Source organism: Clostridium sp. CM038 (assembly GCF_055081105.1).
Map to the genome: position 1 here is coordinate 3,405,701 of NZ_CM143651.1, position 230,686 is coordinate 3,636,386.

The 230,686-nt window shown below is 30.7% G+C and carries 203 protein-coding genes and 8 pseudogenes (2 of these 211 cut by a window edge); 40 read left to right on the top strand and 171 right to left on the bottom strand.

Features of this window, described 5'->3' with window-relative positions:
• The 7 genes from pyk to rapZ form a co-directional block, all read right to left on the bottom strand.
• On the bottom strand, positions 1–150 hold the 5' end (the start) of the coding sequence (gene pyk, locus ACWJKS_RS15635) for a pyruvate kinase (protein WP_216302647.1). It extends 1,611 nt beyond the left edge of the window; the window shows 150 of its 1,761 coding nt (coding positions 1–150); it begins with the start codon at positions 148–150; its stop codon lies beyond the left edge, outside the window.
• 143 nt (positions 151–293) lie between these two features.
• Complete coding sequence (gene pfkA / locus ACWJKS_RS15640; RefSeq protein WP_220320111.1) at positions 294–1,253, bottom strand: 6-phosphofructokinase; 960 nt, start codon at positions 1,251–1,253, stop codon at positions 294–296.
• A 311-nt stretch (positions 1,254–1,564) separates the two neighbouring features.
• On the bottom strand, positions 1,565–5,146 hold the full coding sequence (locus ACWJKS_RS15645) for a DNA polymerase III subunit alpha (RefSeq protein WP_462952759.1): 3,582 nt from the start codon (positions 5,144–5,146) through the stop codon (positions 1,565–1,567).
• Positions 5,147–5,172: 26 nt separating this feature from the next.
• Positions 5,173–6,477, bottom strand: a complete 1,305-nt coding sequence (locus ACWJKS_RS15650; RefSeq protein ID WP_462959932.1) for a DRTGG domain-containing protein — start codon at positions 6,475–6,477, stop codon at positions 5,173–5,175.
• 8 nt (positions 6,478–6,485) lie between these two features.
• Entirely contained in the window at positions 6,486–7,436 is a 951-nt protein-coding gene (gene whiA, locus ACWJKS_RS15655; protein WP_165412424.1) for a DNA-binding protein WhiA, read from the bottom strand.
• Between the two features lie 4 nt (positions 7,437–7,440).
• Positions 7,441–8,778 (bottom strand): gluconeogenesis factor YvcK family protein, encoded by a 1,338-nt coding sequence (locus ACWJKS_RS15660; RefSeq protein ID WP_462959933.1) that lies wholly within the window; start codon positions 8,776–8,778, stop codon positions 7,441–7,443.
• Complete coding sequence (gene rapZ, locus ACWJKS_RS15665; protein ID WP_462959934.1) at positions 8,775–9,659, bottom strand: RNase adapter RapZ; 885 nt, start codon at positions 9,657–9,659, stop codon at positions 8,775–8,777. The genes ACWJKS_RS15660 and rapZ overlap by 4 nt, the downstream gene beginning before the upstream one ends.
• A gap of 180 nt (positions 9,660–9,839) precedes the next feature.
• On the opposite strand from rapZ, the gene ACWJKS_RS15670 reads away from it, so the two are divergent.
• Entirely contained in the window at positions 9,840–11,333 is a 1,494-nt protein-coding gene (locus ACWJKS_RS15670; protein WP_462959674.1) for a hypothetical protein, read from the top strand.
• Positions 11,334–11,731: 398 nt separating this feature from the next.
• Here the strand turns inward: ACWJKS_RS15670 and hisC are convergent, their stop codons facing one another.
• From hisC to uvrB, 8 genes are all read right to left on the bottom strand, one after another.
• Positions 11,732–12,817, bottom strand: a complete 1,086-nt coding sequence (hisC, locus tag ACWJKS_RS15675; protein WP_462959935.1) for a histidinol-phosphate transaminase — start codon at positions 12,815–12,817, stop codon at positions 11,732–11,734.
• Positions 12,818–12,840: 23 nt separating this feature from the next.
• On the bottom strand, positions 12,841–13,776 hold the full coding sequence (gene murB, locus ACWJKS_RS15680) for a UDP-N-acetylmuramate dehydrogenase (protein WP_462959936.1): 936 nt from the start codon (positions 13,774–13,776) through the stop codon (positions 12,841–12,843).
• A 188-nt stretch (positions 13,777–13,964) separates the two neighbouring features.
• Positions 13,965–15,830 (bottom strand): excinuclease ABC subunit UvrC, encoded by a 1,866-nt coding sequence (uvrC, locus tag ACWJKS_RS15685; RefSeq protein WP_462959937.1) that lies wholly within the window; start codon positions 15,828–15,830, stop codon positions 13,965–13,967.
• Between the two features lie 153 nt (positions 15,831–15,983).
• On the bottom strand, positions 15,984–17,417 hold the full coding sequence (locus ACWJKS_RS15690; RefSeq protein ID WP_462959938.1) for a peptidoglycan D,D-transpeptidase FtsI family protein: 1,434 nt from the start codon (positions 17,415–17,417) through the stop codon (positions 15,984–15,986).
• On the bottom strand, positions 17,410–18,654 hold the full coding sequence (locus ACWJKS_RS15695) for an FtsW/RodA/SpoVE family cell cycle protein (RefSeq protein WP_216302639.1): 1,245 nt from the start codon (positions 18,652–18,654) through the stop codon (positions 17,410–17,412). The genes ACWJKS_RS15690 and ACWJKS_RS15695 overlap by 8 nt, the downstream gene beginning before the upstream one ends.
• Positions 18,655–18,680: 26 nt before the next feature.
• Positions 18,681–19,109, bottom strand: coding sequence for an FHA domain-containing protein (locus ACWJKS_RS15700; RefSeq protein ID WP_216302638.1), 429 nt, complete (start codon positions 19,107–19,109; stop codon positions 18,681–18,683).
• Between the two features lie 224 nt (positions 19,110–19,333).
• The gene (gene uvrA / locus ACWJKS_RS15705) at positions 19,334–22,156 is read right to left on the bottom strand and encodes an excinuclease ABC subunit UvrA (RefSeq protein WP_462959939.1); all 2,823 of its coding nucleotides are present in this window, start codon (positions 22,154–22,156) and stop codon (positions 19,334–19,336) included.
• A gap of 25 nt (positions 22,157–22,181) precedes the next feature.
• Positions 22,182–24,167 (bottom strand): excinuclease ABC subunit UvrB, encoded by a 1,986-nt coding sequence (uvrB, locus tag ACWJKS_RS15710; protein WP_462959940.1) that lies wholly within the window; start codon positions 24,165–24,167, stop codon positions 22,182–22,184.
• A gap of 357 nt (positions 24,168–24,524) precedes the next feature.
• Between uvrB and ACWJKS_RS15715 the strand changes: the two genes are divergently transcribed.
• Positions 24,525–25,904 carry a radical SAM protein gene (locus ACWJKS_RS15715; protein ID WP_462959941.1) on the top strand — a complete coding sequence of 460 codons (1,380 nt, stop codon included), beginning with the start codon at positions 24,525–24,527 and terminating at the stop codon, positions 25,902–25,904.
• A gap of 637 nt (positions 25,905–26,541) precedes the next feature.
• On the opposite strand, the gene ACWJKS_RS15720 is transcribed toward ACWJKS_RS15715, so the two are convergent.
• The 4 genes from ACWJKS_RS15720 to ACWJKS_RS15735 all read right to left on the bottom strand — a co-directional run bounded on the left by ACWJKS_RS15720 (position 26,542) and on the right by ACWJKS_RS15735 (position 31,584).
• Positions 26,542–29,055 carry an ABC transporter permease gene (locus ACWJKS_RS15720; protein WP_462959942.1) on the bottom strand — a complete coding sequence of 838 codons (2,514 nt, stop codon included), beginning with the start codon at positions 29,053–29,055 and terminating at the stop codon, positions 26,542–26,544.
• Between the two features lie 13 nt (positions 29,056–29,068).
• Complete coding sequence (locus ACWJKS_RS15725; RefSeq protein WP_462959943.1) at positions 29,069–29,734, bottom strand: ABC transporter ATP-binding protein; 666 nt, start codon at positions 29,732–29,734, stop codon at positions 29,069–29,071.
• A 135-nt stretch (positions 29,735–29,869) separates the two neighbouring features.
• Positions 29,870–30,817, bottom strand: coding sequence for a sensor histidine kinase (locus ACWJKS_RS15730; protein WP_462959944.1), 948 nt, complete (start codon positions 30,815–30,817; stop codon positions 29,870–29,872).
• 80 nt (positions 30,818–30,897) lie between these two features.
• Positions 30,898–31,584 carry a response regulator transcription factor gene (locus ACWJKS_RS15735; protein ID WP_462959945.1) on the bottom strand — a complete coding sequence of 229 codons (687 nt, stop codon included), beginning with the start codon at positions 31,582–31,584 and terminating at the stop codon, positions 30,898–30,900.
• 339 nt (positions 31,585–31,923) lie between these two features.
• On the opposite strand from ACWJKS_RS15735, the gene ACWJKS_RS15740 reads away from it, so the two are divergent.
• Positions 31,924–32,373 (top strand): hypothetical protein, encoded by a 450-nt coding sequence (locus tag ACWJKS_RS15740; protein ID WP_462959946.1) that lies wholly within the window; start codon positions 31,924–31,926, stop codon positions 32,371–32,373.
• 373 nt (positions 32,374–32,746) lie between these two features.
• Here ACWJKS_RS15740 and ACWJKS_RS15745 read toward each other — a convergent pair.
• From ACWJKS_RS15745 to ACWJKS_RS15780, 8 genes and pseudogenes are all read right to left on the bottom strand, one after another.
• A pseudogene (locus tag ACWJKS_RS15745) lies at positions 32,747–33,298 on the bottom strand (DUF7010 family protein).
• Positions 33,299–33,749: 451 nt separating this feature from the next.
• On the bottom strand, positions 33,750–34,718 hold the full coding sequence (locus ACWJKS_RS15750; RefSeq protein WP_462959947.1) for a beta-ketoacyl-ACP synthase III: 969 nt from the start codon (positions 34,716–34,718) through the stop codon (positions 33,750–33,752).
• 419 nt (positions 34,719–35,137) lie between these two features.
• Positions 35,138–35,569, bottom strand: coding sequence for a hypothetical protein (locus ACWJKS_RS15755; RefSeq protein WP_462959948.1), 432 nt, complete (start codon positions 35,567–35,569; stop codon positions 35,138–35,140).
• 80 nt (positions 35,570–35,649) lie between these two features.
• Entirely contained in the window at positions 35,650–36,558 is a 909-nt protein-coding gene (locus tag ACWJKS_RS15760) for an MBL fold metallo-hydrolase (RefSeq protein WP_462959949.1), read from the bottom strand.
• 136 nt (positions 36,559–36,694) lie between these two features.
• The gene (locus ACWJKS_RS15765) at positions 36,695–37,195 is read right to left on the bottom strand and encodes a dihydrofolate reductase (RefSeq protein WP_462959950.1); all 501 of its coding nucleotides are present in this window, start codon (positions 37,193–37,195) and stop codon (positions 36,695–36,697) included.
• Positions 37,195–37,980, bottom strand: a complete 786-nt coding sequence (locus ACWJKS_RS15770; RefSeq protein ID WP_375294772.1) for a thymidylate synthase — start codon at positions 37,978–37,980, stop codon at positions 37,195–37,197. Before ACWJKS_RS15770 ends, ACWJKS_RS15765 begins: the two co-directional genes overlap by 1 nt.
• A 107-nt stretch (positions 37,981–38,087) precedes the next feature.
• Positions 38,088–38,867, bottom strand: a complete 780-nt coding sequence (locus ACWJKS_RS15775; protein ID WP_216302626.1) for a TLD domain-containing protein — start codon at positions 38,865–38,867, stop codon at positions 38,088–38,090.
• A 211-nt stretch (positions 38,868–39,078) separates the two neighbouring features.
• Positions 39,079–39,882: a lipid II flippase Amj family protein gene (locus ACWJKS_RS15780; protein WP_462952753.1), complete on the bottom strand. Its 804-nt coding sequence runs from the start codon at positions 39,880–39,882 to the stop codon at positions 39,079–39,081.
• A 163-nt stretch (positions 39,883–40,045) separates the two neighbouring features.
• Between ACWJKS_RS15780 and ACWJKS_RS15785 the strand changes: the two genes are divergently transcribed.
• Positions 40,046–40,381, top strand: coding sequence for a YnfA family protein (locus tag ACWJKS_RS15785; RefSeq protein WP_216302625.1), 336 nt, complete (start codon positions 40,046–40,048; stop codon positions 40,379–40,381).
• A gap of 58 nt (positions 40,382–40,439) precedes the next feature.
• Here the strand turns inward: ACWJKS_RS15785 and ACWJKS_RS15790 are convergent, their stop codons facing one another.
• The 18 genes from ACWJKS_RS15790 to ACWJKS_RS15875 all read right to left on the bottom strand — a co-directional run bounded on the left by ACWJKS_RS15790 (position 40,440) and on the right by ACWJKS_RS15875 (position 55,535).
• Positions 40,440–40,823, bottom strand: a complete 384-nt coding sequence (locus tag ACWJKS_RS15790) for a helix-turn-helix domain-containing protein (protein ID WP_462954355.1) — start codon at positions 40,821–40,823, stop codon at positions 40,440–40,442.
• Positions 40,824–40,948: 125 nt separating this feature from the next.
• Positions 40,949–41,149: a helix-turn-helix transcriptional regulator gene (locus tag ACWJKS_RS15795; RefSeq protein ID WP_165412532.1), complete on the bottom strand. Its 201-nt coding sequence runs from the start codon at positions 41,147–41,149 to the stop codon at positions 40,949–40,951.
• Positions 41,139–41,657, bottom strand: a complete 519-nt coding sequence (locus ACWJKS_RS15800) for a hypothetical protein (RefSeq protein ID WP_462959951.1) — start codon at positions 41,655–41,657, stop codon at positions 41,139–41,141. The genes ACWJKS_RS15795 and ACWJKS_RS15800 overlap by 11 nt, the downstream gene beginning before the upstream one ends.
• Positions 41,658–42,056: 399 nt before the next feature.
• The gene (locus tag ACWJKS_RS15805) at positions 42,057–42,314 is read right to left on the bottom strand and encodes a hypothetical protein (protein ID WP_216302620.1); all 258 of its coding nucleotides are present in this window, start codon (positions 42,312–42,314) and stop codon (positions 42,057–42,059) included.
• 403 nt (positions 42,315–42,717) lie between these two features.
• A complete protein-coding gene (locus ACWJKS_RS15810; RefSeq protein ID WP_462959952.1) occupies positions 42,718–44,016 on the bottom strand; it encodes a PDZ domain-containing protein in 1,299 nt (432 codons plus the stop codon).
• A gap of 251 nt (positions 44,017–44,267) precedes the next feature.
• Complete coding sequence (locus tag ACWJKS_RS15815; RefSeq protein ID WP_462961086.1) at positions 44,268–45,476, bottom strand: S41 family peptidase; 1,209 nt, start codon at positions 45,474–45,476, stop codon at positions 44,268–44,270.
• Between the two features lie 344 nt (positions 45,477–45,820).
• On the bottom strand, positions 45,821–46,717 hold the full coding sequence (ftsX, locus tag ACWJKS_RS15820; RefSeq protein WP_462959953.1) for a permease-like cell division protein FtsX: 897 nt from the start codon (positions 46,715–46,717) through the stop codon (positions 45,821–45,823).
• Positions 46,707–47,393, bottom strand: a complete 687-nt coding sequence (gene ftsE, locus ACWJKS_RS15825) for a cell division ATP-binding protein FtsE (protein ID WP_165412528.1) — start codon at positions 47,391–47,393, stop codon at positions 46,707–46,709. The genes ftsX and ftsE overlap by 11 nt, the downstream gene beginning before the upstream one ends.
• Before the next feature lie 237 nt (positions 47,394–47,630).
• On the bottom strand, positions 47,631–48,569 hold the full coding sequence (locus ACWJKS_RS15830) for a transketolase family protein (protein WP_462959954.1): 939 nt from the start codon (positions 48,567–48,569) through the stop codon (positions 47,631–47,633).
• Positions 48,569–49,393 (bottom strand): transketolase, encoded by an 825-nt coding sequence (locus tag ACWJKS_RS15835; protein WP_165412527.1) that lies wholly within the window; start codon positions 49,391–49,393, stop codon positions 48,569–48,571. The genes ACWJKS_RS15830 and ACWJKS_RS15835 overlap by 1 nt, the downstream gene beginning before the upstream one ends.
• Before the next feature lie 346 nt (positions 49,394–49,739).
• The gene (locus tag ACWJKS_RS15840; RefSeq protein WP_071614469.1) at positions 49,740–50,087 is read right to left on the bottom strand and encodes a type II toxin-antitoxin system PemK/MazF family toxin; all 348 of its coding nucleotides are present in this window, start codon (positions 50,085–50,087) and stop codon (positions 49,740–49,742) included.
• Positions 50,047–50,367 (bottom strand): CopG family ribbon-helix-helix protein, encoded by a 321-nt coding sequence (locus tag ACWJKS_RS15845; RefSeq protein WP_165412526.1) that lies wholly within the window; start codon positions 50,365–50,367, stop codon positions 50,047–50,049. Before ACWJKS_RS15845 ends, ACWJKS_RS15840 begins: the two co-directional genes overlap by 41 nt.
• 159 nt (positions 50,368–50,526) lie before the next feature.
• Positions 50,527–51,687, bottom strand: coding sequence for an alanine racemase (gene alr / locus ACWJKS_RS15850; protein WP_216302615.1), 1,161 nt, complete (start codon positions 51,685–51,687; stop codon positions 50,527–50,529).
• Positions 51,688–51,719: 32 nt separating this feature from the next.
• Positions 51,720–52,334: a germination lipoprotein GerS-related protein gene (locus ACWJKS_RS15855; RefSeq protein WP_216302614.1), complete on the bottom strand. Its 615-nt coding sequence runs from the start codon at positions 52,332–52,334 to the stop codon at positions 51,720–51,722.
• 141 nt (positions 52,335–52,475) lie between these two features.
• Positions 52,476–52,874: a holo-ACP synthase gene (gene acpS / locus ACWJKS_RS15860; RefSeq protein WP_165412523.1), complete on the bottom strand. Its 399-nt coding sequence runs from the start codon at positions 52,872–52,874 to the stop codon at positions 52,476–52,478.
• A 351-nt stretch (positions 52,875–53,225) separates the two neighbouring features.
• A complete protein-coding gene (locus ACWJKS_RS15865; RefSeq protein ID WP_165412522.1) occupies positions 53,226–53,579 on the bottom strand; it encodes a DUF6514 family protein in 354 nt (117 codons plus the stop codon).
• A 557-nt stretch (positions 53,580–54,136) separates the two neighbouring features.
• The gene (locus ACWJKS_RS15870; RefSeq protein WP_220286168.1) at positions 54,137–54,595 is read right to left on the bottom strand and encodes a COG2426 family protein; all 459 of its coding nucleotides are present in this window, start codon (positions 54,593–54,595) and stop codon (positions 54,137–54,139) included.
• Positions 54,596–54,644: 49 nt separating this feature from the next.
• Entirely contained in the window at positions 54,645–55,535 is an 891-nt protein-coding gene (locus ACWJKS_RS15875; protein WP_220320123.1) for a DegV family protein, read from the bottom strand.
• Positions 55,536–55,806: 271 nt separating this feature from the next.
• On the opposite strand from ACWJKS_RS15875, the gene ACWJKS_RS15880 reads away from it, so the two are divergent.
• Complete coding sequence (locus tag ACWJKS_RS15880) at positions 55,807–58,359, top strand: FAD-dependent oxidoreductase (protein WP_462959955.1); 2,553 nt, start codon at positions 55,807–55,809, stop codon at positions 58,357–58,359.
• A gap of 65 nt (positions 58,360–58,424) precedes the next feature.
• Here ACWJKS_RS15880 and ACWJKS_RS15885 read toward each other — a convergent pair whose 3' ends face one another.
• Positions 58,425–59,255 (bottom strand): N-acetylmuramoyl-L-alanine amidase family protein, encoded by an 831-nt coding sequence (locus ACWJKS_RS15885; RefSeq protein WP_462959956.1) that lies wholly within the window; start codon positions 59,253–59,255, stop codon positions 58,425–58,427.
• Between the two features lie 229 nt (positions 59,256–59,484).
• On the opposite strand from ACWJKS_RS15885, the gene ACWJKS_RS15890 reads away from it, so the two are divergent.
• Entirely contained in the window at positions 59,485–59,628 is a 144-nt protein-coding gene (locus ACWJKS_RS15890; protein ID WP_216302609.1) for a hypothetical protein, read from the top strand.
• A gap of 242 nt (positions 59,629–59,870) precedes the next feature.
• On the opposite strand, the gene yidA is transcribed toward ACWJKS_RS15890, so the two are convergent.
• A complete protein-coding gene (gene yidA, locus ACWJKS_RS15895; RefSeq protein ID WP_220286172.1) occupies positions 59,871–60,695 on the bottom strand; it encodes a sugar-phosphatase in 825 nt (274 codons plus the stop codon).
• Between the two features lie 258 nt (positions 60,696–60,953).
• On the opposite strand from yidA, the gene ACWJKS_RS15900 reads away from it, so the two are divergent.
• Entirely contained in the window at positions 60,954–63,266 is a 2,313-nt protein-coding gene (locus ACWJKS_RS15900; RefSeq protein ID WP_462959957.1) for a diguanylate cyclase, read from the top strand.
• 276 nt (positions 63,267–63,542) lie between these two features.
• Positions 63,543–63,989, top strand: coding sequence for a ferritin-like domain-containing protein (locus ACWJKS_RS15905; RefSeq protein WP_216302605.1), 447 nt, complete (start codon positions 63,543–63,545; stop codon positions 63,987–63,989).
• 3 nt (positions 63,990–63,992) lie between these two features.
• Here the strand turns inward: ACWJKS_RS15905 and ACWJKS_RS15910 are convergent, their stop codons facing one another.
• The 3 genes from ACWJKS_RS15910 to ACWJKS_RS15920 form a co-directional block, all read right to left on the bottom strand.
• Positions 63,993–64,874, bottom strand: a complete 882-nt coding sequence (locus ACWJKS_RS15910; protein WP_216302604.1) for a DMT family transporter — start codon at positions 64,872–64,874, stop codon at positions 63,993–63,995.
• 136 nt (positions 64,875–65,010) lie between these two features.
• Positions 65,011–65,823, bottom strand: coding sequence for a hypothetical protein (locus ACWJKS_RS15915; protein WP_216302603.1), 813 nt, complete (start codon positions 65,821–65,823; stop codon positions 65,011–65,013).
• A 202-nt stretch (positions 65,824–66,025) separates the two neighbouring features.
• Positions 66,026–66,961, bottom strand: a complete 936-nt coding sequence (locus ACWJKS_RS15920; protein ID WP_216302602.1) for a hypothetical protein — start codon at positions 66,959–66,961, stop codon at positions 66,026–66,028.
• A gap of 198 nt (positions 66,962–67,159) precedes the next feature.
• Between ACWJKS_RS15920 and ACWJKS_RS15925 the strand changes: the two genes are divergently transcribed.
• Positions 67,160–68,983, top strand: a complete 1,824-nt coding sequence (locus ACWJKS_RS15925; protein WP_462953544.1) for a MutS-related protein — start codon at positions 67,160–67,162, stop codon at positions 68,981–68,983.
• A 215-nt stretch (positions 68,984–69,198) separates the two neighbouring features.
• Positions 69,199–69,342, top strand: coding sequence for a hypothetical protein (locus tag ACWJKS_RS15930; RefSeq protein WP_220286177.1), 144 nt, complete (start codon positions 69,199–69,201; stop codon positions 69,340–69,342).
• Positions 69,343–69,433: 91 nt separating this feature from the next.
• On the opposite strand, the gene galE is transcribed toward ACWJKS_RS15930, so the two are convergent.
• Positions 69,434–70,420: a UDP-glucose 4-epimerase GalE gene (gene galE, locus ACWJKS_RS15935; RefSeq protein ID WP_220286178.1), complete on the bottom strand. Its 987-nt coding sequence runs from the start codon at positions 70,418–70,420 to the stop codon at positions 69,434–69,436.
• Positions 70,421–70,797: 377 nt separating this feature from the next.
• Here galE and mgtE point away from each other — a divergent pair, with 377 nt between their 5' ends.
• From mgtE to ACWJKS_RS15960, 5 genes are all read left to right on the top strand, one after another.
• Complete coding sequence (gene mgtE / locus ACWJKS_RS15940) at positions 70,798–72,141, top strand: magnesium transporter (protein WP_216302599.1); 1,344 nt, start codon at positions 70,798–70,800, stop codon at positions 72,139–72,141.
• Between the two features lie 334 nt (positions 72,142–72,475).
• Positions 72,476–73,102, top strand: coding sequence for a TrkA C-terminal domain-containing protein (locus ACWJKS_RS15945; protein WP_165412539.1), 627 nt, complete (start codon positions 72,476–72,478; stop codon positions 73,100–73,102).
• Between the two features lie 270 nt (positions 73,103–73,372).
• On the top strand, positions 73,373–74,953 hold the full coding sequence (locus tag ACWJKS_RS15950) for an ABC transporter permease/substrate-binding protein (RefSeq protein ID WP_462959958.1): 1,581 nt from the start codon (positions 73,373–73,375) through the stop codon (positions 74,951–74,953).
• Between the two features lie 20 nt (positions 74,954–74,973).
• On the top strand, positions 74,974–76,119 hold the full coding sequence (locus tag ACWJKS_RS15955) for an ABC transporter ATP-binding protein (RefSeq protein WP_216302597.1): 1,146 nt from the start codon (positions 74,974–74,976) through the stop codon (positions 76,117–76,119).
• Entirely contained in the window at positions 76,112–77,689 is a 1,578-nt protein-coding gene (locus ACWJKS_RS15960) for an ABC transporter permease/substrate-binding protein (RefSeq protein WP_462959959.1), read from the top strand. The genes ACWJKS_RS15955 and ACWJKS_RS15960 overlap by 8 nt, the downstream gene beginning before the upstream one ends.
• Positions 77,690–78,599: 910 nt before the next feature.
• On the opposite strand, the gene ACWJKS_RS15965 is transcribed toward ACWJKS_RS15960, so the two are convergent.
• Entirely contained in the window at positions 78,600–79,127 is a 528-nt protein-coding gene (locus ACWJKS_RS15965; RefSeq protein ID WP_462959960.1) for a DUF6241 domain-containing protein, read from the bottom strand.
• A 460-nt stretch (positions 79,128–79,587) separates the two neighbouring features.
• On the opposite strand from ACWJKS_RS15965, the gene ACWJKS_RS15970 reads away from it, so the two are divergent.
• Positions 79,588–81,537: a PAS domain-containing sensor histidine kinase gene (locus ACWJKS_RS15970; RefSeq protein WP_462959961.1), complete on the top strand. Its 1,950-nt coding sequence runs from the start codon at positions 79,588–79,590 to the stop codon at positions 81,535–81,537.
• Between the two features lie 90 nt (positions 81,538–81,627).
• Positions 81,628–82,674, top strand: a complete 1,047-nt coding sequence (locus ACWJKS_RS15975; RefSeq protein ID WP_462959962.1) for a phosphodiester glycosidase family protein — start codon at positions 81,628–81,630, stop codon at positions 82,672–82,674.
• Positions 82,675–82,767: 93 nt separating this feature from the next.
• Here the strand turns inward: ACWJKS_RS15975 and ACWJKS_RS15980 are convergent, their stop codons facing one another.
• The 9 genes from ACWJKS_RS15980 to argC all read right to left on the bottom strand — a co-directional run bounded on the left by ACWJKS_RS15980 (position 82,768) and on the right by argC (position 91,697).
• Positions 82,768–83,046 (bottom strand): FeoC-like transcriptional regulator, encoded by a 279-nt coding sequence (locus ACWJKS_RS15980; protein WP_216302593.1) that lies wholly within the window; start codon positions 83,044–83,046, stop codon positions 82,768–82,770.
• A 97-nt stretch (positions 83,047–83,143) separates the two neighbouring features.
• Complete coding sequence (gene feoB / locus ACWJKS_RS15985; RefSeq protein ID WP_462959963.1) at positions 83,144–85,192, bottom strand: ferrous iron transport protein B; 2,049 nt, start codon at positions 85,190–85,192, stop codon at positions 83,144–83,146.
• Between the two features lie 27 nt (positions 85,193–85,219).
• Positions 85,220–85,447, bottom strand: coding sequence for a FeoA family protein (locus ACWJKS_RS15990; protein WP_165412500.1), 228 nt, complete (start codon positions 85,445–85,447; stop codon positions 85,220–85,222).
• 36 nt (positions 85,448–85,483) lie between these two features.
• The gene (locus tag ACWJKS_RS15995) at positions 85,484–85,720 is read right to left on the bottom strand and encodes a FeoA family protein (protein WP_165412499.1); all 237 of its coding nucleotides are present in this window, start codon (positions 85,718–85,720) and stop codon (positions 85,484–85,486) included.
• Between the two features lie 374 nt (positions 85,721–86,094).
• Positions 86,095–87,504: a group II intron reverse transcriptase/maturase gene (ltrA, locus tag ACWJKS_RS16000; RefSeq protein WP_258280593.1), complete on the bottom strand. Its 1,410-nt coding sequence runs from the start codon at positions 87,502–87,504 to the stop codon at positions 86,095–86,097.
• Between the two features lie 538 nt (positions 87,505–88,042).
• A complete protein-coding gene (locus ACWJKS_RS16005; RefSeq protein WP_462959964.1) occupies positions 88,043–88,456 on the bottom strand; it encodes an Rpn family recombination-promoting nuclease/putative transposase in 414 nt (137 codons plus the stop codon).
• Positions 88,457–88,682: 226 nt separating this feature from the next.
• A complete protein-coding gene (locus tag ACWJKS_RS16010; RefSeq protein ID WP_462959965.1) occupies positions 88,683–89,528 on the bottom strand; it encodes an Rpn family recombination-promoting nuclease/putative transposase in 846 nt (281 codons plus the stop codon).
• Positions 89,529–89,691: 163 nt separating this feature from the next.
• Positions 89,692–90,483 carry an NlpC/P60 family protein gene (locus ACWJKS_RS16015; protein ID WP_462959966.1) on the bottom strand — a complete coding sequence of 264 codons (792 nt, stop codon included), beginning with the start codon at positions 90,481–90,483 and terminating at the stop codon, positions 89,692–89,694.
• A 176-nt stretch (positions 90,484–90,659) separates the two neighbouring features.
• Positions 90,660–91,697 carry an N-acetyl-gamma-glutamyl-phosphate reductase gene (argC, locus tag ACWJKS_RS16020; RefSeq protein ID WP_462959967.1) on the bottom strand — a complete coding sequence of 346 codons (1,038 nt, stop codon included), beginning with the start codon at positions 91,695–91,697 and terminating at the stop codon, positions 90,660–90,662.
• 165 nt (positions 91,698–91,862) lie between these two features.
• On the opposite strand from argC, the gene argB reads away from it, so the two are divergent.
• Entirely contained in the window at positions 91,863–92,732 is an 870-nt protein-coding gene (gene argB / locus ACWJKS_RS16025; RefSeq protein ID WP_462958966.1) for an acetylglutamate kinase, read from the top strand.
• A 4-nt stretch (positions 92,733–92,736) separates the two neighbouring features.
• Positions 92,737–93,909 carry an aspartate aminotransferase family protein gene (locus ACWJKS_RS16030; RefSeq protein WP_462953539.1) on the top strand — a complete coding sequence of 391 codons (1,173 nt, stop codon included), beginning with the start codon at positions 92,737–92,739 and terminating at the stop codon, positions 93,907–93,909.
• A gap of 100 nt (positions 93,910–94,009) precedes the next feature.
• Here the strand turns inward: ACWJKS_RS16030 and ACWJKS_RS16035 are convergent, their stop codons facing one another.
• The 23 genes from ACWJKS_RS16035 to ACWJKS_RS16145 all read right to left on the bottom strand — a co-directional run bounded on the left by ACWJKS_RS16035 (position 94,010) and on the right by ACWJKS_RS16145 (position 121,055).
• The gene (locus ACWJKS_RS16035) at positions 94,010–94,270 is read right to left on the bottom strand and encodes a hypothetical protein (protein ID WP_462959968.1); all 261 of its coding nucleotides are present in this window, start codon (positions 94,268–94,270) and stop codon (positions 94,010–94,012) included.
• 5 nt (positions 94,271–94,275) lie between these two features.
• The gene (locus ACWJKS_RS16040; protein WP_462959969.1) at positions 94,276–94,419 is read right to left on the bottom strand and encodes a hypothetical protein; all 144 of its coding nucleotides are present in this window, start codon (positions 94,417–94,419) and stop codon (positions 94,276–94,278) included.
• 115 nt (positions 94,420–94,534) lie between these two features.
• Entirely contained in the window at positions 94,535–95,530 is a 996-nt protein-coding gene (locus tag ACWJKS_RS16045; RefSeq protein ID WP_216302586.1) for an LCP family protein, read from the bottom strand.
• 315 nt (positions 95,531–95,845) lie between these two features.
• Positions 95,846–97,672, bottom strand: coding sequence for an Ig-like domain-containing protein (locus tag ACWJKS_RS16050; RefSeq protein WP_462959970.1), 1,827 nt, complete (start codon positions 97,670–97,672; stop codon positions 95,846–95,848).
• A 62-nt stretch (positions 97,673–97,734) separates the two neighbouring features.
• Positions 97,735–98,376 (bottom strand): hypothetical protein, encoded by a 642-nt coding sequence (locus ACWJKS_RS16055; protein WP_462959971.1) that lies wholly within the window; start codon positions 98,374–98,376, stop codon positions 97,735–97,737.
• Positions 98,377–98,604: 228 nt separating this feature from the next.
• On the bottom strand, positions 98,605–101,679 hold the full coding sequence (locus ACWJKS_RS16060; protein ID WP_462959972.1) for an N-acetylmuramoyl-L-alanine amidase family protein: 3,075 nt from the start codon (positions 101,677–101,679) through the stop codon (positions 98,605–98,607).
• A 38-nt stretch (positions 101,680–101,717) separates the two neighbouring features.
• Positions 101,718–102,800 carry an acyltransferase family protein gene (locus ACWJKS_RS16065; protein ID WP_462959973.1) on the bottom strand — a complete coding sequence of 361 codons (1,083 nt, stop codon included), beginning with the start codon at positions 102,798–102,800 and terminating at the stop codon, positions 101,718–101,720.
• Positions 102,801–102,865: 65 nt separating this feature from the next.
• Positions 102,866–104,062 carry an O-antigen polymerase gene (locus ACWJKS_RS16070; RefSeq protein WP_462959974.1) on the bottom strand — a complete coding sequence of 399 codons (1,197 nt, stop codon included), beginning with the start codon at positions 104,060–104,062 and terminating at the stop codon, positions 102,866–102,868.
• Positions 104,063–104,080: 18 nt separating this feature from the next.
• Positions 104,081–104,980, bottom strand: a complete 900-nt coding sequence (locus ACWJKS_RS16075; RefSeq protein WP_462959975.1) for a glycosyltransferase family 2 protein — start codon at positions 104,978–104,980, stop codon at positions 104,081–104,083.
• Positions 104,981–104,998: 18 nt separating this feature from the next.
• Positions 104,999–106,000: a glycosyltransferase family 2 protein gene (locus tag ACWJKS_RS16080; RefSeq protein ID WP_462959976.1), complete on the bottom strand. Its 1,002-nt coding sequence runs from the start codon at positions 105,998–106,000 to the stop codon at positions 104,999–105,001.
• A 54-nt stretch (positions 106,001–106,054) separates the two neighbouring features.
• Complete coding sequence (rfbC, locus tag ACWJKS_RS16085) at positions 106,055–106,630, bottom strand: dTDP-4-dehydrorhamnose 3,5-epimerase (RefSeq protein ID WP_462959977.1); 576 nt, start codon at positions 106,628–106,630, stop codon at positions 106,055–106,057.
• 30 nt (positions 106,631–106,660) lie between these two features.
• Positions 106,661–107,566 (bottom strand): glucose-1-phosphate thymidylyltransferase RfbA, encoded by a 906-nt coding sequence (gene rfbA / locus ACWJKS_RS16090; protein ID WP_462959978.1) that lies wholly within the window; start codon positions 107,564–107,566, stop codon positions 106,661–106,663.
• Positions 107,567–107,596: 30 nt separating this feature from the next.
• Positions 107,597–108,475, bottom strand: coding sequence for a glycosyltransferase family 2 protein (locus ACWJKS_RS16095; RefSeq protein WP_462959979.1), 879 nt, complete (start codon positions 108,473–108,475; stop codon positions 107,597–107,599).
• A gap of 432 nt (positions 108,476–108,907) precedes the next feature.
• Positions 108,908–110,317 (bottom strand): group II intron reverse transcriptase/maturase, encoded by a 1,410-nt coding sequence (ltrA, locus tag ACWJKS_RS16100; protein ID WP_258280593.1) that lies wholly within the window; start codon positions 110,315–110,317, stop codon positions 108,908–108,910.
• Positions 110,318–110,772: 455 nt separating this feature from the next.
• Positions 110,773–111,606 carry a dTDP-4-dehydrorhamnose reductase gene (gene rfbD, locus ACWJKS_RS16105; protein ID WP_462959980.1) on the bottom strand — a complete coding sequence of 278 codons (834 nt, stop codon included), beginning with the start codon at positions 111,604–111,606 and terminating at the stop codon, positions 110,773–110,775.
• Positions 111,607–111,716: 110 nt separating this feature from the next.
• Entirely contained in the window at positions 111,717–112,814 is a 1,098-nt protein-coding gene (locus ACWJKS_RS16110; RefSeq protein WP_462961087.1) for a DegT/DnrJ/EryC1/StrS family aminotransferase, read from the bottom strand.
• Positions 112,815–112,851: 37 nt separating this feature from the next.
• On the bottom strand, positions 112,852–113,856 hold the full coding sequence (locus ACWJKS_RS16115) for an NAD-dependent epimerase/dehydratase family protein (RefSeq protein WP_462959981.1): 1,005 nt from the start codon (positions 113,854–113,856) through the stop codon (positions 112,852–112,854).
• Positions 113,857–113,868: 12 nt separating this feature from the next.
• Positions 113,869–114,567, bottom strand: coding sequence for a WbqC family protein (locus ACWJKS_RS16120; protein WP_462959982.1), 699 nt, complete (start codon positions 114,565–114,567; stop codon positions 113,869–113,871).
• A 66-nt stretch (positions 114,568–114,633) separates the two neighbouring features.
• Positions 114,634–116,097 (bottom strand): lipopolysaccharide biosynthesis protein, encoded by a 1,464-nt coding sequence (locus tag ACWJKS_RS16125; protein ID WP_462959983.1) that lies wholly within the window; start codon positions 116,095–116,097, stop codon positions 114,634–114,636.
• 95 nt (positions 116,098–116,192) lie between these two features.
• Positions 116,193–117,164: a glycosyltransferase gene (locus tag ACWJKS_RS16130; protein ID WP_462959984.1), complete on the bottom strand. Its 972-nt coding sequence runs from the start codon at positions 117,162–117,164 to the stop codon at positions 116,193–116,195.
• A 189-nt stretch (positions 117,165–117,353) separates the two neighbouring features.
• Positions 117,354–118,406, bottom strand: a complete 1,053-nt coding sequence (gene rfbB / locus ACWJKS_RS16135) for a dTDP-glucose 4,6-dehydratase (protein WP_220286192.1) — start codon at positions 118,404–118,406, stop codon at positions 117,354–117,356.
• A gap of 62 nt (positions 118,407–118,468) precedes the next feature.
• The gene (locus ACWJKS_RS16140; RefSeq protein WP_216302569.1) at positions 118,469–119,140 is read right to left on the bottom strand and encodes a sugar transferase; all 672 of its coding nucleotides are present in this window, start codon (positions 119,138–119,140) and stop codon (positions 118,469–118,471) included.
• Positions 119,141–119,687: 547 nt separating this feature from the next.
• On the bottom strand, positions 119,688–121,055 hold the full coding sequence (locus ACWJKS_RS16145; RefSeq protein ID WP_462959985.1) for a hypothetical protein: 1,368 nt from the start codon (positions 121,053–121,055) through the stop codon (positions 119,688–119,690).
• A 429-nt stretch (positions 121,056–121,484) separates the two neighbouring features.
• Between ACWJKS_RS16145 and ACWJKS_RS16150 the strand changes: the two genes are divergently transcribed.
• Positions 121,485–121,760, top strand: a complete 276-nt coding sequence (locus ACWJKS_RS16150) for a hypothetical protein (protein WP_462959986.1) — start codon at positions 121,485–121,487, stop codon at positions 121,758–121,760.
• A 201-nt stretch (positions 121,761–121,961) separates the two neighbouring features.
• On the opposite strand, the gene ACWJKS_RS16155 is transcribed toward ACWJKS_RS16150, so the two are convergent.
• From ACWJKS_RS16155 to ACWJKS_RS16170, 4 genes are all read right to left on the bottom strand, one after another.
• Complete coding sequence (locus ACWJKS_RS16155; RefSeq protein WP_462959987.1) at positions 121,962–122,495, bottom strand: sigma-70 family RNA polymerase sigma factor; 534 nt, start codon at positions 122,493–122,495, stop codon at positions 121,962–121,964.
• 55 nt (positions 122,496–122,550) lie between these two features.
• Positions 122,551–123,702 (bottom strand): DnaD domain-containing protein, encoded by a 1,152-nt coding sequence (locus ACWJKS_RS16160; protein ID WP_462959988.1) that lies wholly within the window; start codon positions 123,700–123,702, stop codon positions 122,551–122,553.
• A gap of 117 nt (positions 123,703–123,819) precedes the next feature.
• On the bottom strand, positions 123,820–124,209 hold the full coding sequence (locus ACWJKS_RS16165) for an RNA polymerase sigma factor (protein WP_462959989.1): 390 nt from the start codon (positions 124,207–124,209) through the stop codon (positions 123,820–123,822).
• Between the two features lie 182 nt (positions 124,210–124,391).
• Positions 124,392–124,565: a hypothetical protein gene (locus tag ACWJKS_RS16170; protein ID WP_462959990.1), complete on the bottom strand. Its 174-nt coding sequence runs from the start codon at positions 124,563–124,565 to the stop codon at positions 124,392–124,394.
• A 407-nt stretch (positions 124,566–124,972) separates the two neighbouring features.
• Here ACWJKS_RS16170 and ACWJKS_RS16175 point away from each other — a divergent pair, with 407 nt between their 5' ends.
• The 4 genes from ACWJKS_RS16175 (at position 124,973) to ACWJKS_RS16190 (ending at position 126,786) form a co-directional block, all read left to right on the top strand.
• A complete protein-coding gene (locus ACWJKS_RS16175; RefSeq protein ID WP_462959991.1) occupies positions 124,973–125,497 on the top strand; it encodes a hypothetical protein in 525 nt (174 codons plus the stop codon).
• A 245-nt stretch (positions 125,498–125,742) separates the two neighbouring features.
• A complete protein-coding gene (locus tag ACWJKS_RS16180; RefSeq protein ID WP_462959992.1) occupies positions 125,743–125,967 on the top strand; it encodes a DUF1659 domain-containing protein in 225 nt (74 codons plus the stop codon).
• Between the two features lie 60 nt (positions 125,968–126,027).
• Complete coding sequence (locus ACWJKS_RS16185; protein ID WP_462959993.1) at positions 126,028–126,264, top strand: DUF2922 domain-containing protein; 237 nt, start codon at positions 126,028–126,030, stop codon at positions 126,262–126,264.
• 102 nt (positions 126,265–126,366) lie between these two features.
• Complete coding sequence (locus ACWJKS_RS16190; RefSeq protein WP_462959994.1) at positions 126,367–126,786, top strand: hypothetical protein; 420 nt, start codon at positions 126,367–126,369, stop codon at positions 126,784–126,786.
• Positions 126,787–127,029: 243 nt separating this feature from the next.
• On the opposite strand, the gene ACWJKS_RS16195 is transcribed toward ACWJKS_RS16190, so the two are convergent.
• The 15 genes from ACWJKS_RS16195 to ACWJKS_RS16265 form a co-directional block, all read right to left on the bottom strand.
• Positions 127,030–129,009, bottom strand: a complete 1,980-nt coding sequence (locus ACWJKS_RS16195) for a heparinase II/III domain-containing protein (protein ID WP_462959995.1) — start codon at positions 129,007–129,009, stop codon at positions 127,030–127,032.
• A 430-nt stretch (positions 129,010–129,439) separates the two neighbouring features.
• Positions 129,440–130,354, bottom strand: coding sequence for a UTP--glucose-1-phosphate uridylyltransferase GalU (galU, locus tag ACWJKS_RS16200; protein ID WP_462959996.1), 915 nt, complete (start codon positions 130,352–130,354; stop codon positions 129,440–129,442).
• A 336-nt stretch (positions 130,355–130,690) separates the two neighbouring features.
• Positions 130,691–132,223, bottom strand: a complete 1,533-nt coding sequence (locus ACWJKS_RS16205; protein ID WP_462959997.1) for a lipopolysaccharide biosynthesis protein — start codon at positions 132,221–132,223, stop codon at positions 130,691–130,693.
• Positions 132,224–132,265: 42 nt separating this feature from the next.
• On the bottom strand, positions 132,266–133,339 hold the full coding sequence (locus ACWJKS_RS16210; RefSeq protein ID WP_462959998.1) for a polysaccharide pyruvyl transferase family protein: 1,074 nt from the start codon (positions 133,337–133,339) through the stop codon (positions 132,266–132,268).
• Positions 133,340–133,366: 27 nt separating this feature from the next.
• The gene (locus ACWJKS_RS16215; RefSeq protein ID WP_462959999.1) at positions 133,367–134,368 is read right to left on the bottom strand and encodes a glycosyltransferase family 2 protein; all 1,002 of its coding nucleotides are present in this window, start codon (positions 134,366–134,368) and stop codon (positions 133,367–133,369) included.
• A gap of 177 nt (positions 134,369–134,545) precedes the next feature.
• The gene (locus tag ACWJKS_RS16220; protein WP_462960000.1) at positions 134,546–135,763 is read right to left on the bottom strand and encodes a hypothetical protein; all 1,218 of its coding nucleotides are present in this window, start codon (positions 135,761–135,763) and stop codon (positions 134,546–134,548) included.
• 48 nt (positions 135,764–135,811) lie between these two features.
• Positions 135,812–136,948, bottom strand: a complete 1,137-nt coding sequence (locus ACWJKS_RS16225; protein ID WP_462960001.1) for a glycosyltransferase family 4 protein — start codon at positions 136,946–136,948, stop codon at positions 135,812–135,814.
• A 349-nt stretch (positions 136,949–137,297) separates the two neighbouring features.
• Entirely contained in the window at positions 137,298–138,254 is a 957-nt protein-coding gene (locus ACWJKS_RS16230) for a glycosyltransferase family 2 protein (RefSeq protein ID WP_462960002.1), read from the bottom strand.
• A gap of 589 nt (positions 138,255–138,843) precedes the next feature.
• Positions 138,844–139,962 (bottom strand): glycosyltransferase family 4 protein, encoded by a 1,119-nt coding sequence (locus ACWJKS_RS16235; RefSeq protein WP_462960003.1) that lies wholly within the window; start codon positions 139,960–139,962, stop codon positions 138,844–138,846.
• Between the two features lie 60 nt (positions 139,963–140,022).
• The gene (cps2T, locus tag ACWJKS_RS16240; protein WP_462960004.1) at positions 140,023–141,180 is read right to left on the bottom strand and encodes a beta 1-4 rhamnosyltransferase Cps2T; all 1,158 of its coding nucleotides are present in this window, start codon (positions 141,178–141,180) and stop codon (positions 140,023–140,025) included.
• Between the two features lie 24 nt (positions 141,181–141,204).
• On the bottom strand, positions 141,205–142,554 hold the full coding sequence (locus ACWJKS_RS16245; protein WP_462960005.1) for a UDP-glucose dehydrogenase family protein: 1,350 nt from the start codon (positions 142,552–142,554) through the stop codon (positions 141,205–141,207).
• 25 nt (positions 142,555–142,579) lie between these two features.
• Entirely contained in the window at positions 142,580–143,137 is a 558-nt protein-coding gene (gene rfbC, locus ACWJKS_RS16250; protein WP_462960006.1) for a dTDP-4-dehydrorhamnose 3,5-epimerase, read from the bottom strand.
• Between the two features lie 12 nt (positions 143,138–143,149).
• A complete protein-coding gene (rfbB, locus tag ACWJKS_RS16255; RefSeq protein WP_462960007.1) occupies positions 143,150–144,205 on the bottom strand; it encodes a dTDP-glucose 4,6-dehydratase in 1,056 nt (351 codons plus the stop codon).
• Between the two features lie 4 nt (positions 144,206–144,209).
• Positions 144,210–145,124, bottom strand: coding sequence for a glucose-1-phosphate thymidylyltransferase RfbA (gene rfbA, locus ACWJKS_RS16260; protein WP_462960008.1), 915 nt, complete (start codon positions 145,122–145,124; stop codon positions 144,210–144,212).
• 50 nt (positions 145,125–145,174) lie between these two features.
• Positions 145,175–145,843, bottom strand: a complete 669-nt coding sequence (locus tag ACWJKS_RS16265) for a sugar transferase (RefSeq protein ID WP_462960009.1) — start codon at positions 145,841–145,843, stop codon at positions 145,175–145,177.
• A 590-nt stretch (positions 145,844–146,433) separates the two neighbouring features.
• On the opposite strand from ACWJKS_RS16265, the gene ACWJKS_RS16270 reads away from it, so the two are divergent.
• The 3 genes from ACWJKS_RS16270 (at position 146,434) to ACWJKS_RS16280 (ending at position 147,305) form a co-directional block, all read left to right on the top strand.
• On the top strand, positions 146,434–146,595 hold the full coding sequence (locus ACWJKS_RS16270; RefSeq protein ID WP_462960010.1) for a YvrJ family protein: 162 nt from the start codon (positions 146,434–146,436) through the stop codon (positions 146,593–146,595).
• 188 nt (positions 146,596–146,783) lie between these two features.
• Positions 146,784–147,008, top strand: coding sequence for a DUF1659 domain-containing protein (locus ACWJKS_RS16275; RefSeq protein WP_462960011.1), 225 nt, complete (start codon positions 146,784–146,786; stop codon positions 147,006–147,008).
• Between the two features lie 60 nt (positions 147,009–147,068).
• Positions 147,069–147,305, top strand: coding sequence for a DUF2922 domain-containing protein (locus ACWJKS_RS16280; protein ID WP_220286371.1), 237 nt, complete (start codon positions 147,069–147,071; stop codon positions 147,303–147,305).
• A 122-nt stretch (positions 147,306–147,427) separates the two neighbouring features.
• On the opposite strand, the gene ACWJKS_RS16285 is transcribed toward ACWJKS_RS16280, so the two are convergent.
• From ACWJKS_RS16285 to ACWJKS_RS16420, 28 genes are all read right to left on the bottom strand, one after another.
• Positions 147,428–147,928, bottom strand: coding sequence for a VanZ family protein (locus ACWJKS_RS16285; protein WP_462960012.1), 501 nt, complete (start codon positions 147,926–147,928; stop codon positions 147,428–147,430).
• Between the two features lie 43 nt (positions 147,929–147,971).
• Complete coding sequence (wecB, locus tag ACWJKS_RS16290) at positions 147,972–149,126, bottom strand: non-hydrolyzing UDP-N-acetylglucosamine 2-epimerase (RefSeq protein WP_462960013.1); 1,155 nt, start codon at positions 149,124–149,126, stop codon at positions 147,972–147,974.
• Positions 149,127–149,144: 18 nt separating this feature from the next.
• Positions 149,145–150,371 carry a nucleotide sugar dehydrogenase gene (locus ACWJKS_RS16295; protein WP_462960014.1) on the bottom strand — a complete coding sequence of 409 codons (1,227 nt, stop codon included), beginning with the start codon at positions 150,369–150,371 and terminating at the stop codon, positions 149,145–149,147.
• The gene (locus ACWJKS_RS16300) at positions 150,358–151,638 is read right to left on the bottom strand and encodes a lipopolysaccharide biosynthesis protein (protein WP_462960015.1); all 1,281 of its coding nucleotides are present in this window, start codon (positions 151,636–151,638) and stop codon (positions 150,358–150,360) included. Before ACWJKS_RS16300 ends, ACWJKS_RS16295 begins: the two co-directional genes overlap by 14 nt.
• A 1-nt stretch (position 151,639) precedes the next feature.
• Positions 151,640–152,746: a glycosyltransferase family protein gene (locus tag ACWJKS_RS16305; protein ID WP_462960016.1), complete on the bottom strand. Its 1,107-nt coding sequence runs from the start codon at positions 152,744–152,746 to the stop codon at positions 151,640–151,642.
• Positions 152,743–154,218, bottom strand: coding sequence for a hypothetical protein (locus ACWJKS_RS16310; RefSeq protein ID WP_462960017.1), 1,476 nt, complete (start codon positions 154,216–154,218; stop codon positions 152,743–152,745). The genes ACWJKS_RS16305 and ACWJKS_RS16310 overlap by 4 nt, the downstream gene beginning before the upstream one ends.
• Before the next feature lies 1 nt (position 154,219).
• Complete coding sequence (locus ACWJKS_RS16315) at positions 154,220–155,305, bottom strand: glycosyltransferase family protein (protein ID WP_216303887.1); 1,086 nt, start codon at positions 155,303–155,305, stop codon at positions 154,220–154,222.
• Between the two features lie 80 nt (positions 155,306–155,385).
• A complete protein-coding gene (locus tag ACWJKS_RS16320) occupies positions 155,386–156,603 on the bottom strand; it encodes a glycosyltransferase family 4 protein (protein WP_462960018.1) in 1,218 nt (405 codons plus the stop codon).
• 82 nt (positions 156,604–156,685) lie between these two features.
• On the bottom strand, positions 156,686–158,083 hold the full coding sequence (locus ACWJKS_RS16325; protein WP_462960019.1) for a GNAT family N-acetyltransferase: 1,398 nt from the start codon (positions 158,081–158,083) through the stop codon (positions 156,686–156,688).
• A gap of 52 nt (positions 158,084–158,135) precedes the next feature.
• Complete coding sequence (locus tag ACWJKS_RS16330) at positions 158,136–159,353, bottom strand: DegT/DnrJ/EryC1/StrS family aminotransferase (protein ID WP_216303890.1); 1,218 nt, start codon at positions 159,351–159,353, stop codon at positions 158,136–158,138.
• 286 nt (positions 159,354–159,639) lie between these two features.
• Positions 159,640–160,293, bottom strand: coding sequence for a CpsD/CapB family tyrosine-protein kinase (locus ACWJKS_RS16335; RefSeq protein ID WP_462960020.1), 654 nt, complete (start codon positions 160,291–160,293; stop codon positions 159,640–159,642).
• Between the two features lie 98 nt (positions 160,294–160,391).
• Complete coding sequence (locus tag ACWJKS_RS16340) at positions 160,392–161,084, bottom strand: YveK family protein (protein ID WP_462952710.1); 693 nt, start codon at positions 161,082–161,084, stop codon at positions 160,392–160,394.
• A 246-nt stretch (positions 161,085–161,330) separates the two neighbouring features.
• Positions 161,331–163,190: a hypothetical protein gene (locus tag ACWJKS_RS16345; protein ID WP_462960021.1), complete on the bottom strand. Its 1,860-nt coding sequence runs from the start codon at positions 163,188–163,190 to the stop codon at positions 161,331–161,333.
• Between the two features lie 46 nt (positions 163,191–163,236).
• Complete coding sequence (locus ACWJKS_RS16350) at positions 163,237–164,328, bottom strand: glycosyltransferase (RefSeq protein ID WP_220319819.1); 1,092 nt, start codon at positions 164,326–164,328, stop codon at positions 163,237–163,239.
• Positions 164,329–164,440: 112 nt separating this feature from the next.
• Positions 164,441–165,817: an oligosaccharide flippase family protein gene (locus tag ACWJKS_RS16355; protein ID WP_216303895.1), complete on the bottom strand. Its 1,377-nt coding sequence runs from the start codon at positions 165,815–165,817 to the stop codon at positions 164,441–164,443.
• Between the two features lie 35 nt (positions 165,818–165,852).
• Complete coding sequence (locus tag ACWJKS_RS16360) at positions 165,853–166,902, bottom strand: alcohol dehydrogenase catalytic domain-containing protein (RefSeq protein WP_462960022.1); 1,050 nt, start codon at positions 166,900–166,902, stop codon at positions 165,853–165,855.
• On the bottom strand, positions 166,902–167,612 hold the full coding sequence (ispD, locus tag ACWJKS_RS16365; protein ID WP_216303897.1) for a 2-C-methyl-D-erythritol 4-phosphate cytidylyltransferase: 711 nt from the start codon (positions 167,610–167,612) through the stop codon (positions 166,902–166,904). Before ispD ends, ACWJKS_RS16360 begins: the two co-directional genes overlap by 1 nt.
• Positions 167,613–167,625: 13 nt before the next feature.
• On the bottom strand, positions 167,626–168,705 hold the full coding sequence (locus tag ACWJKS_RS16370; protein WP_462960023.1) for a CDP-glycerol glycerophosphotransferase family protein: 1,080 nt from the start codon (positions 168,703–168,705) through the stop codon (positions 167,626–167,628).
• A gap of 75 nt (positions 168,706–168,780) precedes the next feature.
• Positions 168,781–170,196 carry an O-antigen ligase family protein gene (locus tag ACWJKS_RS16375; RefSeq protein WP_220319817.1) on the bottom strand — a complete coding sequence of 472 codons (1,416 nt, stop codon included), beginning with the start codon at positions 170,194–170,196 and terminating at the stop codon, positions 168,781–168,783.
• A gap of 16 nt (positions 170,197–170,212) precedes the next feature.
• Positions 170,213–171,352, bottom strand: coding sequence for a glycosyltransferase family 4 protein (locus ACWJKS_RS16380; RefSeq protein WP_462960024.1), 1,140 nt, complete (start codon positions 171,350–171,352; stop codon positions 170,213–170,215).
• A gap of 2 nt (positions 171,353–171,354) precedes the next feature.
• Complete coding sequence (wecB, locus tag ACWJKS_RS16385) at positions 171,355–172,479, bottom strand: non-hydrolyzing UDP-N-acetylglucosamine 2-epimerase (RefSeq protein WP_462960025.1); 1,125 nt, start codon at positions 172,477–172,479, stop codon at positions 171,355–171,357.
• A gap of 5 nt (positions 172,480–172,484) precedes the next feature.
• Positions 172,485–173,594, bottom strand: coding sequence for a capsular polysaccharide biosynthesis protein CapF (locus ACWJKS_RS16390; protein WP_220286353.1), 1,110 nt, complete (start codon positions 173,592–173,594; stop codon positions 172,485–172,487).
• Positions 173,595–173,676: 82 nt separating this feature from the next.
• Positions 173,677–174,693, bottom strand: a complete 1,017-nt coding sequence (locus ACWJKS_RS16395; protein WP_462960026.1) for a polysaccharide biosynthesis protein — start codon at positions 174,691–174,693, stop codon at positions 173,677–173,679.
• 87 nt (positions 174,694–174,780) lie between these two features.
• Entirely contained in the window at positions 174,781–176,028 is a 1,248-nt protein-coding gene (locus ACWJKS_RS16400) for a glycosyltransferase family 4 protein (protein WP_462960027.1), read from the bottom strand.
• A gap of 41 nt (positions 176,029–176,069) precedes the next feature.
• A complete protein-coding gene (locus ACWJKS_RS16405) occupies positions 176,070–176,984 on the bottom strand; it encodes an NAD-dependent epimerase/dehydratase family protein (protein ID WP_462960028.1) in 915 nt (304 codons plus the stop codon).
• Positions 176,985–177,050: 66 nt separating this feature from the next.
• Positions 177,051–177,635, bottom strand: coding sequence for a sugar transferase (locus tag ACWJKS_RS16410; RefSeq protein ID WP_165413783.1), 585 nt, complete (start codon positions 177,633–177,635; stop codon positions 177,051–177,053).
• A 40-nt stretch (positions 177,636–177,675) separates the two neighbouring features.
• On the bottom strand, positions 177,676–179,547 hold the full coding sequence (locus ACWJKS_RS16415; protein ID WP_462960029.1) for a polysaccharide biosynthesis protein: 1,872 nt from the start codon (positions 179,545–179,547) through the stop codon (positions 177,676–177,678).
• Between the two features lie 349 nt (positions 179,548–179,896).
• On the bottom strand, positions 179,897–180,733 hold the full coding sequence (locus tag ACWJKS_RS16420) for a YihY/virulence factor BrkB family protein (RefSeq protein ID WP_165413785.1): 837 nt from the start codon (positions 180,731–180,733) through the stop codon (positions 179,897–179,899).
• Positions 180,734–180,879: 146 nt separating this feature from the next.
• Here ACWJKS_RS16420 and ACWJKS_RS16425 point away from each other — a divergent pair, with 146 nt between their 5' ends.
• The gene (locus ACWJKS_RS16425; RefSeq protein ID WP_220286350.1) at positions 180,880–181,710 is read left to right on the top strand and encodes a nitrilase-related carbon-nitrogen hydrolase; all 831 of its coding nucleotides are present in this window, start codon (positions 180,880–180,882) and stop codon (positions 181,708–181,710) included.
• A gap of 698 nt (positions 181,711–182,408) precedes the next feature.
• Here the strand turns inward: ACWJKS_RS16425 and ACWJKS_RS16430 are convergent.
• Entirely contained in the window at positions 182,409–182,678 is a 270-nt protein-coding gene (locus ACWJKS_RS16430) for a DUF1294 domain-containing protein (RefSeq protein ID WP_216303908.1), read from the bottom strand.
• Between the two features lie 484 nt (positions 182,679–183,162).
• On the opposite strand from ACWJKS_RS16430, the gene ACWJKS_RS16435 reads away from it, so the two are divergent.
• Complete coding sequence (locus ACWJKS_RS16435) at positions 183,163–183,360, top strand: helix-turn-helix transcriptional regulator (RefSeq protein ID WP_165413788.1); 198 nt, start codon at positions 183,163–183,165, stop codon at positions 183,358–183,360.
• Positions 183,361–183,364: 4 nt separating this feature from the next.
• Positions 183,365–183,760 (top strand): DUF2178 domain-containing protein, encoded by a 396-nt coding sequence (locus tag ACWJKS_RS16440; protein WP_220286349.1) that lies wholly within the window; start codon positions 183,365–183,367, stop codon positions 183,758–183,760.
• Between the two features lie 278 nt (positions 183,761–184,038).
• Here ACWJKS_RS16440 and ACWJKS_RS16445 read toward each other — a convergent pair whose 3' ends face one another.
• Positions 184,039–184,713: an ABC transporter ATP-binding protein gene (locus ACWJKS_RS16445; protein WP_462960030.1), complete on the bottom strand. Its 675-nt coding sequence runs from the start codon at positions 184,711–184,713 to the stop codon at positions 184,039–184,041.
• A gap of 2,423 nt (positions 184,714–187,136) precedes the next feature.
• On the opposite strand from ACWJKS_RS16445, the gene ACWJKS_RS16450 reads away from it, so the two are divergent.
• Both ACWJKS_RS16450 and ACWJKS_RS16455 read left to right on the top strand, forming a co-directional pair.
• Positions 187,137–187,946: an aminoglycoside phosphotransferase family protein gene (locus ACWJKS_RS16450; protein WP_462960031.1), complete on the top strand. Its 810-nt coding sequence runs from the start codon at positions 187,137–187,139 to the stop codon at positions 187,944–187,946.
• Between the two features lie 327 nt (positions 187,947–188,273).
• Complete coding sequence (locus ACWJKS_RS16455) at positions 188,274–188,909, top strand: oxygen-binding di-iron domain-containing protein (RefSeq protein WP_462960032.1); 636 nt, start codon at positions 188,274–188,276, stop codon at positions 188,907–188,909.
• Positions 188,910–189,124: 215 nt separating this feature from the next.
• Here the strand turns inward: ACWJKS_RS16455 and ACWJKS_RS16460 are convergent, their stop codons facing one another.
• The gene (locus tag ACWJKS_RS16460) at positions 189,125–189,628 is read right to left on the bottom strand and encodes an RrF2 family transcriptional regulator (RefSeq protein ID WP_462960033.1); all 504 of its coding nucleotides are present in this window, start codon (positions 189,626–189,628) and stop codon (positions 189,125–189,127) included.
• A 54-nt stretch (positions 189,629–189,682) separates the two neighbouring features.
• Here ACWJKS_RS16460 and ACWJKS_RS16465 point away from each other — a divergent pair.
• A pseudogene (locus ACWJKS_RS16465) lies at positions 189,683–189,850 on the top strand (FMN-binding protein); the annotation flags it as partial.
• Positions 189,851–190,095: 245 nt separating this feature from the next.
• Here the strand turns inward: ACWJKS_RS16465 and ACWJKS_RS16470 are convergent.
• Positions 190,096–190,719 carry a DUF2812 domain-containing protein gene (locus ACWJKS_RS16470; RefSeq protein ID WP_462953490.1) on the bottom strand — a complete coding sequence of 208 codons (624 nt, stop codon included), beginning with the start codon at positions 190,717–190,719 and terminating at the stop codon, positions 190,096–190,098.
• Between the two features lie 14 nt (positions 190,720–190,733).
• On the bottom strand, positions 190,734–191,045 hold the full coding sequence (locus ACWJKS_RS16475; RefSeq protein WP_462960034.1) for a PadR family transcriptional regulator: 312 nt from the start codon (positions 191,043–191,045) through the stop codon (positions 190,734–190,736).
• Between the two features lie 379 nt (positions 191,046–191,424).
• Between ACWJKS_RS16475 and ACWJKS_RS16480 the strand changes: the two genes are divergently transcribed.
• The 4 genes from ACWJKS_RS16480 (at position 191,425) to lepB (ending at position 195,151) form a co-directional block, all read left to right on the top strand.
• The gene (locus ACWJKS_RS16480) at positions 191,425–193,653 is read left to right on the top strand and encodes a HelD family protein (RefSeq protein ID WP_462960035.1); all 2,229 of its coding nucleotides are present in this window, start codon (positions 191,425–191,427) and stop codon (positions 193,651–193,653) included.
• A gap of 161 nt (positions 193,654–193,814) precedes the next feature.
• Complete coding sequence (locus ACWJKS_RS16485) at positions 193,815–194,366, top strand: RNA polymerase sigma factor (RefSeq protein ID WP_462953482.1); 552 nt, start codon at positions 193,815–193,817, stop codon at positions 194,364–194,366.
• On the top strand, positions 194,350–194,589 hold the full coding sequence (locus ACWJKS_RS16490; protein ID WP_216302450.1) for a hypothetical protein: 240 nt from the start codon (positions 194,350–194,352) through the stop codon (positions 194,587–194,589). The genes ACWJKS_RS16485 and ACWJKS_RS16490 overlap by 17 nt, the downstream gene beginning before the upstream one ends.
• Before the next feature lie 22 nt (positions 194,590–194,611).
• Positions 194,612–195,151: a signal peptidase I gene (lepB, locus tag ACWJKS_RS16495; protein WP_216302449.1), complete on the top strand. Its 540-nt coding sequence runs from the start codon at positions 194,612–194,614 to the stop codon at positions 195,149–195,151.
• A gap of 210 nt (positions 195,152–195,361) precedes the next feature.
• On the opposite strand, the gene ACWJKS_RS16500 is transcribed toward lepB, so the two are convergent.
• From ACWJKS_RS16500 to ACWJKS_RS16510, 3 genes are all read right to left on the bottom strand, one after another.
• Positions 195,362–195,547, bottom strand: coding sequence for a cysteine-rich CWC family protein (locus ACWJKS_RS16500; protein ID WP_165414431.1), 186 nt, complete (start codon positions 195,545–195,547; stop codon positions 195,362–195,364).
• 193 nt (positions 195,548–195,740) lie between these two features.
• Positions 195,741–196,046, bottom strand: coding sequence for a GNAT family N-acetyltransferase (locus ACWJKS_RS16505; RefSeq protein ID WP_462960036.1), 306 nt, complete (start codon positions 196,044–196,046; stop codon positions 195,741–195,743).
• 288 nt (positions 196,047–196,334) lie between these two features.
• On the bottom strand, positions 196,335–196,514 hold the full coding sequence (locus tag ACWJKS_RS16510) for a hypothetical protein (protein ID WP_220286343.1): 180 nt from the start codon (positions 196,512–196,514) through the stop codon (positions 196,335–196,337).
• A gap of 334 nt (positions 196,515–196,848) precedes the next feature.
• Here ACWJKS_RS16510 and ACWJKS_RS16515 point away from each other — a divergent pair, with 334 nt between their 5' ends.
• Complete coding sequence (locus tag ACWJKS_RS16515; RefSeq protein WP_462960037.1) at positions 196,849–197,547, top strand: DUF1129 domain-containing protein; 699 nt, start codon at positions 196,849–196,851, stop codon at positions 197,545–197,547.
• A gap of 255 nt (positions 197,548–197,802) precedes the next feature.
• Here ACWJKS_RS16515 and ACWJKS_RS16520 read toward each other — a convergent pair whose 3' ends face one another.
• The 10 genes and pseudogenes from ACWJKS_RS16520 to ACWJKS_RS16565 all read right to left on the bottom strand — a co-directional run bounded on the left by ACWJKS_RS16520 (position 197,803) and on the right by ACWJKS_RS16565 (position 204,411).
• Positions 197,803–198,252, bottom strand: coding sequence for a MarR family winged helix-turn-helix transcriptional regulator (locus tag ACWJKS_RS16520; protein WP_216302441.1), 450 nt, complete (start codon positions 198,250–198,252; stop codon positions 197,803–197,805).
• On the bottom strand, positions 198,236–199,579 hold the full coding sequence (locus ACWJKS_RS16525; RefSeq protein WP_462960038.1) for an MATE family efflux transporter: 1,344 nt from the start codon (positions 199,577–199,579) through the stop codon (positions 198,236–198,238). Before ACWJKS_RS16525 ends, ACWJKS_RS16520 begins: the two co-directional genes overlap by 17 nt.
• A gap of 108 nt (positions 199,580–199,687) precedes the next feature.
• On the bottom strand, positions 199,688–199,876 hold the full coding sequence (locus tag ACWJKS_RS16530) for a hypothetical protein (RefSeq protein ID WP_462960039.1): 189 nt from the start codon (positions 199,874–199,876) through the stop codon (positions 199,688–199,690).
• 79 nt (positions 199,877–199,955) lie between these two features.
• Positions 199,956–200,426 carry a hypothetical protein gene (locus ACWJKS_RS16535; RefSeq protein WP_462960040.1) on the bottom strand — a complete coding sequence of 157 codons (471 nt, stop codon included), beginning with the start codon at positions 200,424–200,426 and terminating at the stop codon, positions 199,956–199,958.
• Positions 200,427–200,709: 283 nt separating this feature from the next.
• Positions 200,710–201,141 carry a hypothetical protein gene (locus tag ACWJKS_RS16540; protein ID WP_462960041.1) on the bottom strand — a complete coding sequence of 144 codons (432 nt, stop codon included), beginning with the start codon at positions 201,139–201,141 and terminating at the stop codon, positions 200,710–200,712.
• 2 nt (positions 201,142–201,143) lie between these two features.
• Positions 201,144–201,932, bottom strand: a complete 789-nt coding sequence (locus tag ACWJKS_RS16545) for a hypothetical protein (RefSeq protein WP_462960042.1) — start codon at positions 201,930–201,932, stop codon at positions 201,144–201,146.
• Positions 201,933–201,977: 45 nt separating this feature from the next.
• Positions 201,978–202,106 (bottom strand): annotated as a pseudogene (locus ACWJKS_RS16550) (ATP-binding cassette domain-containing protein); the annotation flags it as partial.
• 48 nt (positions 202,107–202,154) lie between these two features.
• Positions 202,155–203,450, bottom strand: coding sequence for a sensor histidine kinase (locus tag ACWJKS_RS16555; protein WP_462960043.1), 1,296 nt, complete (start codon positions 203,448–203,450; stop codon positions 202,155–202,157).
• Positions 203,451–203,581: 131 nt separating this feature from the next.
• Positions 203,582–204,211, bottom strand: a complete 630-nt coding sequence (locus ACWJKS_RS16560) for an accessory gene regulator B family protein (RefSeq protein WP_462960044.1) — start codon at positions 204,209–204,211, stop codon at positions 203,582–203,584.
• A 50-nt stretch (positions 204,212–204,261) separates the two neighbouring features.
• Positions 204,262–204,411: a cyclic lactone autoinducer peptide gene (locus ACWJKS_RS16565; protein ID WP_462960045.1), complete on the bottom strand. Its 150-nt coding sequence runs from the start codon at positions 204,409–204,411 to the stop codon at positions 204,262–204,264.
• A 259-nt stretch (positions 204,412–204,670) separates the two neighbouring features.
• On the opposite strand from ACWJKS_RS16565, the gene ACWJKS_RS16570 reads away from it, so the two are divergent.
• On the top strand, positions 204,671–205,396 hold the full coding sequence (locus tag ACWJKS_RS16570; RefSeq protein ID WP_462960046.1) for a LytR/AlgR family response regulator transcription factor: 726 nt from the start codon (positions 204,671–204,673) through the stop codon (positions 205,394–205,396).
• A 220-nt stretch (positions 205,397–205,616) separates the two neighbouring features.
• Here ACWJKS_RS16570 and ACWJKS_RS16575 read toward each other — a convergent pair whose 3' ends face one another.
• Positions 205,617–206,738, bottom strand: coding sequence for a hypothetical protein (locus ACWJKS_RS16575; RefSeq protein WP_462960047.1), 1,122 nt, complete (start codon positions 206,736–206,738; stop codon positions 205,617–205,619).
• An 800-nt stretch (positions 206,739–207,538) separates the two neighbouring features.
• Between ACWJKS_RS16575 and ACWJKS_RS16580 the strand changes: the two genes are divergently transcribed.
• A complete protein-coding gene (locus ACWJKS_RS16580; RefSeq protein WP_462961088.1) occupies positions 207,539–207,757 on the top strand; it encodes a Tn3 family transposase in 219 nt (72 codons plus the stop codon).
• Between the two features lie 155 nt (positions 207,758–207,912).
• Here the strand turns inward: ACWJKS_RS16580 and ACWJKS_RS16585 are convergent, their stop codons facing one another.
• From ACWJKS_RS16585 to ACWJKS_RS16685, 21 genes and pseudogenes are all read right to left on the bottom strand, one after another.
• Positions 207,913–209,139 (bottom strand): ABC transporter permease, encoded by a 1,227-nt coding sequence (locus ACWJKS_RS16585; protein ID WP_462960048.1) that lies wholly within the window; start codon positions 209,137–209,139, stop codon positions 207,913–207,915.
• 20 nt (positions 209,140–209,159) lie between these two features.
• Positions 209,160–210,440: an ABC transporter permease gene (locus tag ACWJKS_RS16590; protein ID WP_462960049.1), complete on the bottom strand. Its 1,281-nt coding sequence runs from the start codon at positions 210,438–210,440 to the stop codon at positions 209,160–209,162.
• Positions 210,441–210,443: 3 nt separating this feature from the next.
• Positions 210,444–211,334 (bottom strand): ABC transporter ATP-binding protein, encoded by an 891-nt coding sequence (locus tag ACWJKS_RS16595; protein WP_462960050.1) that lies wholly within the window; start codon positions 211,332–211,334, stop codon positions 210,444–210,446.
• A 24-nt stretch (positions 211,335–211,358) separates the two neighbouring features.
• Positions 211,359–213,539, bottom strand: a complete 2,181-nt coding sequence (locus ACWJKS_RS16600) for a peptidase domain-containing ABC transporter (RefSeq protein WP_462961089.1) — start codon at positions 213,537–213,539, stop codon at positions 211,359–211,361.
• Positions 213,540–213,811: 272 nt separating this feature from the next.
• A complete protein-coding gene (locus ACWJKS_RS16605) occupies positions 213,812–214,558 on the bottom strand; it encodes a flavodoxin family protein (protein ID WP_462960051.1) in 747 nt (248 codons plus the stop codon).
• A gap of 30 nt (positions 214,559–214,588) precedes the next feature.
• A complete protein-coding gene (locus ACWJKS_RS16610) occupies positions 214,589–216,022 on the bottom strand; it encodes a S8 family serine peptidase (RefSeq protein ID WP_462960052.1) in 1,434 nt (477 codons plus the stop codon).
• Positions 216,023–216,088: 66 nt separating this feature from the next.
• On the bottom strand, positions 216,089–219,232 hold the full coding sequence (locus tag ACWJKS_RS16615) for a type 2 lanthipeptide synthetase LanM family protein (RefSeq protein ID WP_462960053.1): 3,144 nt from the start codon (positions 219,230–219,232) through the stop codon (positions 216,089–216,091).
• Positions 219,233–219,448: 216 nt separating this feature from the next.
• Positions 219,449–219,574, bottom strand: a pseudogene (locus tag ACWJKS_RS16620) (mersacidin family lantibiotic); the annotation flags it as partial.
• A 78-nt stretch (positions 219,575–219,652) separates the two neighbouring features.
• Positions 219,653–219,808, bottom strand: a pseudogene (locus tag ACWJKS_RS16625) (mersacidin family lantibiotic); the annotation flags it as partial.
• A 78-nt stretch (positions 219,809–219,886) separates the two neighbouring features.
• A pseudogene (locus tag ACWJKS_RS16630) lies at positions 219,887–220,042 on the bottom strand (mersacidin family lantibiotic); the annotation flags it as partial.
• Positions 220,043–220,109: 67 nt separating this feature from the next.
• Positions 220,110–220,256, bottom strand: a pseudogene (locus tag ACWJKS_RS16635) (mersacidin family lantibiotic); the annotation flags it as partial.
• A gap of 78 nt (positions 220,257–220,334) precedes the next feature.
• Positions 220,335–220,490, bottom strand: a pseudogene (locus ACWJKS_RS16640) (mersacidin family lantibiotic); the annotation flags it as partial.
• Positions 220,491–220,568: 78 nt separating this feature from the next.
• Positions 220,569–220,754: a lichenicidin A2 family type 2 lantibiotic gene (locus ACWJKS_RS16645; RefSeq protein WP_462960054.1), complete on the bottom strand. Its 186-nt coding sequence runs from the start codon at positions 220,752–220,754 to the stop codon at positions 220,569–220,571.
• Positions 220,755–222,313: 1,559 nt separating this feature from the next.
• Entirely contained in the window at positions 222,314–222,451 is a 138-nt protein-coding gene (locus ACWJKS_RS16650) for a hypothetical protein (protein WP_462960055.1), read from the bottom strand.
• A 16-nt stretch (positions 222,452–222,467) separates the two neighbouring features.
• Entirely contained in the window at positions 222,468–222,611 is a 144-nt protein-coding gene (locus ACWJKS_RS16655; protein ID WP_462960056.1) for a hypothetical protein, read from the bottom strand.
• 13 nt (positions 222,612–222,624) lie between these two features.
• Positions 222,625–224,625 carry an FtsX-like permease family protein gene (locus tag ACWJKS_RS16660; RefSeq protein ID WP_462960057.1) on the bottom strand — a complete coding sequence of 667 codons (2,001 nt, stop codon included), beginning with the start codon at positions 224,623–224,625 and terminating at the stop codon, positions 222,625–222,627.
• Positions 224,615–225,382: an ABC transporter ATP-binding protein gene (locus tag ACWJKS_RS16665; RefSeq protein WP_462960058.1), complete on the bottom strand. Its 768-nt coding sequence runs from the start codon at positions 225,380–225,382 to the stop codon at positions 224,615–224,617. Before ACWJKS_RS16665 ends, ACWJKS_RS16660 begins: the two co-directional genes overlap by 11 nt.
• A gap of 243 nt (positions 225,383–225,625) precedes the next feature.
• Positions 225,626–228,268: an ABC transporter permease gene (locus tag ACWJKS_RS16670; protein WP_462960059.1), complete on the bottom strand. Its 2,643-nt coding sequence runs from the start codon at positions 228,266–228,268 to the stop codon at positions 225,626–225,628.
• Positions 228,265–228,948, bottom strand: coding sequence for an ABC transporter ATP-binding protein (locus ACWJKS_RS16675; RefSeq protein ID WP_462960060.1), 684 nt, complete (start codon positions 228,946–228,948; stop codon positions 228,265–228,267). The genes ACWJKS_RS16670 and ACWJKS_RS16675 overlap by 4 nt, the downstream gene beginning before the upstream one ends.
• 112 nt (positions 228,949–229,060) lie before the next feature.
• Positions 229,061–230,263 (bottom strand): sensor histidine kinase, encoded by a 1,203-nt coding sequence (locus tag ACWJKS_RS16680; protein WP_462960061.1) that lies wholly within the window; start codon positions 230,261–230,263, stop codon positions 229,061–229,063.
• Positions 230,264–230,270: 7 nt separating this feature from the next.
• On the bottom strand, positions 230,271–230,686 hold the 3' portion of the coding sequence (locus tag ACWJKS_RS16685; protein ID WP_462960062.1) for a response regulator transcription factor. The gene runs 250 nt beyond the window's last position; only the last 416 of its 666 coding nucleotides appear in the window; its start codon lies beyond the right edge, outside the window — the gene reads right to left on this strand; the stop codon is at positions 230,271–230,273.

The window sequence follows — 230,686 nt, forward strand, 5'->3', positions numbered from 1 at the left end:
TACTAAGTCCATTCTTATCTTATGTTCTGCATGATCTCCGTGAGAAAAATTATGCCTTGAAGCATCCATTCCCGCATCAATTAAGCTTTTTATAGTTTCACTATTGTCACTTGCTGGCCCTACTGTACAGATAATTTTAGTTTTTTTCATAAATTACTCCTCTTATTGTTAGTTTTTTTTATTTAATACATTATTACGTTGTCTTATATTTAAATCCCTTAGCAGATGCGCAACTCTGAAAGAGATGATTACAGCTCTACAAGAGATGATTAACAGCTCTGGAAAAGAGATTATTAGTAAGAAAGAATTTTTGAAATATGATAAAGTCTTTCATTAAATTTTCTTGGTATTTCTAATGCTTCATTGATGTCTTCATCCATTATTTTGCCATCTTTCATACCAATTACTCTTCCTGATTTACCTTCTATAAGAACTTCTACAGCTGCTACTCCCATTCTTGAAGCAAGCATTCTATCAAAGGCACTTGGGCTTCCACCTCTTTGAATATGGCCGAGTATTGTAGCTCTTGATTCAATTCCTGTTGTTTCTTCTACTTGCTTTGCAAGTTCATTTGCTCCGCCTACACCTTCAGCAAGAATTATCAGATTGTGCATTTTGCCTCTTAGTTTACCTTCAAATATAGTTTTACATAAACCATCTATTTCATACCCTTTTTCAGGAATAATAACTTCTTCAGCCCCTCCGCCAATACCAGCGCATAAGGCTATATCTCCACAATTTCTTCCCATTACTTCAACTACACTAACTCTTTCATGAGAACTTGATGTATCTCTTATTTTATTTATAGCATCTAGTACTGTATTTAGTGCTGTATCAAATCCTATAGAATATTCACTATAAGGCAGATCATTATCAATAGTTCCAGGTATACCAACCGTTGCAATACCTAAATCTGATAAAAGTTGTGCTCCTTTGAAAGAACCATCTCCTCCAATTACTACTAATCCATCAATCCCAAATACTCTTAATACATTAACTGCCTTTGCTCTTCCAGCTTCTGTTTTAAATTCTTCACAACGGGCAGTTCTAAGAATAGTTCCACCTCTATGTATTATATCCGAAACAGAATGTCTATCCATATCAAAAATTTCACCGTTTATAAGGCCACTATATCCTCTTTTTACGCCCATAACTCTTATGCCTTTAAATATGCCCATTCTAACTACTGCTCTAATGGCTGCATTCATTCCCGGTGCGTCGCCTCCACTTGTTAATACCGCAATTGTTTTCATAAAAATAACCTCCTTGTTGTTCTCTGTCTAAGATATCAACTATTGATTGTTACCTTATTGTACCAGCGGGGCAAGTATAGTCCCACTGTAATTATAATATATTTATGTTTCCAAACAAAACATTACTACTAATTTTAAAATACCTTTATAGTCTAATATTATACAAATTTCTCGAAATATTCAACATTTTATATGAAAAAAAATATTTTTTTATTAAATGTTATAGTATTAACACTTTGTAAACCTTTTATTGAATAAAAACGGGAGAAAAAAAACATTGCTCCCATTATTTTACCATTATGTGGTGTTATTTATTGTACTTTTATGTTATTTTCCCCAAATATACTTCTCAGAAGTATCATAGTATCTGTTTCTTCACTTAACCACAACCCTTTATCTACAGCGTACATTTTTCTTGGCTCTTTTGTACAAAGATATACAGGAGTATTCCCTCTGTAAATAGCTAAATTCTGTTTTAATTTTTTTAGTGCATCCTTCATCATAAGTTCATTTTCTATTAGGATATAAATTTTTTCACTGTTAATCTTTAGGAGTGGTTTAATATCTTCACATAATATCTTTGGTTGCTCTTCTTCCCTAATGCTAACTCTACCTTTTAGTATTACTATTTCATCCTCTTCCATTAATGATTTATATTTTTCAAATGTCCTCGGAAAAACTATTACTTCCACACTTGCGTATAAATCCTCCAAATTAATAAAAGCCATCATATCATTATTCTTTGTAACCTTCTTATTAACAAATGATATTATACCACCAATAATAACTTTATCACCATCTTTAAGTTTAAAGCTTTCACCTAACATGTCATCGCCTTCTTCAAGGCTTTCCTCTGCTACAATATCAGAAATTCTTGTATTAGTTTGTATTTTAAGTGTCTCTTCATATTCATCCAGTGGATGACCAGATAAATATATCCCCGTCATTTCTTTTTCCATAGCTAAAAGATGTTTCTTTTTAAATTCTTTAATATTAGGATACTCTATTTCAAAATTATTATAAGTATTTTCAAAATCTAAAAATAAATTTATTTGCCCCTCAATATTTCTCTTCCTATCATTATTTACTCCATCTAATACTTTTTCATAGATTGCTAGTAGTTGTGACCTGTGAATTTTGAAATCATCAAATGCTCCTGCCTTTATAAGACTTTCTACTGCTCTCTTACTTACACAGGAAGTATCTATTTTATTACAAAAATCCATAAAACCGGTGAAATCACCTTTTTCTTCTCTGTTTCGCACAATGCTATCTATCACATTTACCCCTACATTTTTTAAAGCTGTAAGACCAAATCTTATAGTATCACCTTTTACAGTAAACCCCGCAAAGCTTTCATTTATACTAGGAGGCAGCACTCCAATGTTAATTTGCACTGCATATCTAGTATAGAAGGCTATTTTCTCACTACTACCCTTTACACTATTCAGCATAGCAGCTATAAATTCTGTTGGATAATAACACATTAAATATGCTGTTTCATATCCCACAACTGCATAGGCTGCCGCATGAGATTTATTAAAAGCGTATGACGCAAAATCCATCATTTGATCAAATATGCGGTTTGCTGCCAACTCTGTAATACCATTTCGAAGACAACCTTCAACTTCTATATTGCCAGCCTCGTCCACTATCCCATGGATGAAATTATATCTTTCCTCTTCCATAACTTTATGCTTCTTTTTAGACATTGCACGACGGACAAGATCAGATCTTCCCATTGAATACCCAGCAAGCTTTCTAACAATTTCCATAACTTGTTCTTGATATACCATTACGCCATATGTAACGCCTAAAATTTCTTCGAGTTGTGGAGTTTCATATTCCACCTTATCCATGCTATTTTTATTTCTTATATAACGTGGAATTTCGGCCATTGGGCCCGGCCTGTATAAACTTATACCTGCAATAATATCTTCTAAATTATCTGGCTTTAGTTCCTTCATAAAGCTAGTCATTCCTGCAGATTCAAGTTGAAATATCCCTACAGTCTTTCCTTCTCCGATCATCTTGTAGACCTTGTGGTCCTCAATGTCTAAATTGTCTATATCTATAGATACATTCCTATTTTCTTTAACGAAGTCTACACAATCCCTCATAACTGTAAGTGTACGAAGTCCCAGAAAATCCATTTTTAAAAGACCAAGTTCCTCAAGGGTTCCCATAGGAAATTGTGTTACTATCATTTCATCATTTTTCTGAAGAGGAACATAACTTACTAGAGGTTTTGACGCAATAACTACTCCTGCTGCGTGAGTGGAACTATGTCTTGGAAGTCCCTCTAATGCTTTTGCTACATCTATAAGCGCTTCAACTCGATTATCATCTTCATATAATACTCTGAGCTCTGCATTCATTTCAATAGCCTTATTTATAGTTATACCAATTACAGTTGGTATCATCTTAGCAATTCTATCTACCTCCGCATAGGAATAGCTCATAGCCCTTCCTACATCTCTTATGCATGCTCTAGGAGCCATTGTTCCAAATGTTATAATTTGTGATACGTTATCTGATCCATATTTTTGTACTACATAATCAATTACTGCTTGGCGTCCCTCATAACAGAAATCAGAATCTATATCTGGCATTGAAACTCTTTCAGGATTTAAAAATCTTTCAAAAATAAGACTATATTTAATAGGGTCTATCTTGGTTATGTCCAAGGTAAAAGCAACTATTGAACCTGCCGCAGAGCCCCTGCCAGGACCTGTCGGAATATCATGCTCTACTGCAAACTTTATAAAATCCCATACTATAAGAAAATAATCTACGTACCCCATTTGTTTTATTATATTGAGTTCATATTCAAGTCTATCTACGTACAACTTAGCGAATACATTTCCATCCGCTATTTCATTTATATATTCTATAGAAAAACCATTAATCATTACGTCACTAAATACATCATACCGCGTTACCATACCTTTGTAGCAGTTTTCTCTTAGGTATTCGTATGGTTCTACCCCAGGAGGTAATGGAAATTTTGGAAGCTTTGACACATGAAATTCATAATCAAAGTTACACTGCTCTGCAATTTTGACTGTATTGCTAAGCGCTTCTGGGACATATGCAAAGTTCTTTTTCATTTCCCCTGGAGCTTTTAAATAAAATTGATCTGAAGGGTATCTCATTCTGTTTTCTTCATCAACAGTTTTCGCTGTTTGGATGCAGAGTAGCACATCATGAGCCTTAGAATCCTCTTGCTCAATATAGTGAGTATCATTAGTACAAATTAATGGAATCCCTGTGTCTTTTGACAACTTAACTAAAAGCTCATTTACCTTAAACTGTTCCTGCATACCATGATATTGTAATTCTAAGTAGAAACCATCTTTAAATATTTCACTATATTTTAACGCTATAACCTTTGCTTTTTCATAATTATCTTTTAGAAGAAGGCTCTGAATCTCACCACCAAGACAAGCGCTACTTGCAATTAACCCTTCACTATGCTTTGATAAAAATTCAAAATCAACTCTTGGTTTATAATAAAAACCCTTAATTGAGGCAGCCGATACTATCTGCATCAAATTTTCATACCCCAATAAATTCTTGACTAAAAGCACTAAATGATGAGTACTATTATCCCTATCAGCTTCTTTTATATTCATAGATTTAGCCGCTACATATATTTCGCAACCAATAATAGGCTTAATTCCCTGCTCTTTTGCCTGCTTATAAAATTCCACACATCCATACATTACTCCATGGTCTGTTATAGCGATACTCTTCATGCCAAGCTTCTTGGTTTTAGAAATAAGATCTTTAATCTTTCCCGAACCATCCAGCAGGCTATACTCTGTATGCACATGAAGATGCACGAAACTTCCTAAGTCCTCTTTTTCTTTTATAGCTAGTTCTTGGTTCACATTTTCACTTCCCTTCAACTTTAGAATTATTTACAAAATACCCTTGCAGAAATCATAGCCTTTGCCACAGGTTCCTTAAATGCATTGTACATACTAATTTCAACCTTAGAAAAGTGTCTTCCTTTATCCACAATTTGTGCATATATATCAATATCACTACCCATTTGTACAGGCTTCATAAAATATGCCATAATACTATCTACTGAAATATTAATATTATTATTCTGTCTTAATGCCATTATACCCATTGTTGATAATAGCATATTAAGTGAACTCCAAGAAGCAGTACCAAAATGGTCTAGCATTTGAGGAATAATCTGGCCATTAAAGTGTAAATCATCGCCCTCATGTAAACATATGAAATTTCTTAAAATAAGATCTTCTATAGTTTCCGCAACTTGTGGCTGCCTTAATGCAAACTCCATCGCCTTTATAACATCTTCTATACTTAGAACTCCTACTAGTTTTTTCTTATTAAGTACAGGACAAATCTTTATACCATCCCATCCCATAATATGAGCAGCATAAGCTACAGTTGTTTTCGGTGTTACACTTATAGTATTTTTATTCATAACCTTATGTATTAGTTCATTTTCATCATCATGCCCTTGCAAATCTCTTAAAGTAACTATGCCAATAAGCTTCATATTCTCGTCCACCACGGGATATCTCTCATGATTAGTTTCAAACATTAATTTTCTCCAAGTAGCAATAGTATCGGTCCCTTTTAAATACTTAACATTAACTTCCATTACATCTTCAGCTAAAATAATTTCCTTCTTAATCATACTTTCATAAATAGCTTTATTTATCATGCTTGCTACTGTAAAAGTATCATATGTTGAAGATAATACAGGAATACCTTTTTTATTTGCCAATGCCTTTACTTTTTCACTACAATCAAACCCTCCAGTAATTAGTACCGCTGACTCATTTTCAAGTGCAAGCTGTTGTGCTTCTTCGCGGTTTCCAACAATAAGTAAGTAACCCGGTCTTATATATTTGCTTATTGATTCAACATCCATTGCCCCTATTATAAATTTATTTAAGCTTCTATTTATGCCTTCTTTTCCGCCTAAAATCGTTGCATCAAGGATGCTTATAACTTCAGCATAAGTCAACGTTTCAATATTTTTTTTATTTACCTTTTCAACTCTTACGGTTCCAACCCTTGGCACGGTATTAACAATGCCTAGGTTTTCAGCTTCTTTTATAGCTCTATAAGCTGTACCCTCGCTAAGCCCTAATTTACAACCGAGACCCCTTACTGAGATTTTAGTTCCAATCGAAAGGGAAAGAATATAGTTAATAACTTCTTCATGCTTTGACATTATATAATTTACCTTCCTTCTTTCCTTAGTTCTTCAGCAATTTTCTCTATTCTTCTTAATCTATGATTAATCCCAGATTTACCTACTGGCGGCTCAAGTATTGCGCCAAGTTCCTTTAGTGATTCATCTGGGTATTCTAGTCTTAACTCAGCAATTTCCCTTAAATTTTTTGGTAATCTTTGAAGCCCTATTTCCATTTGTATTAATTTAATACTTTCCACTTGTCTTACTGACGCATTTACTGTTTTACTAAGATTTGCCGTTTCGCAGTTCACAAGCCTATTTACATTGTTTCTCATTTCCTTCATTATTCTTACATTTTCTAGAAATAATAATGAGTTATGTGCACCAATTATATTGAGGAGGTCTACAATCTGCTCACCCTCTTTAATATAAATTACGTAACTGCTTTTTCTTTGTATTATTTTTGATAATAGTCCATAGCTATTAATAAGAGTGCATAGTTCCTCTGCATAGTCATTATCATGCGTAACGAACTCTACATGGTAGTTTTTTTCTGGATTACTAATACTTCCACCACCTAGAAAAGCTCCCCTTATATATTTACGCTTGCACTCTTCAGCATCAATTAGTCTTTCAGGTATAGTATAATCTATTGAAAAAAAGTTCTCATCCTCGAGGACTGCCACTTGCTTTAATAAATCTTTAACACCCATTTCTTCAGTAATTATAACCACATAAACATTCTTTTTCTTAAGTGAATTACTTCTCTTAACTAGTAATCTAGGATGAATATTAAAATGTTCCTTTAATAATTTAAATATAAGTCTTGCTATTGCAGGATTCTCAGTAGTTATTTGGAAATTAACTTGTTTATTTGAACCAAGTCCAATAGTTCCACTAACCTTCATTATAGCAGCCAGCTCAGACACCGCTTCTTTCTTACTCATTTCTGTAAATCTACAAATTTCATTTTTAACCTTAGACGAAAATGACATTATACTACCCCTTACTGCGTTTATTTTCTTTAAGCCTTTGTGATAAATAAACATACTCTACTATTTTCTTTTTATCATTAAATAGCTTTTTCTCCATAATTGTTTCTACCAAAATGGTTGCAAGCTTATCTTCATCATGCCTTATATACCCTTTTCCAATTTTAACAAAATCACTCTTAATTACCTCTATGCCTTGCTTTGTAATTTCATCTTCATTTATCTTAACCATATTGGAATTATCGTTAAGATATTTTTGTTCTAAATCACTACCTATTTTCCCTATATTTACTAAAACGCAATCAATAACCTTGCATTTAGCATGCTGATGTATAGCATTTATATGGTCTTTCACACCAAAGTTATCACTTTCCCCTGGCTGAGTCATGATATTTGCCACATAAATTCTTAAGGCTCTCGTTTTATCTAATGCATTTCTTATTTCCCCTACTAATAGATTGGGAATAATGCTAGTATATAGGCTTCCCGGTCCGAGTATTACCGCATCCGCCTCATTTATAGCAACTAATGCTTCTTTAATTGCTTTCGCGTCTTTAGGTTCTATAAAAACCTCTTCAATAGCACTATTATTTTCAAGAACAGCTTTTGGTATATTTGATTCTCCATCAATTATCATTCCGTTCTTAAGTTTCGCTTTTAAAATCATATTGTCTAAAGTAACTGGGATAACCCTTCCAGTTACAGCCAGGACTGAACTCATTTTCTGCACAGCTTCTTCGAAATTATTTGAAATTCCATCCATCGCTGCTAAAAATAAATTACCAAAGTTTTGGTCCTTTAATCTTCCATCTTTAAATCTATAGCGCAATAATTCGTCCATTAGTGGTTCCGTGTCTGCTAATGCTAATATACAATTCCTAATATCCCCCGGGGGAAGAATCCCTAAATCTTCTCTTAAAACCCCTGATCCCCCACCATCATCTGCTACTGTAACTATTGCAGTTATATTATTGGTATATTTCTTTAATCCTCGGAGCATAGTTGATAAACCAGTACCTCCTCCGATTACTACAATTTTAGGTCCTTTTATAAGTACCCTCTTTTCAAATATTAAATCCCCTAAGCCTTTTGAACTTATAGCTACATCTAGCTTTCCTGTATTTACTAGTATAATAAAATATTTAACAATTTGTATTATAGCTACATATATCATCAACGACCCAATCACTATGAAAAGTATCGGAAAACTTATACTTCCCACAGAAGAATGTCCTTCATTTATAAGTTCAACAACACCAAAAACTAATAACAAGACACCCATAATTCCTAGAAAAATCCATCTTTTCAAGTTGATTCCAGGTTTCAGAAAATCACTCAACATCATAGCTTGTTGCCGCCTCTACTCACGTCTTCATTTATATCCCTGTGATCTATATTAGCGTTATAACCATCTTGTTCTAACATTTCATGGATTTTATTTGCTATAGCTACCGATCTGTGTCTTCCCCCAGTGCATCCTATAGACACTATGAGTTGTCTTTTTCCCTCTTTTTTATAATTTGGAATAAGAAATTGTAGCATATCTTGAAGCTTCTCTATAAATACTTTAGTCCCCTCGCACTGTAATACATAATCTCTAACTGGTTGGTCATTACCTGAGTACTGCTTAAGTTCTGGAATATAATATGGATTTGGCAAAAACCTAACATCAAATACTAAATCTGAATCCACAGGTATTCCATATTTAAATCCAAAAGAAAGCACAGTTATAATAAGTTTAGTTTCTATCTGACCTTCCTCTGCATAAATATTATTTATTTCTTCTGTAAGCTCTCTTGCTGAAATTTTCGTAGTATTGATTATATGGTCAGCACGCTCACGTATATCCTTAAGTGTTTTCCGCTCAGAAGCAATTCCATTTAAAACCCTTCCCTCTGGTGCTAGCGGATGTTTTCTCCTTGTCTCTTTATATCTTTTAACAAGTACTTCATCTGTTGCTTCTAAAAACAAAATTTCATATTTATAATCTTGTTCTTTTAAAAAGGTTAAGCTTTCAAATAAATCATCAAAAAACTTTCCACCTCGAATATCTATAACTAAAGCAATTCTATCTATATTCCCGTTAGATTGATAACACGCCTCCGCAAATTTCGGAATCAATATAGGTGGCAAATTATCCACACAAAAAAATCCTAAATCCTCAAGATTTCGTATTGTTTGTGTTTTTCCAGCGCCTGATAACCCTGTCAATATAACAAATCTCATTTAAAAACCCCCCTATATAAAAAGAGCTTTCACGGAAACTCCTTAGCTCCTGTGATTACTCATTTTTAGTATCATTAATTTTTGTTGATTCCCCCACTTTTTTTGCATAAAACACTTGACAAGCCTGTAAAATTTTGCGGTCCTCCTCTTAAAGACATGTTTTAATAGGAGGATTATTTTATGCTTAAAAATTGGAGCTCTCATGCTGATTATCAGCAATTTATTATTTTAAATCTCTCATGTTTCTACAAAGCTTTTCCTAAAAAAATTATAGAACTTGAACCTTCTATCTCTAAGTTGTATTGCTTAGACTTAGATATTCTTAGAGAGATATTAAAACCTTATTATTCTAATATTGGTAGACCTGCAACTCTTCAACCTGAGATATTTCGTTCATTTTCTTTAATGCTTTTTCAAAAGGAAACAAGCATTACCAACTGGGTTAAAAAGATTCATGCCTGTGAGTTACTTGCAACCTGTATAGGCTGCACTAAAAATAATGTCCCATCACTTGGTGCTCATTATGATTTTATCTCTAGATTATGGCTTTCAAATCTGTCTACCGACAGGGTAAACCTAAAAAAAATATATTCGTATAAGAAGAAACCCTCTAAAATTAAGGCACCCGGGAAAAATAAAAAGCTTCCTAATAAAAAAACTGGTGTTGTTAAGAGAATTTCAGATTTTTTTGAAGCTGGTCGCTCATTTTCCCTAAGAGCCGAAAGGCTGCTTCAAAAAATATTCTCATTAGTTGCTGTAGAACCCTCTTTTAATCTTAACTTAATAGAAAAAGATAACCTTACAGTTGGCGGCGATGGTACTTGTGTTCACTGTAAGTCTTCTTACTATGGTTCTAAAGTTTGTGACTGCCGTGAAAATGGAATTTACGATTGCAAATGCCCTCGTAGACTTTCTGACATAAATGCTAATTGGGGTTGGGACAGCCATGAAAATCGTTGGTTTTATGGCTACACTCTCTATGCTTTATCTGTCTATAATAAAAAATATAAGATAGATCTACCTATTTATCTACGATTTGTAGAGGCAAGCAGACACGACAGTGTCACTGGAATAGTAGCATTAGCTGAATTTAGAGAACTGTTACCGCAGTTCACTATATCAAATTATGTTCTTGACTCAGCTAATGATAACTACCCTACATATGAATTATGTTCTAAATGGAACATTAATCCCTTTATTGATCTGAACTCCAAAAACAAAGGAAATTCAAAATATCCAGTTACTCTAGATATTAATGAAAAAGGATTTCCTATCTGTATTGGTGGCCATGAAATGGTCTATAACGGTTATGAAAAAAGTCGTTCACGCCTTAAATGGCGTTGCCCTTTAGTTTTAAAAAAGGTTGCTAGTTGCTCTTGCTGTGAACAGTGCTCACCTTCACCTTATGGGCGAGTAATCTACACTAAACCATCATGGGATTTGCGGTTGTTTACTCCTGTGCCTCGCGGCTCAAAACAATGGAAAACTATTTATAAAACTAGAACCTGCTCAGAACGTATAAACAATCGTATTCTAAATGATTATAAAATTCATACTTTACGAATACATGGTAAAAAACGTTATTCATTTATGACTATGATTGCTGGAATTAATATTCATCTAGATGCAAGACTTAAAGTTTCAGGTTTTAGTATTTTAAATTTATTAGAGTAGCTGTTTGACAATTAAGTACTTTTTTCTGAAAATTCCTGCATCGTGTAGGCTTGTTTGCTATACCTATTTTTATTCCTAACTGCTCTCTGAACATAAAATTTATAGCACTATAATGACTCTATACATAATTAAGTTTTACATATTAGTTTCCGTGACTACTCAAAAAAAGTAATAACTACTACAACTGTTAATATTTTAATATTAATAATAAATTCGCTTTAAAGGCTCACTTACTGCATTGTACTAGCATAGTTTCACTTTTTATTATAACACATGGAGCGTTTATAGAAAGGTAAACATAAAAAAGAAAAAAAGTATATCTTACTATTAGTGCATTCACTTCAATGCATTATACGTAATATATACTTTTTTTGCGCATAAAAATATTTGTTATTTATTTATAAAATTTCTTTTAAAGCTTTTATAAATAACTCATTTTGTTTTAGTGTACCAATTGTAACCCTAAGCCATCGGGGCATACCTAATAAATGTCCTGGTCTTACAATAATACCTTTTAAAAGTAACTTATCAAAAACTTCCTTATCATCAATTTTTGTATCCACCATAAGAAAATTAGTGTTCGTTTCTATGTACTGCAGATTCATTAACTCAAATTGCTTATATAAATACTTTTTTCCAGCTATATTTGTTTCAGATACTAGTTTTAAAAACTCTTCATCCCTAAGTGCTGCTACCGCTGCTTTTTGTGCATATAAATTAACATCAAAAGGCCCAATAACTCTATTAAGATATGAGCATAATTCCTCGCTAGCTATTCCATATCCACATCTTAGAGATGCCAATCCGTAATATTTAGAAAAGGTTCTTAGAATAATCATATTAGGGTAATCATTTAAATATTCTAAAGAATTCGGGAATTCTTCTGAAGTTACATATTCATTGTAGGCCTCATCCATAATTATTAATACATGGTTTGGTATTTTGTTTATTACTCTCGCAAATTGTGCTTTAGTAAATATAGTTCCTGTAGGATTATTAGGGTTACAAAACCATATGATTCTTGTTTTCTCAGTTATTGCATTTACCATTTTTTCTATATGTATTGCATTATTATCCATAGGTATTACGATACTAGTAGCTCCCATAAGTTTTGTTGAATCCTCATACCTAGAGAAGGTAACCGCCGCCGTTATAGATTCATCTCCTGGCTCTAAAAAAGTGTTTGCAATTACTCTGATCAATGAATCGGAGCCTGTACTGCACACAATCTGTTGGGGATTTACCCCAAGTTTTGCGCTTATTACATCCTTCAATTCGTGATTTGATGCATCTGGGTACATATGAGTTTCCTCTACTAATTCTCTTAATGCTTTTTTTACCTTTGGCGAACATCCTAATGCATTCTCATTGGACGCAAGCTTTACAACCTCCGCAAGCCCCAATTCTCTCTTAACTTCACTTATAGGCTTGCCTGCCTTATAACTCCTTAAACCCAAAATTTCTTTACGTACCATGTATTCCATAATTTCCCCCTATATGATTATACTTACTCCTCCTTGGAAGCTCGTTCGTCTTCTCCCCATATCTTTACTTCAGTAGTAAGCTTTACCTCAAATTTCTCATAAACTACATGCTGCACAAGCTTTATCAAATCCAATATATCCTTCGCACTAGCATCTTTTTTATTAATAATAAAACCAGAATGTTTCTCAGACACTTGAGCATCCCCAACGCAAGTACCCTTTAAATCGCAATCTTGTATAAGAACACTTGCATAATGACCCTCTGGTCTTTTAAATGTACTCCCCGCTGATGGGTATTCTAAAGGTTGTTTATCACTTCTTTTTTTCGCAAGGTCGTCCATCCTTGCTTTTATAATCTCCTTATCTCCTTCTTGGAGACAAAGGGTAACACTTATTACCGTATATCCGTGTTTTAGAATAGCGCTACTCCTATAAGAAAGCTCCATTTCGCCTTTTGTTAAAGTTAATAATTCTCCATTATTATCAAGAGCTAATATACTCTCCATAACCATAGACATTTCACCATTATATGCTCCTGCATTCATAGCTGCCGCACCACCAATGCTACCTGGAATTCCATTTGCAAATTCCATACCTTTAAGTCCTTCACCCAGTGCCACCATGGTAACATCATATAAACTTGCTCCACTTTGAGCGATTACTTTATTTCCTTTTACCTCAATTTTATTAAACTTACATAGCTTTATAACTACTCCGCGAATTCCACCATCACGTACAAGTAAATTAGAACCATTTCCTATTAAATAATAATTTACATTATTATCTTTACAAATTTTTATTATTGACTGAGCTTCCATCACATCTTCCGGAGTCACTAAAATATCAGCTGGTCCCCCTACTTTAAAGGAAGTATGATTTTTCATAGGCTCATCTATCTTTATGTTTGATCCTCTAGTAACTTTATCTATTTGTTTAATTAGTTCCTCATATTTTTTCATATTCTACTCCTTGAAAATATTAATATATTTACATAATTCCAGAGCATAAAGCATATAATATATGCTTTATGCTCTGGAATTATATAGTGCTTTTATTTTACCCTTTTTACTAAGATATTTCAACAATTTAACTAATCATTATTAATTATTAATCTTTCTGACATATTTGATTATTATTTCAATATTCTCTATTTACTCTTTTTAAAATATTCTAAAACACATTCCGAGGCCTTACTGTCCATAGAGGGAGTCTCCATTAGTTCCTTAACACTTGCACTTTTTATCCTATCAATGCTACCAAATTTCTTTAGTAACTCTCTTCTTCTCTTTTCCCCTATATTAGGTATATTATCCAATATAGAATACAGAGTTCTTTTATCTCTTAAAGTTCTGTGATAAGTAATAGCGAATCTATGGACCTCATCTTGTATTCTAGTAATCAAGTGCATGCTTTGAGAATTGCCTCTCATAACTCGCTCTACATTATTATATATTAACCCTCTAGTTTTGTGCTTGTCATCCTTAACCATTCCACATACAGGTATATTAATATTAAGACTATTTAAAACCTCAAGGGCCACATTGACCTGCCCTTTTCCACCATCCATAAGAATTAAATCAGGAAATATACAGAACTTTCCTTTACTTAATTCTAAATTTCTTTCTTTTATTTTTTCCACTTCATCTAGTCCACGAGTAAACCTTCTCTCTAGTATTTCTCGCATACTATCATAATCGTTAGCTCCTATAACTGATTTTATTTTAAACCTTCTATAATCACTACTTTTAGGCTTTCCATCTTCAAAAACCACCATACTACCTACAGAATCCACGCCCATTATATTTGAGATATCATAGGATTCAATTCTTTCAGGTATTTCATCCAGTTCCAATAAGCCTGTAAGCTCCTCCAGTGCAATTTTGTGAATTTCCTTATCCTGCATATCCTTTAATTTAAATTGTTCAAGGGTTATCTTAGCATTATTTTCTACCATCTCTAATGTCTTTTTCTTTTCTCCCTTTTGAGGAACCTTAATCATAACTTTTGATTCTTTTTTGGAGCTGAGCCACTGCTCTAGAATCTCTCCCTCATTTATGAACGGCACATATATTGTTTTAGGAATAAAGGCTGCCCCTCCATAAAATCTCTTTATAAATTCTTCTATAAGCTCATGTGCTACCTGGTCCGCTTCATCATTTAAAATAAAATGTTCACGTCCTACTATTTTACCATCTCGAAGAAAGAACACCTGAAGGCAAACATCTTTTTCATCAACATATAGATTAATAAAGTCTTCATTCTCGCAATTTCCTATTATAATCTTTTGCTTCTCATTTATTTTATCTATGGCCATGATTTTATCGCGAAACACCACCGCTTTTTCAAATTGTAAATCTTCCGATGCATTTTCCATTTTTCGCTTTAGCTCATCTTTTATATTCCTGTCTTTTCCTGCAAGTAGCTGCATTGTACCTTTTATGATTTCCCCATAATCTTCTTTACTAATAAGCCCCGCGCAAGGGCCTTTGCACAGCCCAATATGATAGTTCAAGCAAGGCCTAGTAGGGGACAGTCCCTCTTTAATAGTTCGCCTACACGTCCTAAGTGGGTATATTTGTTTTATAAGTTCAATAATGCTATATACAGCTGCTGAATCTGTATACGGCCCATAATATTTTCCGCCATCATTTGCAATGTTTCTAGTTACAAAAACACGTGGAAATTCCTCATTTATAGTTATCTTTATAAAGGGATAGTGTTTATCATCCTTAAGTAAAATATTATATCTTGGGCTATATCTTTTAATAAGATTACATTCTAAAATAAGTGCCTCCATTTCCGAATCCGTTACTATATATTCAAACTCAGATATATTTTTCACCATAGCCTTTACTTTTACAGAATGATTTTTTGAACCCTTAAAATATTGCCTTACTCTATTTTTTAATATTTTAGCCTTACCCACATATATTATTTCACCAAGATGATTACTCATAAGATACACTCCTGGTGCATCTGGAAGAATCTTTAGTTGATATTCAAAATCAAACACATTAGCACCCCTTTAAAAATGTCGTTAAATTTCCTGGGCAATATACTACAAATTGCTCCACATATCATGTAGCTATCTTATTTCTAATAAGAAAGCCAGATATTATTTCAATATCTGACTTTCTTTACTATTATATGCATATATTTTTACGCTTTATTTTAAATAACTTTCAATAAGATCTCTAGTTACTTGGGCAGCTTTTTTACCACCAACTCCACCCTCTTCTACAATTACCGATATGGCAATTTCAGGATTATCATAGGGTGCAAATCCAGTAAACCAGGAATGAGCACCTCTTTGTGCACTAGCATCAGCTTTATGATCTGCAGTACCCGTTTTTCCACTAACCTCAATGCCTGACACAGCTGCATTAGTTCCTGTACCTTCAGTTACAACGCCTCTCATTAAATCCTTCATGGTACTAGCATTTTCCTTTGATGTCACTTCTCCTAGTTGCTTCGGTTCTATTTTTTTTAAAGATTTACCTTTGCTATCCAATATTTCTTTAACAAGCATTGGTTGCATCATAATACCATCATTAGCAACAGCGCTTACAACTAATGCCATTTGCATAGGAGTAGCTAAAACCTCCGCCTGACCTATAGCACTTTGAGCGATATTACCTTTCTCATAGCTTTTATAGCTTGGGAATCTACTATTCTCTATAGTTAACCCTTCAGATGGGATATTCTTGTTAAAATAAAACTTTTCTGCGGTTTCCTTTAGTGCTTTATTTCCTAAATCAATACCTAAAGACCCAAAAAACGCATTACTAGAATGTTCATAAGCAGATTTAAAATCTAAACTTCCTAAAACCTCGCCATCATAGTTTGTCAACAGTTGTGTTCCATTGACAACTAATTTACCATTATCCTGGTATCCCTTATTATAAACATTAGTGATATTTTCTAAAGCGCTTATCGCCGGAATAGTTTTAAATACAGACCCTGGTGGATATAATCCAGATGTCGCCCTATTAAGTAGTGGTGTACCTTCTTTATCTGCATTTAAATCTTTCATATCTCTTTCTAAATTATTTGGGTCATAAGACGGATTAGATACCATAGCTAAAACTTCTCCAGTTTTAGGATTCATCGCCACTATCGCACCTTTACATCCTGTATCCTTTAAAAGCTCATAAGCTTTGTTTTGAAGCTTTGAATCAAGAGTAGTTCTTAATCCATTTCCAACTTTCTCTTCAGTATCTTTACTGAAGAAAACAAACTTTGGAATTGCTGTCTCTCCAGCCCCCATAAGTTCTTTATCGTATTTTTTTTCAAGACCAGCAAGATTATATACGGTATCCATATACCCTATAGCATGGGCAAACACTGGACCCTTTAAATATTCCAACGTTTGAGAAGTTTCACTTGTTTTCGTACTTTTTGTTAAAGCTTTCATATCTTTATCGTAAATTGTTCCCCTTAATACCCTATTTCTCTCAGCCGAAGTTCTCCTATTATATGCACTATCTAAAGTCTTTTCGCTCCTAAACATATATGAATAAGTTATGTAGGAAATTAAAGCAATAAAAAATATTAAAAACACCAACATGACTTTTTTTATATTATCCACAAAATCATTCATAACTTTGACCGTCCTCCGAAATTTTTTGAAGTATCCCTAGTGCAAAGAAAGTTATTAACATAGAACTACCACCGGAACTAACTAATGGTAGTGTTATACCTGTTAGTGGAATAGCTCCAACTACCCCTCCTACTATAACCAATACTTGGGCAGCTATCATTGTGCTATAACCCACCGCAAGTAGTCTTGTAAATTTATCTTTGCTATAAACAGGTACCCTCATGCATCTATAAAACAGTAAAAAATATAAAATAAGGATAGCAAAGCCAGTAAGAAGGCCCATCTCCTCAGCAATAGCGGAAAAAATAAAATCTGTAGTGACTACAGGAACCATTCCAGGGTGCCCAAGCCCAAAACCCGTTCCAAAAAGACCACCGGAAGCTATAGAAATTAAAGATTGTACCACCTGATGGCCTTCATTGCTACCATATTTCCATGGGTCATTCCAGATCATAACCCTTACACGAACATGTCCAAAAAGTTTATAGCTTATAAATCCGCCTATAATAAAAAGTCCTAAACATACTAGAACATATTTAGAATTTGAAGTAGCAATATATAACATGGTTACTGAAATAGCAAAAAATAAAAGTGCTGATCCTAAATCCGTTTGCTTTACCATGAAACCAAGGGATATCATAACTACAATTCCAGGCTCAATTAAGCCCTTAATTTTCATAAGCTCTGACTTTCCCTTAAGATTTTCTCCATAATTCTGTAATGATGCTGCTAAATATGCTACCAAAGATAATTTAGCAAATTCTGATGGTTGAAAAGTAAATCCACCAATAGATATCCAGTTTTTAGCTCCATAAAGCGACTTCCCAAATATACTTCCCAATGACATAAGTATAATAGTGCATACCAAATAAAAATATTTGTACTTTCCAAACTTAGATAAGCTAGGAAAAAGCACTACTACTAAGATGAATATGGCAATTCCAACTGCATAAAAAATAAGTTGTTTAAGTGCAAGAGATGAGTCTAACCTATATAACATGGCCATACCTATAACCGCTAAAACATTTGAAAACAGCAAAATATATTTGTCACCATCCGGGAAAAATCTTCTTATTATAAAATGAGAATACGCAAACATTAAGCATATTATTGCACACATTATTATTGCGCCTTTGTCAAACTCATTTTTACCAATAAGAAACATATTAATAAATAAAACTATGCATAGAAGATAAGTATACCTTAGAAGCTTCCGCTCCTCTTTTATCTTTTCCATACTATCACCTCTCTCGCACTCATAATTTACCCTATAACTTTAAAAATTGAAGTTCCTATTTTAATTTCATCGCCCTTTTTTATGATTACCTTGTCCGTTACTTTTTTGTTGTTTTTAAGGGTTCCATTAGTACTTCTCAGGTCTTGCAAAATATAATCTGTGTTTTTAAGATATATTCTTGCATGCTGAGATGACACGTATTTGTCCCCCAAAATTAAAAGATTATCTCCCTTTCTGCCTATGGTAAGCACATCGTTTAGAGGAATAACCGCACCGATTCTTAAATTAAAATTTTCTCCTCTTTCTATAACCTCAAGCCCCATAGTTTTCTTAATAACTGGTTTCTTCTTTGCACCACCTTTTATGTCCTTATACATTATTCTCAAAGCAAATATTATTATAATGTAAATAATCGCTATAATTGCATATCTCAAAAACAAGCTTATATTAGCCATAACTCACTTTCTCCTCTTTAAATCATAATCAAAGACTAGCATTAAATCATCTCCTGCGGAACTGCACATTTTAGCAGTAGATAAATTGGCGACTTCAGAAGGAGATTTACCCCTTTGTAGACCTCTAAAGGGGATACCAATTATTAATCGTTATCCCCTCACTTATAAAAATTGGGGAGTTCCTTCTGAAATATCGTTAAATTAGTATGCTAGCTTATTATGAATTATAACATTTTTTTAAGATATTGTCCTGTATATGAATTCACATTTAAGGATATTTCTTTTGGAGTACCACTGCACAAAATGCTACCTCCCTTATCTCCACCCTCCGGACCTAAGTCTATAACATAGTCCGCGCACTTTATAACATCTAAATTATGCTCAATTACGACTACTGTATTCCCTGAATCTACAAGTCTTTGAAGTATTTTGATAAGTTTACTAACATCATCAATATGAAGTCCTGTAGTAGGCTCATCTAAAATATAAAAGGTCTTGCCAGTGCTTCTCTTAGATAATTCAGAAGCAAGTTTAATTCTTTGAGCCTCGCCACCAGACAATTGTGTTGATGGTTGACCTAGCCTTACATATCCGAGTCCAACATCCATCAGTGTTTTAAATTTGCTAGAAATTCTAGGAATATTTTCAAAGAACTTTACAGCTTCCTCAACAGTCATATTTAAGATTTCATCAATATTTTTCCCTTTATACTTAACCTCTAAAGTTTCTCTATTATACCTTTTCCCTTTGCAAACCTCACAAGGCACATACACATCAGATAAAAATTGCATTTCTATTTTAATTATTCCATCACCCTTGCAAGCCTCACATCTTCCGCCCTTTACATTAAAGCTAAATCTACCTGGCTTATAACCCCGCATCTTAGCTTCTGGACTCATTGAGAAAACATCTCGAATGATATCAAATACTCCTGTATATGTAGCTGGATTAGATCTTGGAGTACGCCCTATAGGACCTTGGTCAATATTTATAATTTTATCTATATTCTCATATCCTAAAATATCTTTATGAAGTCCAGGATTCTTCTTAGATTTATTCACCTTTTTATTAAGACCTTTGTATAGAATTTCATTAACTAAAGTACTCTTTCCAGAACCTGAAACACCAGTGACTGCAGTGAATACACCTAGCGGAAAGTCCGCGCTAACATTTTTAAGATTATTTTGCCTTGCATTAAGTATTTTTATACTATTTCCATTAGATACTCTCGTCACCTTCGGAACATCTATCTTCTTTTTACCACTTAAATATTGACCTGTAATTGACCTCTCACAGTTTTTTATATCCTCAATTGTTCCGGTAGCCACAATTTCTCCACCATGTTCGCCAGCTGCTGGCCCAACATCTACAATAAAATCTGCTGCCTTCATGGTATCTTCATCATGTTCCACCACAATTAATGTATTACCTATATCTCTTAAATGCTTTAACGTCTTTATAAGTTTATCATTATCCCTTTGATGAAGACCAATACTAGGCTCATCTAAAATATATAAAACTCCCATAAGGCTTGATCCTATCTGAGTAGCTAGCCTTATTCTCTGCGCTTCTCCACCAGACAATGTACCTGCCGCTCTAGCTAAATTCAAATAATCAAGTCCTACATCCCTTAAAAAATTAAGTCTATCATTTATTTCCTTAAAAATTTGATTAGATATAATCTTATTTTTCTCTGATAATTTGATATCTTTTAAAAATATAACTTCATCTACAATAGACATTTGACAAAACTCGCTTATATTCTTATCCCCAACAGTTACGGCTAGTGCCTCTGAGCTCAACCTTGCCCCCTTGCACTTAGGGCATGCATTATCACCCATATATTGTTCAATTTCTCTTTTTATATAATCTGACGAGGTTTCAAAATATCGTCTTTTTAAATTGTTTATAATTCCTTCATAAGAATGATTAAAAGTACCTGATCTAAACTCCTTAACATACTCCACCTTAACTTTTTCTCCATTAGTTCCGTACAGTAATATTTTAAAGATTTCTGGTTCATAGTCTTCTATAGGCGTATCTAAGCTAAACTTATATTTTTCACTTATTGCCCGAAGCACCGAAAAAGTCCAGGAATCCTCCTTAAGACTACCTTCCCCAAAAGACATAATGGCGCCGCCTTTAATACTCTTACTTTTATCTGGTATTATTAAATCCTCTTCAATTTCCATAAGAGTACCAAGGCCGTCGCAAGTATCACATTTACCATATGGAGAATTAAACGAAAACATCCTCGGAGCCAATTCTCCAAGGCTAATGCCGCAATCAATGCAGGCAAAATGCTCACTAAAAAGAATATCTTCACCACCAGAAATGCTAGCAATTGCAGTCCCCTCTGCTAATTTTAATGCACTCTCTAAAGATTCAGAAAGCCTCCCTCGAACTTCTTCTTTTACAGAAATTCTGTCTATTACTATCTCTATATTATGTTTCTTAGTCTTTGCGAGTTTTATTTCCTCTTCCAGAAGCTCTACAGTAGTACCATCTATCCTAGCGCGAACGAAACCATTTTTTTTAATATTTTCTATTATCTTGACATGTTCACCTTTTTTCCCCCTTATAACAGGAGATAAAATTGAAATCTTAGTTTTCTCTGGCATATCCATTATTCTATCCACCATCTGGTCTACAGTTTGCTGAGAAATCTCCTTACCACATTTAGGACAATGAGGCGTCCCTACTTTAGCATAAAGAAGTCTCAAATAATCATAAATTTCAGTTACAGTACCCACTGTGGAACGTGGATTTCTGTTAGTAGTTTTCTGATCTATAGAAATAGCAGGAGATAACCCCTCTATGTACTCAACATCTGGCTTATCCATATTACCTAAAAATTGCCTTGCATATGCAGATAATGACTCCACATACCTTCTTTGCCCCTCTGCATATAATGTATCAAAAGCAAGTGAAGATTTACCAGACCCTGAAAGTCCAGTAAACACTACAAATTTATCTCTCGGTATCTCCAAATCAACATTTTTTAAATTGTGAACCTTAGCACCCTTTATAAAAATTTTATCCCTCATATTTTCCTCCTCTGTTACAACACAATTATATATTTTTAATCTGCTTCTTGAGTTTATAAATTATATCGCGAAGCTGCGCCGCTCTTTCAAAATGTAAATCCTTAGCTGCTTGCTTCATCTCATTTTCATACTTATCCATTAACTTTTTAGTTTCATCGTAATTCGCATCCATTGCAGCTTCAAGGGTTTCATATACCTCTTTATCTTCCGCAACTGTTATAGATCCGATTACTTCCCTAATATCTTTTACAATAGTGGTTGGCACTATATCATGTTCTTCATTATATTCCATCTGAATTCCTCTACGCCTTGTAGTTTCATCCATAGCCTTTTTCATAGATTTTGTAATTTTGTCTGCATACATTATTACCTTGCTCTCTGAATTTCTTGCAGCTCTTCCTATTGTTTGAATTAATGAGGTTTCAGAACGTAAAAACCCTTCTTTATCTGCATCGAGTATTGCAACAAGGGCTACTTCTGGAATATCTAATCCTTCTCTCAAAAGATTTATACCTACTAGCACATCAAAAGTACCTAGCCTAAGATCTTGGATAATTTTCATTCTTTCTATGGTATCAATATCCGAATGTAAATATGTAATTTTCATATCCATTTCTTTAAAGTATTTAGTCAAATCTTCTGACATTTTTTTTGTAAGGGTCGTAACTAAAACTCTAAAGCCTCTTTTTATTGTTTCCTGAATGATCGCATATAAATCATCTATTTGCCCCTTAACAGGCCTTATAACTATTTCAGGATCCAATAACCCTGTAGGTCTTATTACTTGTTCTGCCACATTCTCACTATGTTCTGCTTCATAAACGTTTGGAGTTGCACTTACAAAAATCGTTTCATTCATAGTACCCTCAAACTCCTGAAAAGTTAGCGGTCTATTATCATAGGCTGACTTAAGTCTAAATCCATAATCAATTAAATTAGTCTTTCTTGATTTATCCCCACCAAACATAGCTCTAACCTGCGGAAGAGTTACATGGCTCTCATCTATAAACATTAAGAAATCCTTAGGGAAATAATGCATCAATGTTTGAGGTGCTGTTCCAGCAGCCCTGCCATCTAAAATTCTAGAATAGTTCTCTATACCAGTACAGTAACCAACCTCTCTCATCATTTCAATATCATAGTTTGTTCTTTGCTTAAGTCTTTGTGCCTCTAAAGCTTTATCCTCTGAAGTAAGCTCCTTTAACCTCTCCTCAAGCTCCTGCTCTATTTGAGCTATGCCAAGTTCCAATTTATCCTTGGATGTAGCAAAATGGGAAGCCGGGAAAATAGATACATGTTTTAGGCTTCCAATAATTTCTCCTGTAAGAGAATCAAATGATCTAATCCTTTCTATCTCATCTCCAAAAAACTCTACCCTAATTCCTTCACTTGACGATGAAGCAGGGAATATATCTATAGTGTCACCTCTCACTCTAAAGGTTCCGCGAATAAAATTAATATCATTTCTTTCATACTGTATATCTACTAACTGTCTTATTACTTCATTTCTATCCTTTTCCATGCCAACCCTTAATGACACTGTAAGTTTTTTATACTCCTCGGGGTTACCAAGTCCATATATACATGAAACCGAAGCCACCACAATAACATCGTTACGCTCTAGTAATGCCGATGTAGCTGAATGTCTTAATTTATCAATATCATCGTTAACAGATGAATCTTTTTCTATAAATGTATCCGTCTGTGCAATATAAGCCTCTGGCTGATAATAATCATAATATGAAACAAAATACTCAACACAATTATCAGGAAAAAATTCTCTAAACTCTGAGCAAAGCTGTGCTGCTAAGATCTTATTATGAGCAAGCACCAATGTAGGCTTTTGAACTCTCTCAACAATATTAGCCATGGTAAAAGTCTTACCTGACCCCGTTACTCCTTTAAGAGTTTGAAACTTTTTACCTTCTTCAATTCCGCGCACAAGACTATCAATTGCCCGTGGTTGATCTCCAGTAGGTTTAAACTTTGAATGTAACTTAAACTCATGCATAAAATCACCGCCTTGTATTCCTTCTTCTGAACATTTGTTCGTTACTTCTATTTTAACTATAAATTTTTAATATGTCAATATATCCTATACTAATTCACAAAAACTATTCACCTACTATAAATTAAAAAAATATATAGATTATAATTAACACCCTTCATAGTTCTTTCAATAATATTTCTTGCTAATTTACCGTTAAAAATTTTCATTAGTTGCATTTTATTCTAAATTATAAATATAGATACTATATATATATAATCACCTATTTGCATCTAGACAAAATTAACGATTAATATTAGTTGATTCTCATTAAATAATAATATACTGCATAAAAAAAATATTTTAAATGGAGGAATTGTTGTGAGTATTATGAATTCTGTAGAAAAAGGTGTAAAATCTAAAATCATGGAGACTTTAATTAATTATCTAGAAAAGAACCCAGAAAGAAATGTTGATAAAATTTTTGATACTATAAAAAAACTAATAAAAGATGAGTCTCAACTAAAACAAATAGATTTTGTCTATAGTTATTACAAGAGTAACCCACCAACACATGAATATATACAAAATATATTAACTAATACAGACACAAAGTGTCTTAAGAAATTGGTTACTAATTTCTTTGCAAATGCAAATTGGTATGCTGGTGCAAAACGCAACAAATTCTTAACTGACGAAGATACAAAAATACCATTTGTTTTGCTAATCAGTCCATCTATGAGATGTCCTTTGCACTGCGTTGGATGCTATGCATCTAATTATAGTAAAGATACTGATATTCCACCTGTAGAAGTAGAGAGATTAATTAAAGAAGCAAGAGATTTGGGAATATACTGGATAATAATACTTGGGGGTGAACCTTTCTATAATGACTATCTGCTCGATATATATGAAAAATTTGATGACATGATGTTCTCCCCGTTTACTAGTGGCATTCTTATAACTGACGAAATTGCCAATAGGATACAAAAATGTTCAAATGTATTCCCAATGCTCTCGATTGAAGGCTTTGAAGAAGATACAGAATCAAGAAGAGGAAAGGGTACATTCGCAAAAGTTATACATGCTATGGATATGCTTAAAGAAAGAGGAGTTTTATTCGGAGTTTCAACATGTGTTACAAGAACTAACATAGATGATGTATTATCTGATAAGTTTACTGATATGCTAATTGAAAAAGGTTCTAAATTAAGTTGGTATTTCTTGTTTATGCCGGTAAGTTCACATCCACAGTTTGATATGATGCTTACACCAGAGCAGAGAATAAGACTTGGAAGAAGAACTAATGAAATAAGAACAACAAAACCATATTTTACAATTGATTTCTTTAATGATGCTCCACTAGTAGGGGGATGTATAGCCGGTAAATACTTCTTTCATATCAATTCGAAAGAGGACGCAGAACCATGTATATTTGCACACTTCTCAACAGTTAATTTAAAGGGAAGACCATTAATCGACGCTTTTAGGGATCCTTTCTTTAAAGAATTAAGACATAGACAGCCCTATAACAAAAATATGTTAAGGCCATGTATGATGATAGATAATACCAATGTAATAAGAGATGTATGTCAAAAGGTTGGCGCTAAACCAACTGATGCTGCTGGAGATGTTATGCTTAATGACAAAGAATTCCATGAAAATATTGACAAGGTTACAAATGCTTTCACACCTTACGCCGATAAAGAGTGGAAGGAAACTTTTAATGAAAAAGGAAATGATGAATTATCAAAAGGTTAATTATGAACTTTCTCCTGCGTGACTCCAAATAAGAGGTTGAAACGTGAAATTCCATTAAGGAATTCTAATCTTTTCGAATATAAAACTCCCCGGCGCTCACATTCGGCGTCCTGCCTCAGGTTCGCTAGCCTGACTTCCTGTCAGGCTCACGAGAATTTTATATTGGAAAAGAAGAATTTCTAAATGGAATTTCAATGTTTCTGCTTCTCTTATTTGGAATCACTTCCGGAGAAAGTTCATACTATTATGCATATCTATATCCACAGGTGGGACTCTTATGCTACCATGGGACTATATTGTCGGGCGGAAAAACATGAATTTCTAAAAACAGTTTTCTTTTTTATTTGTAAGTCCCCCCCGTTGATGTGTTTTTATTATCTTCAAATGATAATATTTTTACAAATGGGGGCTTTATTTTTGCAGTGTTTTCTTAGCTTGATGGCTATGTTGCCGTACCCCTATATAGTGTTCACTATTCGTGTATAGTGCATCAATCCCAAAATCAGCAATGCCTTTTGGGTTGATGATAAACTCCTTTTCAATAGATATATTTCTAAGTCTTGGAGTAAATCTGAAACCTAATAAATGAGTTAATCCAAATAATTGCTTTTATGTTTTTCAGAATATTAATTATTCTTTATTCTGTACTATTAAGTCTTTGAATAACGCTTGTTTTTGATGATTTATAATAACAGCAAATAGGAACTAAAGCTGTTATAAAAATTAATGGAATAATACAAAGGAGTATTGGCGTCAAGGTGAACCTCCTCGTAAAGTAATAAAGATCAGAACCCATGGCAGGAATTAATGTAATATTAGTAATGCTTGCAAGTATTATAGATAAAATCAATCCAAGAATAGCATATCCGGCTCCTTCAAAAATCAACATAGAGCGCATTTGTTTTCCAGTCATACCAACTGCTTGCAGCATTGCAAGTTCTCTTTGTCTATTAATAATTGACATCATCATAGAATTGATAAAATTTAATATACCAATTACTGCTAGAATAACACACAATGAACCTCCCACAACATTATGCATTACCACAAGCTTATGAAATGTATTCCGCAAAGTTAATCTTGACCAAAAGTCTAATGATGGTTCTATATTAGTACAATACTGTTCAACCCATCTTTCAGTTATATCAAGATGTTTGTCATCTACATTAAAAATAGTACGCATTGGTTTACTTGGTCCAAAGTTAGATAAAAATTCACTTGAAGAAAGTATATATTCTAATCCTAAATCATAATGCTCAGGTGAATTAAGCGCTTCTGGATAATCCACAATTGCTAAAACTTTATATTTTTTTTTCTTATCATTTCCCAAATCAACATCAATGGTATCGCCAGGTTTATATATGCTACTGCTTCCATTTCCAATCATTTTACATGGGGTTACATAAATACCATCTCCATTTGTCCAGCTTACATTATCCAATTTTCCACTTAGTAGTTTAATAGATTCCGCCGGCCAAGTATCAAAACCCAAAGTATTAACTACTGAAACTTTTTTTACCATTGCTTGAGAATTCATAAAATCCATCTTTTTTTTATTGTCCCATGAATCAATCTGTTCTTTAAGACAAGTATAGGCATCACTACTGAGAGACTGGTGATTTTTAAAAAGATAAACATTTCCACTTTTCTCAAGCCCTGCTAATGATTTAACCTTATCAATAAAATTGTTACTTACACCATTTGTATTAAAAGGAGTTGAGCTATTAATGATGGATGTATCCGCAACTGAAAAATCAGATATACTAGTACTAGCTACAAACTTGTCAAAATCAAAAGAGTGGACAAAAGTATAAGTACTATTAAGAAGTACTAAGCTGAGTGAAAAAGATAAAACAACTAGGATAACTTTTTTTCTATTTCTTCTCAGATTTGATATTGCTATTGTGTAAGTTTCTACTTTATGGGTGCGTTTTCTTTTATTTTTAAATTGAGCTTTTGAATTTATTTCTGTATAACGCATTGATTCAATTGGAGACACTTTTGATGCTAGTATAGCTGGCTTAATACAGCTTAAATATACAGTTAACAAACTAAAAGCACTTGCAGTGATAAATATTAGAGGATTAGCCGTTGTAATAACATGCATATCTTCACCTAAAATATTAATAATATATGGAACTAAAATACGCCCGATAGGCCATCCTATCAATAGCCCTAGTGGAATACCCATGCAAGATAAAATCAGAGCTTTCAAGCGAATAATTTTTCGTATTTGTTTTGAAGTTGTACCTATTGTTTTCAATAATCCATAAGAACGAATGTCCTTAGCAACTGAAATATAAAAAATGTTATAAATCAACAAATATGCTGCCACGAATATAACAATTATTGCAAGAATAATAATTGCTATATTTTGAATATCAATTTGAGCAGTATCATATGCCCAATTAATACCTATTGGTACATTTAAATTATATTTCTTAGCAAGATTATTGATGTTTCCTTCAATATTCCAAACTGTGGGAAACATAATCGCGCTATCGATATATCCATTAGAACGATTTACAGTACCATCAGAAGGAATATTTAAAAATGGTGCAATTTCATTAGCATATGGCTGTGAAAGCCATATTGTCTGCCTATAAGATACATCATCACCGCGCCATATACCCGATAATGTAAAAGTGTCAGTGGAGGTTCCAAAATCCGTTTTTACACTTAATTTGATTTGCTGCCCTAATTTATGAGGAACACCCAGTTTATCAAGAACAAGAGTGCTTGTAGCTATTTCTTTTTTTAAATTGGGCATTTTACCCATTGCGGGAAAATTAAAGGTCCACTTTGCATATTTATCTTCACCCCATCTTACTTCCGTGGGTAACTTCTGAAATGGCGAACCTTCTGCATTCCCAATAATGGTAGAATATGAAATATCTCTAACCATACTATCCTTTGAGATTTTTTTAAATTCCTCTATTGTTAAATGCTTTAATCCAGCATGAGCTGATGTACCTACTTTACGCTTATCACTATCTTGCATAGATTCTCGCAAACTCCCTGTGATAGTAAACATACTTGTAAATAGAAGTGTTGATAAAGCAATGGCTATAATTGCAATATAGTTTTTACTGGATTTAAGAGTACTCCATGTTAGCTTTTTAATAGAATTTCCGTTATTATTTTGAAACATATTTATACCCCCTTTATACCATAATTTTACCATCTTCAATACGTATGATTCTGTCAGCAAGCTGAGCAATTTCATTATTGTGAGTAATCATTACAATTGTCTGATGGAATTTCTTACTGCTCATACTAAGAAGTCCCATAACATCAGCACTGGTCTTGCTATCCAAATTGCCGGTTGGTTCATCAGCTAATAAAATAGCGGGTTTTGTAACTAATGCCCTTGCAATAGCTACTCGCTGTTGCTGACCGCCTGAAAGATTATTGGGCATATTTTGAATTTTATGTTCCAGTGCTAACATTTTTATAATTTCATTCATAAAAGACTTGTCTACAGTTTCACCATCCAACTCTACTGGTAAAACAATATTTTCATATACATTCAACATTGGCATAAGATTGTAGTTTTGAAAAATAAATCCAATATTGCGACGCCGAAAAATTACAAGCTGATCATCACTCATGTCTGCTAACTCCTTATCTTTAACCATAACACTACCAAATGTTGGATTGTCTAGTCCTCCTATCATATGTAGTAATGTAGATTTACCACTACCAGATGTGCCTACAACAGCTACAAATTCACCTTTTTTTACATTAAAGTTTATTCCATCTAAAGCCTTTGTAATGTTTGGCTTTATACCATAATATTTTTTCAAATTAGTTGTTTTTAAAATACTCATATGCAAACAATCCTCCCAATTAATGAATTAATCACAGAATATCACTAAAAGGTTACAGAAATATACCAATAAAAAATTATTAGTTATAAATTTGTAACCTTTTTAAGTTATTAAGCAAGCTATAAAACTATAAATTTATCTATTGGAAAGAAAGACCGAAAAGGTTGAACCTTGTCCATAATTAGATGTTACTTTAATATATCCACCCTGCATGATGATAATTTTCCTGGCAAGATACAAGCCAATACCAATGCCTGGAATATCATGTACTTCGTCCTCACGGTAAAAACGTTTGAAAATTTCAGCTTGATGGTTTTCTGAAATACCTTTGCCGTTATCTGATATATCAATTTTCGTATACATTTCCCATACTGTAACAGTTACATGAATTTTGCCACCTTTAGGTGAATATTTTATGGCATTATCGAGGATGTTAAACAATGCTTCCGTTGTCCATTTCCTATCATGTGAAACCATCAAATTCGTAGTGCAATCAATTACAATCTCGATATTATTCTTTTCAGCCATAAACAAAGTACTACCCATTACCGATGCAAGTGTTTCATAGAGAGAACAGTTCTTTTTTTCTAAGGTTATAATTCCAGTTTCCATTCTTGAAGTCTTGATCATTGCCTGCATAAAGAAGTCCAACTTATCAAGTTGACCATTCATTGCTTGCAAAAATTCAATTTGCGCTTTTTCTGGTAACTTACGTTCTAATAAAGTTGAATTAATCATTTTCAAATTTGCAATAGGCGTTTTTACTTGATGGGAAATATCTGAAATTAATTCTTCTAAATCTGCTTTTTCACGGACAACACTACAGTTACTTTCTTGCATAATTTCAAACAATCTTGATATTCTATAATTAATTCGTGACAACAAGGTATCTTCTTCTGAATTAAATTCAAAGTTATTATCACCTGCTGTGATATTCTTTAAATTTTGGGTAATACATGAAGTAAATAGTATTAATTTTTTCCTTACTAAAAATATAAGCAACCCAATCCATATGTATATACATGAAAGAAAAACACCTCCTCCAAAAATCAATATAATATTGCCTGTGATTAGATATGCCATGATAAGGAAAACTATTGATGTTATAAGTATCCCTAGGCTTACAAAAAGGCAAATATTTCGAATAGATAATTTTTTTGAAGTCATTTCCTATCACTACTTATCCACATGTACCCCATACTGTATACGGTTTTAATATATTTATGATCAACTAGTTCAATTTTATTTCGTATACGGCTCACAACCGTAGTTAAAGTATGTTCATCTACAAAGTTTCCTTCAGAATCCCATAACTTTTCTAAAAAAATTTTTCTCGTCAATACTATTTTTGGGTTTTCTACAAATAATTTCAAAGTCCGATATTCCATTGGCGTAAATGCAATCATTTTTCCACTTAGACTGGCTGACAATTGAGAAAAGTTAATACATAAATCTCCATCATCATAACAATCAGTTTCAAGCGGCCTTTCAAGACGATTTAAAAACACTTTAACTTTTTTTTGAAATACACTTAAATGAAAAGGTTTAGTCACATAGTCATCCGCTCCTAAATCAAAACCTTTTAGCATATCCTTTTCCATATCATTAGATGTTAAGAAAATCACAGAAGTCTTCTCATGTAATAGTTTAATTTTTTGACATAGGTCAAAGCCATTGCCATCTGGCAAATTCACATCTAAAATTATAAGATGATATTCCTTTTGATTAACATAATTTATAGCCGCGAATGTGCTTAGAGCAGAATCCACTTCATACCCTTCCTCATTTAAATTATAAGATAATGTTTTGTTTAATAAAGTGTCATCCTCGACAACTAATATCTGTTTCATTATTTCACTCCTTAGAAGGTTTTCTTCTATTATACCGTATATTAAACACCATTAAATTACATGGTAAAAAATCTGTTAAAAAAGGTAAAAAGACTGTTGTTTTAATTTTAGAAGGGATCAAAATATCTCAATCAGAACTGGAAAACCTGGTAAGTTGGGATTAGCTTATGAAGGAATTTAACGACATTTCAGCTCCGCAGGAGATGAGTTAATACAAAATTTATAGAAAATACACAAAACAAACAAAATAGACATTATATTGACACCTCGTTGACACTCCCAATTGCTATGATTAAAAGATAGAATCGATAAAAATAAATTAATGAGGGAGATATTAAAATGAAAATTATATCTATAAAAACCAAAATTCTATCTGGCTCACTAACAGTTGGAATACTTTTATCATCTGCGAGTACAACTTTCGCAGCAACTTCTAACCCATTAAATATTGGTAAAAAAGCGCCTTTCACAAATGAATGTAAAAAAATAGACACTAAAATAAAACAGGGTTTAGGCGCAAATGTTGAAAACCTTGTAACTGCTAATACTATAACTCAAACTGATGCGAATAAAATTAAAGCTGTACTAAATAGATCTGAAGGTTCAGAAAAAACTAAAGCTATTACTACTCAAGGAAGTAAACTATATATGGATAGTAACAAGATAACTCATATAAATCCTCTAACATCCCTTGTAAGTAATGGGACTATAACTCAGTCTCAAGCCGATAAAATTATACTGAAGCAATTACATCTATACCACACTAGGGTGTTACATAGTTTACTTTAAAAATCCACTCAATATGAACTTTCTCCTGCGTGACTCCAAATAAGAGGTTGAAACGTGAAATTCCATTAAGGAATTCTAATCTTTTCGAATATAAAATTCCCTGGCGCTCACATTCGGCATCCTGCTTCAGGTTCGCTAGCCTGACTTCCTGTCAGGCTCACGAGAATTTTACATTGGAAAAGAAGAATTTCTAAATGAAATTTCAATGTTTCTGCTTCTCTTATTTGGAATCACTTCCGGAGAAAGTCCATATTATTATGCATATCTATATCCACAGGTTGGATGAAATCTAAGGGCAGAAAAAAAAGTTATCCACATTATTTACCACAAACTGTTTCCTATATAATAGAAAAGGGGCTTGCCAAGGGTATTCCTAGCATGCTCCTGATTTTATATTTAAAGATTTATTTTCAATCATTAACCATATAGAAAATATAATTTCAAATAATATCATAACTATTGAAACCACCACCGCACTAAACATAATTCCGATAATAAGTGTAGTCAGAGATATAAGTACAGACATCACTAAATATGCCTTTGATTGATATAATCATCCAAAAGGTAGCAAATGTGCGCCGAAGATAATTGCTAAAACCATTACCATTTTATCTGGAACTGTTGGGTATACCCACATAGCAATTAGTATATATAGAAATTGATTACATGAAAATAAAATCCCTAATTTATTTAAAGGATTATCACTTGTTGAAAACTCGGCTTTTATTACCCTTGAAATCATATATGCAAGTGGTGGTAGCGGTGCTGTAAAACAGAATGTCAGTAAATTTTTAGTTGCAATATTTTTTATTGGTAGCAACCATACAACTAGCACAGCGCACCAAATAATCACAGATGCTATAATAAAATGTAGCCCCTTTTTACCCCTTTTCGAAATATCAATTCTTAATTCATCTAATTCCATCCCTTTTCCCCCTACTATAAATGTATATTTCTTTAAATAACTTTATTTTATTATCATTTAAATTCAATATAATTTTAACTATAACTTCTATAAAAAATTGAAATTTAAGCCCTCCCAGTTAGGCTAAATCCGCATCGTCTATACCACATAGAACAATACATACAAAAACATAATTGCTTAATTAAATTTAATTAAATTTAGTTAAATATAGTTAAATTTAACTAGCTGCTTAACAACACGTATAAATCAACTCTTTAAGTAACATTTCACGATCTTTCCAAACAAAGATTAAACCATCCAAGTGCAAAGAGTATAAAATATATAAAAAAATTTATAATTCCCACCACCATTTAATCTTTCACTAAAAATATTAAATACATATTACTATTCTCGTAATTTAAAAATTTAATAAAAATAAGTTTATAAGTAAAGATAAAAATATTTTTGAATTTTACCATTCAAGTAGGACTGCTCCAGAAGAAAGCCCAGCACCAAATGCTACAAAAAGGATAATATCACCTTTATTTATCATACCACTAATTAAAGCTTCATCTAATGCAATTGGAATAGTAGCTGCAGTAGTATTAGCGGTTCTATCTATATTTATATAAAATTTACTCTCATCAATATTCATCTTTTTAGCTACTGACTTTAAAATTCTTAAATTAGCTTGATGTGGAATGATCAATTTAATATCGCTTATTGAAATATTAGCTTTATCTACAACTGCTTGTGTTGCTTCTATAAACGCTTTTGTAGCAAATCGCAATACTCCTTTGCCATCCATAACTACTTTTTGATTTTTTTCATTTTTATCTGTGAAAAATGGTGTGGATTCTATTTTATTATAGCATGTGAGAACATTATCATGGTCTATAACACAATCTAAATGAGTAGCTATAATCCCTGTTTCTTCAGTATTTGATAATATAACAGCACCAGCACCATCGCCAAAAAGTACAGCGGTTGACCTGTCTTGCCAATTTACAATTTGACTGTTTGTATCAGCACCAATAACAATTGCGTTCTTATAATTACAATTTTTCATTAAACTTTCTGCCACAGTAATAGCATATATGAAACCTGAACAACTAGTATTCATATCAAATGCAACAGCACTTTCTATTCCTAATTCTTTTTTTATATTTGCTGCTACTGTTGGTACACATACATCTGGTGTTCCCGTAGAGCATATAACTAAATCTATATCCTCTTTTGATAATCCACTATTTTTTAATGCTATTTCAGCTGCATTTACACCTAAACTTGTGGTCGTTTCAGTTGTAGATATATGTCTCTCTTTAATTCCCGTACGAGTTGATATCCATTCATCATTAGTATCTAGAATTTCTGACAAGTTATCATTTGTTACTAATAATTCAGGTAAGTAACTACCAGTAGAAATAATCTGTATTCCCATTTATGCACTCCCTTACTTATGTAAACATTGAAATATTTACATACTTTCTATTAATTATAGTATAGCATAGATTATATATTGCGTAAAAAATACAATTTCATGGTAATTTTATATACTTTTTAACTAGGGATATATAAGCATTAAAAAATATGGACTAATTTACTATAACGGTTTCAACTAGTATTTAAAAAAATTCTTTCAACTTATGCTTCTTTCCCATAATTAATTGGTACATTTCCATATGCGGTATTAATTATTGGGCTTTTATAAATAAAAGGATTTTATACTATCTGCTGTCTGTATATCATATTTAATTTCTGGAAAAACTTTTTTAACACTGATAAAATACCAAAACCCCTGTAAAGTATATATATAATACTTTATAGGGGTTTTCATATTACAAATGTAAGGTATATACTTTATCTGTCTTTTAGTTTAAAATCTAGAACTTTTGACAACGAATTTATGTCTCCTTTAAATGGGAAACAAAGTAGTTTGTTTTCATTTTCAAAAACCATAAGAAATGGTGCTTCACTTTCGGGTATAATTATATAAACTTCATTTATAAGTGCGTTTAAACATTCTCTCTGTACCTTTACAGGTGGATCAAGCGGGATTTTAATTGCATAACCATCATCTGTAAGAGGGTCGCTTTTAGCATAGATATTATCAACATTCTTTATAAAGTTTGCAACCATATTATGAATTTCTGGATTTAACTGAACTACTTTCACCACCTTTCCTTGCTTTGGATCAAAAATTTCAGCATATTTTAATCCTTCAGCATGAACTACTGTTGAATTAAACAACATAATAAATAAGAACATAACTGACAGTGTTTTTTTAATCATAAACATCACCCATTTATTAATGTTCCCATAATGAATTGTAGTTATGTTACAGGGATTCATTTAATAGAAAAATTTAAAATTTATTTATCTAAAATCACAGCTTTTGAATATTTAAGAAATCCATTATCCATATTTAAAACTACCATTCCTGTTTCATTCAAATATTCAACATATGACCTAAGCATTCTTACTATTGTTGTATATCTATATTTGCTTTTTACATTAATATTAAAACTTATAATAACAGCCTTTAGAATATCCTCCATTGTCATAGTACCATCTATGACATTATATATTCTTAATGCTCTATCCTTATAAAAACTTATATTGTCAGCTATAAGTCCTGTAATATCATCAAATATACCTTTGTGTGCCACTACATATTTGCTATATTTTAGATCATAAAGTTTTAATTTACTTAACAAATCCACACTCAGTATATAAGCGTAAGGCATTTTAGCCCCCCTCATGACTTCATAGCTTATGAGTGAATCTCCCAAATATGCAACATCATCAGGAGTAGTAATGCATATATGTGCAGGACTGTGCCCTGGTGTATGAATAATTCTAAATTTAACACCACACACAGTTACGCTATCTTGGTTGTCCAAAATCATAATATCTGTTTCACAAACCATATCCCCAAAATGCTCTGTAACATCGGATAATGTTTGGCTACTGTAATAGAGCTTTAGATTAACCGTTGAACTGCAAATAAGAGCTTCATAGGATGGCATAGCAATAATACAGTTATATTTTCCCTTCAAATATGCATTATTTCCTACATGGTCTATATGAGCATGACTGCAAATTATGGCGACTACCTTAAAGTTGTTTTTTAAAAGAAGCTCATCTATTCCTTTTCTTTCTCCTTGTGCCCATCCTGAATCCAACATAATAATTTCTTCATGATTAATTTTATAAAAAGGTATGTATGTCATTCCAGTATCAATACAAAATGTATTTCCCTTTATTTCTTTTATCTCCATATATTCACTTTCTTCCTTTTATACTCATTTATGTGATTACCTATTAATGGCTATGTATCTAATATATAATGTAATTGAAAACATTATAACAAAATACCTTAGATTTCTCTAAGTCATTTTGTTATTTTATAAACTATTATTTTACTAAAGTAATACGTTCCAGTGTTAAAAAACTGTATGGTGTTGTTTTATCATCATCAATATAACCAGTTTCTTCTTCTCTAATATTCCACTCCAAATAATTCAGCTCTGGGAAGAATACCTCAGCATCATATTCCTTATGCACTTTTGTTAAATGTATTTTATTACAATGGGGCAATAATAACTTATAAATCTCTCCTCCCCCTATAACAAAATATTCTTTACTTTCTTCTAAAGACTCTAATAATTCTTCCTTAGAATTTAAAACAGTAACTCGTTCATCATTTACTACAAAATTCTTATTTTGAGTAATAACTATATGGTGTCTTTGAGGAAGAATACCCGGAAGAGACTCAAATGTCTTTCTTCCCATTATAATAGTATTTCCACTTGTAATCTGTTTGAATCTTTTTAAATCTTTTGAAAAATGCCAAAGTAATTTATTATTTTTCCCTATAGCAAAATTTTCTCCAATAGCAACAATACACGTAAGCATTATACAGCCACACTCCCCATATTTATTTTCCCAAGGTGTTTATAATCTATTAGTTTAACATCTTCAGGTGTAAAGTCATAAAAGCTTTTAATTTCTGGATTAATCCAAATCTTAGGTGCTTCTAAAGCTTCTTCTTTTCTTGAAATCTGTAATTTTAAACCTTCAATATGATTTTCATATACATGTGCATTATTTATAACATGAGTAAATAATCCTGCTTTGAGTCCTGTAACATGTGCTATCATATGAACTAATGATGCATATTGACTTGTGTTAAATGGAATTCCGAGGGCCGTATCTCCAGACCTTTGTATTAACATACAATTCAGCCTTCCATCAGTTACATCCCACATAGTTAAAAAACAGCAAGGTTGAAGCGCCATTTCAGGAAGATCTTCTATATTCCATAAGTTCATCATCATTCTTCGGTCTTGAGGATTCTTTTTTAAAGCCTCAATAAGTGTATCAATTTGGTGATACTTAGCTATTTGAAAACCATACGCCTTCCCTATTGTGCCATCTTCCAAAGCCCATTCATCCCATATATGTACATTTTGTTCTTGAAGTTTTTTAACATCATTAGATTGGTCTTTGAAAATCCAAAGCAATTCTTTTACCGCAGTTTTAAATGCAACAAATTTAGTCGTTAATATTGGAAATTCTTCTTCTAAATCAAATTGCATAATTTGGTGAGGAAGTTTTAAAGTTGCAACCCCAGTACGATTTTGGTCATAATATCCTTTTTTAATAATTTTCTCTGCCATTTTAATATATTGTCTATCCATTTCATTTGACATAATTTATCATTAGTGAGAAAGTATCCATTAAGTATCCAAACCCACTAAATATTCACTTCCTTTCTATATTTCTTTTTTATTATATAGCTCAACCCTTATTTAGACTTTTTTAATATTAACGACTCTTTTTTCCCATTCCATTCTATCTTAACTAACATATCCCTATCAGTAGCTTTTGGAAGTCCTGCCGTCAGTTTCAATTTGCCAGTATGCACCTTACTATTATGATTTTTAAATTCGCCACTTTCTCCTTCATTATACGTATCTATAGAGTATTTAACATCTTTTACCAACTTACCATCTATCCCAGTGTACTTAAATGTATAATATGTGTCATGTGAGTTTTCATTACCATCGATTTTATACCCTACAGCCCAATTTGGACTCTTCCCTTCATAATTAATTAAAACATCTTCAATGTCTAAACGTAAATTATTTGCAAGTCTAGAAAGTGCTTTGCAATTACTTTTGTCATTAGGATTTATAACTATATAATGTAAATAATTATATATAAGTTCCCTCTTTTCAGTAACAGCTTTCCACCTACTATTAGTTGTATTATTTTCTGAAATACAGGAATTAAGTTCATTTATCGCGTTAAATAATTCATTACTATTCTCAACATTAGCATACGAAGTCGAATTTAATAAATTCAAAGCTGTATGTAGGTTAGATGATGCCATTATATAATAATAATTTTTTTCATTCTCGTTTAGTTTACTATAGTCCTGTGCAAAACAATATTGGGCGTCAGATAAACTGAATATAAATGATTCAGTCGCAGTTTTTTCTTGCTGCTTTAAACTAAGAAAATTATAAGCCCCAAATATCAAACTAATTATTAAAGCTATTATTAATAGATGCTTTTTCTTCATTAAAATTTCACCTTTCATACAAATTATATTTTATATTTTAGAATCTAAACAAAGAATTTTTTTTAATATTATGATATATTAAGTTACAATTGAGTTTTAATTATAACATAAAGTATGCCTTTATATCATACATACTCTTCCCTCATCAAAACAACACACTTGTCATTTTTTTATAAATAAAAATTGTTGATTCGTGTTTTTAAATTTTATTTTAAATTGCTTTGGCTATAAAAGATATTATATGTGCTGCTGGAACTAATAAAAGCTGGGCTAAAATAGTACCCACTATTAATCCTCCAACAATAAAAATTATACATCTATCAAATTGCAATTGACTACATTCTCCTTTTAGTACATCGTCTGTCAGAATCGATATATATGGATCTACGAATATAACCATAAGTATTGCTGCCATGCCCGTTATCACACCTGATAATGTACTACATGTACTTCTTAGTTCTGGATTTAAACATCCTGCATACAATGATGCTAAAACACCAACAGTTAATATTGAAAAGGCTATGGTGTTAATTAAAACTATTTTTTTAGGTATCATTTTAAAAGTTTTAAATTGTCCCAAATTTTCTTTTCTAGGTTTTGTAACACTACTTTTAAACTGCTCTATTCCTGATTTTGAAAACGAGTGTAATAACAATTTAGCTATAGAACGATTATAACTAAATGATTCAACAAGTTTTCCAAAAATTTTTATAAATGTTGGCATGAGTGCTGCGCCAATAATTGTTGCTATTGTTGTAGAAAATAGAATCCATCTAAATGTAGATAATAAACTTTGAGGGTCCCCGGCTTTTATAGTCTCTTCAATCCTTTTAGCTAGTAATGGTGCTTGTACTGTATTTGCAGTTCTAGAAATTAACGAAAAAATATTAAATACCGCAAAAGATACCGCTATTCTTCCCGTTCTTACACCAACAATTCTTACAGAATAGGCCAGTGTTGAAATTATGGAAATGACAACCGTAAGAATTAAAACAATTATTACTTGTTTAGACATATACTCTCCTCCGTCTTCCTTAATTTTTCTTAATATACTATTACGCCTTTGTTTCATTATATCGAATTTCAATAAACATTTCCAATATCATTATCATTAAACATGTATATGATATAATATCTAAATGTGTCTTAAAATCATAAATGGGTAAGGAGATATACATTTGGAAATTATAAAGTCAGTTTTCTATTTTGTGCTAGCAGGTATATTTGAAATAGGCGGAGGATATCTTGTTTGGTTATTTTTACGCGAGGGTAAAAGTCTTTGGTATGGAATTGTAGGCTCGATATTATTGATATTATATGGCATTATTCCTACACTACAACCTCAAAATGCTAACTTTGGCAGGGTATATGCAACTTATGGGGGAATATTTATTGTCCTTTCAATCTTGTGGGGATGGAAAGTTGATAACGTACTCCCAGACAGATTTGATTTAATTGGCGGAGGCATTGCACTAATTGGGGTTATTATCATTATGTATGCTCCAAGAGGATAAAAAAAATTATTGTCTTTTTTAATAAGCATCAAAAAAATTAGTGCAGTTTCTTATTATCTTAAATTTTTCTTTTGAATTCTTTAAGGATATGAGAAACTCCAAGCCCCAAAAACCCACCTGCTGTTGCCCACATAAAATTCCCTGTAACACATCCAATGGCTGTTCCTAACATCATACAACCAATCATTAGCCTATCATATTCTTCACCTTCATCTTCATCATCTACACTATCAGTGCACCCTATATTTTTATCCTTTACTAGATCATCTAACGTTATTTCAAATAAATCACTCAATATTATAAGTTTATTTATCTCTGGATATGTTTGCCCAGATTCCCATTTCGAAATTGACTGACGAGATACCTTTAATAACCCTGCTAGTTGTTCTTGTGACAAACCTTTTTCTTTTCTTAACGTTTGCAATTTTTCTGAAAAACTCAACTTCATCACCCCACCTAAATAATACCCTAACATCAGCTATCATACTAGCAATTTCCATTTGCTTTCTTGTCAACTTACGGTTGCAATTACTATAGCAACCTAAAAGCGACTGTTTGTCTTTATCTCTACTCCTTATCTTTCAATATAAACAGCTCTTCAACTCTAACATCTAAATACTTTGCTAACCTCATAGCTAATTCTAATGTTGGATTATACTTATCATTTTCTATAGCTATAATTGTTTGGCGAGTAACCCCTAAATTATTAGCCAATTCCTCTTGCGTTAATTTATAACTTTTACGATGTTCTTTGATGCTATTTTTCATGATATTTCTCTTTGAAGTTGTGAAGTATTATCCCTTTAGTTATGTTATAAATAATGAATACCACTCCAATTATTATAAGAGGTAATCCTAATTTTCCACTAATGAAAATGTCAATAACAGCCCATATGATAAGAAATATATTAATATAAAGAAAAGTTACACTGATAGCTTTATCTGATACTTTCCGCTCCCTTTCATCCATAAATCTGAATCCAGCAGTTCCACTAATTAATGATTCCCTCTTTCCTCCAAAACGCTTATTGAATATTGCTTGAGCAGCAAACATAAACAAAATTTGTGTATTCACTATAAAGGCTATAAGTGGATCAAGTGAAATTGAAACATAAATAGAAGAGTTAAATAAATATAAAGGTGGCATCAATATTAAATTCTTATACATAATTGATAGAATACATAAAACCGATATACCCAGTATTTCAAATAAATAAGTATAGCGAACTGCAATGCGTTTAGAGTTTTGTACACGCTCATCTTCTCTTAAAATCATTTCTAAATCCCTCCTAAATGTTAATACATCTTTACATTTTATTGTAACAATATTTAGATAAATGTCAATGCTTTTTTTTACATTTATTACCTTTAACGACATTGCATAAGGAAAGTCTCCCACTGCTATAATATATTCTAATCCTGCATATGTGTCATTGATTGCAGTGGAATTGAGAATTTTTAAATATTAGAAATTCTTTTTTTTAAAGTGGTTGGAGGTATGTAAAACAGTTCTAATAATATAGAATTTGTTTTATTTAAGTCTCTTTAATTGTAACGGAAGTACTGCTTGGACTTCCGTTACAATTAAAAAAAGCCTATTTTAAAGGCCTTTCAAAAAATTCTCCTTTAAAATAAAGCTTAACTTAGTACCACCAACAAAATATAGCTATTCATTTTATCTATAAATCACCATATAGATAATCAAAGATAAAGTTGGTAAAAGTAAAATTATATTTATTATATTAAAAATATAATCTTTTTTATTTTCATATTCTGCATTTTTAAAAAATTTATTTTTTAGTAACGAATACACAACTACGAATACAACAATTAAAGTAGTATGGTTATATTGAAATTGTTGCCAGGTGGAAAATAAAATTAACAATAAACATACTATTGTGCTGATTTTTTCAAAATAATATTTTTTTTTCATAGTCACCTCACTAAAATCAGTATCTGCTAACGATTATATACGCCTAATTTAATTCAATTTTAACTAATTTTAACATATTTAAAGTATTTATTCAATATCACTCTTTTGAGATCATTTTTATCATTCAGGCTTTACTAAGATATAAAATAATAAGTATGAAGTTTCTCCGGAATGACTTGCAATAAGAAACGACAAAACTATTGAAATTCAATTTAGAAATTCTTCTTTTGCGAACATAAAATTCTTGTAAGCTTGCACAGGAAGTGCAAGCTAGCGAACCTGAGGCAAGACGCCGAATATGAGCGTTAAAGAATTTTATATAAGCAAAAGATTAGAATTTCTTAATGTAATTTCTAGTTTTTAGTTCGTTTGCAAGGCACGTAGGAGAAACTTCATACTTTTTCTATTTCTTATCCTTTTCTTTATTTCTCATTTTGTTCATCACATCTTTAAAGGTTTCATTATCCACCTTTACTATAGCAGTATCTTTTGGTAACTCCCTTGGTACAATAACTACTCCTAGTCTTTTGTCTCCAGCCATACTGCTATAACTAGTATCTTTTAGTTCTCCGGAAGGTTTTTTAATTTTAAGATTTATTGAATTAAATTTCCCTTTAACTATGTTAATAAGTTCTTCTTCATTCTCTATTTTACTCTTGTTCATCTGCACTATTAAATCTCCACTTTGAATCCCCATTTCAGAAGCAGGAGACTTAGGCGCTACTTCCAGTACCATAATTCCCTCTTCACTACTCATAAATTTTGGTTTTAAAGTGAGCTCCATGTACTTTTCTAGTCGTAGCATTGCCTCATGCAATATAGCTGCAAATATCAAAATAAATATTTGAAAAACTGACCCTAATACTGGCAATTGCGATACAGCTGTTAGCGCTATACCATAAGTAAATACTAATGCTCCTGAAGTAAGCGCCTTCCTTTTCTTAAGCTTTGTAAATGTAATGCTACTATATCCAATAACTCCATACAGTGCCATAGATGCTATAACCGAATTTTTTACAATCCGATTGACTATGTCCCCTTTTATTAAACCCTTCCAATCAGTCATCATGAAGTTCTGCCCAACCGCTAATTCTGATGAAGACGCACTTAATAGTATAAGTAAAGCAATTGGTAGTGCCCAATATCTTTTTAAGGCGAACCCGCCTATAATTTTTTGATCTCTATTAGTAAACACAGGAATAGCTCCTCTTGAGCCATCTATCATTATTAAGATCCCCTCTATAATATGTAATATTCCAACCAGTGTCATTAAGGTCAGAATATCTATGTTTATAATATTCAATTGTGGCATATGTAATGTACTGGATGCATATTTAAACACCAGGCTCATTATTCCCAGAACTGCACCAGAATAAGAAAAACTAATATATCCAGGCTTAAATGCCATAAAAAATAACGACACCATAAACAATAAATAAATATTTGAATTTTCATCAAAGACTAACCCTGAAAATGTAAATAATAGACTTGCCACAGCACCGGCAAAAATTCCTATTACAATTTGAGATATAGTTAGTTCAAAAGGTGAATCTAAACTTTCTCCCATTATCATTTTCTGCATAGCTGCAGTCTTCTTATTTTTATTATAAAAAATTATTGCAATTATTATTAAAATAAACGAATTTGAAGGGTCAACAATTGCAAACGCAACTGCTCTTAAAGTATGTATTGCAATTTCCATTGATTAAAATTCTCCTTTCATATCACTATGAAACACGTAATATTATAAGCTATTAAAATGTCGTCAAATCATCACCTGCGGTGATCAATATTAACGACTCCAGAAGGTGATTTATATTCCCACTGAACTTCTATTTGTTATATTATATAACTTACGATTATAGAAGTAGGAGACTTCCCTTCTGAAATGTCGTTAAAAACCAAGTATCTACCAAATTCATTGGTAGATACTTAAATTATACTTTTATTTTATTATTTGATTTTATCTTTAGCTATCTCTAAAGCTTTTTTAAACTGCGGATCCAAAGTTCTATCATATGGTTTCTCTTTAAGTGCTTGTGGATACACAACCGGCACTTCTGGTTTTATTCCAATATGATGTATATTCTCACCACTTGGCGTATAATATTTTGATATAGTAATTTTTAATGCTGTACCATCATCAAAACCATCAACGCTTCTGTAAAACATCCTTTGAACTATGCCTTTACCAAAGGTTTTTTCTCCCACTAAAGTACCAACTTTGTAGTCCCTTATAGCACCTGCAAAAATTTCTGAGGCACTTGCTGAACCTTCATCTGTTAATACTGTTAATGGCATGCCTATTGCGAGGCCTCCCTTAGATTTATCTTCAGTTTTTCTCTTATTCTTATCTATTGTAGATACAATAACCTTTCCTTTAGGTACAAAGTTAGATGTTAAATCTACAACCTGATCTAAAAGTCCGCCAGGATTTCCTCTTACATCTACTATTAGACTCTTCATACCCTTATCTTGTAATTCTGATAATTTGTTTTCAAAATTCTTAGCAGTATTCTCATCAAACATTGTAAGCTGAATATATCCAACCGTGCCTTCTAGCATTTCGCCTTTAACTGTTATCAAATCGATCTTAGCACGTTTCATACTAATGTCAAAACTACCTTTCCCTTTTCGATTAATAGTTAAGGTAACTGACTCATTTGCCTTGCCCTTCATCATTGTAACAGCTTTTTCTAGTTCTTTTCCAGAGACTTCTGTTGAATTAACCTTTTCTATAACATCTCCAGAAATTAATCCTGCTTTTTTAGCTGGTGATCCATCAAAGGGTGCAATTACAACTATCTTATCGTCTTTAACTCCCACTTGTAATCCAAGGCCAGTATAAGCTCCTTGTGTTTGAGAATTAAAATCTGAAAACTCTTTTTTGTTCATAAAAGTTGTATAAGGATCCTTTAGAGAATCAGTCATGCCCTTTATAGCTCCTTCAACTAAAACATCATCACTAATTTTGCCATCATAGTACTCATACAATTTATTTCTGACTAAAAATAGTTTTTGAAACTTTAATACCTGGTCATAAGCTTCTCTTCCAATAGCTACTTTTCCATTTGGAATACCTAATGAAATTTGAGTGGAGACAAATAAAGTTATGGTATTAGTAATAAGTACTAAAACTATAATCCATATAATACACTTCATTTTCTTTGCTTTAGGTTTTCCACTACCATTTTCTAAAACTCTAAATTTTTCAGGCTTATTTTCATCGCCCATTTTATACACCTCTTTATTATTCTCTATATATTATTCTCTATATATTATCTATATATTCTCTATATATTATTTATGTAAATATAATAAATTTATAACACTGATAAGAAAATAAATAAATTTAATGACATTTCAGAAGGATAGTTCTCCCTTTCTATAAGTATATGTTACATTCTATAATAAATACAGAAATTCAGTGAAAGCATAGATCTCCTTTTGAAGTCGTAAAAGCATCCTCTGCGAAGCTGTGCAGATTCGCAGAAGATGCTTTTATACTATACAACCAAGAATTTTCTTATCGATATAGAACTTCCTATGGCTCCAATAACTAAGCCACCCAACATAAATTGCCATAAAGTAGTACTTAATATCATATGAGGGTTTATAAGAGTAGCTCCTAATAATCCATTAGTAATCTTTAAGAAAGCCATTTTATAAGCATAATATAGTAATCCAGTAGAAATAAGTGCTCCTGCTAAACCTAAAATCATGCCTTCAATAATAAATGGCCATCTTATAAACCAATCCGTAGCACCAACAAATTTCATAATACCTATTTCTTTTTTTCTAGAGTAAACTGTAAGTTTAATTGTGTTTCCTATTAAGAATAAAGAAACAGTTATTAAAACTGCAAATAATGTAATTCCTATTATTTTAAGAGTATTTGTTATCTTTACAATTTTATCAACATATTGTCTGACATCTTTAATTTCCTCTATGCCTTTTAATCCTGTAGCATTCTTAACCACATCATTTATTACTTCAGGTTTGGTAACACTTACAACGTATGCAGTCGGAAAAGGATTTCCCCCTTTACCTTCAAATCCTTTTACTAAGGCTTGGCTATCTTTGCCAAATTGTTTCTTTACTTTTGCTAGTGCATCGTTCTTATCTTCAAATCTAACATCTGTTACTCCCGGCGTTTTGCTTAAAGCATTTTCAACAGCTGATTTATCTGCTACTGTTATATCATCCTTAAGATAAATTCCCACCTCTAACTTAGCTCCTAGTTCTTGAACTCCTGCGTTAACATTAAAAACAATTAATAAAAACACCCCTAGAATAAATAGAGTAGCAGCCACCGTAGCCACTGACGCTATACTAACGGTTTTATTTCTTTTTAAGCTTTTTAAAGCATCCATAACAAAATTTTTAATTGTACTAATCTTCATAACCGTATCTTCCCCTTTGCTCATCTCTAACTATAACACCCTTTTCTATAGCTATTACCCTCTTCTTCATAGAGTCTACTATATTTTTTGCATGTGTTGCCATAACTACTGTGGTACCAGACTTGTTAATATCTTTTAAAATATCCATAATACCTAATGCAGTTTCAGGATCTAAGTTTCCTGTTGGTTCATCTGCTATTAGCAAAGTAGGATTATTTACTATAGCTCTCGCAAGAGAAACTCTTTGTCTCTCTCCACCTGAAATCTCATGAGGAAAAGCCATATATTTTTTTGATAATCCAACTAAATCTAAAACATAAGGTACTTTTTTCTTAATATCCTTTGCAGAACATTCTGTAGCCCTTAGTGCAAACGCTACATTTTCATAAATATTTAAAGACTCAATTAATCTAAAATCTTGGAAAACCACTCCAATTTTTCTTCTATGATAAGGTACCTTCTTTCTAGGTAATTTTGTTATATCCGTATCATTTATAATAACACTTCCCGTAGTTGGTTCTACCTCTTTTAAAAGTATCTTAACAAAAGTAGATTTTCCTGCTCCACTAGGACCTACAATGAATATAAATTCCCCTTTTTTAATAGTTATGTCAATATTCGACAAAGCCGTTACATTATTATCATAAATCTTAGTTACTTTTTTAAATTGTATCATATTAAACTCTCCTTACCATACTTATGTAATTTGTTTCATTAAATTCATCAATAACATTATAACATACTGATTAAGCCTGTAATAATTTATAATATAAAATTTCCGTGAATATTATAAATATTATAAATAAATCGCTCGTTATGATTTCCTAAAAAATAAAGTTTATTATAGTTAAACAATATTATCGCATAAATTATTTAGAGACTTTTATACATACGCGCATAAAAGTCTCTAAAATTATTTTAAGGAAAGACCCTTTTTGAGAGCTTTAACTATTTCATCTGTAGTTAATCCATAAGCTTTTAAAAGTTCTTCTGGCTTACCACTCTCACCAAAGGTATCTTTAACTCCAACTCTCATAACTGGTACTGGATGATTAGTCGTAACAACCTCAGCTACTGCCGATCCAAGTCCACCTATAATGCTATGTTCTTCAGCGGTAACAATTAATCCAGTTTCGCGAGCTGCAACAATAATTGCCTCTTCATCAATAGGTTTAATAGTGTGTATATTAAGCACCCTAACCTTTATTCCTTCCTCAGCCAATATGTTATAAGCTTCCAAAGCAGCATCTACCATAATACCTGTAGCTATTATAGTTGCATCATGTCCTTTTCTAAGCGTTACAGCTTTCCCCAATTCGAATTTGTACTCAGGATCATCATTTACTGTGCAAACACCTGATCTTCCAAGCCTTACATAGCAAGGTCCGTGGTACTTTATAATAGCCTTTATAGCAGCTTCCGTTTCAACATCATCACTAGGGCTTATAACTAGCATATTTGGTATACTTCTCATTAAAGCTATATCTTCTATTGCTTGATGAGATGCTCCATCTTCTCCTACTGTGAGCCCTGCATGCGTTGCGCAAATTTTCACATTTAATTTTGGATAACAAATAGAGTTTCTTATTTGTTCAAAAGCTCTTCCTGCTGCAAATATAGCAAAAGTACTTGCAAAAGGAATTTTGCCACAAGAAGCAAGTCCTGCAGCTACGGACATCATATTTCCTTCGGCGATACCCATATTAATAAATCTTTCTGGAGCCACTTTTTTAAAGTCTGCAGTTTTAGTGGATTTAGATAAATCCGCATCTAAAACAACTATATTTTCATTTTCTAATCCTAATTTGGCTAAGGCTTTACCATAAGCTTCTCTTGTTGCAACTTTACCCATTATACAGTACCTCCAATTTCGTCTATTGCTTCTTGGCATTGTTCTTTGTTTGGAGCGCTTCCGTGCCAACTAGCTTCATTTTCCATGAAGGATACACCTTTACCCTTTACAGTTTCGCAAATTATAACTGTTGGTTTTCCTTTTGTTTTTTTAGCTTCTTCTAAAGCGCTTTTAATTTGTACAAGATCATGTCCATCTATAGAAATAACGTTCCATCCAAAAGCTGCAAATTTAGCATCTACTGGATCAGAACCCATAACTTCCGAAACCTTACCATCTATTTGTAGTCTATTATGATCTACAAAAGCGGTTAGATTATCAAGCTTATAGTGTGCAGCTGACATAGTTGCTTCCCAAACTTGACCTTCTGCAAGTTCACCATCTCCAAGCAGTGAATACACTCTGTATCCTTTTTTATCTAGTTTCCCAGCTAATGCCATTCCTACTGCAGCAGAAATCCCTTGGCCTAAAGAACCTGTAGACATATCTACTCCTGGAATAGTATTCATATTAGGATGTCCTTGTAGCATTGATCCAAGTTTTCTTAGTCCCATTAATTCACTTTTATCAAAGTATCCCTTTCTAGCAAGCACGCTATATAATGCTGGTGCCGCATGCCCCTTCGAAAGTACAAATCTATCTCTGTCTGGATCATTCTTATTTTCTGGACCCGCATTCATCTCATTAAAATATAAAGTAGTTATGATTTCCACAGCAGATAACGATCCACCTGGGTGCCCAGACGCTGACTTTGTAACCATAGTTACGATATCTTTCCTAACTTCTTTAGTAATTGCTTTTAATTGTTCTAATGTTTTCTCCATATGTCTCCCCCTAATATTGCTTTGGTGTAGATAAGAACCAATAATTGTTATCTACCTGTATTCCTATTTATCTTATTTAATTATTATAACATAATTTTTAAACCTTTTATAAAATACAATAAAAAAGAAAAAGTATATATTACTATTAATGCATTCGCTTCCCTAAGAACTACTAATTTTATTTTAAATTAATCTGCTAAAAAACATAGCCTCGCTATCTCGCTCAACCATATGTTTTTCTTAACGCATCTTAATTAAAAATAAAATAAGAAGTTCTAAATCTCGCTTCAATGCATTATACGTAATATATACTTTTTTTTGCGTATAAAACTATCTATTATTTATTTTATAACCCTACACTAATTAAAAGCGCAGTATCTACTTTTTTCATATCTCCATCAGTCATATGACCAATTTTTTCTTTTAATCTTTTTTTATCTAATGTTCTTATTTGTTCTAGCAAAACTACAGAATCTTTATTTAATCCATACTCTTCTGAAGAAATTTCAACATGAGTAGGGAGTTTCGCCTTATTTATCTGGGAAGTAATAGCTGCAATAATAATAGTGGGACTGTACTTGTTACCAATATCATTTTGAAGTATAATTACAGGTCTAATCCCGCCTTGTTCCGAGCCTACAACCGGACTCAAATCAGCATAAAATATATCTCCTCTTTTTACTATTGTTGTCATTTGACAAATCACTCTCCGAAAGCTTAACTTCGTATTCTTTAAAATCTTTAATATCAATTTCAAAACCCATATTAGCCATTTCTAAATTTAACTCAGCCATTTCTAAATATCCTTGTTTCATTTCATCTATATATTTAAGATTTTTCTTTCCCTCGATATATAGTATTATAGCTTCCCGAATAAATTCACTTCTTTTTTTACAATCTTTCGAAAGTATCTTATTAAATTCACTGTAAAGTTTTTTTGAGAGGTTTATTACTAATTTCTTTGAAGTTGACATAGAAAATTTAATACCTCCTAATAAGTAAAGCAACAATATGTATGAATATATTATAATTCAACCTACGTCAATCTGTCAAAGAAATTATTCGCGTTTTCGTTTTTTTTCGACAAGTAATTTTATGTTTAAATGGTTCATTCTACATATAATGCATGAATATTATACATATGTTTTTATCTTTACAACTCTACCTTCACTAACATAAACTCTTGGAACTCTTTTTCCAATCATGCAGATTACTTCGTAGTTTATCGTCCCTATTAATTCTGCTACTGTGTCTGCTGTAAATTTATTATTTTCATCCTCACCTATTAATATTACCTCATCGCCAATTTTGGCTCCATCAATTTCAGTAACATCAATCATGCACTGATCCATACAAATTTTACCTATTACTGGAGCGAATTTCCCTCTCAATATAACCTTTCCCTTTTGAAATAAGAGCCTTGTATACCCATCAGCATATCCAATTGGAAGTGTAGCTATAATACTTTCCTTCTCTGTTTTATACTTTCTTCCGTAACTCACATATTCTCCAGCAGGTAGTGTTTTTATGTGCACTACATTTGTTTTTAATGTCATTACAGGTTTTAAACTTATGTTTTCCTTATTTACCTCGCCTGACGGATAATAGCCATATACTATTATCCCTGGCCGCACTGCCTCATAATGAGTTTCTGGCAAATCTATAATAGCAGCACTATTAGCAATATGCCTCATTTTTATGTACACTTTTTTCTCTTTTAACTTTTCATAAAAAGCGTCGTATTTTTTTACTTGATCATAAGTATAGGTCTTATCTTTTTCATCCGCTGTAGAAAAATGACAAAATAACCCTTCTATGATTATGTTAGGTAGCTTGCTGATATTATATACCTCTTCAGCGCTTTCCTCATTTGGTAGATATCCTATCCTCCCCATACCGGTGTCTACCGCTATGTGAATTCTAGCTACCTTATTTTTCTTTTGAGCCATCCTTGACAGCTTGCTTGCAAATTTATAAGAGAATACTGTTTGTTCAATATCATATTTCAATAAATTATCAATTAAATTTGGTGGTGTAAACCCCAAAATCATTATTGGGCATTCTATACCTGATCGCCTAAGTTCCACCGCTTCACTTTGCTCTGCTACAGCTAATCTATTGGCACCATTTTTAATGAGTACCGGTGCTACGTCTACAGCTCCATGCCCATAGGCATCTGCTTTTACAACCGCTATAATATTCTCACTTCTAGCTACCCGCCTAATTTCTCTCATATTATGAGCTAACTTATCTAAATCAATCTCTGCCCACACGGGTCTTAAGTGTTTAAACATGCCTTCACCTCATTTGTTATTTATAGCTAACGCTACCGAACTGAAAGCTCTGATTGTTCAATTTTTACGTTAGGAAGAAAATCCGTATATTTTATCTCAATTTTTTCTTTATCATTGATATCATAAATAACCATTCTAGCCGGCAACATACTTTTAGTATTAACATAAAGCAACGCATTATTAATATTTTTATTATTACCAGGAATAAATAAGTTAATTACTGTGTATTCAATACCATTAATGGTTTTGATATCATATTCTATTTTCTCATTAGTATATAATAATCCTATGTATTCGCCGATAAAACTTAATTTAAGGACTTCATCAAAATCTTTGCTCTGTACATACTTTGTTCCATTGTTTTTGTCACTAATATAAATTTTATCATCAGCTTTAAAAATAAATACTCTGTTTTTGTTTAGCTCTAGCTTGTATCCGCCTCCCCTTAAATAGGTTTGTCTTGCCTTATAATTAATTGTCTGTTTATCATTCTTTACATCCATATTCATTTGTGCAGTATAACTTTCCATGTTTTTTAAAAATGTTGTAATATCATTAGTATCCTTTGGTTTCTTATAGCATGAAGTTAATAATAGCGAGCTTAAAATCAGCAAAAAGCTTAAAATTAATAGTGAATTTCTTTTCATTGTTATCCTCCTAGCGTTTCTCTAAAGATGCAAAAGAATTTTCAATTGTTAGATATCTAACGAAATATTCTACTACTAATCTATTACTAATAGTTGCATACTATTACTAAAATAACTAATTCCAATGAATAATGCCCGTCTCTACTTACAAACTTCTTCAATCTTTTTTGTAGCTTCCACTATAGCATAAGCCACAGCACTGTCTTCTCCATGAGATATACTAAGGTGAATATTGTATTCCCCTTCTTTTTTGGCTATTAACTTTGCCTTCCCCTTTAAGCTCACTACAGGCTTTCCAAGGGTTGTCCTGTCAATTTCAATATCTTTGAAATCAAATCCTCTAAATCCTGTCCCTAAAGCCTTTGCTACTGCTTCTTTAGCAGCAAACCTTCCGGCCACATATTCTGCCCTTAAATTTCTGCTTTTAAGATATTCTAATTCAACTGCTGTGAAGATTTTCTCTAAAAACTTCTCATTGCTCTCCATAGCCTTTTTTATCCTTCGTATTTCAACAATATCAGTACCGACACCAAGAATCATAACCATCACTCCCACTCATTGATCTATATTTATAAGTTTAGTTTTTGTATTTCGTAAAATACAGCTGTTAATTTTATCATTAGATATCTATATATAATACTCCTACTACCACAATAATATAATACAATTTTGATTATTTATTGTACTAATTGATCTATTATTTTATTTTTACAATAATTATAATATTGTCATCATTAAAAAATTGTTATACTAAGAATATATAGTTTTCAGCTGCATTGTTCTTTTGGAGTAATTTTATAACAGTCTCATAACTTTCCATTGTAAACCAAAAAGAGGAGCATTCTCCTCAGGAAGAGGTTCAGTTTCCTCATATGTTAGACTAATTAAATATTAGCAAGTAGCTATATTTTTCAAAATCTCATCAAAGTCACTAGTATATTCATCAATATAATCACCCAATATGTCAATCATGTGAATAGGTGATACCGTATTGTCATATAACATTTTTAAAAGATTCTTAACTTTATGTCTTTGTGGGCTTATGTTTTCTACGCAATCTCTTTGTATACCTACCACTGATCCATCAACTATGTCTTGTCTTTCTATTTCAATACCATAAGCTTGTATTTCAGTAAGTTCACCATACATTGAAACGGAAATTTGACTTTTTACTAACCTATAAAAATAATTATGGTTTACATCACCATCTGTTACTTTTCTTAATAAATTCTCTATAACTACCATATATGTTTTCCCCCTATACTTATGTTATGAGAATACATTAACATTACTTTTCAAAATAATCTGTCACTTTATGAAATGCGTTTCACATATATTATCTCTTTAAAATGACAACTTAAACCTTTTCCACCCATAATGCCACGATTAATAAAGAATAGTAAACCATCCACATATATATGAGCTAGATTATTTTGTCGAAATTATAATAAAAATAACTAAAAGTTTTTAATATAAAATCGAATATTTTTTAACAAATTAGAACTATTCTTTATAATCGCCTTCATTATTATGAAAATTATGATTATAATGTAAACATTTGTCATGATAATCAGGTATTCTATTCACTATTTTCTCTATTCTTTAATTTCATTACGTAATTGTATTTTTTTCCTTTATTCTCTTAACCATTTTATATCTATAAGCTCCAATTAATTTTCATAAATATTCCAATATTGATAATGCTGTAATAACTACAGTACACTCATCTTTACTATAATCCTCAATAAAAATAAATAACCCCTTACCAATAGGTAAGCTACCTATTGGTAAGGGATCATAATTTATAGCATCTTTAAAAACGCTGGGAATGCTACAGATAATCCTGTAATAATAAGTCCACATAGAAAAGATCCTACAACAGCACACATGACAGATCTTTTAAAATCCAACTTTAAAAAAGCAGCTATCGCAGTCCCTGTCCAAACGCCTGTGGTAGGAAGAGGTATCGCTATAAAAGTTATAAGCGCTATTTCTTCAAACTTTTCAAATTTAGATTTGTTCTTGCTTATTTTTTTATCAATTAGATTATATATACCACTAGTTAACTTATATTTACCTAACAATTCAAATATTTTATTAAAACATATCAATACAAAGGGAACCGGAAGCAAACTTCCAACAAAACTTAATAGGAATACTACTATTGGATTCATATTGTACAAATTTATTCCAAGAGGTATAGCACCTTTCTGCTCCATAAGAGGCACTGCGGATAACAATAATACATTTAACCAATTCATATAAATTCTCCTTATTTATAAATTATCTTCGTAATTATTTTTCAGAATTTTAAATATCTATTACGTGATGTTGTCTGCTCTCACCGATGAAAAACACTGCTAAAGCCCCTGGGCCACTAAATCTTCCAACTACTGGTCCGATATAATGAATAATTACTTCTTTAACCACAACCTTTGCGAGTATTTCCTCTTTAAGTCTTACAGCTTCATCATAACAATCTGCATGACAGATAGCTATAGTTTGAGTTTCAGGATTTTTAATCTTCTCCTTCACTATTTCTGCAAGCTTAGTTAGAGATTTTTTACGCCCTCGAACCTTGAGTACTGGCATTACACGTCCGACCTGGTTAATAGTAAGTATAGGCTTTATATGTAGTACTAGCCCTAGAGTAGCCGCTACATTAGATATCCTTCCACCTCTTTTTAAAAAATTTAAATCCTGCACAGTGATGTAAGTATTTAAATTTTGTATGTTTTCTTCTATTTGGCATACAATCTTCTCCAAAGTGTAGCCTTCATTTTTCATTTCCACGGCTTTTTTAACCATAAGACCTTGACCCAGTGATGCTGTTAACACGTCAACAATATATATACACGAATTAGGGAACTCTTCTAATATAGCAGTTTTACCAATATTAGCACTGTTATAGGTGCCACTAAGGCCTGAAGACACTCCAATATAAATTACATCCTTACCATTTTCTACAGCTGATTTGAAAATTTTATAGAAGCTTTCAGAATTTGCTTGAGAGGTATTAGGTAATGCTCCCTCCCGAAGGTCATCAAAAAATTGTTTGTGACTTAGGCTTTGTCCTAAATCATCTAAGTACTCTCTACCATTGTAACTAAATGGCAACATAGCAAAAGGGATATTATTACCGTAAATGTATTCCTTGGGCAAATCACAGCAAGAATCTGTCATAATAACAAAATCTCTCATTTGCATTCCTCCTACGTTTTATATTAATCATATTGTGGCAACCTTTAAGAAGGAAAATACATCTTTTTCACATAAAAAAATGTTTTGCCATTTTTCTTTATAATTCTTCAAATTTGTTACACAATCATTTAAAAACTATAGCATAAAAAGCGTTTACTGTAAAATAAAATTGCTCTAAATTGGTAAATTGTTATTGCTTTCTAAATATTCCTATACTATACTTTATAGCAATAACTATTATTTTCGAATAGTTATTAAAGGAGCGATATAAATGAATGCATTAGAAGTGACAAAGGATATTTACTGGGTAGGTGCACTAGACCCTAATCTTAGAATTTTTGATATAATTATGTATACCCCTTTTGGTACTACTTATAACTCTTATGTAGTAAAAGGTAGTGAAAAAACTGCAGTATTTGAAACAGTAAAAGAGAAATTTTTTGATGAATATCTAGAAAGATTAAAATCTTTAGACATTAATATAGAAAACATTGATTATATAGTAGTAGATCACACTGAGCCAGACCATGCAGGCTCAGTAGGAAAACTTTTAGAAATTGCTAAAAACGCTAAAGTAGTAGGATCACCTGCAGCAATTGGATTTCTTAAAGAAATCATAAATAGAGATTTTGAATATATAAGTGTAGGAGATGGGGATAGTATAAGTCTTGGAAATAAAACCTTATCTTTTATTTCAGCACCTTTTCTTCACTGGCCAGATTCAATTTATACCTATGTTGCACAAGACAAGCTACTTATCACTTGTGATTCCTTTGGAAGTCACTACGCAAGTGATGCGATGTATAATGATTTAAACCGAAACCAAGAAGATTATTGCGAAGCCTTAAAATATTACTTTGACTCTATTATGGGACCCTTTAAACCTTATGTGTTAAAAGCTATAGATAAAATAAAGGACCTTCCAATAGATATAATATGCCCAGGTCATGGTCCTATTTTAAGAGAAGATCCCTTAAGTGTCGTAAATCAATACAAACAGTGGAGCCTTCCCGAAAAATCAGCCCAAGACGAAATACATGTTACCTTATGCTACGTTTCAGCTTATGGTTATACTGAAACTGTAGCTAAAAAAATAGAAGAAGGTATAAAATCAAATAGTAATTTCAAAGTTAACATGTATGATGTTATCTATCATGATATGAATGATATTTTAAAAAGCATAGGTAAGTCTGAGGGAATAATTTTTGGTTCTCCTACCATAAATGGAGACGCTCTAAAACCTATATGGGATATTCTAGTAAATTTAAATCCTATAGTTCATGGTGGAAAAGTAGCCTCCGCATTTGGTTCTTATGGTTGGAGTGGTGAGGCTGTTCCAAATATAGAGGATAGATTAAAACAAATTAATCTGGATTTATATCCTTCTATGAAATTTAAATTTAAACCTTCTGAAAAAGATTTAAACTTTGCCTTTAAATTTGGAGAAAGTTTTGCGGAGAAAATAGCTGAAAAAATTAAAATAAAAAACAGTCCCGCTAAACCTTCTACAGAGAAACGATGGAAATGCATCGTTTGTGGCGAAGAATTTGCTGGAGAGAAACCACCTGAAATTTGCCCTGCTTGTGGTGCAAGTGCTGATCAATTTATTCAAGTATCAGAAGATGTAATTACCTTTAGTTCTGATAAAAAAGAAAAATTCTTAATTATTGGTAACGGCGCTGCTGGATATTATGCTGCTGATGCCATAAGAAAAAGAAACAAACAATGCGTTATAGAAATGATATCTAATGAATCACAATTAACCTATTACAGACCTTCAATTTCCGATGGCATAAGTGAAGACCTTAAAGATGATACTTTCTACCTCTCTGCAAAAGAGTGGTATGTGGATAACAATATAAAGCTTACCTTAGGAGTGCAAGTTCAAAGCTTAAACCCTGAAGAAAAGCAAATATTACTTGAGGGTGGTACCGCTATAAGTTACGATAAACTAATATTAGCAAATGGGAGTAAAAACCATATGATTCCTGTAGAAGGAGTAGATAAACAAGGAGTATTCACACTGCGAAGTCTAAAGGATTTAGAATCCATTAAGAATAAGATGAAGACCTCCAAAAGCGTAGTTATTGTAGGTGGTGGACTTTTAGGTCTTGAAGCTGCATATGAAATAAAAAAGGCTGGCCTCAAAGTTTCTGTAGTGGAATTTAGTGATTCCCTACTTGTTAAGCAATTAGATAGTGAAGGTAGCCTTATACTTAAAACTGCAGTTGAAAACGAAAATATTGAAATTATATTGGGAGATTCAGTAAATCTTATAAACGGTGAAAACGGTGTTACATCAGTTACACTCAAAAGTGGAAAAACAATAGATGCAGACTTAGTACTATTTTCAACAGGTATTGCACCAAACAAAAACATAGCTGATAACACTAATATAAAAACTAACAGAGGCATACTAGTCAATGAAAATATGGAAACTAATATTAGTGGCATATATGCCTGCGGTGACATTGCAGAATTTGAAGGCACCGTATATGGAAATTGGCCTGCCGCTGTAGACATGGGTAAGATTGCAGGTATAAACGCAGTAGGAGATAATAAATCCTATGTGCACGCACTTGGTGTTATATCCTTTAACGCCATGGGCCTAGAACTATTATCCGTAGGTGAGATTTCAAAGAATCAATTTAAAGCTATTAGCTCGAAAGATAGTGAAAACAACCTATACAAAAAATTATTCTTTAATAAAGACATCATAACCGGTGGAATTATAATTGGAGACAACAAATCCTCCGCCAAACTAATAAGTGACATTGAGGAGTCAAAATCACTTGAAGAAGTAATGAAGGACTCTTTGATTTAATAAGACAAAAAGGCACACAGGACTTTACGGTCTTATGTGCCTTTTTTATTTTATTAATTATACTTTTACTTTAGTGCCTGATCAATACCCTCTGCCAATGCCCTCGCTATCTTATCTTGGTAAGAGTCACTTGCAAGCAATTTATCCTCAGAAGCATTAGATTGAAAACCCATTTCCACTAAAATAACAGGTACCTTAGACCAATTAAATCCTGTCATATCATTTCTTTCCACAACGCCTCTATCCTTCATACCAACCTTATTAATTAAACTACTAAAAACTATCTCTCCATATTTTTTACTTGTCTTATATATTGCATTTGTATTTTTAGTATCTGCAGGTACAAGCATTGATGCTCCTTTAACAGATGAATTATCATCTCCATCCGCATGGATTCTTATAACTAAATCCGCCTGATTATCATTGCCGAACTCAGCCCTTGCTTTACTTCCCATAACTATGTTATTTTGCGTTTTAGTCATTTTTACAGTATATCCTTTTTCCTGTAGTACACTTTTGAGTTTAACTGCTACCGCCATATTAACCACGTATTCAGGAGTTCTTGTATTAACACCCTGAGCACCACCCGGTTCAATTACTTTCATTGTACTTGAACCTGGATCTTGTTGCTCTTTTTTGCTACTAGTAACACTGCCATGTCCTGGATCTATAACAACAACTTTTCGAGAACTTCCAATTGAGCTTTTCTTATCTTCATCAGTTTTAATCTGTGATTTTTTCTCTATCAAAGCTTTTGCTTTTGCTTCTTCTTCTTTAATCTTCATAGTTTGTACAGATCTTTCATGTTTTTTTACGGCATAGTTTGTGCTATATAATGCACCGCCCAAAATAGCTAAACACATGAACGCTAATATTATTTTTTTCTTTTTTAACATTTTAAATCCCCCAGCCTTTCTCTGCATACAACAAAAAATATTATTGCTTATTTCCCCATTTATTTATTAACATAACCATAATTATATCAGATTAGCAGCTAAAATAAAAAAGCATATGTTCACTGTTATGTTTTGTACATTATATTCCAAAAATTTCATAGTATTACGAGGAGCTAAAAAGCCTAAGATAATAACATTAGTAATCAAATTTTAAAAAGGAGGAATTTTAATGCCACACAAAGACGATATATATTACGATGAAGACCGTGATAAAATAGAAAAAGCTAATAAAATAGAGGATCTCCAGAACTTAGAAAAAGTCCTACTAGAACCGAGCGATGCCTTAACTAGCACTATAATATTGCATCATTAGAATAGGTCAGTAAATCAAGAGAAAAAACTGAAATATCTATACAAAAAAATAAAAAGCTAGCAAAATTAAATTTTGCTAGCTTTTTTATATTTGTTTAAATAAAGGGATTGGGTTCTAGCATTAATTTAGTCTCTTTCTTGGGGGGATAAAGATTATTAGTACTATATGTATTAGAAGTTTCTATAGTTTTATTGTATATTAATTTTGCCTATTTGTCAATAATTATTATTATTTAATATCTTTTATATCGCGAATTCTTCTTCGCCATTTAAAATGAACTTATTAATAATATGTGCAACCCCATCTTGCTCGTTAGTTTTAGTTATAAAATTTGCAGCTCTTTTAACTTCTGGGAATGCATTCCCCATAGCAACTCCTAATCCGGCATATTTAATCATATGAATATCATTACCTGCATCTCCTATGCATATAACCTCTTCTTGTTTAATATTTAGCTCCTTCGCTAGAGCCGCTACCCCTGTACCTTTATTAACTGATTTATGAAGAAACTCTAAATAGAAAGGTGCACTTCTAACTATTGTGTACTTATCACTTACTTCTTCAGGAATTCTTTGCATTACTTCATCTATAATGTCTGGCTCGTCCACAAACATAACCTTAACTATAGTAGTACCTTCTTCTACATCCTCAACAGCTATTACCTCATTAGAAATATGATTCATTTCTGCTTCATTTCTAGTGTATTTAGTATCCTTAGGCGAAATTACCGTATTCTCTGTTAATGCATGTATATTCACCTTTAGCTCTTTGCTTAATTCATACAAATATTTATAATCTTCAATAGTTAATGTTGTTTTAGCTATCGTTCTGTTACCTTCAGTATTTTGAACTAAAGCTCCATTAAATGCTACTGCATAATTATCTTCTGAAATTAAGTTAAGTTCTTCTAAATATCTTTTAAACCCAACTAAAGGTCTTCCTGATGCTAGTACAACTTTTATTCCATTTTTTTTTGCTTGTTGTATTGCGTCAAAATTCACTTGTGAAATTTGTTTTTTATCATTTAATAATGTTCCATCCATATCTAGTGCTATTAATTTATACATTCAATTACCTCCGTGTTAAAAACATTTCTTAGACCAGTTTAAGTATAACATATAATTTTATAAGTAATGGATTTCATTCTCTATAAATTCTCCGGTAATTTTATATTCAAAATAACTAAATTCATATATTTATTATGAATTAAAGCATATCATACCGTTAAGTTTCACATAAAATAATGTCATTTTTACTATACTTAGGTAATATAATGACTATAATATGTAAAATAGCACACTTACACTTATAAGGAGGTTATATATATGATGCTAAAAAAAGAAAAACCACTGATTATTACTCTATCTATCCTTATTTTAGCAGCATTATTATATGTCGTTTTCTCCTTAAATAAATTGGCTACGCCCAATGCATCTTCAAATATTCCTTCACAAAAAGGAGTACTTGAACTTACAAATTGGGATTTTCATAAAGATGGATATACTTCCCTTGACGGGCAATGGCAATTTTACTGGCAGCAATTACTATCGCCAAAAGATTTTACTAATAGTTCTCCCCTTCCCTCTTATATAGAAATGCCAATGCCTTGGAATAAATATAATAAAAATTATGATTCTAATGGTTATGCTACATATAGTTTAACAATAAATTTAAATTCAAAATATAAAGATACACTTTTAGGCATAAGTGTTCCTCCCATGTTATCTTCATATAAATTATGGATTAATGGACAGCTCTTTTCATCTAATGGTATTGTTGGCAAAAGTAGTTCTTCCCAGCTTCCTAAATCTCTTCCAATTACCAGCTATTTTATAAATAATAATGACAAAATACATTTAGTACTTCAAATTTCAAATCATAACTTTAGAGAAGGAGGTACCCGTGGCAATATTTATCTAGGATTGCAGTCCCAAATGGCGAATAAAAGAGATGCATCAATTGCACTTGAATTTTTTTACTTTGGTATACTGATTATAATGGGCTTATATCACTTATGGTTATATGCTTTTAGAATAGATGATACTTCTAATCTTTATTTTGGTATTTTTTGCATAATTGCATCTTTAAGGGCCTTAACTGTTGGTAACAATTATTTTTTAACCTTATATGATAACGTAAGCTATAGCCTAGCTCTTAAACTGGACTACTTAACTTTCTATGCAGCAGTTTATTTTATACTTATTTACACATGCGTAGTTTTTAAACTAAATTACTCAAAAAAAATTATAATAATCTATAACTTTTTTTTCCTATTCTTTATAGTTACTACTGTTTTTATTTCCCCACTAATTGCTTCAAAACTCCTTAGGATATTTCAAATATTCACTTTGTTAATCATTGGGTATACTACTTTCGCTATATTAAAAGCTTATCATAGAAAAAAACAAAGGATCTTAATTCTTACAATTAGCTACTTAATAATTATCGTAATATGCGCTATATCCATACTACATTATCTAGGTATCAATAATTTAAATGACTATTCTTTATTAGGATTCTTCATTATCGTACTTTTAAATACTTTTATATTGGCAATGAATCATTCTAAAGCATATAAAAAAATCGAAACTTTATCTAAGGAAAATGAACAGTGTCTTTTAAGAGAGAAGCTTAGAGAATCTACCTTTCTTCTAAATTCAACCTTGAATTTAGAAGAAGTTCTAGATAAATTATTAAAAAATTTAAAACAATTAGTGCCTTATGACAGCGCATCATTTTTCATGGAAGAAAACAACCATTTCAATATTATGGCGGGAACTGGTTTCAAAAACATAAATGAGGTATACAAAATTCACATAAGTAAAAAAGATGATAAGCTATTTAAAGAAATATATGAAACTAATACTACTTTATTAGTTTCGAACGTTAAACAAGATCCACGTTTTACGCATTATATAGGTCTACCCAATATTGAAAGTTGGATGGGCATCCCTATAATCTTTAAAAATAAAATCATTGGAATCTTAACATTAGATTCCGTTCAAAAAAACATTTATACTAAGAATCACTGTGATATAGCCTTATCCTTTTCCCACCATGCAGGAATGGCTATAGAAAATGCTACCTTGCATGGCAAAGCTAAAAAGCTAGCTTGCATTGACTCTCTAACTAATTTGTACAACAGACGAAGTTTTTTTGAACTTGCAAATATAAGCTTTGATAAGGCTAAATTATTGCTACAACCTATTTCATTCATTATGATTGACATTGACGATTTCAAAAAAATTAACGATAGCCTAGGCCACCATACTGGAGACTTAGTTTTAAAACGTCTATCGAAAATTTGCTTAGAAAATCTAAGTGAAAATCATGTTTTAGGTCGTTTTGGGGGTGAAGAATTTATTATATTATTACCTAATACCTCCTTTGAAGGCGCTGAAATAATCGGAGAAAATCTGCGCAGTGCTATAGAAAATAATCCTTTAATTATTAGAACATCAGATTCAATACCTATCACCTCAAGCCTTGGAGTTGCTACACTTACTCCTACTGTTCAAGATTTGGATTATTTATGCATAGCAGCTGACAAAGCCATGTACCGAGCAAAGGCTCTTGGTAAAAATAAAGTTGTATCAATAAATTTGGACTCTAAGAGTAATTTATACACCGCTGAGTGAATTAGAAAAAAGTTATCCACATTGTTTTCCGCAAGTTGTTCCTATATCAGCTCAACAGACTCTTCATCTAACCCATTCATAGGTTCATTAAATAATCAAGATTTTTTATAAAGTTCATAACATTTTATCTACTGCTATATCAATTAATTATTTTAACATCAAACTTTTCTCCGTTTTTTTAGTAACAAATATCATACGTCCTTCATATTATGCATAATAGTGGTTTAACAATTAATAGTTGTTACCTACAACTAACTCACTACAAGGAGGGTTAAAATGTACGGAAATCCATATATTACGTATGATCCAAATTTATTATCAAACTCCTTAGAAGGTATTAGAGCAGCAGTTCAAGGTGAAAAAGAAGATGAATTGTTCTATGACTACTTAATAAGCGTTGCTCCTACAGACGATGAAAAAAAAATTATTGCATCTATAAGAGATGATGAACGCGGACATAATAAAATGTTTAGACAAATATATAATAACATCACTGGAATAGATGTACTACTTAAAGACGATGAGGAATTTGTGAAACCTATTTCTTACCTTGATGGTATTAAAAAAGCATTATTTGGTGAACTGGGTGCTGTGGAAAGATATCGAGAAATCAGAAGAGGACTTCCATGTACAATGTATAGAGATATACTTTTCAACATTATAACTGATGAAATAAAGCATAGTGTAAAATACAATTATTTATTTACCTTAAACAAAAAATAACATTTACATGCTATCCCGCGCCCTTTGTCCCAATGTAAGGATTATTACTGAGAATAAAATTAATATGCATCCAATTACAATAGTAAAGGACAGCTTTTCACTTAGAATTATAACTCCAAGTATAATGCTTACTATAGGCTCTAAAGTGCTTAATATCGCAGCACTCGAAGGGCCTATTATTTTTATGCCCTTTAAAAACATCGTAAGAGCTAAAACTGTAGATACTAGAGCGATGCTACCGGAAGCTAAAAAACTATATGGCTTTATATTAAAATCTAATTGTCCATTAATCATGCCCATTATGAAAATTGACAGCGCAGCTATAAACGCTAAATAGAAAGTTAGTACAAACGTATCGATTTTGTTAACTTCACTATGTGCAACTCCAACAATATAATACGCATAGAAAAAACCTGAAATAAGAGCAAGCCAAACTCCTTTAAAATTTAATGAAGCGCTCCCACTGTCCACTAAAAGATATATTCCGAGCACTGATAAAATTAACGCTAAAATTTTACTTAAATGCAATTTTTCTTTGTACAAAATAACTGAAAAAGCTGTTACTATCACAGGGTAAACGAAATGTAGAATAGTAGCGAGTCCCACAGATATATAATTATATGATAAAAACAGCGCATAAGATGTGCCTGTATATCCTATAATCGATAAAAAAATAATGTGCATTAGCTGTGACTTGTTTAATTTAAAATCTTTTTTTGTAACAACTATGTAAAGTAATATTATTAAAGTAGCTATAAAGAACCTAAGAAATAACACTGTTGTTGCATTTGCTCCCCCAGTATAAGCTATTTTTGCGAGAATTGGCATAACTCCAAAAGCCGCTGAAGATACTACTGTATATATTATTCCATCTATCTTTTTCATTTGTTCACATCCCTTTCTTTATGTCTACGTATCATTCTATCACAAACAAAAAAAATAAAACTACCAAAATACCTCTAATGTATTTTGGTAGTTAAGTCTCTAGCTGCGAATATGTTGCAGCCTCCCAGAAGATTATTTAATTAGTAACTTCATCAATTATACTATTAATATAATTTAGTACTTCTTTCTTTTGTTCTATAGATTTACCTTTTACTTCTTCTATTGTACTCAGAATGTTGTTTGCTTGTTCTTTTTGCGTTTCATTCATATATTTAGTGGCACTTTGTATTTTTTGTTTTGCCGCTACTAATTCCTTATCTATATCTTCGTCGCTTGTCGTGTCAAGACCTTCAGATTGAGTTTTTGTTTCCTTAAATCCAACCGTTCCTATTATTTTATGATTTCTAATTACAAAGCTCTTTATCTTAATAGGAAGTATATCTGTTTTAATTTTTATTAGATTATCCTCAACATAAAAGACATCATTACTCTGCTTGGCAATTTGAGACATTATAAGTTCTTTAGGTAATGTTAGCTTTCCAACTTTAAAATTATCAGCAACGTATGTAATTTCACCATTAGAAACATCTAGCTTTCCCGTGGACGATAATAATAAATTAATATTCTTATAACTGAATGGAGCCTCAATCAAAATTTTATCATTTCCTATTTTTGTGTTAATTTCCTTAATAGTTATGTCTCCCTTACTTATAGGCTTTTTAAAATATAGATTAATCAACGCATTCATATTCTCTTGATTTATTGCAAATTGCCCACTTTTTAACAGTATGTCTTTTTCAAGTTCCTGTATAACATTTGTAGAAGCCGTTTTTTCAACTACTACTTCACCATTATATAATATCGAGCATGCAAAAATTGCCAGTGCCACGAGTAAAATAATTGGCACCCATATTAGTTTGCTTCTCTTTGATTTATTATTTCTAGCCATATTCCCCTCCTTAATCCCCTTTTACTTATATATGTTACCACAATTTCTATAATTCGGCACTTTAAATTAAATAATTAACAAATATTCTCTATTTAATTCTTAACCCTTTTCTTAAATATCTTTATGAAAAAGCATACTCTAAAAAAATAAAACTACCAAAATATCTCTAATGTATTTTGATAGTTCTCTATTTATTTATTCCTCATAGTCCAGAAGCTTTTCTTAATTGTTCAGAATTGCCCCGATTTATATTCCTAAATGATGCATTCTTAACTCTATCCTTAGATTGAATCTTAGGTATTACCTTTTTCTCTTTTGTTAATGAATCACGCTTAATTTCTTTTTGCTTCCCAGATCCTTTTTTCTCTTTCTCACTACTTGAAGATTTATTTTTAAATTCATTCACAGTATTGTTATTATCATTTATTACTTTTTTCTTTTCTTCTATAGGTTTACCATGCGCTCCATCTATGGTATTTAGAGGCTTTTTTTGTTTCGCTGTAGCTAATTGCTTATCTGTCTCTTCTACATTCTTTGCATCAATATTTTTAAATGGAATTCTGGAGCTTTGCTTCGCAGCTGTTCCTGATATTCTATTATTTTCAACTTTTAAACTATTTATCTTAAAAGGAACTACGCTTGGATTAATTTTTATTAAATTGTCCTCAGCATAAACATTCTTATTATCAGACTTTGAAATTTGTGACAACACTATTTTTTTAGGTATTGTGAGCTTGCCAATTTTAAAATTTTCAGCAGTATATGTAAAATTGTCTTTAGTAAAATCTATCTTTCCCTTGGACGAAAATAATAAATTTACCTTCTTATAGCTGATAGGAGCCTTAATTACAAGTTCATCCTTTACAATCTCTATATTAACTCCCTTAAGAGTTATATCCCCCTTAGTTTCAGGCCTTAATAATTTACTTAACTCATCTATGTCATTTTGAGTTAATTCAAATTTCCCGCCTTTTCCCTGTATTTTTTTAAGTTTATCTATAATCTCTGAGGAAGCTGTTTTTTTAAATACTAATCCACTATTGTATAATATTAGGTATGCACAAACTACTGTTGATCCTAATAAAATAGTTAATGTCCCTATAATTATTTTTCTCTTTAATTGCATGTTTTCCGACATATTCTCCCCCTTTTTTCATTAATATTTATATGTTAACACATTTAACATAATTTTTAACTCTGATTCACATAGTTCACAAAAAATTTTTCTCTAACTGCAAATAAAATTGGTCATATTATACTTATCTAGAAAAATTGCGGTACAAGCCTTTTGTATGATATTATGTATCTAATAAACAAAACATATTAGGAGGATATTATGGGAACACAAAAAACGCCTTATGTTAATCGAAAAAACCATTACGATACTCTATTAAAAAAGCAAAAACAAACCATAGGTTTTATAAGCTTATTAAGATTAATAGTTTTCGTATCCGGATTGAGCTTTACAATTTTCTTTTATTTACGAACTACTTACTATTTAAGCCTTTTAATATTAGTTACCACCATCATCACATTTATAACTTTGGCAATTAAACATAGCAAGATAAAACGCAACAAAATCAGATGTTCGATTTTATGTAAAATAAATGAAAATTGTCTAAAACGCATAAACAACAATTGGAAAGATTTTTCTGATAATGGTGATGATTTCAGCGATGAAAATCACAGTTACTCGAAAGACCTAGATATATTTGGCAATAACTCCCTTTTCCAATGGATAAACACCTGCATAACTTATCTTGGTAGACAAAAATTGAAAGATTCTCTTTCCGCCCCTATTTATAATACTGATGAAATACATAAAAGGCAGGAAGCCATAAAAGAGCTCGCTGGGAATATTGGATGGACACAGAGATTTGCAGCGGAAGCAATACTTAGCGAGAATAAAAACCATAACCCTGGGGAATTGCTTGAATGGGTAAAGGATAAAAATGAGTTTTTCCTAAAACCTCTAGTAATAACCGTAATAAGGATATTACCAATAATAACTCTATCTCTTATGGTATTATCATTTGTTTTCTCTAAAGTATCTTACAGAATACCCCTTTTAGCAATTGTCATTCAGATAATACTTCTTTTAGTTGGATATAAAGAAGTAAGTAGAAATTTGGACACTGTATATAAATATAAGGATTCAATTTTTATATATAATAAACTCCTTATGCATATAGAAAAGAAGACTTTTACCTCAGAGTACTTAATCAAATTGAAAGAAAAACTTGTTAATAAGGACGGAATGAACGCTTCTTTTCAAATTAAAAAACTAGTAAATCTAGTAACAGTAATATCCGACAGAAGAAATATGTATTATTTACCTATAAATATCCTCCTCCTGTGGGATTATCAATGTTTAATTAATCTTCAGAAATTTAAGAAAAAGAGTGGTTCTTCTCTAGCAACTTGGATAGATGTTATAGGTGAAATTGAATCCTTAAATAGTTTATCAATTATATCCTATGAACACCCTGACTGGGCAATGCCAAAATTTAAGGACGGGTCCCCTATATTTGACGCTAAAAATCTGGGCCATCCACTACTCGGAAGTAACCGGGTATATAATGATATCCGCATAGAAAGATCACAAAATGTTCTTTTAATAACAGGTTCCAATATGTCCGGTAAAAGCACACTTCTTAGAACTACAGGTATTAACTTGGTTTTAGCCTATGCTGGTGCTCCTGTATGTGCGCAAAGTTTTAACTGCTCTATAATGGACATTTATACCTGCATGAGAACAAGTGATAACTTAGAAAAAAACATTTCATCCTTCTATGCAGAACTTTTAAGAATAAAAAAACTTGTAAATGCTACGAAAAACAAAACTCCAATTTTCTTCTTATTAGATGAAATCTTTAAAGGAACTAACTCTATAGATAGACATACCGGCGCTAAAATACTAGTCGCCAAGCTAAGTACTGAGAATGCACTAGGCTTTGTGTCTACCCACGACTTAGAGCTAGGTGACATAGAAACCACTAATAAAAGAGTTAAAAATTACCATCTTAAAGAATATTATAAAGATGATAAATTATACTTTGACTATAAACTCAGACATGGAGTATCTACCACTAGAAATGCATTATACTTAATGAAAATGGCAGGCCTTGATATTCCACCTGACATTGAACTCCCAAAATAAAAAATAAAAAAGCGTAACATCATTTAATAATTCGGTTAATCATAAGGTCAATTATTCCATCATATATATTAAATAATGCAGTCTTTTCTTATGGTCAATATAATTAGTAATTTAACCATGTATATGTTTTGGCAATTTCCCTATGTTTCAATAGGTTTTTAATATTAATTTAGAGCAAAATAATATTATAGTAATATCGTGAAAGGAGAAATCTTATGAAAATCAATTTAAATTTAAAAAAATTTATTATACTAGTTTCTATATTCACTTTTTTGAAAGGTTCTTTTTTCGCCGATTTTGCTAGCAAAAGTAAAGACTATGAAGATAAATATGGTGTTTATCTAGTCTTCGCTGAATGACACAATAAAATACATCAAATTTAAAAAAGTTGTATAAGCTAACTAAGGGATAAAATATCCAATAGAGCTTGTACAACTTTTTTATTACCTCTTATTTTTTATATCCCTCAGGATGACTTTCATGCCATTTCCACGCAGTTTCTATAATAGTTTCAAGAGAAGCATATTTAGGTTCCCATCCGAGAATTTTCTTAGCCTTTTCACTAGAAGCTATAAGAACTGCAGGGTCTCCTGCACGTCTAAGAGCCATTTCAGCCTTTATTTCTTTTCCAGTAACTTTTCTTGTTACGTCGATTACCTGTTGAACAGAAAATCCTTGCCCATTTCCAAGATTACAAGTTATACTGTCCTCCCCGCATCGTAGCCTCTTCACTGCTAGTAAATGAGCACTAGCAAGATCAGTTACATGGACATAATCTCTAACACAAGTACCATCCTCTGTGTCGTAATCATCTCCAAATACCATAATCTTTTCTCTTTGTCCGAGTGCTACCTGAAGAATAATAGGAATTAAATGAGATTCTGGTCTATGGTCTTCTCCTATATTTGAGCTTATATGTGCACCTGCTGCATTAAAATATCTTAACGCAGTATATTTTATACCATAAGCATTATCACACCATTTTAAGATCTTCTCCACACAAAGCTTTGATTCTCCATAAGGATTAGTAGGAAAAGTCTTATCTTCTTCAAGTATAGGAATATTATCTGGCTCCCCGTAGGTTGCTGCAGTTGATGAGAAAACTATATATTTAACCTTATGATCTCTCATAGCCTTAAGTAAATTTATAGTAGATCCTATGTTATTTTCAAAATACTTTAGAGGTTCTGTAACACTTTCCCCTACCAATGAATCTGCTGCAAAATCTATAACTGCATCTATAGTATTCTCTGTAAAAACCTTATTAAGTATTTCATCGTCTCTTAAATCTCCACAGTAAAGCTTTCCACCAAGTAGCGCATCATGATGTCCCTTTTGGAAATTGTCTAAAACAACTACCTCTTCACCTTTTTCTAAGAGCTCAGCGACCATATGACTTCCAATGTACCCCGCTCCACCACATACTAAAATAGCCATTAACTAAATTCTCCTCTCATAAAAACTTATTATTAAATAATACAATCTTATATATTATTTTAACACAACAACTTCTATTAGTTGTAACTTTATTGTTAATCAAATTATTTCTATACGGTTGACAATGCAGTGCTACCATCATATAATAATTTGAACAAATATATAAGCTTTTCCGTATTATACTAAAAAGCTATTTTTATTGGAGGTACTATCAATGGATTCTGGCCCCATACCGAGGAATTACTATATAAAATTTAATATTATTATAGAGGAAGAATTCATTTATACTAGCGCTTTGACCTAATTATGCACTTTTCTTGCAAACCTTATTTTATTAGCAAACCTTCTTCCTCTAAATAAAAGTTAGGAGGGAGATTATGTCTCATAGATTAAACCAAAAAGAACTAACTGAATTTTTGTTAACCGAAACTATAGATGAAATAAATAAACTTATTCAGTTCATTCATCCTGCTGATATTCTAGTAGTTATTAGGCAATATGATGGAGATAAAATAAATTTATTTCAAAAACTATCTCCAAATGTGATTGCAAACATTATTGATGATGCAGAAGATGAGGAGAAATATGACCTCTTATCCATTCATTCCACCATCATTCAAAAAAAAATCATACATGAAATGTCATCAGATGAATTAGTAGATTTATTAGAAGCTGTTTCGGAAGATGAAGCTAAAAGCATCATGAAAAAAATGAATAAAGAAGATGTTGACGAAGTCAACGCATTGTTAACCTACTCTCCAGACAGTGCGGGTGGTATTATGGCCACTGAGTTTATCAGTGTAAAAGAAAATATGACTATAGGTGAGACCTTAAATTATCTTCAAAAGGAAGCTACAGAAGCGGAAACTTCTTATTATATATATGTAATAGGCGAAAACGATCTTTTAAAAGGAGTTATATCCTTAAAAGACATAGTACTAAGCAACTTTGATGTGAAAATTTCAGATATCATGAATAGTAATGCCATGAGCGTCCCTGTTGATATGGATCAAGAAGAAGTTGGGCACATTTTCGAAAAATACGGGTTTTTAACTATGCCCGTAGTCGATGAAGATATGCATATTTTAGGAATAATAACTTCAGATGATATAATGGGAATTCTTAGTGATGAACATACTGAGGATCTATATCGTCTCGCGGGTTTAAAAGGAGATGAAAAGGTTACCGGTTCTCTTAAATCTTCCATCTGCAGTAGATTGCCCTGGCTATTTGTAAATCTAATAACTGCAATCCTTGCCGCTTCAACCGTTAGTTTTTTTGAAGGCACCATTCAAAAGGTTGTAGCCTTGGCCGTCTTCATGCCAATAGTTGCAGGTATGGGCGGTAATGTAGGTACACAAACGCTAACTATTATTATTCGAAGCATAGCCCTCGGAGAAATAGACGCTAAAAATTCCAAGAAAATATTATTAAAGGAATTCGGTGTAGGTCTATGTACAGGTGTTGCAGTGGGTATTGCAGTAGCTCTATTAGGCTGCTTTTGGGAAAAGAATATTGTTTTTGGGATAGTTATTGGTTTATCTATGTTGTTAAACATGATGGCAGCAACCATAGCCGGTTTTGCAGTACCAGTTATACTAAAAAAAATCAATATTGACCCAGCACTTGCTTCTGCTGTATTTGTTACTACAGTAACTGACATTTTAGGTTTCCTCTTCTTTCTTGGGCTTGCAACGTTATTTTTACCTTACTTAATATAATAAATAAAAACTACCAAAGTGTATTATTAAATATAGCATGATACGTATAGGATAGAGAGTAAAAAATATTTACTCTCTATCCTATATTTTTTATTTTTATAATTTAAGCATTAACTTTCCCTAAGAAGAAGTAATCTTCCCTAAGAAGAAGCAATTTCCCCTAAGAAGAAGCACCCCTCCCTAATAAGAAGTAATCCTCTATTTACATTATAAAGGTATTAATTTATACTTGATTAAGAAAAGCAATAATATTACATACTTGATTTAACAAAATATTATACCTTGGAAGGGGGGAATTTATCAAAAGTTGAATATTACTTTTGATAAAACCAAAATGCCAAATGGCTCTGTTTTAAAACCTGTTTATAAAAAAATAGCTATTGATATTGCTAATAGAATTCTATCTGGAGATCTTCCTATAGGCGATAAGCTATACGGTCGCTCTTCACTTGCAAGCCAATATAACGTATCGCCAGAGACTATAAGAAGATCAATAACTCTTCTTAGCGACATGGATATAGTTAAAGTAACAAAAGGTAGCGGAATAGTCATAAACTCAGTAGATAATTGTTTGGAATTCATCCATAATTTCAAAGATATAGATTCTATAACTTCTCTAAAAAAAGAAGTTGTTGATTTACTTGAAAAGAAAAAAGAATTAGATAAAAATATAGAGTCTTCTATCGATGAACTAATAGATTATTCTAGCAGATTTAAAAATAGTAACCCTTTCATACCCTTTGAGTTTGAAATACATTCTGAAATGAGTGTCGTAGGTAAAACTATATCTGAAGCTGAATTTTGGCAAAATACAGGAGCAACAATAATTGGTATAAGACGAGATGAAAAATTAATACTTTCCCCCGGGCCACAAACTATATTTGAAGATAATGACATATTTGTGGTAATCTGTGATGAAACTAGCTATTATAGAATTAAGCTCTTTCTTTATAAAAAATAAAACTCAAAAATCCCTTACATCGCAGATGTAAGGGATTGATTTTTGGTTGAATTTTCACTAAATTAAATAAATAATCTTTAATAATATACTAGTAATTTCAACATACTAGCAAATTTTATAGATTAGCCCATTCTTTACAAAGTAACAACCCAATGATATGATAAAGTTGTTGCTTTTGCAATAAATTGGGGGGTTTTAATTTGATTAAGGGATATTATGTAATTTTATATACATTAAGAGATCAATTCATAGATATGGAGGTAACTGTTAATGAATAGTATAAATTCCTTTATAAATTTCGTAATAAGTAGACAAGCTGAAATATTCAATTTATTTATACAACATATTCAACTGACTATATTTGCAATATTGATGGCTGTGTTAATAGCAGTGCCTCTTGGAATACTTATAGTTAGGTATAGAAACCTCTCGGGTCCTGTCATTGGTTTTACAAATTTAGTTCAATCAATACCAAGTCTCGCATTGCTCGGGTTTTTAATACCTATAATTGGTATCGGCAGCAAGCCAGCAATTATTATGGTAGTTATGTATTCTCTTCTACCAATTCTAAAAAATACATTTACAGGACTAACTAACATAAATCCTTCACTTATCGAAGCAGCTGACGGTATGGGACTTACCAATACTCAGGTACTACTCAAGGTTCGTTTTCCACTAGCTATGCCGATTATTATGTCGGGTATTAGAATATCTTCAGTTACAGCAGTAGGACTTATGACAATAGCCGCTTTTGTAGGAGCTGGCGGTTTAGGCTCCTTAGTCTTTACAGGCGTTTCAACTGTTAACAATAATATGATCCTAGCGGGGGCCCTTCCTGCTTGTTTTCTTGCTATTTTTCTAGACTTTATTATAGGCAAGGTAGAAACTATAGCAATTCCGGAAGGAATAAAGATTTCTCAAGGCACAAAAACACTAAAAACTAATACTATCTTTGACAGCAAAAGATTTAAAATCGGAACTTCGGCATTAGTTCTTATAATCATTTTATCCTCAGTATTTACAAGTTTCTTTACAAGTAAGGATACAATAGTTGTAGGTTCTAAAAACTATAGCGAACAATTAATACTTGGAAATATGGTAGCCTCTTTAATAGAAAGTAATACAGACTATAAAGTTGAAAGAAAAATGAATTTAGGTGGGTCCATTGTAACGCTTAATGCTATAAAATCAGGTGCTATAGACATCTATGTAGAATACACAGGTGTGGCCCTCGTAAATATAATGAAAAAAGATTCTATAAGCGATCCTGACAAAGTTTACAACATAGTTAAAGATGGTTTTAAAAAGGATTACAATGTAGAATGGTTAAAACCATTAGGTTTCAATAATACATATGAGTTAGCGCTAAAGCAAGATCTTGCTAAAAAATATAATTTAAATACTATTTCAGATTTAGCAAAAGTTAGCAAAGATTTTGATTTAGGATGCACCATGGAATTTGCAAGCAGAATGGATGGTTATCTTGGATTACAAAAACTATACAATTTAGAGTTTAAAAATGTAAAAGGTATAGATGGCGGACTTCGCTATACAGCACTTCAAAATAATGAAACTCAAGTTACAGATGCATTTACTACTGATGGTTTGCTTCAAAGATTCGATCTAAAACTTTTAAAAGACGATAAAAAATTATTTCCACCTTATTATGCAGTTCCTATAGTACGGGAAGAAATACTAAAAAAATATCCTGAAATAAGACCTGTACTACTATCCTTAGAGGGTAAAGTTACCGCTAAAGATATGCAAAAACTAAATTATAGAGTAGACAACGGTGAGGACCCTAGAACAGTTGCAGAAGACTTTTTAAAATCTAAAAAATTAATGGATTAAATTAAATAGGAGGCTATATTTTGATTGAATTTAAAAACGTAAATAAAATTATAAATGGAAAACATATTTTAAAGGATGTAAATATTACTATACAAAACGAAGAATTAGTTGTTTTTATTGGACCTAGTGGTTGTGGAAAAACTACCACACTTAAAATGATTAATAAATTACTAATCCCATCAACAGGTGAAATTTTTTTAGATGGAGATAAAATACAAGATAAAAACACTATAAAACTTAGGCGTAATATGGGTTACGTTATACAGCAAGCGGGTCTTCTTCCTCACTTAACTATAGGTGACAATATTGGTTTAATACCATCCATAGAAAAAATTCCAAAGGATGAAATAAAGGAAAAAGTAATTGAGCTTTTAAATTTAGTAGGGCTAGATCCTGATGAATTTATGGATAAATACCCTAATCAGTTAAGTGGAGGTCAGCAACAAAGAGTTGGCGTTGCAAGGGCATTTGTAATGAATCCTGAGGTAATCTTAATGGATGAACCTTTTAGTGCACTAGACCCTATAACAAAAACGCAACTTCAAGATGAGGTATTTAATATACAACAAAATTTCAAGAAAACCATAATATTTGTAACTCATGATATGGATGAAGCATTAAAACTGGGAGATAAAATTTGTATTATGGATGCTGGCAGCGTTGTTCAATTTGATACTCCAGAAGAAATATTAAAAAATCCTATCAATGACTTTGTACGCGACTTTGTAGGTAAAAAAAGAATATGGAATCAACCTGAATTAATTAAGGCAAAAGATATTATGATAGAAAAACCTATAAAATCAGTTGCAGAGCGAACAATACTCCAAGCAATTGAAATAATGAAGTCTGCTAATGTAGATAGTTTACTTATTGTAGATAAATCCAACATTTTATGTGGACTTGTTACCTTAAAGCATATTAGATCAACTCTAAGAGCGAATCCAGATAAAACTATAAAGATTAAAGAAATAATGCAAAAGGAACTTATAACAGTAAATCAAGAAGATTCTATAATAGATATATTAGAAGTTATAAAAAAAGAAGATATAAATTTTGTTCCTGTAGTAGATGATAACAATAAACTATCGGGACTTCTTACCAAAAGCAGCCTTTTATCTATATTAAGTAATCAATTTATAGACATGGAGGTAGATGTAGATGAATAGTATTAATTCTTTTATGAATTTCGTAATAGATAGAAAATCTGAAATAATAGACTTATTTATTCAACATATACAATTAACTATATTTTCAATTTTGGTGGCAGTTTTAATAGCAGTGCCTCTTGGAATACTTATAGTTAGGTATAGAAAACTAACAGGTCCTATCATTGGGGTTACAAACGTAATTCAATCTATTCCCAGTCTGGCACTTCTTGGATTTTTGATACCTATACTTGGTATTGGAAGCAAACCAGCTATTATTATGGCGGTTATGTATTCGCTTCTACCAATTGTAAAGAACACATTTACAGGGCTCACTAACATAAACCCTGCACTTATTGAAGCAGCTGATGGTATGGGACTTACCAATACTCAGGTACTACTCAAAGTTCGTTTCCCACTAGCTATGCCGGTTATTATGTCAGGTATTAGAATATCTTCAGTTACAGCTGTAGGACTTATGACCATAGCCGCTTTTATAGGCGCTGGCGGTTTAGGATCCTTAGTCTTCACAGGCGTTTCAACTGTTAACAATAATATGATCCTTGCCGGAGCTATTCCTGCTTGTTTTCTTGCCCTTTTTCTAGACTTCATTATAGGCAAGGTAGAAAACATAGTAATTCCAGAAGGAATAAAAGATACTCATAAACCCCCAACTCGAACTACTAGATTCTTTAAAAACAAAAAAACTCAACTTTGGGCTTCTGTCTTAGTTGTTATAATCATTGTATCAACAGTCGCTTCAAGTTTTGTTAAAAGTAAAGACACAATAGTTGTAGGCTCTAAAAACTTTAGTGAACAATTAATACTTGGAAATATGGTAGCTTCTTTAATAGAGGCTAAGACAGACATTAAAGTTACACGAAAATTAAACTTAGGTGGAACTAATGTAGTATTTAGTGCTATGAAATCAAAAGATGTAGATGTATATGTAGAATATACTGGAACAGGTCTTGTAAATATTCTAAAAAAACCTACCATGAGTGATCCAAATAAAGTTTATGATGTGATGAAAAATGATTTCTCGAAAAATTATGATATAGATGTAATGAAACCTTTAGGATTTAATAACACTTATGTAATCGCAGTAAAAAATGATTTTGCTAAAAAAAATAATTTAACTACTATTTCTGATTTATCAAAGATAAGTTCTAAATATAATGCTGGTTTTACTATGGAATTTGCAGCTAGACAAGATGGTTACCTTGGAGTTAAAAATTTATATAATCTAAATTTCAAAAGTTTAAAAAGTATAGATGGTGGACTTCGCTATACCGCACTTGAAAAAGGCGAAACACAGGTTTTAGATGCATTTGCTACAGATGGATTACTTGAAAAATTTCATCTTAAACTTTTAAAAGATGATAAGGGTTTTTTCCCACCTTACTATGCAGTTCCAGTAATAAGAGCAGAAACACTTAAAAAGCATCCTGGATTAAAGGATGTATTACTCCTTCTCGAAGGTAAAATTACAGATGAAGATATGCGAACTCTTAATTATAGAGTAGATAATGAAGAACAACCTAGAAAAGTTGCAGAAGACTTTTTAAGGTCCAAAAAATTGATAGAATAAAAAAATAAGAGTGCAGGACCTATGAAGTTTCTCCTGCGTGACGTGAAATAAGAGTTTGAAACGTGAAAGTTGATAAAAAAATTCTATTGTTTTTCAAATATAAAATTTTCTACCACTCACATTCGGCTTACAGCCGGTTCGCTAGCCTTCCTTACAGTCAGGCTCACGGGAATTTTATATTTGCAAAACAAGAATTTCTAAATCAACTTTCAATGTTTCTGCACTTCTTATTTCATGTCACTCCCGGAGAAACGTCATACTATTATGCAAGCTGTTTCCTATAAAATAAAAAAAACGTGATATATTTTATATAATACATCACGTTTTTTTATATCAGTATGAATATCTTTGAAACCTTCTAAATCGAAATCACTCAAATACCACTTAACGGCGTCAATTGTGATGCTTTGTAGTGAAATTCTTGGGGAAAATAATCAGTGATATTAACTTTCGAGTTAATATAGAAGGCTATTTAGCACGCAAGAACCCCATTCCTTTAGGTATGGGAGTTTCGGACATCAACAGGCTACCGCCTTAAAAAAATTCATGTGCTACACTTCTGCTATATAATAAAAAAAAGGTTGATATATTATTAAAATATATCGGCCTTTTTTTTGTTTACCATCCATCTTTAATACTTCTTAGTGTAACCACATAATAGGATGAATTTTCTCCGGAAGTGGCTCCAAATAAGAAGAGCAGAAACATTGAAATTCTATTTAGAAATTCTTGTTTTGTGAATATAAAATTCTCGTAAGACTGCCAGGACGGCAGTCTAGCGAACCCGAGACAGGAAGTCGAGTGTGAGTGCTAGAGAATTTTATATTCACAAAATATTAGAATTTGTTAATTGAATTTCACGTTTTAATCTCTTATTTGGAGTCACGCAGGAGAAAGTGCATCCCTTTTATCACCTCATATCTTTTGCTTTTCCTATTGTGCCACCAAGTCCATCCCATAGGTAATTATGTTCGTCTACACCACTTTTAAAATTATTATCTTTCCACCTTTCAAGAAATTGTAACAAAGTCGCCTTATCAGGATATTTACTTTTTGTAACTTTCGCAATTAGTTTGTTGCACTTGTCGGGGGTTATTTCTATCTCTCCCCATATTTTACCATCTGCTGCTACAATTTTAGTGTTTATCATTTTATGCATAGTACTATAAAGTGATAACTCATCATCACTTATTTTTTCTACGGTATCATTTGCTTTTATTTCAACCGCCTTATTAACTAACTCTTTATTTAACTGGACTGCCTGTACCGTTTTGGGACTTTCCGTTTCAGTTAATTTATGTTGTGTAATATAGTAACTTCCTGCCCCTATTATTGCAACCACCAATGCAATGCTACTTACCACAAGCCATCTACCATGTAAGGGAAAGATTTTGCCGCTTATGGCATGAAATTTGTCACTTACTTTATTCTGTTTCATACGATTTTACCCCCTTATATTTACAGGCTGTTTATAGCTAGCCTGAAGCTATTACATTTCTCAGTTTTTATGAATACGATTTCATATTACTTATTTTCTCTATACCTTATTTATCTCCTTCGGGCTACTTATCTCCTTCGGGCTACTTATCTCCTTCGGAGCTACTCACATTATTACAATCATAAAATAACATCCCCTGTAATATTTTAGTATGTTAGACATTTATAACTATACCACATTTGTAATATTATTCCAATGTTTATTTTAAAAAAAGTAACATATTGTATTACTGTATAAAATTACATAAAATACCGGTAAAAATTGCATAATTGCATGATTATATATGGCAATATATTGTATTATATGCTAATATGTAATAATAAGTATATTTGTTTTCGTAATTTACTCAATTTATGATTGTAGAATCTATATTGGGTGTGTTAAAAAAATTGGGGGAATTATGATGGAAACCACTTTTAGTAGCATAATAATAGAACCACTTTTATATTCGTGCGATAATATTATAACAGGGGTTAATAAAGATTTTCTTGATTTAACAGAGTATGCGTTAGATGAATTGTTAAATAGATCGCTCATAGAAATAGGAGAAATGCTAAAAATCAACTCACAAATACTTCTTGATACTATAGATAGTAACTATACATGCTATATATTCACAAAATCCAGTCAATCAATAGAAGTTAATATATCACTTTCCCATGTTAAAGGGACGAATGAAAAAATATATACTTTTATTGAGACCCCAAATTCCAGACTTAATGACAAGCTCATGTTTGTTGAGCAATCATTTATAGATAACATATCGGGTGTAGCTATTTACAGTGTACCCGATTTAATATTACTTAAAGCGAATCAAAAATACCTTAATTTTACGGATTCTCCTTTTAATAAAGGAGAAAATAGTATAGGTAGTCCTATTAGAGAAATTATACCTGGATTTTCGGGAAGCCAAATTGAAGTTATTTATAATACTGTCCTATGGTCACAAAAGGCAAACTATATAAAAGATTTCAAATTTGATAGCTTTACTAGAGGTATAACTTATTGGGATTCTACCCTAACACCTATATTTGAAAACAATAAGATGAAGTACCTATTTCAGACTGCTACTCAGGTTATGCAAAATACTATTAAAAATCAAATTGTAAAGAGGAGAACCAAGCTAATTGAGAATCGAACTGAATTGGCCTCCGTGCGATGCCGATTTGAAATGCTAAGCAGAGTGATAGACACTTTTGATTTACCTGTTATTAGATTATCATGTCCCGATTTAAACATTATTGATATAAATAAAAAAGCATTTGATTACATTAAATTGCTAAAGCCTGATTTTAAATCAATTAACCTTATACGAAATAATAATGCTGAAATTTTACTAGGACCACTCAAAACAACTGAATATTACAAATGTATTGATGAAGTCTTAAAAGAAAAGAAAACTAAGTATTTGAATAAAAAGAAACATTTGATAAATGGGGACGAGGTATATTGGAATCTTATATTTGAACCAGTGTTTAAATTAAACGGAGAAATCGAGGAAATATTAGTTTTAATAATTGATGTTACCCCTGAAATAAAGTCCAATATAGTGATGGAAAGAGCATTAAAATTGCAGGGAGAATTTCTTGTTAACGTATCCCATGAGCTTAAAACTCCACTAAATGTTATATTTGCAACAACTCAGTTATTAAATATGTATTGCACTAATGGATCCCTGGACCAAAAGAAGGATTCAATTATTAAATATATAGCCTCAATTAAGCAAAATTCCTATAAATTATCTAAAATGATTAATAACATAGTTGATTTATCGAAAATTGAAGCAGGGTTCTTTAAATTAAACCTATCAAATAATAATATAGTCCAATTTGTAGAGGAAATAGCTATGTCTGTAACAAACTTTACTGACAGCAAAGGATTAAAAATCATTTTTGATACAGATACAGAAGAAAAAATTATTGCCTGTGACCCAGAAAAGGTAGAAAGAGTAGTATTAAATCTTATATCAAATGCGATAAAATTTTCAGATGAAGGCGATGACATATTTATAAACGTTAATGATAAGAATGAATTTGTTGAAATATCAGTCAAGGATACTGGGGTTGGCATTGAAGACAAGTACTTGGATATGATATTTGATAGATTTAATCAAGTAGATAACTCACTATCAAGAAATGCAGAAGGTACAGGTATTGGTTTGAGTTTAGTTAAGTCAATTGTAGAATTACATGGCGGTAGTATATCTGTTGAAAGTGAATTCGGCAGTGGAAGTACGTTTACAGTTAAACTTCCGTCTAAAAAGGTACTTAATGAAGATACGCTATATAATAGCAAAATGAGAAGTAGAAATGAAACCGTGCAAGTTGAGCTTTCAGATGCTTATTCGTAATCTCCATATTCAAAAATAAAAAATAATACTGCAAATATAATCCCATCTTTAATAATATAATTATAGTGACTGATAAAAAGGATGGGAATTATGATAAAAACAAAAAAATGTGCAAATAATAAAACAAGCATAGGATTACTTGTTTTATTATTTATATTATTTGAAATTATTTTCACAGCAATTACAGGTCCATTTTTAATTTATTATGGTCCGTTCAAAAAGGTAAAGACTACAGTTGTAGGTGCAGCTATGACTACTACTTCATTGCAATGGCTAGCAACATCATTTTTATCTGATGAAAAAATAAAACAAATTATGAGTCAACAAAAGGTAGACCATATAGTTCAAGATAATGTAAATTCTGACATAAAAATAGAGGCTAAAAATGACACTAGTATTGAACGATATGTTATACGCGCAAAAAGATTTAAAGGGTCTATACTAGTAATTAATGACCCCACTAGGCTAAAAGTAGGTTACAGCCGTAAGCTCGGGCATGAAGGCGAAGTTACCAGTGAAATTGCAAAAAATAATAGTGCCATTACTGCGATTAATGGTGGTGGTTTTTCAGATGGTGTTCCTGGATCACTTTGGACAGGAACTGGAGCAAATCCAGAGGGTATTATAATGACTGGTGGAAAAATCGTTTATAATGATATAACAAATGAAAATGAGAAAGGAAATGTTGTAGGATTAACTAAATCAGGAAAGTTATTAGTTGGTCCTCATTCTATTAAAGATATGAAAAAGATTGGAGTAACTGAAGCAGTATCTTTTGGCCCCGCCATCATAGTTAACGGAAAGAAAACTATAAATAGTGGCGATGGAGGCTGGGGCATTGCGCCTAGAACGGCCATTGCACAAAGAAAAGATGGTGCAATAATATTAATAGTTATTGATGGTAGGCAGCTAAATAGCTTAGGAGCTACTTTAAGAGAAGTACAAGACGAACTGTATAAATTTGGAGCTTATAATGCTGCTAACTTAGATGGAGGTTCTTCCTCTACCTTATATTATAATGATGAAGTCATAAACACTCCCTGCGACAGCTTGGGCGAAAGATCCGTACCTTCAATTATATATGTAAAAAGAAAAACAATAATGCACACGAAATTATACCAACATATAGAAAAGTAGTAGTCTTCCATATGTTAACAAAACAAAAACTGCTGAAATAAATATATTTCAGCAGTTTTTTTCCCCTTACTTTGCCAAGGGTTTGGACTTCTATTATGTTACCTTCAATATAGTTTTCCTACCTTTGTCTGTAATTTTCCACATATTTATATTCACATTTGAGCTACTACAACAGCTCGGTTTTTTAGAACTGCTCCCACAATTACATCCGCCTGAGCAAGTCTCCATATCTTCCTTTTCAATATACCCGAGCCTCTGAAGTTGTACTAGCATTTGCTCAACCATACCCTCATCTATTCCTAATTCCTTGGCCATTATATTATTAGAATACCTTCCGCCTTGAACTAATCTTGCAAGTACTTTCATTAACATAATACACCCTCCCTTTTATTTCAAATTTTCTTTTACATTCTGATATTAATATTCATTCTCATGCAAAGGTTAATCTCTGCTCTTTTTATTCAAAATACTACTTAAAGCCTAGAAGACTTCCTATTTGGTATACTAAAACTGCTCCTATCCAACCAATTACGCAAGTATATATTACTGCCATAATTGCCCATTTTCTAGAGTTTGTTTCTCTTCTTATTGCACCTATTGTAGCTGCACAAGGACAATACAATAAAGTCATTACCATAAACGCTAGAGATGTAAGAGGCGTAAATGCCTGTTGAATAGCCGCGGTTAATGATGCATCATTTGATGCTGCATAAACCGTTCCCAAAGTACTAACCACTGCTTCTTTAGCAGCAAGACCTGTTATAAGTGCCACTCCAGCCTGCCAAGTTCCAAAACCTGCCAGTTTAAATATTGGTGCAATAACCGCCCCTACTGATCCAATTAAACTCTCTCTAGTTCCTGGCTCAATTCCCATTGGTAAGTTTGAGAGTACCCAAACAATTATAACTAACCCTAATATAATTGTACTCATCTTTTTTAGAAAATGAGAGGATTTTTCCCACATATGAATAAATACACTTTTAGCTGTAGGTATACGATAAGGTGGAAGTTCCATTACAAAATAAGATTCTTCTCCTTTAAATACTTTCGCGCTTAAAAATTTACCCATTAATATTGCAACTGCAATCCCTAGCAAGTAAAGACCGAATACAATAATTCCACCTGCATCAAAAATCCAAACTTTTCTACCTGCAAAGAAAGCACCAGCAAACAATGCATAAACTGGAAGTCTTGCACTACAAGATACAAACGGATTTATAAGTATAGCCACCATTCTATCTTTTCTACTATCTAATGTTCTTGTAGACATTATCCCTGCCACATTACAACCACTAGAAATTATAAGAGATACCGCTGTTTTACCATGAAGCCCTATTGAATTCATAAACTTATCCATTATATAAGCTGCCCTTGCCATGTATCCACTATCTTCAAGAATAGCTATAAGAAAATACATAGTGAAAATCATAGGTGTAAATACAAATACTGCCCCAAGTCCTCCTATTATTCCATCAGTTATAAATGATTGTAACAGTGCAGGCGTTCCCATACTAGTCAAAATGCCACCTACAAAATCTCCTAGAGCACTAAATCCACTATCTACTAGTCCTCCTAAAAATTCATTTCCAAAGGTCATTGATAGCTGATACATAAGAAACATTACTAATGCAAATATTGGTATTCCAAACCACCTGTGAGTAGTCCATTTGTCTATTTTATCAGAAGTACTTTCTACATTTGATACTTCTTTTTTAACACTATTTTGTACTATTTTACTTATAAATTCGTATCTTTTATCTATTATAAAAGCATCTGGTTCATAACCTATTTTCCCGGTTAATTTTTCTACACTTTTTTCTAATGTAGCATTTATCTTTTCAAATTTTTCATTCTCATTTGTATATTTCTTTATATATTCATCGCCTTCTAAAAGCTTAAGTGATGTCCATTGTACTGGGTATTCTAAAGTAGCTGAAGTTTCTAAAAAAGTTTCTGTAAGCAACTTAATTTCTTTATCTATGTCACTACCATAATCAATTTTAAATGCATCGCATTCTAATGAATCGCCTATTTTTATTGCTTCGCGTATAAGTTCTTTTATACCCTCGCTCTTAGTCGCAATAGTCGCAACAACAGGTATATTTAATGCTTTTGATACCTTATTAACGTTTATTTCTATGTTTTTGTTTCTTGCTTCATCCATCATATTAAGTGCTAAAACCATCTTTGGACCAGTTTCTAAAATTTGCATAGTTAAATATAAATTTCTTTCAATATTACTTGAGTCAATCACATTAATCACTACGTCTGGCTTACTTTTCAGTATAAAGTCGCGGGCTATTATTTCATCATCTGAGTATGCTCCAAGACTATAAGTTCCTGGTAAATCCACCACAATTATGTTTCTGCCTTCAAACTTAAATTTACCTTCTTTTTTTTCAACTGTAACTCCTGGCCAGTTACCGACATGTTGCTTTGAACCAGTTAATGAATTAAACAAACTAGTTTTCCCACAATTAGGATTACCAGCTAAAGCTATTACTAAATCTTTACTCATATTGCTCCCCCATAATTTCGCATTATTTTAAACTTCTCGGACCATAACCTTTTGTGCCATAGCTCGCCCCAGAACTAATCGAGTTTCTCCGACTTTCACAATTAAAGGACCATTATCATTTTTCATAATTTTTACTATAGCACCCTTGCTCATGCCCATCTCCATGATTTTCTTGCACATACTCTCGCCGCCTTGTACACTATTAATCTCTGCAAACTTTCCTATTCCAATAAAATTTAGTGGCATATTCATCATTCCCACCTCCATATTATTTTTCACACTTAAATGTCATTAAATCAATTTCACCATAATATCTCTTGCTTCGCTTTTTCTAAGGCTTAAAGAATACCCTCTAACCTGAAGCTCTATAGGATCACCCATAGGTGCTTTTCCTATTACAACAATTTCTGTACCTTTAACTATTCCCATATCCATTATTCTTCTTCTAACTTTACTTGCTAACGATATATCTACTACTTTAACCCTAGTTTTCAATTCTATTTCTACTAATGATATTTGATTTGTCATAAAATCACTCCTCTTAAACTTTATTGACGATATTGAAATTCATTATCAACTGCTATATAAAAAAATATATTTAATTTCTATGTAATACTCGTAATCATTTGATTTCCATTATCATCATACCGTAATATAGCATATTTGTAAACAACTATATTATATTTTTTGCTAGAATTAATCCATTAATCTAATTTAGCTCGTCTACTATTTTTATATATTATTAATCTTAAATTTGTATATATACCAGTTATCATTGTATAAATAACTATGTTTTCAAGGTTTATATAATCAAAAATCGAGTAGGAGCTAAATAATTAATTTATTTAGCGACCTCTCACACCACCGTGCATACCGTTCGGTACACGGCGGTTCAATAGAAATTAATGTTTTAATAAATATGTCTCAGATATAGAAACTAATCCTATATTTTTAAGGTATTTATTGGTCAATGTTTTGTTTAATATAGGGCTATTGGATGTTCTCCAATAGCCTTTCCTTGTATTTGCATATTGCAAAGCTTTATTGTTTGGTATTCCTAATTTAACAAGGTTCCCATATTTTGTTTTAATCTTTTTCCATTGTTTCCAAAAACACATTCTAATTCTTCGCCTTAACCATTCATCAAGTGTTTTAAGAATACTTTTAATGTCTGCAATAGCAAAATAATTTATCCATCCAACTATCACTTGCTTAAGTTTCATAAACCTATATTTCATGCTCATCGCATTACTTCTTGAAGTTAATTCTTTTAGCTTTGCTTTGAATTTGATTATAGGTTTTTGAGGAACTCTCATTCTGTATTCACCTTTTGCTCGGTAAAATGAAAATCCTAAAAATTTAAGTTTCCAAGGTCTATCTACTGTACTCTTTTCTTTATTCACTCTAAGCTTTAACTTTTCCTCAATAAATCTCGTAATACTCTTCATTACTCTATTTGCTGATTTCTCACTTTTGACGTATATATTCGCATCATCAGCATATCTACAAAAGTTTAGTCCTCGTTTTGTTAGTTCTACATCGAGTTCATGTAACATTACGTTACTTAATAATGGGGACAAAGGCCCGCCTTGAGGTGCTCCTTCTTCTGTATTCATAAATACCCCATTTATCATCACTCCACTTTGTAGATACTTTCGTATCAGAGAAATTACTCTACTATCTTTAATATCTTCCGATAGTATCCTTATTAATTTATCATGATTTATCGTATCAAAGTATTTAGAAAGGTCTATATTCACCGTCCATGTATGTCCAGCATTAATATATCCCCTACATTTTTCAACAGCTTGTTTTCCACTTCTTAAAGGTCTAAAACCGTAACTATTATCAGAAAATTTCTTTTCATATACTGGTATTAGAGTTTGTGATATCGCTTGCTGAATAACTCTATCTAATACAGTAGGTATTCCAAGTAGCCTAATTCCACCGTCAGGTTTTGGTATTTCTACCCTTCTTACGGCTAGAGGTCTATATCTACTTTCTAATAATGATTGCCTTAATTCTTGTCCATGCTCTTTTAGATAATGTAGAAGTTCATCTACTGTCAAACCATCAATCCCATGACTTCCTTTATTGGCTTTTACTCTTTTATATGCTTTATTCATATTATCTCTCGATAATATCTGCTCGAGTAAACCATTATCATATTCATTCACATCGTTTCTTCCTTCTTCTGACATAGAGGAAATACTATGCACTTCTACATTACCTTCGAGTTCCACTCTATTCTCTCGTAGAGAGCCTTCTTTATGAAGTTGTCTGCTTTTATCATATTTTCTCGTATCCTTCAAAATTCCAAAACCTCCTATTGTTCAGTCCTTCCCACGCTAACGCGTTTTGCATGGTACTATGACGTCTGCTGACTTCTGATAGTTCAGCCATACATCACTGTATGGGTTGTTATTTCTAAATTCATATCCACAACTTACCTATCAGATCTCCCCGGGTAAGAACGCAATCTTTCACTCCATCTATCTGCTACATTTACACCACTTGTTTCGAATAGTTTTGGGCTTCGTTTTGTATTGCAAACTTACCCACAAGCATATGCCTTATATGTAGTTTCTGTTCGTCAGACCGGAGTTTGGCCGCCAACTTCCTTCAGATTCCATCTCACGATGGACACCCTTGTCTTAAGCTATGCACTTGGCACTATTAACCCGTGCTAGGGACTTTCACCCATTAGATTGCGCCCATGCCGGGCGCACAATAAATAAGCCCTCTAATTTAATAGAGGGCTTATTTATTATATTTTTAATTTTGCTATTCTATTGTTAAGTCAGTACTTTCTAGAATTATATCGATAGATATACCTTTGCATAAAACTTTCTAATTCATCATTTTCTTTTTTATTTCTATTATTTTTTCTACTGAAAGCTCAGAACCTTTAGCAACTTGTTCAACTGATAATCCCATATTCAAGAAATTTTCTGCTACCTTTATTTTGTCTTTTTCAATTCCTTCTATTACACCTTCATCCTTTGCACTACTTATCATATTAGCTCTCTCATGAAGTGATCTTTCTCTAGCTTTGTAAAGTTCCAGTGTCTTTGGATCACTGCTTAGATATTCTATTTTTTCTTCTGCCTTTCTAATATCAACATCCTTGTCCGTAAGCTCCTTTAACTCTTTTTCACTTATGTCTTCTCTAAAGAAGGATAGCCACCTTTGAATCTTATCTTCTTTTAAGTTCTTATTTCTTAATTTTCTAAATTTCTCCATCTCTATAAAGTGAATCTCCACTACGTCTGTTGTACACTATTAATAAACTAATGTCCTGAACCCTTTCCTTCACAACGAAAAAACTACCTCAATTTAAGCTTTTTTAAATTACAGTAGTTCCCTCATGGCTGCCGCCAAGCTTTTTTTCTTAATATTATTTTCTAAGTCTCTTAGCCTTTTAACCCAACTTATTCCACCATAAATTCGCATCAGATGTCCTATCTTCGCCTAACTCCGTTGCTTATTTTCATTGCATTATTTTTTTCTTTATCTCAGTTACTTTTTGTACTGTAAGCTCTGTTAATTCAACTATGTCATCAATAGAAAGTCCCTTTATTATCATCTTCTCTGCTATTTTTATTGCTGCCTCATCCTTTGCACTACTTATCATATTAGCTCTCTCATGAAGTGATCTTTCTCTAGCTTTGTAAAGTTCCAGTGTCTTTGGATCACTGCTTAGATATTCTATTTTTTCTTCTGCCTTTCTAATATCAACATCCATGTCCGTAAGCTCCTTTAACTCTTTTTCACTTATGTCTTCTCTAAAGAAGGATAGCCACCTTTGAAGCTTATCTTCTTTTAAGTTCTTATTTCTTAATTTTCTAAATTTCTCCATCTCTATAAAGTGAATCTCCACTACGTCTGTTAGCATGTAGTCTTTAACTTCATCTTCCCACAGATGAAATGTTGTGTGGAATTTATCTGGGATTTTAATGTATTCAAAATCTACTATATTTATAGTTATGACTTTGGGTAGATTCTTATAATCTTCTCCCTTTTTTATTCCTCCTGAAAACATTTCTCCCCAGTACCATAGTGTCCTTTTATCCATGTTGTGCTGATTTGTTAACTGAACTTCTATTTCAAGTTGCGTGCCATCTTTTGTTTTAGCTCTAACATCTATGATTCCTGTCTTATCTTGAATTAATTCAGGCGTTAGTTCTTTATTTTCAACTATTTCTAGTGTTACTAATTTATCTCTATCTTTTTTACTTAGAATTGCATTAAGTAATGCTATTAAATTATCTTTTGTTTCTTCCTCACCGAAGGTTTTCTTAAAGATGAAATCATTTAGAGGCTTTAATCTTTCCATATTATAATCATTCCTTCCTATATTCTTATTTTATCAGAACATTACATTTAATTCTACATTATTAATAAACTAATGTCGCTAAGCCTTTCCTTCACGACGAAAAAACTACCAAAATTTATTTTAGTAGTTTCCTCTCTCCAAGCATTACCAAGTTTTTACTCCCTTACTTAGACATTAACCTAATAGGTATGTACCCTTTTTTCATTAATTTACTTTTAGATCTTACATCTTTTCTTGCTACTGGAATTGGCTCGTAGGGTGTAACTGTAGGTATGTTTTGTTCATACACATTTAAATTATCACTGTTTTTCTTATCTGAATCTATATATAACATAATATGTCCTTTTCCACTACCATTATCTAAAAGCAAAGCATCTGCTGGTTTCAAATCATCCCAGGATATTTGGCTGACAAATTTTTTCCCTGTTTTACTAGTTCTCTTTACCTCATCATAAAGAGTAAGAGTAGTCTGCCTTTTTATTCCCCAAGCTGCACTAACTAAACCAGAACAGTCATTACCATATAGTCCTTTATTTTTATTAATTTTATTTAGAAAATCACCCGGTGATGAAACTTGATATGGGTCCATACTATATGGTACCCCCTGATATACTTTTCCTTTAATAAAAGTATAAGAGCAACTCTTATCAACCATATTACGCTTAGGTATCCATTTTACTTCAGTCATTGCCTTTGCTTTGTTAAGACTCTCAATTTTTAAATCATCAGACTTACTTTCATCTTTAACTTTAGGAATATCAGAATCGGCTTTGGCATTATAGACTATATCACTATCTTTTAAAGAAAATGGAGAGATTTTCGGTATATTACTTAGGCTTGTACTGCTTCTAACCGGATTATGTGTAGGCGTTAATATAATAAAAACAAATAGAAACAAGACTATTGCAGAAAATATATTTATTACTATTTTGGCACCTTTAAACGTCATTCTCATATTTCACCCACTTTTTAAATATATAGTATACTTAATACTATTCTATTCAATAAAAAGTGAAATATTCCAAATAAATAATAATTGTATTATTTTTATAAGTTTATGCATTTATCGTATTATTCCTATAAGTTTATACATATTATTTTAATAACATTTATTGCATAATTATACATTTTCTAAGGTGCCATAGCAATGATTTCAAGTCCCCTAGTTTCATCTATTCCAAACATTATATTCATATTTTGCACAGCTTGACCTGCGGCACCTTTTATTAAATTATCTATAGCAGATATTACAATTACTCTTTTTGTACGCTTATCTACTTTGATTCCAATATGACATAAATTTGAGTTTCTTACCCATCTTGTTTCAGGTAATCCATCAATAACCTTTACAAAATAATCTTCCTTGTAGAAATCTCTATATAAATCTATAAGCTCACCTGTAGTTACTTCTTTCAAAAGTGACCCATAACAGGTTGATAAAATTCCACGATTCATTGGTACTAAATGCGGAGTAAAACATATCATTAAATCATCGCATGCAGCCTTACTTAGCTCTTGTTCAATTTCTGGAGTATGTCTATGACTAGCAACTGCATAAGCTTTAATTGACTCATTACATTCTGTAAAAAGTGAGCTAATATTTGCAGATCTGCCCGCTCCAGATACTCCAGATTTAGCATCAATTATTATGGATTTTAGATCTATTAGATTGTTTTTCAAAAGCGGGGTTAGCGCTAATATAGTAGCTGTTGGAAAACACCCTGGATTAGCTAACAGGTTGCACTCTTTTATAGCTTCTCTGTTTGATTCAGTTAAGCCATAAACAGCACTTGCTAAAAGGCCTTCACTTTCATGTTTAACGCCATACCACTGCTCATATACTTCCTTAGATTTCAGTCTGAAATCAGCACCTAAATCTATCACTTTTACCCCAAGCGACAATGCTTTTTCAGCTATTTTAAAGGCCTTGCCCTGTGGCAACGCAATGAAGAGAACATTTATATTTGATAATTTACTTATAGCTGTTTCCATATCAACGCAAATGTCATCTATATAACTATAGAAGTTATTATAGATGTCACTATAGCCCACCTCTGCATAATTATGAGAAGAATAAAATTCTACATTAACCTCTGGATGCTTGTACAAAAGCCATGTTAATTGTTCACCGGCATAGCCAGTGGCCCCCATTATTCCAGCCTTTATCATAATAACCACCTCTTAATTAAATTTAATGTTAAAAGTGATTATACAATAACCTTATAAAAAAATCAATATTTTATTGAATACTTATTCAAATTGGTGTATAATTATTCAAAAGTTGCAAAGTTCATAAAATTTAATGGAAATTACATATTAAAGTTGGAGGCCAGAATGGATATAACCGATAATCACTTAAATATAAAAGAGTTTTTACAAATTAATAAGTATGAGGGAAAGACCTTCGTTATAAAATATGGCGGAAGTATAATGAGTAACAAAGCCGCTAAGTTAGCCTTTGTAGAAGATGTAGTGCTTATGACAAGGGTCGGTATTAAAGTGATTATAGTGCATGGTGGTGGTGCTGAAATTAATAAATGGATTGAAAAAACCGGTGGAGAGCATAAATTTATAAAAGGATTAAGAGTTACAAACAGCGTTACTATGGAAGTTGTAGAGATGGTCCTATCAGGAAATATTAACAAAAGACTATCTTCTATATTAAGTACAAGAGGACTAAATGCCATAGGTATAAGCGGTAAAGATAGTAATCTAATAGAGGCTAAAAAGAAGTTTGTTTATAAAGGTAACCAAAAGTTTGATATAGGTTACGTTGGAGAAGTTGTTAATATTAATTCGCAGTTATTACACACTTTAATTAAAAATAACTATATCCCAGTTATTTCTCCTGTAGGCATAGGAGAGGACGGACATAGTTACAATATAAATGCAGATTATGCTGCAGCCTTTATAAGTGGTGTGCTAAAAGCTGAAAAGTTATTAATAATGACAGATATAGATGGAGTATATACAGATATAAAAGACCCATCAACGCTTTTACCATCAATCACAGTAGCTGAAACTAAAGATTTTATAGATAAGGGTATTGTCTTTGGCGGTATGATTCCAAAACTGGAATGCTGCGTTACTGCTATTAATAAAGGCACTAAAAATGTTCATCTGGTAGATGGAAGAAAAAAACACAGTTTATTACTAAATGTAATCAAGAATTGTGGAACTAAAATTATAACAGCGAAGGAGTAAATAAATGATAGAAAATTGTATAATGGACACTTACGGAAGATATGATGTTACTTTTGAAAAAGGGCTTGGATGCAAGATTTATGATACAAATGGACGTGAATATATAGATTTTCTCTCAGGAGTTGCAGTAAATTGCCTTGGGCATAGCCATCCTGCTATAATAAACGCTATAACTGAGCAAAGCAGTAAACTTATTCATATATCAAATTACTTTTGGAATACTCCCCTCGCGCTCCTTGCAACAAAGTTAATAGATAACTGTGATCATAGCAAGGTATTCTTTTGTAACAGTGGTACTGAGGCTGTGGAGACTGCATTAAAGATATCAAGAAAATACGGGAAATTAACAGGTACAAAAGATAAAAATGTACTTTTATATATGGGTAATTCTTTTCATGGTAGAACTATAGGTGCTCTTTCTGTCACAGGTCAGGAGAAATATCAAGAGGATTTTAGACCTTTAATGGACGGTGTACGTAAAGTAAATTTTAATGATACTTACGATTTAAAAAAGAATTTCGACGAAAAAGTATGTGGCATAATAATAGAACCAATTCAAGGAGAAGGCGGAGTTGTTTCAGCAAACAAAGAGTTTTTAGAAGAAGTAAGAACTCTTTGTGACAAATACAATGCTCTACTAATTTTTGATGAAGTTCAATGTGGAGTGGGACGCCTCGGAAGTCTATTTGCCTATAAGAAATTCTCTGTTATCCCTGATGTAATCTGCATCGCAAAAGCTCTTGGCGGCGGATTCCCAATAGGCGCGACCATTACCAATGTAAAAGCTTCTACTGCTTTTGTACCCGGTGACCATGGAAGCACTTTCGGTGGAAATCCTCTTGGATGTGCAGTTGCTCTCGCAGTTTTAAAAGAACTCGTAGCTGGTGGAATTATAGATGAAATCGACGAGAAGAGTTTTTATTTATTGGACAGGTTATTAAATATCAAAGCAAAATATGAGATAATAGATGAAATACGCGGTATGGGTCTATTAATTGGTATAAAACTAAAAACTGACACAAAGGAGTTTTGTAAATTGTGTTTTGACAAAGGCCTTCTTGTTATTTCAGCTGGAGATAATGTAATAAGATTACTTCCTCCACTTAATATAACAAAAGCGGAACTTGATGATGCTTTAGATATCCTTGAGTTAGTAATATCTGAAATCACAATTTAATAAATTAAGATTTTTTTATATGACAAAAGATGCCACTCACTATTTGAGTGGCATCTTTATGTCATAGCTTTGAAAAAGATAACTATCTTAGGGGGATATATTATCTTTCTATATGTTTCCCCGTATGTATTTTTTTTATACTCTTTTTAATAAAAGAAATCAAATTATATATTATAATATAAACAGCAAAAACTGCTATGAATCCCCACACTCCTGCCACTATATCAGCAAATTCCATTTGGCCGCGATTGGTAAGCTTCTGCTCCAGTTCGATAGCAAAAACAATAACCAAAAGTACAGTAAATGTATATATAAAAGATAAAATAGAAATGCTATATTTCGCCATAGCCTTAAATGCCATATTAACTACAAAAGCATACCAATTATGGCTATGACGATAAAATGAAGCTGCTTATCATCAAGTTGCGTATTAAAACCCGAAGAAAAATTTTCAATTAGATCATGTAATTCATTAACTATTGAAACCATAACTTTTAACATTTCAACCATACCCAGCCTCCTAATCCTTTACTTTTATTGTTTTATCTTATATTACGAAGAAAACTACCGAAATATATTTCAGTAGTTTTCCTTGTTATCTTTTGCTAACTAATATTTAACTACTCTAAAAGAGTGGTGCTTTAGACACAGGCTTTACATTTTCGTAAATAAATCTATGAATCTGATCTGCAGTAGCCTTAAGGTCAGCCTTCAAATACCAAACTCCGCCTATTGTTTTTCCCTCACAGTAGCCATCCACTGGAAATCTCTCCTGCTCTAAAGCAGTTGTCTTAGACGCAATCACTTTTGTCCCAAGGGCCATTACATCCATACTACTCATGCTTGTCTCAGTAAGAGGTAGAAGTTTAGAAACAACAGATGGGAATTCAGTTGCCCCCAGTGACTCAATCTTTGTGAGCATACCTGTTAATACAGTTCTTTGTCTTTCAGTTCTCTTAAAATCTCCTCCAGAAGTATAACGTATTCGCGAATATGCAACAGCTTGAAGTCCATTTAAAGTCTGCGGTCCTGACCTTGTAATTCTAGTTATTGATTTTCCTTCAATTCCAGCTGTTTCATTCATATAACCATTTATTAAATCAATTTCATCTTGAGCAATATCTATAGTTACTCCATCAATACTATCTATTATCTTTTCGAGATTAAAAAAATCAACGGAAACATAATTTCTAATATTTAAATCAAAATTCTCATTAAGCGTTCTTATGGCAAGCTGTGGTCCACCGTAAGCATATGCATGGGTAATCTTTGTTTCATCATGCCCTTTTACTGCTACATATGTATCCCTCATAATAGAGGACATTTTTATTTTCTTGTTTTTTGTATCCACTGAAAGTACCATTATAGAATCCGAACGAGCTGGTTCCTTCGCAGTTCTTCTATCTAAACCGAAGAAAGCAATGTTTGTTATTCCGTTATCTTTTTCTGCTTGAGGCGATGCATCAGTCTTAATACCTAGAGCCTCATCGGTTTTCGATATTTTTACAGTGTTTATTTTACCGAGTTCATAAAAAGTGTAACCAAAAGCTCCCCCAAAAATTAACACACCAATAATAAATAAACTTAAAATAATCTTTGTTGATTTTCTCTTTTTACTCATATTTTCCCCTTCCATCATATGTTGCATAATCATTCTGAAAATACTAATTTTTTATATTTTTCTATTCTCTAATTTTTCACATATAGTACTCTGATTATTATATCCCCTTTTCTTGTCGTATGCAATATTTATCTAAATGCTATGTATAATCATTTTATCCTGCAATTAATTTGTAGTTATAAAATATCCACAACGTAATTATACTATAATATTTACTATTTTACTATATTTTGCCCATATCCGCATGATATTTTTATACTAATTACAAATTAATTTATCAAACTTTTCAGCTCAAGTTCTTTCCCTATAAATCCGCTATTTATAAACCGGAATATCAAAATATATTAGGCTATTAGGACAAAGCTCTGTTAATTTTTTTATATTAGATATTTGATTATATGCCCATTTAACATCTGTAGCATATTGGTGAGTTCCAGGACTTGCAGGATTCCATCTCATTTTATATAAAGTATTTTGATTTGTACTGGCATTATTTATATAACCCTCCGATATAAAATAAGCACCTCCATTTATAGCTTGTTCTTGAGTAAACCAACCTTGCTTATAAGCATATTCTGACCCGTACTTATTCGCATTCGAGTCATAAGCTCCAATTCCAAATAAGTTATAGGATACCCTTGGAGTAACAGCTTTCCCATCAACAGAAGTTACTAATATACCAGTTGCTAAAGCAGATGTTCCATTTCCTGTTTCCAATATAGCATGAGATATTAGGTAAATCGGATTAATATTGTTAGTTTTTGCTGAGTTTAAAAACATTTGCCCTTTGTCGCTTAATACTCCTTTTCCCTTTAAAACATTGTTTAAGTCGGTAATTGAAGCACCGTCATTATAACTTAATTTTAATAATTCATATTTTCTATATCCATCATCAATAATATTTGATGGATCAACATATTCCTTTATCATACTGGCATTTGCTGGATCCCATGTCCAAGTTGTTGTGTTGTTATAAACCGCACCAGACGCAAGCTGGATACTAACCATTTTATCTAAAGATGTATTATAGCTATGGTATTCAATCATTCCATATACATTAATACCAATGTTTTGATTGATTATCCTTCCATCATCCCCCACCATCTCCACTCTTATAGTATGATTACCGGGTGTAGTTTTTGAAGTATCTAGATTAAAGTTTAAACCTGATTTGTCTCCTCCTGTATATCCAGGGAATGCTGCATTAACATCTCCTCTTGAACTTCCATATGCTGCTTTACCCTTAAAAATATTATCTAAATATATATTTACTGCTTTTACTCCTGAGGCATTTAAAGCCCACCCAACTATATTAATATTATTTTTGATAATATCATTATTTGAAGGTGTATCAACACATAATCTTTCAGGTAATTTTTTTAAAATTAAATTTTGGTTTATGGTTAAGCTTGTACCATCTTTGCCAATTGCAATAATTTTTAAATTCGCATTTTGTGTTCCTATTGCCAGCAATTTTAATGCATTAAAAGAAAAAGAAAATCCACTATTGCCTCCATTTAAATATCCTGGATATGCAGCATTTACATCGCTTCTTTCAACACCCTCAAAGGAAGTGCCTACTAAATTATCATTTAGGTAATATTGTATTTCTTTAATTCCTGAATCATTTAATGCCCAGCCTTCAATATGTATATCTTTTTGAGTAGTTGAAAAGTTGTCAATTGGAGTATCTACATGCATCATAGGGTCTTTTTTGTTGATAATTATAGATCTATCAATTTTATCTTCACTTCCGTCCTTACCAATTGATACAACGGAAAGATTATGCGTCCCTGGTGATATAGACTTTGTATCTAAGTTATAGCTATACCCACTTTTATCTCCATTAGGATAACCTGGGAATGCAGCATTTACGTCACTCCTGTCTAATTCATAAGTTGCATTAGCAGTATATACATTGTCTATATATATTTTTATTTCTCTTATACCAGCAGCATTCAATGACCACCCTTTGATATTAAAACTTTCCCCACTAATTGATTGAGCGTCGCTAGGTGTCTCAACATATACTCTCGATGGTAAAAGGGTAGTAGCCATTACCGTATTACTTTTATTTGTATACAATACAAACAAAGTCATAGCCATAAATAATAACGTTTTTTGAATATTTCGCTTTCTCAATTTATATTTCACCCGCCCTTATCAAAATAATTATATTAAAAATTTTTTTCATTCATTTTCATTTAATTTATCGGTGTTAATTTATCTTCTATCAGATCCCATTCAAATGCTTTACCGGTGTCAACTTGAACATAATACCATCCCAATGTACTTATGTGATCACTCATATCATCGTATACTCGAAGAACATAGTAATCTTTTCCACCTCTCTTTTGCGTATGGTCATATCCAACCTTTACCTTTTGGTTTTTGTTAATTACGATTTTGCTTACTATTTCAATCGCTTTTTCCTTTGTAAATTCATTCTTTTTAATGTTTTCGTTAATATTATTAGCCTCTTTTCCAACTTCTGCTTTGTCAGCTTTTTTTTGTTCCTCTATTTTTTTTTGATTTTCCAAAAGCCTCTGTTCTTTCAACTTTTTTTGTTCTTCCGGAACTTTCTGCTCTTCTATTTTTTTTTGATTTTTCGAAACTTTCTGTTCCTTTATTTTTTTTTCTTCAACCTCCTTATTCAATTCTTCTTGTTTTTTATTTACAATTTTTCCATCATCTTTTTTTTGTTGAATAATAACCATCTGCCCTTTTTTATCACTTTGATGCTTATTATATATTGAAATAATAAAGATAACCCCAATCACAATAGTTAAAAATATTGCAATTAATCTCACTTCTTTTGATTTAAAACGTTCGCGTATTTTATTCAATAATCTATCCCCTTTAATAATTGTAAATACAATAAATTATATATTCCACCATAATTATACTTTAAAATCACTTTTAAATCAATATTTTACAAAATATCCAAAATTAAATTAACGACGAAAAAACTGCTGAAATATATTTCAGCAGTTTCCTTTGCTGGCTTTCGTCAAACTCTTTATTAAATCATCACCTGCAATGCTCCAATATTAATATAAAACACCTTTTATAACCTACTTGAAATAATTATAAACTACTTCAGCCATTTTACTCGCAAAAGCATCTTGCTCTGCATTATTCGCAGTTTTAGCTGCCTCTTGTAAGTTACTTATAAATCCACATTCAACCAAAACAGAAGGCATATTTGTATTTTGAGTAACATACAGATTATGGTCACTTTTTCCTCTGTTATTATAACCTAAATTAGCTAAGGCATCTATTAATCGCTGAGCTAGATCAGCACTTTTCAATGCTGCTAAAGTTGGAGTTGTATCATAATTTATACCGTTTTTCGTTACTATACCACTTTTGTCTAGATTGGGTCTATAGGTACTATAATGTGTAGTTATACCACTGGACTCTGGGGTATATGCGAAATCATGGTGAATACTAAGAAATAAATCTGCCTTAGCATTATTTGCAATATCAACTCTTTTTTTCAGACTAGAAGTTTCATTATCATAAAATTTATCATTTTCATTTCTTGTCATTATTACATTAAACCCATACTGTACTAACTTATTTTTTAATTTAAGTGCTAATTGCATATTTAAATTTCTTTCCACATAGGTAACCCCACCAAAAGTTGAGTAGGATCCATCATCTCCACCAAAATTATGCCCTGGATCTATAACAATAGTTGCTTGTATCTTAAAGTGTATACTTTTATAAGCAATAGTATTGTCATAACCCTTAGCGTATACCCCGATTGTATGAGTTCCAAATCCTATATCATCTATGCCTAGTTTATATGCAAACCCTGAGTTAATCGAATATGGATATTTGGGATAGGCAGCTTGAACATCCGATCTTAATACATCAGCTTGAACACTTCCTTTTAATTGGCCATCTAAATAAATGTCAACTTGTTTTACTTTGGAATCATTCAATGCCCATCCCCGTATGTTTAGCTCTTTTTTTTCAGTTAAATTATCATAATCCGAAAAATCAGTATCTATATTTACATTTGGGTTTAATTTTTGGAGGTCAAAGCTTCTTTCAACAGATGCCTCACTTAAATCATTCCCAACTGAAGTAACTTTAACTGAATGCTTGCCAATTGATAAATCAGATAATGAACTAACAAAGTTAAATCCACTTTTTTCTCCATTAGGATATCCATTATATGCTGAGTTCACATCCGGTCTATTTAGGCCATAATCTGCCTTTCCTTTATAAACTCCATCAATGTAAACATCAACTTCCTTCATACTAGACTTATTTAAAGCCCAACCACCTATAACTAATTGTTTATCTTTTGTAAGACTACCAATTTCATTTAAAAAAACTCTAGGTTCTGAACCAACAATATTTAATTGCTTAGATATAACCTGTGAACTACTATCATTCCCAATAATCTCTATCCGCAATAAATGCTGCCCTAACAAAATTTCATTTGTGTTTAATGCATATTGAAATCCAGATTTACCCCCGTTTATATACCCTGGGAATGCTCCATTAACATCATCTCTTGTTAATCCACACTGTGCCATACCTTTTAATTGGCCATCCACATAAACCTTAACATCTCTTACTCCCTCTGCATTTAAAGCCCAGCCTTTAACATCAATGGTGTTTATCTTTGCTATATTACTATAGGATGGAGAATCAATATAGCCTATGGGTTTTTTCTTCTCCACTATTATCTTATTATCTATAGTTTTTTTTGTTCCATCTGCTCCTACTGCCTCTACCCTTAAATCATAATTTCCTGGAGGCGTGTTATTTAGAGGGATTTTATATGTAAATCCACTAAAGTCACCACTAGGATATCCTGGAAATGCCTTATTTACATCTGATCTATCAATTCCATAGACAGCACTACCTATAAATTTGTTATCCAAATACATATTAACTTCTTTTATTTTTGAAGTGTTAAGTGCCCATCCATCAATTAGAATTTCTTTTTCAAATTTTTGGTTATTTAAAGGAGTGTCAATAAATAATGTATTGTCACCTTTATAAACTTCCACTACCATTTGACTCTCAATACTACTTTTATCATTTCCTACAGTAACTACCTTTAAAACATTTCTACCTACAGCTAATTTATTAGCATTAATAGTATAATCAAATCCTGATTTTGAAGCATTATTATAGTAGGGGTAAGCATCCTTTACATCTTCTCTAATTAATCCATAATCAGCATTTCCACACTCGACATCATTCACATAAATTTTTACCTGATTAACGCCTGAGGGGTTTAATGCCCAACCAGCAATCTTCAAGTCTCTTCCATTTACATACCTGCTTAAGGTTGGATCATCAATATAACTCATAGATTCTTTCTTTAAAATAATATTGCTTTCCTGTATATCTCCATTGTTCCCTACAGCTTTTATGGTAACTGTCGCTGTAGAAGTCTTTATAAGACTAGTATCTAGCTTATACGAAAACCCAACTTTATTTCCATCTGGATAATTAGGATAAGCAGCTGCTACATCCGATCTATCTAAATTATAATTAGCTTTACTTAAAAATTGATTATTTAAATATATTTGTACTTCTTTCATACCATTTTGATTAATTGCCCATCCACTTATAATTTCCTCATCGCTGTTTACCACTTTTTGATCTAGAGGCTTGTCTACAATCATTTTAGGCAATTGATGTACTTTTTCAATATTCCTAATTTCATTAAATTTTGATCCATCAAGTCCTATAGCTTCAACTAATATCTTATGTACACCATAATCTAAATTTGTATTTTCAATATCATAGTTAAATCCAGATTTACTGCCATCAGGGTATCCTTGGAATGCGCTATCCACATCTGGTCTTTCCAATCCATAAGTTGCAGTTCCTATAGCTTTATCATCCAAGTATATTTTTACTTCTTTTACACCTTTAGGACTTAGTGCGAACCCTGCAACCTTTAACCCTTTGTCTCCATAAACTTTAGGCGAACTGGGATAATCTAGATAAATATTATTTTCTAATTTTTTTTCGGAATCTATTGCTTCAATATTATTCTCTGTTGCTGTACTTGGATGTTCTTGTGCTAATGCTAATGCTTGGACATTAAATAAAGGTAAAATAAAAATTACTAACATACTAATTACTATAGCAAGCCTAGTGCTTTTCTTCATATATGTTGCCACTTCCTTTCACTTAAGTTAATAGCCTTTTAACTATTTAAATTATTAATCCTACTTTTTTTAACTTTAAATGTTTCATATAACCTGATTCTACTCTTCTTCGCAAAAACTGCTATATAGGTTGGAATTAAAATTCCTGCCATAACGTAAACTAACCAATACTTTTCAAGTCTATATGCATACCAAACACTATTAAGCACATTATGATCAATTGCTTTTACCTTTACTATAATAAAATTCATTATAAGAAATACAAACAAATGATTGGCCATTATATGAAATGAATTTTCACCAATAGATAATAATATATCATTTTCTTCAATGTATCTTGTTATTAACTTTGAAATCACAATGCATAAATATATGCCATTGATACTAGCTATTATTGGCAAAAATAAGCGTCCTCCAAAATCACACCAACTCAGAGCATAAGATACATCCTTATATTGTATTATTAATATAATTTGCAGTATAACTGAGCCTATGATATATTTGGATTTAATTAACTGGACATCATCCAATTTGTTTTTATACCAAAATCCTAAATAATAGAAAAACAGACCAAATAGCGTTCTATCTACAACTAGTTCATATTCTGAATGAATACCACTTTTCGCAAACCTAAGCCCTATTAATGCCAAGCACATAAAAACACTAAAACTAAATAAATAAGACTTATTAATTTTTTTAATCATTTTAAATAGTAATATAAAACTTATTTGAATAATAAACAATTCAACTACAAACCACCCAGCTAAAAACAAATGGTATTGATGTCCATGCAAAAATGGGCTAAGAAAAAAATTATACAATGTAGGTAGTTCACCTAATAAAATGTTATTTTTTTTATATAAAACATATGTAACTACTGCATAAAAAAGATTATATATAAAATATGGTATCAATAGTGTTTTTATCTTTTTTATAAAAAATATTATTATATTGTCCTCATTATTCTGATTGTAAAAATATCCCGATGCAAAAATAAACAAGACAATATGATATGAATATGTAGGGTACCATGTAAATGGATCATATTTATGTCCAATTACAACTGCTATAATACCAACTGCTTTAAGTATAGTCATTTCTTTATTCATTTCTTTTTTCATTTCACTTAATACTCCCCCACAATATTTTATATATACTTTTTATTCCTTCGCCACAATTTACTGTTCTATGTTCTCTTATATTTCCTTTTATACTTCCTTTTAAATACAAGGATTCCTTCAAATATTAATGGATAACATAATTGAAAGCTCATACCTGAAAAACTTAATATATTAGAAAATGTACTTAAAGCCACTATGTTACACAACATTGCTACTCCTGTAATTGCAAATATATTTGACTTAGATAACAATGTAATATAAAAATAACATATACCTATCAAATACAAGAATAAAATTGTAACTCCCGCCCATCCTAAATAATGAAATGCGCCCAAATAAAAACTTCCTACCGTAAGCTCAGGTTTTATTAGTAGAACTGTGTTTTCTTCCCTTACATCAGTCTTAGAAAAAAATCTTTTAGATAAAAAGTCTGGAACTATCTCGTTACCAACAAATTTCATCAAGTTATTAGTATTTATTTGAGGACTGGTCTTATCTATATTTAATTGAAGATTCGCCAGAGGGGAAGATATATATATGTATGCCCAAAAAAAAGGTTTCGGTATAATTGATTTTTTAAAGCGTTGAGAAGCTTCCCCTACTTCTAATATGTAATTACTACTAAATTTTTCTTCACTTTTATTTAACGTATTGTTTCTATAATTTCCAAAAACACCAAAAAAATAAAACATCGCCAAAAATAAAATAATAAATTTGGTTATATTTTTTTTATAAAAATTCAAATTCAAATCAACTTTTAGAAGCGTTACAAAAAAACACCCTAAAAAAATATTCATGAACATTCCCCTAGATATAAGCAATACAGAGGGTATAAGGCATATAAAATAAAGTAAAATTACAATTTTATTTCTTGTAGAAATATAAACATGATATAAATATACAGCAAAAAAAATAGTAAACGTATATAAAATAACATGAAAGGTAGGTATCCCTCTAAATTCTAGATAATTTATCTTTTTAGAAAATATAGGTATGGATCCAAAGTATATAAATTCTGCAATATTACCTAGTATAATTAATATTGTTACATATATTAGATTATTGCTATATTCTGCATCTACATAATTGATAATCTTTTTTTTCCTCGTATACGCCCAAGCAAACCCACATATTACAAAGGTTAGTATAAAAAACATTATTGTCGTCCAGGTTAATCCTGGATATACATCTGACCAGCCAAATGCATAAAATAATATTACTGTTAAAAAGCTTATAATGTATATTAAAAACGGATTCGCCACTTTCTCACCCTCTTAGAATTATTTGTATTTGCCGAAAATAAATCTTTTACTATCTAATACTCCTCTTATAATCATCTTATATTTTGATAATTTATTTTTCTCATGCAATTGTATTTTTATTATCTCATTAATAAAACGAAGTTTGTCCTCTCTTACCCACGTTGGAAAATCACTTTTAAATTCTTTCCAACAATAAAATCTATTACGTGTTATATAATATCTTCGTATAACAGAATGATTTGTAACAATTATTTTTTTGCCAAGAAAACTCTTATTAACAGAATCGCCTAAGCTATGTAATAAAATGATATTAGATACCTTTAATATATTATAATTTTTTCTCTTAATCCTTAGACAAAATTCATGATCTACAAAATCTATAAATAATTTTTCATTAAAAAAACCTATTTTATTAAATATTGAAGCTTTAACCAAATTTCCTGAAGTCATTTCAACAATAACATTTTTTAAGTTATCTATATCAAAACTATACTTTTCGCACTTGAAATTTACAGTTTCAGTTTCACTCTTATCAACATAAGTTGGAGCAATTATAGCCACCTTATCTCTTTCATTTTCTGATAAGTTTTCATATACACAAATCATATTTTCAATCATATTTTCAGTAGCCACACTATCGTGATCTAAAGTGAAAATCCACTCATACCCTTCTGATAATGCAAATTTAACTCCATAATTCAGAGCTTTTGCAATACCGTAGTTTTCGTTATTATAAATGATTTTAATATAATCATTTTCATCTAATTTAGCCAATTCATTTATAGTATCTCTACTAGATCCATTATCAATTATTACTACTTTATCAACCTGTCCTTTTATAGCATCTACGCATTTATATATATCCTTGCCAATGTTATAAGTTATAACTACTGCACATACATTTGTATTAGTTCTCATATATACCATATCCTATCGTCAACTTTTTATTAAATCGATAAAATCACATTGCATAGTAACTTTATCTTCAAAAGCCTTATGCTTTAACTTCATCTTATTTTTCATACTCAATATCTCTTTAATTGATTTCAAATTGAAAGGTTCAAATATTAAAGAGAACATTAAAAATTTTATAAAATTCTTGATTATTTGCCACTTATCTCTTTTAAATGTTTGTTTTGTTTCGTTTTTTAAAATCATTAGATATTGATTTCTGAAAGATAATCCTCTAATAAATTTAGATTGTTTTTTTCTAGCATTAATATAATTTTTAATTCCATTTTCACCTTTTCCGAAACCTCTTCCATGGTATGCTATTGCTTTTGGATAATACATACACTTGAGTCCCGCTAAGTTAAATCTCCATGATAAATCTATATCTTCTTTATATGCAAAAAAGTCTTCATCAAAATATTCATTTTCTATCCTAACTTTTTCTAAAGCTGATTTCCTATAAAAGGGAGCTGCACCACAAACTCCAAAAATCTGTTCTGTGGTGTCATATTGACCAATATCCTCTTGATTTTGCCCTCTATCAATGCATCTCCTACTACGAAACATTTCTATCCCAGCGCTATCTATGTAATTCAATTTTTTATCATTCTTAAAATCATACTTTAATAACTTTCCTGACACTGCAGCAATTTCTTCATCTCTTACTGTGAATATATAAAGCTTCTCAACGAAATCTGATTCCATCACAATATCAGGATTAATTATCATAACATATTCTCCATGTGCCATATTAATCCCTTGATTTGCGGCTCCCGAATATCCCAAATTCTTATCATTATTAACCTTAATAAAATTTTCATTTGGGTATTCTTTGCAAAAATATTCATATGAATCATCACTTGAATTATTATCTATAAAAATCAACTCAATATTTTTGAATGTTTGCCGAATTATTGAATCTATACATCTTTTTATGTATGATTTATTGTTCCAGTTTATCACAACTACACTTACGGTATCCTTCATACAACTAATCCTCTTCCTCAACGTAATCTAATATCTAATAAATTTAGTATCAAGCTATTCTTTAATTTTATAAACGAATTGTATATCTAAATCTCTTAATTGTTTTTGAACCTTGTCTTTTTCTGATAAAAGTACTTCATCTATTCCATCTAATGGCCATTCTATATTAATATCTGGATCGTTCCATAACATGCCACAATCAAATTCCGGATGATAAAAATCAGTACATTTATATACAAATTCTGCTTCATCAGATGTAACTAAAAATCCATGTGCAAAACCTTCTGGCACATAAAATTGTTTTTTATTTTCTTCAGTTAATAATACGCCATACCATTTACCAAAAGTCTCTGATCCTTTCCTTAAATCCACAGCTACATCAAAAACTTCACCTTTTATTACTCTAACAAGTTTTCCTTGAGTATGCTTAGTTTGGAAGTGTAACCCTCTGAGCACTCCTTTTGTAGACATAGATTGATTGTCTTGTACAAACACCATGTCAAGTCCTGCTGCTTTAAACTCCTCATAATTGTAAGTTTCCATAAAGTATCCTCTGTTATCACCGAACACCTTTGGCTGTATAACATATAAACCTTCTATTCCTGTTTTAGTAAATGTAAATTGTCCCATAAATATCACCTATACTTTCTTATTAATCTTTTATTCTATTGAAGCTGCTGCTTCTTTATACACGTCCTTATATTCATCAGCTATATTTAATAAATATCTACCATATTCCACTTTGAATAACGGTTCTGCGAGCTTTATCAATTGTTGCCTATCTATAAATCCTTTTCTATAAGCAATTTCTTCTAAACAAGCAACATACAGCCCTTGCCTTGTTTGAATAGCCTCAACAAAATTAGAAGCTTCAAGTAACCCTCTATGAGTTCCAGTATCAAGCCATGCCATTCCACGTCCAAATAGCTCAACCTTTAGTTTGCCACGTCTTAGATATTCATTATTTACCGCAGTAATTTCTATTTCACCTCTAGCAGATGGTTTAACATTTTTCGCTATTTCCACTACGTCATTATCATAAAAATACAGTCCTGGAACTGCATAATTTGATTTTGGATTTTTAGGTTTCTCTTCTATAGATACTACATTGTTATCTTCATCGAATTCTACTACACCAAATTCTATTGGGTTACTAACATGGTATCCGAATATAGTTGCACCTACTTCTCTTGATGCAGCTTTTTCTAATCTTTCACTAAATCCATATCCATGAAAAATATTATCGCCAAGTACTAATGCAACTCTATCATCACCTATAAATTCTTCTCCAATTATAAATGCATCAGCAAGTCCTTTTGGTTCTTCTTGCACTGCATATTGTATATTAAGTCCTAATTGACTTCCATCCCCAAGTAAAATTTCAAAAGTACTTGTATCTCTTGGTGTTGATATAATTAATATATCCTTAATTCCTGTTAGCATTAACACTGATAATGGGTAATATATCATTGGTTTGTCATATATAGGTAATATCTGTTTAGACACAGCTTTAGTTATAGGGTAAAGCCTAGTTCCAGAACCTCCAGCTAATATTATTCCTTTCATCTTTGTTCCTCCTAATTTTTAATTATAATCCTAGAAAACCTTTTTTTCCTTTTTAGTAGCATTCATTGTTAAACTTAATCCCCATTTTGAGTAGATACCCAAATATGTTAGTAAATTTACAATTGTATTGTATTTATTTTTATAATGTTTATTATAGAATATAAACATTGATTTGTGAAATTCGCCTATCATTCTTGTGCTTTGCTTCTTACTGCTTTCACCTTTATAATGAACTATTCTTACCTTAGGATGATAATAGTTTTTCCACCCTGCTTGTTTTATTCTATAACACCAATCAATGTCCTCTCCATACATAAAAAAGGTTTCATCAAGAAGCCCAACCTGCTCAATGGCTTCCTTGCGTAGCATCATAAACGCTCCAACTAAAGAATCAATTTCGCTTTCTTCATCCTCATGTATAAATGTAGCATTATATCCTCCAAATTTTTTATTATTTGGAAGTAGCTTGTCTAGCTTCATAAGATAGCATAAAGAGTTCCATGGAGACGGGAATCCTCTTTTGCATGCCTTATCTAAAGTGCCATTAACTTTTACCACTTTACATCCAAGGCATCCAATCTCTTTATCCTTTTCCATAAAATCAACGCATTCCACTAATGTACCTTTTGGTACAATAGTATCAGGATTTAAAATTAGAACATACTTGCTCGACCTGCATTGTCTTATGGCTAAATTATTAGCCTGTGAAAAGCCACCATTAATGCTGTTTCTTATAATCTTTACTTGTGGAAATTCGCTTTCCACCATGTCCGCGCTGCCATCTTTTGATTGGTTGTCTACTACCCATATCTCATATTCTATGTTTTCAGTATTCTGAATTACGGAACTTAAACAATCCCTTAATAAATCTACCGTATTATAACTTACTATAACTATTGACAAATCCATACGCTGTCCCTCATTTACTTTTTAATGAAACAATGGCATTTTATAATGCCCCTTCTTCTTAATACTACAAAAACTGTTTTTAAGATAATTCTTATATCCATCCAAAAACTTCTTTTATCTACGTATCCACATCTAAATGGAGCAATATGTTACTATTTAAATTAATTTATTCCATGTCATTAAATGCATTTTAATACAATATAATGTAGTTTAATACAATTTATATTTTTTCCACTCCGTATTCGAGTATACCATAATATTTATGAAAAGTTAATATTTTTTTTTATTATTTCCAAATTTTTCATGCTCTTTTCCCAAGCCATTTATACCCCAATATATACTATAAATCGAGTAGGAGCTAAATAATTAATTTATTTAGCGACCTCTCACACCACCGTGCATACCGTTCGGTACACGGCGGTTCAATAGAAATTAATGTTTTAATAAATATGTCTCAGATATAGAAACTAATCCTATATTTTTAAGGTATTTATTGGTCAATGTTTTGTTTAATATAGGGCTATTGGATGTTCTCCAATAGCCTTTCCTTGTATTTGCATATTGCAAAGCTTTATTGTTTGGTATTCCTAATTTAACAAGGTTCCCATATTTTGTTTTAATCTTTTTCCATTGTTTCCAAAAACACATTCTAATTCTTCGCCTTAACCATTCATCAAGTGTTTTAAGAATACTTTTAATGTCTGCAATAGCAAAATAATTTATCCATCCAACTATCACTTGCTTAAGTTTCATAAACCTATATTTCATGCTCATCGCATTACTTCTTGAAGTTAATTCTTTTAGCTTTGCTTTGAATTTGATTATAGGTTTTTGAGGAACTCTCATTCTGTATTCACCTTTTGCTCGGTAAAATGAAAATCCTAAAAATTTAAGTTTCCAAGGTCTATCTACTGTACTCTTTTCTTTATTCACTCTAAGCTTTAACTTTTCCTCAATAAATCTCGTAATACTCTTCATTACTCTATTTGCTGATTTCTCACTTTTGACGTATATATTCGCATCATCAGCATATCTACAAAAGTTTAGTCCTCGTTTTGTTAGTTCTACATCGAGTTCATGTAACATTACGTTACTTAATAATGGGGACAAAGGCCCGCCTTGAGGTGCTCCTTCTTCTGTATTCATAAATACCCCATTTATCATCACTCCACTTTGTAGATACTTTCGTATCAGAGAAATTACTCTACTATCTTTAATATCTTCCGATAGTATCCTTATTAATTTATCATGATTTATCGTATCAAAGTATTTAGAAAGGTCTATATTCACCGTCCATGTATGTCCAGCATTAATATATCCCCTACATTTTTCAACAGCTTGTTTTCCACTTCTTAAAGGTCTAAAACCGTAACTATTATCAGAAAATTTCTTTTCATATACTGGTATTAGAGTTTGTGATATCGCTTGCTGAATAACTCTATCTAATACAGTAGGTATTCCAAGTAGCCTAATTCCACCGTCAGGTTTTGGTATTTCTACCCTTCTTACGGCTAGAGGTCTATATCTACTTTCTAATAATGATTGCCTTAATTCTTGTCCATGCTCTTTTAGATAATGTAGAAGTTCATCTACTGTCAAACCATCAATCCCATGACTTCCTTTATTGGCTTTTACTCTTTTATATGCTTTATTCATATTATCTCTCGATAATATCTGCTCGAGTAAACCATTATCATATTCATTCACATCGTTTCTTCCTTCTTCTGACATAGAGGAAATACTATGCACTTCTACATTACCTTCGAGTTCCACTCTATTCTCTCGTAGAGAGCCTTCTTTATGAAGTTGTCTGCTTTTATCATATTTTCTCGTATCCTTCAAAATTCCAAAACCTCCTATTGTTCAGTCCTTCCCACGCTAACGCGTTTTGCATGGTACTATGACGTCTGCTGACTTCTGATAGTTCAGCCATACATCACTGTATGGGTTGTTATTTCTAAATTCATATCCACAACTTACCTATCAGATCTCCCCGGGTAAGAACGCAATCTTTCACTCCATCTATCTGCTACATTTACACCACTTGTTTCGAATAGTTTTGGGCTTCGTTTTGTATTGCAAACTTACCCACAAGCATATGCCTTATATGTAGTTTCTGTTCGTCAGACCGGAGTTTGGCCGCCAACTTCCTTCAGATTCCATCTCACGATGGACACCCTTGTCTTAAGCTATGCACTTGGCACTATTAACCCGTGCTAGGGACTTTCACCCATTAGATTGCGCCCATGCCGGGCGCACAACGAAAAAGCAGGTGTATTATCTACTCCTGCTTTTAATTATTTTAAATACTCACTAATCGCTTCCTGCCAAGTCCTAGTTATATCCCCAGTAGTTAATTCCAACATATAATTTCTAAGCACTGAATATTCAGGCCTTTTTGCTGGTCTTGGAAATTCATCAGTTGTGCAAGGCAAAACTTCTGTATCAATTCCTTTAAGTCTAAATATTTCTTTAGTGAATTCATACCAGGTACATTCACCTTTACATGTGCCATGAAAAAGTCCATAATTCTTATCTTCTACGAGTTTTATTATAACTCTAGCTAAATCAACCGTACTTGTGGGAGTTCCTCTTTGGTCATTAACTACTTTTAATGTCTTATTAGTTTTGCTTAAATTTATCATAGTCTTTACAAAATTATTTCCATCTCCGTAAAGCCATGCAGTTCTAATTATATAATGCTTAGGATTGTGATTCTTAACTAATATTTCTCCCTCAAGCTTTGTCCTTCCATAGATAGTTTGTGGATTTACGGGATCAAATTCTGTTAGTGATTGATTTACATCGCCAGCAAAAACATAGTCTGTTGATACTTGAACAATTTCGGCTCCAATTTCATTTGCAGCCGCTGCTAAGTTTTTAGGTCCTATTGTATTTATCCTATATGCCATATCTATTTCAGTCTCACATTTATCAACAGCCGTAAGTGCAGCACAGTTAATAATCACATCTGGTTTATTTTTATTTACAACACTATATACTTGATCTACGTTTGCTATATCTAAATCTGATACATCCGTAAGTATTAAATCAATGCCTTTTTTCCCTTTATATTGGTTAGCGAGTTCGCGACCGAGCTGACCATTAGCTCCTGTAATTAATATCTTCATAATTCATTCTCCTTTATATCTCTTACTTTATGGAATGTAATTAAAACAAAACTCTCAGAGTTCAATCCCTAAGAGTATCATTTTAACTGCGTTTATAACATAAAATCAAATTATCTATTAAGAATAATGTCACAAATCCTATCGACATCATCTAAACTTAAATCAGCATAAAGTGGCAATGTAAGCACCCTATCTGCTATGTAGTTTGCAACTGGTGTCTTTTCAACATCAAATCTACCTTTGTAGCATTCAAAACTATTCGTTAGGGGATAGAAATATTTACGAGCAAAGATATTCTCTGCTTTCAGCTTCTCAATCACTTCATCACGACTTAGCTTATACTCATCAAATACTACAGGGAAGTAAGCATAGTTGCTCTTCACCCCTATTTGAGGTTTACATACCTTAATTCCATCAATACTCCCTAATCTTTCAATATATCTTTCTACCACAGCTTTTCGATTTTTTATCTCGCCATCAACATGACGAAGGTTGCAAATACCCATTGAGGCTTGGAATTCATTCATTTTAGCATTTCCACCTACATACTCAACAGACTCTGGTCCAGTAATACCGAAATTTTTCAAGTCATTTAATATTCTAGTTAACTTATCATTCTTAAAGGTTATTGCTCCACCCTCAATAGTATTGAATACCTTTGTAGCGTGAAAACTAAACATTGAAGCATCACCAAAGTTAGCGACACTTACACCCTCTGCCGTTACACCAAAGGCGTGAGCAGCATCGTAAATAACTTTTAGGTTATGCTTATTTGCTATCCTTTCAATCTCCTTGACATTACAAATATTTCCATAAACATGCACTGGGATAATAGCGGATGTCTTATCCGTTATCAAACTCTCCAACTTGTCCACATCTATAGTGTAATCGTCAGGATTCACATCACAAAATACTGGCTTTAAACCATTCCTTACTATTGCATGAGTTGTAGATGCAAATGTGAAAGGCGTTGTTATAACTTCTCCTTTAAGATTGAATGCTGCTATTGCACACTCCAATGCAAGATGTCCATTAGTGAAAAGAGTAATATTTGGAGTATTTAAATAATGCAGTAATTTTGCTTCTAATTGTTTATGTTTTGTACCCATATTAGTCAGCCAGTGGCTGTCCCATAAGTCTTTAATTTCTTCTGTATACTCCTCAAATTCTGGCATTGAGGATCGAGTTACTTGAATTGATTTCAATATACTCACCTCTTTATATTATTTATAAATCTGTTAATTTTTAACCCCTAAGTTCCTCGAATCTATTTAGTTCCATTTCCTTTTTAAAATCCTTTAGATAATCTAAATAGTAATACTGCGGTATATATCCTAACTCTTCTCTGGCATTTGTTATGTCCATAATAAATTCTCTACTATTAGGTTTATCTGGGCAAGGAATAATTACGGACTTACTACCCTTAGGTGAAAATACTTCAATTACGCCTTCAATTTGTTCTTTTAAAGTTACAGCCCTACCAGTACCTACATTATAAAACCCACATTCTCTATCAACCGTAATCGCTTTACACAGCATTTGGCAAAAATCTCTAACATAAACTACATCTTTTGCTTTAGTCGGATCTCCCCACATTTCAATTTGTTTACCTGCCATTGCTTGATTCATCAAATGGCGATAAGCAAGCACTCTTTTTTCACCATCAACATAGAAATATTGATTAGGTGTATATGCATAGATAGTCGGGCACCTGAATATGAAGCTCTTAATGTTATACGTCTGATGATAATGTTCTATCATATCTACGGCGGTATTTTTTGATATAACATATAATGCATGATCGCCTTTGTAACTAAAACTTCTCGGGAAATCCGGTTTAATTAAAATTTCCTTCCCCCAATAACCAGAAAGATCACCTTCCGACTGTGGATATAAAATCCTATCAGCTTGAGTCCTTCTGCAGTACTCTAATACGTTAAAAGCTCCAACTATATTAGTTTCCATATACTGTTCTGGCTTATAGCCTTCCATATATGCTGGTAGAGCTGCAGCAAGATTGATGACAGCATGAATACCATTCTGTGGTAACTTGTTAAACTGACTAGAGTCTGTGATATCAACACTGTAATACTCTATTCCCCTCTTTTGAAAAAATTTTGTTTGTTTACGGCCAACAGCTATTATCTCAAATTCTTGGGAATTTAGGTTTTCAATACAATATTCTATTAAATATGCTCCAGTGTTACCTGTTGCGCCAAAAATAATTACTTTTTTTTTCAGCTTCCACACCTCCTTTTTATTTTATATTAATTCGTATGTTTCAAGCATACCTTTAATCTGATATCTTGAATTAAACATCATAACATCTATTATTGATAAGTTTGACACAAATTCATTATTAAACTGCTGATATTCAACCGTTCCGGTCTTCAGAAAACTAAGTTTTATCTCTCTATCTGCAAAGTCATCATAAGAATATAGATCTTGTCCTCCTACCGCATTGTAATACTCATCTGCACCAATCACCTTGCATATTTCTATAACTTTGTCCTGACCTTTTAAATCATTATTTTTATTTATTGTTGATGAAACAATAATCTCAGTATCTATAGATAAATATTCACAAATTCGTCTTATAGAAAATTCTAAATACTTTGCTAAATTACTCTCGTCTTGATTAATAATATTCTCAATAACCGAAAAGGCATCTGAATAATATGGTGCTTTTTTATAACAACTTTCAATAGTTTTAAGCAGCTTTTTGTTTTGAATTGGGTTTCCTAATACCTCAACTTCATTAATGAGCTTATTGGGGCTTGCGCCATTCATCTGAAGGTTTATCATTTTACCCTCACCATTCATCAAAATTTTGTTTCTGTTTATCCATCCACCTTTTATAAAGTTAACATCATCATATATGACGTATTTATCTACTGAGTTCATTAATTGCCAATACCCTATGTATGGTAAAAAGTATGGTTGCATTATACCTACCTTCATTTTGTTGCTCCTTTCATACTTTTGAAAACATCCTTGTTATCCTCATTTAATTAATGTTTGCTCTTTTTATTTACCTTTTTTTAAAATAGAATTTAACAACTCATACACTGTGTTTAATTCTTCTATTCTTTCAATTTTACTTAAGCCTACATATGCCACTACCCCTATTATGAATTGAGCTATAATTTTAACTAAATTATTATTAGGAAGCACTGCGCCACTGAAATAAACAACTATTGCCATTATCACTGATGCAACAAATGTAGGCATTATATCCTTGATTTGTTCTATAGTTGAATAAGAAAGCAATTCAGCTGAATAATATGAATTGATAAAATAACCAATATATGAACTTATAACCGCTGCCCAAAGTAATCCATTAATACCAAATTTAAAAAATAATACTATTACTATTAATATTAGTCCTATTGCTTTTTTAATGATCTCTAATCTTAAAAACAAATCAGATCTTCCTTTTACTTGAAGGATATTCAAATTAATTGCATGAAGTGGAAATAACATTCCTGCAAAACATAATATTTGAAAATAAACAATAGAATTCACCCATTTTTGTCCAAATATTAATCTTATAAGGGGACTAGCAACTGCTGCTAATCCTATCATTAAAGGAAAAGTTATAAAAACTGATGTCTTTATAATCTTCTTATAAGCATCTCTTAGTTTGTCCTCATTTTCTTTTATACTGCTAAGAACAGGATAGCTCACTTTTTGTACTGAGGATGTTATCGATTGAGATGCAGTATCTCGTAATTTTTGAGCATTCGTATAATAACCAAGCTCTACTGCTGAAAATGATTTTCCTATTATTAAAAAATATAAATTATTATATAATGTATCAATCAATCCAGATGCCAATAGCTTCCATCCAAATCCAAATAGCCTTTTAAAAGATTCTACGCTAAAAACTAATGATGGCATCCAGCTATTATAAATACACAATAAAAAAGATTGAATAAGTTGCATAGATAAAGTTTTAATTACAAGACTCCATACTCCAAACCCCATATAAGCGAAAACAATCGCAATAATACCTGATAAAACAGATGAGATTAAGCTTATTTTGGTTTGGGTTTTAAAATTTATACTCTTTGTTAACATAGTTCTTTGAATTAATCCAAAGGAATTAATAATAAGGACTATTGCAAGCACTCTTAATATAGCTATAAGTTGGGGTTCTTTAAAAAATCTGCTAATGCCACCTGCGGAGAAAAATAGTACTATATACATTACAACTGCCATAGCAAGATTAAAATAAAAAACTGTTGAATAATCCTCCTGGCTTGGCTCTTTCTCCCTAATTAAAGCATTAGTAAACCCACTATCTATAAATGATTGAGATACTGCAATAAAAACTGTTATCATTCCTATGATCCCAAAATCTTCTGGCACTAAAAGTCTTGCAAGTATTACTAAAATTACAAATTGTATTCCCTGATTTGCAATTAAATCTGAAAAGCTCCAGAATAGACCTGATATTGTTTTTTTCTTTAATGTACTTTGTTCTTGCATTTGTTTTCTCCTAAACTATTTTTGAAATTGAATAGTTACTAATATGTGTCGTGAAATAACATCTACCTTAGACTACTACCAGTTTCCATTTGCTATTATTTCTTTTTATATAAACCGGATGATTTTAAAATTTTCTTTAGTAGTTTATAAAAGAATATTATTATAATCCATACAAACATTTTAACTTTACATATAATACTATTTTTCGAAATGTATTTTTTCATAAAGTCTTTGAGTTTAGGTATATTAAACGTACAAATATAATTCAATATTATTTCACATTCTATTTTTTTTAATTCTGTGTTAAAAAGTTTATTATAATTTGTATCCATATTTGATAAGTTAGCTAATGAATTCACCATATCAATTCTAAATAAATTCGGATTGTTTTTAGTTTGAGCTGAAAATGATGAACCCGAATCTCTTACCCATCTGTAAGTCCCCATATTTTCACTAAAATATTTAATTTTACCTTTCGTCAATAGCAAAAGCTTAAATGGATAATCGCCAACAATTTCTACATCCTTGAGAAGTTTATTACGTACCACGGAATAATCCTCTCCCCATATATTTTTAAAAACCAAACTAAGAGTAGGAAGATTATTATATTTAAATTGGTCTAAAGGTGTTTTCAAATCACCTTTATAGCTACCAAACGGTGTATCGCTTAATAATTTACGATTTTCATCTATTATAGATACATCATGGGCTGTTGCGATATAATCACTGTTATTGTCTAAAAAATCTATAGACTTTTGTAATTTCGTTTTGTCTGTCCAAAAATCATCGCCTTCTAAATATGCGATATATTCACTATTACTATTTTTAGATACTTCTATACAGTTTAATGATGCTCCAACATTCTTTTCATGCAGGATTAATTTAATTTTATCTGGATATCTCTGCTTATAGTCTTTTAAAATTTCCCTGGTATTATCAGTAGAACAATCTTCCCCAATAATTATTTTATAATCAAAGTTCACTTCCTGCATTAGTATACTGTCAATTGCTTCTTGAATGTACTTTTCATGATTATATGCCAACATATGTATAACCAATTTAATCAATTATTAACACCTCCTTGTATAATCTAATTATAAGTTTTGATAATAAATTTGTAGTAATAGCAGTAAGTCTATCTGTCTCTCTATTAGCTCCTGCAATTAGTATCTTCATAATCCATTCTCCTTTATATATCTTCTGTATAAGGTATAAAACTATCAGAGCTTAATCCCTAAGCGTATTATTTATATTAATTATTTTTCATACATATTGTTATAATAATTTTGGTACTCACCTGTTGTAATATTATCCATCCACTGTTTATTGTCTAAATTCCATTTTATTGTCTTCTTTATTCCTACTTCAAATGTAGTTTCAGGATACCAACCGAGCTCGTCCTTTATCTTAGTTGGATCTATGCCATACCTTTTGTCATGGCCTTTTCTATCTTCAACATAACTTATTAGTTTATCTGTTATTTCACTATCTACATTTTCATTTAAATAACTTATAACAGTTTTAACTATTTGCATATTAGTTCGCTCGTTATGTCCACCTACATTATAAACTTCGCCTACCCTGCCACCATTTATAACCATATCTATTGCTTTGCAATGGTCTTCAACATAAAGCCAATCTCTTATATTCATTCCATCACCGTATACTGGCAAATCTTTATGACTTAAGCAATTGTTTATTAGTAATGGTATTAGTTTTTCTGGGAATTGATATGGTCCATAATTATTTGAACATCTAGTTGTATTTACAGGCATTTTATACGTATCAAAGTAAGCTTTTACCATTAAATCTGAACCTGTTTTACTTGCTGAATATGGACTATGTGGGTCTAGTGGTGTTGTTTCAAGGAAAAATCCTGTTGCGCCGAGGGATCCATATACTTCATCCGTAGATACTTGCATAAACTTCTTGCCTTCTTTAAATCCGCCTGGTATTTCCCATGCATTCTTAGTTATATTTAAAAGATTTACTGTACCTAAAACATTTGTCTTAACAAATATTTCTGGCTCTTTTATACTTCTATCTACATGTGATTCTGCCGCAAAATTTACAACATAATCAATATCATTTTCTGCAAATAATTTTTCTACTAATTCTTTGTCACATATATCTCCTTGAACAAAAATATAGTTAGTATTATTTTCTACATCTTTTAAATTTTCTAAATTCCCTGCATAAGTTAATTTATCTAAATTTATAACTTTTACATCTGAATATTTGTTTAACATGTAATGAACAAAATTTGCACCTATAAACCCAGCTCCGCCTGTTACTAAATAAGTTTTCATATTATTTATTCTCCTTACTAAACTTTATTTTTAATTCTCTAATTGGTTCTATTATTACCGTTTTACCTTGCTCCCTGTTTATTAACCACAGCTCCAAAAGTCTTAAAAATGATTTTCAAATCCACCCAAACGCTCCTATAATCTATATAATTCATATCGAGTTGTACTCTTTCATCATATGTCGTATCACTTCTACCACTTGCTTGCCAATTACCTGTAAGACCGGGCTTTACACTTAATAGCTTGTCCCCATATATTCCATAGTTCTCAATTTCTCTTTCTATTATAGGTCTAGGTCCAACGATAGACATATTGCCTTTTAAAATATTTAATAATTGAGGTAATTCATCTAAACTTGATTTCCTTAAAAATTGTCCAAATTTAGTTATTCTTGGGTCATTTTCAAGTTTAAAACTTTTCTCAAATTCTATTTCTTGTTTCGGTGTCAATTTCTTTAGTAATTCTTCAGCGTTGGGCAGCATGGTTCTAAATTTATAAACTTTTATAAATTCGCCATTCATCCCCAATCTTTTGTGTCCAAAAAAAACAGGCCCCTTTGAATCTATCTTAATCCAAATAGCAACAACAACCATCACTGGACTAAGTAATAAAATCCCACATAAAGCACCTATAACATCAGTTATTCTTTTGATTATAAAATATCCTGCATTTTTTTCATACTCACTAGTAATCTTTACCTGTGTCTCCCTCATATCCGTTTCTAATTCTTCCATTTGTATCCCCCCTATTACTATATTATACAGACTCCTGCGCTCTACTTCGCCCCACATTTATAACAATATCTAAAATTTCTATTTTACTAATTTCTACAAAGTTACACAGATTTATTATATAATTTCGAAGATTTTACGTCAAATTTTGAATTTTATAGTTCAGTACATCTATCGACCAAATATGACATTTTTTTTAATTTTATTACTTATATGTATTGGAGTATACTTGCTTTTTTAAGTTATTTTATGCTATTAAATAATTTATTAAATATACATTTTAATACAATTTAATACATTTTAATTTATTTTTATTTACAATTTAGTATATCATAATATTTACAAAATGTTTCCTTTTTTTATTATATAACAAATTTAATGGTATTTACATCATTTTTTATCGCTAAGTTGAACTATCCTCTTTATATTATATTCAACTTGTTACTTAAAGATATATGTATTTATAATTTTCAGCTTTAAAATCAAATAAAAGAGGAAAGAATAATTTTAATTATTCTTTCCTCTTTTATTTGTCCATTTATTTCATTGACTAATTATGCATAAAGTAGGCAAACTTATCTGTTGAATAAGTTGCACGCATATCTCGTACATGAGCCTCGCTACCTTGGTTGTCTGCAACATATGCCAAAGTATAATTACTATTAGCCCATCCCATAAATACAAATGTATGTGTTGGATATCCTCCGCCATCATTAGTTGTAAAACAAATACTTCCTGGTGTAAGCTTTTTAATATTCCAATTAGACTCCCATCCACGTGCATTTAGGTAACTTAAATACTGTCTTGTGTTACATGTATCTAATGGAATAGGTACTCCCATTCTTCTCATTACTTCGCTTGAGAAATAAACGCAATTATTCGAAGTACTTCCACCATGTAATGCCACAGCCCTGTTTAGTACATTAGTAACATTAGTTGAAGAGTTTAAATAGTTTGCAATCCTAGCTTCAAGCGCTGTTTGATTTGAACCTTCCGCTGCCGCAATTCTATCCACTTCTATTTTAGCAAGTCTTGCCGCTTCTTCTTTAGCCAACCTGTCTGCTTTTATTTTAGCAAGTCTTGCTGTTTCTATTTTAGCTATTCTATCCGCCTCTATTTTAGCAATCTTATCCGCTTTTTCTTTAGTTGTACTATCTCCTTTAGTTGTACTATCCCCTTTAGTTATATTACCTTCTGCTTCTTTAGGTATTCTAGCTGTCTCTACTTTGGCTATCTTATCTGTTTCCACTTTAGCTATCCCATCGCTTTCTGCTTTAGCTATTCTATCTGCCTCTACCTTAGCAAGCCTGTCCAACTCTGTTTTAGCTAAATTAGCAGCCTTTACTTCTTCTGCTTTGTCAAATGATGCTTTCGCTATTTTGTAATTTTCTGCTATTCTAGCCTGTTTAGGCGCATCTGATCTCTCAGCGGCTATCCTATCAATTTCTTCTTGTTTAGCTTTATTTGCAGATACTTGCGCCAATTTGCTAGCTTTTTCTTTATCTGCTTCTCCTTTTTCCGCTTTATCTACTGCTATTTTTTCCAGTCTAGCAACCTCTTCTTGCTCCTCTGCTTGCTTTGCTAGCACCTTCGCTTGCGCCTCTGCTTCCTTGGCTAATTTGTCATTTTTAGCCTTTTCAATTACTAGCTCATCGATTTTCTCTTTAGATATCAACTGTTTCTTACTAATTGTTGCCTTTGTACTCGTTGGATTAGCAACTGATGCCGTAAGCGTTATTTCTCTTACTTTCTTTTGGCTTGAAAGAGGAACCTCGCTTTTAACTGGCTCTTTCGCTTTACTTGCAATTGCCCACGCACTAGTACTTAACCCTACCACCGCTGTTAATGCCGTTATTACTACTATTCTCGTTCTCATTTTCCTTTTTTTTCTCATTTCAGTTCTAGTTCTCCGCTTCACTAATCATGTCCCCCTAAATTTGTTATATAAAATTACCCCTTATTAATATATCAATTTAATCTATTTCCCTAGTACTTGTCGTAATCCTTTAATTTTCGCATTGCAAATATCGACAAACACTCCAGTGTTATCACTTCTATTACCTAATCTGTTTTTCATTTGTTCCTCATCATGTTGGACAACCTACCTTACCTATTTGGTTTAAGTAGGTTTTTTAATTTCTGTCGAAATCTATCGGAAAATAAAGCCCGCTATTTTTTTATATTAGGAGGTATTGATACCATCTCTATAGAATATGTACATTATAATTATTTAGGGTAAACGATGGAGTACGTTCTGTATTTGGGCTCCTAGAACGTGTAACCCACCCACTCTAAATTGGTTTGTTTTATCATATTTCAAATGGAGTACAAATGGGGGGATAATAAAATGTTATTTAATGGGCTATTTTCAAAAAAAAATTCTATAAAACAGGGCGGAAAATTACTTAGCGAATATTGTGTAATAAATGGGTTTGATGATATTACATCGCAATGGAAGAAGCCTTCCCATGCTAAAAGTTTGTTTGCATATCACAGGCAAAAGGATAGAATGATATCAAAAAATTGGGTATCGTATCACCCTACTAGAGGGGATGCAAAATATAGTATATGGATTGATTTAGTAACTAGAGAAGTTAGAGAAATTTTAAGGTCCCCAGCTTAACCTAAATTTTTCAATTTTACAAGTAATATTTTTAATTTCTTCATCAACATTTCATCCATTCTCTTTGTTTGCTTAGAAAAATAGATCCAGCAGATAAGTATTTACCCACTAAGTCTATTTTTCTAGGCTACTTAAACTATCCTAGTATCAGTAGTAACTATCTTAGCATCTTTCTTGCCAGTTAAATCATCTCCTCTAGAGCTACATAAGTGCTTTGAGTTTTTGTAATGCTTTTTTCTTAATTCTTGCAAATTGATGGTAGCTCTTATCACTATCACAGGCTATTTCTCCTATTGAATCTCCCAAAATATAATATCTCTCTAGCATTTTTCGCTCTAGTTGCTCAAGCGTTTCGAGAGCTGCATATAATTTTCTCACTTCATCATAGGCGATTACTTCATCCTCTAATGTAAATTCATAATGTCCTGCAGTATCAAAATCTAGCATTTCATTGTTTGGAACTTCTCTAAAATGCTTTATCTGCCCTTTTAGAAGGGCTTTGAAGTTCATTCTTATAGAATTTATGCAGTAGCCGTTAAAGCTGTTGCTACCTAGCTTATACATGTCTATGGCTTTTATAACAGAAAGGTAACCATGCTGCACTAAATCTTCTAGTTCATAACCTGGAATGTGATACCTTGAAGCTTCCTTGAATATGAGATATTTGAATTTTTCTATTATCGCTTCTGTAGCTCCACTCTCTTTATTTTTAGCCTTTTCAACTAGTTTTTCCATAATAAAAACACCGCCTTTTAAATTTTTTTTATAGAGAATATTAAAAGATAACTAATCAATATGCTTGTCCTAATAGTTGTTTTTCTAGAAGATCGAAATCATATGTTCTTTGATCATAGTCGCAGAAGCCACCATTTTTCACATTAGGGCTTGAGCTGCCACTCTTTTTACTAGCCCACTGTTTTTGATAGAATTTTACCTGCTCAGCAGTTTTTATGCCTTTACTTATCCAGCTATTGAGTACTTTAGTGATGTACTTTATAGTTTTAGCATTATATTCTACAGCCTCATCAATAGCCATAATGATAACCTTGCTACTTACCTGCTTTGCAAAATCTAATATTTTTTCATACACCAAAGGTGTGATAGCATGTACATTCTCTTCAAATACCTTAAGTACACTTTTTAAGCCCTCACCATCAGCAGCAGAATTGTTTCTATATTTTACGACTATTACTTCTTTCTTAGTTAATACTTCTTCTTCTTTATTCCTTAATTCTTGTTCTTTATTTATTAATTCTTCTTTATTACTTCTTATTCTATTACTTGGTAGCCCCTTATAAGGGCCTTGTAAGCCCCTATTAATGGTCTTGTTAATTATGAATCCACGAGGCTCCTGAATTTCTTCCTTTTTCAGAAAATCATTATTATCTTGGTCTTCTATATTTTCCATGGGAATTACATCAGAGCTGCTTTCTAAAGTAAAGTTTATAGGATCATTGTCCACTTTTTCTAAGTAACAATCTACGCAGGTTCTATCATCAGTAAAATTAATATCAAAAGATTCCTCTATAATGAGGTTCTCGAAAATTTTCGCTACATCTAATTTAGCTACATCGCATTTTTTAAATAAAATTTTAAGAAATTCTTTATTTTTAACCCTGGATAACTCGTGATGAACACATTTAATAGCATTTATATTGTTAGGTACGTTGTATTTCATCCAATTTAACACCATAATCTCTTTCGTATCATCACAGTATAAGATTTTGTTATACTCACAGAATCTTTTAATTAGCTTGTCTACAGTATCTCTGTTGTACCCAGTTTCTGTAGCTATAAATTTTTTTGATATTTCATAAATACCGCACTGCGTTGTTTTGGTATTTGAGATAAGATATAAATAAAAGTATTTTTCCTCTGGTGTAAGTTCAAACACAAAGCTATCACTCCAAAATTCTGTATAAATCTGTCTGTATTTAGCCATTAGTTAATCCTCCTTAATATTAATTAAATCATCACCTGCGAAGCTGCACTATTAACGGCTTTTAATTAAGCCCTATATATAATAGCCACGAGAATTGCAAATCCGAGTCCCCTAATATTAAATATTTTTAAGTTTTTTATAAATCTTTTTAAGACGGGTTCTTATAGATGCTTCATTCACTCCTTCAGCAGAAGCGATTTGAGTAATTGATATATCTTGCAAAAACACTTTTTGTACTAATACCTTCTGCTGTGGTAACAGTTTTTCCAAAGCATTATGTAATGCTTTACTTGTTTCTTTTTTTTCAACAATGATATCAACAGCTACACTCTTATCTTCAAATTGAAACCCTTGTTCCTTCTTCTTCTCTAATGAATTGTGCCTACGGGTTTCTCTTCGTTCATTGTTATAAGTTTCTCTTCCAATTTCTATTGCAATCTCAGCAATATCCTTTGATAACTCAATCTCTGCTATTTCTCCTGTTACAAATTCATACTTAATGACCATTATTACATCTCTCCTTTAATCTTTTTAAAATTCAGATACAATCTCGTAAAAGAGCAAAAAAAATAACCGGATAACTGCTTTTATTAGCAATCATCCGGCACTTTGGATAAAAAAATAAGAGCCGTACAAAAGCTTTGTTAAAAGCAATTGTTCGGCTCTTAGGTAGTTCTTTTAGACTCCTTTTAGCTCGGAACACATGAATCTAGTTTTTTTAGGTTATTGTAATTTGGCTTGTCTAATCTCACCTGTGCAACTTGTTTACACTGAATGCACTTTATATCTATTACTCCTGTTGCATTTCCCTCTATATCAAATAATCTTCTCCTACAAATCGGACATCTAACTTGCTCGGTCATAATATATCCCCCTCGTGATTATTGATAGTTTTAATACTCATTTTTTTCATATCATTAAATTCGTTACTTTCTTAAACACTTGCATTTTAATCCCCCCCCATGTTGTTACCCTAATATCAATGTTATACTACGAACATGTATTCGTCAAGCATTTTTTGCAACATTTTACTTAATTTTGTATTTATTCCACAGGAAAGAGCTTGAATTTGAATTATCTCCTGCAAGGTCTGAAATTTAATTGACATAAAATTATGTGAATTGTATAATAATTATTATAAAATAATACTGAAAAATATATCTTTATATGAGAAATAAGTTGATATATAAAGATATATAGGATTTTATGCGATTTTAAGTAAAAATTTATTTATACTTTTGCATAATATGAATGATAGGGGCGAATTAATGTGAGTGAACAAACTGTATATAAATATGCAAAATTTGATTTTTTTAAAAAACTTCTTTTTACTTCTAAAGTTAACAAACAACTTAAAAATTGCAAAAACATTGAATCATATTTACTTAGCAATAATTATTTGAAAAAACTTGACAGTAGATTAAACTTAATAATCTCTGATGGATTTAGCAGTGAGGTAAAAAATAGTTATTTCTTATATAAGGGCTATACCCCGGATGGTAGTTTAACTCCTTTACAAAAATATACTATTATTGATGGAGAAGTAAAAAAACACATTGATGTGATTAATCATGGAATTATTATTATAGATTTATATGAAGAAAGCATATACCTACATAGCTATTTTAAAAACAGCGACTATATAACAGGCTATTTAATTAAAGAAGAAACAAACTCTGAAACAAACAAAACTTTAATTTTCAGCAATGAAAAAGTTAAAATAAATATTAAAAATATTAATAAATTTGATACTATTCCTGTAGTTGATGATTTTATAAATAAATTTATCATGTAGAAAAGCTCTCCAACTAGGAGAGCTTTTTTTATATTTAGAATCCTTTATCCCCCAATCAGAGGACCTTCCTTCTGAAATGTCGTTAAAATCTTACAGACAAACAGCTAATCCACCATCATAATGTCACCAGCCTCTATAGTTCCAGGTTCTTCAATTTTCTCATAAACTTTATATCTAATAACTCCGCACAAAATATAGTATAAGCATATATATTCAATGAAAACAAAATGAAAGGAGTGGTCAACATGGCAGTTGTATCTACAAAAGTAGCAAGCGCACTAAAACTCACTATGAAAGTAGGGGTGGGCATCGACGGCAATGACAAATTTGCAACAAAGACACTAGGTAATTTGAAAGTTACTGCAGTTGATGAGGACATTTTTGCAATAGGAAAAGCTATATCTAACATTAAGACTTATCCATTATTTACACTAGACAGACAAGATCAATTCAGCTTAGTTCAAGAATAGGTTTTCAGTTTAGAACTTAGAGTTAAATTAAGTTAAATAATTAAAAGGAGGAAAAGACATATGCATAAATTAGTTATGAGATTTTTAACATCTATAGAAGGTAAATATTTTACTTTAAGCGTAGATGATATTAAAGCTGATGAAGAGGGAGTTCCAACTATAACAGAAGCTGAGGTAAACACTCTTATGGATTTAGTTATTGCAAAGAACATTTTTGCATCAGCGAGTGGTAGCTTAACTGGCAAGAAAGATGCTAAAGTAATTACTACTGATACTAGTACAATTGATGTAGCCTAAAAATATAGTGCCTGTGAAGGCACTATATTTTTTTTCTGAATATAAGAATGACTTTTGTAGAATACTAAGGATAAATTATGAGAAATTATGGAGATGTTACTATTGGCTTATAAAAAAATTTCATTATTAATTGTAATGTTATCGTTGATAACATTGTTATTTTATAGTTTTCTACCTCTAACTAATATCCAAAATGTTATTGCTACAAATATAACACTAGATAATAAAACGTCAAATGAGAAACGAGGAACACCACATTATGATTATATTATAGGAAAGGATCACTGGCCCCATTACCGTGTATTCTTTTGGGTTCCTAAAAGTGCTACCCATTTTACACCTTATGCTGATAGCGGAGTTAATACAAATGTTTCAGAACATGGTGATGCTTCAAAGTGGTCCGTAGTTGTTACACCCGAAATAAAAGATGATAGAAAATTAGTGTTCATATATGTCCCTAAAACTTTTGTTTTTCTATATGGAAATAACTTTGAGGATGTTATACATTTAAACTATTATTAGTTTTTAGGTATTTACTATCCATAGGAGATTACCGCAAGTTATCTCCTATGGATCATCTAACGGCTGCCACCAATCTTTTTTTCTTAATATTATTTTTTAAGTCTCTTGACCTTTTAACCCAACGTCTTCGACCATAAATTCACATCAGATGTTCCATCTTCGCCTAGCTAACCGCATAATCCCCTTTTTTAGGCTACTGTCCAGACCCCTTAGGAGGCAACTAGAAGTTTCCTCCTTGCTAATTTACTTAATCCACTCATCTAATGCTGTAACCTTTATAAAATCCTTAGGTTCATTTTCATTGTTTGTTAACGGACACATCATTACACTTATAGTTGTTTTATTAGCTGCACTTAAATGTATAGCTAATTTCTTCCCCTTATTTGTAGCTTGACCCTTAGGATGTGGCGAAGAAGAAAGAGGCTTAGCATTCATTACATTAAATTTCAATTTAGATGGAGATAATATACCAACCCATAATCTCTTTCCATTCTTAGATAGTATTAAAGATCTTTTATCATTACTAACTTTAACATCCGCTTGTGTATTTGCGAACCACCATATATCAGAGCTAGTTATAGTACTAATTTCATCTTGTATAAGTATCTGTCCATTATCCTTATACATCTTTATTCCTCTTTTAATTGAAACTGCATCGTTTTTATAAGCATCAGTTAAATTTGCAATAGCATAAGTATTTTTCTTATTCTCTTTAAAGGAAATTATTTTTGTATCTGCCTTTACATTTTGATCCGGATTACCGTTAGGGTTAATCACTAATGTGTTGTGACTCTCCGCCCTCTTCCTGTAATACATCCATCTTCTACCCTTATACCCCATTTCAAAATATCCTGGAAGATTATAATTATCACTTCCTAAATCATCTATCCATCTTACACCTAATGCATCATATACAAAGGACCCAATATCTAAATCGCCATGATTTAAGCCATTTTTCCCTGCCTTAAACCCTACAAAACTGTCATCAGGTTTCCTTAAGGCAGTATGCATACCTACTACTTCAACATTTTTAAAATATCTATCTTGTATCTTAGGCCCTTTGATTTTTGTATTATTTTTGTCCCAAATAAAACCCATAACACTGCTATCCTTTAAGGCCGTTGCCTTATTAAAATACCAAGAATATTCTGGCTTATTAAATTTATTAGCAAGCCAAAGCATTACCGGAGACTTATTCCTAGACTGCCCAGCATCTGCAAAATTAAATTGACCCTTTACCCCTTCCAAATACATCGGAAAATCTCCCGTAGAAGAAAACCCTGGATACTTTGATAAACCAAGATCATTTCCTAATGCTGAATCCAGTGCTGCTATAAAATATGCTGTATAAGTAGTTCCGTAGTCCCAATAACCTGGCCCTTCATACCAGCCTCCATCAGGGTAATAACTTTTTAACATGTTAGGGAATGACTTAACCCCTGCTTCTAATATCTCTCCTGAAAGCTTTTCGTATTCTTCTCCTTCATCTGCTATCGCAAGTGCACCAATACCTATCCCTCCATTACAAACACCGTTCCAATTACTATTGCCAACAACCCACCAAGCTTTTTTTCTGTATAAATCAAGTGCAGGCTTTAGTCCTTTATTTACTATCGCATCACGAATAATTGCCTTTTGCTTTACAGATAAATAATCATATAACCAATCATAACCTATGGCAGTTGCAAACGTCATTTCAGCTGTATCTAAAAAGTGCACTGGATGCCAATCATTAAAAGCATAATCCTTTTGATCAGAATTTTTACCTGAAACAGTTTCAAGTTCGATCCACGCACGCTCTGCATATTTGCTCTCACCTGTTATTTTGTACATAAAAGACAACGTCCGAACTCTATCCAATACCTTACTGCTTATAGGAAGAAGTCTCACTCCATCAGGCAGCTCATATTTTACTGGTGGCTGATTTAACATAATATCTGCCCTTTTCTTTAAGCTTTTAAATCTTGCTTCGACCTCTTCGTTATTAGCTATCTCTGATTTAATTCTTTTGAAATCATCACTTGAAGCTAATATCCTTGGATGTTGTTTGCTTTTGTTCTTTTTTTCTAAAAGTTCAACAATATCTGATGCAATTGGTTGAATTTTTTCAATATCTTCATTCAAATCAAATATTTTTATACTTTTAATTAATAAAAAAGTCAAAGTTGTAACAACGCATACTACTAGTAATAAAATGGATTTTTTAAATATTGCGTTTTTCATATTTTGCATTTAATGTAAAATCATATAATGAGAACATAACTACACTAAATATTCACTTCCTTTATTTTTATACTCCTTAATGTAAGTAATATGTTGATAAATTTGTTATTATATATTTTTATTATTACCGTCCAATACTTTTACTTTACGCTTAAATACATTTTTTAACATACCCGTTCGTTATGTTTGTAAAATTTAATAATATAAAACTTATTGAACCCTTAGACCACTATTTACTACGAGTAGTCTTGATTTTTAGTAATCTAGCTCATTAGCAATTCTTAAAATAAGACTTAGAAGTCGTATTTGTTGCATATTAAAAATCCAATAGCTCAATTTTTTAGCTATTGGATTTGTTTATTTTTCTACCTATATTTTGCCCTGAAGTAGAACCCCTTTGCGAGTGAGTTTTGACCGAGTTTGCTACTATTTATTTTTCATTGCTACAAGCTATTTCTTCATATAGCCCACTAAATTTATCATTATTTTTTAAAGTTTGAAGATACTCCATGAATGGAACTTTTAACCCATCTCTTTTTAAAGCAAACTCTACCGTTGCCTCAAGAAACCCTAATTTATCACCTACGTCATATCTACGTCCTTCAAATATGTATGCATACATATCTTGCTGTGATATTAACGTCTTTAAAGCATCCGTTAACTGAATTTCCCCACCTTTACCAGGTTTCGTATTATCTAATATATCAAATATCTCAGGAGTTATTATGTATCTACCAAGTATGGCTACATTTGAAGGTGCTACATCTACTTGTGGTTTTTCAACAAGGTTATTTACCTTGTATACTCTATCACTAATTTGAATTCCATCAACTATTCCATATTTATCAACATTTCCCCTAGCGACTTCTTGAACACCTAAGATTGTTGTTTGCTTATCTTCAAAACAATCAATAAGTTGCTTTAAACACGGAGTTTTAGCATCAACTATATCATCACCTAGCATAACAGCAAAAGGTTCATTGCCTACAAAAGTTCTGGCACAATTTATAGCATGTCCAAGTCCTTTAGGTTCCTTTTGTCTTATAAAGTGTATATTCACCATGTTTGATATATCTCTAACCTGTTTAAGCATATCATCTTTATGTTTATTTTCTAATTCTAATTCTAATTCTACTGATTTATCAAAGTGATCTTCAATAGACTTTTTATTTCTTCCTGTAATAATTAATATTTCTTCTATACCTGCAGCAACAGCTTCCTCTATAATATATTGCATTGTAGGCTTATCAACTATAGGTAACATCTCTTTAGGTAATGCCTTTGTGGCAGGTAGAAACCTCGTTCCAAGTCCCGCTGCTGGTATAATAGCTTTTTTAACTTTCATTACAAAAAATCCCCTTTACTATATAATTTATTTTTCATATTCATTAGGATAATTCTTATGCTGTTCCTATAATAGTTTTAAGTGAATTATATTAGGCTTCAAACCCAATTCATTCTTAGGGTTACCGCTAGAAGCTATAAATATTGCTGAATCACATGCCCATCTTTCAGCAATTTCAGCTTTTATTTCGAAACCTGTAACTTTTATTGATACTTCAATGAATTTTGTAGGTACCCTCGCTGGCTTTCATCAAGTTTTTTTGCTGTTCGTGCCCCCAGGAAGGACCTTGCGAGGGACTTGCCTTAATCTTAGAAATTGTATCAGATAAGAAATTATTCACCCTTTTAGTTTACCGTTAACAAGCTTGCTTTTCACGCTTGTAAATATTGATTGAATTTGTATTTTTTCAGATTTATTTAATCCTAACATCCAAAACACTAATAGGTGAATTATAGTAAATATGATCCCAAATAAAAGTATGTCTATATAGTTAATGGGATTAATAAATTCAACTACCATATATCCTATACATAAACATAGTACAGTTGGTAAAAATAGGTTGCTTATATTTCTCCAATAGTATCCCATGTCCAACTTTAATTTAAATTTATAATATAAATTGTTTAATAATGAATTTATAATCATACCAACAGCTGTTCCTAATGCACACCCTATAGCTCCTAAACTTTTAACCAGGATTAAACTTAATATTAAATTAAATATTGCTACGCCTAAATAAATAAGAGCCTTAACTCTATGTTTATTCATTGCCTCAAGCATTGTTGAAAATAAAGATTGTACAATAGAAAGCATTTGAGGAACCATTAGAAGTATCGCTATATAATATGACAGATCGTAACCCTCTCCTGCCCATATTAATATAAATTGCTTTCCAACTAATATAAATCCAATTAGTATAAATGAAGCTATAAAGAACTGAATTCTAGATATTTTAACTAGTATATTCATTAATCCTTTCTTATTTTCTTCTTGCGCTACTAATTTGGTGAGTTTAGGTAAAAACATATTACTAATAACATTTGAAAATGAAATAAAATATCCATTAAATTGACTCCCTATAGAGTAAATAGCTATAGGTACTGCACCCACAAGCATTCCCAATATAAACTGGTCCGTACTCCAATAAATTCTATAGGCTATAGCTGATAAGAAAATAAAAAATGAGTACTTAAATATTTCTGTAAGTATTTCTTTATCAAATCCTTTAAATTTCAACTTTACTTTTAAAATCTTGAAGCAATAGATTATATTAATTATTCCTAGTAAAATATTAAATATAGTTGAAGCTATTAACATTCCTAATGCTTTTTGCCCTAAAACTAATACAACTACCATAATTAATGGATTTAATACTGCTCTTATTAATGCTAATACTTTAGTGAATACAAAACGTTCGTTTGCCATTATTATTCCACTAAAAACATTTAATGGGAATGCAAAAGATAAATTAACTAATGCAACAATAAACATTAATTTTAATTGTTCTATTTCCGTTATACTTAACCCCTTAGCAAATATGTCCCCCAAATGGATATATATAAATATCCCTATAACAACACATATGACAGCTATCAGGCAATACATCACTAAGAACATTCCATTTATTTTTTTCAATCCTTCATCATCATTTTTAACAATATACTTAGAATTATATCTTATAACTGCATTCCCAAGTCCCATATCTAATAGGTAAATATAAGCTATTATTGTATTTGTTAATGTAAAAAGACCATACTCTCCGCGCCCCAAAGAAGATAGCATAATCGGTGTATATGCTAATGATATAAGATTTCCTACAAGGAGTGTTATATACGATATTATTGTTGCTATTTTTATATTATTTTTCATAATTCCACCTTTAAATTCTGATAGTTTAATATCATTGTAATTTTATTTTTCTTTAATGAGCTTAACCAATTTATTAAAATATTCTTCTTTAAAATTAGTTTTATCAAATGTTGTTAAATTAATTAGTTCTTTTATTTCATTATTTACTGTATTAAATTCTAAATCTTTAACAAACCTTATATAGTTTATACCTTCAATCCATTTATAACTTTCTACAATTTTATGGTCAGATGATCTTAAAATAACACATGGTGTTTTAGTTATAAATGCAAAAATCATTCCATGGAGTCTATCTGTTATTACAACTTTAGAGTTTCTAAAATTATCCCATATATCAAATAACTCTTCTTCTCTCTTATTAATATCTATATCTCTATGTACCACTGTATCGGACTCTACTACATTAGTATAATGTAATTTTAAATCCATTATAAAATCATCCTTTTTATCCTTCCAGCAACTTTCCTTATCATTTCTTAAACAAACCATTATATTGTTTCTATTAAAATTCACTTTAAATATATCTTCTAAATAAAACACTATATCTGGAACTTTAAATGATTTAATATTAAAAATTTCCTGCATCTTAGAAAATGTTTTTTCTTCTCTTGCTAATAACATTAATTTATTATTTTTATTATATATTTTTTTCATTTGTTTTATATGTTTGTCCCCTAATTTATCATTGGTAAAAGTTAATGTTGTTGGCATAGATACTATTTTGCATTTATCAAAGTTTTTAATAACTAATCTTCTTGCAAGCTCTTCTCTTAAATATAAATTACCCATATTACCACCACCTTGTATGGCTATAATATCATCCTCATTCACTATCTTTTTTATAGATTTAGCATACGAATAAAATTCGTCTCTTTCAAATTGAAGAAACTCATACTCTTCAAAATTCTCTTTGAAAAATTTTGTAGTTGCATACGCAATAGCTTGATCACCCATATTTCCGTAACCTGGAGATAGACAAAATAAAACCTTTTTCACTTCTTTATATTGTTGTATATCTCCAAGTTTTCTATTACTCAAATAATAATTTTTAAATAAAATTGTTCTTTCTTTAGCAAATATTAATGACTTTAAAATACTTTTTATCTTCTTTTTCATACGTCTCTCCTTATGTAAATTAAAAATTTATATACATTTTTTAATTAATATCTTCAAATCATAAAACTGTAAAATTGTCTTTATTTTGTAACAATTGTATTTTATAAAACTGCATCTCTGATTTTTATAAAAAATATTTAAACCTTCTTCATAAATATCTTTCTTAATCTTATCCAATATATATTTTTTCATAGTTCTAAATTCTTTATTTGACATATGTTTTTTACTTGAATATAGCATAACTATTAAAGTTTTTACTGATACAAAATACATTTCTTTACTACCTTGAATTATACATTTAGAATATCTATTTTCTTCAAAAAAATTCAGCATATCTATACAGTTATTAATTAAATCTACATTTCTGATATTGAATTTCGTTTTGGTTATACTATTCATATTATTTTGATTATAATAATATAATTTTTCATCTATAAATGATATTTTTTGACTATTATGTACCAATTTATAAAAAGTAGCGCCATCCTCAAATAATTTCCCTTCTGGAAATGAAACATTGTTAAATAACTTCCTATTGTAAATTTTATTTTGTGCATGTGATCTAAAATAAGTATGATTCAAATATTTTAATAATGTTTGGTTTTTATCTAATATACCAAAATCTTTGAATTGTGCGGAACTTACATCTATACCATTTAAATCATATTTCATGTCACATATAACTATATCAGCATTATCTTTCAATGCTTTTTCAAGCATCTTTTTATACATATAAATATCAATATAATCATCACTATCTACAAATCCTAGGTATCTTCCTTTTGAATTCTTTATTCCTAAATTTCTAGCAGAACTTAATCCCCCGTTTTTCTTTTTTATATATTTTATATTAGAATATTTTTCTACAAACTCTTTTATAATTGCTTCACTATTATCTGGCGATCCATCATTTACTATTATAATTTCAAAGTTTTCTAGTGTTTGATTCACTATACTAGTTAAACACTTCTCTAGATACTTTTCCGTTTTGTAAACTGGAACAATAATACTTAAATTTATACCTTTCATATTCCACCCCTATCATTACTTTCTTCAATTTTAATATAATTAAATTAGTTTTTTTAATATTTTATAGATCTTTTTAATTATTCAATAAGTAATTTATATAAATAGTCCATACGATTTTCCAATAAATATTACAAATTTTATGATGTTTTTGTTTAATCGAAAAACATTTTAACGATACTATTTATCTGGTTTATGTTGTTGTATTAAGTTAGATAAATTTAATATTAAAAATGTAAAAAGACAGAATATAATCATTTTATCTCCACTTGTTGATAATCCATTAAATGTATTCACATCTAAAAAAACAATTGAATAGCTAACAATTAAAAAATAATGTTTTCTTTTCATCAATGTTATAATAGGTATTATCATAATAAAGATATACATCATAATTGTAATTAAAATTCCTAATTCTAAAGAAAACATCCTCATCGGATATTCAAATGCTGCTGATGCCCAATCTGTATATGAATTAAATTTAAATGTAAATCCTCTTCCATACCCTGTAAAAAATTTAATTGGAAAAATATTCATAGATTGAACTTGAATCCATTTTTCACTTCTTCCAGTAGTTAAACTTTCTGAAGTAAATCTAGAAATCGAGGTATCAAAGAGTCCCGTCTGTAATGCACTAATAATTCCACATATAATTATAAGTGTTTTCTTTATTGTATTATTACATTTAAATAATACAATAATACCTAAACATAAAAGTACAAATCCTGACTTGCTTCCAGTAAATGCTATGCCTATAATCGATATAATTAGTATCCCTATGGGGCAACTTTTTTCTTTAAAGTACTTATTATATAAAATATTTAGTACAAAGAACATTAGATATAATTCCGTATTAAACAAAGGATGTCCCATGAATGAATATAATCTTTTAGCATCTCCTGAAACACGGCTTAAAAGAATTTGTTCTTGTGTCCTCTCACTCATAAACTGACTGATGGAAGTATTAATATTAATATTAAATATTATTTCTAGTATTCCGACAACAGTTATAATGATAATTATTATATTTAGTATTAATATAGTCCATTTAAATATATCTTTTAATATGTTCTTATCAACTTCTATAATTGTTAATGATAATGGGGTAAGAAATAATATGATAACAGTCACTATATTCATTATTTTATTTTCATAAAAAATAGCTGTACTCATATAAACTAATATAGTCAATAAAAAAAAGATAATCTTTTTTTTATTAATTTCTTTGAAATTATTTATTACCAATAAAATTAAACTAACTATTCCTAATACATTAATGATATACATTTTTTCACCAAATATACTTCTTAATTCCTGTGAAAAAACAAATAGAGATATAAGTAATATCATAAATATTTTTTTATTATTCGACTGTTTTTTCCTTGTATCTATATTCATCTTATACATTCCTCATTTAATATATTTATTAAGGTTATTATTTTTACACTACATATTATCCATAATTTCATTCCATTGTTTTACAATAATGTCTATACTAAAATCTTGAGCTCTCTTTATAGCCTCTTTTGATATTTTTTTTCTTTTTTCTTCATTTTCAATTAATTCTATCATCATTTGTCCTAATGCATCAATATCCCCACGTGGAACTAAAATTCCATTTTCATTTTGTTTATTTATAATTTCTTTAGGACCAGAATTATCAAATGCCACAACTGGCAATCCACATTCCATTGCTTCTGTTATAACTAACCCAAATCCTTCCCATCTCGATGAAGATACAAGCATAGATGAATTCAAGTAATATTTCTTAATATTATTTGTAGTTGATTGTATCTTAATTTTATTTTCTAAACTTAGATTCTTAATTAATTCTTTTATTTTATCCTTATCTTCTCCATCCCCAACTATATGTAATATCCAATCTTTATGAATTAAGCAAACCTTATAAAATGCCTTTATAAGCAAATCTAATCCCTTTGTTTCTTGCAATAACCTTCCTACCCATATAATATTTTTTTCTTCACAGTTTGATTTCTTATCAGAAGTAAAACTTAGTGGATTATATATTTTATTACTATTTATCATAAAGTTTTTGTCTACAAGCTTTTTATCTTCATCAGTTAACACTATATACTTATCTAATTTTTTTATAAATAATTCAAAAAGTTTATCTTGGTTCCAATTATAATTATATGGTGTATTAAAATATGCATCATATGAACTATGTTGCCATCCAATTGTTTTTGCTTTTAACTTATCTGAAATCATTGCAACTAATAAACTATAATACCCTTGTACTCCTATAACAACATCATAATCTTTCGAATTCAAATGATTTATGAAGTTATCTTGTACTTTCTCAGGATAATAAATATAAGTTAATATATATTTCATTATTTCATTATTAAATAAACCCGTTATAGTATTTATCTTTTTAAATATTTTCCTTATAATCTTGCCAATAATATTTTGAGAAAATAAGTTACCATTTAATTCAATATTCACTTTACGGCTAATGTTATATACATCTCTATTTATGCCAATTTTATTATTTGTACATAATATATCCACTTCATGATCTTCACTTAATTGACTCGCTAACACAGATATAACTCTTTGCACTCCCCCTAAATTAAAAATGCTAGTAGTAATAAAGCAAATTTTCATTATCAATCACCTAATTCCTTTTTATTTATAATTCCACCGTGAAAATCAGTATATTTATCTAATTCATCCTGTTCTATAGTATTAATACTCATTATTTCAAAAATTTCTTTCATAAGACTTTTTTATTTTCTCAAAAAAATTCTATATAGTCTTCTGATTTTTTTCTTGGGTTACAAGTTGAGCGAACCCTTATAATCTATTTTTCCTACTGAATTTATCTTACATTCAACTTCCATTCCTAATAGTTATTTTCTGATTTTGACATTGCCTCTGAACTTAATTTAATATCATTATAGAATATGATTTAATTACTTAAGTACTTTTTATTTTTTTTATGTTTTTGATAGTGCCACCTGATTTTTTCAAACACATAAAAAGGATTTAAATATCTGGCATCAAAAACTTTGATTCCATTTTTTTTAAATTTTACAAAAGTAAGTATAGCTTTTTTAGTCCCCAGCTTATACTTAAAAGCATTTATAATATACACACTCCCTTTGAGTAATAATAAATCAAATTCTTCGGGGGGTAGCTTAAACTTTAAAAATTTATAATAGTCTATATAAACATCTACTCTTGACTCAAAAACATTTCCACTTATATTAGTCGTTAAAGTCCCTCTACTCCTTGTAACACAATAAATAACATCTTTTGAAACGGTAAATTTTTTCATATAATATCCTACTTTGGTTGAAAACATTATATCATTTGAGGCAATGACCTCATCGAAATATATTCTGTTCTTTTTTAAAAATTTAGTTCTAATTAACTTAGACCACGGAACTCCAATGCCATATCTTAAGTGGCACTCTGATTTCTTATTATCGTTATTACAGAACTCTGTCATAACCTTTTTATATGGAACATGTCTATCAGATTTATTTCCAGTATCGATTTCAATACTTGTCGGCATAAACATAACCACATCATAATCTGTATTAAAATATTTACTTACCCTTTGATATAACCCCTCAAGAAAAAAATCATCAGCATCTGCAAATAATACCCACTTGCCTCTCGCTTGAGTTAGTCCTATATTCCTACAAGTCCCAGCACCTTTATTATTGCTTTCATTTTTTAAAAATACGACATGGCTATATTTTTTATTTGTTTTTAACCACTGATATTTGCCTTTGCCACTGCTGCTTTTATCATCTATGACGATTGTTTCGACATTTTCAATTTTAGGTATTGAATCTAGCAACTTTGTTAGTAATTCAAAAGAGTTATAATGTGGAATTATTATTGATAATTCAATCATGTTACACCTCACCGAAATAATCTACTACGTAGATTATCTATACAAATTTAAAAGCCCTTGTCTCGTTTTATTAACAATTCTTTATATAATATACGTACTATGAATGCAGTTTAAACTTAAGTATAACTCTATCTAATAATCTTAAAAATATATTTATATAATACTTTTCTAAATAATTACCTGCAATTTTAATCTTTAAATGTAAAACCTTTAACGTCCATTATTACGAGATACTCTCCTTTTGCTTGTTTCAATCCAACATTTCTACTATCATTATATGGTTTAATTATTTCTAACCTGCTATCTGTAGACCATCATCCACAAATAACAAAGTAAACTATTTACACCCAGGGATAATTACGAGCTAGCCCTTATCTTGTTGCCTTTAGCAAACTCCGTATCCTTTTTATTTTCAATAACATGGATATTGCTAAAAATAAATCATTTTCCTTTTAACTATACTCCTGAATTGTTATACTATAATTAACATAATTTATATTTATTCAGTATAAATTTTACACATTGAGAGTATCCTTTAATGTTAGAAATCAAAGTATACCAAACGAAACATGCATATTTTATTCTCTCCTCATAAGCTTTGTAGTATTTCTGAAATTTGACTAACATTATGTTCTATAGTAAATTTACTATTTCTTTTCTCTCTTCCTCGATTACCAATTTTAGTTCGTAAAGTTTCATCTTTTAATAATTTGACTATTACATTGCTCATTTCAGTACATTCATTAAAATCAACAAGATAACCGTCTACCCCATCTTCTATAATTTCTGTTGGTCCTCCATGGTTAGTTGCAACTACAGGTAACGTTCTATCCATAGCCTCGATAACCACTAATCCAAATGGTTCAGGTTTAATTGATGGCAGAACAAAAATATCAAGTTTACTATAAAAATCATCCATATCATCGACTTGTCCTAATAATTCTATATTTTGAGACATTTTCTTTTTATTAATATATTCTTCTAATTCTGAGCCTAAATATTCTTCCCCTTTGTAGGCACTACCCGCTATTAAAAATTTAACATTTTTATGTTGAGTTAAAACTTTTTCAGCCATATCTATAAACAGTTTCTGACCCTTCCATCTGTTTATTCTTCCAGCCATACCAACAACTAATGTGTTGCTACAATCTTTATACCTGGTCTCTATTTTCTGTTGCTTACTTGCAATAGCATTATATACAACTCTTAGTTTGTTCGATTTTTTAGTAATTGCATTTCCTGTAGCTTTACTATTCGCAACTATTATGTCTGAGAATAAATTAACTATTTTAGAAACAGCAAATCGTTCATATTTATTGCTTATGATTTCTCTAATATGCCAAACATTCTTTATTTTGGATATTCTAGCTGCCACAGCTCCAGGAAATATAACTGCCGTATTTGTGTAAACTATATCTATTTGATTTTCCCTAATTATTCTTCTAATTAGATTTATTGATTCTATTAATTCCTTTGTATATCTAAACATCCCTGTAAAATTAAAATTCTTTCTTCTCAAAACAGCTAATTTACCTTTAACTATTTTAACATCACCTAGTTGATTAATTCGTTCTAATAATGGTCCATCACAAGGTAATATTACACTTATTTTATATTGATTCCTACTTAAATTTGCAACTAAATTATATAAAGACCTATCTGAACCATAAAATTCAGAACTAGAGTGGATAAACAATACATTCTTCATTTTTAATTCCTTTCTTTTAAATATGTTCCAATATCTAATACCATTATTTTCAACATTATACTATAATTCTAAAAACAAAGTTTCATATTCACTTATGATTTTCTCCCAAGTATACTCTTGTAAAATTCTATTTTTAGCTAACTCTCCTAGATTAGTAATGTCAATTTCTTCATATGCATCTAAACCATCTATTAATCCTGCTAGATTTTCATTTTTTTTATTAAAATACAACGCTCCATCCATACCTACTTCTCTATTAAATCCAACATCTAAAAGCAAATTTAATTCCGTTGTTGCTAGTGCTTCTAAAAGTGAAGGATTAGTTCCTCCAACCTCATGACCATGCATATAACCATACGCATTTTCTCTAATCTTTTGCAACAATTGTTGATCATAAACCGTCCCAACGAACTTTATTCTTGAATCCTTGTCAAAATTGGTTTTTTGTTTTAATTGATCATAAAATTTATTCTTTTGAATGTTTGTTATTAAAACAAACTCTTTTTTAGTGTTTGATTTCATAAACTCAGTTATCATAGTTTCATAGTTATTTTCCGGAACAAATCTACCTACAACTAGATAGTATTCTTTCTTAATAACATTTTTTTCTTTATACCACTTACGCAAAGTACTATCATCATCTGATAATTTCGATTTTTCAGTATCAGCTCCATATGCTATAAACGTTGTTTTTGGATTATATTGTTTATAATCTTCTTGTACATATTTTTCAATATTTTTCGAATCACATATTAATAAATCTGCATGTTTAACCATATATTTTTCTGAAACTTTCCAATATCGTCTTATAGCTTTATTCCATTTTGCTCTTTTCCATTCGTGACCATCTGGATTAACAATTAAAGTGCCACCTAATTGTTCTAATTTTTTTTTATAATGTCCCACAAATGGGCCTATTCTACAAGCTAAAATATATATTATACAATTATTTATATTATTTTCTTTTATGTATTTAATACTTTCTTTTAATGCTGCTATATCGTAATAAATTGCTTTTGCTGCACCAATACTAGGTACTTTTACATTAAAGCACCTAGCGCCATTATATTCAAAGTCTTTATCATTATCTGACAAGCAAGAAACATGATATTTTATTTCCTTGCTTTTTTGTCCTTCTGTTAGTTTTTCAACAAAGGTCTCAAATCCACCATATTTTGCTGGTATTCCTTTTGATCCTATAATAAACACATGTTTCATTTTCTAATCTCCTTATGCGTTACCCTATCTTATAGTCGCTGCTACTTCACTTTTAGCAGTTTCAGCTAAGTTTAAAACAGCCTTTCTACCAACAGAATAATATTCTATTGATTCTTTCTCTGCTAAACTAATTTTATAACAATTTCTTCCATCAAATATAACTGGAGTATTCATTAATTTTACATATGTATTTAAATTTAAAGATTTAATTTCATTCCATTCTGTAAATATAAATGCTACATCTGACTCTTTCAAGGTATCTTCTGGAGTTTTTACATATGTGATTTCAGTTGGAAATAGTTTTTTAAAGTTTTCTTCCCCTACTGGATCATATGCCACGATTTCTGCGCCTTCTTCCAATAGTCTTCTTATATTAGGTATAGATGGTGCTTCCCTCAAATCATCTGTTCCAGGTTTAAATGTTAGCCCTAAAACTGCCACTTTCATCCCTTTTAAGCTTCCAAATCTTTGTTTAGCTTTTCTAAATAACTTGTATTTTTGATTTTCATTTACCTCTATTGTTGCCTTTATAGTTTTTAACTCATATTCATTATCATTAGCTAACCAATGAAGTGCCTTTGTGTCTTTTGGAAAACAAGATCCTCCATACCCTAATCCTGCATTTAAGAATTTATCCCCTATTCTTGGGTCATAAGACATACCCTTTGTTACATCCTCTATATCTGCACCAACAATTTCACAAAAATTTGCTATTTCATTTACAAATGATATCTTTAATGCTAAAAAGTCATTTGATGCATACTTTATCATCTCTGCACTTCTTCTATTGGTCACAACTATAGGTTGATTATATCTCTTATACACTTCTTTCAAAGTATCCCTAGCCAGATCTGATTCAACACCTATTACTATTCTATTAGCATACAGTGTATCTTTAACTGCTGTCCCTTGAGCTAAAAACTCTGGATTAGAAGCAACTTCTATGTGAACATCATTTCTCAAATGCTCCTCTAAAAATTCTTCTATTTTATCATTAGTTCCTATTGGAACTGTAGACTTAACAACAACCAAACAATCCTTCTCTACATTTTGCGCTATTTGCTCTGCAACAGCATATACATAATCTAAGTTAGCGGAACCATCCTCTCTTTCTGGGGTACCTACTCCAATAAAGACTACATCTGCCTCTTTATATGACGATTTATAATCAGTCGTAAACTTTAATCTGCCTTCTTCATAATTTTTTTTAAGTAGTTCCTCTAATCCAGGTTCATATATTGGAGATATTCCTTGCTTCATTAATTCTATCTTCTCTTTATTTGTATCAACACATGTTACATTTAGGCCTAAATGTGATAAACACACACCTGTAACTAATCCAACATATCCTGTTCCTGCTACTACAATTTTCATGTTTTTCTCCTCTTTCACACTTATTTTAAAGCTTTATTTTACATTCCTTTAGTGTTTTCGCTAACTTATCTTTATCAGAAAGTAACACTTCATCTATGCCATCCAGTGGCCATTTTATATTAATGTCTAAATCATTCCAAGCAATAGCTCCTTCAAATTCTGGGTGATAAAGTTTAGTACATTTATACACGAACTCTGCTGACTCAGATAATACTAAGAATCCATGAGCAAAACCTTCTGGAACATAAAACTGTTTTTTATTCTCTTCTGTCAATAATGCTGAAACCCATTGGCCATAGGTTTTTGAATTAGCTCTTACATCTACTGCCACATCAAAAACTTCACCTTTTATAACTCGTACAAGTTTTCCTTGTGAATACTGAGTCTGAAAGTGTAACCCTCTAAGAACCCCTTTTTTTGATTTAGACTGGTTATCTTGAACAAAAACCATATCAAGTCCAGCTTCCTTGAATTCTTCATAGTTATAAGTTTCCATAAAATAACCTCTTTGGTCACCGAAAACCATTGGCTCTATATTATACACTCCTTCAATGGAGGTTTTCTCAAATTTAAATTTACCCATGTACATCACCTCCTACTTTTTTAAATACATTTCATTATAATATTTCTGATAATCTCCAGATGTAATATTATTCATCCATGAAGTATTATCCAAATACCATTTTATAGTTTTTTCTATTCCAACTTCAAATGTAGTTTCTGGATACCACCCTAATTCTTCTTTTATTTTAGTCGGATCTATTCCATACCGAATGTCATGACCTTTTCTATCCTCTACATGTTTTATTAAGTTCTCAGTTACTTCACTATCTACATTTTCATTTATATATTTTATAACTGTTTTAACTATCTGCATATTTGTTCTCTCATTATGTCCACCAACGTTATAAATCTCTCCAAGTCTTCCATTATTAATAACCATATCTATTGCTTTGCAATGATCTTCAACGTATAACCAATCTCTCACGTTTAATCCTTCGCCGTACACTGGTAAATCTTTATGATTTAAACAATTGTTAATTAAAAGTGGTATTAGTTTCTCTGGAAATTGGTATGAACCATAGTTATTTGAACATCTAGTTATATTAATTGGCATTTTAAATGTATCCGCGTATGCTTTGACCATTAAATCAGCACCTGTTTTACTTGATGAATATGGACTATGAGGATCTAATGGTGTTGTTTCCATAAAATATCCTGCATCTCCTAGCGATCCGTATACTTCATCTGTGGATACTTGAAGATATTTTTTTCCTTGTATCCAGCCTTCCTTTGTATCCCATGCATTCTTAGCTGCATTTAAAAGATTTACTGTACCTATTATATTAGTCATAGCAAATAGTTCTGGTTCTTTTATACTTCTATCAACATGAGACTCTGCTGCAAAATGCACTACATAATCTATATCATATTTTCCAAATAAATCATTCACTATGTCATTATCACATATATCTCCTTGAATAAATATATAATTTGGGTTGGTTTCAATACTTTTTAAACTTTCTAGGTTTCCCGCGTATGTAAGTTTATCTAAATTTATTATTTTTATATTTGAGTATTTATTCAACATATATATTACAAAATTTGAACCGATAAATCCAGCTCCACCAGTAACTAAATAAGTCTTCATCTCTTTATTCCCCTTCCAATGTTGCTGCAACTTGTTTCGATGACATACTATCTTTTTCTGAATCAATTATATTATATAAATATTGTCCATATTCAGTTTTCATAAGTGGCTCTGCTAGTTCCTTCAATTGTTCTGCATTAATATATCCTTTTCTATAAGCGATTTCTTCAATACATGCTACATATTGGCCTTGTCTTGTTTGAATAGCTTCAACAAAATTTGCTGCATCTAATAATGATCTATGTGTCCCTGTGTCAAGCCAAGCCATTCCTCTTCCGAATAACTCCACCTTTAATTTTCCTCTTTTTAAATACTCATTATTTACAGCTGTTATTTCAATTTCACCTCTTGCCGATGGCTTAACACCCTTAGCTATTTCCACTACATCATTGTCGTAGAAATACAGTCCTGGCACAGCATAATTCGACTTTGGATTCTGTGGTTTTTCTTCTATAGATATAACATTATTGTTTTCATCGAATTCAACTACTCCAAATTCCTTTGAATTACTTACGTGGTATCCAAATATAGTAGCTTCTTCTCTTTCAACAGCTTTTCTAAGTCTTTCTGAAAAACCATATCCATAGAATATATTATCCCCAAGTACTAAAGCTACTTTATCAGTTCCTATAAACCCTTCTCCTATTATAAACGCTTCTGCAAGTCCTCTTGGCTCTTTTTGAATCGCATATTGTATATTAATCCCTATTTGACTTCCATCGCCTAATAGCTCTTCAAAACCTGCAGTATCTCTTGGCGTTGATATTATTAATATATCCTTAATCCCCGCAAGCATCAAAACTGATAATGGATAGTATATCATCGGTTTATCATATACAGGCAATATCTGTTTTGATACTGATTTAGTTACAGGATACAGTCTTGTTCCTGATCCGCCAGCTAAAATAATACCTTTCATATTGTTCATTCCCCTTACTTAATCTTTATTTTTAATTACTAATTCTTTAATTACCTTGCCCCCTCATCTCCAAACAATACTCCCACCGTTTTGAAGATAAGACTTATATCTATCCATGTATTTCTTTCTTCTATATATTCAACATCCATTTCCATCCACTCTTCAAAGCTAATATCACTTCTACCCCTAACCTGCCAATAGCAGGTTAACCCTGGTTTTGCAATTAACCTTAGTTTTTGGAAAGATGTAAACTGTGTTACTTCTTTTGGCAGGCTTGGTCTTGGTCCCACAAGTGACATGTCTCCCTTTAATATATTAAATAGCTGAGGTAACTCATCTATACTTGTCTTTCTTATAAAGCTTCCTATTTTAGTTACTCTTGGATCTTCTTTCATCTTAAACATAGGTCCTGACATTTCATTTTTTGTTTTAAGTTTGTCCAAAAGACATTCTGCATCCATGCACATAGACCTAAACTTATACATTTTAAATTGCGTACCATCTTGTCCAACTCTACTCTGACCGAAAAAAACAGGTCCCTTTGAATCGAGCTTTATCCAAATCCCAACAATAATCATCACCGGGCTTAGAATTATTACCCCACATAAAGCACCTATAATATCAATTATTCTTTTAATTACAAAATATCCTATGTTTTTGTCATACTCGCGGACAATCTCCGCCTGTGTAACTTTTGAATTTCTTTCTAATTCTTGCATTTATGTTACCACCCCCATTTTATTTCCCCAAAACTTCTATCTCGACCAAATAACAAACAAATTGTCAATTAGAATTCTTCCAATTTCTACAAAATGTACCGTGTCTTATTTTATAACCTTATAAGTTTTATGTCAAATTTTAAACTCGCTACTTCATTGATTTATTATTCGCATACTCCCAAACACATCAAATCATTACTTATTTTACAGTTTTTGAAAAATATAATTATCTTTAAAGTGTTGTATATCAATGGTTTTCCATTCTACATCTATCGACTGAATGCGTTATTTTATAACCCTTTCACTTTATATATTGTAAAAAAACGGTCAATTTATTAGCATTTCTTTTATATGATTAAATCCCCCATTAACATACAATTTAATACATTTAAATCTAATTTAACCACTTAATTGATTGTACCATAAAATTCACACTACTGATACTAATGAAATTAAAGTAGCATAGTAAAAAAGGTAATACATTTAAAATAAGGTTTTAAAGAAACTTAAAAAATATATTTAAGAAACCTATAGAAAACAATTAGAAAAAGCATATATATTATCTATAGCGGTGAGGGAGGTAATGTACCATGTATGATACATTAGTTAAACTGGTTAATACAGTTGGCTTCCCTATAGGTGTGAGCATATATTTATTGGTTAGATTTGAGAAGAAAATTGAGGATCTCAATAAATCTATATCTAATTTAACTATAGTTATATCCACCGTTATAGGAAAATACGAAAAATAAGGGTACCAGATTGGTATTCTTATTTTTTTGTTTCTTCTACTCTAAAATTTCTCCCTGTTCATAACAAACTTTAAGATATTGTGGTGTCATATAATAGATTGCCATATAAATTTTTCAAAACTCCGCACAAAATTTCAGAGCAGCATATATACTTAGTGAAAGCAAAATAAAAGTAAGGAGTGATCAACATGGCAGTTGTATCTACAAAAGTATCAAGCGCACTAAAACTCACTATGAAAGTGGGGGTTGATATCGATGGCAATGACAAATTCGCAACAAAAACACTAGGTAATTTAAAAGTTACTGCAGAGGATGACGACATTTTTGCAATAGGAAAAGCTATATCTAACATTAAAACTTATCCATTATTTACACTAGACAGACAAGACCAATTTAGCTTAGTTATGGAATAGTTTTTCAATTTAAAATTTAGAGTTAAATTAAACTAAATAATTAGAAGGAGGAAAAGGCATATGCATAAATTAGTTATGAGATTTTTAACATCAATAGAAGGTAAATATTTTACTTTAACCGTAGATGACATTAAAGCTGACGAAGAGGGAGTGCCAACTATAAAAGAAGCTGAGGTAAATGCTCTTATGGAATTAGTTATTGCAAAGAACATTTTTGCATCAGCGAGTGGCAGCTTAACAGGCAAGAAAGATGCTAAAGTAGTTACTACTGATACTAATGAAATTGAAGTAGCTTAGAAAGATAGTTTCTCGCACTAAACTGGTATCTATAGAACAGACACTTTGAAAAAAGTGCTTGTTCTATAGGTGCTTTTTTGCATGTTTTATATGAATCTATTGTTCCATACTATAAAAGAACTTCATTGAGTGTTTTTCTTAATCGAATATCTAGCATATATCTTATAATATGCTAGATAAAAAAATCCCAAGCCTATTAAAGAACCTCCGAAGTCTATTAACACATCGCTTACTGATGAGCCCCTACCTAGAACAAACATTTGATGGTATTCATCAGTTACTGCATAAAATAAACATATAAACATTATACAAAATAAAGCATCCCGTCCTTTAAGTCCAAATAAAAATAAAAAATTTGCAACAAACACTGCTAATATACCATACTCAATTGCATGTGCATTTTTTCTAATAAGTATATTTATTTTTTTATCTCTTGAACTTTTAGGTAACACACTGGATTTCGCCTTAGTTAAATTCTTTTTACCATCTAAATCATTCTTATTGTTTCTTATAGATTGAACAATCTCATAACTTCGCAAATTTGATAATGAACTAGGTTTAGAAGAATTATAAAATATTAATCCCATCCATAATAAGCATAATACAATACTTAGTTTTCTCAATATATCACCATCCAATATTCCAATAAAGTTATTATATCATATTTTAATATAATCTTTCTAAAAACTCTTCCGACTTAACTCCTAATCCAAATCTATAAAGTATCGCTGCCACTATTCTCTCTGATGCTCTTCCATCTCCATATGGATTAATAGCTTTAGCCATTTTTTGATATTCTGCTTTATTTACAATTAACTCATTGGCCATATTATAGATATCATCTTCAATAATTCCGGCTAATTTAACAGTACCAGCTTCAGAAGCCTCTGGTCTTTCGGTCTCTGTCCTTAAAACTAATACTGGTTTCCCTAAAGCTGGAGCTTCTTCTTGTAAACCTCCTGAGTCCGTCATAACCATATAGCTTCTATCTATCAAGTTATGCATGTCTTGAACATCAATTGGATCAATCAAATAAATTCTCTCCTTATTTCCAATAATCGAATTAACAGTTTCTCTAACTGCTGGATTCAAATGAACAGGATAAATAAATGATACATCTCTATGATCTTCAGCTAATCTTTTGATAGCATTGCAGATATTTTCTAAAGGTTCTCCGAGATTTTCTCGTCTATGAGCCGTAACAACAATATATTTACTTGAATTAAAATCAATTTTTTTAAGTATTCTATTTTTAAATTTATAGTCTTTTCTTACAGTATGTTTGATTGCATCAATAACAGTATTGCCTGTTAAATAAATATCCTTATTAATGCCTTCGCTTAACAGATTTAACTTATTTGTTTTTGTAGGTGCAAAATGCATCTCAGCTATACTCCCAGTTAGTTTTCTATTCATTTCCTCTGGAAATGGTGAATACTTATCAAAAGTTCTAAGTCCAGCTTCAACATGACCTACAGGCACTTTGTTATAAAATGCTGCTAATGCTCCTGCAAAAGTTGTTGAAGTGTCACCATGAACCAGAACAATTTCTGGTTTAAGTTCTAGGATAACTTCATTTAATCCATTAAGCGCATCGCTGGTTATTGTAGTTAACGTTTGCCTTTGTTTCATAATATCTAAGTCATAATCTGGTTTTATATCAAATATTTCCAACACTTGATCAAGCATCTCTCTATGCTGAGCTGTCACACACACGTAGCTTTCTATTTCAGAGTATCTTTCTAATTCTTTAACCAGCGGTGCCATCTTGACAGCTTCTGGTCTCGTCCCAAATATACTTAATATTTTGATTTTATTCAAGAACATCACCACATCTTTCTATAATTTATAAGCATTATCAAAAACACAAATATTTTTAGTATCAAGAACTAACTTATTCTTGATTAATTTCATATTATCCACAATATGATTATGAGCTACCATAATAACTAATATTTCTATTTCATTAATAAAATCTTCAAAGTCCATAAACTGATGATCAACAATTCGAGTTTTAACAAATGGATCAAATACTTTTATACCGAATGCTAAATGCTCATCCATTTTTTCTAAAAGTTGTAATGTTGGACTCTCTCTTGTATCATCAACATTTTCTTTATATGTCAATCCATATAGACCAACTTTTGAAATATCCTTAATACCATATTCTCTCATTATGTCTCTAATTCTACCTAACACATGAGTTGGCATAGAATCATTAATCTTTCTTGCAGATAGAATTAAGTTTGTTAAATCAGGATAGTCACCCACTAAGAACCATGGGTCAACTGATATGCAGTGACCACCTACACCCGGTCCTGGTTGTAAAATGTTTACCCTTGGGTGCATGTTGGCAGTTTTAATGATTTCATAAACATCCATATTGTCTACTCTGCAAATTTTAGTAAGTTCATTTGCGAAGGCAATATTTATATCACGATACGTATTTTCAACAACCTTGGACATCTCAGCCGTTCTGATGTCTGTAACTATTATTTCGGATTTACAAAAACTAGAATATAATAATTTTATTTTTTCACCGATTTCCTTAGTATCAGCACCAATTGTTCTTGAATTAAATTCAAGTTCATGAATCATGTTTCCAGGTATAATTCTTTCAGGAGCATGAACTAAGTGAACATCTTTTCCGATTACAAGTCTTCTCTTTTCAATTTCAGGACGAACATACTTATCAATTGATCTCGGCGATATCGTAGACTCAATAATTATTATCGAACCTTTTTCACAAACATCTAACACATTATTTACTGCTGAAATAACATATTTAGGGTCAATCTTTTTACTTTCTTTGATGTATGGTGTAGCAACAGCAATTATATAAGTATCTGTTTTGATATATTCAGTGGTAAACTTGATGCCATTTATTAATGCGTCATCAAATAACTGACCTAAGCCCTTTTCTTCAAAAGTAAGTCTCCCTTCACTTAAAGTTTTTACTAACTCTTTATTATAATCTGTCCCTATTATGTTCACCCCATTTTTAGCAAACATTAAAGCTGTTGGTAATCCTATATAGCCTAATCCAATTATATTAATTTTTGACATGATTGTCACTCTCCTTACTCAATTTATACATAACAATAATCATATTACTATGCATAATCATATATAGTAATGAAATTAATAGTAAAAACTGCTCGATTGGTAAGTTTCTAAAATAGGAAATTAAATATACAGCAAATTCTCCCACAAGCAATATACTTTGTAAAATCAACTCAATATGTTGCTTATTTGATACAATAAAACTTGTTGTGAGTGATTCTGCAATAAGCCTTAAACAAAACATTGGTGCAAGTAATCTCACATACTTCCCGGCTGTTTCCCACTCCGTCCCAAAAAACAAAGAAAATATCGAAGGCGCTAATATAGCCATCAGCATAATCATAGGAATAATAATGATTGATAACACTATTATTGTTTTTCTGAATGTTCTTTTATAATTTCCACATTCCATTATTTCTTTAACTGAGCTATCGAAAAATACCCTTGCGATATTAGCACTAATTACAGAAAAGGGGATACCCAAAACACGATATGATAATGAATATAATCCTAACTGTTCTGTAGAATAAACACTTTTAATAAAAAGATTAATGCTAGAATATATTGAAGTAGTTATTAATGCAGAAGATGCATTGTAGATAGGTTGTTTTCTATGTTTTAAAAAAGATTTTTTAATTGCCTCAAAATCAATTTTTTTAAATTCGCCCATTTTCTTTCGAATATCTTTTGACTGACGGCCTAAACCGACAAATGAACTTACTATTTGAGAACAGATTAAACCCGGTATTCCAACATTAAACAAACCACTTATAACCAGCAAGGTATTGTTAACTCCTGATTTAATCACCGTAACTGATGAAATCAATTTATATAATGAATTCTTGTTGTTGTGCGCAAGTAGAATATTATTTAATCCATATGCTGCTAGCAAAACAGTTATTGCGCAAATACACATCCACAATGAAAAACCAGAATAGTCACTTCCCATAAAAACCATTCCATAAACAATTCCAATGATTACGCTTAATGGTATAAAAAGAAATAGACATAGTTTCATAACAGAATAAGTATCTTTTTCAGTTTTTGCTACAACAATGGCCATATCATATTTCAAACAGATAACAGGCCCAAACAATGATACAGCAGTTGCTACCACTGTATAGGCTCCCAACTGTTGCGGTGTAAACAGCCTAGTTGTAATTGGAGATACAATTATAGAAATAACTTGCGCTATTAAAGATCCACTTGCCAACATAGAAAAAGATAGTAAAAATTTATTCGCTTTAAATCTATTCCAAAGCTTTTTCATTTTAAGTAATAACCTCACTATTAATAATTTTCAGTATTTCACAGGCTATTTTTGAGTTATGCTTGTCAACAGAGATACTTGAAACATAAGATTCAACCCGTTCTTTATAATCACCCATATTATTGCTTACTTTAACAATCCCTTTATAAAAACAATCATCAGACTCTCCTATACCGTACTTTGCACAAAAATCCTTTAGCGGTAAGTTTTCAGTCGTTACAATTGGCAGCCCTTCAGCTAGATATTCATATACTTTTCCTGAAGCACAATACTTGTTATTCAAGTCGTTTTTATGATAGCTGACTATACCAATATCGCATCTTTGAACAATATATCTTAGTTCTGGTAAAGGGACTTTACTGATTAACATTACATTAGTCAGATTATTTGTATCAATAATGTATTGTATAATTCGCTTATCTTCATCAGTTCCATCTCCAATAATATATAATCCATAATCGTTTGGAAGTTTTGTCATAGCAGAAACAAGTTTATCTGTAGTTCTCAAAACTGATGTTCCTCCAGTACTTACGATATTTACTTTATATTTAAAGCAATTACTATATTTTTCATCTAATGCTTTTTTATCATACTGTCCTGTTAGAAATCTAATATTTTCAAAGACTAGTGGAAATGTTTTTAATTTATATTGTTCAAACATAATTTTCGACCGATAATCATTAGCACATAATACCACATCAGATTTCTTCATTAGAACAGTCTCAAATTTACAAAATAGTCTGCCAGATATGTTTTTTATATCTTTATAAAAATAGAGTTCTCGAACATCTTGCACTATAAATTTTGGTTTAAACAGTTTTCTAATTATTAAAGCAGGTATAGATGCAAAAAGGTTATCGGAAAATAAAATATCAATATTTTCAATTTCCTTTGCAGATTTCAAACAAGTGAATAGAAAAGAAATATACAAGCGCAAACTCAAATATTTTGATTTATTTATATTCACTATGTTTTCTTTAACATTACTACACTTACTATTACCACAGCATACTAATGTAACGTCACCTATTTTTTTTGCCACATTATATATTTCTGTGAGTCGACCATCATACTCTTTTATTCCATATGAAATTAATAATATATTCATTTATTAAATCCCCCAATAGTCTTTATGCACTTTGAGCATTCGCCTCTAATTGTTAACGCTATTCGATTAGAATTATTCTTAAATAACTTTGCTACAAAGTATATTAAACCTGCAGTAAAAAGCATAATGGTAGAGAGGCTAATTAGAGGCGGTGTGTTAGCATAAATATTAGTAACAAATCTAATTAAAATATATCCAACGATATAAGTCATTTCATATGAATTTGTTTTATTAAAATATTTTTCTAATTTAATTGAAATAAATATATTTAAGCATGCAATTATTGGTGAAAATAACGCTCCAAAATAAATATAGCCATAACCTAAGCCAGAGATAACATGACCATTCGCTTTACTTACTCCATAAATAAATGTGTTAAAGTACTCTGTTGTCATCATCATTTTGTTTTTCAATAAAAAACTAACACCAAATATTGAACGCCCAAAATCATAAAACATATTCATTATATTTAAATCCGTTACCTTTTTTAATTCAATTGTGACTGCTAGGTTTTGTGTTCCAAAGAAATAAGCTTGCAAGTTTTTAGAGATAAATTCTAAATCTACATTATTTGCATTCAGTGCAGCTGTATATGAACCATAATAAGCTGCAGAAAATTGTTTATATATAGTCATAACAAAAGCAACTGATATTGCAGTTATTACTATATAAGTAATTATTCTCTTTCTATATTTTTTGAAAGCTCTAGTCAAAATAAATATTACTACTAAACAAGTATATAATTGTTCAGATCTTCTACCTCCGATAATAATCCCCACATTAATAATTCCAACAATTATTGCATAATAGACATACCGTTTTTTTCCTTTTGATTCATATCTATTTTTACAGTAACTTACACTCCAAACAAAAAAGAATATCACACCGCTTTTTATAATATATCTTAATAAAAGCATGGGAGTGCTTGTAATATCAGCAAATGCTTCCGTTTTTTCAGTCGAAATGAAGAACAATTTGATTATATTCAAGTTTCGACCAATTAATAAATACAAACTTAAAGCTATGAATATGAATATTAGATAAATATATTTATTTCCCTTTAATTTGAGTTCATCATTTGGTCTTAATGGAACTTTATTAGATAACACCATAACCCATAAGAAAAAGCTACTAATAATTAGCTCATACGGCACGAGCCATATAGCTAATTCAATGGACCCAGTAAAAGTTTTCATATATGAAATACCATTATATACACCCGATAAAGAACTCACAATTGGTATTAATACACATCTTATCCATGATAACAATATCGTAAAATAAACTGTTATTTTAAATTTTTTATATCTAATTAAATTTGAAAAAATCAAAATAAATACAATTAGGAACGTTAGTGGATGTATCCACAATAATTGATATCCATCAGCAACTGAGTTTTTGGGTAATATATAAATAAGAACTCCACTTATAGAGCTTATAATAATTGTAAAATTTATTAGAATTTTTTTCATTTTAATCTTCCTCTATGAAAAGCTTATTCATTAATAAATCTAGCTTTTTATGACCTTTTAATATAACTTTTTTGAACTCTTCACAGTTCTCATGAATTTCGTCTTGATTTAGCTTACGATACCAATTATACAAATTATCACCTAAATTATTAAAGCCATCTTTTTCTATAGCATACCCAAAACCATATTTACATGATATTTCTTCCATATATGTGTTTTTGAATACTAAAATAGGAACATTAAGATAAGTTGCATAATACAATTTAATGGATAATGCAGTATCCAAATTAACCTCTCCTACTCCATATAAATTGTAAATAATATCTGCATCTTGAATTAATCCAGCTGTCTCATAAGGTTCAAATCTTCCAGAACAAAATACATTATTTATTTTTTTTTCTTTAGCATAATTTACAATAAGTTCAGAACCTTCTCCATAAAAATTAAGTTTAAATCTACTATCATTGCCCAGGTAATCAATCAATCTATAGCAATTATCATATAAACTCATATATCCAATATAAGTAATATTGATTGGACCTTCCGCGTCTTTTAATTTTGTATGAGGAGTAGAATCAGCCAAGACTTTCATATTCATGCTATGTATTATTACATAGTCGAACTCAGGTAAATATCTTTTAAATCCTTCGGATGACAAAGTAGAAAACGCTGATGAATATACTGCACTTTTTAGTTTAAACTTTACTATTGGATTATCTTGAAAGTAGATATCTCTAATATTTAAACAATATTTTTTATTAAAATGCTTTTTTAAAATATTTGAAAACATAAATGCCGTAAATATATTCCAGGATATAATAAAGTCATATTTGTTTTCCAATAATATCTCTTTTGCAAATTTTTTAAAACCCCAATAACTAATTAATTTTCTAAAAAAGGACCATTTTCGCTCTATATTTAAATCATATTTGTATACATTTGTTGCGTTATTATTTTCTTCAGCATTATACTTATCAATATAGATTAAATCATAGGGTATATTGTTTTTATCTAAAAATTCAGTATACAAACTAACTAATGTCATATGTTTTAAATTTACTGTACTCAAAATGCATATCTTTTTCATGTATATGTTCCTCCATATAATATTTATATATATATTTTTGTAAGATTTAAGTCTTCACCTAATTTCTCTAATATCAGTATTTAAAATTTTTCAGTAATCTTTCCTGAAAATAACTCAATAAATTTAAGGGTATTCGTATTTCTCCCATAATACTTCTTCCCAAATTCATGTCCAATTTCAGCCAAACTTTCACGCTTTTCTTTATTTTTATATAAATCAAAAATTGCATCTGCCACTGCTTTAGGATCATCGTTTGGAGCTGAGATCCCCATTTCATTTTCATTGAACATCTTATAATAATCAGAGTCATCATCCACCGAATTCACAATAGTCCTGCTACATGCCATAAGCAATCCAGCCTTACTTGGCACAGAGTTTCCAATGATTCCTTTCTTCAAAGGAATTAAGCAAATCGAGCAGGTGCTATAGACATCTGAAACCATATCCTGTGGTTCGAGTGGATAAAAAACTATATTATCTAACCCACGTTTTTCTTTTTCTCCTATAAAAGCAGCCCTCTTACTACCTTGGCCTATCATCTGAAACTCTATATCTTTGTAACCTTTCAGTAACTCCGCAACATTTAAAACCATTTTGTAATCAAATACATATCCCATTGTTCCTGCATATTGTACATAAAACTTATTCTTTTGAAGATTATATTTCTTAACAAAACGATTATCTTCCCATAGAACTTCATGTACTGTTCGATCATCAAACCAGTTTACTATTGAAAAAATTTTCTTAGGTGGAACCCCCTGCTCCACCACTTTCATTTTCATGTCTTCAGAAATAACTGTTAATATATCACTATTTTTGTATGCTACTTTTTGAATTTTATAAAATACCCATTTAATAAATCCATTGTTTATAACCCCACTACTAACAGCACTACCTGGAAACATGTCTTGCACACTATATAATATAGGTTTTCTCATAAATAATTTCAAAAGAACAATTGAAAACACTACTGTGGGGCAAGACTGAACAAAGACTGCATCAATATCTTTCATCTTTATCCATATTTTAAAACATTTGAAAGCATATAAAGCCTCCTCAAAATACCTATGAATAAAAGAATTTTTATTAATTATCTTCCTGTTAATAACAGTCATCTCAAGATTACGTTTATTTTTCAATGTATCGGGTATTTCACTATTGATTTTTTTTCTTCTACTCTGTATTAAATGAATACTAAATCCACTATCGAGTAAGTCTTCTATTAATGAACTAACTAAATGGTTAGATGGACCTGGTGTGTCAAATCCTTCCGCACATATAAACAATATCTTTTTCATCGCTTCCCCCTTTTAGCTAGTAACAACAAGCTTATGCATTTAGAGTTATGTCCTTTTTATTATGAATCATCTGCTTTTCAATTTATCTATTCAAAGAAGCCGCTGCTTCGTCCATGAATTCAAATCCCATATCCTTATTAGGCCAATAATGATAAACCGATCTAATCTCCTTAACTCTAAAACCATTTCTCACATAAAAATTAATAGCATTTATATTGTTACTTTGTGTACCAACTCTTATATCTTTAATATCCTTATGGTTATCATATATATATTTTTCTAAATATATCATCATCTCTTTACCTATAAATCCATTTTGCATGCCTTCTTTAACTGAAATTAATTCTATTATTGCGGTATTAGTTTTATGCTCTAATGAAAATAATATATATCCAGCTACTTTTAAATCTATATAACAATTTATAAAATATTTATTTTCATTTAAGAAAGATGATTGAACCCACTGCCCATAAACATTTTTAGCTTTGGCTTTATCTAAATATGGATCATTGAAAAATCTAGAATGCTTATAGGAATTTTTACTTATTTCTAGTATTTCGTTGTTAACCGGCAACTTATTTTGAATAGCTATATCGAATTTATTAGCATGTTTTATAGCTACATTTATTTCTTTAGTGAACTGGAAATTTATATCGGTTACAAATGCACCTGATAATTTGGATATATATAAATTGTTAATCGAATCATTATTTACATTATCTATGACATTAAACTCATTTTTTTTTAATACTTTGCTTATTATGTTCCACTCTTTGCTTCCTATTGTTTCATCTAAAGTTACTCTTCCACTATTAACCCCAAAGTAATTAGTATCCCATTCTAAAAATTTATAATGAAGTTTGTTCATTTTCATCTCTTCTTTTCTGACCTGTTCACGATTATATATCCCCCGCTTTAATAATATAACAACTATTGTTTTAATAAATATTTTTAAATCAAGTACAAATGATACATTATTTACATAATACAAATCATTCTGTATCCTTTCTTTCCACTCAATAGAATTTCTATGATAAACTTGGTTATATCCGGTAACACCTGGTAAAACATTTAATTTATTCTTTTCATCCTTTGTGTATAAACTAAAATGATCTTCCAAATCTGGCCTTGGTCCAATAAAGCTCATATCCCCCATTAAAATATTAATTATTTGCGGAATCTCATCTATGCTTAGCTTTCTTATGACCTTACCAATCTTCGTAAGTCTAGGATCATCAACTGAATTAAATGTTGAACCGTCATTATTCCTTATATCCGGCGCATTTATTTTCATAGATCTAAACTTTTTAATATTAAATATTTTACCATTCTTCCCTAACCTTTTCTGAGTATATATTATTGGTCCTACGTCTTCTAATTTAATAAATAAACCTATTACTATATAAAATATCAAAAATGCAGGTAATATTATTAATGCTAATAAGAAATCAATTATTCTCTTAAAAATCCTTTCATACATTCCTTTTCCCCTCACATACAATATTAAAGATCGTCTTATAATTGATGTCAAACTATGATAAACTAGCTGCTACCTCACCCGCCATAATTTCTTTTAAGCTCTCCACCACATACTCGACCTGTTCGTTCGTTAATCGCTGATATAATGGCAATGTAATCTCATTTTTATACATGTCAAAAGCATTCGGATAATCTATTATATCGAATCCCAACCTCTTATATGCTGTATGCATCGGCAATGGTTTATAGTGTACATTTGTTGCAATATCCTTTTGTGCCATTTTTTCTATTATTCTATTTCTATACGCTTCATCTTTACCAATGAGCCTTACCAAGTATAAATGACCACTTGATGAAAACCCTTCTCCATAATGCTTCATAGTTTCAACATTACATTCATTTAATGCTTTATCATACATTTCAATAATCTGTTTTCTTCTTTCCAAAATACCGTTGTATCTCCCAAGCTGTGCTAATCCCAAAGCTGCGATTATATCAGTCATATTGCACTTGTAAGCAGGATAAATAATGTCATATTCCCATGAGCCGACCTTTGTTTTTGCCAGTGCATCCTTCGACTGACCATGAAGAGAAAGGAGCATATACTGTCTATAAATTTCTTCATTATCAATCTCATGAATATCACGCCATGTAACTGCACCACCCTCGCCTGTGGTCAAATTTTTTACTGCATGAAATGAGAAGCATGTAAAATCTGCTACTTCTCCACTTCGTTTCCCTTTATATGAAGCACCAAATGCATGGGCTGAATCAGCTAATACTACCACTCTACCAAATGCCTTCTGAATGTCATTCGCTGGTCTATAAAGTTCTTTTTTTCTATTAACTATTTCAAATATCTTATCATAATCACACATCACTCCTCCAATATCTACTGGAATGATGACCTTTGTTTTTTCTGTTATTGCTTTCTCTAATTGCTCATAATCCATTTGAAAAGAGTTCTTTGCAGTATCCACAAGGATAATTTTAGATCCTACATGATCAATAACGCTTGCTGAGGCGGTATATGTATAAGCAGACGTAATGACCTCATCTCCTTTTCCTACCCCTAAAACTCTAAGTGTCATTTCCATGCTTGCTGTATCTGAATTTAGGCATACCACTTTTGAGGTGTTCATATACTCTGCCATTTTTTTTTCAAACAATTTTGTTTTTGGCCCTGTTGTTATCCACCCTGATTTCAATGTATCTATAACTTCATTGATTTCAATTTCTGAAATGTCTGGTGGCGAAAATGGTATTTTCATATTTATCCCCCTCTTATTTTAAATATTTATACTCTATTTTACTCACATATGCTTCAGATTGAAGCACCAATATATAAGTTGTTTTATGTTGTATATTTCATATTGTATGTAATTTTCTTTAATTGTGTTCCAAAAACTTACATTTGATCCGCAATGCATCACAAAAAAATAAATAGATAGAATTTGCTGCAGTTCGCAAATTCTATCTATTTTGTGGTATTTATTTTTTTGATTTCTTTCTACTGCTCTTTCCTTTGCTATTATCGCTATATTAATATTGAAAGTGTTAATAGCCACTCTTTTTTAGATCTAATTTATTAATTACTACTCCTAATATTTTTGCATTAACCTTCTCAAGGAGTCCTTTAGATTTAATAACTGAATCTCGTTCCGCTTCCCCTGAAGAAATAACTAACAGACAGCCATCCGTATACTGAGCTAGAATCTGTGCATCCGTAACTAATATTATTGGAGGAGTATCTAATATTATAAAGTCATATACTTCCTTTAATTCCTCAATAAAATTTTTCATTTTTGCAGATCCTAAAAGTTCCGCTGGGTTTGGAAGCTTTGTGCCTGAAGCTAAAATATAAAGGTTTGTTATTTCAGTTTTCTGAATACATTTATTTATGTCTACTTCATTTTCATCTACCAAAATATTAGACAAGCCCTCTGCGTTAGAACACCCGAAAACCATATGTACATTTGGCTTTCTTTGATCACAATCTATTAATAAAGTCTTACTTCCACCTTGGGCCATAACTATTGCTAGATTTGAAGCAGTAGTAGTTTTCCCCTCTCCTGGTCCTGAACTAGTTACCAGCAAGGTTTTAATCTTTTTATCAAAAGAAGAGAATTGGATATTAGTCCTAAGAGTTCTATACGCCTCTGCGATTGGTATATTAGGTTTTTTAAATGTTATTAAGCCTAATCCTTTCATATATTTCACTACCTTTACTAATTTTTTTTATGAGTAAACGCGTTAATCATCACCTGTGGTGCTGTAATATCATCACCTATGGTGCTGTTAATACCTTCCTATTTTATATATGCTGTCATTTTAGGTATTACTCCTAAAATCGGTAATCCTATATATATTTCCACATCACTTTCGGTCTTTATAGTGTTATCAGAGTATTCGAGTATGAACACAAGTCCCACGGAAATTATTAATCCTATTAAAAATCCGATCGCCATGTTTCTTACTTTATTAGGGCTAATAGGATTGGTTGGCATATTTGCCTTATCCATTACCTGTATCTCTCCACCTATAGGATAAACCTTTTTTGAGGATTCTATAAAAGAAGTTGAAATCGCATTTATAACTTTAAGGGCCTCTTGAGGGCTTTTACTCTTAGCACTAATTATTAGAATTTGAGTTCCAGTTTGGGGAGTAACAGTTATGCTATCTTTGATCTGGTTTAGAGTTAAATTACCCTTTAGTTCGTCCAAAGCTCCCTGTGCTACTAATTCAGATTGAGCAATTTTACTATAGGTTTCAACTAAATCTTGATACATCTTTACATCATTGTATTGTGTAGACCCGCTAGCAGTACTTTGTGGCTTTCCTATTATTACACTTGTTTTTGCCTCATAAGTTGGTTTAATAACATAAAAGCTCATTATACCTGCTATTATAATGGCCGCTACAGTTATAGAAACTATTAACCATAACCTTTCTTTTAGTATTATAAAAATTTCTTTAAGACTAATATCCATTTCTTGATCCATTCATCTTTCCTCCCAGCAAATAACTAAAAAATAAAAAAGTATACATTACTATTAATGAATTCACTTCGCTAAGGACTACTAATTTTATTTCTAATTACTCTGCTGAAAAACATAAACTCGCTGTCGCTCAAACATATGTTTTCCTTAACGCATCTTAATTAAGAATAAAATAAGAAGTTCTAAAGCTCGCTTCAATGCATCATATGTAATATATACTTTCTTTGTGCATAAAATATTTGCTCTAATCTACTTTACTTTTTTAAGAACAATACTGTCATTATTCTTTTTCACATAATATAAAGTATCCTTTTTAATGGATTTACTCCCACCTTCAAAAATTTCTCCATAGGTTTTGTTAAACCCATTATTAGTTTTAAATATATACACGTAGCTATACTCATTTTTCAGTTTTTCTGCCCATTCTTTTGCACTTATGTCTTTAGTCCAAATATCACCCTTATAATATGGTTTACCAAGACTCCAACTGCCTACGCCCAAATTAGTTTTTATAGGTGTTATATTATATCTGCTAACCCAATAATCAAAACCATTAGTTGCAACAGAAATAAAATACACTTTATCAGTTTTAGGGTTTAATACCCCTTTTATCTTTGTTATAGGCGCGTAAGGTCTACGTTCTTCTATTGTATTTTTTATATTGTAAGGGGCCAATATAGTATTACTTATAACTGGAGTTACATTTGTAATTAACAATAAAAACAATAACATGAAAATAGTACATGATCGCTTAAATTTAGAATCGTATTCTTTTTCTTTTAAACATATGATTACAACTAGAAAAATCAAGACACCTAAAAGATAGGTACTTGTATACCTTGAATAGGATGCTAAATTAGTAGCTTCATACTCTGAATATGTAAACACATATAAAATTAGTAACGAGGCAGTGTATATAATACCTCCCATGAATACTGTTATAACTCCTAATGAATACCGACCTTTTTCCTCTTCATTAGAAACAAAGGTTATTAGTATAGTAGAAATTGCTATAAGTATTACTACCCAACCCATTAATGATAATTTAAGTATATAGTTTGTTAAAAAAACCTCTGTAATTGCTTTGAAAAAATTATTTATTGTTACAAATTGGTAATGCAATGCATTTCCAGTAAATAAATCTTTAAGATTTTGTAGACCAACTTCGCTTGTATTCCACGCTACATTCGTTTTTGTGATTTTAAGATACATAGCCCATGATTTTTTTGATATTATGGCAGCAAATACAGGACATAAAATTAGAACTATTCTTTTTAAAGTATTAATCTTCGTGCCCTGATTAATGTATACCTTTAACTCCTCTCTTTTTGCAAACAAGAGATCTACAGCAATTACTAAAATAGCTATAATCGCAAGTCCAAATCCCGGAGCTTTTGTGAGGGTTAATATAAATAAGGTTAAACTTATATTAAGAATTTTAAAAGTACTTAGTTTATTCCCATAATGGGTTATGAGTACATTTGCAAACATAACTCCGAGGATTGCATCCACCATTATATTAGTATAAAAATCCTGGAAGAATGCTAAAGGGAGTATTAATATGAAAACAAATCGAATAACTATCTTGCTAAAGTTTTTGTGTTTTACATTAATAAATATAGGCATCATTAATGAAAAATATAATATGTTCATAGCCCTATATAAATTACCCTCTGTAAACTCTCCAGATAGTCTTACCCAGAAGTATTCAAATAATGCGGTTGCAGGAGGATACCCCCTAAATGTGGTAGTTGCCTCTGGATGATTACCAAGAGCATCAAAGATATACATGTTTTTAACTACAGTTCCCCAATGTGAAAATTCATCCCAAGATGTTAGCATTCTTCCTCTTTGTGCCCACCATGCAATTACGAAGAATATCGTGAATATTACAAATCCCGGTGTTAAAACATTTTCTATGAAATTTTGCCTATTTCTATAAATATTATAACAACAAAAAACGATACTAATTAATCCAATTGCAACTACGGTGTATACACCGATTTCTAGTAAGCCTAGCATTGCAAATAAATATAAAATAATAATTATTATAAAAATCCACATTGAGAGAGTTTCTTCAATTTTTTTATTAAATTTCAAGGAAATCATAGCAGCTCCAGAGCATAATAACGCAAAGATGAGTATTAGATACATATTACAACTCCTCTGAAATGTTCATTTTCTTAAAAACCCACTCTTTTTGAATTTTGTAACTTATAAGTGACAAGATACCATCTATTATAACTTTTATAACAACCTCAGAACGTTTGAAAACAAACCAAGTAGCCGATACACTTAGTCCTGACACTAACATAAGTGTTAAACATAACACATAATATCTAACTAAGACTAATTTATCATAAGTTTTATGTTTAAATACTGCATTTTTATTTACATTATAGTTAAATAAGGAAGATATAATTCTGGAAACAATAGTTGATAACAAAATGAAATATTCCGGTGTTAGATTATAAAATAGTTTTGTAAACATCGTAAATAAGCCAATGTCCAAAACAAAAGATAAAAATGATGATGACATAAATTTAAAGAAAACTCCATAAATTTTTATTGAATCTTTTATTGGATTAAAATGGGATGATTTATTTTCTTCTATGTAAATAGTATCAATACATACTTCATCAATAGCAATATTTTTGCTCTTGCATTCAAGTAGCATGTTGGTTTCATACTCAAACCTTTCTCCATTAACACTCATTAAATCCAACGCAAAATCCGATGAAATAGCTCTTAACCCTGTTTGGGTATCCCTTACTTTTATTCCAGCTATGAGTCCAAACATCCTTCTAGTCATTATATTTCCAAACCTGCTTCTGAAAGGAATATTTGATTTTGAAAAGTTTCTAGACCCTAATATTAATTTTTCTGGATTATCTATTAGCCTCTGTGAAACTTTTATAATATCTTCAATACCATGCTGGCCATCAGCGTCCGCCGTAACAATTCCAACGCAATCTTTGCAATTGTTAAGAAAATAATTAAAACCTGTTTTAAGTGCTCTACCTTTGCCCATATTTTTTGCATGAACCAATATGTTACATTGTTTTTTAAGCCCCAATTCATTGAAAATTGGTTTATACTCCTCACTACTTCCATCATCCACTATGCTAATATTTGTAAAACCTGCCTTTGTAAGATTGTCTACTAAAGTTATTAGTTTAGTATCCGGATTAAAAGCCGGTATCAAAATCGAGATATTTTTTGATATATCTATTTTTTTACCATTCATTGTCGCACTCTCCTCATTAATACTTATATTTAAATTATATCCAAGTAATTTTTAAACAAACAAAAACTACCGAAATGTATTGTTATACATTTCGGTTGTTTTATTATAATTTTTATACTCTATCTTTTTTTCTACTCTTTATCATTAAGAATATGTCTTTAATATCAGCATTAAATAAAATGTATTCTGTAATCATCATACTGATAATAAACATAAACGCTTTGATTAATGATGGAATAGGAATTATCCTAACAATTTGATAACAACACAAATATACTATAAAATGTATTATCTCATTTTTGTGTATTTCAAGTCCCTTAAAGTCAAATGAAGAATATACATACCATACAACTAAAGTAACAAGTGTAGCATATGCAATCATTACGGGATTCTTTAATACGTATGTCGCAAATGCATTTAATATAAATGCTAATGCTACCATTTTAGAGGCTACAATTAAATACTCCTTGCCCCTTTTTCCTACTTTATAAAGATTTGCATATAAAACATTTGTTAAAGAAATGAACGGTATCCCTATTATTAATATTCCTAGCACTTCTAAGGATGGTATATATTCTTTTAGGAAGCTCTTTACTATAAACTCCAGCACAAAATAACCAGCAGGTGCAAAACTACATATTAATATAATGTATTTTTTAACATTTGAGACGACTTTTGCGTCATCCTTACTTCTTGCTAGATAAGGATAAAACAAGACTGTGATTGAATTTATTAAAACTATAAATAAGCTTAGCATCGATACCGCAAAAGAATAAAATGCGAAATCATTGTCTGTGAATTTTATTTTAACAAACCATCTATCCAAAGTAACAAATAGAAGACTTATAGCGTTTGCTATCATTATAGTAAAACCCATACTTGTTATGGATTTTATTTCTGAGCGCTTTATCTTTTCTGATTTTTTTGCTGAGAAAATAATTAACGCTCCACTAACAATTGCTAAAACCATATTTCCAACAACTTGAATCTGCATATATAAAATTGGCGATTTTATAATTAATATAACTGCAAGAATAGATGATAAATTTACTATATTTTGCGCTATTCTTATTACTACATATTTGTTGAATTCACCTGTTGCTCTATATAATAGAGAAACAAATAACACAATCTGAAACGGTAATATATAAAATACAAAGTACCTAAACGCTATATCTTTCATAAAAAATATTGAAACTATAAATAAAATAGCTACTGCAGCTATTACAATCTTTAGCATAACATAGAAATAGCCTTTTATTTTTTCTTTTTTTATGTCTGTTATATCTTTACCACCCAATATTAAATACATTCCATCTGAGAATCCAAAATGGAGCATTCCTGCATATGTTATATATAACGTAAATGTTTTTAGATAACCATAGGATTGCATATCAAGAACCTTTGGTATCAGTAATCCATTCAATATGCCAATCAATATCCCAAAGCATTCTACAAATATTACTCTTACTGATTTTTTTATATTCATTTAATTTCCTCTAATTTCATTTAATTTATATTGCTTTAAAATTTAAAATTCATAATGTATTTTCCAAGTGCCCTATTTTCTGATTCTACTTCGAATACTCTATAATAATCTTTAATTCCATAGATAGGTGCTACCTCTAAAATTAATTTTGAAATATCCGATCTAAAGTCAGGTTTTTTAAGTAGCTCTGCTGCAAATTTAAAATCTTCTACATTGCTTCTTGTAATTCCATAAAATGCTAATCCTTTTTCTAATACCTTTCGGGTATTAATTTTTACGGGATTTTCTGATACACCTGTTAATACCATTTTAGATCCTGGAAGTATTGAGTTAATAATCTCATCAATTCCACTCTCAGACGCAGCGCCACCTATACATTCAAATGCAACATTAATTTTGCTTTTCTTAATATCTGAATCATTTGATAGGTAAGTTTGAACACCAACAAATTTTTCTAATTTTTCTTTGTTATGGCCTATCACTATAATGGGACCATTGTGTATCTGCTTTAATACGCTGCATATTATATACCCAAGGATGCCATCACCCCAGATCCCTATAACATCATCCGGTTTTAATACTATTCTACGAATTGCTGTATTTGCCACAGAAATTAGTTCTGAGAACACAGCAATATTCGAATCAATATTATCCTCTATCTTTACAAGATTGTATGCGGGATATGCAATATAATCCTTAGAAAATCCATTGTAACTACTTGAGGCAAATAATGCTTTAGGGCAGTAGTTTTCTCCTAATCTTTTATCACTAGATAAAGCAATATCAAATTCATCTTGTTTATCTTTTGGAATCATTATATTTGGGACTAGTGCAACTTTATCTCCCTTATTAAAGGAGTTTGTAGGATCTTTCACTACAGTACCTATAGCTTCATGAATCAAATTTATTGGATATTTTAAGTTAAGTGTTCGCTCGTCACGACTGCCAAGGTAATACCTTAAATCAGCTTTACATATAGCTGCTGTTTCAATCTTTACTACTACATGTCCTGTACACACTTCTAAATCCTCTATATAAATTTCAAATCTCTTAGACTGAACTATTTTAAATCCTCGCGTTAACATTATATTCTCTCCAGTTTACTCATTTTAATTATGGACTTTAATAAAAGTAAATCTTCCATTGTAGTAATCTTAAAATTGAGTTTATCTCCGTTTACTAGATGAACTTTTTCGCCATAATTTAATACTACCCTACAGTCATCAGTAGAATCTTGAAGTTTCGATTTTGCCGCACTTTTATGAGCATCCATTATAGTTGAATATTTAAAACTTTGAGGAGTTTGACCTAAATATAACTCTTTTCTAACTGGAATAGACGATATAGTATTCTCGTCTTTGCTTTGAATTATAGTATCAGTGGCAGGGATAACAGTATCTACGGCGCCGTATTCTTTAGCCCCTTCAATATTATCACCTATTATTCTATGAGAAATTAGTGGCCTTGCAGCATCATGAATAACTACAATATCATCCGATGTTACATCTTCTTCAATTGCCTTAAGCCCCGCTAAAACGGATTCCTGTCTTGTTTCTCCACCATCCACTATCCATTTCACTTTATTAAGTTCGAACTTTCTAGTCCATATCTTTATATCCTCATGCCATTCTTTAAGGCAAACAACAGCTATTGCATCTATTTGTTCATGTATATCAAATGCTTCAATTGTATGTACAACTATTGGTTTACCATATATATCAATAAACTGCTTAGGTTGATCAACTATACCCATTCTAGTACCTTTTCCACCGGCAAGTATAATAGCAATATTCATTAATATCTACCTCCTATTTTTTATCTACAAGATCTAATATTAAACTCCACACTCTTTTGCAGCTATTTCCATCCAAGTAATGATAGAAGTTCTTTTGAGCTGCTTCTCTAATAGCTATATATTCATCCTTTTTGCTCGTATCTTTTATGTAACTCATTAAATTATCAATGCATTTTAATTTAGGACCAGGAGTATCTATATAGCTAGTGAAATCTATAGCAAGTCCTCGTTTTTCTTCATACTGCTCTATATCGTATGGCATAAAACAAATTGGTCTATCTAGTACTAAGTAATCCACATAAATTGAACTATAATCAGTAAGTAGCATGTCAGACACTGCCAGGATACTTTGAGTGGACATTTCTTCATCAAAATCCATTGTTAAAATGTTACTCATATTATCAAAAACTTTATCATCTATTAGCCTCTCTAAATAGTGAGGACGATAAATCATTTTAAAGTTTTGCTGTCCCATAAACTCATCAAACTTTATCCAGTCCTCTTCAGTAAATGGGAAAGCTTTTTCTATTTCGTAACCTCTCCAAGTTGGACAAAACAATAAAATTTTCATTCCGAAAGTATTATGTTTTGAGTCGAACTTTTCCCTACATCCAGAGATGTATTCTTTGTCAAACAACATATCATTTCTTGGTAATCCAAGTGGCATATAATTTGGAAGAGGACACTTATCAAGTTCTGTAGATCTTAAAAAATACGTGCTATCTCTTTCAGATAGTGTTACAACATTTTTTATTTTAGTTCTAATACCCTTATAGATATCCATTGTTTTTTTAATATCAAGCTCACTATTTCCTGGAGTATTTTTAGTGCCATACCCATGACTCATAAAAACACCATTTTTAGTTTTTGAAAAAACGCTAGTTGTATAATCAGAAACAACAGCAGAATAATTTTTAAGCATCTGACTTGCTCTTATAATATAGTGTAAGATTTTAATATTTTTATACTTATAAAAACTGCTATATTCCACTACAATGTCAGATCTATTTTTTTTTATGTTTTTTTCATAATAATTGAGTAAAGCTTTTATATTATCTTCAGTCTGAGATGTTAATAATATTCTCTTTTTCAAAGTTTTTCTCCCACCTTAATTATCACCTACGAAGCTATTTATCTTCTGCGAAGCTATTCCCCATAGGTTCTGTATTTAAATGTTACCAGTTTTGCTTTCTTTGTAGTGGTGATCTGCCGCTGATGCAATTCCAAGGCAAAACCACATAATATATGTCGCTTGGAAATTTAAAAGTATAAATGATTGTATCAAACTTATAAATGCTGCTGACACAATAGGAAGTACGCAACAAATCCTGAATTGCAATGGAATATTTTTCAATTTAATTACTACATAATAACAAGCAGAAAATAAACCTGCAAGGTATAATATTAACCCTACTAGTCCCCATCCCATCCAAGTTTCAAGTATGAAATTATGGGCAGGTCGTGGTGCTTTGTTTGCATTGGCTATTTGCTCCTGCATAGGTGTTAATTCTTTTTTCGGTTCTATCTTTTTCGTAGATGTTTTCTCTTTTATAGGCGTTTGCTCCGCAGTTGGTGTTTCTACTTGAGTTTTAGTGGGTATTTCCTTATATGCTACTGCAAATGTACCAGCTCCCAAAACAGGATTCTTCTTTATTGAAGTCCATGCTTTTGCCCAGAATATGCCACGTATTTTATCACTAGCTTCAGTAGTTGCTACACTATCCTCTTCTGCATCTTCAGGTTTTGGTTGTGCAAGGCCTGGAATTCTAGTAACAATAACAGAAAATGATCTATATACATTACTTTTGGATTTCATAAAATTTAGTGATGTAGCAATTATTGTAACAACAATACATGCCATAGTAAATAATATAACTTTTTTAAGTGAACACCATTTAAATCCAAATACTAATAAAAAGGATACTGTAAGTACGCCCCCCATCATTACCCATCCTGAGCGACCCCCGGAAAGGAATGCAAAAACCATACTTATCCCCATATTTGTATATGCAATTGGTGCAATCCATGATGGTAATCTTTTTTCCTTGCTTTCTTTTATTGCCCATACTGTAAAAGAAATAAACATGATACATATATACATATATATATTGATATTATCTAAAAACTTCAATTTTCGAATATCTGAAAATCTAAAACAATCGATTAATTCTCTTATATTTAATGCAGAATAAAGAACTATTATTCCACTTAAAAGCTGGTTTACTTTTGGTTTGTATTCATCAATTAGAAAAAATATAGATGAACCAAGTATTAATGATCTTATTGGCCATATTGTATCCTTGAATGGTAAATGTAGTATAGTTCGCGCACCAAATAGTATAACGAAATATATACCAAATCCAAACAATATCCTAAATACTTTTTTTGATAATACAGGGAAAATATAATTACGCTTATATACCCCACGATAAATAAACAAGTAAAGAAAAAATCCTATTGCAATTATTTCTGATAAGGCAATGCTCACAGGTCCCATGGGAAATAATACTATAGTTCCTACTATTAATAGGCAGACAAGTGCTATAACCCAAAACCGTTTGTTAAATGATAAAAAAAAGCTCATACTTTCTTCTCCTTTATTACTTTAAGATAATATTTTCTATTCTACCTACAAATGCTTTTCTATTATACTCAGCTAAACATTCATGATAATTTTTTTTAGAATATTTAATATAGTTTTCATTACATTTCTTTATAGCTTCACATATTGAATCTGGATCTTTTTTATTGCATTCCGCTCCATTTTCTCCATCCTTAAATATATCTATTATCCCACCTTGAGTTGTGGTTATAATAGCGAGCCCATTCCCCATTGCTTCTAAAATGGAAATTGGTTGACCTTCATTTGGATAATATGTAGGAAGACAGAATACATGATTATCTTTAAGTAGAGCTGCTTTTTTATCACCTTTAACAACCCCATGATATGTAACGTGCCCCCCAAGTTCTTTACTCATTTCATTAACAGTATTAACTATTTCTGCTTCTATGTTACCTGCTAAATTTAAATGAAATTTGAAATTTTCTTTTTTAAGTTTTATGCAAGCCTTCAGTAAATCTAAAATACCTTTGCTCTGCATTAGGTTACTTAAATATAATATTTTTAATTCTTCTATTTTACAATTATTATTCAGTTGATTTTTTTGTAATTTCTGCGCAAATTCTTTCTCTGTCAGCATATATTCGTCCTGAACGCCATTCTCACAAACAAAAACTTTATTTTTTTCAAGTATTCCATCGAACATTGATCTTAGTGAATCACCTAGAACTATAACACCATCTGTTTTATTAAAATAAGATGTTAATGCTTTTTGCTTTTTTACATCTACTGAGTCATACATAACGCGGACAAATCCACCATGAAATTCAATATAACATTTGGTTTTTTTAAAATTAGCCACGTTTATAAATGGAGTATACTTCAAAAATCCCAAATAACTTTGTGCAGGCGTAATATACACTACATCAAATTTTTGAAATAATATCTTGTAGCATCCAATAGCTATTGGCCTAACACTATTTAATATTTTTTTAATACTAAATTTACCTTGTGCCTTTAAACTTGTAAAAGTTCTTTCTGCATTACTATCTATAAATTCAACTTCATGGCCATTTTCTAATAAGCCAGCTAAAAGCATTTGATTAGACACAGACATACCTGTTATAGGGTCTGGAAATGGTCCTATCATTAAAATTTTCTTCTTTTTTTCTGGACTCATTATTACTTCCTCCATATAAACTTGTTTATGGCGCTTGTATACCCTTGAATAATATTAACAACCTTTATACCAACATTTATATCTGTATAATCATGAGCTTTCACAGTTTTTTCTCCTAATAATTTTTGCATAGTTATCATTTCTATAGCTTGAGTTATGCTATCAGAAGTTATTCCACCAAGTATTACTGAACCTTTGTCAATTGCTTCTGGTCTTTCAGTACTTGTTCTTATTGAAACCCCTGGAAACTCCATAATGTTCGTTTCTTCCGCAAGTGATCCACTATCAGATAAAACGCAGAATGAATCTTTTTGAAGTTTATTGTAATCATAAAAACCGAATGGCTTTAATTGTTTTATATTTTTATGAAATACTATTCCTTTTTCTTCAATTCTTTTCCAGCTTCTTGGGTGTGTTGAATATATAACTGGCATATCATAAGTTTCTGCTATTGCATTTAACGCATCTGTTATACTCTTAAAGTTTTCTTCATTATCTATGTTTTCTTCTCGATGAGCACTTACCAAAATATATTTACCTTTTTCAAGGCCTAATGTTTCGAGCACGGGACTTTCATCAATTTTGTCCATATATCTATGGAAAACTTCTGGAAGTGGTGATCCAGTAACAAAAGTATATTCCTTTCTCATTCCTTCTGATAACAAATATCTTCTCGCATGCTCTGTATATGCCATATTAACATCACTTGTAACGTCAACTATTTTTCTATTTATTTCTTCAGGTACATTTTGATCAAAACATCTGTTTCCTGCTTCCATATGGAATACAGGGATTTTTAATCTTTTAGCAGCAATAACACTAAGGCAACTGTTTGTATCCCCAAGTATTACTAATGCATCTGGTTTTTCTTTAACTAATATTTTATAACTCTCAGCTATTATGTTACCCATAGTTTCTCCAAGATCACTTCCTACAACTCCTAAAAAGTAATTTGGTTCTCTAAGCTCTAGCTCTTTAAAGAAAACATCATTAAGTGTATAATCCCAATTTTGACCTGTATGTACAAGAATATGATCAAAATATCTGTCACAAGCTTTTATAACTTCTGATAGTCTTATTATTTCAGGTCTTGTTCCTAGTATTGTCATTACTTTAAGTTTTTTCATAAGTTCTATACCTCCAAGTGAAATGTGTCTGGTTTTTTTGGATCAAAGCATTCATTAACCCACATTATTGTCACTAAATCGTTCTCACCAATATTTACAATAGAGTGAGTGTATCCTGTAGGAATATCTACTACTTCTAGTTTATCTGCATTAACTTTATATTCAATTATTTTATCTGTTCCTATCTTTCTAAATCTAATAACTCCTTCACCACTAACCACCATAAACTTTTCGTTTTTAGTATGGTGCCAATGATCACCTTTTGTTATTCCAGGTTTGGATACATTTACCGAAACTTGTCCATTTTCAGCTGTTCTAATAAATTCCGTAAAAGATCCTCTGTTATCTTTATTCATTTTTAAGTCATAAGAAAATTTATCTTCTGGTAAAAAGCTTAAGTAAGTACTATAAAGCTTTTTAGTAAGTTCATCACCCATATTTGGCACACTTAAGTCAGATCTGCTTTCCTTAAAGCTTCTTATCTTTTGCGCAAGGTCCCCTAGTTTAATATTATGCACAATAGGTACATAACAATATTCGTCTTTTTTGCTTTCCATGTTTTCTAATGCTCTAATAAATTCATCTAATACATCATCTATATAACATAAATCTAAATCAGCATCTGAATTTGATATCTGTATTTCTATGCCTCTTGCAATATTATGACAGAAGGTAGCTACTACAGTATTATAATTAGGTCTACTCCATTTACCAAATAAATTTGGCAATCTATAAACCAGTACCTTTGCCCCAGTTTCTTTATTGTAAGCAAATAATAAATCTTCGCCTGCCTTTTTGCTAATGCCATAAGGATTTTCTTTTTCTGCTTGCACAGAAGATGTTATAAGCACCGGTGCTTTATTATTATTTTTTTTAAGAAGGTCAAGAAGCACTGATGTAAATCCAAAATTACCTTCCATAAATTCACTTTCATCTTTTGGGCGATTAACTCCAGCTAGATGAAAAACAAATTCACATTCTTTAGTGTATTTTTCAAGAAGTGATTCTTCAGTTCCTAAATCATATTCAAATATATCTGTATAACCTTTATTTTTAAGTTCTGCTATAATGTTTTTTCCTACAAATCCTTTTGCGCCAGTAACAAGTATTTTCATATTTACCTCACATTTCGTCTGTTTTATTTAAACAATTCCACAATACTAAGTATTAATACCTAATATTGTGGACTTCACTAATTTAAGAATTGGTTTTTAATTCTTCTTGTATATAATCAAGTTTAAGTAACTTTTCTTTTATCTGCTCTACATTAAGAATTCCAGTGTTTTGAGAGTTATATTCTTGCTCTGTGGATAGTTTTATATCGCCTTCAACAAAATATTTATCGTAGTTAAGATCTCTTTTATCTGCTGGAACTCTGAAAAATCCCCCCATGTCCTGAGCAACTACAAACTCTTCTTTTGTAAGAAGTGTTTCGTATAGCTTTTCTCCATGACGAGTACCTATAATTTTAACTTCATTTTTCGAATTGAATAATTCACCCACTGCTTGTGCTAAATCTCGTATTGTTGATGAATCAGATTTTTGAACCATTATGTCGCCTGCCTTGGCATTTTCAAATGCAAATATTACAAGTTCCACAGCCTCATCGAGGCTCATAAGGAACCTAGTCATATTAGGATCTGTTACAGTTAAACATTCTCCATTCTTTATCTGTTCAATAAATAGTGGAATTACTGATCCTCTTGATGCCATAACATTTCCATATCTAGTACCACAAATAAGTGTCCTATCCGGAGATACTGTTCTAGCTTTAGCCACAAATACTTTTTCCATCATAGCTTTTGAAATACCCATAGCATTTATTGGATATGCTGCTTTGTCAGTGGAAAGACATATTACTTTTTTGACTCCATACTCAATTGCTGCTGTAAGCACATTATCTGTTCCTATTACATTAGTTTTTACCGCTTCTAGAGGAAAAAACTCACAAGATGGAACTTGTTTTAAAGCAGCTGCGTGGAATATATAATCTACTCCATGCATAGCATTTTTTACAGAGGCTATGTCCCGTACATCACCTATGTAGAATTTAATTTTATCATTTTTATATAATTTTCTCATATCATCTTGTTTCTTTTCGTCCCTTGAGAATATACGAATTTCTGCTATATCTGTATCAAGAAATCTTTTCATTACAGCGTTCCCAAAAGAACCTGTTCCTCCTGTAATTAATAATGTTTTACCTTTAAACATGGTATATCTCCTCCAATTTCAAATTATTATTTACTTGTTAAGCTAGTTATTATTTACTAGTTCAACAAGTTATTTTTTAATTGTTATTTAAATATTATTGTTTAATTGTTCCACTACTAAATTTTTTACAAAATATTTATCTATCCTATTTAACAATTCTTGCTTGTTAAAATTATTATCATAGTAATTTCTTGCATTTGCCCCGAGCTTTGTTAAAAGTTCTGGTGATTCATTAGCGAGCTCTATTATCATATCTGAGAGTATCTGCGCATCTCCAGCTGGGCCACAAACACCTGAATTTGATTCTTTGATTATTTTATCAGTCTCACCGTCGGCTGATGCAATAATTGGTATACCACAAGCCATGTATGACTGTAGTTTAGCCGGAATAGTCATTGAAAACAGCGGGCTACCTGTTAAGCACAAGAAAGCGACGTCACTTGCTGCCATAAACTTTGGAATCCGGGTTCCAGGTTGTTTTGGAATAAAATTAAACATGTCTTCCAACTCACCCTTATGTACAAGTTGCATTAATTCTTCTTTATATCGACCATCTCCGATAATGTTAAATCGGATTTTTTTATTTATATTTTTCTCTTTTATAAATGTTGCAGCTTTGGGCAATATATCTAACCCTTGTGCATTACCAATATTACCGGCAAAAGTTATATTAAATGCGTCATCATTTGGAATTTCTTCAATGCACGCTTTCTCAAGAGGCACATAAAAATCTTCTGCATATTGTGGCCAGTACTCTATCTTATCTAGTGCAACGCCACGATTGTGTATTGATTTAACAAAACTATTTGATGTGGTGAAAATATGAGTACAGCCGGAATATATATGGTCAACCATCTTACCTATAGCGCCAATTATCCTTTTGTTAGTTATACCTGTAATTATTTCAACATTTTCAGGCCAAAGATCTTGAACATACAAGTAACATGGTATCTTTCTTTTTTTAGCATACCATACACCAGGTAAAGCTTGTGTCATGGGTGATACCTCAAATATAAATACATAATCAGCTTTTATTTTTGTGAACATCTTCCAAAAGAATCCGGATACAACAAAGGACAAATAGTTTAAAGCAAGCATTACTGAGCTCTTTCCTCTGGGTATTAGTGGTATCCTAATTATCTCAATACCATTATACATTTCTTTTCGCTTCTTAAACAGTCCATACCCCTCATAATATTCACCTTTGGGATAATTAGGTATTCCAGTTATAACTGTTACTTTATATCCCCTTTTAACCCATTCTATACAAATATCATTTATACGAAATTGTTCAGGGTAAAAATATTGCGCTATAACTAAAATGTGTTTTTTCATCTCATTATCCCCCTTCTTTAGTATTTCTATTTTTCCACAACTTATTTTTTTGTATCAACCGTTTCTGTTGTAGCAACCGATTCTGTTGTGGTAACCGTTTCTGTTACAATGATCGATGATTTCAAATCTCTAATTCTATAATCCTCTTTATAATCAGACATGCTCTTCTCATAAACCAAACTGCCAAATACCTTACTAAATGTTTGGACTTTTAAACCCATAAGACGTAATAAGGGGTTGAATATTTTAGTTAACCTAATTCCCGTGCCATGAGATTCTGCAATAAGCTTCACCATCTCTGAAGTCTTAACGTACTCACTATTTTGTGGAAAGAATAGTCCGCTCTCTTCATTTACAATCATCAATCTAATAAACTCACACAAATTATCTATATGAAGCATACTTCGCTTATTGTCAATGTCAGGGAAAACAGGCAGCTTCTGAGCAAGTTTTGCTAATTTCGGGTAATTCCCTTTAGACCCTTTCCCATAAATCATAGGTGGTCTAAGAATAACAATTTTAAAATCATCACTCTCTAAAGGTTTTATTCCTTTTTCTGCTTGAATTTTACTGTCTCCATAAAAATTACTGGAAATTAGAGCAGTGTTTTTATCTATGATTCTTTCCCCGTTAACATTGCTACTATCACCATAAACAATAATGCTACTCATAAAAATAAACTGCTTAACGCCAGCTTTCTTTGCTTTCTTAGCAGTCTCTACGGTAAGATCACGATTGACTTTATAATATAACTCTTCCATTTTAGGGTCTGATGAGACGTGCGCTATACCTGCAACGTGAAAGATTACATCATACTGCGTAAAATCTTTTTCTTTCCATGAATCGTCCTTCATATCCAATGTGTCTGTAGAATATTCATCAGAATATTTCTCTAGGTATTTCTCAATGGATGTACCAATATAGCTATTAGATCCTGTTATAAGTATTTTTTTCATCTCAACATCATCTCCTTCTTAGCAGAAAGCTTCATATGTCTCAGCTTACCAGTATCGCTAATAGTCTTAAGCTCTACTTTTTTTTTGCCCATCATCGCGGACACCCTCTGCTTTTAAAACTTTGGATACCGTTTTAAATAATATTTTCACATTAAGTGATAATGATTTATTGTTTAAATAATATACGTCATGTGCTGTTTTTTCAGAATCATCATTCTCATCTCGTCCATTAATTTGAGCCCATCCAGTAACTCCTGGAAGTAGTTTATGAACTCCTGCCTTTGTTCTCATTTCCTTAAGCTCAAGCTGATTATATAAAGCAGGTCTTGGTCCCACAAAAGTCATATCCCCAATAAGTGTATTAATTAATTGTGGAAGCTCATCAATACTAGTTTTTCTTAGGATTTTACCAATGCACGTTATATAACTTTTTGAATTATCAAGTTTATCAGTTGCTACATTAGGAGTTCCAATTTTCATTGTCCTAAATTTATACAATTTGAATAATTCATTATTTTTGCCTATTCTCATCTGGGTAAAAAATATTGGCCCTTTTGAATTAAGCTTTATGATTATTCCTATAATTAAAAATAGCGGCGATAACAACACTATTATAAGTATACTAATTATAACATCCAGAAATCTCTCCATATTATGCCCCCTGTTTTTTTAAAATTACTCTACTTTTTTATTACTCTTCTACACTGGTGTCTTCAATTTCCGCAGTACTTCTATTATATGTCGGAACTATTTCTTCTATTTTTGAGAGTAATAATGTTACATCATCTTTCTCGATAATAGCATTAAGCTCTCCCAATCTATCTTTCATAACATCCAAATCACTAAACGTTGGTTTACCAATAAAAATCTTTTCATGTTTAGTATTAATAAGTCCCTCTTCACTCATTAATAGTTCTTCATAAAGCTTTTCTCCCGGCCTAAGCCCCGTGATTTCTATCTTAATGTCTTTGTTTGGCTCAAATCCTGAAAGCCTTATTAAATCCCACGCTAAATCATATATCTTAACAGGTTGCCCCATATCAAGCACAAAAATTTCTCCGCCTTTTGCGTATGCTCCCGATTGAAGTACCAATTGTGCTGCTTCGGGTATTGTCATAAAGAACCTAGTTATATATTTATTAGTAAGTGTAACTGGACCACCATGAGCTATTTGGTTTTTAAATAGGGGTATAACGGACCCGTTACTTCCTAATACATTTCCAAATCTAACTGCCACAAAGTGTGTTTTACTTATTTTGTCCATAGATTGTATAATCATTTCACACATTCTCTTAGTAGCACCCATGACATTGGTTGGGTTTACCGCTTTATCTGTGGATATCATCACGAATTTTTCTACATTAAATTTATTCGCGCACTCTGCCATATTAAATGTTCCAAACACATTGTTTTTTATAGCTTCCATAGGGCTTTCTTCCATTAGTGGAACATGCTTATGTGCCGCTGCATGGAAAACTATATTGGGTAAATACTTTTCAAATACATTCTCAAGTCTTTGTTTATCCCTAACAGATCCTATTAATACTATTAAATCTAATTTCGGATATTTATACTGAAGTTCCATTTGAAGATCATAAGCATTATTTTCATATATATCAAAAATAATTAATTTCTTAGGTTCAAATTTTATAATTTGACGACATAATTCAGAACCAATAGATCCACCGCCGCCTGTTACTAGTATGGTTTTATCGCGAATAAAACTTGCGATGCCTTCCATATCAAGATCTACTGCTTTACGACCCAGTAAGTCCTCAATCTCTACTTTTCTAATTTGACTTAAGGAAACTTTCCCGTCTATTATGTCATACATTCCTGGAATAATTTCTATCTTGCAACTTGTTTTTTTGCATATTTCGAGTATTTGTTTTTTATCTTCATCTTTTATAGTAGGAATAGCTATAAGTATGGTTTCTATATCCTTATCTTTTGCTATATTAGGTATGCCTTCTCTACTTCCAAGAACCTTCACTCCCATAATAGTGTTTCCTTTTTTGTAATCTTCATCATCAATTACAGCTACCGGTACATATTTACTTTGGTTACTGCTCTTCATTTCTTTTATAACCATAGCTGCAGCTGCTCCAGCACCAACTATCATTACTCTCTTTCGAGCACCTTTACTAACATTACAATTTACAATGTTTCCGAATCTATCAAAGATTCTAAAGGACATCCTAAGTCCAACTATAAAAATAATGCTAAAAGCGCAAGATACTATGCTTACCCCATAGGCATAATTATGTCCAATAATTCTAATGAAAATTGTAGTAGCAATGTTCCCAGTAAGACACGCACCTATAACCATCATAAATTCATCTATACTTGCATAAGTCCAAAGGCTTTCATAAAGCTTAAAGACAAAAAAGCAAGCTATGTAGATAACTGTCACAATTAACGCTATTTCTTTAAAGTCACTTGAATAGAACTTGAAATTTTTATAATTATATCTGAAAAAGATAGCTAATATATATGCTAAGTTTATTAGCACTGCATCACTTAGTATTAATATTGGTTTTTTCCATTTTCCTAGAGTTTTCATATAATGCACCTCTTTATTTTATATATAATAAAATATGATTGTTTTTTCTAATGTTATCAAAAAATGTATTAATTACAATTTAATACACTTTTTTTCAGTTTCACTGCAGTATTAAGTATACCATAATACCTTTAAATAAGTGTTAATATTTTATGAAACTTGAAATTTCACAATTCAAAGCTATTTTTTAGATCTTATATGCTATCCATTATATCATTATATCATTAAATACTAGCCAATTTCACATAATAACTCTAGTTAAATTATCTCCTATGGAGCTACTTATCTCCCATGGAGCTATTCATTATCTCCCATGGAGCTAATTATCTCCTATGGACCTGAAATGTCGTTAATACTTTTTACACCTAGGTTTTTGTTTGCCTTCTCGCTCAAAGGCTAACAACGCATTAACCTCTCCCCCTAATAGTATTATTATGGAAATTATATAAAGCCAAAGCATAAGCACTATTACTGCTCCTATTCCACCATACAGACCAGAATAGTTGTTAAAATTATTAACATAATACGCAAAACCTAATGAAGATATTAACCACCCTAAAGTACTAACAATAGCTCCAGGTATTACCTCTATCCATGTTAATCTTCTACAAGGAGTATAATGATATAATGCTGCAAATGTAACTGACATCCCACCTAAAGATACTAGGTATCTTATAATATCCCAATCTAATATAAACTTACTAGATAAATTTAAACGCGTCGCAATAACCCCACCTATCATTTGTCCAAAAACTACTAGGGCTACTCCCACAATAATAGCTACTACAAGCCCTAGCATAAATAATATAGATATAGCTAAGGTTTTCCAAAAAGGTCTTGTCTCTTCCTCATCATAGGCTTTATTTAATCCCTTTATAATAGCTCTAAAACCACTAGATCCTGACCACATTATACCTATTATACTTATGGATAGTAAATTCACATTTCTTGAATCCAGCACCTCTATAACTGTAGTGTAAATTAAATCAAAAGCACTCTTGGGCATTATTTGATGTAGATATATCAGCACATCTTTACTTTCTAGATTACTATAACTTAACATGCTAATTAGTAGCAATAAAAAAGGAAAAAAAGACAACAATAAATCATAAGCCAGTTGAGCTGCCAATGCAGTAATATCATCATCTATAACTCTACATACAAGTTGTTTTAAATTATTTAACATAAAGTAACCACCTTTTCGTTACAATTTATATACTGTTTTCAGTTCAACTGCAAAACACGCAGGAGAAATTCAATGCTTCCGCATTTTATTCTTACTCTGATATAATATGTATTATATGAAGATATTATTAATAAGGAGTCGATACTATGAAATTAGCACTAGCTCAATTGGATATTGTTTGGGAAGATAAAACTAAGAATAAAGAAACCGCAATACAATTTATAAAGCATGCAACTACTGAAAATGTGGATATTATTTTTTTCCCTGAAATGACTTTAACAGGCTTTTCTGTGAACACTTCTTTAATAGGAGAAGATAATAATGAAACCGTAGAATTTTTCAAGGAAATGAGTTCTAAATTTAATATTTTCATAGGCTTTGGATATGTAGAAGGAAGAACAAACAGTAAAAACAAATACTCTGTAGTGGCGCCTCCGGTAGTACATGGAGGCGTGCCACGAGTAATGCATCGAGACGTGCCCCAAGACAAGACTCTTGTGACTTACACTAAAATTCATCCTTTTTCCTTTGGATGCGAAACTGAATTTTACCAAAGTGGAAATAAAATCAACTACTTCAATGCTTTTAACTTTACTATCGTCCCTTTCATCTGCTACGATTTACGTTTTCCAGAAATATTTCAGATAGCATCTAAGACTGCTACCTTAATAACCATTGCAGCTAACTGGCCTGTAGATCGACGTGATCACTGGATTACCTTACTCAAAGCAAGGGCCATAGAAAATCAGTGTTATATAGCAGGTATAAACCGAATAGGTGAAGGAAATGGATTAACCTACAGTGGTGACTCCATGATTGTAGATCCACTAGGCAACGTAATAAGCAACTTATATATGGATGAAGGTTTAGTTATAGCGGATATCTCTGAGGAGAACGTAACTCAGATTAGAGAAAAATTTAGACTTAAATCAGATAGAAAAGAAAGTTTGTATTGTGAATTGTTTTCAAGCAATTAAAAATCTTATCCACAATTCAGACAAAGTTATCCCCTAAAGGGGGATAACTTTGTTTATTAGCACGCTAAATAAACTATATTTTGATAATAAATACAGTCTCGTGAAAATTTATTCAATTTTATACACTAGTTATCCACAAATTTGAACTTTACTTGTCAAACTCTTATAACATAATGTTTTATTTGATTTATCATTTAATTTCTTTTTAAATTCAAAGTTTCTTTATAAGTTATTGCCTACTTTTTATATTATATAAGTAGCACGTCACCTATTATAACCTCAAAATAGTAAAATTTCAAGACAAAATTATGAAACTTATAGAACCATGTAAATTTTTGTAAAAATGTGAATATCAGACCGTAACGTAAGTAGTGCTCTTTAATGTTTTCTATCATTATAATAGAGACTTAATATCCATAACAGAAGAAATTTCAAGCTTACTATTTCCAGATAATTTACAATCTATCCACAATTTAAACAAAGTTATCCACTAAAAGAGGATAACTTTTTATAGTATATGCTTTTAAACCGTATTATACTAACAAATACAGTTTTTATAATAATTTATTTAATTTTACAGAATAGTTATCCACAATCTTGAAATAATCATATTGCCTTCTTATGGTCCTTATTCATTCCTATAATTTCCCTTTATTATACCCTCAAAGCGCTAACATTTCAAGGCAAAATTATAAGAATTATATCATTTTATAAATGTATTTGAAAAATACAAACAATTGAACTACAAGGATCAATGGTATCCCTATTACAAACTTGTTATGCTTAGTTTTATGCCTAAATAAACGCATTCCTATAAAAATACCCAAAGCCCCAAAAGCAGAAGCTATAGTGAAAAGGGTGTTCTCTGGAGTTCTCCATTTCCCCTTTTGCGACTTTCTCTTGTCTGAATACATGGCAAAAATACCGTATAAGTTAATCGCCAAAATATAATATAAAAATAATTCCATGTTTTTTCCTCCATTTTAATTGTTTATTAGTAAAAAAACGTTATTATAGCACCTTTTTACTTGATATCTATATAGGGACTCCCACTTATAGAAGTGGGAGCCTTCCCTTCTGAAATGTCGTTAAATCATCTCCTGCGGAGCTGCAACAGCTTCGTAAAAGCTACATTAACGACTTCAGAAGGATATTCATACTCCCACTGAAGTTTTTTATTTGTTAGGGTAGGCAACTCCTACTTATAGAAGTGGGAGCCTTCCCTTCTGAAATGTCGTTAAATATATCTATATAGTACTGTACATTTTTACGTACGTCAAAATGTTTTTTCATTCACAAATAATAGCCATTACGTTACTTTCATTTTTTTGACTATATTTATAAATACAAAAATCTGTTAAATTTAAAAAATTTGTAAAGGCGACTTTATATTTGAAATTCGTTGATGTATAATAAATTGTAAAGTTACCTTTACGTGAAAGAGGTGTTTGAATGAAAAATCTTATAAAGAGTTTAAGAGAAGGAAGCAATTTAACACAAGAGGATTTAGCAAAGTTATTAGAAACTTCAAGGCAGACAATAATATCTTTAGAAAAGGGTAAGTATAACCCGTCCATTATGCTTGCTTATAAAATATCAAAAGTGTTTAATAAAAAAATTGAGGAAGTATTTATTTTTGAGGAGGAATAAAATAATGAAAAATCAGAAGCAAGGTGATTCACTAATTATAGGTGCTGGAGTATGGTCAGTTCTTTTTATAGGAATGGGTATTTTTGACCTTGTAACAAAAAAGAATGGCTATTGGTCAGGATTTTTATTAGGCGGCCTATCTTTTATTTATCTTATTTATCTATTATGGAAGACAAAAGGCAACACAAATGAACGATATGAAGATGAAAGAAAAAAATTTGTTAGTGATAAATCTAAAAGCATGAGTTTTGATAAGCTGTTTGTTTTTATGGTTATATTTGAAATTTTAATTAAGACACAAAAAATTAAAATGGATTCTCATTCAGCAATCATGGTAATTATGGGTAGTGCACTTATAATACAATTTATCAGTTATTTAGTTTGCAAATCCAAATACTAATAATTGAAACAAACCGTTCTTAAACTACAGGCACTTTTATTTGTATTAAGAGTTACATCAGCATCCCCTATACAGCTCATGCCAATATATAAAACGGATAAACATCTTATGGTACATAATGGTATAATTGACTTAAAATTGATAAAAGTAAAGACACTACAAATAGCTTAGATACAATAACAATTAGCGACTTCACGTGGCCTATTTTCATACGCATGTCGATTGTATCCATATATATATAAATAAGAAGTTATGATAAAGTATTTAAATTATATTTTTTACAAATATATATCTGTATAAATTTGTTCCAGATTACATTCACTATTTATTTTTTTCACAATAGCTCCATCTTTTATAAAAACAATGTTATTTGTAATTTTAGATACAAATTCAAGTATATGACTAGATATAACAATAATTGAACCGTCGTTTTTCAATTTATTTATATATTTTTTCATAACTAGTATACTCTTGGTATCCAAGCCGTTAGTAGGCTCATCTAAAATTAATAGTTTTGGAGCACTTACTATAGCAGAAATTAAAGCAATTCTCTTTTTCATTCCCAAAGAAAAGGTTTTTATCTGCTGATTTCTATATTCCCACATTCCAAATTCATGCAATATATTTTCATTATATGTATTTTCTTTAATTTCTTTCATAGACTGTACAAAGTTAAGAAACTCAATTGGGGATAAATTTTCGTATAGAAAAGGCTCATCTGGTAAATAGCCAATATATTTTTTAGTATCTGTTTCTAAAGTGTTATAATTAAAAATGGTGCACACCCCTTCATCTGGTTTTAATATTCCAGCAATGACCTTTAAAGCTGTGGACTTTCCAGAACCATTAGGTCCCAGAATAGCTAATATTTTTCCTGATGTAATTTCAATTGAAATATCTTTTATTCCTCTACCATTTTCATATAATTTTTTAATATTTTTTAATATTAACATATCACACCTCTATATCATTCAGCTTATTTTTTGTACTTCTCAAACAAATTATTATGACTAAAATCATAATAGGAGGAAAAATAAAGATAATGAAATTTATTATTAATAATAATGCATTAGTCCCTTCAGTTTTAGGAAAAAACACATATACGATACTACACAAGGTAAAACAAAATAAAAATCCAATAATCAATAATGATAAAATATAAATAAAGAAATTCATTACTAATATCTTATTTAGCAGTAGACTTATTAATAAAATTATTATGGGTGTTGTAATAGATACAATATAACTATTTACTACCTTATACATAAAAAAGTGTTTATTACTTATTGGTAATGATTTTATAATCCATATATGATTTATTTCAAAATTAAACATATCGACACTGATAAATAAAAATAAGTAAGTAAATATAGCACATAGTATAAAAATCAAAATACTCTGAGCCTTTGAAATAGATACTACATTCATTATGTAGATAAAAACAAATAAAATTTGGAGTATGATGAACAAATATACTTTCCGAACCAAAATAATATCTTTTAATAGAAAGCTTTTTATAGGCGATATTTTTTTTGGTTTATTAAAAAAAATAAATTTGTTATATTTAATAATAGATTTTGAAGTGTTTATATCATTTGAATTTATAAGAAATAATAAAATAAAAAAAGTGACCGTAAGAAGCGCTAATATATTAATTACCTGATTCATGCTTGGGGTTATAAACTCGGTGAATAAAAACAGTACAAATTTTAGTTTCCCTAGATAGATTAGATAATTATTAAAGAAATCATTAAAACCATTTCTATACAATAAATCTATAATTAATAGTTTTGAAAATATAATTAGCGAACTCGCTGCAAATATAAATTTTAGTTCAATGAACCGTAGTTTTCTAATGAGTATAATTATTATTAATTCAGCAAAACTCATAATTAAAAAAATTGCCACTAAACTCAGCAATATATAAGCATTTTCAAAAAATGATGATTTACGCATGAATTCTAAAGTCATTAAAGTAATTACAATATACACTATGTTTATCCAAAATGTTTTAATAATAAAAATATAGATTTTATCAATTCTTGATAATGAAAAGTTAGATAGAAATTCAAATTCTTTTGAATTTATAAATTTGTATATTAATGAAGATCCCCACAAAAAACAGATTAATAATGCAATAAAATTTAACCCCATTGCCCAATAATTCGCTTCAAATACACTGTTTGATTTAAATTTTTTATAAAAAAGAATGATAATAAAGAAAGTAACTATTAATAAAAAAATCCCTATAAATAATATATTAATTTTTTTAAATTTATTTATAGGCAGCAACTTATGTTTTAAATAAATTTTCCATTTGCTCATTAACTCTCTTCCTTCCTCAAATTCTAATCATTAAATATAAGGCGACAACATTTATCAATAGTTTTAATACATATATGGAATATTAAAAGCCTTACAATATCTAATAATCTGAAAGTACTTAATACATCATGTTTCTAATATATGCACTAAACTTTAGTATTTTCACACCATCGTTAATTATTAAATACTGGTATACCTTTGGACTTCATTTATTTTTATATTTGGAGTCTTAGTCCTAAGATTTTATAATAGCACAGGCCTTCCTTGTATGGAACGCCTGTTTAGCAAGAAATTATGTTATATATTGTAAACTTTAAAATTCACTATATAGTCATACCTATTCAAGTGACATCAATGGAAGTATTAGTGAAATCATCATATTTTCAGAACCTTCTTCTGTTTTTAAAATCTTTAGTTAAACTTCTAACTTTTTTCGTGAAATAAAATTATATTTAAACCTATATAATTATTAAATTAAATATTTTAGAGCTAGATTAATTAATGTACTTTTTTTGGCCAAAAAACAATGACTCCGCCTACTACTATAGCAACAGCGATTCCCATACAAATCACCCCCTTTATATCTTTTTTATACATATATATCTATAAAAGTTATTATATTACATTATTTTATACAGGTATATCTATTTTCCCATAGTTTAACATAAATTCCATAAATATTCCATATTGTGGATACAATAAAGAATGAGTTTTAGTATACTATTTGGTTTTATATTTATATTTGAAATTTTAATTAAGACAGAAAAAATTAAAATGGATTCTCATTCAGCAATCATGGTAATTATGGGTAGTGCACTTATAATACAATTTATCAGTTATTTAGTTTGCAAATCCAAATACTAATAATTGAAACAAACCGTTCTTAAACTACAGGCACTTTTATTTGTATTAAGAGTTACATCAGCATCCCCTATACAGCTCATGCCAATATATAAAACGGATAAACACCTTATGGTACATAATGGTATAATTAACTTAAAATTGTTGCGTAATTGTATAGTAGGGCAACTTAGCGAATGGGAGAAGATATATGGAAAAGGGAAAATTAATCGGAGAAGGAAGAACAGCTGAAGTATTCGAGTGGGGACAAGATAAAATTTTAAAACTTTTTAGAATCGATTTACCTAAAACGGCGATCCAAAATGAATATGAAGTTAGTATTAACATTTATAATCAATTGAATTTAACACCGAAAGTTTATGAACTTATAGAAGTTGATAATAGAAGTGGTATCGTATATGAGCGAATTAATGGAATAACTATGATGAAAGTAGTAGCATCTAGCCCCTGGAAAGTAAGAAAAGAAGCACAACGATTAGCAGAATTGCATAAATCAATTCAGCAAAAGGTTAATTTTAAGCTATCCACTTATAAAACAAGGCTCAAGGATAATATTTCAAATACAGAGTTATTAACGGATGATATAAAAACGAGGTTGTATAAATATATTGATAAACTTAAAGATGATAACATATTATGTCATGGAGATTTCCACCCAGATAATATACTTATAACAAAAGACGGAGAAATAGTCATCGATTGGATGACTGCAACTCAAGGGAATCCATTAACCGATATTGCGAGGACATCAATAATGTTTAAGTTTGGTGTTGTTCCCAATAAAACATTTCCTGAAAAACAAATTATTAATTTTATTAGAAATAAGTTTTATTTAGAATATATAAACCATTACCTAAAACTAACAGGAGTTAATATTGAACAAATTGAACAATGGGAACTTCCTGTTGCTGCAGCGCGACTTACTGAATGGTTACCAAAAGATGAAAAAACATCACTATTAAATTTTATAGACAAAACAATGGAGACGTTAAAAATCTAAATTATTTAAAATTGGATTTGTTTAGATCTTTAGTATAACCCTTCCATTATGCTTGCCTATAAAATATCAAAAGTGTTTAATAAAAGAATTGAAGGAGTATTTATTTTTGAGTAATATACCACACAAAAGGTCTATGTTATTTATGGTGTTGTTCTTCTCAATAGGAGTAATATAGACTTTTATTATTGCTTGGTGTAGAATATGGCTTACATCAGAGAGTCCAAAGAATTGCTCTATTAATTATTTTTAACGACATTTCAGCTCCGCAGGAGATGATTTAACCTATTCAGGATATACTAATTTAAATACATAAAAGGAGATAATACTATGTCTATGATTTATAGTGATTTATACCAATTCAGCAGTTATGTTTCGCCTATTAACCTTTCATTTCATCAATATGTTTTGTTAACCGATGAACCAATTTTAGTTCATACTGGTAGCATAGAACAAGCAGAAACCCTAATACCACAATTAAAAGAAGTTCTAGGCGACAAAGAATTAAAATATGTTTTTGTTTCACATTTTGAATCAGACGAATGCGGTGGCTTATCTTTACTGTTAAAGAATTTTCCTGAGGCAAAGACAATTTGTTCAAGAATCACAGCAAGGCAGCTAATTGGATTTGGGATTACAGATGAAGCAATAATTAAAAATCCTGGTGAGAAATTGATTAGCAGTGACTATGAACTTCAATTCATTAGTTACCCTTCAGAAATGCATCTATGGGAAGGTCTTCTTCTTATGGAGAACAAGCGTGGAATATTCTTCAGCGGTGATTTAATATTCGGTATGGGAAAATTTAATGGTGAAGTAATAGATGGAAACTGGCAGAAAGAAGTAGATAATATCACATTAGAGCAGATACCAAGCACAGAACAAAGAGCAAAGGTTCAGCAGGCTTTATCCGAATTAAATCCAAAGTTTGCGGCTGTAGGTCACGGTCAATGTCTTAAGTTCTAACAGAAATAAGTATTTATGTAAAGCAACATAACTCTAAATGAGTTATGTTGCTTTTTTCTTACTACATCCAACAACAAATCAGATATACATGGGCGCTGTCAGCTAGTCAACTTATTCTCTTTTATACTTTCCAGAATTCAAACAAACTAAGATAAGTGGTCTCAATGATTTTTTAAAGTCTACATTAATTATCAAATACCTTAAGCATCTTAAATTTATCGTGATTTACTATTATTGAACCATTCAATCGTTGCTTTTCCATGCTCTTCAGGGATCTTATTACTAACTTGTTCATGTAGCCACCCTAGAGTCTTATTGTTCAAAAACTGTCTCATCTGGTCTTCTGCTTCTAACATTACAACTTTTATTATGCAAGGACATTTTGTATGTGTATCAGGCAAATTATTTTTATCTAACAATATCTCATTTTGCCTAATCTCTGCACACTGAAATAACGGGGCCGTCCCTTCTACTGCTTCAACTATATTCCAAAAAGTTATGCTTTCTGGAATACGTGCTAACTCATATCCCCCATTAACACCTGGAATTGACTTCACAATCCCTGCCTTCCTTAATTTTGTATATACTTTTGATAAATAACTTTCTGAAACTCCTTGGAATGCCGCTAAATCTTTAATTCCGACAGTCTTTCCTGATGGAATATCTACCATATATAATAAACAATGTAATGCATACTCTACTCCCATTGAAAATTGCAATACGCTCTACCTCCTAAACAACAAGATAATCTTCACATATGATACTTCATTATTAGTAAAGACGTTCTGGGGTATAAAGATTACCAAGGAACAGGCTTCGCGATTGAAGGTACTGCAAAATACCTTGAGTCAGGTTCACATTTTGATATGATGAAAGAAAAGTTCTCTTTTTTAACTAGGGTGTTAGAGATAATAGTTACATCAGCAAAGCAAACGCTTTAAATCATCTCCTGCGGAGCTGAAACATTAACGACTTCAGAAGGATATTTATACTCCCACTGAAGTTTTCTATTTGTTAGGGTATGTAACTCCCACTTATAGAAGTGGGAGACTTTCCTTCTGAAATGTCGTTAAATTTTGTATTTTCTTAGCTAATTCTAATAGCTTGAATAGTTAAGTCGTGATAGATTACAACCTATCACGACTTATGATAATTATACCCTACTTATCATATTTCCCAATCATTCTTATATCCGGTTTTTAAGATTTGTCTTTTGATAATACATTTGTGCTTTTACTGCGAAAATAGCATATAGAATAATTAAACAAGGGAAAATCAACCACATATACCCTCTCATCATTGCGAAAGGTGTTTCAAATAAGAATGACTCCCAAAAGGACGTTCCTGTTTTTTGCCATAATCCAGGCGTATAGTACAATAATTTCGGATTCAATACTGCAGCAATATCAATAGTTTTTGTCATAACGAACACTATCGATATTGGAATATAAGATACTACCAATGATAGCCACATATTTGATAATTTCTTGTATCTCTCTGCTTTAGAAGAGAGATCAGAAAAAATATCATCACCAGCACTTTCATCTATTTTTTTGAAGTATTGTTTTCCAGATGTTTTTGTACCCGCAATATGTTCCCACCCGCAGTCCTTAAAAAGGATAATATAATTTTGAAAATCGTCCTTTGACTTAAAATTGCGATAATCTATTTTTATAATAGTATTGTTAGGTGAAGTTTTACGAAATTCATATTTTGTATGTTTTTCATCCAATTCCCAACCTCGGTTTGCCATTTCATTTAACCATTTTTCTTCTTTATCAAAGCTGACATAGCACCTAATTTTTTTCATATTGACACCTCTCTCTATTTCAAATTATTCTGAGTAATCTCAATCATATGTTTCATTCTTTCAAAATCAAGAAGTAATACTTTCTTTCCTTCGTCTGTGATAAGATAAACTTTACGCCTGCTGTCATCACTTTCAACGGGTTGAATAAACTTTAATTTCAGCAAATTTTCAATGGCTCCGTATAAAGTCCCTGCCGCTATTCTTACATTCCCGTCGCTTAATTCTTCAGATTTTTGCATAATTAAATATCCATGTGCTGGTTCAAGTAGAGATAAAAGAATGTAATAAACTGTTTCTGTAAGTGGTAAATTTTTATTTTTTTTCATTTAGTTCTCTAACTCCTTTGTTATAAAGTCTAACTATATAGTTATATGATATACAGCTTGACTGTATATGTCAATACTAAAAAACCATATAACAAAAAGTTTATATGGTTAGTATAGTAATAAAAAAAGAAGGCATCTAATTGCCCTCTATATTCATCCTATTAAATTGTTATTATTAATTTCTTTTACAGGTTTAATATTAAAAACTGTACTAAAATAAAAAAAACCACGCATAAGCTTTACTTAAACAGGATTTTTAGCTATAATTAAATGTGGATATGATTATGTGATAATAAACCCACTATATATTTCATCTTATTATATCACATAATGAACGTGAATGTCAATGATTTTTATAAAAACATGGGAGCGTGAGAAAATGAATGATTATGAGCTAAATAAACAAGAGGAACTTGTATATCTTAAAAGTACAGTTAACTTCCTCGAAAAAGAATTACGTAAAGACGAATATGAGATAAATTTTAGAAAAAGAGACCTTATTGCTTCAAGAAGAGATATGTGGCAAGAATCTGTTCACTCTTCAAATGATCTTGATAGGATTCCAGAAATGCTCCAACAACTCTCTGAAGTTGATAGTCAAAATTATAATTATGAAAAATCGGTGGAACGAATAAAAAAATATACACGGATTTTAAACTCACCTTATTTTGGAAGGTTTGATTTTAAGGAAGATGCTTATAATGATACAGATCAGATTTATATCGGTCTTTATAATTTAATAGATAATGATACAAGTTCAATTTTAATATACGATTGGCGCTCCCCTATTTCAAGTATGTTTTATCAGTGCGAACTTGGTAAAGGATCATATAATGCCCCCTTCGGAATAATTTCGGGTGATATTTTTATGAAGAGGCAATATAAAATTGAGAATTCTGAGCTTAAGTATTTTTTTGATAGCAGCATAACAATTAATGATGATATCTTACAAGAAGTGTTGAGTCACAATTCTTCTTCAAATATGAAAAATATAGTTGAAACCATTCAAAAGGAACAAGATGTAATTATTAGAGATACTGAAAATGAGCTTTTGATTGTACAAGGCGTAGCTGGAAGCGGTAAAACATCTATAGCACTACATAGAATTGCATATTTGCTTTATGTTGGTATGGGATCAAAGCTATATTCCAATAATATTATTATAATTTCTCCTAGTTCTGTTTTCAGTAAATATATTTCTGGAGTTTTACCAGAACTAGGCGAGGAAAACGTAGAGGAAACTACTTTTGACGATATTGTAGTTGATTTTTTAGATAATAGATTTATATTTGAAAGTAGAAAGCAGCAACTTGAAACTTTGATTATTAATGATAATCAACAAAATTTAAATATAAAAATGGAGAACACTAAATTTAAAGGTTCGAAAACATTTGTAACTATTTTGGATAGATTAATACATTATTATGAGCATAAATTAGCGCATTTTGAAGACTTATATTATGATGGAAAAATTATTGAAACAAAACAGCAGCTAAATAATCTTTTCTTAAACGGTAAAATGAATATGCCAATATCAAAAAAACTTAAAAGAATTGAAAGTATGATGCTTAGCAAAATTCATCCTTTAAGAAAAGCAAGACTTGAAAAAATTCAGGGGATTGTTCAAAACGGCATAGGACATGAATTAGAACTAAAATCTTTTAGCAGATTAATGGCAATTAAAGAAGCTAAAGTATTAATGAATCATATTCATAAATTTACTGAGGTTGATTATTCGGATTTGTACAAATTACTATTTAATAAATCCGGACTTCTTTTAAAACTTTCGCAAGGGTTAGAATTACCAAAAAACATTAACCAAATGGTATCAGAAACCATAGAAAGTCTCCATAAGGGCTATATTAATTACGAGGACTGTGCTCCCCTTTTATATATCAAACTAAGGCTTAACGGTAGTCGCGCGTTTTCAGATATACGGCAGGTTGTTATTGATGAGGCCCAAGATTATTATCCACTTCAATACGAAGTCTTTAATCTTCTGCTACCTAGAGCTAAGTTTACAGTACTCGGTGACTTTAACCAAACCCTCGAAAAACGTGGTGATAAATCTATATATGATGATATAGAGAAAATTCTACACAAGGAAAAGAGCATAAAGCTTTCTATGAATAAAAGTTTTAGGTCTTCTATCGAGATTAATGAATTTACTCAGAAAATATTAAATAGCAAACAGGAGTTTGTTCCCTTTGAGAGACATGCATCGGAGCCGCAAATTATATTTAAAGACAATGAAGAGTTGCTTTATGAGACTATAATCCAAGATATTCATAACTATGAAAGTCGTGGTTATGAGTCTATTGCAGTTATTTGCAAAACGGAGAAAGAAACCCTATTGGTTCAAAAAAAGCTATCCAATTTAACTAACATTAAATTGTTAAATACAGAAAGTACTGACAGTATAAAGGGTACCCTTGCTATTCCTTCTTATATATCAAAAGGTCTAGAATTTGATGTAGTACTTGTGTTCAATGTTTCAAAGGACAATTATAGCAGTGAGTTTGATAGAAATCTTTTATATGTAGCCTGTACGAGAGCATTACATCAGCTTGCTATTTATTATACAGGAGAAAAAAGTGAGTTTATTTAATGTATAAATCATTCTGAAGAAATCTTAATATTTTTTATTATATTTAAAATTTTTTCAGGGGATTTCTTCTTGTTGTGTTACTAAAGATATGAAAGCCTTTGAAAATATGGTAAATTAAGAGTAATTATACTTTAGTACTACAGATGGTTAGGTGGAAATAGATGATAAAAAATATTTTAAATATGAATAAAGAAAATTTCAAGAAAATATATGAAACAAATTTTAATTCTGTCTATTCTTTTGTATTTTTAAGATTAGCAGCAAACAAAGAAGCCACCGAAGACATAGTTCAGGAGACCTTTATCAGTGCAATGAAAGGACTCATTAACTATAAAGGTACAAGTTCCCATAAAACTTGGCTATGTGGAATAGCAAAAAATAAAATATTAAATTATTATAGAACTAACATTAGAAAAGAAGATTTTGCTTACGCAGAAGAACTCGATTATGTAAAGGATAACCAAGATATTGAATTTATGATTATAAATTTGGAAACTAGAAAAATAATTCTAGAAACCTTAAATAATTTGAAACCTATTTATAAGTATGTCCTTATTCTCAAATATATGGATGATCATAGTGTAAATGAAATTGCAAATTGTTTATGCAAAACTCCAAAGTCTATCGATGGCATATTACAAAGATCAAAAAATAGTTTTAAAAAAGAATTTCTCAAAATATCAGGAGATGAATTATATGATAAAAGAAGATAAACTCTTAAAAGAAATGTTTAAATTCATAGATGTAGAAGTTGAACCTCCAGATGGAACGAAACAAAGAATATATCAAAAACTTTTTTATAATTCAAATCAACGCAGTTGTTGGTGTTTATCTTGTCTTTCTTGGGTTGCAGAAAAATTTTTGAAGTTGTTGATTCAGGTATGGATTTTAATATGTATTTTTATGACTATTTTCAGTCCAACTATCGCATTTTAATTTTCACGAGGAGGTTAAATAATTGAAATTTTTAAAATATTTTATCAAAGAGTGGTTATTCCCCATACTTGTAGCAATAATCTTGGCAATTCTAATATATAAATTCCTATTTTTTAATATTACAGTTCCCTCGGAATCAATGTATCCGACTATAAAGATAGGCGATAAAATTACCGTTACAAGAGTTTATAATAAAGATAACCTAAAAAGAGGTGATTTAATAGTTTTTGATTCTGAGGAATTAAAAATACCATTAATAAAGAGACTTATAGGACTTCCAGGAGATGAAGTTATTATAAAAAATAAGGGGCAAGTTTTTATTAATGGAAGCAAAATTGAAGAGCCATATGTAGTATATATGGAGGATTTAGATAAAAAATTTAAAATTCCAGAAAACAAATATTTGTTTTTTGGAGATAATAGAGCTAATTCATTTGATGCCCGAAGATGGGAAAATCCGTACATAGATGGTAAAGATATAAAAGGAAAAGCACAGTTTATTATATATCCATTTAAGAGATTAGGAAAATTTGTAATTGGAGATGATGCTCTTAATCATTAGAATTATTAACATTTGTTTTAGTATTACTATACAAACATTTTGACCAAACTGAAAGTAACACAATTGATATTGTGTTACTTTCAGTTTATTAATATACAATTAATATGTTAACCCCAACATCTAACGACATGGGGGTACTTTCGAAGATATATAAGGAGAATGTGAACTAAATTTAAAATTAACGCTGTTTAATATATTCACTAATTTCATTTATTTCTGGTGTTTTTCTAAACAAGACTTACATACACAAGCTTTACCCTTTTTATCATTAGGAATCAAATCTAAAATGTACTTAGGAACTTTAACTGTATCACACCAACATCCACCTTGACCATGTTGACAATTATTGTCTTGTCCACAAAGTGGACATATCCTCTCTAATCCTTCTACTCTCACTATTATCACTCCTTCATCTTTTTTTACATTTTAAAAATGCTATTATAAATATAATAACATTATTTTACATGATATTATACTTTAATAAATATCTGTCTACACTACTACTTGTACAAATATAATACATATGAAGAGCTATCTAATGCAATTGCTAAATATATTATTGTTTAGGTTATAAATTCACCATAATATATTACAATTCAGATTTTAAAATAGAATAAACACATTGGTCATACTTACTTTCATTAATCCAATAATGTTCTCTTAACCTTCCATCTATTTTAAATCCATACTTCTCCAAAAGTTTTATAGAAGATATATTATTTGAGGATGTAGTAGCATATAATTTGTTTAAATTATAATCATTATCTGTAAATGCTATATTTATAAACTGTTCTAATATTATACTCCCTATTCCTTTATTTCTATTATGTTCAGGTAAATAATATCCAAATTCGGCTAATAAAATTAGTTGATAACCTTCGAAACAATTATTCATTTAACACCCCTCCCGTGCTTATACTATCTTATTAAAACATTATAATAATCTGTAATAAAATACAATTACGCACCAATTTTCAAGTCAACTGTTATCTTCCTTATGTTTCCACATGATTTTACCACCTTCTGTATGTACCATGTATAAACTTAAATATTAATTACTAAGAAAATGTTAGTAGATCTAAACCGAAAGCTATGAATTTTTTTAAATCCATAGCTTTCACTTATACATTAGCTTAAATTTCTACCTTGATTCAATTACAATCTAATTTTAATTATAATGTATTTATATTTTTAATTTCCATATTTGATTTTTCATTTCAACTATGTTTGTTCCAATGCTTTTAATTGAACTATTTTCTTCACTTACATTGTCAATCTTTACCTCTAGTCTGACTAAATGTTTTTCAATATCATCTAATTTTTTTTCAAGCCTTTCAACCTTATCTAAAGTAATTAATCCCATAAACTCATCCCCTCTTATTTATATGTTATGATTCAAGAAGTTCTCATACTCCTATGAACTATATAAAATATATTAATTTATCATGTTTTGCTATGTTGACATAATCATTTATTTTTAAGAACAAATTATACACAATTTATAAATTTGCATCAATAATCGTCCTTCAAATAAGAAACCCAGTTTCTCAAACTTCATTCGTTCCTACAAATTTGGCACAAATAATTTATTTAATTATACCACAATCACCATAAAACATGTATATTTTACCATTTATAGATGTGTAATAGCATCAAAGTGAAATATAATATATTTAAAAATTATGAGGAGGAAAAATATGAGTAATGTAGAGAGTGATATCAAAGAAAACCTTAAGTTGAGCAAGAGTCTAACAGAAGAAAATGATAGAATATTTACAGATATAGTTTGTTATTTGAGGGTAAGTACTTTAAGTGACGAAGAACAAGAAGAAATTATTAGTGATATATTGAGAATGTTTTTAGATTGGCAAGAGGAAGGTAATACTGTAAAAAGCATGTTGGGTGAGGATTATAAAAAATTCGCTGATAATATAATATCTGCTGTAAATCCTAAAACCCATGTTCTAAAAACAATTAAAAAGTATTTAGGACTTACAATTGAAGGATTTTGTATGATTTTCACTGTAGATTTTATTTTCTTATACTTGCCTAAGTTGGCAAAAGGAAGTCCTGATTTTAATGTTACTTATGACTACACATTATCTATGTTATTAAACGGTTTAATTGCAGTTGCAATATTTTCTATATCGATAAATTATATAGGTAAAAATGCTTTTGAACTTTCAAAAAAACATTTTTCTAATCTTGCTAATTTTATATTCGGATGTAGTGCTATGGGTTTGATAATACTTTTGTTATTATCATCGAAATTAAGCCCTATAATAGTCTTCTCCATGAATATTCGCTATATTATAGGTATAATAGCAGTTTATTGGGTTTATAAAGGGGTAAAAAAAATAATGAAATCTAAAGTGTTATGGATCCCGGAAAGTTAATAACGCCCTTCAACAATTCGGGATCAATATTAGAATTACTCGCATTTGTTTTAGTATTGCTATTTTAACATTTGGATCAAATCATTTAAGCACCAAATTGAAAAATATTGGTTAATAATACTCTCAATTCTTATAAGCAATTCTACTAGTAGGTTGTTCTTCTGGTTTGGTACATTCTGATCATATTTGTTTCGAACTATTCAGATTTTGTTCGGTAGAAGAAATGAGTAACATCTTACATGTTTTTTTCTCATTTTATTCTGAATCCACTTCTAACGCTTGTAATAATTGTTTTAAGAAAGCATGGCTGTTTTTAATCATGGCTGTTCTTTCATTAGAATCCATCTTTAGTAATGCACGTTCCTCAAAATGAAACAAGTGCGAAAGAATCTCATCAGCATATTGTCGTCCTTCATCCGTGAGCAGGATATACTTGTTTCGCTTATCCTCATCTGCGACTTTTTTTCGGATATATCCTTTTTTCTCAAAGGTTTCCAAAATGGTACTCACTGTTTGCTTGGGAAACAGGAGCTTTTCGCAAATAAACCGCTGTGTGCATTGATTTGGATACTCACGGATGGTATAAAGCGCAAAAAGCGCATTTGATGTAAGCCCGTGTGACTTCGCCCATTTTTCATAGAATGCACTGATCCCGAACCAATAATCATAATAACTTTTTACCTGATCTTTAATTTCGTTGCTCATACAAAATCGCCTCCCTGCTTCTAAATTTCATTGTATGGGCAATAAGTAAAATAGTCAATAGGATCATGGTTAATAGCTGCGCCCCCGGAAGTGCCATCCATACCCCTTTAATCCCCCAAATATGTGGTAATGTAAAAACGCACAATGGTGTGAAAAGAATAGGGTCTAAGTAAACAAGCAAGGTGGAGAAGAGTGTTTCTTCGCAGGCATAAAAATAGGAACTAAACAGCTTTCCAATGCCCATCATCGGAAAAGCAACGCAGATGATTGGCAGTGCCGAATCAATGATTCTTGCAGTTTCTTCCGATGTGGCAAAAAATTGTGGTAGCAGTGTTCGTGCTGGGATTGAAAACAAGAGAAACAAACCACTGAATGTGACAACCGCTAAAAACCCTTTGTTACGTATCTTTTTCATAGCTTTGTAGTTTTTCGATCCATTGCAATAGCTGATTAGTGGTTGCATGCCTTCTCCGATTCCCTCTAATAACAAAAGGACTGAAGCAATTAAGTAGTTGATAACCGCATACGCTGAAACTGCTAAATCTCCGCCATAGGCAAGGCACTGCCAGTTATTAAATATGGTAATGAGCGATGGCATGAGTGATAATCCAAAGGGCGAAATGCCTATTTGCATCATTCGTCCAATCATCTTTTTGTTCAATTTAAATTGAGAACGCTCGATTTTGTTTTCTTTTTGCTTCCACAAGCAAATGATACTGCAAACAACTGTAATTGCTTGAGCCAAAACCGTTGCAAGGGCAGCTCCCGCAAGTCCCATAGGGATCACCATGGTAAAGCAGGCGTCCAATACGATATTTACAATTAAGCCACCTCCCATAATAATCATTGCCTGCACGGTTTTGTGGCTGTTTCGTATAAGTGGTATTAAACCGGAAGCTATGATTTGCATACTGCCACCGATGGCAATGATACGGATATATGAAATCGCGGCGTCATAAATCTTTCCGGTTGCTCCAATAGCTCTGACAAGGGTGGGACTAAAAATTACGAGAAAAGCAGTAACGACTACACTTACAGCAAGTAACGCAAAAAAAGTATTCGCTCTTGCCTCATTAGCCCTTTGGTTGTCATTCGCCCCCCTGTAAGTGGACATAAGGACAGAGCCGCCTACTCCAATTCCCATACCCAATGCAAGCAGTAAAGCAGTAATTGGCCAAACAAGACCAATCCCCGCAAGACCTATATCACCAACTGCGTGACCGACAAATAATCCGTCTACGATGGTATAAAGACCGTTCAGCAACATAGTCAGCATGGACGGGATTACAAATTTAAAAAACTGTTTTTCAATTGATTTTTGCTCCATGTGTTCACCTCAAATAGTATTAGTCTGTTTTCGGACTAATACTATTTTAACATGCCTTTTCTTTTTTGTCACGTGGTCATTTTTAATAAAACTGATATATCATAATGTTCATTTTTTCTTTCTTACTACTTTTCTTACTCCTAAAATCATCAGGTCTAGTAAATTAAATATCACTGCAGATGCAAATGCTTCTTTTATGCTTATTTCAAAAAAAATATTGCTCATTGAAATTACAACAAACACAGTAGACGTAATAATAAAATTTATAAAAATTGTCCCCAGGCTATTATTTATCATAACATCACTCCTAAATTAACTAGTTATTTCTACCCAATTTAACTTATAATTAATTTACCTAATATAATGCTCCTTAGCTTTATATCTTATTAATAACCTTAATTATTTCAACATCTAAATGTTCTCTTAGAATATGCAAAATCGCACTAAGACTTTTCTTTTTAAAAACTAACTCGTTGGAGCCAACATTATTGTAATATAGAATTTGCACTTCATGTGTTTTATTGTAAATCTCTACTTTTTTCAATTGACTCCATGCCATACAAGCATTGCCATATGCCCAAAATCCATTCTCATAAATACCTTGCTTTAATTTTGAAATAAGGTACGATTCAATAAATAAGCCTAATCCAAGTAACATATCAATGGACTTTTGCCTTTTATAAATCATTAAACTTCCTACTATTGCACCGATAAGAATCACCACAATCCTAAAGGATTTACTATTCTTTGATTGTATGATTAATTTTCTTTGCTTAATAAGTAATAATGTAGTAATGACTAGCATAGAAGACATTAAAATCAATGTTGGGATATATGTTTTAACCATGTTTTCTCCTTTCTCCTCTAATATAACCTACACTCCTGTGAATGCTATTTAGAAATTTTTTATTAATCAATTTGAGTCCCTTTCATTTGCTTTTTAAACATAATGACCTTATACCCTTATGGATTTAAATTTCTTGATATAAACCCCTTTTTCTGCCAAAGTTAGCCATTAAAAATGCTGATCAAAGTGACTATATCACCTCAACCAGCTGTTTGTTTTTTGTATCTTCAATTATCTTTTCAATCTTTAATGCCTCATCATTTTCTATATAATACTCACGCTGCTATATGCAACTTTTATGATACAATGTTCTAACTATTTTTTTTGATTCTTCTGATTGAAGCACATTTCTTAAAGCTTCAATAAATTCTTCTTTATTATTACATTCATAATCCAATTTCAAAATATCATCCATTGATTTTTTATCTTTTAAATAATTACACTCTATTCCTATTGGGTAATCATTTTCCGCTCTAGAATACACTGTAAACAAAGTATATGAATAATTATCTAGACTAGGAGACACTATCTCGAAGTTTGTTGAAAGTGAATATTTTGATTTACTATCACTTATATTTATTTTTAAAAGTCTTATAAACAATACATCATTAACTTTCTTTTCAAATACTTTTACTTGTTTATTTAATATTGAAAATGGTTCCTCATTGTCTTCATTATTTAAATCTAACTTCCCCCATAAATCTAAATCACTCATTATTAAACCTCCTCATAAATTTTAAAAAATAATGGTAAATGGTCAGAGTATTGCTTTTTATTTGGCTTACTGTTCACAAGCAAATCTTTCTGTCCTATAGCATCGATTATCTTTAAATTCTCGATGTCAAAACCTTTAATCAAACTTGGTCTAATAAGTAGTTGGTCGAAGGTATTCCAATAATATGATATTACTCCACTGTTATTATAATAATATGTACCCATTACATTAGCAACTACATTACCCATATAATGCCACATCGGATTATAAAAAAGCTTTTTCTTTTCTCCATAAACTGTTCTATTACCTTTCAACGCCACCTCTTGACTCATAACTCCATGAAATCCATCAGCTGATACCATCCCATCCTCAAACGGATTCATATTAAAATCTCCTATGACAATAGTATTATTTATTCCAAATTCTTCTTCTTTCTTTTCAATTTCTCTGTTGCACTTAACTGCAACAGAATACTGATCTTGTCCCTTGCTATATAGTTTACTTGGCAAATGAACTCCAAACAATAATATATCTATCCCATTTTCATTTATCTTACAATCAGAATAATATTTATCATCCTTAATACTTTTTAGGTTATATCCAACTTTATGCAAAATAATAATTCTCCCAATATCCAAATTATTTCCTACTTTATAATTTAAATCATTTTCTTTTAATCTTCTTATCATATAATCAACATCAATTTTCTCATACTCACATAAAATTAAAACATCAATATCATGTTCAACACAAATTTTTTCTATACTTTGATATAAAATATTTTTATTCAAATTCCAGAATAGTATATTTATGTACTCCAAGTAACATTAATATTAAATCATATTGGGGTCAAGTCTATTAGTAGGCTCATCTAATATTAATAATGGTGGATATGTTAATACTGATTGAGCTATACCTATACGTTGTTTCATTCCTAATGAATAGGAACCAACCTTTTTATTAATAGTGAATATATGTATTCACTATTGCCGTTTTGGTTCCATTGATGTTACCTATTTATTACTTACAGTAATTTCTTGAATGAATTGTACATCAGATATAGATGTATCTAATGAAATATTTTTATATTTACCTATCATATTTTTACAATTACTTAGTCCTAGTCCCCTATTTTCACCTTTAGTAGAGAATCCTTCTTTAAATAATTTAGATAAAGCAGGGATATCGCCTTTAAAGGTATTTGCTACAACTAGGATTACAGAATTGATTTTGTTTATTAATGCAACATCAATTACTTTCTTTTCACTTTCTAAGGCTGATTCAATAGCATTATCCAAAATTATCCCTAAGCATCTACTCAAATCTATTATATCCATCTTAATAATTGTTATAGGTTCTACTATATCAATTATTATATCTATCCCTAATTCTTGAGCCCGAATTACTTTTCCTGATATTAACCCTTTAATTTGAGGTAATTTTATGTTTTTTAACAGACCAAGTTTATAATTATTTTTATTCATTTTATTATTTAAGGGATAAATATTTTTATTAAAATGTTCTTCTAAACCTTCAATATCCTTTTCTTCAATAAACGCTGCCATAGATGATATTATATTTATATAGTCATGTCTAAATTTACGCATATCCATATATAGATTTTCTAAGTTATTAGTGTACTGCTCCAGATTATCTAACTGAATTTGTTTATATTTGAATTTCTCTTCTTTCTTTGATATAACAAATAGAGAAATACATATAATTACCATAATAGACCCATATGCTACAATTGCAAGTGTGATTTTTTCTGATATATAAACATCATCAGAAAAATCAATCCAAATAATAGCTAAATAAAATAACCCAAATGTAAGCACTAGCATTATATCAATTAAAATAAAATATTTAGACTTATAATTTTCAAATATGAAATCATTGTGTTGAATTAGTAGTTTCCCAATAATTTTACTGCAGAAATATACTATTAAATATATAATTAAATAAGTACTATAATACCCTAAAGTAGATGACAAAAAAGATCTTCCGTATATTTTTAAAACTATGAGTCCAGTAAAATTATTTATAAGCATTAGTACTAATATTACTAGTATTTGCAGTATAAAACTTCTTATTATCTTGTTGCTTTTTTTGTAAATAAAAAATACAGGTGTAAAATATACAGCTATAGAAGCTATTCTAGGATCAAATAAGAATAGTGGTACATAAATAAATCCTATAGTTAACCCCATAATAATATATTCTTTAATGTTAAATTTATATGGACTAATATTTCTTAAGGTAATTAACATTAAAATGACTAACAATAGCACCTTAAAATTATATTCCATTATTATTATCATCTCCCACTATTTCACAGTAAAATAACATCCATTTCAATTATAGTACAAAACAGACATAAATTGCAATAAATAAAAACACTCATAACATTGGAATAATTCCAAATTATGAGTGTATAAAATTAAAAAAGTTCATATTTTTCATAATTATTAAAATTACTTTTCAGTAATTTATATGTACAAGGTAAAATACTTAAACTTTGAAGGATTAATGCGAACATTGTTAAATTAAATAAATCCTTATTTAATAATAATAGATTTATAAATATAAAAATTAAAGCTGTTACTGTTGCTTTAATTTTAAGTTTTTTTCTATGCTCTTTTTTTAATATAGGACGATTTTCCGTATCTGCTGGAGAATATTTATATAAGAGTACTGTACAAATAATGCTTACTATGCATGTTAAAGAAATACTTAAAGGATATTTTACAGTTATATAAGCACTACCAATAAAAGTAATTAAGCTTACAATAGTACATCCTAAACTACTTTTTAAATGTATACCGGCTGCAGTTAATCTTAATGCTCCAAACATAACAAATAATATAAGTACTTCTTTTACCAACCCTGTAAGTAATGCTACTATAACTATAAATAACAGCTTGAATACGTTTATCAACATAATTATAATTCCCAAATATAGTTTTTCAATTTCAAATGCCTTTAAATTTAAATTGTTTTTAAAGTAATTTAATAATTTAGTTGTTATAAATTCATAAAAATCAAAATGCATTTTACCTTTTGTTTTCATTTTATCCTCCTTTTACAATAAATAATATGCACCTTATACGTATAATTATTTTATTTATTACTTTTTAATAAATTAGTAGGTATCTTAGGCTCATACATAAAAGGGCCAACAGATAGTTGGTTTGCATGAATCTCTCCTATGCTTATAAGACCTTTAGCTAACTTTTTTAAAAAAATACTGTTTTTTTCTGAAGTTTTCATAATGAAAAGCCACCTTTCATAAGTTGAATTCGCTTTCTATATATTTAGTATAACCTTTTCTGTATACATTTTACAATAGAAGTAATAATTACATTTACAAACCTAATAAATGTAATTACCTGCATGACATAAGTAAAATTTGATTGTTTTTTTGTAAAAATTGAAAATAGACAGGTTTTTTATGTTAACATATTTTAATAAATCAAAAATTTGTTTATAAGAAACATTTGCTAAATATAATAACAAAAGGGGACAAACCATGCTAAAAATTTTTATTTGTGAAGATAATATAGTTCAAAAAGAGAATCTAGAAAATATTGTAAATGATATTATATTAATTGAAAATTATGATATGGAACTTAAGTTAAGTACTCATGACCCATATGAAATACTAAATACAATAGAGGATAAGAGTATTTCAGGTTTATATTTTTTAGACGTTGATTTACATTCTGATCTTAATGGAATTACATTAGCTGAAAAGATAAGAGAATATGATCCTCGAGGATTTATAGTCTTTGTAACTACCCATGCTGAAATGAGTTATTTAACCTTTTTATATAAAGTTGAAGCTATGGACTATATTATAAAAGATAATTATACTAATATACAACAAAGAATAAGTGAATGTATAAAAAATGCTCACGATAAATATAAAGCTAAATCATGTGAACTTCAAAGAGTATTTTCTATTAAAGTGGAAGATAAGATAATTAATGTTGATTTTAATGAAATCATCTTTTTCGAAACATCTTCAACTATACATAAAGTAATCTTATATTGTAAAAATAGACAAGTAGAGTTTTATAGTAAAATGAAAGAATTAGAAGATAGACTAGATGATCGATTTTGTAGGTGTCATAATTCCTTTATAGTTAATAAAGATAACGTTAAAGAAATAGATAGAAAAAAGCGTATTGCATATATGATAAACGGAGAAGAATGTCTTATATCTACTAGAGGTATAAAAAAGCTACTAGATTAAAAATCAAAAATAAAAGTTCACCCGTATGAGATTTTTCCTGCATAATTTGAGCTAAGAGGTTTAAAACGTGAAAGGTGATTAAGCAATTCTAGTGTTTCTGCACCTCCTATTTCAAATCACTATGGAGGAATTTCATACTATATCACATATCTATATTCAAGGTCATGGCTCTTTTGCTTCGGTGCATCGAAATCGAAGAGCAGTTAACCATAAATTGTTGTTAAAGTGAAACGGGTCCCACTATTACAAAATGTAATAATTCCAGGCTCTTATTAAAAATGGACTCTAAAATTATCTCATCATTATTAGAACTATACCTAATTCCATCTTTTAAATCCATTAAATAAAATAATTTTGTATTTTTTTGAATAGCTTTATTTAACTCTATAGAATTTAACTCTATAGAGTTATTTAATAGATATAATAACTTTAACATTTCATAATATTCATCATTATATATTAGTTTTTCATCATTATCATTTACATACGTTAATAAGGAATTTACTGAATGTTTAGTTGCTTGCAAATAATATTTATTTGCTGTTACCTTCCCAATATATGCAAAGAAAATTGCTATATAAATATTTTTATATTTAATAGCTTCTAACCTTTCATCAATATACCCTATCCACATTAACTCTAAACCATTTTCACCAAATCCAATTGTAGCATTTTCAATTAATAAATCTAAAAGTTCGGTACTTGAACTAATAAACTCATTATAATTATTTTTACAGCATATTACTTTTTCTAACAACTCATTTTCAATAAGATTCTTTCTATATTTTAATTCAATAAATTGAAGCTGTACTTTTAGATCATGAGGACTTAAAAGGTTTATATCTTTAATTAAATTTGAGTGAATATTTTTGGGCTCACACTCCCCTAGAAAATTCATTAAATTTATCTTTTCATTTATAATTGTTTTATAAACTAACTCAAATCCTTTTTTTAGTTCATTCACATTTTCTCTAGTAACACTCGCAACTTCTATAGGCAAAACTTCTTTATTATATGTTGATTTTAATATTATATCAGCAATAATATTTTCAGATGTTGGTTTTTTCATATAATTTTCAGCTATCTTGTTTACTGGTGAATTTATAATATAAAAGACTTCTTTAGCATATTTTATATTTTTTCTTTGTAGATTATTAATATTTACAACGAAAAAAACCATAAGTAATTTACCTGCTTCATAAAACATATTATTATCAACTTTAGATACAATCTCTTTAGTATTCGTAACTGATACTTTTAGATCCAGCTTACAGTTATTGTTAATAAAATCTTTTAATAATACTGTATTAAGTAATAAATCATTACTAATTTGTTTTTTCATTTAACCATCTCCTTACTTATAATCAAATCATCTCCTAGGTAGCTGATATATTAATAATTTTTATTTTTCTTATAGTTAATCATACAATAGATTTATATATACTTTTTAATTTTATGATAATTGATTGATTTTTAATAGCAAAATCACTTTTTTTAACTTTTATTGTTATAACATCAAGTTATAAATATAAAAGCTTCAACATTTTCATATAAAGTTTAAGAAGGAGCTACATGGGGTATGGCACTGATTCGTGGTGCGCCGGCAGGGCGTATATTCTAGCAGGTGGGGATCCTGTCAAGGTAAGATTTAGCAAATCGCTTTGTATCGAGTCTTAGAGATGTTGCGTTAACGTAACATTTTAAGCGTAGACAGAAAGTTATCGAGGTAGAATTTACTGGGTGTGCGGCCTTTTTAGTTAGCGAAAACGTTGTGTAGTAGTGACGATAAGCTTTCTAGGCTGATAAAATAGTTACTTAATAAATTGTTTCTGTTAGTTAACTGATATTTTGGGGTCCGAATAGAAGCCAATAATCTTATGGATACTAAGGCTTACTAATACTCTTGCCAGCGTTGCAGTAATGTAATGTTGCGAGGCATAGGTAAAGACGGAGACACTGGCTGTAAAGTCACACTTCGGATACTGTTGCAATTGATATGTTGAATTAGCATTGATATTATTAGTTTTAGGTTATTTTTTATTCCTGTTGGTGTGATTCAGAGAAATGTTGGCGAGACCCCGTATTAGGGTATTTTTACTTATCCACTCTTTTCGGGGGGATGGTCAAAAATGCCTAGAATAAATAGGGGTACGGCAACAGGATCAGTTCCAAATAGCAATTGCTCTAAATATTTTAATTAATGCAATAATCATTTGGAATACAACTTATTTACAAAAGGTTATAGATCATTTAGAACAGAATTACACTTTTGATGAAAGTTTACTTAAACATATATCCCCATTAGGATGGGAACATACCAATTTGCTTGGCGAATATAATTCTGATGTTAAAAATGTTTGATGAAAAATAAGTAAATGATTACCCCACCTATTATAAGACCTTTTATAAAGAAGACATAGGAAGCAATATACTCATTATTAAAAAAAAGTATTGAAATCATTATGTTTAACCTAATTAAATTTTTTTTATAATTCGCTTCTTATATTAAAATAAATTTATACTACATGTCTTTTTATTATTGATTTTTTTTCACTATATCTTAATACTCCTCTTTTAAAAATCTTGCTGCTTAAATATCCAATAACTGCAATTGTTATCATAATCAATAATATACTTATAAAAACTTCTGTATTTGTTACTGTACTGCTTATGAGTAACCTTGCTGTCATACCAAAGGGCGCTGAGAATGGTATTAAGGATAAGATTTTAAGCCATGTTGGTTTATTAAAAGAAAAAATCACAAGAAGGTAACAAATTGGTACTGTAAATATTACTATTACTTGCCCTATATTAATATCGCTTATACTTCTCGCTAAGGAAGCTAGGCCCGATAACATAATACAATACAATATATAAGCTAATGTAACAAAAACTATGCAGTACACGGCTACTTCTAAAGAAATACTAAATTTATTAAGTAAGTCGAATTTATTATTGTTAATTTTTGTAAATATAAAAGTAGCAATTAACCATAAAAATATTTGAGTTAAGCATACAAAACAGGTACCTAAAACCTTTCCTATAAATAGCGCTATAGGTTTTGTTGCTGTTATAAGCGTTTCCATTATTCTACTACTTTTTTCTTCTATTATTGTAGAGGAGGCTATGGTACTATAGAATAATACTAATGATAAAATAACACAGCTGATTCCTACATGAAGAAGCCTCTTTTCTCTCAAACTGGCACTGGCATCTTTTACATCATTAATTGACTTATTTTCATTAACTAAATCTATAAGTTTTATTTCCTTTTGTGTTGTTAGATAATTTAATTTTTCACTGGACAAATTAAGTTTTTGAGATTTAACTTTTAAAAGCATAATATCAAGTATTTTTCCTATATCATTTATCATTTTATTATTTGATATATCATTGGTGTATAATTTAAAAGTATTTAAATCCTCTGACAAAACTACTGCTGCTGAATATTTTAGATTTTGTACCTGCATATCTTTTTTAATATCATCCAAGTTTTTATTAACAACTTTAAATGAATACTTATCATTATTATTTTTAAATAAATTTTCATTTATATTAATATTACTAGCCTTTATAACAGCTATAACCTTTACAGTTTCTTTCTCAACCACTAGTTGCTTAATATTTTGAAAATTCACTAAGCCTGCTAGTACTAGTATTATAAAACATGTAGAGAAGCATACTGATTTCTTTTTTATTGTTTGTATGTACGTAAAACTAAAAACATTCCAAAAATTCCTCATTTTTATTACCTCTTTCCTGGTTATTCAGCAGGTGTTACAGTCTTAATAATCTTTGTTACTGATAATTTACTACTATAGTGTAATACTCCTTTTTTATAGAGCTTACTACTAAACATCGCAGTAATAATTATTGTTAAAATTAACATTACTATACTTATAATTATCTTTGCAGTACTGATTTCGGTTAATACTATTCTCTCGAACATTATGACGGGTGAAGTCAAAGGTATATAGGATAAAACCTTCATATAGATTGAATTAACATTACTAGTACTAATTGCAGCAATAAACATAAGTATCATATTTGCAAACATTATTGGAAGCTCTATTTGAGTAGTATCTTGAGTATCTGTAAATAAAGATCCTATTGCCCCATATACAAAGGCATATAGTAAATATGAAAGTAGTATAAATATCCCGAAGTATAATACTATATTTGTGGGTATATTTATTTTTGTTATATCTTTTGAACTAACCCCACTAATACTGCTGAATACACAGCCACTTAATATAAGTATTAATAATTGAGTAATTACGGTACTACAGAGACCTAAAATTTTACCTAAAAAAAGAGATATTGGTTTGGTCATAGTAATTAACGTTTCTTGTATTCTATTGCTTTTTTCTTCAATGATTGCCCTAGATATGCTGCTTGCATTAAGTGTTGACATAAAATAAAAGGCGCACACCATCATAATAACTATAGATACTTTTTCACCATATTTTGCGTTTATATTATTCAAATGACCAGCTTCATTGCTTGATATATTAACAACTTCTACACTAGCATTAGCTTTTAAATATCCTAGTTCTTTTGAGGATAAATTTAACTCCTTTGCTTTTTCATTAAGATAAATAGACTGAATAAATGTATTAACTTGATCAAGCAATACATTACTAGCATCTTCTCTTACCATTAATTTAAGCTCTGAATCTTTATCATGGTTTAAAAGTAATAAAGCTGAATATTTTGACTTACCATTCTTAATCTCGCCTTTTATAGCATCCAAGTTTTTATTATCTACAAGATTAATTTTACAATTATTTTCTGGGTAAGAGTCTAATATATATTGACTGATTCCAAGGGAGCTTTCATCATCCACAAGAGCTATTACGTTTGTTTTACCAATGCTTATGGACTCTTTCAATGCTACCATATTATTGTCAAAATAGCTTATTACTTTTGGGTAGTTAAAGAACAATCCTACAGCCATAATGCCCAGAAAGGTAACCACTACAAACTCCATATTTTTTATACTTTTCATATAAGTAAACTTAAAAACTGTAAAAAACTTTTTCATAACTTAATCCCCCAATTGTTTCAAGAATATATCGTTTAATGATGGTTTTAAGTATTCAAATTTTTCTAAATGCAGATTTAATGATAAAAGTTTACTTAAAAATTCTCTAATTGTTTTTCTGTTTTTATATTCAAGGATATAATTATTACCGCTTATATCAATTTCTTTAATACCCATTTCATTTATAATATTTGTTATATTTGCAGACGTTGATACAACTACTTGTTTTTCTGAATATTTTTCTTTAAGTGCATCTATACTACCTTGAAGAACAATTTCTCCTGATTTTAACATCGCTATGTTGTCACAGAACTCTTCTACATCATTCATTTGATGGCTACTAAATAATATAGTTTTATTTTTCTTTAAAAGGTCTCTTATTATATTTTTAAACAATTCAACATTTACAGGATCCAGTCCACTAAAAGGCTCATCCAGAATTATTATATCTGGGTCATGTAAGATAGCTGCAATAAGCTGTATTTTCTGTTTGTTTCCCTTTGATAATTCATCAACTCTTCTGTTATAATAATTTGATATATGAAACTTATCTAGCCAGTATAGTAGGCTTTGCTTTGCTTCTGATTTCTTTAAACCATTTAACTGTCCAAAATATATTAATTGTTCTGAAACCTTATATTTTAAATACAAGCCTCTTTCTTCTGGTAGATATCCAAATCTAACTTTTGATTTTCTTATATCTTTGCCATCTAAAAGTATTTCTCCTGAATCTTGATTTATTATTCCAAGAATGCTTCTTATTATAGTAGTCTTTCCAGCTCCATTTCTTCCTAAAAGACCAAAAGCTTCTCCTGCTTTTACGTTAAATGATACTCCATTTAATGCTTTTGTTTCATTGAATGATTTCTTTATATTTTTAACTGTAATATCCATAACTAACACCTCATTAATTTAATTTTACGAACAATTCAACAAATCTTCAATTCCTACCGGAGAATTTTCTCCACTATCATATAGATTGTAATAATAACCTTTTAGATTAAGCAGTTCTTTATGTGTACCCTGCTCTACTATTCGCCCTTTATCAATGACTAATATCCTATCAAATTTATCAATTGTACTTAGTCTATGCGCCACAACTATACATGTATTCTTTAAACCAAATACTTGATCCATAAAGCCCTTTTCTGATTGATTATCTAATGAACTTGTTGGTTCATCCATCAATAATATCTTAGGATTATTAATTAGAGCTCTAGCTAATGATATCTTTTGTCTTTGACCTCCAGATAAGTTAACCCCATTTTCCGATAATATTGTATCGATTCCAAGTGGACTGTCTTTTATAATATCCATTATTCCTGCTCTCTCAATAGCCTTTGAAAGTATACCATCATCTATATTTTCCTTTCCTAAAAGTATATTTTCTCTTATTGAAGCATTAAATAATTGTGGTTCTTGTAATACAACACCTATTTGATTTCTTAAGTTTCTAATATTCATTTGACTCATATCCAGATCATCTATAAGAATTCTTCCTTCTTTAGGATTATATAGACCTAAAATCATTTTAAGTAATGTGCTTTTACCTGATCCACTTTTCCCAACTATAGCGATCTTTTCGCAAGGCTTAATATCCAAATTTATGTCCTTTAATATGTAAGGTGAAAACTCATTATATTTGAAGTTTATATGTTCAAAAGATATAGTACCTTCTTTAATATCAAAACATTCTTCATCTAATCTACTTTCCGGGTTTGTATTTAATATGTCATACCACTTATTTATATAAGTCCTTAAAACTAAAATTTCCATATATGATCCACTGATTGATATTATTGGTTGTAAAAAAGATGCTGCAACAGTATTAAAGGCTAAGAGTGTTCCAATAGTAAATGTTCCACTCCCAACTTGATAGCTACCGTACCACGTAATAAATAGAGCAAGCATAAATTGTACTGTATATGGTATATTTGAAAGTAATGCACTCCACTTTCCTTTTTTAGTTGTAAAATACATCTGTCTAGTAAAGTTCGTTTTCCAGTTTTTCAAAAACAACTCTTCTGTACCTAAGGACTTTATGGTTAAAATACCATTTACCGTCTCATTTAATATTTTTTGAACTTTTGCTTGTGATATTAACTCATCGTTAGTTATTTGTTCTACTTTGTAAGTACTAAAGATTGAAACAGTTATTATTAAGCCACTTATTATTAAAATGATTACAGTTAATGAAACAGAGTATTTTAACATGATGTATAAATAGACAAATATTAAAAAGAAATCAATAATTAATGACACTAGCTTTTGAGATAATATTTGACGTACATACACATTTGAATTAAATCTAAAAATAAGTTCTCCTGATGATCTGTTAGTAAAGAAAGTATATGGTAATTTAAGCATATGTTCCAATAAATTAGACATTAGTTCGCTATCAAATACAGATTGAAGCTTTACTATTACATAATGTCTTGAAAAATTCATGAAATAATAAAATATAGAAAACACCAGTATGCTTAAACCAATTTTATTTAAAAACTCTGTATCTGCCTTAAAAATAATATTATCAACTAGACTCTTAGTTATAAATGGCACAGCTACACCTATAACCTGGATTAACACTGAAAGTACTAGTAAGGTTACCAGAAGTTTCTTTTCCTTAAAGAGAATAGACAAGAAAAATTTAGTTTTACAATCATCTTTTTTTTCTTGAAAATTCTCATTAGGATAACATAGTAAAGCTGAGTTTGAAAAACTTTCTTCAAATTCTTCCTTTGAAATCCAACGTCTTGTATTTGCTGGATCAGAGATTAAAACTCTTTTTGAAGTGGCTTTTTCAATAATTACAAAATGCTTTTTATTCCAAAAACCTATAAAAGGAAATAAATTTTTGTCTAATGAAGTTATATTCGTAATTTTGACTCCTCTTGTACTGTAGTTATAACTCTTTAGTATTTCACTTAGTTGGAATAATGTATATCCACCATTGGGAACTCCATACTTTTCTCTTAAAGTTGACAGCTCCATATTATAATTGAAATAATTACAAATCATAGAAACACATGCAAGACCACACTCGCTGTGTTCCATTTGTTCTATATTTTTAATTTTCTTAAACTTCTTAACTATAGTAATCCCCTCCTAGCAATTACTTATTTTAATAAATTTACTTTGATATATATTTTAAAGCATATTCTCCCTTTATGAATGAATTTGTAATTAATACAATATTTAAGGTAATTTTCGCTTGAATAAAGATTTTTACCAAATTACCCCCTACCCACACTATATTTCAATTTCAAAATTGTTAACTTATTTTAACTGCATTAACGGCCTCAGAAGGAGATTTATACTCCCACTTATAGAAGTGGGAAACCTCCTTCTGAAATGTCGTTAAAATTCTTAAATCAACAAGCGGATCTTCTTTTAATTAATAATTCTGAAAAACTATTACATTCTAGTTGTCCACTATCATTCCAAAACTTGTACTCAGCACTCTTATCCTTTATAGCTGAATCTTCAACTAGTTTCATTGCAGTTTTCAAACCCTTGAATATAGTTTCTAATACCTGATCACTTTCTATGTTTTTATTATTTATTAAGTATTCATGCATGGTATTAGCAGCCTCTTCAATATTTTCTTCTAAGAAACCAGGCTCATTTAATTGCTTTAGTGAATACACAGTTGCTCCTAATTTTCCTATAATTCTAATTCCCAAATAATTCATTATCTTATGAAGATAATTATTTACATACTCTATACCATTTCCACCAGAAGTAGCTATTATAAATCCAGGTTTACCTGCCAATATCATAAGGTGCATCCAATAGCTAATCCTATCTATAAAAACCTTCATATCTCCTGAGATATTATGAGCATAAACAGGACTTCCAAATATAACAAGGTCCGCCTTTAATATTTTGTTCTCTAACATCTTTACATCATCAGTATTATCTAATATACATTTCCCATTTGAAAAGCATCCATTACAACTTTTACAATGAGTTATATTAGTATTATTTCCAGTATAAATGTCTAACACTATTTCTTCAGAGGTTTTTCCCTTTAACTTATCAAAAATTTTATTTAATAATCCTAAGGTTTTTGACTTCTCCCCTGCTTGAGTTCCTATATAAACAAATATGGTTTTCATATAAATTACCTCTCTTAAATTATTTAAAGTTTATTTTATATCACGTAATGAATTTTCTGCATTAACAATGCCTTTTCCAAAATATATAGGGTTATTACCATTTGCACCAGGCGTTGTACCTTGATATAAATACTTTTTAATCATTTCCGGTGTAGGTTTGGTTCCGAATTTCTCTTTATATTCTGCTATTATTAATGCTGCAGTAGCCGCTACTTTAGGGGCAGCTAGGCTAGTACCACCTACATTAAATTCATATCCTTTACTAAATCCTAGATTAGAACTTAATTCTGATTGAGGAAAATACGTTGGATATGTTATTAATAACATGTATTTTATATCAGGAATTTTTTCACTTTCCCACAAAGGACCAAAATCTCCAGAAGGGGCTGCAATACTTATAGTTTTACCGTAATTTGAGTAAAAAGCTAACTTATCATCTTTGTTAGATGCTGAAACTGTTATTACATTTGGCAGCCCACCAGGAACGTGAAACTGCATATCATTTTCATACCCTCGCTGTAGCGCCAACTGATTAGGATAAGATATATCATATCCCTTCATTTCCGTGCCTGATGAAGCAACTATTAAACTTCCTTTTTTGTTAGCAAATTTCACTGCCCGTAAATAGCCGAAATATATTGCTCGTTCTTCTGGATTTCCGACTGATTTATATGCCCCTAAGCTTAAATTAATTACATCCATTTTGTCATTAGCAGCCTCCATTATTGCTTTAATTACCCAACTTGATTCACATTCTGCTCCCTCAAAAACCTTATATGGTGTTATGGCAATTTTAGGTGCAACACCTTTTAGATTTCCATTAGCAGCAATTACTCCAGCTACCATTGTGCCATGACCAAAAGTATCTTTAATTGAGTTATCATTTGGTGTAAATATCTTTCCACCAACAATATTCTCTTTTAAGTCTGGATGAGAATCATCAATACCGCTATCTATAATAGCAACTTTAACAGAATGGTTTCCCTCTTCAATATCGTAGCTTTTGCCATTACCAGTTACTTTATCAATGTCCCAGTTCCACTCTCCATATATATTTTCAGATTTTATTTGCTTCACTTTCCGAGCCATATTATGAAATTCAGGGTTGATTCCTAAATCCATGTCTACAGATACTTTATCATTGGCACCTACTGCTTGAACCAAATCACTAAATTCTTTGTTGATACATTTTTTTGTATCATTTAGTAAACTTTCATCTTTAGATTCTATAATTAAAACATTGATTTCTTTAATATCACTAATCTTTATATCAGGATACTTATTTTTTAATTCAGCTGTAATTTCTGTATACTTTTTTCCTTCTTTTATAACTATCATATATGAATTAGTATTATGTGAAACATTTATACTTGCGTTAACTAATGAATAGTCTAGGAACAAAATAGTTATAGATAAAATTAATACTATTAACATACATTTCTTATTTCTAAACTTTTTGCACAACCTAATCACTCCTTCTGAAATGTAATTAAAATCGAATAAATAACTAGGTTATTTCTTCACATAAGTCTATAGTTCAAGCATCATAACATTTGGAATCCTTTCAGGACTACGAAGCCTTAATAGCTCATATCCAATTCCTGTCATGCCTGTAAAAAGACCTAAATCCTTAAATTGTGGAATTTCTCTAAGCCTGAACTTATTAAGCTCTTTTTTAAATGAAAATATATTGCTTAGCTTTTTATAGATAATTGATTTTATATTTTCATCCTTACTTTTATTATAAACTTGTAATAATAATTCAATATCTCCAAAATTACCGTGACATAGACAATCATCATTATGAATGGTATCCTTGTTTGAGCTAACTGCAATTTCAATTTCTTCATCCATTTTTGAATCATTATAGTACTTGGACATTAATAATCTACTCATTCCAATGCCAGTACTTCCATGACACCACTTTGTAGCAATTTCATTACCACCATCTCTTTTATCTATCCAGCCTAACCTTTTACTATCAAATAAACTTCTATCATGCTCTATCATTTCTAATGCAAGGATTTTGAATTTATTTTCATTTAAATATTGTGATAGTTGTAATAATACAACTGCAATACCACTAGCACCATGAGACATTCCACCTAATAACTTATTTCTATCTACATTTGATAACTGATCTATTAATTTTTCTCCTAACTTCTTTGACAATATTAGATATTTCTCTTCTCCTAAAACATCATAAGTATTTAAAGTCATTTTAATTAAACCAGTTGTACCTCCAAGCCAATCGTATTCTGTTATATTATCAATATTCTCTTCAATGTAATCACATATCTCTTCAATAACTTTTCTATAATCCTCTCTTTTTTCGTCCTTATAAACTAAAAGTAATGGATAAAGTAATGAAGCTTTTCCTATAAATGCACTTACAACTTTAGAGTACTTAGCTCTTTCAATGGCTGACTTAATTAAAACTTGCATTAAATCTCTATACTTTTCATTATTAGTTTCTTTGTATAATTGATAATAATAGACGGCCTTACCCGATAAGCCATTATATAAATTTTCATTAGTAGGTCTTATTTCACTTAGTCCATCTTCCTGATAATTAACCTCTAGCCAAGTAATAAAGTCATTATTATTTGACTCTTTAGCCATTGATAAAAGTTCTTCTCCTAAATCTATAGCTTCTTTAAGCAAATCTACGTCATTAAACGCATTTGTTTTAAGGGCTCCAAGAAAATTTTTTTCATTTTCTTCAAAATTCTTTTTATACTGATTTTTGTATTCTCCAAAATTAACAAGAATATAAGATAATTGCTTATCAATTTCCTTTTGGTTAAGTTTCTTAATATTATCTAAAACTCTATCTAACGATGTAGTTTCAAAATAATCCTTGATTCTTTCACCGGTACTTGTTATTATGTCACGAGAATCTGCATAAGCAGAAAACATTGGAATATCTTCATATAACATATCTAAGATTTCAGCCTCTATATTTCTCTTATCCATATATGGGTATCCCCATGAGTTCTCAAATAGCTTTTCTCTTTCTTTAAAATCTTGAGTACAATTTGGATGATATGAATAAGTTAACATTTCACCATATGTACTAGTATTCTTTATTACCTGACGTGTTAAGCAACCCTTAAATATATTAAGAATACTCTCTTTTGAAATTAAACTTTCTTTATCACTTATTATGAATTCACAAGTATCTCTAAACCCTTTTAAGATAAACTCTTGATACATTCTAAAGTCCACCTTATTATCATTTAGTTTAGGGATATTACTACCACCTTCCATAGTTATTTCCGTATACTCATACCTCATATCATCAGTCATAATGTTATTAGGTGCTAAAACTTTATATGGAAGGGTCTGTTTATCACCATTTAATGCACTAAAGTCAATGCCACCGCTTTCACTATTTTTCTTTAGAGCTATAAACGGTATTAGGCAGGTGCTGATAACCGAATCCATTATTTCATATTTTGCAACAACGTCTGCTGAATCATTAAATTTAAGGGGCATAACTTGATGAAGAACTGTTTCAAGATCAATAATTACAGGATATTCTGCATTTGCAATTATATTTTCATAATGGAAATCTGTTCCTTTTAAAATATACATAAGAGCTATGGTTTGACCAAATCTAGTATAAAATCTTTTAATCTCTTCTTTATTTTCACAGGAATTATATTTAACAAATTTTTCAAATGAAAATTCATTTTCATAAAACCCCTTATTTATATAAAAATCTAATAAATTACTATTTTTATTAATCCATCTAACAAAGTCATAGTATTTTTCACAAACCTTTAAATTCCTAGGCTTATATATAACCCGTATTTCATTTGAGAATACAAATTGGATTACAGATTTACCTTTTTGGTGTGAGTCACCCTCATTAGCTATAATTTTATTTAATTTATGACCATCTATATTAATCTCTAATACTTGTTGAATTGTATTAAAGTTATTATCTAATCTATTTAATGCTTCAATTACGTGCTTTATAAAATAATCAGTTTTCACTGTTAATAATCTTGCTAAAACAGCATATTTTGTATAAAAATTTACTATAGAGTCTAAATTTTTAAATTCATTCTTAACGAAACACTTAAATCTCTCTTCTGGTGTTAAACCTTCCAATTCATTATTTGCTTTTGCTAAATGTAACTCAATCACTAATGACTTATTTGAAATTTGTAAAAGTATACCATTAAGTGATTCGATCACTTGTGATGGTATTTCATCATTACATTGAAAATTTTTCAACTCATTTATAGCCTTTTTTATTCTTGAATAAGCCCAAAATAAAAATGGTCTAACGGTATAATCTAATCCATAATCAGGCTTATTTTCATTATCATCAATAATATTCTCTTCCTTTTCAATAAAATGTTCTAAAATTTCTTCGAATTTATTAAACCAATCTGATTTTACTAAATCCGTACTCAACATTTCTCTATCCTCTTCACTTAAATCTTTAATTGCATAATTAAATTCTTTTTCATTAAAGCCTTCAACTTTTAACTTTGTATTAAAGCTATCGGATTTAATTACTGACTTTCTACTTTTCCACGCTTCTATATACTTATTTTCAATATCTAAGCTTATATTATTTTTCTTAAATGTATCTAATCTTTCTCTTATGGACATTGCATTTACTAATTTTTTCACAGTACCACTATTTAAAACTCTCATAAAATTACCCCCAATTTTATCTTAATATTTTAAACTCGTAAAATAAAAATAATGTTAAAATTTTTCTATCATATATTATAAATGCCCCCACTGAGTTTTTCAGCTATTTTTAAGGGGCATTTATGCTCCATTACTAGAAATTAAAGTTAATTTACTCTAAAGTGAGCAAATGCTTTTATGATTAGCAGTGTTTTAATGATACTGTAATACCTGTACCTAAACTAAATGAAGCCGCTGCCTGTACAAACTTACTATGCAAAGTGGTGTTGTTTCTGCTTGTACATCCCCACTCCCTTGTGATGCTACCATTTCATCTATTGATAACTCCTCAAATGATGGTCCTACTACCTTGTTTAATTCATATTTTTTTCCATAATTTTTTCCTCCTCAAATTTTTATTATTGTAAATCTAATATCTTATTAGCAGTGTTTTAATGATACTGTAATGCCTGTACCTAAACTGAATGAAGCCGCTGCTGCAGTTACTATGCAAAGTGGTGTTGTTTCTGCTTGTACATCCCCACTCCCTTGTGATGCTACCATTTCATCTATTGATAACTCCTCAAATGATGGTCCTACTACCTTGTTTAATTCATATTTTTTTCCATAATTTTTTCCTCCTCAAATTTTTATTATTGTAAATCTAATATCTTATTAGCAGTGTTTTAATGATACTGTAATGCCTGTACCTAAACTGAATGAAGCCGCTGCTGCAGTTACTATGCAAAGTGGTGTCGTTTCTGCTTGTACATCCCCACTCCCTTGTGATGCTACCATTTCATCTATTGATAACTCCTCAAATGATGGTCCTACTACCTTGTTTAATTCATATTTTTTTCCGTAATTTTTTCCTCCTCAAATTTTTATTATTGTAAATCTAATATCTTATTAGCAGTGTTTTAATGATACTGTAATGCCTGTACCTAAACTGAATGAATCCTATGCAAAGTGGTGTTGTTTCTGCTTGTACATCCCTTTGTGATGCTACCATTTCATCTATTGATAACTCCTCAAATGATGGTCCTACTACCTTGTTTAATTCATATTTTTTTCCATAATTTTTTCCTCCTCAAATTTTTATTATTGTAAATCTAATATCTTATTAGCAGTGTTTTAATGATACTGTAATGCCTGTACCTAAACTGAATGAAGCCGCTGCTGCAGTTACTATGCAAAGTGGTGTTGTTTCTGCTTGTACATCCCCACTCCCTTGTGATGCTACCATTTCATCTATTGATAACTCCTCAAATGATGGTCCTACTACCTTGTTTAATTCATATTTTTTTCCATAATTTTTTCCTCCTCAAATTTTTATTATTGTAAATCTAATATCTTATTAACAGTGTTTTAATGATACTGTAATGCCTGTACCTAAACTGAATACCGCTGCTGCAGTTACTATGCAAAGTGGTGTTGTTTCTGCTTGTACATCCCCACTTCCTTGTGATGCTACCATTTCATCTATTGATAACTCCTCAAATGATGGTCCTACTACCTTGTTTAATTCATATTTTTTTCCCATAATTCCCCTCCTTTCTTTTTAATACAATGAATCTTAATTTTGGTTGCATAATGTGAAAAACTAATTACAAATATTATCTACCCAATAACTTAAATGTTTTAATTTTGTATTTATCATCGATTTAAGCTATTACTTCAACGTTATTTGTATTTCTATCCTTCACTGTTTGTTCCTGTCACAATTACAGTTTAATATGTTTATACTATTTAAAATCGTTAATGTAATATATTCATAGTACAAGGTAATAATTGACTTAGAAATTCAGTTATCAACTCGAAAAATATATAATAAATGATAATTATGTAATGGTAATATGATTTTGAATATTTAGAAAGGAAATTGTTAGGTAATTGATGCCATAAGGAGAGGTTTAAGATCGATTATAATTTCATTGCCACACGGTAATACCGCATGATTTTTTATGGTTGGTCTTAGCAGCAGTCAGTAACCTAGTCCAAAGCAAATAAAATTATTCCCCCTTCGCCCTCAGGGGAAACAGTTCCTACGGCATTGTAACAGAGCCTTTTTTGTTTTTGCCATATTAGTATTTTAAATATAGAACCTCGCTTCGATCAGGTGGGAGATGGACAGGTTTTTCACCTCAGATTGGTAGAGCAGTAACGTTTGTCCCGAGAATTTAGAGTTTTAAAAAAGTAATTAGTCTTCGCGTTTTCCTTTTTAGATATTAATATTCTTATAGTAAATAGATTTTATAGACCTTTATAATAGTTATTATATTTTATATCTATTGTAGTTACTATCAGTATAGAGAATTTAGAAGGACAAGATCTACGCACGCATATGTTTCAGCTTCGCAGAAGATGATTTAATCATATCGTTGAATCTAAATACGTACACCGCCGATTACAAGACCAGGGCTTCTCTACCTATACGTGCGTAATATTGTTTATATCTGATACTTATTAGGGTATATTTTGGCTTATTCCCCCTTTTCGGGTGGATGGGCAAAAATACAAAAAAACAATCCCCACTGCATAGCAGTAAGGATTGTCACCCCTGATGGTGAGGGATTTTCAATATTTCAATCATTTAGCCAATTTCAAAAATATATTATTTTACTAAAGCAAAAATTTATTTATAATAAACATTTGCTAAATATAGTGACAAAAGGGGACAAATCATGCTACCATATTTAGCTCAATAATCATCTAAAAAAAAGTGCTCAAGTGATTGATTTCCAATTACTTGAGCATTTTTTAAAACTACATTTGTATGTATGGATTTCCTAATCATTTATAGCTGCAAATGCTACCTGACTTAACCTGCTATATCTTAAGCCTTTGCCTCAACACTAAATGCTCCCTTTTTCCTCCAAATAAATATCGCCATAATAAATGGCATAATAAAATTAATAAATATAAAAGGACTAAATCCAACAAATACAATTACATATACTATTTGGGATACTACATCAGTAAAGTAAATATATATGCCTAGCTCCTTCTTCTTTAAAATCAAAATAACACCTATAATTAGTATTATTAAAAATACCAAACCAATAATTATATCAGAAGTTGGTGTTATTGGAAATCCATCCGCTATAAGCTCAGCATCAATGTTTTTTTCATAACTAAGTTTTTTATAGACAGCATTAATCCTAACCCACTAATAACTAATTGGATAATTAAAAATATTACTAAACCTGCTCCCATTTCTGGTCTTCTAATTTCTTCCATGATTTTACCTCCATATTTATTTATTTTTCTTACGTTCAATAATCCTCACAACAATAACTATAGCAATGATGGCTACAATTCCTCCAAGTGCTGGCGACCACCATTTAATAGTTTGAATAATTCCTTCAGATACTCCTAAATTCAATAAAAAATTTCCCATATTATCCTCTCCTTTATTTTATTTTTTGTTCGATAATAATTTGTTTTGAATTTTCATAAGTTGCAATGAAGTACACCATATACAATGCGATAATAATTGCAAAACTAGGCACCATATTTGTACCAATAGCCATTTGAATGGATAACTCCACTTTCTTTATTACTGCTTTAGTAATAAACGTAGATAAGACCATTGACATAATGAGTGGCAAAACAAAGTAAATCCCAATCTGTAGAAACAATGTTCTGCGAATCATTTTCCCATCAGCACCTATATTGGCTAATGTTTGATATCGTTCCTTGTTATCTTGCGTTTCAGTTAATTGTTGAAGCGCCAGTACTGCCAAACAAATTATAATAAACACAAGACCAACATAAGTACATACAAATCCAAGAACTCCATATGTTCCAAAATACGCATTCTCCATAAAATCTTTTGTTATGAAGTAAATTTTCCCATCAATATATTCATCACTCCATACTTTATTCATCTGTTCGTACAATAAATCTTTGTTCACGTTTGCTTTATAAAGACCGTTTAATAAATATGATTCTGGTATTAACTTTTTAGCAATTTCATCTGGTACAATAATTGTTCCCTTATCATTTGCACCTATGGGTTCAATTAGTGCAAATGTCTTTTTTATAGGTTCTGCTCTTTGTGGTGTTAATTCTTGACCACAAACTGTAATCTTCCCATTGCTTTTTAAAAAATGATCTACATAAGGCATTGTGTTCTTGTACGTTGCATTTATAAGATATTGGTTTTTAGATAAGCTAATTGGCTTCTCCTTTTGAAGAACCATTTGTTTATTAAATTCCGTCTCTGACATAAAGGCAACTTTAGATTTTGGCAAGTCCTTATCAACAGTGGCTAATTTCACGACTTGCCCCGTAAACATATCTCCATAGGTATAACCAGAAGCATATAGAATACTCTCAGAATAATCCTTGAAATTATCTCGCATCGCGATTCCATCTTTTTTGGCTTTTTCTAGTGGAGTTACTTTATTCTTACTCACTGGCAACATAATGGTAACATCATAAGGTGTAGATCGCTTCGCTATATTCTTCATTTCACCAATAAGACTAAACCCTGATCCAAGCACTACAAGTGAACACAAAAGCAATCCACTAATAACTGTGATAACAAGATAATTTGTCTGAAGCTTGCTACCAATTTGTCTAAATAAGAATGGATTCAATCCATGAAAGTACATGCTTTTATTCTTTTGAACAACCGAAATCATTACACTAGACGCGGTATAATAAAATAATAGAATACTAACTCCTATAAGTACCATAACTTCGGATAACGTTGTTTGGTTAAGTCCAGTACTTGAAAGTATGTATGCACCTAAAATCATACAAATTGCTGATGTAACAAATAATAAAAATGAAATCAATTTATTATGAACTCTTAATTCTTGATTCTTTCTGTCTGCTGTCAATAAATCAATTAATTTTACTTTAAAAATCGAACGCGTGTTAAATATCATAACAACCACAAAAATAATAGCAAAATTAATAATTGTATCTTTTATAGCTGGAACAGATATAGCCAACTGAAATGAAGACATGTCAGTTCCAAATAACTTTAATGCTATCATTGAAAGTCCTTGAGACAAAAGCAAACCTATACCTAATCCAACTATTAAAGAAAAAATACCAACCAAAACAATTTCTCCCACAAAGATAGATGAAATGCGCCACTTGTTCATGCCAAGTGTCATATACATTCCCATTTCTTTCTTTCTTCTTTTCATAATAAACTGATTTGCGTATAGTACAACAAAAGCAAGAATCACAGCAATAAGTTTAGATATAATTCCTATATATTGAGTCATAATATTGCTAAACATTTTCATTACAGACGATAATTTGCTTAATCCTGGTTGGGATGCTACTGAATTAAATGCATAAAATAAACTAACCGCCAGGGCCAATGTCAAAAAGTAGACCACATAGTCTTTAATACTCCTACGTACATTTTTAAAAATAAGCTTAAAAAACATTATCAGCCTCACCTCCTAAAACAGAAACAACTTCCATGATGCTATTAAAGAAGGTTTTTCGGTCGTTACTACCTTTGTTTAATTCATTGAATATTTTTCCATCTTTAATGAAAATAATTCTTTTACAAAAGCTTGCATTATACGCATCATGAGTTACCATAAGGATTGTGGCTTCTTGATTACGATTTAAATCTTCCAAGCTTTTTAATAACATTTTTTCAGATTTGCTATCAAGCGCCCCTGTTGGTTCATCTGCTAAAAGTAAAGATGGATGAGACACAATAGCACGAGCTGCTGCCACTCTTTGTTGCTGTCCTCCAGACATTTCATAAGGATACTTATGAAGTACTTTCTCTATATTTAAAGCCAAAGCTACATTATCTATTTCTTGTTTCATTTTATTTACAGGGCAATGATTAATGGATAAGGCTAATGATATATTCTCATATGCTGTCAATGTGTCCAATAAATTATAATCTTGAAACATAAATCCTAATTTCTCACGTCGAAATTTGGAAAGCTTACTTCCACTTAAAAGAGTGATATCTTCTTCGTCTACATATACATGTCCTGATGTAATAGTATCAATGGTAGAGATACAGTTAAGTAATGTGCTTTTCCCACTTCCACTAGAACCCATTATCCCCAAAAATTCACCTTTATTAACTTCAAAAGAAACACCATTTAATGCATGTGTAACTTTACCTTTATTTCCATATACTTTTTCGATATCTTGAACTTTTAAAATTGTATTCATCTTTATCACTCCTCTTTTCTTATCTCTTACACTACTTTATCATTTTTCTATTTTTTCAACTATCGATTAACCTTACCGTACCATTACCATTTTGTAAGGTTTCATCATCAATTCCATTGCTGTTAATCACCAAATGTGATAAATCCTCTCCTATATATTTAGTTGTATTAGTTTTGGGAGTGAAAAATAATAAGAAAATAGTAAATACCGCATTATTCACCAAAATGAATAGTGCGGTATTTATTATACTATTTCGTCTTTGATTGATTCTATTACATTACTTTTTTTAACGCCCGTTGAAGAAACCCCATACGCCAAAAATATAGATGCAATTATAAGCATAGCATACGTTAAAATTGGTACAACTGGAAAAACAGATATAAACTCAGACCATGTGATTAACGTTAATCTTAACATATACCAACAAATAAATAATACTATTGGTATGCTAACAATAATCGGTGTTAATGCAAAAAACAAACCTTCTATCATCAACATTTTATTTAATCCCTTTGGTGTTAATCCTACTGCCCGAAGCATAGCAAATTCTCTTTTTCGCAGTCTAAGATTATTCGAAATGGTAGAAAAAGCATTAATAATGCCAATTATTCCAAACATTATGGCTACAGAAAAAACACCAATAGAAACGGCTTTTTGAACCAGTTTGTCATTATTTTTTTCTTCGAGTAGACTCCATATACTAAAATCTTCGGATCCAAGATAAGAACTGCAAATTCGAGTTAGTTCTTTCTTCACACGTGGGCTAGCCCCATCACCAACCAATAAATCAATTGCCATACTACTAGATTCAAGCATGCGCTCTGGCATAAAATTACTAACTAGTTGCTGATAGGTTTTCATAGGAACTATATATGCTAAGCTGTATCCACCCATTTCTAGCTCAGAGGGAGAAATCTCTGTAACATGGCCCACTTGAACATTAAATTTATAATTTGTATTCATATCATTTTCTATTTTTTCATTTATTACTAGCTTATCGCCTTGTTTTATATTTAACAATGGTATTTTTTGCACAACTTTTGTATTCTCTGATACATAATGTGTGCTATCTAACAATACTCCTGTTTTCACACCATCCTTATAATATGCCTCATCATCAGCACCAATTTTTTCACAATACTTTTTAAATGATTTATCGCTTAATCCAACTAAATTTACTATAATTCTATGCTTTCCATTTTCACTCGATATATTATGTTTGGAGGGTACCTTAGCAAATCCTCCATATTTAGCAAAAACATCTGACTCCTGTTTTGATGTTACATAGGTTGAAGTACGTACCTGTCTTCTAATGACACTATCCCTAACTTCAGGCAGAGAAATAACTTCATTTATCATCTTATCACTTGGTTTATCAACAGTTTTTAGGCTAATCTTCATATCATGAAGATTAGGTATTTCAGCATTCTTAGAATTGGCTAAATTATATATGGCTATAATGTTCATATACCCCGCTATTAAGATAAAACACATTGAAAGAGACAATACAGCCGTACGTAAAGCCCTTTTGTTAGCTGAAAATTGTGATATTGCTAGTTCACCTTCTATACCAAATATTTTATTGATTATTAAGTGGGATTTTTGTTTTTTAAATTTTACGCGAGTACTATTCTGACGTATTCCAGTAATAGCTGATACTTTCATCATTTTTCTTGCGGGAATATATGCTGAAACTAAAACGGTAATCAATGAGATTATGATGGAAAAACCAACTACTACCCATGAAAAAGAAACATATGAATTCCTATAATCTTCTGTAACACTAAGAATTTTATTAACTTTAGAAAACACAATATTACTAAATAGATATCCTATCATGATACCAATTGGTAATTGAATAATCCAGAGCAAAAGTCCTTCATAGAGAACAGAAGACTTAATTTGCCTTGGAGTTGCTCCTAAACTTTTTAGAATACTTAGTTCCTTAATCCTGCTGTTGGCAGATAAAGAAAATGCATTATAGATAATAAGAATAAATGACCCCATAACTAGTATGGTAATTGTTATTGCTATTGCTATTGCTATCATCATAATGATTTGAGTATTTGTATTACCTTTATCGCTAATCCCATATAAATTTAATAAAGGTGTATTATACTTAACTGCATACTGTCCATGTTCATCTTTGGTTAATCCCGTAGATTTCGCAATCTGCGGTAATGTTTCATAGATTGTGCGAGGGTTCACAAAACGCATATAAACCGTAAGTTCATCTTTAGGCTTGATGCGCGAAGTATCCAAGTATCCCATGGCGATATATCCAGAGTATGCAGAACTCCCAAAAATATCTAATTCTCCAACTATGGTATATATATTAGTTTCTGTTGTCTTAAACGTCTCGCCTGATTGTTTCGTCTCTTGATGGCTAATTAGTTCACTACCAAGCATTCGATTGCCTATGGGAAGAGTCAACTTATCGCCAATTTTATATGAAGGATTATCCGCGAAGAATAATTTTGATACAACAATTTCTCCGGATTTTTTAGGAAGGTTACCTTCAGTAAGAGTATTTTTAAAACTCATATCCAGCCAAAAATTTGTATTAGCATCTCTTATTGATAGATACGGGCGTTTCGTATTGGAAAGTTTAGCAGTAACCCACTGTCCTTTAATCATCGTGGTTTCAACCTCAGGATTTTCTGTGACATATTTTAATTTATCACCAGATATAGAGTCGTATAATTCTCCATGCCAATAACCTGTGTTTTCAATTGTTGTGGTTAATTTTGTTTTCCATATAGAATGTATAAATATACATAGTGAACATAGCAATGCTGAAGCAATTATAATAGCAACTAGTATAGAAATTGTATGTCGCTTATTCTTTTTCATATGGTTATATGTGTATTCATTCATAATTTTCATTTCTTAATTACCTCATCTGACACAATTCTGCCATCCTCAATTGTAATCACTCTATCTGCTGACAATGCAATTTTTTCGTCATGCGTAATCAATATCATAGTCTGATTATACTCTTTATTTGAAACCCTCAACATCTCAAGAATAGCTTCTGTATTTGCTCTGTCAAGATTTCCAGTAGGTTCATCTGCTAGAATAATAGACGGTCTATAAATTAATGCTCGTGCTATAGCAACTCTTTGCTGCTGACCTCCCGAAAGCTGATTTGGTAGATGACTAAGCCTTTCGTTTAAACCAAGCATTTTTATAATTTTATCAAATTGTTCTTTTTTAGGTTTTTTACCATCCAGCAGCATGGGTAATAATATATTTTTTTCTACATTTAGTGTAGGAATAAGATTGTAAAATTGATATATTATTCCTACTTTTCGCCTTCGAAATAAAGCTAATTCAGTTTCATTCATTGATGAAATATCAATGTCATCGATATATATTTTTCCTTTTGTAGGGTTATCCACTCCCCCTAACATATGAAGAAGTGTTGATTTTCCTGATCCACTTGATCCAATTATCGCAACAAATTGTCCTTTGCTTATTTTCAAATTCAAATTATCCAATGCAGTGACCTTTGTATCACCCATTCCATAGGTTTTTGTAAGATTTTCAGTTCTTAATATTTCCAAAATATTCTCCCCCTCTTTAATAAGGCCTGCTACCATAACATTTAGTTATTTTAGTCCTTATTTTCTTCTAACCCCATTATATCTTTGTTAAGTGACCGTTCGGTGACATTGCTTACAAATAAAACTTAATTGTGAATCGCGCTCCCCCTGTTTTTTTATTTTCTGCTCGAATTTCACCGTTTTGTTTCTTAACTATAGATTGAGCAAGAGCAAGTCCAATTCCTACACTGTCTTTGGCTGAATTTTCGCCTTTGTAAAATCTAGTAAATAAGTGTGGTATATCCTTCTTACGAAAGCCTTCTCCATTATCTTCAATAATAATTTGTGTGCAAATAGGGTTTTGTTCATACACTATGGAAATTTCACCTCCACATGGTGTATGTTCTACACAGTTTTTAACAACATTTAAGATGGCTTCATTGCTCCAATAAAAATCTCCCATAAAAACTACATCACTATTCTCTTGAATAGAAATTTGTTGCTCCTTTTTTTCTATCATTAAGATTAATGGCTCAATAGCAGTACATACCAATTCGTAAACATTAATCCATTTATATTCTAATGTTAATGTTCCTACATCTAGTTTAGAAAGTATTAACAATGACGAAACCAAATGATTAAGACGGTATATCTGAGCTGAAATACGCTCAATATACAAAGCATCCTCCCCCTTTATAGGCCTATCTTCTAATAATTCAATCATAAGTAACATTGACGTAAGTGGCGTTTTCATTTGGTGAGAGATATCTGCAAGGTAATTTGTTAATTTTTCTTTTTCTTTCCTTTCTTTTTCTCGGTTTTCTCTAAGCAGCACAACTGTTTTATATAGTTCGTCTTCTAAAATAGAGAATTCGTCTTCTTTCTTCTGAGGATTTATTCTATAATTTCCTTCGTTGATAGCGTAAAGATATTCTGCAAGATTATCGATACGTTTACGCTTTATATGATTTAGCCCTACCAGAAATCCTCCAAAACAAAAAAAGAGTAAAGTGATCAAAAACAAAATACCAACCGTAACTATATTAAAACTTTTACGCTTATTATAAGAACTATATAAAAAATCTTCACTATATCCATAGTGCTCTAATATTTTTTTTCCTTTATTAATTTCTGTTATATTATTAGTTTTTAGCGATGATATCAATACTTGTTCAATATTAGGATCAGCCTTAACACCAAACGCTATAAGCTGTGCAGCTTTTTCATAAAAAAGCTTCTCTGTATGCTTAAAAATGAAATCTCCAAGTATAATAGAAAAAATTGTTATACATAAAAAACTAATAACCATCCATACAGTAAATTTTTTTTTATTCATATTCCCCTTACTCATCCAACCTATAACCTATTCCTCTCACTGTTTTAATAATTGTATTATTCGTAAGTTTTTGACGAAGACGCTTTATAGCTACTGATAATGTATTATCATTTACAAATTCCCCATCGCTATCCCACAGTTTTTCCAATAAAATCCCTCGTGTTAAAGTACGGTTTTTATTTTCTAATAGATGCCTAAATAGATTATATTCACCAATTGTAAGTTCTATTTCGAGATTATTTTTATATACCTTTGTTTCTGATTTAATCATTTTAATATTCCCACACCATAAAACATCTTCTTGTATCTGCTGTTTTACAGTTCTGCGTAAAACAGCAGATATACGAGAATGCAAAACACTTAATTTAAAAGGCTTGGCGATGTAGTCATCCCCTCCAATATCTAGTCCTTTTACAATATCGC

What these genes read in the sequence shown, in the direction of transcription:
- ACWJKS_RS16315 (WP_216303887.1), bottom strand. Translation starts at nt 155,305, where the DNA reads ATGAAAAAGATATGCATTTTGAGTACAGTAAATTTAAAACATATGACA.
- ACWJKS_RS16270 (WP_462960010.1), top strand. Translation starts at nt 146,434, where the DNA reads ATGTATGATACATTAGTTAAACTGGTTAATACAGTTGGCTTCCCTATA.
- ACWJKS_RS15810 (WP_462959952.1), bottom strand. Translation starts at nt 44,016, where the DNA reads ATGGAAATTGCAATACATACTTTAAGAGCAGTTGCGTTTGCAATTGTT.
- ACWJKS_RS15865 (WP_165412522.1), bottom strand. Translation starts at nt 53,579, where the DNA reads ATGGTAGTTATAGAGAATTTATTAAGAAAAGTAACAGATGGTGATGTA.
- cps2T (WP_462960004.1), bottom strand. Translation starts at nt 141,180, where the DNA reads ATGAAACATGTGTTTATTATAGGATCAAAAGGAATACCAGCAAAATAT.
- whiA (WP_165412424.1), bottom strand. Translation starts at nt 7,436, where the DNA reads ATGTCATTTTCGTCTAAGGTTAAAAATGAAATTTGTAGATTTACAGAA.
- ACWJKS_RS15830 (WP_462959954.1), bottom strand. Translation starts at nt 48,569, where the DNA reads ATGGGTAAAGTTGCAACAAGAGAAGCTTATGGTAAAGCCTTAGCCAAA.
- ACWJKS_RS16185 (WP_462959993.1), top strand. Translation starts at nt 126,028, where the DNA reads ATGCATAAATTAGTTATGAGATTTTTAACATCTATAGAAGGTAAATAT.
- ACWJKS_RS16425 (WP_220286350.1), top strand. Translation starts at nt 180,880, where the DNA reads ATGAAATTAGCACTAGCTCAATTGGATATTGTTTGGGAAGATAAAACT.
- rfbB (WP_462960007.1), bottom strand. Translation starts at nt 144,205, where the DNA reads ATGAAGACTTATTTAGTTACTGGTGGAGCTGGATTTATCGGTTCAAAT.
- ispD (WP_216303897.1), bottom strand. Translation starts at nt 167,612, where the DNA reads ATGAATATTGCTATTATACTTGCCGGTGGAAAAGGTACTAGAATGGGT.
- ACWJKS_RS15695 (WP_216302639.1), bottom strand. Translation starts at nt 18,654, where the DNA reads ATGGAAAAGATAAAAGAGGAGCGGAAGCTTCTAAGGTATACTTATCTT.
- ACWJKS_RS16530 (WP_462960039.1), bottom strand. Translation starts at nt 199,876, where the DNA reads ATGATAAATAATAGCCTGGGGACAATTTTTATAAATTTTATTATTACG.
- ACWJKS_RS16355 (WP_216303895.1), bottom strand. Translation starts at nt 165,817, where the DNA reads ATGAATATAAAAAAATCAGTAAGAGTAATATTTGTAGAATGCTTTGGG.
- ACWJKS_RS16280 (WP_220286371.1), top strand. Translation starts at nt 147,069, where the DNA reads ATGCATAAATTAGTTATGAGATTTTTAACATCAATAGAAGGTAAATAT.
- ACWJKS_RS16120 (WP_462959982.1), bottom strand. Translation starts at nt 114,567, where the DNA reads ATGAAGGTAGGTATAATGCAACCATACTTTTTACCATACATAGGGTAT.
- ACWJKS_RS16575 (WP_462960047.1), bottom strand. Translation starts at nt 206,738, where the DNA reads ATGAAAAAACAAATTAGTAATGATTTATTACTTAATACAGTATTATTA.
- rfbA (WP_462960008.1), bottom strand. Translation starts at nt 145,124, where the DNA reads ATGAAAGGTATTATTTTAGCTGGCGGATCAGGAACAAGACTGTATCCT.
- ACWJKS_RS16300 (WP_462960015.1), bottom strand. Translation starts at nt 151,638, where the DNA reads ATGAAAAAGCTTTGGAATAGATTTAAAGCGAATAAATTTTTACTATCT.
- ACWJKS_RS16535 (WP_462960040.1), bottom strand. Translation starts at nt 200,426, where the DNA reads ATGGTTAAAACATATATCCCAACATTGATTTTAATGTCTTCTATGCTA.
- ACWJKS_RS16075 (WP_462959975.1), bottom strand. Translation starts at nt 104,980, where the DNA reads ATGAGAACTAATACAAATGTATGTGCAGTAGTTATAACTTATAACATT.
- alr (WP_216302615.1), bottom strand. Translation starts at nt 51,687, where the DNA reads ATGTTTAAACACTTAAGACCCGTGTGGGCAGAGATTGATTTAGATAAG.
- ACWJKS_RS15780 (WP_462952753.1), bottom strand. Translation starts at nt 39,882, where the DNA reads ATGTCTAAACAAGTAATAATTGTTTTAATTCTTACGGTTGTCATTTCC.
- acpS (WP_165412523.1), bottom strand. Translation starts at nt 52,874, where the DNA reads ATGATTCTTGGTGTCGGTACTGATATTGTTGAAATACGAAGGATAAAA.
- ACWJKS_RS16555 (WP_462960043.1), bottom strand. Translation starts at nt 203,450, where the DNA reads ATGGAATATAATTTTAAGGTGCTATTGTTAGTCATTTTAATGTTAATT.
- ACWJKS_RS16030 (WP_462953539.1), top strand. Translation starts at nt 92,737, where the DNA reads ATGATAGAAAATTGTATAATGGACACTTACGGAAGATATGATGTTACT.
- rapZ (WP_462959934.1), bottom strand. Translation starts at nt 9,659, where the DNA reads ATGAGATTTGTTATATTGACAGGGTTATCAGGCGCTGGAAAAACACAA.
- ACWJKS_RS16275 (WP_462960011.1), top strand. Translation starts at nt 146,784, where the DNA reads ATGGCAGTTGTATCTACAAAAGTATCAAGCGCACTAAAACTCACTATG.
- ACWJKS_RS16470 (WP_462953490.1), bottom strand. Translation starts at nt 190,719, where the DNA reads ATGAAAAAAATTAGGTGCTATGTCAGCTTTGATAAAGAAGAAAAATGG.
- ACWJKS_RS16340 (WP_462952710.1), bottom strand. Translation starts at nt 161,084, where the DNA reads ATGGATCAAGAAATGGATATTAGTCTTAAAGAAATTTTTATAATACTA.
- ACWJKS_RS15775 (WP_216302626.1), bottom strand. Translation starts at nt 38,867, where the DNA reads ATGAAGAAAAAGCATCTATTAATAATAGCTTTAATAATTAGTTTGATA.
- ACWJKS_RS16655 (WP_462960056.1), bottom strand. Translation starts at nt 222,611, where the DNA reads ATGGGAAATTTTTTATTGAATTTAGGAGTATCTGAAGGAATTATTCAA.
- ACWJKS_RS15800 (WP_462959951.1), bottom strand. Translation starts at nt 41,657, where the DNA reads ATGATTTTAAGAGAAGATGAGCGTGTACAAAACTCTAAACGCATTGCA.
- ACWJKS_RS15945 (WP_165412539.1), top strand. Translation starts at nt 72,476, where the DNA reads ATGCCAAATGGCTCTGTTTTAAAACCTGTTTATAAAAAAATAGCTATT.
- ACWJKS_RS16125 (WP_462959983.1), bottom strand. Translation starts at nt 116,097, where the DNA reads ATGCAAGAACAAAGTACATTAAAGAAAAAAACAATATCAGGTCTATTC.
- ACWJKS_RS15855 (WP_216302614.1), bottom strand. Translation starts at nt 52,334, where the DNA reads ATGAAAAGAAATTCACTATTAATTTTAAGCTTTTTGCTGATTTTAAGC.
- ACWJKS_RS15735 (WP_462959945.1), bottom strand. Translation starts at nt 31,584, where the DNA reads ATGAAACAGATATTAGTTGTCGAGGATGACACTTTATTAAACAAAACA.
- argB (WP_462958966.1), top strand. Translation starts at nt 91,863, where the DNA reads ATGGATATAACCGATAATCACTTAAATATAAAAGAGTTTTTACAAATT.
- ACWJKS_RS16210 (WP_462959998.1), bottom strand. Translation starts at nt 133,339, where the DNA reads ATGAAAAAGAAGATAAAAAGTATTTTAAAGTCATTAATATTTGCTAAA.
- yidA (WP_220286172.1), bottom strand. Translation starts at nt 60,695, where the DNA reads ATGTATAAATTAATAGCACTAGATATGGATGGAACATTATTAAATGAT.
- ACWJKS_RS15900 (WP_462959957.1), top strand. Translation starts at nt 60,954, where the DNA reads ATGATGCTAAAAAAAGAAAAACCACTGATTATTACTCTATCTATCCTT.
- ACWJKS_RS15755 (WP_462959948.1), bottom strand. Translation starts at nt 35,569, where the DNA reads ATGATTAAAAAAACACTGTCAGTTATGTTCTTATTTATTATGTTGTTT.
- ACWJKS_RS16295 (WP_462960014.1), bottom strand. Translation starts at nt 150,371, where the DNA reads ATGTCAAAAATTAATATAATTGGATTAGGCTATATAGGATTACCAACA.
- ACWJKS_RS16605 (WP_462960051.1), bottom strand. Translation starts at nt 214,558, where the DNA reads ATGAAAACCATATTTGTTTATATAGGAACTCAAGCAGGGGAGAAGTCA.
- rfbD (WP_462959980.1), bottom strand. Translation starts at nt 111,606, where the DNA reads ATGAAGATATTAATTACAGGAGCTAATGGTCAGCTCGGTCGCGAACTC.
- ACWJKS_RS16560 (WP_462960044.1), bottom strand. Translation starts at nt 204,211, where the DNA reads ATGAAAACAAAAGGTAAAATGCATTTTGATTTTTATGAATTTATAACA.
- ACWJKS_RS15770 (WP_375294772.1), bottom strand. Translation starts at nt 37,980, where the DNA reads ATGGATAGACAATATATTAAAATGGCAGAGAAAATTATTAAAAAAGGA.
- ACWJKS_RS15690 (WP_462959938.1), bottom strand. Translation starts at nt 17,417, where the DNA reads ATGAATGATTTTGTGGATAATATAAAAAAAGTCATGTTGGTGTTTTTA.
- ACWJKS_RS16670 (WP_462960059.1), bottom strand. Translation starts at nt 228,268, where the DNA reads ATGAAAATTATGAATGAATACACATATAACCATATGAAAAAGAATAAG.
- ftsX (WP_462959953.1), bottom strand. Translation starts at nt 46,717, where the DNA reads ATGAAGATTAGTACAATTAAAAATTTTGTTATGGATGCTTTAAAAAGC.
- ACWJKS_RS15960 (WP_462959959.1), top strand. Translation starts at nt 76,112, where the DNA reads ATGAATAGTATTAATTCTTTTATGAATTTCGTAATAGATAGAAAATCT.
- ACWJKS_RS16455 (WP_462960032.1), top strand. Translation starts at nt 188,274, where the DNA reads ATGTCTATGATTTATAGTGATTTATACCAATTCAGCAGTTATGTTTCG.
- galU (WP_462959996.1), bottom strand. Translation starts at nt 130,354, where the DNA reads ATGAAAGTTAAAAAAGCTATTATACCAGCAGCGGGACTTGGAACGAGG.
- ACWJKS_RS16320 (WP_462960018.1), bottom strand. Translation starts at nt 156,603, where the DNA reads ATGAAAAAGATATTGTTTATATGTGCGGAAGGATTTGACACACCAGGT.
- ACWJKS_RS16375 (WP_220319817.1), bottom strand. Translation starts at nt 170,196, where the DNA reads ATGAGCTTTTTTTTATCATTTAACAAACGGTTTTGGGTTATAGCACTT.
- ACWJKS_RS16680 (WP_462960061.1), bottom strand. Translation starts at nt 230,263, where the DNA reads ATGAATAAAAAAAAATTTACTGTATGGATGGTTATTAGTTTTTTATGT.
- ACWJKS_RS16565 (WP_462960045.1), bottom strand. Translation starts at nt 204,411, where the DNA reads ATGAAAACTTCAGAAAAAAACAGTATTTTTTTAAAAAAGTTAGCTAAA.
- ACWJKS_RS16650 (WP_462960055.1), bottom strand. Translation starts at nt 222,451, where the DNA reads ATGGAAGAAATTAGAAGACCAGAAATGGGAGCAGGTTTAGTAATATTT.
- ACWJKS_RS16595 (WP_462960050.1), bottom strand. Translation starts at nt 211,334, where the DNA reads ATGGATATTACAGTTAAAAATATAAAGAAATCATTCAATGAAACAAAA.
- ACWJKS_RS15725 (WP_462959943.1), bottom strand. Translation starts at nt 29,734, where the DNA reads ATGAGTATTTTAAAAACAACTAATTTGAAAAAATATTATGGTATAAAG.
- ACWJKS_RS15870 (WP_220286168.1), bottom strand. Translation starts at nt 54,595, where the DNA reads ATGAATTGGTTAAATGTATTATTGTTATCCGCAGTGCCTCTTATGGAG.
- ACWJKS_RS15910 (WP_216302604.1), bottom strand. Translation starts at nt 64,874, where the DNA reads ATGAAAAAGATAGATGGAATAATATATACAGTAGTATCTTCAGCGGCT.
- galE (WP_220286178.1), bottom strand. Translation starts at nt 70,420, where the DNA reads ATGGCTATTTTAGTATGTGGTGGAGCGGGGTACATTGGAAGTCATATG.
- ACWJKS_RS15650 (WP_462959932.1), bottom strand. Translation starts at nt 6,477, where the DNA reads ATGTCAAAGCATGAAGAAGTTATTAACTATATTCTTTCCCTTTCGATT.
- ACWJKS_RS15990 (WP_165412500.1), bottom strand. Translation starts at nt 85,447, where the DNA reads ATGATGAATATGCCACTAAATTTTATTGGAATAGGAAAGTTTGCAGAG.
- ACWJKS_RS15835 (WP_165412527.1), bottom strand. Translation starts at nt 49,393, where the DNA reads ATGGAGAAAACATTAGAACAATTAAAAGCAATTACTAAAGAAGTTAGG.
- ACWJKS_RS16345 (WP_462960021.1), bottom strand. Translation starts at nt 163,190, where the DNA reads ATGATTTCCTTGAAATTTAATAAAAAAATTGAAGAAACTCTCTCAATG.
- ACWJKS_RS16440 (WP_220286349.1), top strand. Translation starts at nt 183,365, where the DNA reads ATGAAAAATCAGAAGCAAGGTGATTCACTAATTATAGGTGCTGGAGTA.
- ACWJKS_RS16215 (WP_462959999.1), bottom strand. Translation starts at nt 134,368, where the DNA reads ATGAAAGGTATAAATTTAAGTATTATTGTTCCAGTTTACAAAACGGAA.
- ACWJKS_RS15880 (WP_462959955.1), top strand. Translation starts at nt 55,807, where the DNA reads ATGAATGCATTAGAAGTGACAAAGGATATTTACTGGGTAGGTGCACTA.
- ACWJKS_RS15700 (WP_216302638.1), bottom strand. Translation starts at nt 19,109, where the DNA reads ATGGCTAATATAAGCTTGTTTTTGAGATATGCAATTATAGCGATTATT.
- ACWJKS_RS16195 (WP_462959995.1), bottom strand. Translation starts at nt 129,009, where the DNA reads ATGAAAAACGCAATATTTAAAAAATCCATTTTATTACTAGTAGTATGC.
- ACWJKS_RS16140 (WP_216302569.1), bottom strand. Translation starts at nt 119,140, where the DNA reads ATGGAAGAATTAGAAACGGATATGAGGGAGACACAGGTAAAGATTACT.
- ACWJKS_RS16415 (WP_462960029.1), bottom strand. Translation starts at nt 179,547, where the DNA reads ATGAAAACTCTAGGAAAATGGAAAAAACCAATATTAATACTAAGTGAT.
- ACWJKS_RS16155 (WP_462959987.1), bottom strand. Translation starts at nt 122,495, where the DNA reads ATGGAAAAACTAGTTGAAAAGGCTAAAAATAAAGAGAGTGGAGCTACA.
- ACWJKS_RS16420 (WP_165413785.1), bottom strand. Translation starts at nt 180,733, where the DNA reads ATGTTAAATAATTTAAAACAACTTGTATGTAGAGTTATAGATGATGAT.
- ACWJKS_RS15980 (WP_216302593.1), bottom strand. Translation starts at nt 83,046, where the DNA reads ATGTTAATGAAAGTACTTGCAAGATTAGTTCAAGGCGGAAGGTATTCT.
- ACWJKS_RS15970 (WP_462959961.1), top strand. Translation starts at nt 79,588, where the DNA reads ATGATGGAAACCACTTTTAGTAGCATAATAATAGAACCACTTTTATAT.
- ACWJKS_RS15965 (WP_462959960.1), bottom strand. Translation starts at nt 79,127, where the DNA reads ATGAAACAGAATAAAGTAAGTGACAAATTTCATGCCATAAGCGGCAAA.
- pfkA (WP_220320111.1), bottom strand. Translation starts at nt 1,253, where the DNA reads ATGAAAACAATTGCGGTATTAACAAGTGGAGGCGACGCACCGGGAATG.
- ACWJKS_RS16405 (WP_462960028.1), bottom strand. Translation starts at nt 176,984, where the DNA reads ATGAAAAAAATACTTATAACAGGATCTAATAGCTATATTGGTACATCC.
- ACWJKS_RS16065 (WP_462959973.1), bottom strand. Translation starts at nt 102,800, where the DNA reads ATGAAAAAAGAAATGAATAAAGAAATGACTATACTTAAAGCAGTTGGT.
- rfbC (WP_462959977.1), bottom strand. Translation starts at nt 106,630, where the DNA reads ATGGGACAATTTACATTTACTAAAACAGGAATAGAAGGTTTATATGTT.
- ACWJKS_RS15925 (WP_462953544.1), top strand. Translation starts at nt 67,160, where the DNA reads ATGGGAACACAAAAAACGCCTTATGTTAATCGAAAAAACCATTACGAT.
- hisC (WP_462959935.1), bottom strand. Translation starts at nt 12,817, where the DNA reads ATGGAATACATGGTACGTAAAGAAATTTTGGGTTTAAGGAGTTATAAG.
- ACWJKS_RS15765 (WP_462959950.1), bottom strand. Translation starts at nt 37,195, where the DNA reads ATGCTTACGTGTATTGTTGCTATTGGAGAAAATTTTGCTATAGGGAAA.
- ACWJKS_RS16045 (WP_216302586.1), bottom strand. Translation starts at nt 95,530, where the DNA reads ATGAGTAAAAAGAGAAAATCAACAAAGATTATTTTAAGTTTATTTATT.
- ACWJKS_RS16350 (WP_220319819.1), bottom strand. Translation starts at nt 164,328, where the DNA reads ATGAATGGTAAAAAAATAGATATATCAAAAAATATCTCGATTTTGATA.
- ACWJKS_RS15815 (WP_462961086.1), bottom strand. Translation starts at nt 45,476, where the DNA reads ATGAAGTGTATTATATGGATTATAGTTTTAGTACTTATTACTAATACC.
- ACWJKS_RS16485 (WP_462953482.1), top strand. Translation starts at nt 193,815, where the DNA reads ATGATAAAAAATATTTTAAATATGAATAAAGAAAATTTCAAGAAAATA.
- ACWJKS_RS16010 (WP_462959965.1), bottom strand. Translation starts at nt 89,528, where the DNA reads ATGGAAAGATTAAAGCCTCTAAATGATTTCATCTTTAAGAAAACCTTC.
- rfbA (WP_462959978.1), bottom strand. Translation starts at nt 107,566, where the DNA reads ATGAAAGGAATAATATTAGCTGGAGGTTCTGGAACTAGGCTTTACCCT.
- ACWJKS_RS15920 (WP_216302602.1), bottom strand. Translation starts at nt 66,961, where the DNA reads ATGTCGGAAAACATGCAATTAAAGAGAAAAATAATTATAGGGACATTA.
- ACWJKS_RS16035 (WP_462959968.1), bottom strand. Translation starts at nt 94,270, where the DNA reads ATGGCATTTAAGGCTATGGCGAAATATAGCATTTCTATTTTATCTTTT.
- uvrB (WP_462959940.1), bottom strand. Translation starts at nt 24,167, where the DNA reads ATGCATGAGTTTAAGTTACATTCAAAGTTTAAACCTACTGGAGATCAA.
- ACWJKS_RS16310 (WP_462960017.1), bottom strand. Translation starts at nt 154,218, where the DNA reads ATGAAAAAAATTCTAATAAATTTTACAATTATTATAAGCTCTATAAGT.
- ACWJKS_RS16180 (WP_462959992.1), top strand. Translation starts at nt 125,743, where the DNA reads ATGGCAGTTGTATCTACAAAAGTAGCAAGCGCACTAAAACTCACTATG.
- ACWJKS_RS16360 (WP_462960022.1), bottom strand. Translation starts at nt 166,902, where the DNA reads ATGTTAACGCGAGGATTTAAAATAGTTCAGTCTAAGAGATTTGAAATT.
- ACWJKS_RS15805 (WP_216302620.1), bottom strand. Translation starts at nt 42,314, where the DNA reads ATGAAAAAAAAATATTATTTTGAAAAAATCAGCACAATAGTATGTTTA.
- ACWJKS_RS16515 (WP_462960037.1), top strand. Translation starts at nt 196,849, where the DNA reads ATGAGTAATGTAGAGAGTGATATCAAAGAAAACCTTAAGTTGAGCAAG.
- ACWJKS_RS16170 (WP_462959990.1), bottom strand. Translation starts at nt 124,565, where the DNA reads ATGACCGAGCAAGTTAGATGTCCGATTTGTAGGAGAAGATTATTTGAT.
- ACWJKS_RS15975 (WP_462959962.1), top strand. Translation starts at nt 81,628, where the DNA reads ATGATAAAAACAAAAAAATGTGCAAATAATAAAACAAGCATAGGATTA.
- ACWJKS_RS16080 (WP_462959976.1), bottom strand. Translation starts at nt 106,000, where the DNA reads ATGAAGGATACCGTAAGTGTAGTTGTGATAAACTGGAACAATAAATCA.
- argC (WP_462959967.1), bottom strand. Translation starts at nt 91,697, where the DNA reads ATGATAAAGGCTGGAATAATGGGGGCCACTGGCTATGCCGGTGAACAA.
- ACWJKS_RS15660 (WP_462959933.1), bottom strand. Translation starts at nt 8,778, where the DNA reads ATGATGTTGAGTGATTTTCTGAAACCTGGAATCAACTTGAAAAGATGG.
- ACWJKS_RS16060 (WP_462959972.1), bottom strand. Translation starts at nt 101,679, where the DNA reads ATGAAGAAAAGCACTAGGCTTGCTATAGTAATTAGTATGTTAGTAATT.
- wecB (WP_462960025.1), bottom strand. Translation starts at nt 172,479, where the DNA reads ATGAAAAAACTTAAAGTAATGACAATACTAGGAACAAGACCTGAAATA.
- ACWJKS_RS15915 (WP_216302603.1), bottom strand. Translation starts at nt 65,823, where the DNA reads ATGGCTAGAAATAATAAATCAAAGAGAAGCAAACTAATATGGGTGCCA.
- ACWJKS_RS16540 (WP_462960041.1), bottom strand. Translation starts at nt 201,141, where the DNA reads ATGAGTGATTTAGATTTATGGGGGAAGTTAGATTTAAATAATGAAGAC.
- uvrA (WP_462959939.1), bottom strand. Translation starts at nt 22,156, where the DNA reads ATGAGGGATAAAATTTTTATAAAGGGTGCTAAGGTTCACAATTTAAAA.
- ACWJKS_RS16665 (WP_462960058.1), bottom strand. Translation starts at nt 225,382, where the DNA reads ATGAATACAATTTTAAAAGTTCAAGATATCGAAAAAGTATATGGAAAT.
- ACWJKS_RS16525 (WP_462960038.1), bottom strand. Translation starts at nt 199,579, where the DNA reads ATGGAGCAAAAATCAATTGAAAAACAGTTTTTTAAATTTGTAATCCCG.
- ACWJKS_RS15845 (WP_165412526.1), bottom strand. Translation starts at nt 50,367, where the DNA reads ATGTCAACTTCAAAGAAATTAGTAATAAACCTCTCAAAAAAACTTTAC.
- ACWJKS_RS16265 (WP_462960009.1), bottom strand. Translation starts at nt 145,843, where the DNA reads ATGCAAGAATTAGAAAGAAATTCAAAAGTTACACAGGCGGAGATTGTC.
- ACWJKS_RS16305 (WP_462960016.1), bottom strand. Translation starts at nt 152,746, where the DNA reads ATGAATATATTATTAATTTCATATGGAATAAAAGAGTATGATGGTCGA.
- ACWJKS_RS16430 (WP_216303908.1), bottom strand. Translation starts at nt 182,678, where the DNA reads ATGGAATTATTTTTATATTATATTTTGGCGATTAACTTATACGGTATT.
- ACWJKS_RS16475 (WP_462960034.1), bottom strand. Translation starts at nt 191,045, where the DNA reads ATGAAAAAAAATAAAAATTTACCACTTACAGAAACAGTTTATTACATT.
- ACWJKS_RS16585 (WP_462960048.1), bottom strand. Translation starts at nt 209,139, where the DNA reads ATGAGGAATTTTTGGAATGTTTTTAGTTTTACGTACATACAAACAATA.
- ACWJKS_RS15760 (WP_462959949.1), bottom strand. Translation starts at nt 36,558, where the DNA reads ATGGAGATAAAAGAAATAAAGGGAAATACATTTTGTATTGATACTGGA.
- ACWJKS_RS15905 (WP_216302605.1), top strand. Translation starts at nt 63,543, where the DNA reads ATGTACGGAAATCCATATATTACGTATGATCCAAATTTATTATCAAAC.
- ACWJKS_RS15750 (WP_462959947.1), bottom strand. Translation starts at nt 34,718, where the DNA reads ATGGGAATACAGATTATTTCTACTGGTAGTTACTTACCTGAATTATTA.
- ACWJKS_RS16590 (WP_462960049.1), bottom strand. Translation starts at nt 210,440, where the DNA reads ATGAAAAAGTTTTTTACAGTTTTTAAGTTTACTTATATGAAAAGTATA.
- ACWJKS_RS16015 (WP_462959966.1), bottom strand. Translation starts at nt 90,483, where the DNA reads ATGAGAATGACGTTTAAAGGTGCCAAAATAGTAATAAATATATTTTCT.
- ACWJKS_RS16450 (WP_462960031.1), top strand. Translation starts at nt 187,137, where the DNA reads ATGGAAAAGGGAAAATTAATCGGAGAAGGAAGAACAGCTGAAGTATTC.
- ACWJKS_RS15890 (WP_216302609.1), top strand. Translation starts at nt 59,485, where the DNA reads ATGCCACACAAAGACGATATATATTACGATGAAGACCGTGATAAAATA.
- ACWJKS_RS15840 (WP_071614469.1), bottom strand. Translation starts at nt 50,087, where the DNA reads ATGACAACAATAGTAAAAAGAGGAGATATATTTTATGCTGATTTGAGT.
- murB (WP_462959936.1), bottom strand. Translation starts at nt 13,776, where the DNA reads ATGAAAAAATATGAGGAACTAATTAAACAAATAGATAAAGTTACTAGA.
- ACWJKS_RS15930 (WP_220286177.1), top strand. Translation starts at nt 69,199, where the DNA reads ATGAAAATCAATTTAAATTTAAAAAAATTTATTATACTAGTTTCTATA.
- ACWJKS_RS16165 (WP_462959989.1), bottom strand. Translation starts at nt 124,209, where the DNA reads ATGGTCATTAAGTATGAATTTGTAACAGGAGAAATAGCAGAGATTGAG.
- ACWJKS_RS16660 (WP_462960057.1), bottom strand. Translation starts at nt 224,625, where the DNA reads ATGTTTTTTAAGCTTATTTTTAAAAATGTACGTAGGAGTATTAAAGAC.
- ACWJKS_RS16330 (WP_216303890.1), bottom strand. Translation starts at nt 159,353, where the DNA reads ATGAAAATACCATTTTCGCCACCAGACATTTCAGAAATTGAAATCAAT.
- ACWJKS_RS16335 (WP_462960020.1), bottom strand. Translation starts at nt 160,293, where the DNA reads ATGAAAGGATTAGGCTTAATAACATTTAAAAAACCTAATATACCAATC.
- ACWJKS_RS16380 (WP_462960024.1), bottom strand. Translation starts at nt 171,352, where the DNA reads ATGAGTCCAGAAAAAAAGAAGAAAATTTTAATGATAGGACCATTTCCA.
- ACWJKS_RS15885 (WP_462959956.1), bottom strand. Translation starts at nt 59,255, where the DNA reads ATGTTAAAAAAGAAAAAAATAATATTAGCGTTCATGTGTTTAGCTATT.
- ACWJKS_RS16390 (WP_220286353.1), bottom strand. Translation starts at nt 173,594, where the DNA reads ATGAAAATACTTGTTACTGGCGCAAAAGGATTTGTAGGAAAAAACATT.
- ACWJKS_RS16400 (WP_462960027.1), bottom strand. Translation starts at nt 176,028, where the DNA reads ATGAAAAAACACATTTTAGTTATAGCGCAATATTTTTACCCTGAACAA.
- ACWJKS_RS16205 (WP_462959997.1), bottom strand. Translation starts at nt 132,223, where the DNA reads ATGAAAAATAATATAAAAATAGCAACAATAATATCGTATATAACACTC.
- ACWJKS_RS16245 (WP_462960005.1), bottom strand. Translation starts at nt 142,554, where the DNA reads ATGAAAATTGTAGTAGCAGGAACAGGATATGTTGGATTAGTTACAGGT.
- ACWJKS_RS16220 (WP_462960000.1), bottom strand. Translation starts at nt 135,763, where the DNA reads ATGAATATAGATACAAGGAAAAAACAGTCGAATAATAAAAAAATATTT.
- ACWJKS_RS16505 (WP_462960036.1), bottom strand. Translation starts at nt 196,046, where the DNA reads ATGAATAATTGTTTCGAAGGTTATCAACTAATTTTATTAGCCGAATTT.
- ACWJKS_RS15875 (WP_220320123.1), bottom strand. Translation starts at nt 55,535, where the DNA reads ATGAGAGATTTTGTTATTATGACAGATTCTTGCTGTGATTTGCCCAAG.
- ACWJKS_RS16645 (WP_462960054.1), bottom strand. Translation starts at nt 220,754, where the DNA reads ATGGGAAAAAAATATGAATTAAACAAGGTAGTAGGACCATCATTTGAG.
- ACWJKS_RS16095 (WP_462959979.1), bottom strand. Translation starts at nt 108,475, where the DNA reads ATGGATTTGTCAATAGTTATAGTAAGTTATAATACGGTAGATTTATTA.
- feoB (WP_462959963.1), bottom strand. Translation starts at nt 85,192, where the DNA reads ATGAGTAAAGATTTAGTAATAGCTTTAGCTGGTAATCCTAATTGTGGG.
- ACWJKS_RS16570 (WP_462960046.1), top strand. Translation starts at nt 204,671, where the DNA reads ATGCTAAAAATTTTTATTTGTGAAGATAATATAGTTCAAAAAGAGAAT.
- ACWJKS_RS15950 (WP_462959958.1), top strand. Translation starts at nt 73,373, where the DNA reads ATGAATAGTATAAATTCCTTTATAAATTTCGTAATAAGTAGACAAGCT.
- ACWJKS_RS15720 (WP_462959942.1), bottom strand. Translation starts at nt 29,055, where the DNA reads ATGTTTCAAAATAATAACGGAAATTCTATTAAAAAGCTAACATGGAGT.
- mgtE (WP_216302599.1), top strand. Translation starts at nt 70,798, where the DNA reads ATGTCTCATAGATTAAACCAAAAAGAACTAACTGAATTTTTGTTAACC.
- ftsE (WP_165412528.1), bottom strand. Translation starts at nt 47,393, where the DNA reads ATGATACAATTTAAAAAAGTAACTAAGATTTATGATAATAATGTAACG.
- ACWJKS_RS15730 (WP_462959944.1), bottom strand. Translation starts at nt 30,817, where the DNA reads ATGGCATATCTAATCACAGGCAATATTATATTGATTTTTGGAGGAGGT.
- ACWJKS_RS16490 (WP_216302450.1), top strand. Translation starts at nt 194,350, where the DNA reads ATGATAAAAGAAGATAAACTCTTAAAAGAAATGTTTAAATTCATAGAT.
- ACWJKS_RS16040 (WP_462959969.1), bottom strand. Translation starts at nt 94,419, where the DNA reads ATGGTTGAAATGTTAAAAGTTATGGTTTCAATAGTTAATGAATTACAT.
- ACWJKS_RS15795 (WP_165412532.1), bottom strand. Translation starts at nt 41,149, where the DNA reads ATGAAAAATAGCATCAAAGAACATCGTAAAAGTTATAAATTAACGCAA.
- ACWJKS_RS16235 (WP_462960003.1), bottom strand. Translation starts at nt 139,962, where the DNA reads ATGAAGAATGTATTGTTTATCCACTCTAGTTCTGAATTTTATGGTTCA.
- ACWJKS_RS16230 (WP_462960002.1), bottom strand. Translation starts at nt 138,254, where the DNA reads ATGATTGAATTATCAATAATAATTCCACATTATAACTCTTTTGAATTA.
- ACWJKS_RS16150 (WP_462959986.1), top strand. Translation starts at nt 121,485, where the DNA reads ATGTTATTTAATGGGCTATTTTCAAAAAAAAATTCTATAAAACAGGGC.
- ACWJKS_RS16410 (WP_165413783.1), bottom strand. Translation starts at nt 177,635, where the DNA reads ATGGAGAGATTTCTGGATGTTATAATTAGTATACTTATAATAGTGTTG.
- ACWJKS_RS16395 (WP_462960026.1), bottom strand. Translation starts at nt 174,693, where the DNA reads ATGTTTAAAGGTAAAACATTATTAATTACAGGAGGAACAGGTTCTTTT.
- ACWJKS_RS16435 (WP_165413788.1), top strand. Translation starts at nt 183,163, where the DNA reads ATGAAAAATCTTATAAAGAGTTTAAGAGAAGGAAGCAATTTAACACAA.
- ACWJKS_RS16520 (WP_216302441.1), bottom strand. Translation starts at nt 198,252, where the DNA reads ATGAGCAACGAAATTAAAGATCAGGTAAAAAGTTATTATGATTATTGG.
- ACWJKS_RS15995 (WP_165412499.1), bottom strand. Translation starts at nt 85,720, where the DNA reads ATGACAAATCAAATATCATTAGTAGAAATAGAATTGAAAACTAGGGTT.
- rfbB (WP_220286192.1), bottom strand. Translation starts at nt 118,406, where the DNA reads ATGAAAACTTATTTAGTAACAGGCGGAGCTGGGTTTATAGGTGCAAAT.
- ACWJKS_RS16615 (WP_462960053.1), bottom strand. Translation starts at nt 219,232, where the DNA reads ATGAGAGTTTTAAATAGTGGTACTGTGAAAAAATTAGTAAATGCAATG.
- ACWJKS_RS16160 (WP_462959988.1), bottom strand. Translation starts at nt 123,702, where the DNA reads ATGGCTAAATACAGACAGATTTATACAGAATTTTGGAGTGATAGCTTT.
- ACWJKS_RS16445 (WP_462960030.1), bottom strand. Translation starts at nt 184,713, where the DNA reads ATGTTAATATTAAAAAATATTAAAAAATTATATGAAAATGGTAGAGGA.
- ACWJKS_RS15670 (WP_462959674.1), top strand. Translation starts at nt 9,840, where the DNA reads ATGCTTAAAAATTGGAGCTCTCATGCTGATTATCAGCAATTTATTATT.
- ACWJKS_RS15740 (WP_462959946.1), top strand. Translation starts at nt 31,924, where the DNA reads ATGAAAATTATATCTATAAAAACCAAAATTCTATCTGGCTCACTAACA.
- ACWJKS_RS16510 (WP_220286343.1), bottom strand. Translation starts at nt 196,514, where the DNA reads ATGGGATTAATTACTTTAGATAAGGTTGAAAGGCTTGAAAAAAAATTA.
- ACWJKS_RS16325 (WP_462960019.1), bottom strand. Translation starts at nt 158,083, where the DNA reads ATGTATGAAAGGATTTTTAAGAGAATAATTGATTTCTTATTAGCATTA.
- rfbC (WP_462960006.1), bottom strand. Translation starts at nt 143,137, where the DNA reads ATGGGTAAATTTAAATTTGAGAAAACCTCCATTGAAGGAGTGTATAAT.
- ACWJKS_RS16480 (WP_462960035.1), top strand. Translation starts at nt 191,425, where the DNA reads ATGAATGATTATGAGCTAAATAAACAAGAGGAACTTGTATATCTTAAA.